At 33.8% G+C, this 230,686-nt stretch carries 237 protein-coding genes, 8 tRNA genes, 6 rRNA genes, 1 pseudogene and 1 riboswitch (2 of these 253 cut by a window edge); of the genes and pseudogenes, 57 read left to right on the top strand and 195 right to left on the bottom strand.

The genetic code is table 11. The annotated features are described in order from the left end of the window. The 14 genes from gatB to ISP08_RS04590 all read right to left on the bottom strand — a co-directional run. Positions 1-293: the beginning of an Asp-tRNA(Asn)/Glu-tRNA(Gln) amidotransferase subunit GatB gene (gene gatB / locus ISP08_RS04655; protein ID WP_048793256.1), read on the bottom strand. It extends 1,135 nt beyond the left edge of the window; the window shows 293 of its 1,428 coding nt (coding positions 1-293); it begins with the start codon at positions 291-293; the stop codon falls past the left edge of the window. Positions 294-305: 12 nt separating this feature from the next. Then, positions 306-1,763, bottom strand: a complete 1,458-nt coding sequence (gatA, locus tag ISP08_RS04650) for an Asp-tRNA(Asn)/Glu-tRNA(Gln) amidotransferase subunit GatA (protein WP_195719469.1) — start codon at positions 1,761-1,763, stop codon at positions 306-308. Between the two features lies 1 nt (position 1,764). Beyond that, a complete protein-coding gene (gene gatC / locus ISP08_RS04645) occupies positions 1,765-2,067 on the bottom strand; it encodes an Asp-tRNA(Asn)/Glu-tRNA(Gln) amidotransferase subunit GatC (protein ID WP_048793258.1) in 303 nt (100 codons plus the stop codon). A 229-nt stretch (positions 2,068-2,296) separates the two neighbouring features. Next, positions 2,297-3,508 (bottom strand): CamS family sex pheromone protein, encoded by a 1,212-nt coding sequence (locus tag ISP08_RS04640; RefSeq protein ID WP_048793259.1) that lies wholly within the window; start codon positions 3,506-3,508, stop codon positions 2,297-2,299. A gap of 12 nt (positions 3,509-3,520) precedes the next feature. Next, positions 3,521-5,527 (bottom strand): NAD-dependent DNA ligase LigA, encoded by a 2,007-nt coding sequence (gene ligA, locus ISP08_RS04635; RefSeq protein ID WP_195719470.1) that lies wholly within the window; start codon positions 5,525-5,527, stop codon positions 3,521-3,523. A 3-nt stretch (positions 5,528-5,530) separates the two neighbouring features. Further along, complete coding sequence (gene pcrA / locus ISP08_RS04630) at positions 5,531-7,726, bottom strand: DNA helicase PcrA (RefSeq protein WP_195719471.1); 2,196 nt, start codon at positions 7,724-7,726, stop codon at positions 5,531-5,533. Beyond that, positions 7,723-8,415 (bottom strand): heptaprenylglyceryl phosphate synthase, encoded by a 693-nt coding sequence (gene pcrB / locus ISP08_RS04625; RefSeq protein ID WP_195719472.1) that lies wholly within the window; start codon positions 8,413-8,415, stop codon positions 7,723-7,725. Before pcrB ends, pcrA begins: the two co-directional genes overlap by 4 nt. Positions 8,416-8,546: 131 nt before the next feature. Beyond that, entirely contained in the window at positions 8,547-9,230 is a 684-nt protein-coding gene (locus ISP08_RS04620; protein WP_244138710.1) for a M15 family metallopeptidase, read from the bottom strand. Positions 9,231-9,475: 245 nt separating this feature from the next. Further along, positions 9,476-9,778 (bottom strand): YerC/YecD family TrpR-related protein, encoded by a 303-nt coding sequence (locus ISP08_RS04615; RefSeq protein WP_048793263.1) that lies wholly within the window; start codon positions 9,776-9,778, stop codon positions 9,476-9,478. A 119-nt stretch (positions 9,779-9,897) separates the two neighbouring features. Continuing rightward, positions 9,898-11,193, bottom strand: coding sequence for an adenylosuccinate lyase (gene purB, locus ISP08_RS04610; RefSeq protein ID WP_048793264.1), 1,296 nt, complete (start codon positions 11,191-11,193; stop codon positions 9,898-9,900). 212 nt (positions 11,194-11,405) lie between these two features. Continuing rightward, positions 11,406-11,591 carry an NETI motif-containing protein gene (locus ISP08_RS04605; protein WP_048793265.1) on the bottom strand — a complete coding sequence of 62 codons (186 nt, stop codon included), beginning with the start codon at positions 11,589-11,591 and terminating at the stop codon, positions 11,406-11,408. After that, a complete protein-coding gene (locus ISP08_RS04600) occupies positions 11,588-12,166 on the bottom strand; it encodes a DUF2179 domain-containing protein (protein ID WP_195719474.1) in 579 nt (192 codons plus the stop codon). Before ISP08_RS04600 ends, ISP08_RS04605 begins: the two co-directional genes overlap by 4 nt. 72 nt (positions 12,167-12,238) lie before the next feature. Beyond that, positions 12,239-13,060, bottom strand: a complete 822-nt coding sequence (gene nadE, locus ISP08_RS04595; RefSeq protein ID WP_048793267.1) for an ammonia-dependent NAD(+) synthetase — start codon at positions 13,058-13,060, stop codon at positions 12,239-12,241. After that, positions 13,053-14,522 carry a nicotinate phosphoribosyltransferase gene (locus ISP08_RS04590; RefSeq protein WP_195719475.1) on the bottom strand — a complete coding sequence of 490 codons (1,470 nt, stop codon included), beginning with the start codon at positions 14,520-14,522 and terminating at the stop codon, positions 13,053-13,055. The genes nadE and ISP08_RS04590 overlap by 8 nt, the downstream gene beginning before the upstream one ends. Positions 14,523-14,701: 179 nt before the next feature. Here ISP08_RS04590 and ISP08_RS04585 point away from each other — a divergent pair, with 179 nt between their 5' ends. Together ISP08_RS04585 and ISP08_RS04580 are read left to right on the top strand one after the other, a co-directional pair. Next, entirely contained in the window at positions 14,702-15,766 is a 1,065-nt protein-coding gene (locus tag ISP08_RS04585) for a nitric oxide synthase oxygenase (protein ID WP_195719513.1), read from the top strand. A gap of 32 nt (positions 15,767-15,798) precedes the next feature. Next, a complete protein-coding gene (locus ISP08_RS04580; RefSeq protein WP_048793270.1) occupies positions 15,799-16,602 on the top strand; it encodes a prephenate dehydratase in 804 nt (267 codons plus the stop codon). A 349-nt stretch (positions 16,603-16,951) separates the two neighbouring features. On the opposite strand, the gene ISP08_RS04575 is transcribed toward ISP08_RS04580, so the two are convergent. Further along, positions 16,952-18,034 carry a glycosyl hydrolase family 28-related protein gene (locus ISP08_RS04575; RefSeq protein ID WP_195719476.1) on the bottom strand — a complete coding sequence of 361 codons (1,083 nt, stop codon included), beginning with the start codon at positions 18,032-18,034 and terminating at the stop codon, positions 16,952-16,954. Between the two features lie 142 nt (positions 18,035-18,176). Between ISP08_RS04575 and ISP08_RS04570 the strand changes: the two genes are divergently transcribed. The 3 genes from ISP08_RS04570 (at position 18,177) to ISP08_RS04560 (ending at position 21,195) form a co-directional block, all read left to right on the top strand. Then, on the top strand, positions 18,177-18,737 hold the full coding sequence (locus ISP08_RS04570; RefSeq protein ID WP_195719477.1) for a cysteine hydrolase family protein: 561 nt from the start codon (positions 18,177-18,179) through the stop codon (positions 18,735-18,737). 45 nt (positions 18,738-18,782) lie between these two features. Continuing rightward, entirely contained in the window at positions 18,783-19,709 is a 927-nt protein-coding gene (locus tag ISP08_RS04565) for a manganese-dependent inorganic pyrophosphatase (protein WP_195719478.1), read from the top strand. Positions 19,710-19,815: 106 nt separating this feature from the next. After that, entirely contained in the window at positions 19,816-21,195 is a 1,380-nt protein-coding gene (locus ISP08_RS04560) for an aldehyde dehydrogenase (RefSeq protein WP_195719479.1), read from the top strand. 69 nt (positions 21,196-21,264) lie between these two features. Here the strand turns inward: ISP08_RS04560 and pglS are convergent, their stop codons facing one another. Further along, on the bottom strand, positions 21,265-22,299 hold the full coding sequence (gene pglS / locus ISP08_RS04555; protein WP_195719480.1) for a 6-phosphogluconolactonase: 1,035 nt from the start codon (positions 22,297-22,299) through the stop codon (positions 21,265-21,267). Between the two features lie 255 nt (positions 22,300-22,554). Between pglS and ISP08_RS04550 the strand changes: the two genes are divergently transcribed. Together ISP08_RS04550 and ISP08_RS04545 are read left to right on the top strand one after the other, a co-directional pair. Continuing rightward, complete coding sequence (locus ISP08_RS04550; protein ID WP_195719481.1) at positions 22,555-23,847, top strand: arsenic transporter; 1,293 nt, start codon at positions 22,555-22,557, stop codon at positions 23,845-23,847. A gap of 167 nt (positions 23,848-24,014) precedes the next feature. Continuing rightward, positions 24,015-24,419: a YolD-like family protein gene (locus ISP08_RS04545; RefSeq protein WP_048793276.1), complete on the top strand. Its 405-nt coding sequence runs from the start codon at positions 24,015-24,017 to the stop codon at positions 24,417-24,419. Positions 24,420-24,563: 144 nt separating this feature from the next. On the opposite strand, the gene ISP08_RS04540 is transcribed toward ISP08_RS04545, so the two are convergent. Beyond that, positions 24,564-24,734: a hypothetical protein gene (locus tag ISP08_RS04540; protein WP_103295289.1), complete on the bottom strand. Its 171-nt coding sequence runs from the start codon at positions 24,732-24,734 to the stop codon at positions 24,564-24,566. 486 nt (positions 24,735-25,220) lie between these two features. Here ISP08_RS04540 and ISP08_RS04535 point away from each other — a divergent pair, with 486 nt between their 5' ends. Beyond that, complete coding sequence (locus ISP08_RS04535) at positions 25,221-26,261, top strand: C45 family autoproteolytic acyltransferase/hydrolase (protein WP_195719482.1); 1,041 nt, start codon at positions 25,221-25,223, stop codon at positions 26,259-26,261. A gap of 90 nt (positions 26,262-26,351) precedes the next feature. Here ISP08_RS04535 and ISP08_RS04530 read toward each other — a convergent pair whose 3' ends face one another. The 3 genes from ISP08_RS04530 to ISP08_RS04520 form a co-directional block, all read right to left on the bottom strand. Then, positions 26,352-27,200, bottom strand: coding sequence for a DUF4097 family beta strand repeat-containing protein (locus ISP08_RS04530; protein WP_195719483.1), 849 nt, complete (start codon positions 27,198-27,200; stop codon positions 26,352-26,354). Then, complete coding sequence (locus ISP08_RS04525; protein WP_048793279.1) at positions 27,197-27,757, bottom strand: HAAS signaling domain-containing protein; 561 nt, start codon at positions 27,755-27,757, stop codon at positions 27,197-27,199. The genes ISP08_RS04530 and ISP08_RS04525 overlap by 4 nt, the downstream gene beginning before the upstream one ends. An 87-nt stretch (positions 27,758-27,844) precedes the next feature. Continuing rightward, complete coding sequence (locus ISP08_RS04520; protein WP_208456869.1) at positions 27,845-28,339, bottom strand: hypothetical protein; 495 nt, start codon at positions 28,337-28,339, stop codon at positions 27,845-27,847. Between the two features lie 165 nt (positions 28,340-28,504). Between ISP08_RS04520 and ISP08_RS04515 the strand changes: the two genes are divergently transcribed. Next, positions 28,505-29,065 (top strand): thioredoxin family protein, encoded by a 561-nt coding sequence (locus ISP08_RS04515; RefSeq protein WP_195719485.1) that lies wholly within the window; start codon positions 28,505-28,507, stop codon positions 29,063-29,065. Between the two features lie 111 nt (positions 29,066-29,176). On the opposite strand, the gene pmtD is transcribed toward ISP08_RS04515, so the two are convergent. From pmtD to ISP08_RS13020, 5 genes are all read right to left on the bottom strand, one after another. Further along, positions 29,177-29,905 carry a phenol-soluble modulin export ABC transporter permease subunit PmtD gene (pmtD, locus tag ISP08_RS04510; protein ID WP_195719486.1) on the bottom strand — a complete coding sequence of 243 codons (729 nt, stop codon included), beginning with the start codon at positions 29,903-29,905 and terminating at the stop codon, positions 29,177-29,179. Then, positions 29,905-30,777 (bottom strand): phenol-soluble modulin export ABC transporter ATP-binding protein PmtC, encoded by an 873-nt coding sequence (pmtC, locus tag ISP08_RS04505; protein WP_195719487.1) that lies wholly within the window; start codon positions 30,775-30,777, stop codon positions 29,905-29,907. Before pmtC ends, pmtD begins: the two co-directional genes overlap by 1 nt. Positions 30,778-30,988: 211 nt before the next feature. Further along, positions 30,989-31,171: an SE1626 family protein gene (locus tag ISP08_RS04500; RefSeq protein WP_048793284.1), complete on the bottom strand. Its 183-nt coding sequence runs from the start codon at positions 31,169-31,171 to the stop codon at positions 30,989-30,991. 115 nt (positions 31,172-31,286) lie between these two features. Further along, positions 31,287-32,303: a HoxN/HupN/NixA family nickel/cobalt transporter gene (locus ISP08_RS04495; protein ID WP_195719488.1), complete on the bottom strand. Its 1,017-nt coding sequence runs from the start codon at positions 32,301-32,303 to the stop codon at positions 31,287-31,289. Positions 32,304-32,572: 269 nt separating this feature from the next. Next, positions 32,573-32,668, bottom strand: a complete 96-nt coding sequence (locus ISP08_RS13020) for a Trp-rich small protein (protein ID WP_394372063.1) — start codon at positions 32,666-32,668, stop codon at positions 32,573-32,575. Between the two features lie 202 nt (positions 32,669-32,870). Between ISP08_RS13020 and ISP08_RS04490 the strand changes: the two genes are divergently transcribed. Then, positions 32,871-34,163, top strand: coding sequence for an aminotransferase class I/II-fold pyridoxal phosphate-dependent enzyme (locus ISP08_RS04490; RefSeq protein WP_195719489.1), 1,293 nt, complete (start codon positions 32,871-32,873; stop codon positions 34,161-34,163). Positions 34,164-34,213: 50 nt separating this feature from the next. On the opposite strand, the gene ISP08_RS04485 is transcribed toward ISP08_RS04490, so the two are convergent. Further along, positions 34,214-34,681, bottom strand: coding sequence for a bacillithiol transferase BstA (locus ISP08_RS04485; protein WP_195719490.1), 468 nt, complete (start codon positions 34,679-34,681; stop codon positions 34,214-34,216). Positions 34,682-35,407: 726 nt separating this feature from the next. Beyond that, on the bottom strand, positions 35,408-35,878 hold the full coding sequence (locus ISP08_RS04480) for a DinB family protein (protein WP_195719491.1): 471 nt from the start codon (positions 35,876-35,878) through the stop codon (positions 35,408-35,410). A 129-nt stretch (positions 35,879-36,007) separates the two neighbouring features. Between ISP08_RS04480 and ISP08_RS04475 the strand changes: the two are divergent. Next, positions 36,008-36,136 (top strand): annotated as a pseudogene (locus tag ISP08_RS04475) (site-specific integrase); the annotation flags it as partial. Positions 36,137-36,193: 57 nt separating this feature from the next. Here ISP08_RS04475 and groL read toward each other — a convergent pair. Together groL and groES are read right to left on the bottom strand one after the other, a co-directional pair. Beyond that, positions 36,194-37,816 (bottom strand): chaperonin GroEL, encoded by a 1,623-nt coding sequence (gene groL, locus ISP08_RS04470; protein ID WP_195719492.1) that lies wholly within the window; start codon positions 37,814-37,816, stop codon positions 36,194-36,196. 53 nt (positions 37,817-37,869) lie between these two features. Next, positions 37,870-38,154 (bottom strand): co-chaperone GroES, encoded by a 285-nt coding sequence (groES, locus tag ISP08_RS04465; RefSeq protein WP_048793290.1) that lies wholly within the window; start codon positions 38,152-38,154, stop codon positions 37,870-37,872. 181 nt (positions 38,155-38,335) lie between these two features. On the opposite strand from groES, the gene mroQ reads away from it, so the two are divergent. Then, complete coding sequence (gene mroQ / locus ISP08_RS04460) at positions 38,336-39,079, top strand: intramembrane glutamic endopeptidase MroQ (RefSeq protein WP_195719493.1); 744 nt, start codon at positions 38,336-38,338, stop codon at positions 39,077-39,079. Between the two features lie 30 nt (positions 39,080-39,109). Here the strand turns inward: mroQ and ISP08_RS04455 are convergent, their stop codons facing one another. Next, the gene (locus tag ISP08_RS04455; RefSeq protein ID WP_195719494.1) at positions 39,110-40,729 is read right to left on the bottom strand and encodes an SdrH family protein; all 1,620 of its coding nucleotides are present in this window, start codon (positions 40,727-40,729) and stop codon (positions 39,110-39,112) included. A gap of 193 nt (positions 40,730-40,922) precedes the next feature. On the opposite strand from ISP08_RS04455, the gene ISP08_RS04450 reads away from it, so the two are divergent. The 6 genes from ISP08_RS04450 (at position 40,923) to agrA (ending at position 45,981) form a co-directional block, all read left to right on the top strand. Then, positions 40,923-41,552, top strand: a complete 630-nt coding sequence (locus tag ISP08_RS04450) for a nitroreductase family protein (RefSeq protein WP_195719495.1) — start codon at positions 40,923-40,925, stop codon at positions 41,550-41,552. Between the two features lie 129 nt (positions 41,553-41,681). Then, positions 41,682-42,467 (top strand): carbon-nitrogen family hydrolase, encoded by a 786-nt coding sequence (locus tag ISP08_RS04445; protein WP_195719496.1) that lies wholly within the window; start codon positions 41,682-41,684, stop codon positions 42,465-42,467. 743 nt (positions 42,468-43,210) lie between these two features. After that, positions 43,211-43,780: an accessory gene regulator AgrB gene (locus tag ISP08_RS04440; protein ID WP_048793295.1), complete on the top strand. Its 570-nt coding sequence runs from the start codon at positions 43,211-43,213 to the stop codon at positions 43,778-43,780. A 1-nt stretch (position 43,781) separates the two neighbouring features. Beyond that, positions 43,782-43,919 carry a cyclic lactone autoinducer peptide AgrD gene (agrD, locus tag ISP08_RS04435; protein ID WP_048793296.1) on the top strand — a complete coding sequence of 46 codons (138 nt, stop codon included), beginning with the start codon at positions 43,782-43,784 and terminating at the stop codon, positions 43,917-43,919. Between the two features lie 28 nt (positions 43,920-43,947). After that, positions 43,948-45,237 carry a quorum-sensing sensor histidine kinase AgrC gene (agrC, locus tag ISP08_RS13015; protein ID WP_195719497.1) on the top strand — a complete coding sequence of 430 codons (1,290 nt, stop codon included), beginning with the start codon at positions 43,948-43,950 and terminating at the stop codon, positions 45,235-45,237. 18 nt (positions 45,238-45,255) lie between these two features. Further along, a complete protein-coding gene (gene agrA, locus ISP08_RS04425) occupies positions 45,256-45,981 on the top strand; it encodes a quorum-sensing response regulator AgrA (RefSeq protein ID WP_048793298.1) in 726 nt (241 codons plus the stop codon). 55 nt (positions 45,982-46,036) lie between these two features. On the opposite strand, the gene ISP08_RS04420 is transcribed toward agrA, so the two are convergent. The 5 genes from ISP08_RS04420 to ISP08_RS04400 all read right to left on the bottom strand — a co-directional run bounded on the left by ISP08_RS04420 (position 46,037) and on the right by ISP08_RS04400 (position 51,064). Further along, positions 46,037-47,005 (bottom strand): carbohydrate kinase family protein, encoded by a 969-nt coding sequence (locus ISP08_RS04420; protein ID WP_195719498.1) that lies wholly within the window; start codon positions 47,003-47,005, stop codon positions 46,037-46,039. Between the two features lie 2 nt (positions 47,006-47,007). Continuing rightward, the gene (locus tag ISP08_RS04415) at positions 47,008-48,486 is read right to left on the bottom strand and encodes a sucrose-6-phosphate hydrolase (RefSeq protein WP_195719499.1); all 1,479 of its coding nucleotides are present in this window, start codon (positions 48,484-48,486) and stop codon (positions 47,008-47,010) included. A gap of 361 nt (positions 48,487-48,847) precedes the next feature. Beyond that, complete coding sequence (locus tag ISP08_RS04410) at positions 48,848-49,072, bottom strand: sulfurtransferase TusA family protein (RefSeq protein WP_048793301.1); 225 nt, start codon at positions 49,070-49,072, stop codon at positions 48,848-48,850. Between the two features lie 18 nt (positions 49,073-49,090). Continuing rightward, on the bottom strand, positions 49,091-50,185 hold the full coding sequence (locus ISP08_RS04405; protein ID WP_195719500.1) for a YeeE/YedE family protein: 1,095 nt from the start codon (positions 50,183-50,185) through the stop codon (positions 49,091-49,093). Positions 50,186-50,422: 237 nt separating this feature from the next. Then, on the bottom strand, positions 50,423-51,064 hold the full coding sequence (locus ISP08_RS04400) for a redox-sensing transcriptional repressor Rex (protein ID WP_195719501.1): 642 nt from the start codon (positions 51,062-51,064) through the stop codon (positions 50,423-50,425). A gap of 155 nt (positions 51,065-51,219) precedes the next feature. Here ISP08_RS04400 and ISP08_RS04395 point away from each other — a divergent pair, with 155 nt between their 5' ends. Then, positions 51,220-53,148: an ABC-F family ATP-binding cassette domain-containing protein gene (locus ISP08_RS04395; protein ID WP_195719502.1), complete on the top strand. Its 1,929-nt coding sequence runs from the start codon at positions 51,220-51,222 to the stop codon at positions 53,146-53,148. Between the two features lie 347 nt (positions 53,149-53,495). Then, a complete protein-coding gene (locus tag ISP08_RS04390) occupies positions 53,496-55,094 on the top strand; it encodes a MutS-related protein (protein WP_195719503.1) in 1,599 nt (532 codons plus the stop codon). 96 nt (positions 55,095-55,190) lie between these two features. On the opposite strand, the gene ISP08_RS04385 is transcribed toward ISP08_RS04390, so the two are convergent. From ISP08_RS04385 to tsaE, 5 genes are all read right to left on the bottom strand, one after another. Beyond that, positions 55,191-55,613, bottom strand: a complete 423-nt coding sequence (locus tag ISP08_RS04385; RefSeq protein WP_048793306.1) for a VOC family protein — start codon at positions 55,611-55,613, stop codon at positions 55,191-55,193. A gap of 100 nt (positions 55,614-55,713) precedes the next feature. After that, the gene (gene tsaD / locus ISP08_RS04380) at positions 55,714-56,742 is read right to left on the bottom strand and encodes a tRNA (adenosine(37)-N6)-threonylcarbamoyltransferase complex transferase subunit TsaD (RefSeq protein ID WP_195719504.1); all 1,029 of its coding nucleotides are present in this window, start codon (positions 56,740-56,742) and stop codon (positions 55,714-55,716) included. Further along, positions 56,735-57,160, bottom strand: coding sequence for a ribosomal protein S18-alanine N-acetyltransferase (gene rimI / locus ISP08_RS04375; RefSeq protein ID WP_411847794.1), 426 nt, complete (start codon positions 57,158-57,160; stop codon positions 56,735-56,737). The genes tsaD and rimI overlap by 8 nt, the downstream gene beginning before the upstream one ends. 11 nt (positions 57,161-57,171) lie before the next feature. Next, positions 57,172-57,834, bottom strand: a complete 663-nt coding sequence (gene tsaB / locus ISP08_RS04370; RefSeq protein ID WP_195719505.1) for a tRNA (adenosine(37)-N6)-threonylcarbamoyltransferase complex dimerization subunit type 1 TsaB — start codon at positions 57,832-57,834, stop codon at positions 57,172-57,174. Beyond that, positions 57,815-58,276, bottom strand: coding sequence for a tRNA (adenosine(37)-N6)-threonylcarbamoyltransferase complex ATPase subunit type 1 TsaE (gene tsaE, locus ISP08_RS04365; RefSeq protein ID WP_195719506.1), 462 nt, complete (start codon positions 58,274-58,276; stop codon positions 57,815-57,817). The genes tsaB and tsaE overlap by 20 nt, the downstream gene beginning before the upstream one ends. A 478-nt stretch (positions 58,277-58,754) precedes the next feature. On the opposite strand from tsaE, the gene ilvD reads away from it, so the two are divergent. The 9 genes from ilvD to ilvA all read left to right on the top strand — a co-directional run bounded on the left by ilvD (position 58,755) and on the right by ilvA (position 69,745). Continuing rightward, positions 58,755-60,443 carry a dihydroxy-acid dehydratase gene (gene ilvD / locus ISP08_RS04360; protein WP_195719507.1) on the top strand — a complete coding sequence of 563 codons (1,689 nt, stop codon included), beginning with the start codon at positions 58,755-58,757 and terminating at the stop codon, positions 60,441-60,443. A gap of 13 nt (positions 60,444-60,456) precedes the next feature. After that, on the top strand, positions 60,457-62,238 hold the full coding sequence (gene ilvB / locus ISP08_RS04355; RefSeq protein WP_195719508.1) for a biosynthetic-type acetolactate synthase large subunit: 1,782 nt from the start codon (positions 60,457-60,459) through the stop codon (positions 62,236-62,238). Further along, positions 62,238-62,711 carry an acetolactate synthase small subunit gene (gene ilvN, locus ISP08_RS04350; protein WP_048793313.1) on the top strand — a complete coding sequence of 158 codons (474 nt, stop codon included), beginning with the start codon at positions 62,238-62,240 and terminating at the stop codon, positions 62,709-62,711. Before ilvB ends, ilvN begins: the two co-directional genes overlap by 1 nt. 50 nt (positions 62,712-62,761) lie before the next feature. Continuing rightward, positions 62,762-63,766: a ketol-acid reductoisomerase gene (ilvC, locus tag ISP08_RS04345; RefSeq protein ID WP_195719509.1), complete on the top strand. Its 1,005-nt coding sequence runs from the start codon at positions 62,762-62,764 to the stop codon at positions 63,764-63,766. A gap of 142 nt (positions 63,767-63,908) precedes the next feature. Then, positions 63,909-65,444 (top strand): 2-isopropylmalate synthase, encoded by a 1,536-nt coding sequence (locus tag ISP08_RS04340; RefSeq protein ID WP_048793315.1) that lies wholly within the window; start codon positions 63,909-63,911, stop codon positions 65,442-65,444. After that, a complete protein-coding gene (gene leuB / locus ISP08_RS04335) occupies positions 65,441-66,481 on the top strand; it encodes a 3-isopropylmalate dehydrogenase (protein ID WP_195719510.1) in 1,041 nt (346 codons plus the stop codon). The genes ISP08_RS04340 and leuB overlap by 4 nt, the downstream gene beginning before the upstream one ends. 15 nt (positions 66,482-66,496) lie before the next feature. Then, positions 66,497-67,867 carry a 3-isopropylmalate dehydratase large subunit gene (leuC, locus tag ISP08_RS04330; protein WP_048793317.1) on the top strand — a complete coding sequence of 457 codons (1,371 nt, stop codon included), beginning with the start codon at positions 66,497-66,499 and terminating at the stop codon, positions 67,865-67,867. 1 nt (position 67,868) lies between these two features. Then, complete coding sequence (gene leuD / locus ISP08_RS04325; RefSeq protein WP_048793318.1) at positions 67,869-68,447, top strand: 3-isopropylmalate dehydratase small subunit; 579 nt, start codon at positions 67,869-67,871, stop codon at positions 68,445-68,447. Positions 68,448-68,476: 29 nt separating this feature from the next. After that, the gene (ilvA, locus tag ISP08_RS04320) at positions 68,477-69,745 is read left to right on the top strand and encodes a threonine ammonia-lyase IlvA (RefSeq protein ID WP_195719511.1); all 1,269 of its coding nucleotides are present in this window, start codon (positions 68,477-68,479) and stop codon (positions 69,743-69,745) included. A gap of 975 nt (positions 69,746-70,720) precedes the next feature. Here the strand turns inward: ilvA and rrf (ISP08_RS04315) are convergent. The 21 genes from rrf (ISP08_RS04315) to ISP08_RS04215 form a co-directional block, all read right to left on the bottom strand. After that, positions 70,721-70,835 (bottom strand): 5S ribosomal RNA (rrf, locus tag ISP08_RS04315). 75 nt (positions 70,836-70,910) lie between these two features. Then, a 23S ribosomal RNA gene (locus tag ISP08_RS04310) occupies positions 70,911-73,833 on the bottom strand. Between the two features lie 322 nt (positions 73,834-74,155). Continuing rightward, positions 74,156-75,707 (bottom strand): 16S ribosomal RNA (locus ISP08_RS04305). Together the 16S, 23S and 5S rRNA genes with 2 tRNA genes alongside form the textbook arrangement of a ribosomal RNA operon. A gap of 140 nt (positions 75,708-75,847) precedes the next feature. Further along, a tRNA-Gly gene (locus ISP08_RS04300) sits at positions 75,848-75,921 on the bottom strand. A gap of 23 nt (positions 75,922-75,944) precedes the next feature. Further along, positions 75,945-76,027, bottom strand: a tRNA-Leu gene (locus ISP08_RS04295). 290 nt (positions 76,028-76,317) lie between these two features. Then, positions 76,318-76,773: a SprT family protein gene (locus tag ISP08_RS04290; RefSeq protein WP_195719514.1), complete on the bottom strand. Its 456-nt coding sequence runs from the start codon at positions 76,771-76,773 to the stop codon at positions 76,318-76,320. After that, on the bottom strand, positions 76,763-78,913 hold the full coding sequence (locus ISP08_RS04285) for a Tex family protein (RefSeq protein WP_195719515.1): 2,151 nt from the start codon (positions 78,911-78,913) through the stop codon (positions 76,763-76,765). The genes ISP08_RS04290 and ISP08_RS04285 overlap by 11 nt, the downstream gene beginning before the upstream one ends. A gap of 146 nt (positions 78,914-79,059) precedes the next feature. Beyond that, positions 79,060-79,830, bottom strand: a complete 771-nt coding sequence (sigB, locus tag ISP08_RS04280; RefSeq protein ID WP_048793384.1) for an RNA polymerase sigma factor SigB — start codon at positions 79,828-79,830, stop codon at positions 79,060-79,062. Then, entirely contained in the window at positions 79,805-80,284 is a 480-nt protein-coding gene (gene rsbW, locus ISP08_RS04275) for an anti-sigma B factor RsbW (protein ID WP_195719570.1), read from the bottom strand. Before rsbW ends, sigB begins: the two co-directional genes overlap by 26 nt. Before the next feature lies 1 nt (position 80,285). Then, positions 80,286-80,612: an anti-sigma factor antagonist gene (locus ISP08_RS04270; RefSeq protein WP_048793382.1), complete on the bottom strand. Its 327-nt coding sequence runs from the start codon at positions 80,610-80,612 to the stop codon at positions 80,286-80,288. 80 nt (positions 80,613-80,692) lie between these two features. Beyond that, positions 80,693-81,694: a SpoIIE family protein phosphatase gene (locus tag ISP08_RS04265; RefSeq protein ID WP_195719516.1), complete on the bottom strand. Its 1,002-nt coding sequence runs from the start codon at positions 81,692-81,694 to the stop codon at positions 80,693-80,695. A 259-nt stretch (positions 81,695-81,953) separates the two neighbouring features. Further along, positions 81,954-82,310, bottom strand: coding sequence for a type II toxin-antitoxin system PemK/MazF family toxin (locus ISP08_RS04260; RefSeq protein WP_048793380.1), 357 nt, complete (start codon positions 82,308-82,310; stop codon positions 81,954-81,956). Continuing rightward, the gene (mazE, locus tag ISP08_RS04255) at positions 82,310-82,480 is read right to left on the bottom strand and encodes a type II toxin-antitoxin system antitoxin MazE (RefSeq protein ID WP_195719517.1); all 171 of its coding nucleotides are present in this window, start codon (positions 82,478-82,480) and stop codon (positions 82,310-82,312) included. Before mazE ends, ISP08_RS04260 begins: the two co-directional genes overlap by 1 nt. 86 nt (positions 82,481-82,566) lie before the next feature. Beyond that, on the bottom strand, positions 82,567-83,715 hold the full coding sequence (gene alr / locus ISP08_RS04250; protein WP_048793378.1) for an alanine racemase: 1,149 nt from the start codon (positions 83,713-83,715) through the stop codon (positions 82,567-82,569). Positions 83,716-83,821: 106 nt separating this feature from the next. Next, positions 83,822-84,175: a holo-ACP synthase gene (gene acpS, locus ISP08_RS04245; RefSeq protein ID WP_195719518.1), complete on the bottom strand. Its 354-nt coding sequence runs from the start codon at positions 84,173-84,175 to the stop codon at positions 83,822-83,824. Between the two features lie 40 nt (positions 84,176-84,215). After that, a complete protein-coding gene (locus ISP08_RS04240; RefSeq protein WP_195719519.1) occupies positions 84,216-84,686 on the bottom strand; it encodes a PH domain-containing protein in 471 nt (156 codons plus the stop codon). After that, positions 84,679-86,172 (bottom strand): PH domain-containing protein, encoded by a 1,494-nt coding sequence (locus tag ISP08_RS04235; RefSeq protein WP_195719520.1) that lies wholly within the window; start codon positions 86,170-86,172, stop codon positions 84,679-84,681. Before ISP08_RS04235 ends, ISP08_RS04240 begins: the two co-directional genes overlap by 8 nt. After that, positions 86,165-86,644 carry a PH domain-containing protein gene (locus ISP08_RS04230; protein ID WP_195719521.1) on the bottom strand — a complete coding sequence of 160 codons (480 nt, stop codon included), beginning with the start codon at positions 86,642-86,644 and terminating at the stop codon, positions 86,165-86,167. The genes ISP08_RS04235 and ISP08_RS04230 overlap by 8 nt, the downstream gene beginning before the upstream one ends. Positions 86,645-86,805: 161 nt before the next feature. Further along, entirely contained in the window at positions 86,806-88,311 is a 1,506-nt protein-coding gene (gene cshA / locus ISP08_RS04225; protein WP_048793373.1) for a degradosome RNA helicase CshA, read from the bottom strand. A 301-nt stretch (positions 88,312-88,612) separates the two neighbouring features. Beyond that, positions 88,613-89,968, bottom strand: coding sequence for a UDP-N-acetylmuramoyl-tripeptide--D-alanyl-D-alanine ligase (locus tag ISP08_RS04220; RefSeq protein WP_195719522.1), 1,356 nt, complete (start codon positions 89,966-89,968; stop codon positions 88,613-88,615). Between the two features lie 12 nt (positions 89,969-89,980). Further along, a complete protein-coding gene (locus ISP08_RS04215) occupies positions 89,981-91,051 on the bottom strand; it encodes a D-alanine--D-alanine ligase (protein WP_195719523.1) in 1,071 nt (356 codons plus the stop codon). A 261-nt stretch (positions 91,052-91,312) separates the two neighbouring features. Here ISP08_RS04215 and ISP08_RS04210 point away from each other — a divergent pair, with 261 nt between their 5' ends. Then, entirely contained in the window at positions 91,313-92,530 is a 1,218-nt protein-coding gene (locus ISP08_RS04210) for an FtsW/RodA/SpoVE family cell cycle protein (RefSeq protein ID WP_195719524.1), read from the top strand. Between the two features lie 46 nt (positions 92,531-92,576). On the opposite strand, the gene ISP08_RS04205 is transcribed toward ISP08_RS04210, so the two are convergent. From ISP08_RS04205 to csoR, 3 genes are all read right to left on the bottom strand, one after another. Further along, positions 92,577-92,717 carry an Lmo0850 family protein gene (locus ISP08_RS04205; protein ID WP_103295720.1) on the bottom strand — a complete coding sequence of 47 codons (141 nt, stop codon included), beginning with the start codon at positions 92,715-92,717 and terminating at the stop codon, positions 92,577-92,579. Positions 92,718-92,854: 137 nt separating this feature from the next. Next, positions 92,855-93,061 carry a putative copper chaperone CsoZ gene (csoZ, locus tag ISP08_RS04200; RefSeq protein WP_195719525.1) on the bottom strand — a complete coding sequence of 69 codons (207 nt, stop codon included), beginning with the start codon at positions 93,059-93,061 and terminating at the stop codon, positions 92,855-92,857. 13 nt (positions 93,062-93,074) lie between these two features. Further along, the gene (gene csoR, locus ISP08_RS04195; RefSeq protein ID WP_048793368.1) at positions 93,075-93,368 is read right to left on the bottom strand and encodes a copper-sensing transcriptional repressor CsoR; all 294 of its coding nucleotides are present in this window, start codon (positions 93,366-93,368) and stop codon (positions 93,075-93,077) included. Between the two features lie 139 nt (positions 93,369-93,507). Between csoR and cls the strand changes: the two genes are divergently transcribed. Further along, positions 93,508-94,992 (top strand): cardiolipin synthase, encoded by a 1,485-nt coding sequence (cls, locus tag ISP08_RS04190; protein WP_195719526.1) that lies wholly within the window; start codon positions 93,508-93,510, stop codon positions 94,990-94,992. A gap of 19 nt (positions 94,993-95,011) precedes the next feature. Further along, positions 95,012-95,653, top strand: coding sequence for an HD domain-containing protein (locus ISP08_RS04185; RefSeq protein ID WP_195719527.1), 642 nt, complete (start codon positions 95,012-95,014; stop codon positions 95,651-95,653). Between the two features lie 63 nt (positions 95,654-95,716). Here the strand turns inward: ISP08_RS04185 and yidC are convergent, their stop codons facing one another. From yidC to ISP08_RS04150, 7 genes are all read right to left on the bottom strand, one after another. Continuing rightward, a complete protein-coding gene (gene yidC, locus ISP08_RS04180) occupies positions 95,717-96,583 on the bottom strand; it encodes a membrane protein insertase YidC (RefSeq protein WP_195719528.1) in 867 nt (288 codons plus the stop codon). Between the two features lie 96 nt (positions 96,584-96,679). Further along, positions 96,680-97,309: a thiamine phosphate synthase gene (gene thiE / locus ISP08_RS04175; protein WP_195719529.1), complete on the bottom strand. Its 630-nt coding sequence runs from the start codon at positions 97,307-97,309 to the stop codon at positions 96,680-96,682. A 3-nt stretch (positions 97,310-97,312) separates the two neighbouring features. Beyond that, positions 97,313-98,101 (bottom strand): hydroxyethylthiazole kinase, encoded by a 789-nt coding sequence (gene thiM / locus ISP08_RS04170; protein ID WP_195719571.1) that lies wholly within the window; start codon positions 98,099-98,101, stop codon positions 97,313-97,315. Next, positions 98,094-98,918, bottom strand: coding sequence for a bifunctional hydroxymethylpyrimidine kinase/phosphomethylpyrimidine kinase (gene thiD / locus ISP08_RS04165; protein WP_195719530.1), 825 nt, complete (start codon positions 98,916-98,918; stop codon positions 98,094-98,096). Before thiD ends, thiM begins: the two co-directional genes overlap by 8 nt. Positions 98,919-98,920: 2 nt before the next feature. Beyond that, positions 98,921-99,601 (bottom strand): thiaminase II, encoded by a 681-nt coding sequence (tenA, locus tag ISP08_RS04160; RefSeq protein ID WP_195719531.1) that lies wholly within the window; start codon positions 99,599-99,601, stop codon positions 98,921-98,923. A gap of 76 nt (positions 99,602-99,677) precedes the next feature. Continuing rightward, a riboswitch (TPP riboswitch) is annotated at positions 99,678-99,775 on the bottom strand. 125 nt (positions 99,776-99,900) lie between these two features. After that, on the bottom strand, positions 99,901-100,641 hold the full coding sequence (locus tag ISP08_RS04155; protein WP_195719532.1) for a transglycosylase family protein: 741 nt from the start codon (positions 100,639-100,641) through the stop codon (positions 99,901-99,903). Positions 100,642-101,082: 441 nt separating this feature from the next. Continuing rightward, entirely contained in the window at positions 101,083-101,469 is a 387-nt protein-coding gene (locus ISP08_RS04150; RefSeq protein ID WP_195719533.1) for a single-stranded DNA-binding protein, read from the bottom strand. 189 nt (positions 101,470-101,658) lie between these two features. On the opposite strand from ISP08_RS04150, the gene ISP08_RS04145 reads away from it, so the two are divergent. After that, the gene (locus ISP08_RS04145; protein WP_048792851.1) at positions 101,659-102,102 is read left to right on the top strand and encodes a YwpF-like family protein; all 444 of its coding nucleotides are present in this window, start codon (positions 101,659-101,661) and stop codon (positions 102,100-102,102) included. A gap of 43 nt (positions 102,103-102,145) precedes the next feature. Here the strand turns inward: ISP08_RS04145 and fabZ are convergent, their stop codons facing one another. The 27 genes from fabZ to fdaB form a co-directional block, all read right to left on the bottom strand. Next, positions 102,146-102,586, bottom strand: a complete 441-nt coding sequence (gene fabZ / locus ISP08_RS04140) for a 3-hydroxyacyl-ACP dehydratase FabZ (protein ID WP_048792850.1) — start codon at positions 102,584-102,586, stop codon at positions 102,146-102,148. Positions 102,587-102,618: 32 nt separating this feature from the next. Next, positions 102,619-103,884, bottom strand: coding sequence for a UDP-N-acetylglucosamine 1-carboxyvinyltransferase (gene murA, locus ISP08_RS04135; protein WP_048792849.1), 1,266 nt, complete (start codon positions 103,882-103,884; stop codon positions 102,619-102,621). Positions 103,885-103,987: 103 nt separating this feature from the next. After that, on the bottom strand, positions 103,988-104,221 hold the full coding sequence (locus ISP08_RS04130) for a DUF1146 family protein (protein WP_048792848.1): 234 nt from the start codon (positions 104,219-104,221) through the stop codon (positions 103,988-103,990). A 210-nt stretch (positions 104,222-104,431) separates the two neighbouring features. Continuing rightward, positions 104,432-104,836 (bottom strand): F0F1 ATP synthase subunit epsilon, encoded by a 405-nt coding sequence (locus ISP08_RS04125; RefSeq protein WP_048792847.1) that lies wholly within the window; start codon positions 104,834-104,836, stop codon positions 104,432-104,434. A 20-nt stretch (positions 104,837-104,856) separates the two neighbouring features. Further along, the gene (gene atpD, locus ISP08_RS04120; protein ID WP_048792846.1) at positions 104,857-106,269 is read right to left on the bottom strand and encodes a F0F1 ATP synthase subunit beta; all 1,413 of its coding nucleotides are present in this window, start codon (positions 106,267-106,269) and stop codon (positions 104,857-104,859) included. A 22-nt stretch (positions 106,270-106,291) separates the two neighbouring features. Beyond that, positions 106,292-107,158 carry an ATP synthase F1 subunit gamma gene (atpG, locus tag ISP08_RS04115; protein WP_195719534.1) on the bottom strand — a complete coding sequence of 289 codons (867 nt, stop codon included), beginning with the start codon at positions 107,156-107,158 and terminating at the stop codon, positions 106,292-106,294. Positions 107,159-107,189: 31 nt separating this feature from the next. Then, entirely contained in the window at positions 107,190-108,698 is a 1,509-nt protein-coding gene (gene atpA / locus ISP08_RS04110) for a F0F1 ATP synthase subunit alpha (protein ID WP_048792844.1), read from the bottom strand. Positions 108,699-108,721: 23 nt separating this feature from the next. Then, positions 108,722-109,261 (bottom strand): F0F1 ATP synthase subunit delta, encoded by a 540-nt coding sequence (locus tag ISP08_RS04105; RefSeq protein WP_195719535.1) that lies wholly within the window; start codon positions 109,259-109,261, stop codon positions 108,722-108,724. Continuing rightward, positions 109,261-109,788 carry a F0F1 ATP synthase subunit B gene (locus ISP08_RS04100; protein ID WP_048792842.1) on the bottom strand — a complete coding sequence of 176 codons (528 nt, stop codon included), beginning with the start codon at positions 109,786-109,788 and terminating at the stop codon, positions 109,261-109,263. The genes ISP08_RS04105 and ISP08_RS04100 overlap by 1 nt, the downstream gene beginning before the upstream one ends. Positions 109,789-109,879: 91 nt before the next feature. Then, entirely contained in the window at positions 109,880-110,092 is a 213-nt protein-coding gene (gene atpE, locus ISP08_RS04095; protein ID WP_002510315.1) for a F0F1 ATP synthase subunit C, read from the bottom strand. Positions 110,093-110,136: 44 nt separating this feature from the next. Beyond that, positions 110,137-110,859, bottom strand: coding sequence for a F0F1 ATP synthase subunit A (gene atpB / locus ISP08_RS04090; protein ID WP_048792841.1), 723 nt, complete (start codon positions 110,857-110,859; stop codon positions 110,137-110,139). Positions 110,860-110,881: 22 nt separating this feature from the next. Further along, complete coding sequence (locus tag ISP08_RS04085; protein WP_048792840.1) at positions 110,882-111,238, bottom strand: ATP synthase subunit I; 357 nt, start codon at positions 111,236-111,238, stop codon at positions 110,882-110,884. Positions 111,239-111,401: 163 nt separating this feature from the next. Beyond that, entirely contained in the window at positions 111,402-112,532 is a 1,131-nt protein-coding gene (gene wecB / locus ISP08_RS04080; RefSeq protein ID WP_195719536.1) for a non-hydrolyzing UDP-N-acetylglucosamine 2-epimerase, read from the bottom strand. Positions 112,533-112,552: 20 nt separating this feature from the next. After that, positions 112,553-113,182, bottom strand: a complete 630-nt coding sequence (gene upp / locus ISP08_RS04075; protein WP_048792838.1) for a uracil phosphoribosyltransferase — start codon at positions 113,180-113,182, stop codon at positions 112,553-112,555. Between the two features lie 21 nt (positions 113,183-113,203). Next, positions 113,204-114,442, bottom strand: coding sequence for a serine hydroxymethyltransferase (locus ISP08_RS04070; protein ID WP_195719537.1), 1,239 nt, complete (start codon positions 114,440-114,442; stop codon positions 113,204-113,206). A gap of 23 nt (positions 114,443-114,465) precedes the next feature. Continuing rightward, positions 114,466-114,993 carry a TIGR01440 family protein gene (locus ISP08_RS04065; protein WP_195719538.1) on the bottom strand — a complete coding sequence of 176 codons (528 nt, stop codon included), beginning with the start codon at positions 114,991-114,993 and terminating at the stop codon, positions 114,466-114,468. A 132-nt stretch (positions 114,994-115,125) separates the two neighbouring features. Beyond that, a complete protein-coding gene (locus tag ISP08_RS04060; protein WP_195719539.1) occupies positions 115,126-115,551 on the bottom strand; it encodes a low molecular weight protein arginine phosphatase in 426 nt (141 codons plus the stop codon). Continuing rightward, complete coding sequence (locus tag ISP08_RS04055; protein ID WP_195719540.1) at positions 115,548-116,591, bottom strand: L-threonylcarbamoyladenylate synthase; 1,044 nt, start codon at positions 116,589-116,591, stop codon at positions 115,548-115,550. The genes ISP08_RS04060 and ISP08_RS04055 overlap by 4 nt, the downstream gene beginning before the upstream one ends. A gap of 80 nt (positions 116,592-116,671) precedes the next feature. After that, positions 116,672-117,508 carry a peptide chain release factor N(5)-glutamine methyltransferase gene (gene prmC / locus ISP08_RS04050; protein ID WP_195719541.1) on the bottom strand — a complete coding sequence of 279 codons (837 nt, stop codon included), beginning with the start codon at positions 117,506-117,508 and terminating at the stop codon, positions 116,672-116,674. Continuing rightward, the gene (gene prfA / locus ISP08_RS04045) at positions 117,495-118,574 is read right to left on the bottom strand and encodes a peptide chain release factor 1 (protein WP_048792832.1); all 1,080 of its coding nucleotides are present in this window, start codon (positions 118,572-118,574) and stop codon (positions 117,495-117,497) included. Before prfA ends, prmC begins: the two co-directional genes overlap by 14 nt. Continuing rightward, the gene (locus ISP08_RS04040; RefSeq protein ID WP_048792831.1) at positions 118,575-119,174 is read right to left on the bottom strand and encodes a thymidine kinase; all 600 of its coding nucleotides are present in this window, start codon (positions 119,172-119,174) and stop codon (positions 118,575-118,577) included. A gap of 201 nt (positions 119,175-119,375) precedes the next feature. After that, positions 119,376-119,633 carry a type B 50S ribosomal protein L31 gene (locus ISP08_RS04035; protein WP_048792830.1) on the bottom strand — a complete coding sequence of 86 codons (258 nt, stop codon included), beginning with the start codon at positions 119,631-119,633 and terminating at the stop codon, positions 119,376-119,378. Positions 119,634-119,785: 152 nt separating this feature from the next. Beyond that, complete coding sequence (gene rho / locus ISP08_RS04030; protein ID WP_195719542.1) at positions 119,786-121,102, bottom strand: transcription termination factor Rho; 1,317 nt, start codon at positions 121,100-121,102, stop codon at positions 119,786-119,788. A gap of 165 nt (positions 121,103-121,267) precedes the next feature. Next, positions 121,268-122,695 carry an aldehyde dehydrogenase family protein gene (locus ISP08_RS04025; RefSeq protein WP_195719543.1) on the bottom strand — a complete coding sequence of 476 codons (1,428 nt, stop codon included), beginning with the start codon at positions 122,693-122,695 and terminating at the stop codon, positions 121,268-121,270. A gap of 176 nt (positions 122,696-122,871) precedes the next feature. Then, positions 122,872-123,198 carry a winged helix-turn-helix transcriptional regulator gene (locus tag ISP08_RS04020; RefSeq protein WP_048792827.1) on the bottom strand — a complete coding sequence of 109 codons (327 nt, stop codon included), beginning with the start codon at positions 123,196-123,198 and terminating at the stop codon, positions 122,872-122,874. Between the two features lie 80 nt (positions 123,199-123,278). After that, the gene (locus ISP08_RS04015) at positions 123,279-124,538 is read right to left on the bottom strand and encodes a UDP-N-acetylglucosamine 1-carboxyvinyltransferase (RefSeq protein WP_195719544.1); all 1,260 of its coding nucleotides are present in this window, start codon (positions 124,536-124,538) and stop codon (positions 123,279-123,281) included. A 307-nt stretch (positions 124,539-124,845) separates the two neighbouring features. Continuing rightward, entirely contained in the window at positions 124,846-125,706 is an 861-nt protein-coding gene (fdaB, locus tag ISP08_RS04010; RefSeq protein WP_048792825.1) for a class IIb fructose-bisphosphate aldolase FdaB, read from the bottom strand. 211 nt (positions 125,707-125,917) lie between these two features. On the opposite strand from fdaB, the gene ISP08_RS04005 reads away from it, so the two are divergent. After that, entirely contained in the window at positions 125,918-126,439 is a 522-nt protein-coding gene (locus tag ISP08_RS04005; RefSeq protein ID WP_195719545.1) for a DUF2529 family protein, read from the top strand. 171 nt (positions 126,440-126,610) lie between these two features. Here ISP08_RS04005 and ISP08_RS04000 read toward each other — a convergent pair whose 3' ends face one another. The 4 genes from ISP08_RS04000 to ISP08_RS03985 form a co-directional block, all read right to left on the bottom strand. Then, complete coding sequence (locus tag ISP08_RS04000; protein WP_195719546.1) at positions 126,611-128,218, bottom strand: CTP synthase; 1,608 nt, start codon at positions 128,216-128,218, stop codon at positions 126,611-126,613. 333 nt (positions 128,219-128,551) lie between these two features. Then, on the bottom strand, positions 128,552-129,091 hold the full coding sequence (gene rpoE, locus ISP08_RS03995; protein ID WP_195719547.1) for a DNA-directed RNA polymerase subunit delta: 540 nt from the start codon (positions 129,089-129,091) through the stop codon (positions 128,552-128,554). A gap of 111 nt (positions 129,092-129,202) precedes the next feature. Then, the gene (locus ISP08_RS03990; protein ID WP_195719548.1) at positions 129,203-130,063 is read right to left on the bottom strand and encodes a GNAT family N-acetyltransferase; all 861 of its coding nucleotides are present in this window, start codon (positions 130,061-130,063) and stop codon (positions 129,203-129,205) included. A gap of 82 nt (positions 130,064-130,145) precedes the next feature. After that, the gene (locus ISP08_RS03985) at positions 130,146-130,511 is read right to left on the bottom strand and encodes a VOC family protein (protein WP_195719549.1); all 366 of its coding nucleotides are present in this window, start codon (positions 130,509-130,511) and stop codon (positions 130,146-130,148) included. Positions 130,512-130,600: 89 nt separating this feature from the next. On the opposite strand from ISP08_RS03985, the gene coaW reads away from it, so the two are divergent. Continuing rightward, positions 130,601-131,398 carry a type II pantothenate kinase gene (gene coaW / locus ISP08_RS03980; protein ID WP_195719550.1) on the top strand — a complete coding sequence of 266 codons (798 nt, stop codon included), beginning with the start codon at positions 130,601-130,603 and terminating at the stop codon, positions 131,396-131,398. Between the two features lie 93 nt (positions 131,399-131,491). Here coaW and ISP08_RS03975 read toward each other — a convergent pair whose 3' ends face one another. From ISP08_RS03975 to ISP08_RS03965, 3 genes are all read right to left on the bottom strand, one after another. Then, the gene (locus ISP08_RS03975) at positions 131,492-132,157 is read right to left on the bottom strand and encodes a DUF2750 domain-containing protein (RefSeq protein ID WP_195719551.1); all 666 of its coding nucleotides are present in this window, start codon (positions 132,155-132,157) and stop codon (positions 131,492-131,494) included. A gap of 99 nt (positions 132,158-132,256) precedes the next feature. Then, entirely contained in the window at positions 132,257-133,444 is a 1,188-nt protein-coding gene (gene ldmS, locus ISP08_RS03970; RefSeq protein ID WP_195719552.1) for an L-aspartate--L-methionine ligase LdmS, read from the bottom strand. 2 nt (positions 133,445-133,446) lie between these two features. Continuing rightward, positions 133,447-134,625, bottom strand: coding sequence for a M20 family metallopeptidase (locus ISP08_RS03965; RefSeq protein WP_048792816.1), 1,179 nt, complete (start codon positions 134,623-134,625; stop codon positions 133,447-133,449). Positions 134,626-134,884: 259 nt separating this feature from the next. Between ISP08_RS03965 and ISP08_RS03960 the strand changes: the two genes are divergently transcribed. After that, complete coding sequence (locus ISP08_RS03960; RefSeq protein WP_048792815.1) at positions 134,885-135,355, top strand: S-ribosylhomocysteine lyase; 471 nt, start codon at positions 134,885-134,887, stop codon at positions 135,353-135,355. 79 nt (positions 135,356-135,434) lie between these two features. Here ISP08_RS03960 and ISP08_RS03955 read toward each other — a convergent pair whose 3' ends face one another. From ISP08_RS03955 to deoC, 4 genes are all read right to left on the bottom strand, one after another. Beyond that, entirely contained in the window at positions 135,435-135,785 is a 351-nt protein-coding gene (locus tag ISP08_RS03955) for a DoxX family protein (protein WP_195719553.1), read from the bottom strand. Further along, positions 135,785-136,972 (bottom strand): phosphopentomutase, encoded by a 1,188-nt coding sequence (deoB, locus tag ISP08_RS03950; RefSeq protein WP_048792813.1) that lies wholly within the window; start codon positions 136,970-136,972, stop codon positions 135,785-135,787. Before deoB ends, ISP08_RS03955 begins: the two co-directional genes overlap by 1 nt. Positions 136,973-136,984: 12 nt before the next feature. Further along, positions 136,985-138,286 (bottom strand): pyrimidine-nucleoside phosphorylase, encoded by a 1,302-nt coding sequence (locus ISP08_RS03945; protein WP_195719554.1) that lies wholly within the window; start codon positions 138,284-138,286, stop codon positions 136,985-136,987. 70 nt (positions 138,287-138,356) lie between these two features. Further along, positions 138,357-139,019: a deoxyribose-phosphate aldolase gene (gene deoC / locus ISP08_RS03940; protein ID WP_048792811.1), complete on the bottom strand. Its 663-nt coding sequence runs from the start codon at positions 139,017-139,019 to the stop codon at positions 138,357-138,359. 233 nt (positions 139,020-139,252) lie between these two features. On the opposite strand from deoC, the gene deoD reads away from it, so the two are divergent. Next, on the top strand, positions 139,253-139,963 hold the full coding sequence (gene deoD / locus ISP08_RS03935; RefSeq protein ID WP_048792810.1) for a purine-nucleoside phosphorylase: 711 nt from the start codon (positions 139,253-139,255) through the stop codon (positions 139,961-139,963). Positions 139,964-140,005: 42 nt separating this feature from the next. Here the strand turns inward: deoD and ISP08_RS03930 are convergent, their stop codons facing one another. The 7 genes from ISP08_RS03930 to ISP08_RS03900 form a co-directional block, all read right to left on the bottom strand. Then, positions 140,006-140,452 carry a Dps family protein gene (locus ISP08_RS03930; RefSeq protein ID WP_195719555.1) on the bottom strand — a complete coding sequence of 149 codons (447 nt, stop codon included), beginning with the start codon at positions 140,450-140,452 and terminating at the stop codon, positions 140,006-140,008. A 384-nt stretch (positions 140,453-140,836) separates the two neighbouring features. Next, on the bottom strand, positions 140,837-141,220 hold the full coding sequence (locus ISP08_RS03925; protein ID WP_048792808.1) for a thiol-disulfide oxidoreductase DCC family protein: 384 nt from the start codon (positions 141,218-141,220) through the stop codon (positions 140,837-140,839). Between the two features lie 173 nt (positions 141,221-141,393). Next, complete coding sequence (locus tag ISP08_RS03920; protein WP_195719556.1) at positions 141,394-142,764, bottom strand: EVE domain-containing protein; 1,371 nt, start codon at positions 142,762-142,764, stop codon at positions 141,394-141,396. Positions 142,765-142,884: 120 nt separating this feature from the next. After that, on the bottom strand, positions 142,885-143,118 hold the full coding sequence (locus ISP08_RS03915) for a hypothetical protein (protein WP_195719557.1): 234 nt from the start codon (positions 143,116-143,118) through the stop codon (positions 142,885-142,887). 23 nt (positions 143,119-143,141) lie between these two features. Continuing rightward, positions 143,142-144,080 carry a type I phosphomannose isomerase catalytic subunit gene (locus ISP08_RS03910; protein WP_048792805.1) on the bottom strand — a complete coding sequence of 313 codons (939 nt, stop codon included), beginning with the start codon at positions 144,078-144,080 and terminating at the stop codon, positions 143,142-143,144. A gap of 425 nt (positions 144,081-144,505) precedes the next feature. Further along, positions 144,506-145,216, bottom strand: a complete 711-nt coding sequence (locus ISP08_RS03905) for a FadR/GntR family transcriptional regulator (RefSeq protein ID WP_195719558.1) — start codon at positions 145,214-145,216, stop codon at positions 144,506-144,508. Between the two features lie 149 nt (positions 145,217-145,365). After that, positions 145,366-146,019, bottom strand: a complete 654-nt coding sequence (locus ISP08_RS03900; RefSeq protein WP_195719559.1) for an SDR family oxidoreductase — start codon at positions 146,017-146,019, stop codon at positions 145,366-145,368. Between the two features lie 146 nt (positions 146,020-146,165). On the opposite strand from ISP08_RS03900, the gene ISP08_RS03895 reads away from it, so the two are divergent. Both ISP08_RS03895 and czrB read left to right on the top strand, forming a co-directional pair. Further along, positions 146,166-146,468, top strand: a complete 303-nt coding sequence (locus ISP08_RS03895) for an ArsR/SmtB family transcription factor (protein WP_195719560.1) — start codon at positions 146,166-146,168, stop codon at positions 146,466-146,468. Between the two features lie 21 nt (positions 146,469-146,489). Next, complete coding sequence (gene czrB, locus ISP08_RS03890; protein ID WP_048792801.1) at positions 146,490-147,443, top strand: CDF family zinc efflux transporter CzrB; 954 nt, start codon at positions 146,490-146,492, stop codon at positions 147,441-147,443. Positions 147,444-147,593: 150 nt separating this feature from the next. Here the strand turns inward: czrB and ISP08_RS03885 are convergent, their stop codons facing one another. Beyond that, positions 147,594-148,325, bottom strand: a complete 732-nt coding sequence (locus ISP08_RS03885) for a metallophosphoesterase family protein (protein ID WP_195719561.1) — start codon at positions 148,323-148,325, stop codon at positions 147,594-147,596. A gap of 131 nt (positions 148,326-148,456) precedes the next feature. Here ISP08_RS03885 and ISP08_RS03880 point away from each other — a divergent pair, with 131 nt between their 5' ends. After that, positions 148,457-149,596, top strand: coding sequence for a hypothetical protein (locus tag ISP08_RS03880; protein ID WP_195719562.1), 1,140 nt, complete (start codon positions 148,457-148,459; stop codon positions 149,594-149,596). 82 nt (positions 149,597-149,678) lie between these two features. On the opposite strand, the gene ISP08_RS03875 is transcribed toward ISP08_RS03880, so the two are convergent. The 3 genes from ISP08_RS03875 to glmS form a co-directional block, all read right to left on the bottom strand. Next, on the bottom strand, positions 149,679-150,533 hold the full coding sequence (locus tag ISP08_RS03875; RefSeq protein ID WP_195719563.1) for an HAD family hydrolase: 855 nt from the start codon (positions 150,531-150,533) through the stop codon (positions 149,679-149,681). A gap of 17 nt (positions 150,534-150,550) precedes the next feature. Then, positions 150,551-151,342: an ABC transporter ATP-binding protein gene (locus tag ISP08_RS03870; RefSeq protein WP_048792797.1), complete on the bottom strand. Its 792-nt coding sequence runs from the start codon at positions 151,340-151,342 to the stop codon at positions 150,551-150,553. Positions 151,343-151,784: 442 nt separating this feature from the next. Further along, a complete protein-coding gene (gene glmS, locus ISP08_RS03865; protein ID WP_195719564.1) occupies positions 151,785-153,590 on the bottom strand; it encodes a glutamine--fructose-6-phosphate transaminase (isomerizing) in 1,806 nt (601 codons plus the stop codon). Positions 153,591-154,203: 613 nt separating this feature from the next. On the opposite strand from glmS, the gene ISP08_RS03860 reads away from it, so the two are divergent. The 4 genes from ISP08_RS03860 to ISP08_RS03845 are packed head-to-tail and all read left to right on the top strand — an operon-like array spanning position 154,204 to position 159,350. Then, complete coding sequence (locus ISP08_RS03860; RefSeq protein WP_195719565.1) at positions 154,204-155,733, top strand: PTS mannitol transporter subunit IIBC; 1,530 nt, start codon at positions 154,204-154,206, stop codon at positions 155,731-155,733. Positions 155,734-155,765: 32 nt separating this feature from the next. Then, on the top strand, positions 155,766-157,820 hold the full coding sequence (locus tag ISP08_RS03855) for a BglG family transcription antiterminator (RefSeq protein ID WP_195719566.1): 2,055 nt from the start codon (positions 155,766-155,768) through the stop codon (positions 157,818-157,820). Further along, positions 157,813-158,247, top strand: a complete 435-nt coding sequence (locus tag ISP08_RS03850) for a PTS mannitol transporter subunit IIA (protein ID WP_048792793.1) — start codon at positions 157,813-157,815, stop codon at positions 158,245-158,247. Before ISP08_RS03855 ends, ISP08_RS03850 begins: the two co-directional genes overlap by 8 nt. Continuing rightward, entirely contained in the window at positions 158,247-159,350 is a 1,104-nt protein-coding gene (locus ISP08_RS03845) for a mannitol-1-phosphate 5-dehydrogenase (protein WP_048792792.1), read from the top strand. Before ISP08_RS03850 ends, ISP08_RS03845 begins: the two co-directional genes overlap by 1 nt. 44 nt (positions 159,351-159,394) lie before the next feature. Here the strand turns inward: ISP08_RS03845 and glmM are convergent, their stop codons facing one another. The 20 genes from glmM to ISP08_RS03745 form a co-directional block, all read right to left on the bottom strand. Beyond that, positions 159,395-160,750 carry a phosphoglucosamine mutase gene (gene glmM, locus ISP08_RS03840; protein WP_048792791.1) on the bottom strand — a complete coding sequence of 452 codons (1,356 nt, stop codon included), beginning with the start codon at positions 160,748-160,750 and terminating at the stop codon, positions 159,395-159,397. Positions 160,751-160,780: 30 nt separating this feature from the next. Further along, complete coding sequence (locus ISP08_RS03835) at positions 160,781-161,713, bottom strand: CdaR family protein (protein ID WP_195719567.1); 933 nt, start codon at positions 161,711-161,713, stop codon at positions 160,781-160,783. A gap of 1 nt (position 161,714) precedes the next feature. Further along, positions 161,715-162,521, bottom strand: a complete 807-nt coding sequence (gene cdaA, locus ISP08_RS03830) for a diadenylate cyclase CdaA (RefSeq protein ID WP_195719568.1) — start codon at positions 162,519-162,521, stop codon at positions 161,715-161,717. Between the two features lie 259 nt (positions 162,522-162,780). Beyond that, a complete protein-coding gene (rocF, locus tag ISP08_RS03825; RefSeq protein WP_195719569.1) occupies positions 162,781-163,683 on the bottom strand; it encodes an arginase in 903 nt (300 codons plus the stop codon). A 225-nt stretch (positions 163,684-163,908) separates the two neighbouring features. Then, positions 163,909-163,981, bottom strand: a tRNA-Lys gene (locus tag ISP08_RS03820). Positions 163,982-163,986: 5 nt separating this feature from the next. Further along, a tRNA-Gln gene (locus ISP08_RS03815) sits at positions 163,987-164,061 on the bottom strand. Between the two features lie 4 nt (positions 164,062-164,065). Further along, positions 164,066-164,149, bottom strand: a tRNA-Tyr gene (locus ISP08_RS03810). A gap of 17 nt (positions 164,150-164,166) precedes the next feature. Next, a tRNA-Val gene (locus ISP08_RS03805) sits at positions 164,167-164,242 on the bottom strand. Between the two features lie 9 nt (positions 164,243-164,251). Beyond that, positions 164,252-164,323 (bottom strand) — tRNA-Glu (locus tag ISP08_RS03800). A gap of 3 nt (positions 164,324-164,326) precedes the next feature. Continuing rightward, positions 164,327-164,401: transfer RNA gene (locus ISP08_RS03795), tRNA-Asn, on the bottom strand. 11 nt (positions 164,402-164,412) lie between these two features. Next, a 5S ribosomal RNA gene (rrf, locus tag ISP08_RS03790) occupies positions 164,413-164,527 on the bottom strand. Positions 164,528-164,601: 74 nt separating this feature from the next. Then, positions 164,602-167,524, bottom strand: a 23S ribosomal RNA gene (locus ISP08_RS03785). Positions 167,525-167,799: 275 nt separating this feature from the next. Then, a 16S ribosomal RNA gene (locus ISP08_RS03780) occupies positions 167,800-169,351 on the bottom strand. Between the two features lie 485 nt (positions 169,352-169,836). Next, positions 169,837-170,898 carry an Mrp/NBP35 family ATP-binding protein gene (locus tag ISP08_RS03775; protein WP_048792760.1) on the bottom strand — a complete coding sequence of 354 codons (1,062 nt, stop codon included), beginning with the start codon at positions 170,896-170,898 and terminating at the stop codon, positions 169,837-169,839. 177 nt (positions 170,899-171,075) lie between these two features. Next, entirely contained in the window at positions 171,076-172,515 is a 1,440-nt protein-coding gene (locus ISP08_RS03770; RefSeq protein ID WP_048792761.1) for an MDR family MFS transporter, read from the bottom strand. A 25-nt stretch (positions 172,516-172,540) separates the two neighbouring features. Beyond that, positions 172,541-172,996 carry a SepA family multidrug efflux transporter gene (locus ISP08_RS03765; protein ID WP_048792762.1) on the bottom strand — a complete coding sequence of 152 codons (456 nt, stop codon included), beginning with the start codon at positions 172,994-172,996 and terminating at the stop codon, positions 172,541-172,543. Positions 172,997-173,161: 165 nt separating this feature from the next. Next, positions 173,162-174,502, bottom strand: coding sequence for a multidrug efflux MFS transporter SdrM (sdrM, locus tag ISP08_RS03760; RefSeq protein WP_195719446.1), 1,341 nt, complete (start codon positions 174,500-174,502; stop codon positions 173,162-173,164). A gap of 180 nt (positions 174,503-174,682) precedes the next feature. Beyond that, positions 174,683-175,369, bottom strand: coding sequence for a PAQR family membrane homeostasis protein TrhA (gene trhA / locus ISP08_RS03755; protein ID WP_195719445.1), 687 nt, complete (start codon positions 175,367-175,369; stop codon positions 174,683-174,685). 14 nt (positions 175,370-175,383) lie between these two features. Continuing rightward, a complete protein-coding gene (locus ISP08_RS03750) occupies positions 175,384-176,574 on the bottom strand; it encodes a UTP--glucose-1-phosphate uridylyltransferase (RefSeq protein WP_048792765.1) in 1,191 nt (396 codons plus the stop codon). 108 nt (positions 176,575-176,682) lie between these two features. After that, complete coding sequence (locus ISP08_RS03745) at positions 176,683-177,192, bottom strand: metal-dependent hydrolase (protein WP_195719444.1); 510 nt, start codon at positions 177,190-177,192, stop codon at positions 176,683-176,685. Between the two features lie 176 nt (positions 177,193-177,368). On the opposite strand from ISP08_RS03745, the gene ISP08_RS03740 reads away from it, so the two are divergent. Both ISP08_RS03740 and ISP08_RS03735 read left to right on the top strand, forming a co-directional pair. Continuing rightward, positions 177,369-177,629, top strand: coding sequence for a SunI/YnzG family protein (locus ISP08_RS03740; protein WP_048792767.1), 261 nt, complete (start codon positions 177,369-177,371; stop codon positions 177,627-177,629). Positions 177,630-177,763: 134 nt separating this feature from the next. Further along, complete coding sequence (locus ISP08_RS03735; RefSeq protein WP_048792768.1) at positions 177,764-178,084, top strand: heme oxygenase; 321 nt, start codon at positions 177,764-177,766, stop codon at positions 178,082-178,084. Positions 178,085-178,153: 69 nt separating this feature from the next. On the opposite strand, the gene ISP08_RS03730 is transcribed toward ISP08_RS03735, so the two are convergent. The 7 genes from ISP08_RS03730 to ISP08_RS03700 all read right to left on the bottom strand — a co-directional run bounded on the left by ISP08_RS03730 (position 178,154) and on the right by ISP08_RS03700 (position 186,788). Beyond that, the gene (locus tag ISP08_RS03730) at positions 178,154-179,530 is read right to left on the bottom strand and encodes a YjiH family protein (RefSeq protein WP_195719443.1); all 1,377 of its coding nucleotides are present in this window, start codon (positions 179,528-179,530) and stop codon (positions 178,154-178,156) included. Between the two features lie 168 nt (positions 179,531-179,698). Next, entirely contained in the window at positions 179,699-180,661 is a 963-nt protein-coding gene (locus ISP08_RS03725) for a FecCD family ABC transporter permease (protein ID WP_195719442.1), read from the bottom strand. Continuing rightward, complete coding sequence (locus tag ISP08_RS03720; protein ID WP_195719441.1) at positions 180,658-181,689, bottom strand: FecCD family ABC transporter permease; 1,032 nt, start codon at positions 181,687-181,689, stop codon at positions 180,658-180,660. Before ISP08_RS03720 ends, ISP08_RS03725 begins: the two co-directional genes overlap by 4 nt. A gap of 11 nt (positions 181,690-181,700) precedes the next feature. Beyond that, positions 181,701-182,708 carry an ABC transporter substrate-binding protein gene (locus tag ISP08_RS03715; RefSeq protein WP_195719440.1) on the bottom strand — a complete coding sequence of 336 codons (1,008 nt, stop codon included), beginning with the start codon at positions 182,706-182,708 and terminating at the stop codon, positions 181,701-181,703. An 88-nt stretch (positions 182,709-182,796) separates the two neighbouring features. Further along, positions 182,797-183,855, bottom strand: a complete 1,059-nt coding sequence (locus ISP08_RS03710) for an alanine racemase (RefSeq protein ID WP_195719439.1) — start codon at positions 183,853-183,855, stop codon at positions 182,797-182,799. Between the two features lie 4 nt (positions 183,856-183,859). Continuing rightward, the gene (locus ISP08_RS03705; RefSeq protein WP_195719438.1) at positions 183,860-185,617 is read right to left on the bottom strand and encodes an IucA/IucC family protein; all 1,758 of its coding nucleotides are present in this window, start codon (positions 185,615-185,617) and stop codon (positions 183,860-183,862) included. Continuing rightward, positions 185,610-186,788: an MFS transporter gene (locus ISP08_RS03700; protein WP_195719437.1), complete on the bottom strand. Its 1,179-nt coding sequence runs from the start codon at positions 186,786-186,788 to the stop codon at positions 185,610-185,612. The genes ISP08_RS03705 and ISP08_RS03700 overlap by 8 nt, the downstream gene beginning before the upstream one ends. Before the next feature lie 104 nt (positions 186,789-186,892). Between ISP08_RS03700 and ISP08_RS03695 the strand changes: the two genes are divergently transcribed. Further along, the gene (locus ISP08_RS03695; RefSeq protein WP_195719436.1) at positions 186,893-188,821 is read left to right on the top strand and encodes an IucA/IucC family protein; all 1,929 of its coding nucleotides are present in this window, start codon (positions 186,893-186,895) and stop codon (positions 188,819-188,821) included. A 46-nt stretch (positions 188,822-188,867) separates the two neighbouring features. Here ISP08_RS03695 and ISP08_RS03690 read toward each other — a convergent pair whose 3' ends face one another. The 5 genes from ISP08_RS03690 to ISP08_RS03670 form a co-directional block, all read right to left on the bottom strand. Further along, positions 188,868-189,371: an Asp23/Gls24 family envelope stress response protein gene (locus ISP08_RS03690; RefSeq protein WP_048792777.1), complete on the bottom strand. Its 504-nt coding sequence runs from the start codon at positions 189,369-189,371 to the stop codon at positions 188,868-188,870. A 46-nt stretch (positions 189,372-189,417) separates the two neighbouring features. Continuing rightward, the gene (locus tag ISP08_RS03685; RefSeq protein WP_048792778.1) at positions 189,418-189,657 is read right to left on the bottom strand and encodes a DUF2273 domain-containing protein; all 240 of its coding nucleotides are present in this window, start codon (positions 189,655-189,657) and stop codon (positions 189,418-189,420) included. 12 nt (positions 189,658-189,669) lie between these two features. Further along, a complete protein-coding gene (amaP, locus tag ISP08_RS03680; protein WP_048792779.1) occupies positions 189,670-190,206 on the bottom strand; it encodes an alkaline shock response membrane anchor protein AmaP in 537 nt (178 codons plus the stop codon). A 290-nt stretch (positions 190,207-190,496) separates the two neighbouring features. Further along, positions 190,497-191,519 (bottom strand): zinc-binding alcohol dehydrogenase family protein, encoded by a 1,023-nt coding sequence (locus tag ISP08_RS03675; RefSeq protein WP_195719435.1) that lies wholly within the window; start codon positions 191,517-191,519, stop codon positions 190,497-190,499. Positions 191,520-191,534: 15 nt separating this feature from the next. Further along, positions 191,535-192,542: an NADP-dependent oxidoreductase gene (locus ISP08_RS03670; protein WP_195719434.1), complete on the bottom strand. Its 1,008-nt coding sequence runs from the start codon at positions 192,540-192,542 to the stop codon at positions 191,535-191,537. Positions 192,543-192,676: 134 nt separating this feature from the next. On the opposite strand from ISP08_RS03670, the gene ISP08_RS03665 reads away from it, so the two are divergent. Continuing rightward, positions 192,677-193,666 (top strand): LLM class flavin-dependent oxidoreductase, encoded by a 990-nt coding sequence (locus tag ISP08_RS03665; RefSeq protein ID WP_195719433.1) that lies wholly within the window; start codon positions 192,677-192,679, stop codon positions 193,664-193,666. 80 nt (positions 193,667-193,746) lie between these two features. Here the strand turns inward: ISP08_RS03665 and rpsI are convergent, their stop codons facing one another. The 35 genes from rpsI to rpsJ form a co-directional block, all read right to left on the bottom strand. Beyond that, positions 193,747-194,139 (bottom strand): 30S ribosomal protein S9, encoded by a 393-nt coding sequence (rpsI, locus tag ISP08_RS03660; RefSeq protein WP_048792945.1) that lies wholly within the window; start codon positions 194,137-194,139, stop codon positions 193,747-193,749. 19 nt (positions 194,140-194,158) lie between these two features. Continuing rightward, on the bottom strand, positions 194,159-194,596 hold the full coding sequence (gene rplM, locus ISP08_RS03655) for a 50S ribosomal protein L13 (protein WP_048792946.1): 438 nt from the start codon (positions 194,594-194,596) through the stop codon (positions 194,159-194,161). Between the two features lie 206 nt (positions 194,597-194,802). Next, positions 194,803-195,606: a tRNA pseudouridine(38-40) synthase TruA gene (truA, locus tag ISP08_RS03650; protein ID WP_195719432.1), complete on the bottom strand. Its 804-nt coding sequence runs from the start codon at positions 195,604-195,606 to the stop codon at positions 194,803-194,805. Positions 195,607-195,609: 3 nt separating this feature from the next. Next, positions 195,610-196,416 carry an energy-coupling factor transporter transmembrane component T family protein gene (locus ISP08_RS03645; RefSeq protein ID WP_195719431.1) on the bottom strand — a complete coding sequence of 269 codons (807 nt, stop codon included), beginning with the start codon at positions 196,414-196,416 and terminating at the stop codon, positions 195,610-195,612. Beyond that, positions 196,406-197,269: an energy-coupling factor transporter ATPase gene (locus tag ISP08_RS03640; RefSeq protein WP_195719430.1), complete on the bottom strand. Its 864-nt coding sequence runs from the start codon at positions 197,267-197,269 to the stop codon at positions 196,406-196,408. The genes ISP08_RS03645 and ISP08_RS03640 overlap by 11 nt, the downstream gene beginning before the upstream one ends. Beyond that, the gene (locus ISP08_RS03635) at positions 197,266-198,075 is read right to left on the bottom strand and encodes an energy-coupling factor transporter ATPase (protein ID WP_195719429.1); all 810 of its coding nucleotides are present in this window, start codon (positions 198,073-198,075) and stop codon (positions 197,266-197,268) included. Before ISP08_RS03635 ends, ISP08_RS03640 begins: the two co-directional genes overlap by 4 nt. A 288-nt stretch (positions 198,076-198,363) precedes the next feature. Then, positions 198,364-198,732, bottom strand: a complete 369-nt coding sequence (gene rplQ / locus ISP08_RS03630) for a 50S ribosomal protein L17 (protein WP_048792951.1) — start codon at positions 198,730-198,732, stop codon at positions 198,364-198,366. Positions 198,733-198,750: 18 nt separating this feature from the next. Next, positions 198,751-199,695, bottom strand: coding sequence for a DNA-directed RNA polymerase subunit alpha (locus tag ISP08_RS03625; RefSeq protein WP_048792952.1), 945 nt, complete (start codon positions 199,693-199,695; stop codon positions 198,751-198,753). A 76-nt stretch (positions 199,696-199,771) separates the two neighbouring features. Then, positions 199,772-200,161 (bottom strand): 30S ribosomal protein S11, encoded by a 390-nt coding sequence (gene rpsK, locus ISP08_RS03620; protein ID WP_048792953.1) that lies wholly within the window; start codon positions 200,159-200,161, stop codon positions 199,772-199,774. A 23-nt stretch (positions 200,162-200,184) separates the two neighbouring features. Then, entirely contained in the window at positions 200,185-200,550 is a 366-nt protein-coding gene (gene rpsM / locus ISP08_RS03615) for a 30S ribosomal protein S13 (RefSeq protein ID WP_048792954.1), read from the bottom strand. A 22-nt stretch (positions 200,551-200,572) separates the two neighbouring features. Then, complete coding sequence (rpmJ, locus tag ISP08_RS03610) at positions 200,573-200,686, bottom strand: 50S ribosomal protein L36 (RefSeq protein WP_048792955.1); 114 nt, start codon at positions 200,684-200,686, stop codon at positions 200,573-200,575. A 31-nt stretch (positions 200,687-200,717) separates the two neighbouring features. Then, positions 200,718-200,936 carry a translation initiation factor IF-1 gene (gene infA, locus ISP08_RS03605; RefSeq protein WP_001118443.1) on the bottom strand — a complete coding sequence of 73 codons (219 nt, stop codon included), beginning with the start codon at positions 200,934-200,936 and terminating at the stop codon, positions 200,718-200,720. Between the two features lie 205 nt (positions 200,937-201,141). Continuing rightward, on the bottom strand, positions 201,142-201,792 hold the full coding sequence (locus ISP08_RS03600; protein WP_048792956.1) for an adenylate kinase: 651 nt from the start codon (positions 201,790-201,792) through the stop codon (positions 201,142-201,144). Positions 201,793-201,811: 19 nt separating this feature from the next. Beyond that, complete coding sequence (gene secY / locus ISP08_RS03595) at positions 201,812-203,104, bottom strand: preprotein translocase subunit SecY (protein ID WP_048792957.1); 1,293 nt, start codon at positions 203,102-203,104, stop codon at positions 201,812-201,814. After that, positions 203,104-203,544: a 50S ribosomal protein L15 gene (rplO, locus tag ISP08_RS03590; protein ID WP_048792958.1), complete on the bottom strand. Its 441-nt coding sequence runs from the start codon at positions 203,542-203,544 to the stop codon at positions 203,104-203,106. Before rplO ends, secY begins: the two co-directional genes overlap by 1 nt. A 16-nt stretch (positions 203,545-203,560) precedes the next feature. Continuing rightward, on the bottom strand, positions 203,561-203,740 hold the full coding sequence (gene rpmD, locus ISP08_RS03585; protein WP_002482630.1) for a 50S ribosomal protein L30: 180 nt from the start codon (positions 203,738-203,740) through the stop codon (positions 203,561-203,563). Between the two features lie 14 nt (positions 203,741-203,754). Continuing rightward, positions 203,755-204,255 carry a 30S ribosomal protein S5 gene (gene rpsE / locus ISP08_RS03580; RefSeq protein ID WP_048792959.1) on the bottom strand — a complete coding sequence of 167 codons (501 nt, stop codon included), beginning with the start codon at positions 204,253-204,255 and terminating at the stop codon, positions 203,755-203,757. Between the two features lie 21 nt (positions 204,256-204,276). Beyond that, positions 204,277-204,639 (bottom strand): 50S ribosomal protein L18, encoded by a 363-nt coding sequence (rplR, locus tag ISP08_RS03575; protein ID WP_048792960.1) that lies wholly within the window; start codon positions 204,637-204,639, stop codon positions 204,277-204,279. A gap of 31 nt (positions 204,640-204,670) precedes the next feature. Then, entirely contained in the window at positions 204,671-205,207 is a 537-nt protein-coding gene (rplF, locus tag ISP08_RS03570) for a 50S ribosomal protein L6 (RefSeq protein ID WP_048792961.1), read from the bottom strand. Between the two features lie 24 nt (positions 205,208-205,231). Beyond that, positions 205,232-205,630 carry a 30S ribosomal protein S8 gene (rpsH, locus tag ISP08_RS03565; RefSeq protein WP_048792962.1) on the bottom strand — a complete coding sequence of 133 codons (399 nt, stop codon included), beginning with the start codon at positions 205,628-205,630 and terminating at the stop codon, positions 205,232-205,234. Positions 205,631-205,660: 30 nt separating this feature from the next. Next, positions 205,661-205,846 carry a type Z 30S ribosomal protein S14 gene (locus tag ISP08_RS03560; protein ID WP_046208421.1) on the bottom strand — a complete coding sequence of 62 codons (186 nt, stop codon included), beginning with the start codon at positions 205,844-205,846 and terminating at the stop codon, positions 205,661-205,663. A 22-nt stretch (positions 205,847-205,868) separates the two neighbouring features. After that, positions 205,869-206,408 carry a 50S ribosomal protein L5 gene (gene rplE, locus ISP08_RS03555; RefSeq protein WP_048792963.1) on the bottom strand — a complete coding sequence of 180 codons (540 nt, stop codon included), beginning with the start codon at positions 206,406-206,408 and terminating at the stop codon, positions 205,869-205,871. Positions 206,409-206,433: 25 nt separating this feature from the next. Beyond that, complete coding sequence (gene rplX, locus ISP08_RS03550) at positions 206,434-206,751, bottom strand: 50S ribosomal protein L24 (protein ID WP_048792964.1); 318 nt, start codon at positions 206,749-206,751, stop codon at positions 206,434-206,436. 36 nt (positions 206,752-206,787) lie between these two features. Further along, positions 206,788-207,156 carry a 50S ribosomal protein L14 gene (rplN, locus tag ISP08_RS03545; protein ID WP_048792965.1) on the bottom strand — a complete coding sequence of 123 codons (369 nt, stop codon included), beginning with the start codon at positions 207,154-207,156 and terminating at the stop codon, positions 206,788-206,790. 32 nt (positions 207,157-207,188) lie between these two features. Beyond that, positions 207,189-207,452 carry a 30S ribosomal protein S17 gene (gene rpsQ / locus ISP08_RS03540; protein ID WP_002509268.1) on the bottom strand — a complete coding sequence of 88 codons (264 nt, stop codon included), beginning with the start codon at positions 207,450-207,452 and terminating at the stop codon, positions 207,189-207,191. Between the two features lie 25 nt (positions 207,453-207,477). Next, a complete protein-coding gene (gene rpmC / locus ISP08_RS03535; RefSeq protein ID WP_002482620.1) occupies positions 207,478-207,687 on the bottom strand; it encodes a 50S ribosomal protein L29 in 210 nt (69 codons plus the stop codon). After that, on the bottom strand, positions 207,677-208,111 hold the full coding sequence (rplP, locus tag ISP08_RS03530) for a 50S ribosomal protein L16 (protein ID WP_048792966.1): 435 nt from the start codon (positions 208,109-208,111) through the stop codon (positions 207,677-207,679). Before rplP ends, rpmC begins: the two co-directional genes overlap by 11 nt. 2 nt (positions 208,112-208,113) lie before the next feature. Beyond that, the gene (rpsC, locus tag ISP08_RS03525) at positions 208,114-208,770 is read right to left on the bottom strand and encodes a 30S ribosomal protein S3 (protein WP_048792967.1); all 657 of its coding nucleotides are present in this window, start codon (positions 208,768-208,770) and stop codon (positions 208,114-208,116) included. 24 nt (positions 208,771-208,794) lie between these two features. Beyond that, on the bottom strand, positions 208,795-209,148 hold the full coding sequence (rplV, locus tag ISP08_RS03520) for a 50S ribosomal protein L22 (RefSeq protein ID WP_048792968.1): 354 nt from the start codon (positions 209,146-209,148) through the stop codon (positions 208,795-208,797). 28 nt (positions 209,149-209,176) lie between these two features. Beyond that, entirely contained in the window at positions 209,177-209,455 is a 279-nt protein-coding gene (gene rpsS / locus ISP08_RS03515; protein ID WP_048792969.1) for a 30S ribosomal protein S19, read from the bottom strand. A gap of 64 nt (positions 209,456-209,519) precedes the next feature. Next, positions 209,520-210,356: a 50S ribosomal protein L2 gene (gene rplB / locus ISP08_RS03510; protein ID WP_048792970.1), complete on the bottom strand. Its 837-nt coding sequence runs from the start codon at positions 210,354-210,356 to the stop codon at positions 209,520-209,522. Positions 210,357-210,386: 30 nt separating this feature from the next. Then, entirely contained in the window at positions 210,387-210,662 is a 276-nt protein-coding gene (rplW, locus tag ISP08_RS03505) for a 50S ribosomal protein L23 (RefSeq protein WP_002482614.1), read from the bottom strand. Beyond that, a complete protein-coding gene (gene rplD / locus ISP08_RS03500) occupies positions 210,662-211,285 on the bottom strand; it encodes a 50S ribosomal protein L4 (protein ID WP_048792971.1) in 624 nt (207 codons plus the stop codon). The genes rplW and rplD overlap by 1 nt, the downstream gene beginning before the upstream one ends. 26 nt (positions 211,286-211,311) lie before the next feature. Then, positions 211,312-211,974 carry a 50S ribosomal protein L3 gene (gene rplC / locus ISP08_RS03495; RefSeq protein WP_048792972.1) on the bottom strand — a complete coding sequence of 221 codons (663 nt, stop codon included), beginning with the start codon at positions 211,972-211,974 and terminating at the stop codon, positions 211,312-211,314. Positions 211,975-212,001: 27 nt separating this feature from the next. After that, entirely contained in the window at positions 212,002-212,310 is a 309-nt protein-coding gene (rpsJ, locus tag ISP08_RS03490) for a 30S ribosomal protein S10 (protein WP_001118667.1), read from the bottom strand. 347 nt (positions 212,311-212,657) lie between these two features. Here rpsJ and ISP08_RS03485 point away from each other — a divergent pair, with 347 nt between their 5' ends. Beyond that, entirely contained in the window at positions 212,658-213,044 is a 387-nt protein-coding gene (locus ISP08_RS03485) for a hypothetical protein (RefSeq protein ID WP_048792973.1), read from the top strand. Between the two features lie 72 nt (positions 213,045-213,116). On the opposite strand, the gene ISP08_RS03480 is transcribed toward ISP08_RS03485, so the two are convergent. Together ISP08_RS03480 and ISP08_RS03475 are read right to left on the bottom strand one after the other, a co-directional pair. Then, a complete protein-coding gene (locus ISP08_RS03480) occupies positions 213,117-214,451 on the bottom strand; it encodes an NCS2 family permease (protein WP_048792974.1) in 1,335 nt (444 codons plus the stop codon). Positions 214,452-214,563: 112 nt separating this feature from the next. Continuing rightward, positions 214,564-216,702 (bottom strand): DNA topoisomerase III, encoded by a 2,139-nt coding sequence (locus tag ISP08_RS03475; protein ID WP_195719428.1) that lies wholly within the window; start codon positions 216,700-216,702, stop codon positions 214,564-214,566. A 134-nt stretch (positions 216,703-216,836) separates the two neighbouring features. Here ISP08_RS03475 and ISP08_RS03470 point away from each other — a divergent pair, with 134 nt between their 5' ends. The 3 genes from ISP08_RS03470 to ISP08_RS03460 all read left to right on the top strand — a co-directional run bounded on the left by ISP08_RS03470 (position 216,837) and on the right by ISP08_RS03460 (position 219,652). Next, positions 216,837-217,706: a GNAT family N-acetyltransferase gene (locus ISP08_RS03470; RefSeq protein ID WP_195719427.1), complete on the top strand. Its 870-nt coding sequence runs from the start codon at positions 216,837-216,839 to the stop codon at positions 217,704-217,706. A gap of 275 nt (positions 217,707-217,981) precedes the next feature. Continuing rightward, positions 217,982-218,839 carry a GRP family sugar transporter gene (locus tag ISP08_RS03465; RefSeq protein WP_195719426.1) on the top strand — a complete coding sequence of 286 codons (858 nt, stop codon included), beginning with the start codon at positions 217,982-217,984 and terminating at the stop codon, positions 218,837-218,839. Positions 218,840-218,860: 21 nt separating this feature from the next. After that, positions 218,861-219,652, top strand: coding sequence for a glucose 1-dehydrogenase (locus tag ISP08_RS03460; protein WP_195719425.1), 792 nt, complete (start codon positions 218,861-218,863; stop codon positions 219,650-219,652). A gap of 392 nt (positions 219,653-220,044) precedes the next feature. On the opposite strand, the gene ISP08_RS03455 is transcribed toward ISP08_RS03460, so the two are convergent. After that, on the bottom strand, positions 220,045-220,953 hold the full coding sequence (locus ISP08_RS03455; protein WP_195719424.1) for an AEC family transporter: 909 nt from the start codon (positions 220,951-220,953) through the stop codon (positions 220,045-220,047). 140 nt (positions 220,954-221,093) lie between these two features. Between ISP08_RS03455 and ISP08_RS03450 the strand changes: the two genes are divergently transcribed. Both ISP08_RS03450 and mspA read left to right on the top strand, forming a co-directional pair. After that, the gene (locus ISP08_RS03450; protein ID WP_195719423.1) at positions 221,094-221,270 is read left to right on the top strand and encodes an SE1832 family protein; all 177 of its coding nucleotides are present in this window, start codon (positions 221,094-221,096) and stop codon (positions 221,268-221,270) included. A 67-nt stretch (positions 221,271-221,337) separates the two neighbouring features. Further along, positions 221,338-221,655: a membrane stabilizing protein MspA gene (gene mspA, locus ISP08_RS03445; RefSeq protein ID WP_048792980.1), complete on the top strand. Its 318-nt coding sequence runs from the start codon at positions 221,338-221,340 to the stop codon at positions 221,653-221,655. An 89-nt stretch (positions 221,656-221,744) separates the two neighbouring features. Here the strand turns inward: mspA and ISP08_RS03440 are convergent, their stop codons facing one another. After that, on the bottom strand, positions 221,745-224,873 hold the full coding sequence (locus ISP08_RS03440; RefSeq protein ID WP_195719422.1) for an efflux RND transporter permease subunit: 3,129 nt from the start codon (positions 224,871-224,873) through the stop codon (positions 221,745-221,747). Positions 224,874-225,098: 225 nt separating this feature from the next. Continuing rightward, positions 225,099-226,349, bottom strand: coding sequence for a lipid II:glycine glycyltransferase FemX (locus ISP08_RS03435; protein ID WP_195719421.1), 1,251 nt, complete (start codon positions 226,347-226,349; stop codon positions 225,099-225,101). A gap of 116 nt (positions 226,350-226,465) precedes the next feature. Here ISP08_RS03435 and ISP08_RS03430 point away from each other — a divergent pair, with 116 nt between their 5' ends. After that, positions 226,466-226,717, top strand: coding sequence for a hypothetical protein (locus ISP08_RS03430; RefSeq protein WP_048792983.1), 252 nt, complete (start codon positions 226,466-226,468; stop codon positions 226,715-226,717). Here the strand turns inward: ISP08_RS03430 and ISP08_RS03425 are convergent. Then, on the bottom strand, positions 226,714-227,472 hold the full coding sequence (locus ISP08_RS03425; protein ID WP_195719420.1) for a VOC family protein: 759 nt from the start codon (positions 227,470-227,472) through the stop codon (positions 226,714-226,716). The two genes, ISP08_RS03430 and ISP08_RS03425, sit on opposite strands and share 4 nt — an antisense overlap. A gap of 242 nt (positions 227,473-227,714) precedes the next feature. Between ISP08_RS03425 and ISP08_RS03420 the strand changes: the two genes are divergently transcribed. Together ISP08_RS03420 and ISP08_RS03415 are read left to right on the top strand one after the other, a co-directional pair. Further along, the gene (locus ISP08_RS03420) at positions 227,715-228,149 is read left to right on the top strand and encodes a MarR family winged helix-turn-helix transcriptional regulator (RefSeq protein WP_195719419.1); all 435 of its coding nucleotides are present in this window, start codon (positions 227,715-227,717) and stop codon (positions 228,147-228,149) included. Between the two features lie 2 nt (positions 228,150-228,151). Continuing rightward, a complete protein-coding gene (locus ISP08_RS03415) occupies positions 228,152-229,360 on the top strand; it encodes an MFS transporter (protein WP_195719418.1) in 1,209 nt (402 codons plus the stop codon). Positions 229,361-229,417: 57 nt separating this feature from the next. Here ISP08_RS03415 and ISP08_RS03410 read toward each other — a convergent pair whose 3' ends face one another. Further along, a complete protein-coding gene (locus ISP08_RS03410; protein ID WP_048792987.1) occupies positions 229,418-229,768 on the bottom strand; it encodes a transcriptional regulator, SarA/Rot family in 351 nt (116 codons plus the stop codon). A 324-nt stretch (positions 229,769-230,092) separates the two neighbouring features. Then, positions 230,093-230,686 carry the 3' portion of a GTP 3',8-cyclase MoaA gene (moaA, locus tag ISP08_RS03405; protein ID WP_195719417.1) on the bottom strand. It continues 429 nt past the right edge of the window, so 594 of the gene's 1,023 nt are visible here — the last part of the coding sequence; the start codon falls outside the window, past its right edge; it ends in the stop codon at positions 230,093-230,095.

Genomic DNA, 230,686 nt, shown 5'->3' with positions numbered 1-230,686 from the left:
GGTTGATCAAATTGTGAAATTTGGTAGGCTTTTGGATTATCTGGATAGAAATAGTTTTTACGGTCAAATTTAGATTCTGTTGCGATATCCATATTTAAAGCCATAGATGCTCTCATTGCCCAATCAACAGCTCTTCTATTTACGACAGGTAAAACACCTGGGTAACCAAGGTCTATAACATTCGTGTTTGAATTTGGTTTAGCACCAAAGTGTGCTGGTGATGGAGAAAACATTTTTGAGTCTGTTTTTAGTTCGACGTGGACTTCAAGTCCGATAACTGTTTCAAAATGCATTATTTCCACTCCTTATAATTTTTCGTATTTATCATGAAAGTTAAATTGTGTTTCATATTGATAAGCGACACGATATAACGTTTTCTCATCGAATGGTTTACCAATGAACTGTAAGCCAATTGGGCGATTATTTGAAAGTCCACATGGTACTGAAATACCTGGCAAACCAGCTAGATTTACTGGAGTAGTTAATAAATCATTCGCATACATTGTTAATGGATCGTCAATTTCCTCACCAATATTAAACGCTGTTGTAGGAGCAGTTGGTCCGACAACAACATCATAATCTTCAAAGATATTATCAAAATCATTTTTAATTAAAGTTCTAACTTTTTGAGACTTTTTGTAAAATGCATCATAATAACCAGAACTTAACGCAAATGTACCTAAAAGGATACGACGCTTAACTTCTTCGCCAAAACCTTCACTTCTTGACATTTTATATAATTCTTCTAAAGATTTAGCTTCTGTTGAATGATAACCATATCTAATGCCATCGAAACGAGATAAGTTTGATGATGCTTCAGATGATGCAATAACATAATATGAAGGTATACCATATTTCGTATTAGGTAATGAAACTTCATCTACTGTTGCGCCAAGTGATTTTAATGTTTCAACTGCATCTTTCACTGCAGATTTAACATCTTCTGATACACCTTCGCCTAAGTATTCTTTCGGTAATGCTACTTTTAATCCTTTAATATCTTGGCCGATATCAGCTGAATAATCAGCATCAGTTACAGGTGCGCTTGTAGAATCATTTTCATCTACACCAGTAATAGCTTCCAATACTAAAGCATTATCTTTAACATTACGTGTTAAAGGACCAATTTGGTCTAATGAAGATGCAAACGCTACTAGTCCAAAACGTGATACGCGACCATATGTAGGTTTCATGCCTACAATACCGCAATAAGCTGCAGGTTGACGGATTGAACCACCAGTATCTGAACCTAAACTAAATGGTACTAAGCCTGCTGCAACTGCTGCAGCTGAACCACCTGAAGAACCACCAGGTACTGCAGTATGATCGAATGGGTTAACTGTTTTTTTATAATAAGATGTCTCTGTAGAACCACCCATTGCAAATTCATCCATGTTTAACTTACCGATTAACACTGCATTTTCATCTTTTAATTTATTCATCACAGTTGATTCATAAATCGGTACAAAGCCTTCTAACATTTTACTTGCACATGTAGTTTCTACACCTTCAGTAATGATGTTATCTTTGATACCCATAGGAATACCAAATAATTTACCTTCAATTTGGCCTTTAGCTTGTAACTCATCAAGTTCTTTAGCTTTTGCTAAAGCATTCTCTTTGTCTAATGCAAGAAAAGATTTGATTGTTGGATCTGTCTCTTCGATTGCATCGTATATATCATTAACGATTTGAGACGGTGTTATTTCTTTATTTTCAATTAGTTTAATTAGGTTTTCCACAGATTCGTAACGGATGGTCATTTTAAGCGTCCTCCTCATTCATGATAGATGGTACTTTAAACTGTCCATCTTCCGTTTCTTTCGCATTTTTTAATGCAAGCTCTTGAGGAATACCCTCTTCTGCTTTGTCTTCACGTAATACATTTTGTAAATCTAGTACGTGATTTGTGGGTTCAATATCACTTGTATTTGCAGAATCGATTTGATTAGCAAAATTTAAAATTGTTTCTAATGTTTCTTGCATTTCAGTCGTTTCATCTTCAGAAATTTGAAGTCTAGCTAAATTAGCTATATGTTTAACTTCTTCACGTGTAACTTTAGCCATTATATTAAAAAGCCTCCTTTTACTCATTCACTACAAAATTGTATCAAAATTTCATCCAAAAATCTAAATTTTTCGTTAAAAATCATTGATTATTCAATCTATAATACTTCGCATGACCAATTTTTTATATTTAGATGACTTCATACCTTCATCATAGAATATCTTTATATTTTAATATTAAAAACACGTTGTCACAAATTTTATGCGACAACGTGTTTTTATAATATCTTTAGTTACTATTAGTATAAATGTGAACTTTTGGTTCGTCTTCGTCTTTTGATTTACTAATTAATGCTTTTGGATTATTACCATCTTTGATATGAATTTCATATTCGTCTATATCACTAAAGTATTTATCCGCTTGTTGCGTTACATACTGTGTAATACCGATTGTTTCTGCTTTACTATAATAATCAATCGGTAAATCAACCGACAATGATTTTGCTTTTTTATTTTCAAACTTCACTGTTCCTACCGCTTGCGTAAAGTTATTGAAATAAGATTGGAGATTGTCGTTAAATTGCTTAAAGTTATTATTTAAAGTTTCGTCTATATCTCCCGCTTCATCAGACGGTAATAATACAGATTTTTGGCTAATGTTTTTCCATTCATTAATACGTGTCTTACCTTTTTCAGCAGTCGAACCTGCAACAAACTCACCAGGGATAATTGCGTTCTCTCCAGATTGTTTATAAATTGCAAAATGAATTGGAATATCTTTCAAATCTTTATTTTCTCTTAATCTTGATAAAATTTCACTAGCCATTTGTTTACCTTGCTTTTTAATTTCTTTATCATCTAACTTTTTACTAAAGGTATCTCCATCTTTTTCTTTTTGATAGTAGTATGTACCATTCATAGCTAAACCGATTGTCATACCTTTAATATTTTTTCCTTTAGTATCGCCTTTATCATAAAAATCTTGTTCTAAAATATTTGATAAATACGCAGGAGAATTTTTAGCTATTTTTTCAGGGTCTGTTTCACCATTATGTGAAGGGTTTAAACCTAAATTTTCGTTAGCGTTTTTATCTTTACGTTCAGAGCTACTCATTTTATCGATTTCGGCTTTAGTATATTTCGGTTTTAAATAAGCGTTCGTTGTATCTTTATCTAAATATTGCCCATCTTGATATAAGTAGTCTTTAGTCGGAAAGACTTGTTTACTCAAATCTAACAATCCATCTTCGAAATCTTCACCATTATAACTATTTGCCATATTATCTTGTAATAATCCACGACTTTGACTCTCTTTAAACGGCAAAATCGTTCTGTAATTGCTGCCTTGAACATTTTTATCTGTAGCAATTTTTTTAACAGAGCCCGAATCATTTTTCGTAGATTGTTTATCGTTAGATGAGTCTTTCTTGTCATTGTCATTAGTGCCACATGCTGATAATAAAATTATTGCGGATAAAATTAAAATTAACGTCCGTTTCATGCAAGATCCCCTCTAATTAGAAATTTCATTTTGTTTATTTATAAAATCATCTTCAGACCATACTGTCGTGCCAAATTTCTCTGCTTTAGTTAATTTAGAACCCGCATCCGCACCTGCGATGACTAAATCAGTACGTTTAGTCACACTGTTAGTCACTTTAGCACCTTGCAATTCTAACCACTCAGCTGCTTCATTTCTAGTCATCTGTTGTAATTTACCAGTAAGTACAATCGTTTTATCTTTAAACTCTGGGTGACCTTCTATATCAGAAGTTCTTACTCCCTTATATTCCATATTAACATGCTTTTGTCGTAATTTATCAATTAGTGAGCGAATATCGTCATTTTCTAAATAAGTAACGATTGATTGTGCGAGTTTATGTCCAAAATCATGAATACTAACGAATTCTTCCTCGGTAACTTCAAAAAGACGCTCAATTGAGCCATATTTCTCTGCTACGACTTGGCTTGCTTTCACACCTAAATGTCTAATGCCTAACCCAAATAACAAGTTTTCCAATGAATTTCCTTTAGATTGCTCAATTGCCGACAATAAATTTTCTACTTTTTTCTCACCCATACGCTCTAAAGGTAATAAGTCTTCCTTAGTTAAATAATAAATATCAGCAACGTCTTTAATTTTATTATTATCATATAGTTGATGAATGATTTTAGTCCCTAATCCATCGATGTTCATAGCTTGTCTTGAAACAAAGTGTATTAATCCTTCTACCAATTGCGCCTGACACTTTGGATTGATACATCTTAAAGCAACTTCTCCTTCGATTCTGACTAGCTCATGGTCACAGCTTGGACAATGTGTTGGCATATGATATGGAACCGCATCATCTGGCCTTCTATCAACGATACTGTTTATCACTTCTGGAATAATGTCTCCCGCTTTCTTAATAACGACACTATCACCGATACGTATATCTTTTTCGTGAATTAAATCTTCATTATGTAATGAGGCTCTAGAAACTGTCGTTCCAGCCACTCTAACTGGTTCTAAAATCGCAGTTGGTGTAACGACACCTGTACGTCCGATACTTAATTCAATATCTAGCAATTGCGTTACAACTTCTTCTGCAGGAAATTTATAAGCGATTGCCCATCTTGGTGATTTTTGTGTATAACCCATTTCTTCTTGTTGTGATAAATCATCAACTTTTATTACGATACCATCAATGTCATAAGGTAATGATTCACGCTGGGACGTCCAATATTCTATATAATCTAATACTTCATCGATATTATTTACTTTTCTGCGCTCTTGATTCGTTTTAAATCCTAAGTCATCTAATTCTTTCAGCGCATCGTTTTGACTATCTGCAGCAAAGTCAGTAAAGTCATTTACACTATATAAAAATACACTGAGTTTACGTTTAGCGGCTAATCGTGCGTCCAATTGTCTTAATGACCCTGCCGCAGCATTTCGTGGATTCGCAAATGGTTGTTCTTCATTTTGTTCTTTTGCTTCATTTAACTTAAAGAATGAAGAACGTGGCATATACGCTTCGCCACGTACTTCGAATGTTAATGGTTTATTAATCTTTAAAGGGATTGCATGGATAGTCTTTAGGTTTTCGGTTATATCTTCTCCCGTTGTCCCATCTCCGCGCGTAAGCCCCTGAACAAATCTACCATTTTCATACTTTAATGAGACTGCTAACCCGTCAATTTTCAGCTCACACATATATTTAATATCACCAATTTGCTCACGTATACGTTGGTCAAACTTACGCAAATCTTCTTCGTTAAAGGCGTTCCCTAAACTTAGCATTGGCGTATCGTGATTTACTTTTTCAAATGTAGATTGAGCCTCTCCACCTACACGAACGGTTGGGGAATCTGCTGTTTTGTATTCAGGATGTTGTGACTCTATGTCTATTAACTCATGTAATAATTTATCATACTCGCTATCAGGTACAGATGGATTGTCTTTAACATAATATTCATAACTGTATTGATTTAACAGTTTATGCAATTCATCGACGCGCGCTTGAATATTTTCAGCCATATATTATTCCCCCTTTTTTTCAATTGGTGCAAATTGTGCTAATAAACGTTTAGGCCCCTCAGATTTGAAAATAATGTCTAATTCTACTGAACCATTCTTCTCTGAAACATTACTTACCATACCTTCGCCCCATGATTTATGGATAACTTTATCTCCAACATTCCAAGTTGTGTTGTTTTGTTGCTTGCTAGATCGAACCTGTTTACTAAAGCCTCTTTTTTGCGGTTTTTTAGTTGCACTATTGAATTTCGTCGCAGCTTTACTTGTACCTTTTACATCTTCTAATAAGCTCTCAGGAATTTCTTTAAGGAAACGAGACGGTAAATTGGATTGAGAACGTCCAAATAACATTCTTGAAGTCGCATGCGTAATATATAATTCTTCTTCAGCTCTTGTAATCGCTACATAGCAAATTCTACGTTCTTCTTCCATTTCATGGTCATCATCGCTTTTGATTGCTCTGATATGTGGGAACAATGATTCTTCCATACCCATAATAAAGACAATTGGAAATTCAAGACCTTTAGCAGAGTGCATTGTCATTAATGTTACGCCATTTTCTATTTGTGCTTCATCTATATCTGCAACTAGCGATAAGTCTGTTAAGAAATTAATTAAAGACTGCTCTTCTAAAGGCGTATTTTTTTCATAATCTTTAGGAACTGACATAAATTCATCTATATTCTCAAGACGACTACGTGATTCTAATGTTTGTTCTTTTTCTAACATCTCTCTGTAACCAGATTTTTGCATTATTTCTTCAACAATCTCACTGATTTCTAAGAATTCTTGTTCTTTAATTAAATTTTGGATGAGCTCATAAAAATTAATACATTCTTGCGTTACTTTTTTTGATAAACCAATAAAATCAACTTCACCTAAAGCATCAAACATACTAATATCATTATCTACAGCATATTTTTGTATTTTTTCTACTGAAGACGGTCCAACACCTCTTTTAGGAACATTGATAATACGTTGTAAACTAATGTCATCATTACTGTTAGCCACTATTCTTAAATAGCTTAGAATATCTTTAATTTCTTTTCTGTCATAGAACTTTTGTCCACCAACCATTGTATATGGAATGTTTGATTTCATAAACGTTTCTTCAAGTACACGTGACTGAGCATTCGTACGATAAAGTATAGCCATATCTTTATATTTTTTATTATTTTTTTGCTGCTTCATTATTTCTTTCACTACGTATTCCGCTTCATCACGTTCGGTCATAGCTTCATAATAATGTATTTTTTCTCCTTGTGTGTTCCCCGTCCATAATCCTTTCGGTTTACGTTCAGAGTTATTTTTAATCACTTCGTTGGCAGCAGTTAAAATCGTTTTTGTTGAACGATAATTTTGTTCTAAAAATATTGTTTTAGCTTCAGGATAGTCTTCTTCAAAAGATAAGATATTTTGAATGTCAGCGCCACGCCAACCATAAATAGATTGATCAGAATCTCCAACTACACAAAGATTTTTAAATTTACTTGCTAATAATTTAACTAACGTATATTGTGCTTTGTTCGTATCTTGATATTCGTCAACATGAATATATTGGAATTTATTTTGATAATATTCTAAAACTTCTGGCACACGTTCAAATAAATTGATTGTCGTCATGATTAAATCATCAAAATCCAATGCTTCATTACGTGATAATTGACGTTGATAACCTCTATACACAGTTGCTACCATTTGTGAATGGTAGTCATTCGCTTCTTTTTGAGCGTCTTCTGGCGTTTTCAATTCATTTTTCAAATTACTTATTGCCCCGATGAACATTCTTGGTTCAAAACGTTTACTATCAATGTTCTCTGATTTCAGTACATCTTTGATTACTGATTTTTGGTCTGTTGGGTCGATAATTGTGAAATTACGTTCAATGCCAATTCTATCCGCATCACGACGTAAAATTCTTACACACATTGAGTGAAAGGTAGACATCCAAATAACTTGGGCTTCTTCACCCACTAAAGTTTCAACTCTCTCTTTCATCTCGCGCGCAGCTTTATTCGTAAAGGTAATGGCTAAAATATTATATGGAGACACACTTTTCTCGTCTAATAAATAAGCAATGCGGTGTGTTAGTACACGAGTTTTCCCCGAACCTGCACCAGCCATAATTAATAATGGTCCTTCTGTATTTCGTACCGCTTGGCTTTGTTCATCGTTCATTTTATTTACTAACGCATTCATTTAGGTAACTCCTTTATTTTTACTGTTTTTAATGCTTTTTTAATATCTTGATATATAACGTCACCCACAATTATTGTATCGGCAAATTCTGCCATTGTGCGGGCAGATTCATAACTGTCAATGCCCCCGCCATAAAATAATTGAGTTTCAGTTAACATATTAGCGGCAGCTTTTACCATATCTATGTCACCATATTGACCACTGTATTCTAAATACATAACGGGTAATTTATACATTTCGTTTATCATTTGTGCATAGGCTTCAATATCATCAACTGTTAAATCTGTCTTAGCTTGTGTCTTTTGTGCGACCTTACTGTCTGGATTTAATACGACATAACCTTCAAATACTACTTCTTCAAAATCTATGACATGACCAAATTGTTTCAATGCATCTAATAAAATACCATTATGATATGTAACATCTTGACTATTCAATACTGTCGGTACAAAGTAAAAATCAAAACCGGGCATTACACTTTCCACATTTGAAATTTCTAACGCTAATGGTAAAGGATATCTTCTAACACGACTCATTAATTGAATGACATTATCTTCTGTCACATTGTCCGTCCCACCTATTATAATGGCATCGGTATTAGACATACACAGTTGCTCTAAATCCTCATCACTAATGGATTTTGCAGGATCTAATTTAAATATATGTTTCCACTCTTTAACGTTATACATTATTTGTTACTCCTCCATATCGCATACATATGATTATATCATTTTTATTATTTGAGTTCTAAAATTGACGCAAAAAATCACCTTAATATTTAAGGTGATTTTCTACTTTTTTACACTATTTCAATTATTGTTTAATTTGGTAAATTGTAATACGTTTCTAAATTAGTATGTTCGCCATTAATAATTTCCGCTAAATCTCGTCCTACATATCTGATATGCCAAGCTTCATAAGAATAGCCTGTTTCTTTTTCTTGTCCTTTTGGATAACGAATAATAAAACCATATTTAGGTGCATGTTGCGCTAACCATTTACCTTCTTTTGATTTTCCAAAATCCTTTTTAAAGTCTTGCATAGGTGCATCGGTACCAACATCAAAGGCTAAGCCTGTTTGATGTTCAGAATGGCCAGGAACGGCTGTATAGTGTTTAGCTTGATTCTTGCCTTCTTCTTTAACAAATTTCTTCATAATGTCTTGCTGATCTTGGTAACTTCTATAACCACTACGGAATTTCAAATCAACATTGTCTTTCTTAGCTTTTGCTAGTAATTTGTTTAATTGTTTTTTGGCATGTTTATCTTCGCCCGGTTTATGAGAAGGCGGTAATGTATAGTGTTTATTTACTATAACATGACCATTTACTTTCGTTACACCATGTTCTTTTGTAATGATTGGTAACGCGTTTTTCGGCTTAACTATTTTATAATTTAAGGCTTCCTCGTCTCTATCATGACGCGTAAACAAAAAGCAACAAATAAACACAATAAAACTAATTATTACAACAATAGTAATGCCTCCGAAAAATTTCTTTTTCACTACCATTAACTCCCCTTCATAACTCTAAATCGTATATTTATTATTACACTATAAACATTTTAATAATTATAATAATTGCTAACAATTATTATACGAAATCTATCATATTAAACAAGCGTTTTGATTAAAAATAAAAACTGAGAGCACACCTAAAAGAGTGCGCTCCCAGCTTAACAATAATAAATATGATTATTTATATAAAAATCAACATGTTTTAAACTTTGTTATCTTATAACGAAAGTTGATTAGTCAGTAGTTTCAATATTCATACGCTCTAATATCATGGTATATGCGTCGTTGCCCCATTGGAGTGATCTTTTCACGCGTGAAATCGTTGCAGTCGACGCACCAGATTCTTGTTCTATTGTCGCATACGTATAACCTTGCTTTATCATCTTAGCAACTTGTAATCTTTGAGATAAAGATTGTAGCTCATTGACAGTGCATAAGTCATCAAAAAATTGATAACATTCTTCACGTGTCTCAAGAGTCAATATCGCATCAAATAATTCATCTAACGCTTGTCCTCTTAATTTTTCAATTTGCATAAAAAACAACCCCTGTATATTTCAATTTAATCCAATTTTAACGTACTAACGCATTAAAGTGTAGTAATTTCCCTTGAAAAAATCAAAATAATCTCAAAAGCTTACTAAAAGAACTGATATTAGGCTAATCCTGCTCTTTCAAAAATAGTATCTACTTGATTTAAATGATGTTTAGGATCGAAACAATCATCTAATTCTTCAGAAGTTAATAAATCAGTAATATCACTATCTTGTTCAACTAATTGTCTAAACGGTGTTTTAGTTTCCCAAGATTCCATCGCTTTAGGTTGTACTTTGTCATATGCTTCTTCACGGACCATACCTTTATTAATCAAGGCTAATAATACACGTTGAGAGAATATTAAACCAAACGTCTTGTCTATGTTCGCAGACATATTATCTTCATAAACAGTTAATCTGTCAACGATGTTAGTAAAGCGATTTAGCCCATAATCTAATGCGATTGTAACATCAGGCAACATGATACGTTCTGCAGATGAATGAGAAATATCTCTTTCATGCCATAGCGGAACATTTTCGTACGCTGTTGTAATATATCCTCTAATGACACGTGATAAACCTGTAATATTTTCAGAACCAATTGGATTACGTTTATGTGGCATAGCTGATGAACCTTTTTGTCCTTTGGCAAATGCTTCTTCTACTTCGCGTGTTTCTGTTTTTTGTAAGTTTCGAATTTCTACGGCAAATTTTTCCATAGAAGTAGCAATTAATGCAAGCGTTGCGATGTAGTATGCATGTCTATCACGTTGTAAAGTTTGTGTTGAAACTGGTGCCGCATCAAGTCCTAAACGTTCACAAACATGGGCTTCTATTTCTGGTGGAATATTAGCGAATGTACCTACTGCACCACTCATTTTACCTACTTCGATTTCTTCTCTAACACGTTTAAAACGCTCTAAATTACGTTTCATTTCAGTGTACCAAAGTGCCATTTTCACGCCAAACGTTGTTGGTTCGGCATGCACGCCATGTGTACGCCCCATCATTAATGTATATTTATAATCTTGAGCTTTTTTAGCTAATACTTCGATAAAACGTTCTAAATCTTTTTCAATAATTTCGTTTGCTTGTTTAATAACATAACTTAATGCAGTATCAACGACATCTGTTGAAGTAAGACCATAATGCACCCATTTGCGTTCTTCTCCTAGTGTTTCCGATACTTGACGTGTAAATGCTACTACGTCATGTCTCGTTTCCTGTTCGATTTCTTGCGCTCTGGCAACATCTACTTTAGCATTGTCACGTATTTTTTGTACGTCTTCTTGTGGTATATAACCTAATTTACTCCACGCCTCACAAGCCAAAATTTCTACTTCAAGCCATGCTTCATAACGGTTTTGGTCTGTCCAAATGTTAGACATTTCTTCTCTAGAATAACGTTCAATCATTTTATTAAGCTCCAATCATTCATATTTTTATATGTTACAAACAGCAAAACATGGACATTACAGATAACTTTATCTATAAAGTTCGTGTTTGTAAGTTCAACTTTAGTTTAACAGAATTAATGCCAAAAGTATAAACCTTTTAAGTTAACATTGCTTAGCATTAAAAATGGCTGAGATACAAAACATCGTTATCTCAACCATTAGCTGATTATTTATTCGATTAATTTACCGACAAATTCTATTTCTTGTCTTAAAACTTCAATTTTTCCATTGTTATCTTCTTTATACACTGGCTTTTCAAAACGTTTTACAGGCATATAACCTTGTTCTCTCATACGTTGTAAACAGTCTTGAATCGTTTCGTTTTCTGCGACTTGAAATTTTTGTTGTTTCTTCATATAGATTCAACTTCATCCGTATCGTATTGTTTAAGCTTTTTAGTTTTTAATCCTTTAGCCCAGAAACCACCATGAATTGTACGTGGTTCATATGCAATTACGAAAGCTTTTGCATCGATTTGTTTTATCGTTTCAATTAATTTAAATTCAAATCTTCTAGGCGTTAAGATTTGAACTACTAAACGATAACCATCTCTACCATGTGCGGTATAGTGTGTAACTCCGTAACCTAAATCTCTAAGTTGTGTTGCTAAATCTAATTCATACTCAGAAGAAGTTACATTCACGACTGTATAGCCAAGTGCCAACTTCTCTTCGATTTTCATTCCTACAATGATACCAATTGAGAAACCGAAAGCATAAGCAACTATGTTTTGAATTTGATCTAAACTAGACATAACTAATCCTAATCCTACTACATAAACAAGTACTTCAACAAAACTTACTACTGCAGCGATGTAACGATATCCCTTTAACGTTAAAATAGTACGCATAGTTAAACAAGTGACATATGCAACATTAATAACAAATATTGCTAAAACCATTAACCATGGGTTTGATGCTATAACAGACATTACTCTTTCCCTCTTTCATCACATTAAAATCTAGATTATTTTATCAGCGTAATCATCATTTGTCACGATAAATTAATTTTTAGGCCAGCTATAACGCGTATAGGCTAATTCTCTTTTATGAGCGTTTCTAACATAATGCTGTTCTATTTTGTCTTTTGCATCGCTTGCCACAGGTTTATTTTCTAAATAATCATCTATTTGATCATAAGTTACGCCTAGCGCTTCTTCGTCAGGTAATTGCGGTTTATCATCTTCAAGATCTGCTGTTGGTATTTTATTATAAAGTTGTTGTGGTGCATTCAAATATTTTAATAATTGTCGTCCTTGGCGTTTATTCAAGCCAAAAAGCGGTGCAATGTCAGCTGCGCCGTCACCATATTTAGTATAAAAGCCTGTTACATTTTCTGCTGAATGGTCAGTTCCAACAACGATGCCTGATTGATTTGCAGCTATCGCAAATTGGACCTTCATTCGTTCTCTCGCTTTTTCATTTCCTTTTTGGAAATCAGTTAGCGTATAGCCCGCTTCTCGTAAGGAATGAATACTTTGATCTACTGCTGGTTTAATGTTAACGGTAACTATTTCATCAGGTTCAATAAAATTAAGTGCTTCTTCTACCTCGTCAGCATCTTTTTGTTGTCCATAAGGTAGTTTGACTGCAATGAATTTACACTCTCTATTTTCATTTCTTAATTCAGTGACGGCAATTTGAAGTAATTTACCCATTAATGTTGAATCTTGGCCACCGGAAATGCCCAATACCAAAGATTTTATAAATGAATGTGATTGCACATAATTTTTTATAAATTGTAAGATATTTCTCATTTCCACTTCATTATCTATTTCTGGTTTGACTTGCATTTCTCTCACGATAATATCTTGTAAATTACTCATGTTCTTCCTCCATTTGTTTAACATGTTCCGCTACTTCAAAGATACGCTTATGTTTATTTTCCCAACATGCTGTACTTAAATCGACTGGATATTCTTGTGGATTTAAATAACGCTTATTTTCTTCCCAAAAATGAGACAAACTATCTTTTAAATATGCTTGAGCTTCTTGTTCATCTGGCAATTCATAAACTAATTTACCATCTTCAAAAATATTGTGATGTAAGTCTTTAGCGATAAATGATTTTATAAATTTCATCTTATACGTATGCACTGGATGGAATAACTTTAATGGAGATTCTGCATCTGGATTTTCATCTTCTAAAGTAATGTAATCCCCTTCTGCTTTTTGCGTGTTTTTATTAATGATACGATATACGTTTTTCTTGCCTGGTGTAGTTACTTTTTCGGCGTTATTAGAAAGTTTTATTCTATCTGAATAATTGCCTTCTTCATCTTCAATAGCTACGAGTTTGTAAACTGCACCTAAAGCGGGTTGATCATATCCTGTAATTAATTTAGTACCCACTCCCCATGAATCTACCCTAGCACCTTGTGTTTTCAAACTAGAAATTGTTTCTTCGTCCAAATCATTTGAAACTATAATTTTAGCCTCTGTAAAACCTGCGTCATCTAACATAGCTCGTGCTTCTTTCGATAAATAAGCGATATCACCAGAATCTAAACGAATACCAATAAAATTAATTTTATCGCCTAATTCTTTGGCTACTTTTATAGCATTTGGCACGCCTGATTTTAATGTGTGGAAAGTATCAACTAAAAAGACACAATCTTTATGACGTTCAGCGTATTTTTTAAATGCTACATATTCATCGCCATAAGCTTGTACCATAGCATGTGCATGTGTACCTGAAACGGGTATGTTGAACAACTTACCTGCGCGTACATTACTTGTTGAATTAAATCCACCTATATATGCTGCTCTCGCTCCCCACAATGCTGCGTCTGCTTCTTGCGCTCTACGCGTACCAAACTCCATCAATGTATCGTTATTTGCAACATGTCTAATGCGACTTGCTTTAGTACTTATTAACGTGTGGAAATTAACAATATTAAGTAACATCGTTTCTATTAATTGTGCTTGGATTAATGGTGCTTCTACTCTAATTAAAGGTTCATTACCAAAGCATAGTTCTCCTTCTTGCATTGAACGGATATTGCCGGTAAATTTCAACGTAGCCAAGTAATCTAAAAAATCTTCTTTGTAGCCAATTGATTTCAAATAATCAATATCAGTTTGTGAAAATTGAAAAGAATTAATATAGTCAATTACACGTTTTAGTCCATTAAACACTGCATATCCACTATTAAATGGCATAGTTCTAAAATATAAATCAAAGACAGCTAATCTTTCATGTATCCCATCGTTCCAGTATGTTTCTGCCATATTTATTTGATATAAATCATTATGTAATGTAAACGTGTCATCTTTATATTGGTACACAGTAACCTCTCCAATCGACCTTTTTTCCCATTTTATCATAAATTAGAACATTAAAGCATCTTAAATAGCACAGTTAAATAGAGGCTTTAAATTACATGATTTGCGACAAATTGATGACATTTTCTTTTATTATTATTTATCTAGTAAGACATGAATTATAATGGGGTTGAGGTGTGAATATGTTAAACGAAGCGAAAAAATTTATTAAAACAATGTACACTGAATTAAATTTTAAATCTGCTGATATGACACAAAGACTAATAGAAGTTGAGAACGAAATTAATCAAACTGGTACTTATTACCATACTCAACAAGAACTTGAATACGGCGCAAAGATGGCATGGCGTAATTCTAATCGTTGTATAGGAAGATTCTACTGGCAGTCTTTAACAGTTGAAGATGCACGTGGTATAGAGCAAGAAGACGACTTTATAAACTCAATCGAAAACCATATTGTCCAAGCTACAAATAATGGCAAAATCAAGCCATACATTACTATATTTCACCCAGAACATCCACCAAGAATATATAACAATCAGTTAATCCGTTATGCAGGTTATACTGATTGTGGAGACCCCGCAGAAAAAGAAGTCACTCGTTTAGCAGAACATTTAGGATGGACTAGTGAACATACACAATTCGATGTGTTGCCCTTAATTTATAAATTACCTAACGGGGTCATGAAATATCACGATTATCCAACAGAAATAATTAAAGAAATAAATATTGAGCATGAACAATTCCCAAAATTAAAACAACTAGGTTTAAAATGGTATGCAGTGCCGATAATTTCAAATATGGAATTAAGGATTGGCGGTATAACTTATCCCACTGCCCCATTTAACGGTTGGTACATGGTCAATGAAATAGCCGTTCGAAATTTCACAGACGTTTATCGCTACAATTTATTGGAAACTGTTGCACACGCTTTTGAATTTGATACACTTAAAAATAATTCGTTTAATAAAGATCGTGCTTTAGTCGAATTAAATTATGCAGTATACCATTCATTTAAACAGGCAGGCGTTTCTATCGTTGATCATTTAACCGCTTCAAGACAATTTGAAGTTTTTGAAAAAAATGAAGCGAAACGTCAAAGAGAAGTGACGGGAAAATGGTCATGGTTAGTTCCTTCATTATCCCCTACACTTGTTTCGAATTATCATCATGGTTATCCAAATATTATGAAAGACCCAAATTTCCATTATAAAAAAGCACAATCATCGGGTTGTCCTTTTCATTAACACTATTTCATTGAACTTGAGGAGTAACGAATATGAATTTATATTATTTAGGGCCTAAAGGAACTTTTTCTTATTTAGCGGCTCAACAATATCAAACTGAAGAAGAAGCGACATATATTCCGAAATCTAATTTATACGAAGTTGTAAGTGCAGTATCAAAAGACAATAATGCCATAGCAGTCGTTCCGATTGAAAATTCAATTGAAGGTACGATAAATATCGTAGCCGACGGATTAACTCAAGAAAACATTTATGCTAAAGGTGAAATTCATTTAGATATTCAATTTGCGCTCTACGGTAGCGATAAAGCAGACGCATCTAGCATCAAAAAAGTCTATTCCATCGCACCTGCAATTAGTCAGACAAGCCAATATATACAACAACACAACTTTGACTATGATTATGTAGATAGTACAATCAAAAGTTTAGAACACATTGAACCTGGTGTAGGCGCTATCGCACCACTAGGAAGTGGTGAAGCTTATGGATATTATCCGATCGAAAAAAACATTCAAGATTATCCACATAATGTCACACGTTTTTTAGTTGTCAGTAACGAACCACAACATATCGACGATGCTTCTGACACTATATTATTAATCACGCCTGAATATGATAAACCTGGATTACTTGCTAGTATATTAAATACTTTCGCAATGTTTAATATCAACTTATCGTGGATTGAATCACGTCCACTTAAAACACAATTAGGCATGTATCACTTTTTTGTTCAAGCAGATGTGCCTAGAGGTTCTAATTTAGATAAAGTTGTAACGATATTATCTACTTTAGATTTCCAAGTGAAGATTATCGGTTCTTTCAATAAAATAAATTAAGCTCAACTATGGACGTACCTATCCCCTCACTATCACAAAATAGTGAGGGGGATTTTTTTAAGTATGGTTGCCTATGTGTCATTGCGATTACGTCGCTAATGTGTAAATAACGTAACAATAACCATCATTGCTAACTGTGGTCCTATTGCGAACAACTCTTGTTACTGCAATTGACACCCGGGGTATAGATATATTTCAAAGAGAATGTACATGAAAAGGTGTTTATGCACTCTTTCTTAATTAGCTTTCAAAAACCAAGCTACTGCTCTCCTATTAAATTTAGGAAATCAGTAGCCTAGAACATAGTGAAAGAGTATTACCAAATCTCGCTTGCCTTTATTTTTGTTATCTAACTAATATTAATTCTTTTTATCGCTCGCTCATCAATGTCTTGCATCATAAACTGCGTTATATCTTCTGCATGAATGGTTTGCGAAGGGTCAGTAAAATGATTTTGTACTATCTTAACATGTTTATGCTTCACATCATTGTAGTTTCTTATATGTACAGCGTCATGTTTCATTTTGCCCTTAAATTCGTTTTTATAAATATTTAAATTTTCTCCGGCTTGGGAAGGTTGCTCTATACCATCAAGGTCTTTAGCATTTTTACCGTCTTTTATACCTAAGTAACGAATACCACCTTGGCAATGTTCAAATAAATTATGATGAATATAAGTATCCTTATATTTTAATGGAGTTAAAGCATAGTATTGTATATCTTCAAATATATTATGTCGGATATGGATATTTTCATAATATTGATTGTAGCGACTTGCATGTGAACCAATCGCTCTATTCCATGGTTGCATACCTTCAGTGGTAGAATTGCCAAAATAACATCGTTCAATGATAACATTTTTAGTTATAGTGCCATCAGTTGCACCAAATTTAGGAAAAGCCCCTTTAACTTGAATGTCTAGTTGTATCGCTTCAGAAAAGCTTCTATCTCCTTCTAAGTCATTGAATCCGATAAACCGACAATCACTTATATATAAACCATTCACACCACAGGCATCTAAGGCATGTCCACCTATAACATCTTTGACTGTTACATCAGTAATGGTTATTTCTTGAGCATGACCGATACACATCGCAGTATTATTAAAAGGTTTTAACTTAGCATTCATGTCTAGCGTGCCACCTGAAATCGTTATATGACTGTTGCCATTATACCCATAGTAACGATGCGGTTTTTTGCCATTTTTTATTAACGCATCTTTACCTTGACGTTTTAATACAGTTTTATTTTGAAGTTTTAATGTCGTTCCTGAATAGATAACTAATGCTTTTTTTATATAATATTCTCCATTGGGTACATTTACAGTAGTACCAAAATGCTTTTTAGCAAAATTGAGTGCTTTTTGTAAGGCCGCTGTATCTTTTTTAGTACTTTGTCCTTTTAATCCAAAGTCGCGCGCGTCAATTTCCAACCCTAGCACCTCCCTATTTTATCTTCTTAATTAACATTTCCTAATTTTATCCTAAATAAACTCGATTATTATGACTATATACGTTATGCTACTAATTATATTAATGTAAAACATTTTTAAATAATGAGGTGTAAATATTATTATGGCAAACAAGGCATTAATAGTAGTGGATTATTCAAATGATTTTGTAGCTGACAATGGTAATTTAACTTGCGGTAAGCCGGCACAAAAGTTAGAACCTTATATCGTTTCTAGAATTGAAGCGTATAATAATCAAAAACAACCTATTTTTATTATGATGGATTTACATTTCGAGGATAATCATTTACATCCTGAAAGCAAATTGTTTCCTCCCCACAATATTATCGGCACACCCGGTCGCGAACTTTATGGTAAAGTGAATGATATTTATCAAAAAATTCAATTTAGTGATCATGTACATTTCCTAGACAAAACACGTTATGACTCATTTTGCGGCACGCCTTTAGATTTAATGTTACGCGAACGTCACATAGACCTCATTGAAATTGTAGGTGTTTGTACCGATATTTGTGTCTTACACACTGCGATAACTGCTTATAATTTAGGCTATAATTTATTTATTTCATCACAAGGGGTAGCCTCTTTTAACGAAACAGGTCACACATGGGCATTAGAACATTTTAAAAATTCCTTAGGTGCTTATGTAGAATATCAGTCTTAAATCGTGCTAAAATGATAGAAACTACTTTTTAAGGAGAATTGATTTATGGCTAAAACTTATATTTTCGGACACAAAAATCCAGATACTGATGCTATTTCATCAGCTATTATCATGTCAGATTTTGAAGCTCAAACTGGAAACAACGAAGCACAAGCATTTCGCTTAGGCGAAGTTGGACCAGAAACTCAATACGCTTTAGATTATTTCAAAGTTGAGGCACCTGAGTTACTTAATGATAATTTAGCAGATCAAAACGTTATTCTTGTTGACCATAATGAGTTCCAACAAAGTGCTGACACTATTGCGGACGCAACAATCCAACACGTTATTGATCACCATAGAATTGCTAATTTCGAAACTGCTGCTCCATTATACTATCGTGCTGAACCAGTTGGTTGTACAGCAACGATTTTATACAAAATGTACCAAGAACGTGGCTTTGAAATTAAACCAGAAATTGCTGGATTAATGATTTCTGCAATTATTTCTGACAGTTTATTATTCAAATCTCCAACTTGTACTGAAGAAGATGTAGCTGCTGCAGAAGCATTAAAATCTATCGCTAATATTGATTTAGAATCATATGGTTTAGAAATGTTAAAAGCAGGTGCTTCAACGGTAGATAAAAGTGCCGAAGAATTATTATCGTTAGATGCCAAATCATTTAACATGGGTAACCATGTTACACGTATTGGTCAAGTCAATACTGTAGATATAGACGAAGTATTCGACAGACATGGCGAACTTGAGACTGCAATGTTAGCGGCAAATAACGAAGGAAATTATGATTTATTCGTACTTTTAGTTACAGACATTATTAATAGCGACTCTAAAATTTTAGTTATCGGCGACGATAAAGATAAAGTTGGAGAAGCATTTAATGTTACACTTGAAAATGGTACTGCCTTTTTACCTGGTGTCGTTTCAAGAAAAAAACAAGTCGTACCACAAATTACTGACGTATTGAGCTAATCAAGTTGATACTTGTTTATACTTTAAATGATAACTGGGGCATTGCAATGTCCCAGTTTTTATAAATTTATACGTGCTATTTTATTTCCATACGGGAGGAATGACTTTGAACTCGGTCGAACAAACTTTTGAGCAAAGTAGACAATATTTTAAAACACAAGCAACGAAAGATGTTAAGTTTCGTAAGCAACAATTAAAAAACTTGAGTAAAAGTATAAAGAATTACGAAACAGAGTTATTAGAAGCTTTTAATGCTGATTTAGGCAAAAACAAAGTTGAGGCATTTGCTACTGAAATTGGTTTCGTTTTGAAAAATATTAAGTTAGCACGCAAAGAACTTAAAAATTGGACTAAACGCAAACAAGTGAATACACCTTTATTTATGTTTCCTGCTAAAAGTTACATTATGAAAGAACCATACGGTACCGTATTAATCATTGGACCGTTTAATTACCCTCTTCAATTAGTGATTGAACCACTCATAGGTGCAATTGCTGCAGGTAATACGGCTATTATTAAACCGTCTGAATTCACACCACATGTTACTAAAGTGTTGCGTAAAATTATTGAAGCAGTGTTCAACCCTGAATATGTGGCTGTTATTGAAGGCGAAGCAGAAACGACGAAACAACTTACAGCCTTACCTTTTGATTATATTTTCTTTACTGGTAGTGAAAACGTTGGTCGTTCTGTATATCAAGCTGCCAGCAACAATTTAACGCCAGTAACATTAGAATTAGGTGGAAAATCCCCTGTTATTGTAGATGAATCTGCCAATATTAAAGTCACAAGTGAACGCATTTGTTTTGGAAAATTCACAAATGCTGGTCAGACTTGTATAGCACCCGACTACTTATTAGTAAAGAAATCGATTAAAGATGATTTAATTAGCGCGCTTAAAGCTACAATCTCTGAATTTTATGGTAAAGATGTACAACGTTCTGAAGATTTTGGCCGTATTGTTAATGAGCGTCATTTTTCAAGGCTTACGAAATTGTTAACAGAGCAACAACAAAATATTGTTTTTGGTGGTACTACAAATAAAGACACTTTATATGTTGCACCAACAATTATAGATAATGTGGACCTTGATTCCGAAATAATGCAAGAGGAAATTTTTGGTCCGTTATTACCAATTGTGACTTATGAAGATTTGGATGAAGCCTTAGCATTAATTCAATCCAAACCTAAACCACTTAGTTTATATTTATTTAGTGAAGATGAAAATGCGACAGAACGCGTATTAAACGAACTTTCATTTGGTGGAGGCGCGATCAACGATACATTGATGCACATTGCTAATCCAAATTTACCATTTGGTGGCGTTGGAAACTCTGGTATCGGCCAATATCATGGCAAATACAGTTTCGATACGTTTAGTCACGATAAGTCGTATATTTTCAAAACTACACGTTTAGAATCTAGCGTTATTTTTCCTCCGTATAAAGGTAAATTTAAATATATTAAAACGTTCTTTAATAAATAGTAACTAAAAAGAGCAGCTCATATTGAGTTGCTCTTTTTTATATGAATATTATTTTTACGGTTCAACTACTCATTGTAAAAATTTAACGCATACACCTTCTGCCGCTTCGGCTTGGTTATCGACTTGAGTTAATTCCCCAGTATTTTTATCTCTACTAAATACTGTTAATGCATAGTCACCTTCTTGGTGTGCACAAACAAGAAAATCGTCTGAATTCGTTATATTAAAGTCACGTGGGAACTCTCCACCACTATGTGTAATGTTAACTAATTCAAGAGAAGACCCATCAGTTGATACTTTAAAAATTGCTATACTGTCATGTCCTCTATTACTTATATATAAAAACTGTTGATCGTGAGAAAGTCTGACCCCAGCTAATTTTGTATCTCCGGTAAAATCTTCAGGTATTGTACTATGTCTTTCGACTTCTTTAAACTTACCATCTTTATAACTCACGACACTGACAATATTTGATAATTCATGTACGACATAAGCATAATGATTATTATCGTGAAATGTGATGTGACGAGGACCATCAGCTGGTTTAAATTCAGTCACAGCATATTCTGTTAATCCCTGTTCTCCATATTGATAAGTCACTACTCTATCAGTTCCTAGGTCCATAGCAACTACATAATTATCAGGCGTCGTATCTAATAAATGTACATGTGGATGCTCTTGTCTGTCACTAGGTCCTACTGGATAAGTGTGTTGTAATTCTTGTATCAGTTTGATTACTTTTCCTGTCGTCGTGTCTAATTCATATATACGAGCTAATCCTGCTCCATAAACAGATTCAAATAAAAATTGGCCGTTTGGAGAAACTGACACATAACAACCTGTTCCAGCAGTAGATTCAAGACATTTATTTATTAAAGTTAACTCACCATTATCACCAATTTTGAAACTTGCAATGCCGCAATCGTCTCCTTCTCGCGTAATGGCATATAAATATGAGTTATATTGAGCTAGGTATGTAGAAGCTTCAACTTCATATCCAGTTTCTATTGTAGCAATTTTACCTGATGCTTCATCTAACTCAAAACGGTAAATGCCTTTTCCTTCTTTTTTAGTATATGAACCAACATAACCTATTGTTGTCATGAAAACCCCTCCATTATCGATATAACTTCATTTTATTAAAGTTAACACAGAATAACAATTAATTAAATTACATACTTAGCTATTTAAATTAGCCCCGTTAAAGTAACCATTGTACATTACTGACAAATAGACAAATTAAGGTTTCGATGTTAATCTATGTAGGTTAAATTGCATCGTTATATTTTCATGTTCATGTTTTTAAAATTTGTCGGTGCCTCTGCACTATTAAAACCACGAAAACGGGTGAATCTAATTATGACATTTTTGGCAATCATCATTTTTGTCCTAACCCTAGTCTTAGTTATTTGGCAACCTAAAGGGCTAGATATAGGTATTAGCGCTGTTATTGGCGCTAGTCTTGCTCTATTAACTGGTGTTGTGAATTTCACAGATGTTATTGAAGTAACACAAATTGTTTGGAATGCTACGTTAACTTTTGTAGCACTTATTCTAATCTCTTTAATTTTAGATGCTGTTGGTTTTTTTGAATGGTCGGCTATCTATATGGTTAAAGCATCGCGTGGCAATGGTATTAAAATGTTTATCTATATTATGTTACTAGGTGCAGTTGTAGCTGCTTTTTTTGCCAACGATGGGGCCGCACTTATTTTAACACCCATTGTTTTAGCGATCGTACGTACATTAGGTTTTAATAAAAAAGTAATATTCCCATTTGTTATTGCAAGTGGATTTATTGCGGATGCCACTTCATTACCTTTTACGATTAGTAACTTAGTTAATATCGTGTCTGCAGATTATTTTAATATTTCTTTCATGACGTATTTTAGCCACATGATTCTGCCTGATTTAAGTGCGTTGTTAGCAAGCATATTCATCTTATGGCTTTACTTCAAACGTTCGATACCGCTTCAATTCGATGTACAACAAGTTCAAAACCCGCGCTCTGCTATTAAAGATTATCGTCTGTTTAAAATTTCTTGGATAGCATTAGTATTTTTACTTGCTGGTTATTTAATTAGTGAGTTTGTGCACATACCTGTTTCATTTATTGCGATATTTGTGGCTGTTATTTTCATTTTATTAGCACGTAAATCGCAGGCGGTTCATACTAAAAAGATATTAAAAGAAGCGCCATGGAATATCGTTATTTTTTCCATCGGTATGTATCTTGTCGTCTTTGGTTTGAAAAATGTAGGAATCACCCATTTATTAGGTAATGTATTAACATTTATTTCTGACCATAATTTATTTTTAAGCATTATAGGTACTGGATTCATTTCTGCGTTCTTATCATCCATCATGAATAATCTTCCAACTGTATTAATCGATGCACTTGCCATTAATCAAGCAGACGTTACTCATATGGTTAAAGAAGGTATGATTTACGCAAATGTTATAGGTTCAGATTTAGGACCTAAAATTACACCTATTGGTTCATTAGCGACATTGCTATGGTTGCACGTACTTACTAATAAAGGAATTAAAATATCATGGGGAACTTACTTTAAAACTGGGATTGTAATTACTCTACCGGTATTATTCATTACTTTAGTAGGTTTATACTTAACACTCATAATTTTTAAATAATATAGCATTCAGGTCGAGTCATATTTAGATGACTCGACCTTATTTTTGTTGCTAGTATTTTAATTTATCGTCATATCAAGCGTTGCTTCAATATTTCTTTGTACTATTCTATAAAAGCACTTGCAATTATACGAACACATGTTCTATTATTGTAGTGAGGTGATTCTATGATTCCAGATAAATATAAAAAAGAAACCGATTATAGAAAGATTCCGAGAGAATATCTATCTAAAGATATTCCTATGGGTAGAGGCATGGTTAAATGGGCCCCCTTTGCCACGTTACCCGAACAGTTCGAAACAATTCAAAACTATATCATTGATCAAAATAAAATTGACCGCCCTATCTTATCGGACGATCAATTAAACGACTTAAATATTCATTTGCACCAGTCTTTGCATAACAACCGGCCAGTTCAACTTGAGTATTATCAAGAAGGTTGGCTCAAATCATTATCGTTAACGATTAAACATATCGATATGATAAATATGTATCTGACTGGCATCACACATAATGATGGTGAAGAGATTAAAATTTCACTATTCGATGTCACGAAGATACAACAACTATAGTACTAATAAGTAACATATTGCATAGTTTAATTAGCTATATTAAACTTAATCGAATACCCGTAACAATGCCTAATGCGTATAATTTCACAGACGCACTAAATTGATATAAAAAAATAGAACACATTACGTGTTCTATTTTTATAATTAATTATTAGCTTCAATATCTGATACAATTTCTTTTGTTTTACTTTCAATATCTTCAAAGTCTTTTTTGAAAATATAAGCAAATACTACTGCACCAACACCAGCTAAAAGTGATACAGTTAAGATTGTACCAAGTACAAATTTGATTAAACCTTTAATAAAATTCAACATTCTGATTCACCTCAATAATTTATTAACATCACTATCATTAATGATAGCATACTTAAAAGCATCAATAAAAGTATACCCATTATTAGAATATATATTCTAGTAAAAAAACATAACCTTCTATGATATGCTTAAACTATTAAAAGTATATTTCTGTTAAGGTATCATATCGAATACTTTACTTAGCATTTACATAATATCATAAATTGAAAAATAGCGATATTATTATTGATTAGGACATAACAAAAACGACTACTATAAAAGTAGCCGTTTGCTATTAATAAACTTTAGTTATTCCACCAAGTTGCAACTGCTGATTTAACTGCATCATAATAATTTCTCATAATATCACCTCAAAGAGTTAATAAATAATTTATCATTGATGTTAAGTTCATCATATTACACAACTATAAATAATTGCAATTAATATAAAATTACATTAAAGTTACAATTTTGTCATATCAAGTAACGATTGGAGCGTAGTTAATCATGCAAGATGTAAAATCAGACATAATGACTCATAGAGGTTCTCATTTTGATTTGGGAGTGAAAACTGCCCAATGGATGCAACAAACCCCACTCTTAAAAAATAGAGAGCAAGAATGGCGTAAGCGTATGCCACGCTTTGATATCAATATAAAAGAAACATATAATATATTCCAACTTTATGCGCCACACATATGGGAAGAAATTATGGGTATGCAAGAAGTATTAAATTTACCTACTCGCCAAATGCTATTAAATTTTGCACACTATCGTTTTACACCATTAAAAAATAGTGGTTGTACTGTCTTTCTTGGCAATGATTATATGGTTAGAAACTATGATTACCATCCGGCAACATACGATGCACGTTATTTGTTATTCCAACCAAATGATGGTGGTTTAGCACAAATTGGCCCTACTTCACGCGTTACAGGCCGTATGGATGGTATGAACGAAGCAGGATTAGTTATGGCTTATAATTTTATGCATCGTAAACATCCTGGTGACGGCTTCGTCTGTTATATGATTGGACGTTTAGTCTTAGAATATTGTAAGGACGTACCTGAAGCAATCCAATTATTAAAATCATTGCCCCATAGAAGTTCTTTCAGTTATATTGTGATGGATAAAAATTTAAATCACGCTATTGTTGAAGTAACACCTAGAGCTATAGATGTTAGATATGATAAAACATGTACGAATCATTTCAAATTGCTCACACACGAAAATAGAAACTATACAAAAGAATCGTCAGATCGCTTAGATAGACTCATTGCCCATTCACCAGAGCAATTCTCAAAATATGATGCGTTTAAACTTTTTAATAACCCTAATAACGAAATCTATAGCAAATTATTTAATAGTTGGTCTGGAACAATACATACTAGTGTGTATGAACCACAGTCCATGTCGGCTTGGATTGCTTTAGGTGAAAATAATCAACCAACACGCTTTAATTTCCAACATTGGTTAGACGGTCAATCACTTGAGCTGCAAAATTTCACAGGTCACATAGATACAGAGCTAACCTTTGCCACATATTAATTAAAACGCTTCTCTAGTCAACGAAATTAAAAACACTCCTTTTAAAGCACTACGCTACGCTAATGTGTGCTTTGAAAGGAGTGTTTTATATTATTTAATATGGATATTACCAGAATTCGTATAGAATTCTAAGACATTGTCGCTATTGCCAACTTTACCGTTTTTAAAATATTTATTATCTACTTGTACTTTACCATCATCAGGATTTAATTTTAGCAAAGTATCTTTAGGTTTCGTTGCATAAGACATGAGAATATTACCTTCGTTAGTCGATGCTTTAATGTCAGAAGTGCTTTTCATATGCGTCAATTTAATGTTGCTACGTTTGGATAATAACAGCGCACTTTTTAATAATGAATTTTTTACATTAATTTCTCTAGTTGTTTTAATATCACTATTTTTTATGACACAATCACGTATATATACCGGCGCAGATTTCGAACGGAATTTTAAGTTTTCGAACTGCGTATGCTTCACGTATAAACCGTCGCCACCATTATAAGTCGTTTTAATATTAACTTTACCTAAATTTAAGTCGCTAATATGAATTGTTTCCGAATTTAAATTCATGTTTAATGATTTTTCTTGCTGCTTAGGCACTGTAATAGTTAATTCACTATCCATTTTTCTAAATGGGTTAAAATTTAAACCGTAATGGTCTTCATTATTATTTATTTCGCTAATTTTTAAATGGCCATTGTGCTTATCAATTTTAATATCTTTCGTACCTTTATAACTGATTGATAAACGTTTACCATGTTTTACATTAACTTTCGCAAATTTCGTATTTACATTTAAAGAATTAATCGTTTTATGGTCAATATTTTCATGTGCTTTATTCGTTTTATTATCTTGCTTTTCAAATGTGAACCAGGAAATGCATGCCAGTGAAAAACAAATGACAAATAAAACCAATCCACTGATGAATAGCTTCTTCATTTAACTGCACTTCCCTTAATATTTTTTATGTTCCAGCGTAAATATTTTAAAATAATACGATAGACTAACTCGGCTAGTTTTAAAATTAATACAAATAACATGATACCTAACCCTGAGTATGAAAAGGCAAATAAATAATTACTGACAGCTAAACTTATGTTGCCATTAATTAACCCATGTACAATAAGTAAAACTGGTGAAATAAAAAATAACAAAGCGATTAATAACAATATAAACATAAAAAAGGCCACAAAAATCATAGGAATCAAAATAATAAGTAATGAGACAATGCCCATACCTAATGAAGCCATAATTGCTTTAAAGATAGTTTGCGCGTTTGTTCTATACTCAGCGTAGCTAATAGCATTTTGTGCCATGATTTCTTTTCCAATTATTTTTGGTGACTCTAATTCACCCATAATTTGATATTCATTTTTACCTTTTTGTTCTTCTTCAAAAAAATACTCTTCATACTCATACATTTTTTTATCCCTATCTTTTCTAGGTAAATGATTGAGTTCTTGTTCGAGTTCATTCAAAAAAGTAATTTTATCCATAACATACCAACCGCCGTTTAATTTTAGATTATATTGACTATGCTTATCTTACTAAAAAGTATAGTTGCTAGTTAATTAAAAAGGCTATTATTGTTTAAAAAGCTCAAACTTTTTAATTTTTTCGTTCTTAATAACCGCTGATAATTTGATACGATGCGCTTTGTCTACATAAATAATCAGTTTATATCCTTTACCCACTTTACGTTCGGTAAATTTACAACCTAACTTATGTTTAAGCACTTTAAACGAATCATTAATATGTAAGTTATCGATTGTTTTAATGTCTTGATCTTCAGTTAAAGTAATACCTATTACTTTATTAGATTTCTTAGAAACTTTAACTACCAAATTAGGATGATTTACTTTGTTGTAAAAAGTAAATCTATCAAGTTTTATTTTACTATTCTTTTCATATCCTGATTGTTGAAATTGATTACCTACAGCCATACCATCTATTTCAAACGATGATAAATCGGTAGATTTTTCGTCTTTTATATGTTGCCCTATTACTAAGCCAACGACACTCAGAACAAGAAAAATTATAAATATCATTATTTTGATATATAAATTTTTGTTCATCAATATTTCACACTCCGACCTTATAATTTTAATATAGCATAGCCCATTTTTAGTTGCATCTCTCAGCCTAATTCGTAAATTTAAAACGTTATTTTTTAAAAGTTTAATTAATTCCCCATAATATATTAATTTGCTATAATAACATCAATATCTAAAGGGGGTTACATAATGACAAACTTGAAAACTTATTTTAATGATAGTCAACCACTCAATGACTACATTGATCAAATGAGTGAAAATAAAGAAGATTTAATTACGATTTATAAATCATTTTCACTACCAGAAGACGATGATAGACTAACAAAAATTAAGTCATTAAATTATAGTAAAGTATTAGTTATAACGGAAGATTGGTGCGGAGATGCCATGATGAATCTCCCTATATTAAAAAATATTACTGAACAGTTAAACTTAGAGGTACGTGTTTTCCACCGTGATGACGATACGAATTTAATCGACCAATATTTAACGAATGGAACTGCACGTAGCATTCCAATTTTCGTCTTTTTAAATGACGACTATCAACAAGAAACGGTGTGGGGACCGCGTGCAAGACAAGCACAAAAATTTGTTGAAGAAAGTCGAGCGCATTTACCTTCAAAAGATGATCCTTCTTTTGAAGAAAAATCAAATGAAGTTCACGCTATTATCGCTAACCGTTATAAAACTGATTCCCAATTATGGAAAGCAGTTTATGACTCAATAGTAGAACAGTTACTTCATAAGTAACCTAGTATTGATATGCGTGACGCATAATATCATCTTTAGCGCATAATAACAATTAAAAGGCCCGTTAGATTAGTTAATCTAACGGGCCTTTTCTCCTATTAGTTGAAACTGTTAAATATCTTTTTTAGCAACGTAAAATAGATTGATAACAAATAATACTATAATTGACGCACTAGAGATAAACCACTGCCAATGAGTAAAAGTATAATTTCCAGAAGTCGTTTTGTCAGTTAAATAACTAAACGGTATATATTTAAGAGAATCTTGAATATTGTCACCTATTTTAGGAATCATAGGGATAAATGGTTCAGCAAAAGGTACGATAAATACTAAAATTATTCCTAATGTGAAAATCAATGCCGTTTTAGGCACAATTAATGAGAATAAATATAACAGTACGCCATAAAACAGATGGAACACAATGTAAAAAACTAATAGTTCGAAAAACTTGTTTGTTTCTACATTTTTGCCGTCACATATATTTTGAACTACTAAGACAAAAACAGTTAATAAAGCTGTCATGATTATAGCAATCAAAACAATAGAAATAACTTTTGCTATTAAGTAACCAATTCGGCTACCTTTTTTATTCATAAATAATTGAATTGTCCCTTGTGAAATATCACGAGTAATTGTTTTTATTACAAATAGTAAACCAACGATTGAGAAAAACCAACTACCAATAGATAAAATAGCATTACCGTTAACTTTATCTAGTTGTTGCATAAATAACGCTGTCATACCACCTAATGCAAGATAAGTTAAGACAATTGCCAAATATGTAAGTGGACTTTTCAAAATACTATAGATGTCATACTTTACCAATTGAATACTGTTCATTATTGGCCACCTCTCTGGTTGATATTAAAGTAAGTATCACGTAGCGAGCTCTTACGTGTTTCAATATAAGTTGGATAAACATCAATACTCGCTAAACCTTTTAATAATGACTGATAACTATTTTGTACTTTTAATATAATTTCATTAGTAGTTTGGTCTGACTGAATGAAATCACTATGGTCACTAATATAAGATAGAGTTTTTTCAAAGTCTGCAGCTTCTACTTTTACTACAGTAGAATCAGAAGTAGTACCCTGCTTCATATTAACGTCTTGAACAAAATGCCCATCTCTTAAAAATATTGCTCTATCACAAATCAACTCGATATCTTCTAATTTATGACTAGAGATAAGAATTTTCATATCTAAATCATTTACTAAGGATTGGATCGTAGTCAACACATCAATTGAGCCATCTGGATCCATACCGTTCGTTGGTTCATCCAATATTAAATACTTTGGTTTATTCATTAAAGAAACTGCGATTGCAAGTTTCTGTTTCATACCCATCGAATATTTTTTAACTTTTTTCTTAATATATTCACGCATACCAAATGCATCTATTATGCGATTGGCATATTGTTTATCAAACCCTTTACCTAAAACTTGAGCAAATAATTTCAAGTTATAAAGACCTGATTTGTTGTTATATAACTTTGGATGTTCGATTAAATAACCTATATTTTCATCTCTGGCAATATCAACTTTACCTTTGTAATTAATAATATTACCATTCATAACTTTCATTAAAGTTGTTTTACCAACGCCGTTTTTACCTATTAAACCTACAATTTTACTGTCTTCAAAATCAAATTCAATATGATCTAAGACATTGTTACTACCATAGGTTTTAGTTATATCCTGCAGCTTCATAAGTTCCTCCTCGACACAATGATTTAGTATTTAACACAGTTCACTATTATAGATTAAATCTCAATAATTTCAAATGTACAATTAAAATTTATTTAAAAATTAATAGAACAACATACATTTTAAATATGAAGTTTAACTAGAACTACATACTATCATAAAAAATAGTGCTAGTAATACAGAAGTCATATCTTCTATACCATTAGCACTAAATTTACTTTTTATTTCGTTCTTTAAGTCGATCATTTCTTCTATTTATAAAAGCACAAATCATAAATAGAATTGCAGCTATAAGCAATTTTATCCCTGAAGATTCATTGCCAGTAGCTTGTAAATAAAAACCAGCTATAAAGACTACAATAGCAATGATGACAAATATTTTAGTTAGATGCTTCACTTTACTCACCTCGGTCACTTACATTTTATCAAAAATAACATCTTTTTTAAAATTTAGTAAATGACCAGCTAGTACACTAATCAATAACTATCGCGTATAAAAACTGAACTAATAATTATTTTGACCAATTATTTTCAAAATTGCCGATTTTCCAAACTAATGTAGAAATTAGCCATGCAATAATAAATAATACAACTAAAATATAACCTAAATAATCAAATTTAATTGCTTGCACATTAGACCAAAAGGCATTATTTAAATGTAATTTATCTGCAGTCATTTGCAACAATTCTATACTCCCAATAATTAATGCTGCAATGACCGATATAGCTGTAATTGTAATATTATAGAAAATCTTTCTTATTGGATTTAAGAATGCCCAATTATAAGCTGATTTCATCATTATTCCATCTAATGTATCCAGTAAACTCATACCCGCTGCAAATAAAATAGGTAACGCTAAAATGCCTATAAATGGCAATGCTTGTTGTGAAGCACCAGAAGATAAAGCTAATAAGGCAATCTCACTTGCCGTATCAAAACCAAGACCAAATAAAAATCCTAATGGTAAAACATGCCAACTTTTGCTAATGAGTTTGAAATACGGTCCAACAAATCTTGTTATAAACCCTCTAGCCGCTAATAACTCATCAATTTTTTCATTCTCAATATATTGATGACGTAGCTTTATAAATAATTTAATTAACGACACTAAAATAATTAGATTCAAAATGCCAATTAACAATAAGAATGTACCTGACACAATGGTGCCTACTGTACCACCTATATCTTGAAAATGTGGTAATTCTTGCTTTGCCCATTTTACTGAAATTCCTAATAACACAGCCATGAGGAACACCACAGACGAATGACCAATTGAAAAATAAAACCCTACCCCTATTGGATTTTTACGTTGTTGAATTAGCTTACGCACTGTATTATCAATCGCAGCGATATGGTCTGCGTCAAAGGCGTGCCTTAAACCTAAAGTATATGCCAGAAGACCCATACCTACTATAATCGGATGTGCTTTCCCCATTATCCATAAAGCGCTAAAACCCACAACATGTAATAGAATGACTATCAATATATAAGGCAACCAACTTTTATTATACCGACCCAAAAACTTCACACTGTTACCAACTCTCTATAGCATTTCTTAATTAATTAAAAATTATATATTAAAGAATAACATTATTGTATAACTTGAAAACAACCGTTAACAAGTATTACTAATGAATAAAAAGATACATAATTTAAAAAGTGTACATTAAAACTTATAGCAAATTAATTGTTTGCACTAGCATAGAAGTAATGCTACACTAAAAATGTATCCACAGATTATACTACACAAACCCCAAGTCTGATTGCGCCAGACTTGGGGTTTTTTGTGCAAGGCCACTACTTATCTTTCCATTTGTTTTCTAACCAAACTCGAAAAACAACTAGCACACTCCCTGATAATAAAGTTGCCATTGCATCTTGCCACCACGTCATATACTACACCTCCTACAAAATTTGACATGCAGGATTTCGATGGCCTATCCATATTCTAACATAAAAAACAGAACGTATGTTCGTATTTTTATCTATAAATTCTATTTTTTTGAATTAAATAGTGTGAAGACTTTAACTTTAATTCATTTCAAGATAATATAAGTAATGAGAATGAAATAGTAAAAGAGAGGTTGAGTCCAACATGAATCCTTTAGCTTTAGACTTAAATGAACAATTATCTAATGCAAAGCCAGAAATCGCGGATATGTTATCTGATCTTGGTAAATTAATGTATTATCCAAAAGGTATCTTATCACAATCCGCTGAAGCTAAATCAACACAATATAATGCTACAATCGGTATGGCTACCTATAAAAATAGTAAAATGTATGCTGATACTTTAAGTGATGTGTTTAATCATTTAGAACCTGACGATATATTCCCTTATGCTCCACCTCAAGGTATAGAACCATTACGTGACTTATGGCAACAAAAGATGTTAAAAGAGAATCCTGATTTATCACAAACATCAATGAGCCGCCCTATATTAACGAATGCTTTAACGCATGGTTTATCACTTGTTGGAGATTTATTCGTTGATAGCCAAGACACTATCCTTTTACCAAAACACAACTGGGGTAATTATAAATTAGTCTATTCGACAAGACATGCAGCTGAAATACAGACTTATTCAATCTTTGATGATGAAGGTCATTATTCTACAAAATCATTAGTAGAAACGTTAGACAATTACAATCAAGAAAAAGTTATTTTAATTCTTAACTACCCTAATAACCCAACTGGTTATACGCCTACTAAAGACGAAGCTAAAACTATCGTAGAAGCGATTAAAAACTTAGCACAAAGAGGCACTAACGTTATAGCTGTCGTTGACGATGCTTATTATGGTTTGTTCTATGAAGATGTATTTACTCAATCATTATTTACACCATTAACAAACTTACAATTAGATAATTTATTACCTATTCGTTTAGACGGTGCTACAAAAGAATTTTTCGCTTGGGGGTTACGTGTTGGTTTCCTAACTTTCGGATTACATGATGAAATTTCAAAATCAGTATTAGAAGCCAAAGTAAAAGGACTTATAAGAAGTAATATATCGAGTGGTCCAATGCCATCCCAAAGTGCTATCAAATACGTTTTAGAAAATAACGAAAAATTTGATCAAGAAATTCAGCATAATATAGATGTATTGGAAGCACGTTACAAAGTAACTAAAGAAGTAGTCTATGATGAAAAATACGCAACATCTTGGCAACCATATGATTTTAACTCTGGTTATTTTATGGCTTTAAAAGTTCATGGTGTTGACCCAGAACAATTACGTGTACATCTTATCGAGCAATATTCTATTGGCATTATCGCACTTAACGATACTGATATTCGTATAGCGTTTAGTTGCGTAGAAAAAGACGATATCCCTCATGTATTTGATGCTATTGATAAAGCAATAAAAGATTTACAAAATGCTTAAATAATATAGCACAAGCGCTTAATGGCTATAGACCATTAAGCGCTTGTTTTTTATCTTTCTGATTTTAAAACTCTTGTCATTTCTTCGATTTTACCTGCATGCAATGGAATATGAATTGCATTTAAAGTGAGTAATTCGTCTAATGTATTACAACCAGCAATTGTCTCAGACAATTCTTGTTCTAATTGAACGTCAGTTAAATTTCTAGCACGGTCAGGTAAGGTTTTAATATTGTTAATGATTTCATCAATAGATGGCACGTCTGCATCGTTCCAATCTTTAGGACTAGAACCATAGCCAAATAAACTTGAATATAATGCAATATCTACTTCATTTTGTTCACATAATGATAAGGCTGATTCGAAAATAGTTAACACATGACCATATTGCCAATGTAATGTGTTTGGAAATACCTCATTTTGATTATCAAGAACCTCTTCTACTCCCCATTTATCATAAACAGATACTAGATAATTCACACCCATATCGATTACATCAAAAACTGTTTTTTTCGTCATAACCTCGTCATCGTCCTTTCTTTAATTAGTAATTTTAAATAATACTAACTTACTAATCCAATTCTACATCAAATAACTTTATTTTACCTTTTATAGAGTTTATATTTTTGTAAATTTCAATAATCATAATTTTAATTAAATCAAAAACCTATTATGTTAATATCTGAAATAAATGAAAAGTATCGATAAAAACGACGATTAATAATATATGTACGCCCTTCTATGCTGCTAGAAAGTTTTGCCATTTAGTTTATGAAATTCGTTTTAGTATAGTACAATAAAAACGAAATATATAAGCTTAAACTTATCGACATGCTATGAGTCATTTTCGAGTTTGCCCTACATATAAATTTGGGGAGGTAATGTAATGATTTTACTATTATCAATATTATTGGTATTAAGCTTTATATTAGTAATTTTTAACACATATAAATATTTTCTAAGTTACTACGGTCGCAACTCAAATAATTTATACTGGCTAATAGGCTCGTTATTGTTATTAATAGTAGTCGGTATATTATTACTACAAATCATTTAGAGCTACCTTTGCAGTTCTAATTAGGTTATGCCTCTGTATATAAGTCGTAAATAAGTTAAAGCAAAAACGGAAATATAAAAACTATTAAAATTTAAACTAAACATGAAATGCATAAAAAGACGCGCTCTAAAGTAATGATTACTTTAAGGGCGTCTTTTTATTTTAATATGATCGCATATGATTCATTTTTAATCTAAATTATCAATCATAGATTTTAATAAGACAATTTGGCCAAAGTGTCGATTAATATGCAAAATTGCAAAGTGAATAGACTGGTTAAAATCCTCCATATAAACGTCTATATTTTTAAGTTCAATTGGTTCTTCTCTAGTCTTTGTTAATTGTTCTTCTAAAGCATTGAATATTTTATCGAATTGATTATCTAATAATAATTTTAATTCATCAAAAGATGGTTCGCCCCCATCAAAGTCGTTTGGAGAAGTCCCCCATAGGAAATATTTTGCAGCAGGTTGCGCTAACGCCTTTTCTCCATTAATTGTTTCAAATATTAAAAAGTCATTCAGTAATATTATATGACCTAATTGCCACTTAATATTGTTATTAGAAGTATCGGGTTGAAATGTAGCTTTCTTTTCATCAATATCTTTTAAATGTTGTTTCAATAAATTATATGACGCTTGGTATTGTTCTCTAATCATTTATATGCTCCTCCACTAATTGTAATTAATTATTCACACTATCATTAATTACAATTTATTCAAAATACTAATACTCACACTTCAAGATTCGTAAACTATAGTTAAACTCTAACGTTTATGCATTGATTTAGAGAAATACAAGAACGAAATATAACAGCCAATCTGAACATCTACTTTAAAATCCCGGATCCATATAAAAAAGACGCTTCCCAAAAGTTCAGTCAACTTATGGAAAACGTCTCAAAAGAATTGCTTTAAAATTTTATAACCTTATAACAATATGAAATGCTGTTATATCATTGTTCGTAAGTTATTTTACATCATACCTGGCATGCCGCCCATGCCTTGTTGTGGGTCGTTGTCATCTTTATCAGGAATGTTCGCTACAACCGCTTCAGTTGTTAAGAACATTGCTGCGACACTTGCTGCGTGTTGTAATGAAGAACGCGTTACTTTTGTTGGATCAACAACACCTGCATCAAGCATGTTTACCCATTCATTTGTAGCTGCATTATATCCAACACCTACTTCAGCGTTTTTAAGTCTTTCAACAATAATTGAGCCTTCAAGACCAGCATTTTCAGCAATTTGTCTTACCGGTGATTCTAATGCTTTTAAGACAATATTAATACCAGTCGCAATGTCGCCTTCAGCTTCAATAGCATTAACTTTATCATAAATGTTCATAAATGCTGTACCGCCACCTGCTACAATGCCTTCTTCTACCGCTGCTCTAGTAGAGTTTAATGCATCTTCAATACGTAATTTACGTTCTTTAAGTTCAGTTTCACTCGCAGCACCTACACGAATAACTGCAACGCCACCTGCTAATTTAGCTAAACGTTCTTGTAATTTTTCTTTATCAAATTCTGAATCAGTTTCTTCGATTTGTGATTTGATTTGGCTTACACGAGCATCAATACTGTTTTGGTCTCCGTCACCATTAACGACAGTTGTGTTGTCTTTAGTAATTTCTGCTTTGCTAGCAGTACCTAACATGTCTAATGATGCTTCTTTAAGTTCTAAACCAAGGTCATCAGTAATAACTTGTGCACCTGTTAAGATTGCTAAGTCTTCTAACATTGCTTTACGACGATCACCAAATCCTGGTGCTTTAACTGCTACAGCAGTGAATGTACCTCTCATACAGTTAAGTACGATATTTGTAAGTGCGTCACCTTCAACTTCATCTGCAACAATTAAAATTGGACGGTTAGATTGCACGACTTGTTCTAATAAAGGTAAAACATCTTGGAATGAAGAAATCTTTTTGTCTGTAATTAAAATATATGGATTTTCTAATTCTGCTACCATTTTATCTGAATCAGTTACCATATATGGAGATTGGTAACCTCTATCAAATTGCATACCTTCAACAACTTCTAATTCAGTATTAAAACCATTAGATTCTTCGATCGTAATAACCCCATCGTTACCAACTTTTTCCATTGCTTCAGAAATATATTTACCAATTTCTTCATCAGCAGCAGAAATAGAACCTACTTGCGCAATTTCGTTTTTATTTTCGACTTTTTGAGAGATACCGTGTAATGCTTCGATTGCAACTTCAACGGCTTTGTCGATTCCTTGTCTAATACCTACAGGGTTCGCACCACTTGTAACGTTTTTCAAGCCTTCTTGAATCATCGCTTGTGCTAACACTGTTGCAGTCGTCGTACCGTCACCTGCAATTTCATTTGTCTTATTAGCTACTTCTTGAACTAATTTCGCACCCATATTTTCATATGGATCTTCTAGTTCTATTTCTTTAGCAATCGTAACACCGTCGTTAGTGATTAATGGTGAAGTATATTCTTTATCAAGTACCACATTTCGGCCTTTTGGACCAATCGTTACTTTTACTGCATTTGCTAGCTTATCGACACCACGTAACATTGCTTGACGTGCGTCTTCTGAGAATTTCAAGTCTTTTGCCATAATTTATTAAACCTCCGTGTTGTCATTCTTATATTTATGCTTCAAATTTTCTATTATTCAATAACAGCTAAAATGTCATCTTCATTTAAAATTAAATAAGTATCATCACCGCGTTTAACTTCTGTACCCGCATATTGTTGGAATACAACGTTATCGCCTTCTTTTACTTCAGGAGCAACTCGTGTACCATTTTCTAGTAAACGGCCTGCACCAACTGCAATTATTTTTCCTTCATTTGATTTTTCTTTAGCGCTATCTGTTAAGACAATACCACTTTTTGTTGTTTGTTCTTGTTCCACTTTTTCAATAATTACTCGGTTACCTAATGGTTTTAACATTAATTGTTCCTCCTTATGTTTCATAACATTTAGCACTTATCTATCTAGAGTGCTAATACAATTTTTATAATAATCAAAATTGGTCAATATTTCAAGCGAAAAGTATTTCATTATGATTTATTTTGTATAGCTTAGCTATTTAAGCTAAAATGGATTATATTAATATTTTTGGAGGTTCACAATGTCACGTTTATGGGTATCCATATTCACCTTAGTTCTTTATGGACTTGCACAAGTTGGTCCTATTATTTTAAAAGCTGCAGGTGTTTTCAATAGTTTTAGTAACAAATCACAGGCGTATGCAATAATTTTTAGCCAAGTTATCTTATTTATTCTTGCAGCTATTATAATTACATTTTTACATAATACAATAGCTAATCCAACTAAATTAGAGTTACAAACCAAAGAGCGTAAAAGATATATTGTCCTATGGGCAATTGTTGGTTTTTTCATAGTTATGATTTACCAAGTCATTGCTGGTGCTATTAATATATACGTTTTGGGTGCACCAAAACAAAGCCCCAATACTGAAAGAATTATGGAAATCGCTAGGAAAGTGCCACTATTTATCATCTTAATTTCTGTAGTCGGCCCTATTCTCGAAGAATATGTCTTCCGTAAAGTTATCTTTGGCGAATTGTACAATATCATCAAAGGCAATAAAACTTTAAAATTTATTATTGCTGGCGTAGTTAGTGCAACACTATTTGCTTTAGCACATAGTGACCCTTCTTTCTTTATTATTTATTTTGGGATGGGCTTAATTTTTGCTGGATTTTATGCTTACACTAAGCGTATTTGGGTCCCTATACTCATTCACGTATTTCAAAATGGTCTAGTAGTAATTATTCAAGTATTGGTCGGACCTGAAAAAATTAAAGAAATGCAAGATGCAACTTCATTTATTGTTCATTTTATTAATTAAAAAAACCTCTTAAATAATCCGCTATTTGGATTATTTAAGAGGTTTCTTTCTATTAAAATATCTATCTCTAGTTACTTTGACGAAATATGCAATAATAGTGCCAACAAAAATAATAACCATAGTAGCTATTAAAGCAAATAAAGCACGTTCAAATTTCAAATTATTGTCTTGTGCTGCACTCTCTTTTTTAGTCGTAGTTAATTCGTTCTCATCACTTTTTTCATACTCATATGAGCCTTGAGATTTATTTTCTTTTGGTGATTTTAAATCAGGCATAGAACCTATCTCACCCGTGATTAAAGCCAAGACTTGTTTGTCTAAATTTTTGTAATATGTGTCAAATTTAATTGGATTAAAATATTGGAATTTAAAATAATTAGTTCCTCGTTGTAACGCATTTAAATATGAATTATCATCAAAAGATTTTTTAGATACCACTTGATCAATTTGATTTTCAGAAACGCGTTGCTTATCTTTGTCTAAACTTTTCACTTGGCTGACAACATATGGATTATATTTAAACGAACCCGGCGCTACTTTTTGGAACTTATTCATAACGTTATCATCATTATGTTGATTGTTAGTTTGCGCTTCATTATTATAATTATCCGTTTTGTTAGCAAAGTTGTTTTGGTTATTAACGCTATTGTTATTTTTAGGAGTTTGATTATTGTTATTATTATTCCAATAATAATAGTGCTGATTATTATTTTGATTTCTATTCACTTGTGGTCTGTTATTATCCACATTGTAAGAGTTATTTTTATTATCATTACGATAAGTGTGATTATTATTGGCACCATTATAATATTGATTATTATTTGGTTTAGTATTGTTGGCATTATATCCTGAACCTGTTTGCCAACTATAATGATAATAGGATTGGTTATTATTTGAATTATTGTTAGTTTGGTTACTATTCATGCCACCATTATTGTTTGGTTGTTGGTTTTGAGGGCCGCCACCTCCAGAACCGCCATATTGATTTGGCGCAGAATAATTTCCTGTATTATTGCCAGGGTTAGGATAATAGCTCCCATTAGTGCCATTTGTATTACCACCTGTATTATTGGTATTACTTCCGTTTCCTGTACCATTACCTTCAGAGTTATTATTCGTCGGCGCGCCGTTACCAGAACCGCCCCCAGAGCCACCACCTTTTGTAGTGCCACTATCATCGGTATGATCTTCATCTTTTGCCGGAAAATCTTTTGGGTCTTTATTATTTTGAGCATCGTCTTGTTTCTTATCTTCTGATGTATTGTCGTTGTCATCTGAATTATCTTCTTTATTATCTTGATTGTTAGTAGTATCATCTTGCGAACTGTCAGATGAATTATTATCCGTATTATTTTCTGTCGTATTATTATTTATATCGTCTTGTGTTTTACTATTATTTTCTTTGTTATTGTTAGTCGAATTATTAGCATCTTCATTTTCGTTATTATTATCTGCTTGTTGTGATTCATTATCTGTTGAAAATGTAGATACTTCTTCATTGTTAGCTTCACTATCTGTCGTCTCGTTACTTTCATTAGTGTTAGTTGATAATGACTCTGTTGCACCGTGTATAGGTGAAGTGAACATTGATACACTTAAGCATAATGCAACACTTGAAGTCATTAATTTTTTACGCTTATTATATTTCAACTTAATCACTCACCTACCTTTTTAGTTTATTTATTATTAGTATATTAGAAATAACGTTAATTTTCATCTTTATTCAGAAATTGCAAAGTAATATTAATATAATTAGGAATTAATGTAAAACATTATTTACTTTCTCTGATATATTTATTATACTAAGTATATATAGTAAATATAAACTAAGGAGCTAAAAACAATGGGAATTTTTAAAAGTAATAAAAGTAATTTATCTTCATTCCAAAATGCAGTAGAAAACAGACGTACGATTTATAATTTAGAACAAGAGATTTCAATTTCAGATAAACAATTAGAAGAAATTATCGAACATACTATTAAACATGTACCTTCTTCTTTCAACTCACAGTCTACACGTATCGTATTATTACTAAATGATAACAACGATAAATTCTGGGAAATTGCTAAAGAAACAATTAAAAACAAAATGGGTCCAGATAGAGACTTCCAACCCACTGCTGATAAAATTGATAACTTTAAACACTCTTACGGTACGATTTTATTTTATGAAGATGAAGAAGTTATTGAAGGATTACAAAATCAAATGCCAAATTATGCAGAAAACTTCTCAATTTGGTCTACACAAACAAATGCCATGCATCAATTTGCAGTATGGACAGCATTAAGTACTGAAGGTATCGGTGCTTCATTACAACACTACAATCCATTAGTTGACACAGCAGTAGCTGATGCATTTGATATACCTAAAAACTGGAACTTAATGGCTCAAATGCCTTTTGGTAACATCAGACAAGAAGCTGGCGAAAAATCATTTAATGATGTTGATGCACGTTTCTTAGTACGTAAATAAATTTTAAAATGCAGTAACTAAAGCTAAAACTCTTAACTAGAGTTTTAGCTTTTTTATTTTACTTAGGTTGCCTTTTTGTATAAAGGGTAATTAAATATATGTATACAATTAAGTAAAGGGTGTAAAAACATGAACATTAAAGTATTCCAACTAAAAATAGAACCTGCCGATGTATCATATAACGAAGAAAATATAACAGCATGGTTTAATAGACATGTGCAACCAGATACAGATGTCGTCGTTTTGCCAGAAATGTGGAATAATGGTTACGCGTTATCACAACTCGACATTTTAGCTGATGATAATCTAACTCGTAGCTATCAATTCATAAAAAATTTAGCGGTACAATTCAATGTCGATATTGTAGCCGGATCGGTTTCTAACAAAAGAAATGGGCACGTATATAATACTGCATTTACAGTGCTTAAAGACGGTAGTTTAGTTAATGTATATGATAAAACACACCTTGTACCTATGTTAAATGAACCTGCTTATTTAGCACCTGGTGAAGCGGTGCCTGAACCTTATCAATTAAGTAATGGTACACAAGCTACACAAATTATTTGCTATGACTTAAGATTTCCTGAATTATTGCGTTATCCAGCTGCAGAGGGTTGTGAAGTCGCCTTTTATGTTGCGCAATGGCCCGAAGCCAGATTAAAACATTGGCAGTCATTGATACAAGCCAGAGCAATAGAGAACGATATGTATATTGTAGGATGTAATGCCTGTGGTGACGATGGCAATACACAGTATGCTGGTCATTCAATGGTAGTAGATCCAAACGGAGAAATTTTAGAAGAAGTAGGCGCTACTGAAAAATGTATCACCTTAACTTTAGATTTAGAAAAAGTGAAACAACAACGCGCCGCAATTCCAGTTTTTGATAATAGAAGAAAAGAGTTATATAAATAAATAAAAACCGTGAGCTTGGGAGGGACTCACGGTTTTTTTAACTTATTATTAAGGGAATGTTTTACAGTTATTTCTCTATCTATTTTTGGGGATGTTATTAATTATGAAAAAATTTAGTGAATCTACCGTCAGTTAGAACGGCAAATTGAATGATGTTTACGATAGCTTACATGTTACTACTTTAATTACCTCTGTTATAGGTAATTATATAAATGACACTAGAATAAATTGTTTAATCAAAAAAATTATGAATACAGTTATTATAGGGAAAGCTTAAATTTTAAGCGAATTTCAACTGAGTTCAAAATTAATTCACTAAACCACCAATCGAGTCTATGATGTTTTTTGTCACAACAACAACTCCTTTAAACATATTACAAAGAATAAAAAATACTATCTAAATCATTGATAAATCCTCTACTATATGAAGTAAAATGATCATCAAGAATAGATTATTTATAAAACTTCTGCTCTTAAGCTTTATAAATCTGAATAAATCACTAGTAAATATTATTCAAGTATTTAGTATCTCTTTGTGATACAAGTACATTAAAACACGTATATGCACGATTAAGTTCCAAAATGCCTAACTCGTTATTTTTTATTCCTAACTGTTCATCTGATGAATTGAAATTATTTCAAAAAATCGGCATTAACAGTTAGGCATAGTTTTCGTACAATTAGGCAATATATCGCATAACACCTAATTAACGGCGTATAATCAAATTAAGGAGAGAAGCCAAATGCTAAAATCGATAGAAACCCGAATAGACACCTTTGCTAAATACTTGCAAGAACGAAATAATTTAGATCATATTGCTTATTTAAAGATTCGTTTAGGCATGCAAGTCTTTGTCAGCAACATATTTAAAACGATTGTAGCATATGGTGTTTCAATCCTGTTTAATTTATTTTTTTACACTCTCACTGTTCATATAACATATGCTTTAATTAGATTTTTTGCGCATGGCGCACATGCGAAATCTTCATTACTGTGTCACGTACAAAATTTATTGTTATTTGTTTTTTTACCTTGGCTAGTAGTGTATACTCAAATAAGCGTTGGAATTATGTATTGCCTAGCAATAATTGGGTTCATTATCTTATGTATATATGCCCCAGCTGCTACTAAAAAGCAACCTATTCCAACTAAATTAAAAGCTAAGAAAAAAAGAAATACAATAATACTTTCAGTAATTATTTTATTAATTTCAATTGTCATTAACGAACCTTATCAACAGCTAATATTGTTAGGTGTTATCATTATAGCTGTTGCACAATTACCAATATTTTTCCCTAAGGAGGAAGCATAATATGAATTTTTTAAATAGTATCTTTTCATTTTTCGCTAAGTTTTTTGAAGTTTTAGGAGCTGTATCAGGTGTTAACCCTTGCAGCGGATTTTTCGATGAACCTGAAGTCCCAGAAGAACTAACAAAATTATACGAATAATTAAAATGATTAGAGAGAGTGTATTAAAATGGAGTTTTTAAATTCGGTTTATATCTCTATTTATCAACTTATAGTGATATTTGTTGTGCTTAGAATTATAGGTAACGTGAAATACACACTTAGGGATTATATTTCTATTATAGGAATAGTAATCCCTTCAACTTTTTTATATTTTGTTTTTGGTCCGAAAACAATACTCATATTAGTTGTCTTTACAACTATTTTTATGTTTATTAGAAATAAAATAATAGGTCTAGTTCTTAGTGTTTTAACTTTTCTATTATTATATATTTCTAATTTTTTTACTATATGGATAGCTACGCTAATAATAAAATTCAATTTACATAATTACATAATGATTTTACTTTACACAATAATCTTTACCATAATCGCTCTGATGTTGGCATTTGTCACTAGATATTTTATTCAGCGATTATCCCGTTCCATCTTATCGCTAAACAAAATCTACCTTACTTTAATTGGCATTATATTATTGGCTACATTTTTAATTTTATATATGTATATGCCAAAAGAAGTTATTTCGTATGGTGATTTTAAATATTTAGCCGTTATTTATGTCATCTTTATAATTATTATCGCGATTCTGATTATTACTGTTTCTTTCAGTATTATTCGTGAAATTCAATATAAGCGAAATATGAAAGAAATCGAAAATTATTATAAATATACTTTGCAAATCGAACAAATTAACAATGAAATGCGTAAGTTTAGACATGATTATGTCAATATTTTATCGACGATGTCAGATTACATCCGTGAAAATGACATGGAAGGTTTGCGTAACTATTTCACTAATGAAATTTTACCTATGCAAGACAGTATGCAAATGAATGCTGTTAAAATTAATGGTATTGAAAACTTAAAGCTAAGAGAAATCAAAGGCTTAGTCACGACGAAAATTTTACAAGCTCAAGAAATGAATATTAGCATTAGTGTTGAAGTAAATGAACAAATTACTAAAATAGACATGCCTACAATCGACTTAAGCCGTATTATTGGTATTATTATCGACAATGCCATTGAGGCCTCTGAGAATATTGATGAAGATCCATTAATTCGTATAGCCTTTTTAAAAAATAGTGATGTTTCAGTTACCTTTATCGTAATGAATAAATGTGAGGATGATATACCTCGTGTACACACCCTCTTCCAAGAAAACTTCACTACTAAAAAAGGTAATAGTGGTTTGGGATTATCGACTTTAAAAGAAATCACTGAATCGAAATCAAATGTATTATTAGATACAACAATCGAAAATAACTACTTTGTTCAAAAGGTTGAAATATTAAATACTTAATCATAAGGATGTGTGATAATGAAAATTTTCATATGTGAGGATGATACAAGACAACGTGATAATATGACTTCAATTATAAACAACTACATTATGATTGAAGAAAAGCCTATGGAAATTGTTAAAGCAACAGGAGATCCTTATGAAATACTAGAAGAAGCCCGCAAGTTGGATGATATCGGTTGTTATTTTTTAGATATTCAACTAGAAGCGGACATAAATGGCATTAAATTAGCAAGTGAAATCCGGAAGCACGACCCTGTTGGCAATATAATATTTGTCACAAGTCATAGTGAATTAACTTATTTAACCTTTGTTTATAAAATTGCCGCTATGGATTTTATATTTAAAGATGACCCGGATGAATTAAAAACACGCATTATTGATTGTATTGAAACGGCAGAAACACGCTTAAAATTGTTATCTAAAGATAGCAATGTCGACACTATTGAACTAAAACAAGGCAGTAACTCCGTATATGTACGCTATGATGATGTAATGTTTTTTGAATCATCTTCCAAATCACATCGGTTAATAGCTCATTTAGACAATAGACAAATTGAATTTTATGGCAATTTAAAAGAACTCAGTCAACTCGATGACCGCTTCTTCAGGTGCCATAATAGTTACGTCATAAACAAAAATAATGTCTCTGCTGTTAACACTAAAGATCGTATTATTTATTTCGATAACCAAGAATTTTGTTTCGCTTCAGTGCGTAACATTAAAAAGATTAAAAACACTTAATCTCATATTTAAAAAGACTTGTCTTCATTCATTTGAAAACAAGTCTTTTTTATAGTTATTTTAACGATTCACTTTTATCAACTTCGTCCAAGCTAGGAATACTCCCAATTGCGCCATAATTCGTCGTTACTTTTGCCGCGACTAAATTACTAAATGCTAGTATATCCTTACCTTGTTGCTTCAATTCTTGTGTTAAATTAACAGTTTCGAAATTCAAAATTTTACTTAACATTGCGCCTATAAACGCATCTCCTGCACCAGTCGTATCGATTGCTTTCACTTTAATGCCTTCATGACCTATTTTAGTGCCATCTTTAAAATATAATTCTGAACCTTCAGCACCTTTAGTATAAATAACAATCTCAACATTATTTTGAAATAGCCAGTTAATTGCTTGCTCATCATCTTTAATATCTGTAATGAATGAAAGTTCTTCATCAGAAATTTTAACGATATTGGCATGAGGTATAAACTCTCTTATCGCACGCTTACATGCCTCTTCACTGTCCCACAAAGGCAATCTTACATTTGGATCAAAACATATCGTACCTTGTTGTTGCTTAAATTTTTCAATGATTGCCTTATGCGCCTCTTTCATTTCACTGTCTACTAAATCAACAGAACAAAAATGTAAGATATCGTTTGGTGTTATAGGTAATTCTTTTATATTTTCACGGTTGTATAACATATCAGCAGAAGGTTTACGGTAAAATGAAAAATCTCTTTCTCCAGATTTTGTTAAACTCACAAACGCCAACGCAGTGTTTGCTTCATTCGTTCGTTTAATAAAGGACGTGCCAACACCTATATCTTCTAGCGTTTCGACGATAATATCCCCAAAAGCATCTTGACCTAGTTGTGTAATCATTTCTGACTGACCGCCAAGTTTTTGCACTGTGCTAGCGACATTACAAGGTGCGCCACCCACCTGTCTAGAAAATGTTTCAACATCTTTCAACTTAGAATCTGTCGTATTAGGAATAAAATCTATTAATGCCTCGCCTATTGCATATAATTTACCCATAATTAACCTTCTTTCAATTCATATTTTGTGAATTTTAAATAAGCCTGTCCTGATTCTGTCGAAGTTTTTATACCTGTCGCATCTTCATCTGGAAAAATTCTCGCAGTCATTACACGTTCACCATCATTACAAAATACCTCTATACTTGAAGTATCAATAAAAATTTGGAGTTGCGAAAGTGGTGTATCCAATATCGTACTTCTTGAAGTACCTTCTACCGGAGTTGGTAACGGGCCACTTTCACTTCTGTCTAATGTTAGTTTTTGTTCTCTCGTATTATATTTGATTAAAGTTGAATGCTGACGAGAACTACGTAACTCAAAATATAATTCCGTTGTGTCATTTTCTAAAACATCTATGATTAGTTCGTATTGTTTCCCCTCATATGGATGAAGTTGACGTGTGAATTTATTAGCATAGCCTAATGCAGTTTCTTCATTAAAACGTAATTGTTTTAATGCTTTGATTGGTCGTTGTTTCAACTTACCATCTTCAATTGACAATACTCTTGGTACCGTTAAGCAATGGGCCCAATTTTCTTCATCTGTTGGATAATTTACATCTGGTAATCCCATCCATCCAATTAATACACGTTGGCCTTGTGCATCGACAAAACTTTGTGGGGCATAAAAATCAAAGCCATTATCTAATTCATTAAAATCTGCATGATTCATTGCTAAATTATCTACATCTAATTGACCAATTATGTATCCTGCTTGATAAATATTATTAAATTTATCACCATCAGGCTCTACGCCTTGGGGACAAAACATGAGTATGTCAAAGCCATCTAAATTGAAATAATCTGGACATTCCCACATATAACCAAATTCAGTCAATTTGGTTTCTAGTTCTCCCATAAATTGCCAATGTACTATATCAGTTGATTGATAGAGTACGACGCGTCCACTTTTATGGACATTTTGAGCACCTATAATCGCGTAATATGCATCATCTTTTTTAAATACCTTAGGATCTCTAAAATGTTCTGTATAACCTTCTGGTGGTTGCCCAATCACTGGTTTAGGAAATTTACTTATAGTTTTGTCTTGATTTACTTTTGCAATTAATTGACTGGAATGTCTTTGCCATGATTCATCACGTGCATTACCTGTATACATATAATATAAGTGGTTGTCATATTCAAATGCGCTACCACTATACACACCGTGACTATCATTTTTAGTATCAGGTTTCAATATTGGACCATGTGGTTCAAAATGTACCAAATCTTTACTCGTATAATTGTACCAATATTTCAAACCGTGAACGGCACCTAAAGGAAACCATTGATGCGATACATGATATTCACCATTAAAATAAATTAAGCCATTTGGATCGTTTAACAATCCTGATTCTGGTTGAATATGAAAAATTTGTTTATAGTTAGATTGTTGTACTTGCGCTCTTAATGCTTCTAACTTATCTTGAGGTACTTCCTCAAAACGTTGATAGCGCTCGTCTCTTGTCCACTCACGCATGGTAAGTATGCCTCCTCAAAACTGTAATATCTTTATTTAATTATTCATAAGGGAATTGCCCGATTTTAAAAATAATGTTCCCCTAATATTTGTAGTTAAAATAAATGTCTCAACTCATATGTATATACTATTATTCACTTATAAATTTTGTGTTTTACTTTTGCTTAAGTTATCGACAATATATATCATATCATTCGATAAATTGATTATGTTGCAAAAAATAAAATTTTATATATTTATACGTCTTAGCTTTAGCTATGAAATATGAAACTTTTAATTTATAGTTTACCATCTTACTAAGTCTAAAGACATACTTAGATATAAAAAACCCGGCTATTATAAATAACCGAGTTAATTTTGTTTATGCTTTTTGAATTGTGATAGTCCAAGATGCATCATCTAATTGTTCGTAGTTCGTTACTGGATATCCTTGTTCAGCAGCCCAGTTAGGGATTGCTTCAGTAGCTTGCGTACAGTCGAAATCAATCTTTAATTCATCTCCATTATCTAAAGTAACCATTTTTTTCTGAGCTTCTATTAATGGGAATGGGCATACCATTCCTACTGTGCCTAATTCATGTACCATAATTTATCTTCCTCTCTATTACGTTGTTTGTGTTTGACCACTTAAGTGAGCGCTATTTGTTGAAGCGCTTTGTGCTTTTTGAGCTTTTTTCATAGGTCTAATAAAAATAAAGTAACTCATAAACCATGCACCTAAAATCATTGAAGCTAAGGCAATCCAGCCTTGCCATGACATTGTGGCAGTTGATACTAAACCGTTACCGATGGAACAACCTCCGGCTACTGATGCGCCAAAGCCCATACACATACCACCGAATACACTATTTCTTATTGTCTTTTTATCTGGCAATCTCCATTTAAATTCTCTTGCTCCTTTAGCTGCAATATAAGAACCAAAGAAGATACCTAAAACTAAAAATACACCCCAGTCTAGTAATTTTACGTCACCACTAATTAAAAATTGTATTAAGTTAGCTGAAGGCGTTGTAATACCTAAACCATCCATTCTGCCTGTTGCTTCACTTGCTGGCCAAGCTAATAATGCAATTAGACCAACTACGATAGCAGCAACGAAAGGATGATATTTTTTCTCGAATAAGTAATAACGTACGCCTGTAAATTTACGTTTTAAAGTTGGTACCGCAACTTTTGGTTTACGTAATGTTTTAGTTACAAAAAACACTGTTATAATTACTAATAATAAAACCCAAACCCACATAGGGATTCCAGTCGTTTGTGCCATACTCGCGTTAACGTTTGTCGGCTTATTAATTTTATCCATTACAGGTAATAGTAAGCCGAATTTGGTAACTGCTGCAGTAAATCCATAAAATACTAATGCGATCCAACTACCTATTAAACCTTCACCAGCGCGGTACCAAGTACCTGTCGCACACCCTCCTGATAATATCATTCCTACACCAAAAATAAATGAACCTATAACTGTTCCAATGATAGGATATGATTCAGTAGGTATAGTAACAACACCTGTAGACGTTAATAAAAGTAATCCAATGCTTTGTACAGAAATAGCTATTAATAAGGCATAAAACATTTTATTGCTTTTCTGTATATACATATCTCGGAAACCGCCTGCTAAACAAAAGCGTGTACGTTGCATAACAAAACCTAATAAAGCTCCTACGATGAGCCCACTAATGACTAACCACGTCAAATAAATCCCTCTTTTCCGATTAAATTAATAAGAATAATAATATTAGATTTTATCATGCTTTTCAAGGGCATTGAGCTATTTGTAATAATATTGTAATCGAGATTTTTTTATATACAGAAATTGAACACTTAACATCTTTTAATCTGCTATTTAATAAACCCAGCGTTTTAAAACTAAAAAAAGTTACCTTATGAGATAATGTCAGCCAGATACTATCTCATAAGGTAACTTTAATATTTATTTATCCCCATAGTTGCGCATAAAGAAAAGTAAAGATTGTAATTCTATACCTAGATCAATATGATGAACTTGTACGTCTCCTGGTGCATGAACTCTTGTTGGCGTGAAATTCAATATGCCTTTCACACCTGTCTGTACGAGTTGATCCGTTACTTGTTGTGCAGCATTTTCAGTTGTGGTTAAAATAACAACATCGATTTCTTCTTCTTTTAATATAGTTGCTATATCGTTATAATGCTTAACCGTAACATTGCCAACTTTGGTTCCTATAACATCTTCACGTATATCGAAGGCTTCTGTTATTGTCATTTCATCATGTATGGAAAAATTAAAATTTAATAATGCTTTACCTAGATTACCAACACCAACGATAGCAATTTTTATTTCATTATTTTCATTTATTTCATGTTTAAAAAAATTCAATAAACTATCAATGTTGTAGCCATATCCTTTTTTACCTAATTCTCCAAAATATGAAAAATCTCGACGAATAGTTGCTGAATCTATATTTAGACCTTCACTAATCGTTTTTGAATTCACTCTATCTATGCCTTTTGATTTTAAAGTATTCACAAACCTATAATATAAAGGTAAACGCTTTAATGTAGCACGAGGAATTTTATCACTTTGATGAGCCAAAATTAAGTCCCCCTATTATTACGAAAATATACAAAGCTATAAATGTAAGCAATTACCACAATATTATACATGAATAAAATAGAAAAATAAACAATCGTAGTTTTATCTAACACCTATATACGGTAAAATAGAACTATTAGTGAGGTGCACAAAACATGATATTATTACAACTAAACGATATATCAAAATCTTTCGATGGCGAAGACATTTTTAACGATGTAAATGTAGAAATTAAGACGGGTGAACGTATTGGTATTGTTGGTAGAAATGGTGCTGGAAAATCGACATTAATGAAAATTATTGCCGGTGTAGAAGGATATGATTCTGGGCATATTTCAAAAATCAAAAATTTAAAATTGGGTTATTTAACTCAACAAATGACTTTAAATACAACTTCCACAGTTATTCAAGAAATGTCTAAACCATTCGAACATATAAAAAAATTAGGACAACAAATGAATCATGAAACGGATTGGTTGGCTCAACATGCAGATGATTTTGATAGTGATGACTATAAAGCGCATCTTGAAAAGTATGAAAGCCTATCCAACCAATTTGAACAACTAGAAGGCTATCAATATGAAAGTAAAATAAAAACAGTATTGCATGGTTTAAACTTTGATGAAGCGGATTTTGATCGCCCTATTAATGATTTCAGTGGTGGTCAAAAGACTCGTTTATCATTAGCACAAATGTTATTAAGTGAACCAGATTTACTATTATTAGATGAGCCTACCAACCATCTTGATATGGAAACAACAGAATGGTTAGAGGGTTATTTGAACTATTTTAAAGGTGCTATTGTTATTATCAGCCATGACAGATACTTCTTAGATAAAATTGTTAATCAAATTTATGATGTAGCTTTAGGTGACGTCCAACATTATCAAGGGAATTATGCACAATTTATCGAACAACGTGACAAATATTATGCAAAACGAATGCAAGAATACGAAAAACAACAAGCAGAGATTAAAAAGCTTGAAACATTTGTCGATAAAAATATTGCTAGAGCCTCTACTTCAGGTATGGCCAAAAGTAGACGCAAGACTTTAGAAAAGATGCAAACCATAGATAAACCACTTATTGATGCTCGGAGCGCAAATATTACTTTTGACTTTGATCGAAATACGGGTAATGACGTTTTTCATATTAATCAGTTGAAAATTGGTTATGAAGAACCGATTACTAATCCTATCTCTTTAGAAATAACTAAAGGTGATCACATCGCAATTATTGGCCCAAATGGTATAGGAAAATCAACGCTTATTAAAACCATCGCTGAAAAGCAACACGCATTAGCAGGAGAAATAACAACTGGGGCCAATCTAAAAATCGGTTACTATGATCAAAAGCAAGCCGAATTTAAATCTACTAAAACGATTCTCGATTATGTGTGGGACCAATATCCTACTATGAATGAAAAAGACATTAGAGCCGTTCTTGGCCGCTTCTTATTCGTTCAAGAAGACGTGAAGAAAATTATTAACGATTTATCAGGTGGCGAAAAAGCAAGGCTCCAACTTGCGTTATTAATGTTAGAGCGTAATAACGTTTTAATCCTAGATGAACCCACAAACCATCTAGATATTGATTCGAAAGAAATGCTAGAACAAGCATTGCAAGATTTTGATGGCACGATTATTTTCGTATCACATGATCGTTACTTTATTAACCAATTAGCTAATAAAATATTTGATTTAGATAGCGCAGGAGGTACTTTATATATCGGTGACTATCAGTATTATTTAGATAAAATCGCCGAAAAACATGCACTCGCTGCACAACAATCAAATCTTGAACATACACGTAACCAATCGTCCCAAGAAAGCAACAATACAAATTCTTATCTATCTCAAAAAGAACAAAAAAAGGAACAGCGCCAAAGAGAACGTAAAATAGCGCAATATGAGAGCGATATCGAAAACTACGAAAACACAATCACTGAAATAGAAGCACAATTATTAACACCAGAAATATACAACGATCCATCAAAATCCAATGAACTTGCACTTGAAAAAGAAGAGACCGAACATAAATTAGAACATGCTATAAATGAATGGGAAAAATTACAAGAATCTTAACATATAGTGTACATTAAAAAGTAGAGAAAATGAGATAACTCATTTTCTCTACTTTTTTTCATTAACTTTTTTATTCACATCTTAATTACGCTAATAAAGGCTATCCACAAAGTTATCCTAGTTATCCACAAGTAATATGTTACTTTATATTTACCATATTTTTGCTTATTCAACCTAATCCACAGCTTTTTCCATAACTTATCCACAGTTTATACACTGATTGTTAATAAGTACGCACGTTCCCTATTGACATTCATATTAATATAAATTTCATATAGCCTTGCGCCTAAATATAATCAATGACACAATTAACATATAGACTAGACATAAAAAGGAGCAGTTATACCATGCCAACAATTCTTTGGCTCATACTCGCGTTAATCGTAGCTAGTATTTTATTAGTTATCATTACCGAAACCGTCAATAACATTAGACTTAAAAATGAACTACCCACATTATGGGACAACATCAAACCTTTAGAAAAATTTACAAGACCTAATAGCCGCCACGATTATCAATATGAATTATACAAAGATGATTATGATACATATTCATTAATTGACGATAAAACTTGGAATGATTTAGATATGCCAAAATTATTTGGTGTGATGAACTTTAACTTTACAGCTATTGGTGAAATGCGTTTAGTATGTGCATTGAGACATATGAAAAAAATTAATAACGAAAAACTATTCCACGTGTTTAATGAGAATAATAGTACCCGAAATTTCGTCGCTTATCACTTGGCTAAAATTGGAAAATCTATTTATCCAACTTTTCCGGATCAACTTCAGCCAGTAAAACGTAACAATTTTTATATGCTTGCTCCATACTTGCCTTTAATAGCGATAATTATTACTTTATTTAACACTGGTTTGGGGATTATGTTACTGTTCTTAGTTTGTATATATAATATGGCCTTAAGTGGCATGTTAAAAAGAACTTATATAGACGATTTAAATTCAATGTTTTATAATTCAACTGTTGTCAATAAAGCTTATAAATTAAGTAACTCCGAGGAGTTACCAGACATTGATGTAGATTTTAAACATTTTATTGTAGCGCGTCGATTTAGTTGGCTTTTAGGCAAGGCTTCTACCGATAATGATGCCTTCACGGTTATAGGATTTATTAAAATGCTTTTAATGACCGATTATTTTCTATTCCATTTAATTCAATCGAGCTTTAAACGATATGAAAACGAAGTACTTGCCTGTTATGACTATATTGCCATGCTAGATAATCATTATTCTGTTGCATTATGGAGAAAAAGCCTAGACTTTTATTCTGTACCAGAAACAACGACAGAGGATAAGGTAGCCTTTGACGAGCTTGTACACCCACTTCTTAACGGTGCGGTACCAAATAGTTTAACTTTAGACTTTAATATGTTGCTTACAGGCTCTAACGCTTCCGGTAAATCAACATTTATGAAAGCTTTAGCCGTAAATTTATTATTAGCCCAAAGTGTTAATACTACTACGGCTCAGCACTTCGTATATAAACCTGGTTTAATTTATACTGCTATGGTTAATCAGGATAGCATAACTTCTGGTGATAGTTATTTTATGACTGAATTAAAATCAATTAATCGTCTCTTTGAAATTCCACAGAATCAAAACGTATATTGTTTTATTGATGAAATATTTAAAGGCACTAACACGACAGAACGAATCGCCGCTTCTGAATCTGTCTTATCTTATCTCGATGACTCAGAGCAATTCACAATTATTGCAGCTACACATGATATCGAATTAGCAGATTTATTGAAGGACAAGTATCACAACTATCACTTTAATGAATCTATTATGGATAATGAAATCCATTTCGACTTTACTATCAAAAACGGAAAAGCTGATACACGTAATGCGATTGAATTATTACGTATCACTAAATTTCCACATTTTATTTATGAACGTGCAAAACGCAATGTTATAGGAAAATAATATAATCTTTTCTCTCTTTGCTAAACCTGCTCAATACAAAAATGAGGTCGGACATCTAATCATGTCTCGACCTCATTACTTCATTTAAAACTTAATTTATTCTGCGTTAATCATCCAAGTGACACCAAACGGATCATTAAAAAGACCGTATAATGGGGACCATTCTGTTTTATCTAGTGGCATTGTCGCCACACAACCACCTTCAACAGCTTTATTGAAGAATGCAATTGCTTTTTCACGTTCTTCTTCATTGTTGTAATCAAAATTAAACACTACGATTGCTCCACTGTTATCGATTTTTTTATTTTTCATTGTATCGCTACAGTAAAATGTTTCTCCTAAAATTTCAAAAGCGGCATTCATTGTAAAATCAGCATCCACTTGATACTCTTCCGGTAAATCCCTAAACATTTCGTGGTCTCCACCTACACGGTTAATGTTTGTTGCGCCTAAATGTTTCTCATAAAAATTTAATGCGGCTAAGCTATTTTGAAAATTAAAATATTGTACTGCTTTCATTGAATGTTATCTCCTTCCAAAAATAATCTAACTAAATATCACTAGTCATATGAATACCCTTTTTTCCAGAAAAAATTGCCATTCATGTTGATTATTTTTATTAGACTTCATCAACAAAATATTCTAAATCTAAACCACTATCACCATTTAAATCCATATTTGCTCTGACGTTATTTAAATATAAATAATGGGCAGCTGCACCAATCATCGCACCATTATCAGTACATAATTTAGCTGAAGGGATAGCTAAATGAATATTGTTAGCTTCACATGCTTGAGTAAGTTCATTACGTAAACCACTATTGCTAGCTACGCCACCTGCTACGATTAATTCATTAACGTCATAAGCTTCACATGCTTGTATTGCTTTTCCTACTAATACTTCCACTACACTATTTTGGAAACTTGTAGCTACATCAGCATCTACAATTGTTTGATTTTTTTGTCGTTGATTATGCAACACGTTAATTACTGCACTTTTTAATCCACTAAAACTGAAATCGTAACTCTCTTTTTCTAACCACACTCGTGGAAAGTTATACGTATCATTACCCGTACTGGCTAAACGATCTATTTGTGGACCACCAGGATAATTTAAACCTAGCGTACGTGCTACTTTATCGTAGGCTTCACCTACCGCATCATCTCTAGTTTCTCCGATAATTTCAAAACTTAAATGGTCTTTCATATAAATAAGTTCAGTATGACCACCTGAAACGATAAGTGCAATTAATGGAAAATTCATACCATCTTCTAAATTATTAGCATAGATATGGCCTGCAATGTGATGTACAGGTATCAATGGCTTATCGTAAGCAAAAGCTAAAGCTTTAGCAGCATTAATACCTACTAATAACGCCCCTATTAACCCAGGTCCTTGAGTAACTGCTACAGCATCGATATCTTCCATAGTTACTTGTGCTTCATTTAATGCATTATCAATTGTGGTTGTAATGCCTTCCACATGATGTCTACTTGCCACCTCAGGTACGACACCGCCAAATCTTTTATGACTTTCTATTTGGCTTAAAACAATGTTACTTTTAATTTTTGTGCCATTTTCTATCACACTGACGCTCGTTTCATCACAACTTGATTCAACAGCTAAAATTAATGTTTCGTTAGTCATTTAAATTCACCCACATCACTAATGCATCCTCGCCTTCTCCATAATAATTTTTACGTTTGCCGCCATATTGGAAACCTAAATTTTGATACACATGTTGCGCCACATAATTATCTACGCGTACTTCTAAACTTAATGCTTCACACTTTTCTTGTACATAATCAATAACATATTTAAGTAGTAATTGCCCTAAACCATACCCACGATATTGTTCATCTATAGCAATAGTAGTAATTTGAGCATTATCTAATACAATCCACAGTCCGACATAGCCAACAATTTGTTCGTCATATTCTATAACAAAATAAAATGCGAAATCATTTTGTTCAACTTCGTGGTAAAACGTATCTATTGTCCATGAACTACTATCAAAACTCTTCCGCTCAATATCAAACACTTGCGGTACATCCGCTTTATCCATTAACCGAATGTTTAATTGTTGTTCTGTTTCGCTAACCAATTGCGTTCAGCCTCTGAAATCTTTAAGTAATTTGGAACAAATTCATGGATATTCACGGGTTTAGATATTAAAGCTTTCATGGCATGGGCTTGTGGTAAGTTTGGTAAACAATCACTATCTAATAAATGCGCTATTTTTTCAGTGTCTGTACCTACAAAGACATAGGGGCGACTATCAGCATGTAAGAATGACAATAAATCTTCTATTGTAATATATTGGTCTGACATGACCGTTTCAAAGTCCCCATTTTTATTTTGATATACGCCGGCATACACTGCTTCTCGTCGCGCATCAAAAACAGGTATAATTAACTGATCTTGCTGTGATACGGTCGCTGCCAGAGCTGCTAATGATGAGACACCGTATAATGAAGTATTTAAAGCATATGCTAAAGTTTTAGCTACTGTAACGCCTATCCTTAATCCAGTATAAGATCCTGGCCCCTCTGCCACTATAATTGAATCAATATCTTGCTTAGTCAAATTAGCTTCTTCTAATACAGCAACGATTGCAGGCATTAATTGTACGGAATGATTAACTTTTTTATCGTTATTAATTTCGGCCAAAACCGTATCATTGTCCATAATAGCTACAGATAGTGGTTGGTTAGATGTATCAATCAAAAGATAGTTCACGTTCAACCGCCTCCTTTATTTCAGTATAATGTGTACCTTTTGCTTCAATAGTAATTGTTCGTTCATCAGTGCTTTCAGATTGAATATTTATAGTTAATGTATGAGTAGGAAGATAATCAGCTATATATTGACTCCATTCAATAACAATAACTGCATTATCTTCAAAGTACTCTTCAAACCCTAAGTCCTCATCAGATTCTTCTAATCTATAACAATCCATATGATGAAACTTTAAATGCTTCCCATTATACGACTTAATAATGTTAAAGGTTGGAGAGTTTATATTTCTTTTAACGCCTAACGCTTTACCAATAAATTGACTTAACGTCGTCTTACCCGCACCTAAATCGCCATTTAATAAAATGACATCTCCAGCGCCTAAATATTGAGTTAAACATTGGCCAAATGCTTCCATGTCTTTTAAGTTATTTATTCTTATCATGTCTCTACTCCTAGTATTATAGTTGCACGCTTCTTTTAATAATTATTTAGTTCATATAATAGTATCTTTTATAATTAACTACTACATTTTAACAAATTTTTCTCTATAATACTTTATTACTGACTAAGTTCTTATTTTAAAAAAATTGTAAGAATTGAAAGAAAATTGTCAACAATCATTGACACCGCTTATAACTTGTAGTAAATTAAATTTATCAAATTTTTAGATAATTCAAACAAATGATATAAAAAACCATTCTTGAGGAAAGGAGCATAATAAAATGACTTATAATACAACAGTAAATCAACCAACAACAACAAATATTTTAGTCATTTTATTATGCTTATAGGACTGGAACTTTAGTATAGCAACTACTAAAAGTTTAAGTCCTATTTCTAGTTGAATGGGACTTGTAAGACGTCCCAATAAAAATATTGGGACGTCTTTTTATTTTCATTTTTTTATGGGGGAATTCACATTGAGAAGCGATATGATAAAAAAAGGAGATCAACAGGCGCCAGCCCGAAGTCTTTTACATGCCACCGGGGCATTAGAAAAACCAACAGATATGAACAAACCTTTTGTAGCAATTTGTAACTCTTATATAGACATCGTCCCTGGACATGTTCATCTAAGAGAACTTGCCGATATTGCAAAAGAAGCTATTAGAGAAGCAGGTGCTATACCTTTCGAATTCAATACGATTGGTGTTGATGATGGTATAGCAATGGGTCATATAGGAATGAGATATTCATTACCTTCAAGAGAAATCATCGCAGATGCTGCTGAAACAGTAATCAATGCACATTGGTTCGATGGCGTATTTTATATTCCAAACTGTGACAAAATCACACCAGGCATGTTACTCGCATCTGTTAGAACGAACGTACCTGCAGTCTTTTGTTCTGGTGGACCAATGAAAGCAGGATTATCATCAGAAGGTAAAGCACTTACCCTATCATCAATGTTCGAAGCTGTTGGCGCATTTAAAGACGGTTCAATTTCTAAAGAAGAATTTTTAGATATGGAACAAAATGCATGTCCAACATGCGGATCTTGTTCAGGCATGTTTACAGCAAATTCTATGAACTGTTTGATGGAAGTATTAGGATTAGCTCTCCCATATAATGGCACAGCATTAGCTGTCAGTGATCAACGTAGAGAGATGATTAGAGAAGCAGCATTTAGATTAGTTGATAACATAAAAAATGATATTAAACCAAAAGACATTGTGACGAAAGAAGCTATTGATGATGCATTTGCTTTAGACATGGCAATGGGTGGTTCTACAAATACAGTATTACACACGCTAGCAATTGCGAACGAAGCGGGTATTGATTACGACTTAACTCGCATCAATGAAATAGCTAAAAAGACACCTTACCTATCAAAAATTGCACCAAGTTCTTCATATTCAATGCACGATGTACATGAAGCAGGTGGTGTCCCAGCAATCATTAATGAACTTTTCAAAAAAGAAGGCACTTTACATCCAGATCGTATTACAGTTACAGGTAAGACTTTACGAGAAAACAACGAAGGCAAAGAAATTACTAATGCAGATGTTATTAGACATTTAGATAATCCATACGATAAACAAGGTGGACTTTCTATTCTTTACGGTAACTTAGCCCCTAAGGGTGCTGTAATTAAGGTCGGAGGCGTTGATCCTTCAATCAAAGTATTTAAAGGTAAAGCTATTTGTTTCAATTCACATGATGAAGCAGTTGAAGCTATCGATAACCACACTGTTCGTGAAGGTCACGTTGTAGTTATTAGATATGAAGGTCCTAAAGGTGGCCCTGGCATGCCAGAAATGTTAGCCCCTACTTCTTCTATTGTAGGTAGAGGATTAGGTAAAGATGTTGCCCTTATCACAGATGGACGTTTCTCAGGCGCTACACGTGGTATTGCAGTAGGACACATCTCTCCAGAGGCAGCATCGGGAGGTCCAATTGGATTAATCAGAGATGGCGATGACATCACGATAAACTTAACTAATCGTACATTAGAGGCTGATGTACCAACAGAAACATTAGAAGCAAGAAAACAAGAATTAAATCCATTCAAAGCAAAAGTGAAAACTGGTTACCTTGCAAGATATACAGCATTAGTTACAAGTGCCAATACAGGTGGCATCATGCAAGTACCTGAAAATCTCATTTAAGGAGTGAAGTAAAATGGCTAAACAAGCAGAAACGATTTACCAAGAGCAAACTGAAACTTTGGAACAAATCGAACCTAATGAAGCTTATGAACAAACTGAACTAGAAACTGAAACTATTAATGAAATGAAAACTGGTTCTGAATTGCTAGTTGACTCACTTGCACATGAAAATGTAGATTTTATATTTGGCTATCCAGGTGGTGCTGTTTTACCACTATATGACACACTTTATGATGGTAAAATCAAACACATTTTAGCAAGACATGAACAAGGCGCAACACACGCTGCAGAAGGTTATGCGCGTGTTTCTGGCAAACCAGGTGTCGTAGTAGTAACTAGTGGTCCTGGAGCGACAAACGCTATTACAGGCATTGCCGACGCATATAGTGATTCATTGCCTTTAGTAGTAATTACTGGTCAAGTTGCAACACCAGGAATTGGTAAAGACGCATTCCAAGAAGCAGACTTACTATCTATGACGACGCCAATTACGAAGCACAATTATCAAGTAAAAAATGTAAGTGATATTCCAACGATTATTCATGAAGCTTTTCATATCGCAAATACTGGTAGAAAAGGACCTGTAGTTATCGACTTTCCTAAAGATATGGGTATTTTATCAACGAATGCTGAACTATCTGAGGATTTGGATTTACCTGGCTATTCCATACCAAACGAACCAAAATTAGACGATATTCAAAAACTGCGTGATTACTTAAAAACAGCACGCAAACCAGTTGTATTAGCTGGTGCGGGTATCAATCACGCAAAAGCAAATGAAACATTTACCGAATTTGTTAATCGTCATCAATTGCCTGTTGTTACTACACTATTAGGTTTAGGTGCGATTCCATACGAACACCCCCTATTTTTAGGTATGGGCGGTATGCATGGTTCATACGCAAGTAACATGGCATTAACTGATTGTGATTTACTTATCAACTTTGGTAGTAGATTCGATGACAGATTAGCGAGTAACCCTGATGAATTTGCACCTAATGCCAAAATCGTTCACGTAGATATCGATCCTTCAGAAATCAATAAAATTATTGATACTGATTTAGGTATCGTCGCAGATTGCAAAGCAGTATTAGAAGCATTATTAGCATTCGATAGTTATTCAATTAGACATGATGACTGGTTAGAGAATTGCAATAACAATAAAGCAACTCATCCTTTCAAATATGGTGTAGAAGAAGATAATTTTTCTAAACCACAACGTACGATTGAACACATTGGACAAATCACTGAAGGAGATGCAATCGTTACTACAGACGTTGGACAACACCAAATGTGGGTAGCTCAATATTATCCGTTTAAAACACATGGTCAATTAGTTACAAGCGGTGGTTTAGGTACAATGGGCTTCGGTATTCCTTCAGCAATTGGTGCAAAATTAGCTAGACCTGATAAAACAGTCGTTGCATTTGTTGGTGACGGTGGTTTCCAAATGACTAACCAAGAACTAGCAATCTTAGGAGAATATGGTTTAGACATTAAAGTTGTACTCATAAATAATGGTACTTTAGGTATGGTTAAACAATGGCAAGATAAATTCTTTAAACAAAGATTTTCACATTCTGTATTTAACGATCAACCGGACTTTATTAAATTAGGCGAAGCATATGGCGTAAAAGGTTATATGATTGACGACCCAAGTAAATTAGAACAACAATTAGACGAAGCCTTCGCACATGATGGTCCAGCTTTAATTGAAGTTAGAATTTCACCAGTTGAAGCTGTTACACCAATGGTCCCTTCTGGCAAACCAAATCACGAAATGGAGGGCTTATAATGAGAAGAACTTTTCGTACAAAAGTGAGAGACAAAGCTGGTACATTAAATCGTTTAACAAGTATCTTTGTCAGGAGACAATTTAACATTGTTACCTTGTCTGCCACGCCAACCGTTGAAGAAGGCATTTCTGATATTACTTTCGTGGCAGAAGTACCTGACAGTGACGTATTAAGAAATTTAATTACCCAGCTTGAAAAGCAAATTAATATTATCAGTGTTGAAGATATTACAGATACTAATACTTATAATAGAGAATTAGTACTCGTAAAATTACGCACACCTGACAACAACGAACAATTACAAAAGCTAATCCAACCATATGATGCGCTAGTATCTATTTTGAAGGATGAAGAGCAATTTACTTATCTTCAAGCTTCTGGTCCACAATACACGATGGACAATTTAATAGATGATCTATCATCATACAACATTGAACAAATAGCAAGAACAGGTTCAGCGGGCATTATTTAATTTGTCTGAATATTAAGAATTTAATTTCACAAAACATGGAGGATTTTATTATGACAACAGTTTATTATGATCAATCAGTAACAAAAGATGCATTACAAGGAAAGAAAATTGCAGTTATCGGTTATGGTTCTCAAGGCCATGCACATGCTCAAAACTTAAAAGATAATGGTTACGATGTAATCATCGGAATCCGCCCAGGTAAGTCTTTCAATAAAGCAAAAGATGATGGCTTTGAAGTATATCCAGTGGACGAAGCAGCAAAACAAGCTGATGTAATCATGATTCTATTGCCTGATGAAATTCAAGGTAGTGTTTATCAAGAAGAAATCGAACCAAACTTAGAAGATAATAATGCATTAGTATTTGCACATGGTTTCAACATTCACTTTAATGTTATCCAACCACCTTCAACAGTAGATGTATTCTTAATCGCACCAAAAGGTCCAGGACATTTAGTACGTCGTACATTTACAGAAGGCAGCGCAGTCCCTTCCCTATTCGCAGTTGAACAAGATGCAAGCGGTGAAGCAAGAGACCTAGCATTAAGTTATGCAAAAGGAATCGGCTCAACGCGTGCTGGTGTTATTGAAACATCATTTGCTGAAGAAACTGAAACTGACCTATTCGGTGAACAAACAGTATTATGTGGGGGCGTAACAAAATTAATCCAATCTGGTTTCGAAACATTAGTTGAAGCAGGTTACCAACCAGAAATCGCTTATTTCGAAGTACTACATGAAATGAAATTAATCGTAGATCTTATGTACGAAGGCGGTATGGAAAACATGCGTTACTCAATTTCTAATACAGCAGAATTTGGTGACTATGTATCAGGACCACGTGTTATCACACCAGATGTTAAAGACAACATGAAAGCTGTATTAAAAGATATTCAGAATGGTAACTTTAGTGATCGTTTCATTAAAGACAGTGAAAACAACTTTAATGAATTCCATAAATTACGTGAAGAACAACATGGTCATCAAATCGAAGCAGTTGGTCGTGACCTAAGAGAAATGATGCCATTTATTAAATCTAAAAGTATTGAAAGATAATAAAGTATGACTTTAGTCGTTTCGTAACTTCATAATGACAATCACTGTACTCATCAAAGTATTGGTGATTCGTCATCAGTTACGAACAAATAATACTAAAGAAATCTTTACGGGTAAATTATATAGTTAGGAGATGTTTAAAATGAGTAGCCATATTCAAATTTTTGATACAACACTAAGAGACGGGGAACAAACACCAGGAGTCAACTTTTCTTTCGAAGAGAGACTAAAAATAGCTCAACAACTTGAAAAATGGGGAGTAGATATAATAGAAGCAGGCTTCCCCGCTTCCAGTACAGGAAGTTTTAAATCAGTAGAAGCCATCGCTAAAACATTAACAACTACAGCCGTATGTGGCTTAGCCCGTTGTGTAAAATCAGATATCGATGCAGTTTATGAAGCAACTAAAGAAGCTGCAATCCCTAGAATTCACGTCTTTGTAGCCACAAGCCCAATCCATCGTGATTCTAAATTAAAAATGTCGCAAGATGAAGTGCTTGAATCTATTAAAGAACATGTTGCGTACGCTAAACAATATTTTGAAGTAGTCCAATTTTCACCAGAAGATGCAACACGAACAGAACCAGATTTCTTATTAAAAGCGATACAAACAGCTGTAGATGCTGGTGCAAGTGTTATCAATATACCAGATACTGTTGGTTTCAGTTATCCAACTGAATATGGCAAAATTTTTAAAACAGTACTCGAAACTATAGAAAGTGACCATGAAGTAATTTATAGCGCACATTGTCATGATGACTTAGGATTAGCGGTTGCCAATAGTATGGCAGCAATCGAAAATGGTGCTAAACGTATCGAAGGTACTTTAAATGGTATTGGAGAACGTGCAGGTAATACGGCACTTGAAGAAGTTGTCCTTGGCCTTTACGTTCGCCAAGATCATTATCAAAACCAATCAAAAATCAATTTAGCTGAAACAAAACAAACTGCTGATTTAATTGCACGTTATGCAGGTATTCGAGTCCCTAAAAACAAAGCAATCGTCGGACAAAATGCTTTCAGTCATGAGTCAGGTATTCACCAAGACGGTGTACTTAAAAACCCTGAAACGTATGAAATCATGACACCACAACTTGTAGGTGTTAAAACTACAGAATTACCTTTAGGAAAACTATCAGGTAAACATGCATTTGCAGAGAAACTTACTGCGTTAGGCTATGATTTAGAACCTGAACAGCAAAAAGTACTATTCAAACAATTTAAAGAAATTGCAGATAAGAAAAAAGCAGTAACAGATAGAGATATACATGCATTAATTCAAGGTTCTTATCATGAACAAAGTGCAAGTTACCAAGTAGATACTTTGCAATTACAGTTCGTATCTAATGGACTACAAAGTGCAGTAGTAGTAATTAAAGACAAAGACGGTAATACGTATCAAGATTCTAGTATAGGTACAGGATCAATCGTTGCTGTATATAATGCAGTTGACCGTATTTTCGATAGAGAAACTGAACTATTAGACTATACAATTGATTCCGTTACTGAAGGTTCTGACGCTCAAGCAGAAGTACACGTTCAACTTAAAATTGGCGATCAAATTGTCACAGGTGTAGGTATCGACCATGACATCTTACTTGCTTCTTGTAAATCATATGTAGAAGCTCAAGCCAAATATGTAAATGAATCAACTGAGAAAGAAGGCATAAAGTCATGAGTTATAACATAGTTTCATTACCTGGAGATGGTATAGGACCTGAAATTATGAGTGGTTCATTAGACATCTTAGAACAATTAAGTAAAAAATTTAACTTCGATTACAATGTTGAAGAACATGATTTCGGTGGTATCGCTATCGATAATCATGGTACACCATTACCAGATGACACATTAACGGCTTGCCAAAATGCCGATGCTATACTTTTAGGTTCAGTTGGTGGACCAAAATGGACTGACCCAAATAATAGACCTGAACAAGGCCTATTAGGTATTAGAAAGACATTAGGCCTATTTGCAAATATTAGACCTACAACCGTAACTGAAGGTACAAGTCATTTGTCCCCTATTAAAGAATCAAGAGTAACGGGTACAGATTTTGTGATTGTTCGTGAGTTAACTGGTGGTATTTATTTCGGTGAGCCAAAACATTGGAATCAAGATCAAGCTTTAGATTCATTAACATATACTAAACCTGAGATTGAACGTATCGCACACGTTGCTTTTAAACTAGCACAAAAACGCAACAAAAAACTAACATCAGTAGATAAAGAGAACGTTTTATCATCTAGTAAATTATGGCGCCAAGTTATTAATAATGTAGCAAAAGAATATCCAGATGTTGAAGTAAATCACCTACTTGTTGATGCTTGCGCAATGCATTTAATTACGAATCCAACTCAATTCGACGTTATTGTAACTGAAAATCTATTTGGAGATATTTTAAGTGATGAAGCTTCTGTAATGCCAGGTTCTCTAGGTTTATCACCATCAGCTAGTTTTAGCGAACAAGGTACGAGACTTTATGAACCTATACACGGTTCAGCTCCTGACATTGCAAATCAAAACAAAGCAAATCCATTTGGTATGTTACTCTCGGTAGCGATGTGCCTGAGAGAAAGTTTTGGAGAAGAACAGGCTGCATCACATTTAGAACAAACAGTTTACCAACTCATTAAAGATGGCAAGACGACAAGTGACCTTGGAGGTCAATGTACGACAACAGAAGTCTTTCAATTTGTGAAAGAAAATATATAAAGGAGGAGATGTCATATGGGTAAAACACTATTCGATAAAGTTTGGAACAAACATGTTTTGACTGGGAAAGAAGGTTCTCCACAGTTATTATACATTGATTTACATTTAATTCATGAAGTTACATCTCCTCAAGCATTTGAAGGACTTAGACTTCAAAATAGACAACTTAGAAGACCTGATTTAACTTATGCAACGTTAGATCATAATGTGCCTACCGTTGATATTTTTAATATTAAGGATGAAATTGCAAATAAACAAATCACAACTTTGCAAGAAAATGCTAAAGCATTCGGCGTTCATATTTTTGATATGGGGTCTGATGAACAAGGTATTGTCCACATGGTTGGACCAGAAACTGGTTTAACTCAGCCAGGCAAAACAATTGTATGTGGTGATTCACATACTGCTACACATGGCGCTTTTGGTGCCATTGCCTTTGGTATTGGTACGAGTGAAGTTGAACATGTATTTGCAACACAAACATTGTGGCAAACTAAACCTAAAAATCTTAAGATTGACGTTAAAGGAAAACTACCAACTGGCGTCTACGCAAAAGATATCATTCTCTATCTTATTAACCAATATGGTGTAGATTTTGGTACAGGATACGCGCTAGAGTTTTCTGGAGAAACTATTCGTAACCTTTCTATGGAAGCACGTATGACAATTTGTAACATGGCAATTGAAGCAGGTGCAAAATACGGTATGATGCAACCTGATGAAACTACATTTGAATATGTAAAAGGTCGCCCATATGCTACAAATTATAAATATGATGTTGAGGAATGGCGTGAATTATATACGGATGACGACGCTCAATTTGATAAGGTTATTGAAATGGATGTAACTGATTTAGAACCTCAAGTTACTTGGGGTACGAATCCTGAAATGGGTGTTAGTTTTAACACACCTTTCCCTGAGATTAAAAATGTTAATGATGAACGCGCATATGACTATATGGGTCTACAACCAGGTCAAAAGGCAGAAGATATTGAATTAGGCTATGTATTCCTAGGTTCTTGTACAAATGCTAGACTTTCTGACTTAGTCGAAGCAAGTCATATTGTAAAAGGAAATAAAGTACACCCTAATATTACTGCAATCGTCGTTCCAGGTTCAAGAACTGTAAAAATCGAAGCTGAAAAGTTAGGTATCGATAAGATATTTAAAGAAGCGGGCTTTGATTGGAGAGAGCCAGGTTGTTCAATGTGCCTAGGCATGAACCCAGATCAAGTACCTAATGGTGTACATTGTGCATCTACAAGTAATAGAAACTTTGAAGGACGTCAAGGTAAAGGCGCACGTACACATCTCGTCTCTCCTGCAATGGCAGCTGCTGCCGCAATTAATGGTAAATTCGTAGATGTTAGAAAGGTGGTCGTTTAACATGGATGTAAAACCAATCACAACATATACTGGAAAAATAGTACCACTTTTCCACGATAATATTGATACTGACCAAATTATACCTAAAGTACATTTGAAAAGAATTTCTAAGACTGGCTTCGGCCCTTTCGCATTTGATGAATGGCGCTATTTAGATGATGGTTCCGATAATCCAGACTTCAATCCTAATAAACCTGAATATGAAGGCGCATCAATACTTATAACTGGCGACAATTTTGGTTGTGGTTCTAGTAGAGAACACGCAGCGTGGGCAATTAAAGATTATGGCTTTGATATTATAATCGCAGGTAGTTATAGTGATATTTTCTACATGAATTGTACTAAAAATGGTATGTTACCTATTTCTTTAGATGAAGATGCTAGAAAACATTTGGCTTCATACTCAGAAATAACAGTAGATTTACCTAATCAAACCGTATCAACTCCTGAGAAATCTTTCCATTTCGATATTGATGCTACTTGGAAAAACAAACTTGTAAATGGTTTAGATGATATAGCAGTAACGCTGCAATATGAAGATGAAATTGCAGCTTATGAAAATGCAAAAGCATTCCAATAAAGAAATTCAAAAGTAAAGGTGTGAAATTTATGACAGTTAAAACTACAGTGTCATCCAAAGATATAGATGAGGCTTTCTTAAATTTAAAAGATGTTGCAAAAGAAACACCCCTACAAAAAGACCATTATCTATCTCATAAATATGATTGCAACGTTTATTTAAAACGTGAAGATCTTCAGTGGGTACGTTCATTTAAACTTAGAGGTGCTTATAATGCAATTGTCGCTGTAAATGAGAAAGATCGACAAAACGGTATAACTTGTGCCAGCGCAGGCAATCACGCACAAGGCGTCGCATACACAGCGAGTAAATTAAATTTAACTGCGGTAATCTTTATGCCTGTTACAACCCCACTTCAAAAAATAAACCAAGTTAAATTCTTTGGTGGCAGTAATGTTGAAGTTGTTTTAACAGGCGATACATTTGATGAATGTTTAAAAGAAGCACTCACATATACGCAAGATTACGCAATGAATTTCATTGACCCTTTCAATAATATTTATACTATTGCAGGACAAGGTACGTTAGCCAAAGAAATTATTGAACAATCTAAAGAAGAAAATGTTCATTTTGACTACTTATTTGCTGCTATCGGTGGCGGCGGTCTTATTTCAGGTGTAGGCACTTATTTCAAAGACCATTCGAAGGATACATCAATTGTAGGTGTTGAACCAGCTGGTGCAAGTAGCATGTATGAATCAGTCGTTGTTAATAATAAAATTGTTACATTAGAAAATATCGAAAAATTCGTTGATGGTGCATCTGTCGCACGAGTCGGTGAAATCACCTATGATATTGCTCGAAAAGTTGTAGATGACTATGTACAAGTAGATGAAGGTGCCGTTTGTTCTACAATATTAGATATGTATTCTAAACAAGCTATTATTGCAGAACCTGCTGGTGCATTGAGTGTATCTGCATTAGAACAATATAAATCTAAAATTAAAGGTAAGAATGTTGTTTGTATCGTCAGTGGCGGAAATAATGATATTAACAGAATGAAAGAAATTGAAGAGCGTTCATTATTATTCGAAGAAATGAAACATTACTTCATCTTAAACTTCCCACAAAGACCCGGCGCTTTACGAGAATTTGTAAACGACGTACTTGGACCAAAAGATGATATCACTAAATTCGAATATCTAAAAAAATCATCTCAAAATACTGGTACAGTTATTATCGGTATTCAACTGAACAACCATAGCGACTTGGATAATTTAAAAGCCAATGTTACTGAATTTGATCCATCCAATATTTACATTAATGAAAACAAAATGCTTTATTCATTATTAATTTAATTAATTGGTTCTATATACTTTTGTATATAGAACCTTTTTGTGTTGTGAAAAGAATTTAAAATAGACACCATACCAAACCTTGCGGTCTGAAAATAATTCGAACAATATTTAAGAAGTTAAGCTCCTTTTTTAGACATAAAAAAGGGAGCCTTAGGTCTCTTGTATTGCCTGTCAACACCTAAAGTCCCACTCTTCTAGTTTAGTGGGACTTACACAGGTGTTATTCACCTGTGTTCCTCTATTAGCAGAATGTAAATTTGCTACATCCACTAATTACTTCCTTTTAATTTCCATTTCATGGACCTTACGGTTTTGAAATATTTTTAAACATTATTTAAGAAAATAAGCTTCTTTTAGGCAACGTCCTACTCTAGCAGAATGTAAATCTGCTACCATCGGCGCTAAGAAGCTTTTTTGGCTTGAGGCAAACGCTCGCATCTTTCCTCACTTGCACCCGTCGCTAACTTGCTTACCTGCTCGTAAGCGCGTAGCGCGACGACTTGAGTTCGTCAGCTTCAAACGTTTTCTCTGCGCCAAAGGTTTTAATGCTTTATTTTTAATTTATAAATACAGACCTTGCGGTCTTGAAGTGTTTTACACATTAATTAAGAAGTTAAGCTCCTTTTTTAGACATAAAAAAAAGAGACCTTTAGGTCTCTTGGTTGCCTGGCAACGTCCTACTCTAGCAGAATGTAAATCTGCTACCATCGGCGCTAAGAAGCTTTTTTGGCTTGAGGCAAACGCTCGCATCTTTCCTCACTTGCACCCGTCGCTAACTTGCTTACCTGCTCGTAAGCGCGTAGCGCGACGACTTGAGTTCGTCAGCTTCAAACGTTTTCTCTGCGCCAAAGGTTTTAATGCTTTATTTTTAATTTATAAAAACAGACCTTGCGGTCTTAAAGTGTTTTACATATTAATTAAGAAGTTAAGCTCCTTTTTTAGACATAAAAAAAGAGACCCTTAGGTCTCTTGATTGCCTGGCAACGTCCTACTCTAGCAGAATGTAAATCCAACTACCATCGGCGCTAAGGAGCTTAACTTCTGTGTTCGGCATGGGAACAGGTGTGACCTCCTTGCCATTGTCACCAGACAATGATGTATAAAAGTTATACATTCAAAACTAGATAGTAAGTAAATATCATTTTACCAATCAAAACATTTAAAATTGATTAAGTCTTCGATCGATTAGTATTCGTCAGCTCCACATGTCGCCATGCTTCCACCTCGAACCTATTAACCTCATCATCTTTGAGGGATCTTATAACCGAAGTTGGGAAATCTCATCTTGAGGGGGGCTTCATGCTTAGATGCTTTCAGCACTTATCCCGTCCATACATAGCTACCCAGCGATGCCGTTGGCACGACAACTGGTACACCAGAGGTATGTCCATCCCGGTCCTCTCGTACTAAGGACAGCTCCTCTCAAATTTCCTACGCCCACGACGGATAGGGACCGAACTGTCTCACGACGTTCTGAACCCAGCTCGCGTACCGCTTTAATGGGCGAACAGCCCAACCCTTGGGACCGACTACAGCCCCAGGATGCGATGAGCCGACATCGAGGTGCCAAACCTCCCCGTCGATGTGAACTCTTGGGGGAGATAAGCCTGTTATCCCCGGGGTAGCTTTTATCCGTTGAGCGATGGCCCTTCCATGCGGAACCACCGGATCACTAAGTCCGTCTTTCGACCCTGCTCGACTTGTAAGTCTCGCAGTCAAGCTCCCTTATGCCTTTACACTCTGTGAATGATTTCCAACCATTCTGAGGGAACCTTTGAGCGCCTCCGTTACTCTTTAGGAGGCGACCGCCCCAGTCAAACTGCCCATCTGACACTGTCTCCCACCATGATTAATGGTGCGGGTTAGAAATCCAACACAGCGAGGGTAGTATCCCACCAACGCCTCCACGTAAACTAGCGTTCACGCTTCTAAGGCTCCTACCTATCCTGTACAAACTGTGCCGAATTTCAATATCAGACTGCAGTAAAGCTCCACGGGGTCTTTCCGTCCTGTCGCGGGTAACCTGCATCTTCACAGGTACTATGATTTCACCGAGTCTCTCGTTGAGACAGTGCCCAAATCGTTACGCCTTTCGTGCGGGTCGGAACTTACCCGACAAGGAATTTCGCTACCTTAGGACCGTTATAGTTACGGCCGCCGTTTACTGGGGCTTCGATTCGTAGCTTCGCAGAAGCTAACCACTCCTCTTAACCTTCCAGCACCGGGCAGGCGTCAGCCCCTATACATCACCTTACGGTTTAGCAGAGACCTGTGTTTTTGATAAACAGTCGCTTGGGCCTATTCACTGCGGCTCTCCCGGGCGTTAACCCTAGAGAGCACCCCTTCTCCCGAAGTTACGGGGTCATTTTGCCGAGTTCCTTAACGAGAGTTCGCTCGCTCACCTTAGAATTCTCATCTTGACTACCTGTGTCGGTTTGCGGTACGGGCACCTAATATTCTAGCTAGAGGCTTTTCTTGGCAGTGTGAAATCAACGACTCGAGGAAACAATTTCCTCTCCCCATCACAGCTTGACCTTATGAGTGCCGGATTTGCCTAACACTCAGTCTTACTGCTTGGACGTGCACTCCAACAGCACGCTTCGCCTATCCTACTGCGTCCCCCCATCGCTTAAAACGAATTTAGGTGGTACAGGAATATCAACCTGTTATCCATCGCCTACGCCTATCGGCCTCAGCTTAGGTCCCGACTAACCCAGAGCGGACGAGCCTTCCTCTGGAAACCTTAGTCAATCGGTGGACGGGATTCTCACCCGTCTTTCGCTACTCACACCGGCATTCTCACTTCTAAGCGCTCCACATGTCCTTGCGATCATGCTTCAACGCCCTTAGAACGCTCTCCTACCATTGTCCTACGGACAATCCACAGCTTCGGTAATATGTTTAGCCCCGGTACATTTTCGGCGCAGTGTCACTCGACTAGTGAGCTATTACGCACTCTTTAAATGATGGCTGCTTCTAAGCCAACATCCTAGTTGTCTGGGCAACGCCACATCCTTTTCCACTTAACATATATTTTGGGACCTTAGCTGGTGGTCTGGGCTGTTTCCCTTTCGAACACGGACCTTATCACCCATGTTCTGACTCCCAAGTTAAATTGATTGGCATTCGGAGTTTGTCTGAATTCGGTAACCCGAGAAGGGCCCCTCGTCCAAACAGTGCTCTACCTCCAATAATCATCACTTGAGGCTAGCCCTAAAGCTATTTCGGAGAGAACCAGCTATCTCCAGGTTCGATTGGAATTTCTCCGCTACCCACAACTCATCCGCTCACTTTTCAACGTAAGTCGGTTCGGTCCTCCATTCAGTGTTACCTGAACTTCAACCTGGTCATGGGTAGATCACCTGGTTTCGGGTCTACGACCAAATACTCAACGCCCTATTCAGACTCGCTTTCGCTACGGCTCCACATTTCCTGCTTAACCTTGCATCAAATCGTAACTCGCCGGTTCATTCTACAAAAGGCACGCCATCACCCATTAACGGGCTCTGACTACTTGTAAGCACACGGTTTCAAGTTCTCTTTCACTCCCCTTCCGGGGTACTTTTCACCTTTCCCTCACGGTACTGGTTCACTATCGGTCACTAGAGAGTATTTAGCCTTGGGAGATGGTCCTCCCAGATTCCGACGGAATTTCACGTGCTCCGTCGTACTCAGGATCCACTCAAGAGGGTTATCGTTTTCGACTACAGGATTATTACCTTCTTTGATGTATCTTTCCAGATACTTCGTCTAACAATAACTTTTGTAACTCCGTATAGAGTGTCCTACAACCCCAACAAGCAAGCTTGTTGGTTTGGGCTGTTCCCGTTTCGCTCGCCGCTACTCAGGGAATCGATTTTTCTTTCTCTTCCTCCGGGTACTAAGATGTTTCAGTTCTCCGGGTATGCCTTCAAACATGCTATGTATTCACATGTTGATAACACGACATGACTCGTGCTGGGTTTCCCCATTCGGAAATCTCTGGATCAACGCTTACTTACAGCTCCCCAAAGCATATCGTCGTTAGTAACGTCCTTCTTCGGCTTCTAGTGCCAAGGCATCCACCGTGCGCCCTTAATAACTTAATCTTTTTGTTTCTAAGTCAAACGCTCGCATTAACTGACAAACGTTTTCTTTTGAAAACATCTATCAAATGCAATGTCTAACTCAAAACCCAAAATGTTATTAATCTGTGAGTGTTCTTTCGAACACTAGCGATTATTTTAGTTTGAATTCAAGCTTTTTAAAACTCTAATTCACTCGGTTTTGCTTGGTAAAATCTATATTTTACTTACTTATCTAGTTTTCAATGTACAATCTTTGAATACTCTATGAGCATTCAAAACTGAATACAATATGTCTACGTTATTCCTTTCATCTTCGTAGAAGATGTTCCGAATATATCCTTAGAAAGGAGGTGATCCAGCCGCACCTTCCGATACGGCTACCTTGTTACGACTTCACCCCAATCATTTGTCCCACCTTCGACGGCTAGCTCCATAATGGTTACTCCACCGGCTTCGGGTGTTACAAACTCTCGTGGTGTGACGGGCGGTGTGTACAAGACCCGGGAACGTATTCACCGTAGCATGCTGATCTACGATTACTAGCGATTCCAGCTTCATGTAGTCGAGTTGCAGACTACAATCCGAACTGAGAACAACTTTATGGGATTTGCATGACCTCGCGGTTTAGCTGCCCTTTGTATTGTCCATTGTAGCACGTGTGTAGCCCAAATCATAAGGGGCATGATGATTTGACGTCATCCCCACCTTCCTCCGGTTTGTCACCGGCAGTCAACTTAGAGTGCCCAACTTAATGATGGCAACTAAGCTTAAGGGTTGCGCTCGTTGCGGGACTTAACCCAACATCTCACGACACGAGCTGACGACAACCATGCACCACCTGTCACTTTGTCCCCCGAAGGGGAAAACTCTGTCTCCAGAGTGGTCAAAGGATGTCAAGATTTGGTAAGGTTCTTCGCGTTGCTTCGAATTAAACCACATGCTCCACCGCTTGTGCGGGTCCCCGTCAATTCCTTTGAGTTTCAACCTTGCGGTCGTACTCCCCAGGCGGAGTGCTTAATGCGTTAGCTGCAGCACTAAGGGGCGGAAACCCCCTAACACTTAGCACTCATCGTTTACGGCGTGGACTACCAGGGTATCTAATCCTGTTTGATCCCCACGCTTTCGCACATCAGCGTCAGTTACAGACCAGAAAGTCGCCTTCGCCACTGGTGTTCCTCCATATCTCTGCGCATTTCACCGCTACACATGGAATTCCACTTTCCTCTTCTGCACTCAAGTCTCCCAGTTTCCAATGACCCTCCACGGTTGAGCCGTGGGCTTTCACATCAGACTTAAGAAACCGCCTACGCGCGCTTTACGCCCAATAATTCCGGATAACGCTTGCCACCTACGTATTACCGCGGCTGCTGGCACGTAGTTAGCCGTGGCTTTCTGATTAGGTACCGTCAAGGTGCGCACAGTTACTTACGCACTTGTTCTTCCCTAATAACAGAGCTTTACGATCCGAAGACCTTCATCACTCACGCGGCGTTGCTCCGTCAGGCTTTCGCCCATTGCGGAAGATTCCCTACTGCTGCCTCCCGTAGGAGTCTGGACCGTGTCTCAGTTCCAGTGTGGCCGATCACCCTCTCAGGTCGGCTACGTATCGTTGCCTTGGTAAGCCGTTACCTTACCAACTAGCTAATACGGCGCGGGTCCATCTATAAGTGATAGCAAGGCCATCTTTCACTGTAGAACCATGCGGTTCTACATGTTATCCGGCATTAGCTTCGGTTTCCCGAAGTTATTCCAGTCTTATAGGTAGGTTACCCACGTGTTACTCACCCGTCCGCCGCTAACGTCAAAGGAGCAAGCTCCTTATCTGTTCGCTCGACTTGCATGTATTAGGCACGCCGCCAGCGTTCATCCTGAGCCAGGATCAAACTCTCCATAAAAAATTATGATGTTTGATTAGCTCATAAAATACTAATTGTGTGTTATCTCTAACACGTTTAAACCAACGATTATATCGTTGCGTTTGGAATTAACGTTGACATATTGCAATTCAGTTTTCAATGTTCATTATCTTTCTAAATGGAGCGGGTGATGGGAATCGAACCCACAACATCAGCTTGGAAGGCTGAGGTTTTGCCATTAAACTACACCCGCAATATAAAATTAAATGTTTTTGATGCGGTCGAGAGGACTTGAACCTCCACGGGATTTCTCCCACTAGGCCCTCAACCTAGCGCGTCTGCCATTCCGCCACGACCGCTTGGCAAAACGGAAGTTATCAATTTAGAACATTATTTATTATACTTTAATTAAATGTCTGTGTCAATAACTTTATCTGCTAAATTTTTATCAATGAATAATTCAACTCATTGTTTGATTCGCTGTTTTTTTCGACATTTGTTACTATACGACATTATTCCCTTCAGCGTCAATGGTTTTTATATATTTAATTAATAATATTTTTCTTTAAAATAACTATATTACACATTCAGGGATAAATTTATATATTATATTAAAAAAATCCACCCATTATAAGGTGGATTTAACTTTTTATTTTAATGTTTTTAACAACTTCAGTTTACCTTTACATAAACCACAAGCCATTTTTCTAGTGTTCACTTTTTTAATTCGCATAAATTGTTTACCGCATTTAGTACATTGATATAAATAATTTGCTCGTTCTTCATAACTTTTAGTTGGTGTGCAAAAACGCGGTGCATTTACGGAGGCACTTAAAAATTTAAAGTCTCTATCTCTATGTTTATAGCCCTTACCTTCTATATGCAAGTGATAGTGACATAATTCATGTTTAACAATGTCTTTAATGGCCTCTATACCAAATTGCTCATATTGCTTATAGTTTATTTCGATATTATGACTATCTAATAGATACCTTCCTCCGGTAGTTCTTAATCTATGATTAAAGTAGGACTTATGTTTAAAATTTTTATTAAAGTAAGTAGCTGATAGTTGTGTTACTAATGTTTGTAAATCATCATTGTTCATTTGGATCAACCATTGATAATGATACTTTTCCTTTATTTTCGTCTATACCGATAATCCAAACATCCACTATATCTCCTACACTTACAATGTCCATTGGATTTTTAACAAAACGTTTCGATAATTTAGATACATGTACTAAACCATCTTGTTTCACACCGATATCAACAAACGCACCAAAATCCACAACGTTTCTAACTGTTCCACTTAACTTCATACCAGTAGTTAAATCCTCAATAGATAATACATCAGATTTTAATATAGGTGTATCGAAGTTATCTCGTGGATCTCGATTAGGCGCTATTAATGATTTCACGATATCTTCTAATGTTGGTAAACCGACATCAAGTTTAGTTGCAAATTGTTGTTGGTCAATATCATTCAATTTTGCTTTTAATTCTTGAGACCCCAATTGCGAAGCATCAAAACCAATTTCATCTAAAAGTTTATATGTCACACCATAACTTTCTGGGTGAATTGACGTGTTGTCTAATGGTTCTTCCCCATTAGTAATACGCAAGAAACCAATACTTTGTTCAAATGTTTTGGCACCTAAGCGTTTAACTTTTGCTATTTCTTTATTGTGTTTGATTGATCCTTGTTCTTCTCTATATTTAATAATATTATCGGCAATCGTACTTGATAATCCTGAAACGTATTGTAATAAAGATTTGGAAGCAGTATTAACATCTACGCCAACTTGGTTAACTGCCTTTTCAACTACGAAAGTAAGCGCGCCTTCTAGTGCCTTTTGGTTTACATCATGTTGGTATTGTCCTACCCCAATAGATTTAGGATCGATTTTCACTAATTCGCTTAAAGGGTCTTGTACTCTACGTCCAATAGATACTGCACTTCTTTCTTCAACTTGAAAATCAGGAAACTCTGCACGTGCAATTTCTGATGCAGAATAAACAGAAGCCCCTGCTTCATTAACGATAATAAATTGTACATTCAAATTATGTTCTTGAATTAAATTAGCAGTAAATTGTTCAGTTTCTCTACTTGCTGTCCCATTACCAATTGCAATCAATTCAATATTATAATCATTGATAAACTGTAACATTGTAGTTTCCGCTTGTTTTGTTTTATTTACTGGCGGATGCGGGTAAATTACGCCTTTAGCTATAAATGTACCTAGTGGATTGATAACGGCTAATTTGCAACCTGTTCTAAATGCTGGGTCTACACCTAAAATTTGTTTCCCTTTTAATGGAGGTTGTAATAACAGATTATTTAAATTTTCACTGAACACATCTATAGCATGATTTTCTGCTTTTTCAGTTAAATCCCCTCTAATTTCACGTTCGATAGAAGGCATAATCAATCTTTTCAAACTATCTTGAACCGCTTCATTTATTAAATAATCTACTTCATTACTTTTCTTTACTTCTTGTTGGTAAATGAATTTTTGTAAATTAGCATTATCCATATCTAACTTTATTGTAAGAACTTTCTCTTTTTCACCGCGATTCATCGCTAATACTCTATGGTTAGCAATGCGTTTAACCGGTTCGCTGAAATCATAATACATTTCAAATATCGCTTTTTCATCTTCTGCATTTTTTCTTTTATGTGAAGTAATACTACCATTATGATATGTATCTTTTAAAATTTTACTGCGATATTTTGGGTTATCTGAAATTTGCTCTGCGATGATATCTTGTGCACCTTTTATGGCATCTTCAACTGAAGTAACTTCTTCAGTGATATATTGTTTAGCAATATTTTCTAAACTTTCTGCTGTCGGATGTTGTATCCACTTCGCTAAAGGTTCAAGACCTTTACGTTTTGCTTCTGTAGCACGCGTCTTTTTCTTTTGTTTAAAGGGTCTATATAAATCTTCAACTCTTTGTAATTTCGTTTGTTTTAAAATATCTTGCTTTAAATCATCAGTTAATAAACCTTGCTCGTCAATATTATGAATAACTTCTTCTTTTCTTTTTAGCAAATTGACCATGTATTGGTATTCGTCATCTATTTGCTTTATTTGAACTTCGTCTAATCCACCTGTTTGTTCTTTTCTATATCTTGCAATAAAAGGAACAGTATTTTTATCTTCTAACAGTTGTAAAACTGAAGTAATTTGTTTTGTTGTAAAATTAAATTTTTGCTGAATCGATTGAATTAAATTATTATCCATAATGTCCTCCGTCTAATGTCTATATCTTCGGTCTTTATTTTAACATATTCTATATATCTATTATATGTGCGTCACTTTAATTACAAAACACAAAAACTCCCTTCCATCATTTACATTCATAGTGCAAATTAGGAAAGGAGTTATAATTATTTCTTTGCTGCATCTTGTAATTTTTTGATTGCAGTTCTTTGAAGGCGAGAGACGTGCATTTGGCTTAAACCAATACGCTCTCCTGTTTCTTTTTGACTTAATCCCTCGATAAACGTACATTGAATTATCTGACGTTCTCGTTCTGATAAAATGGGTAGAATCTTTTCTAATATCATTCGTTTTTCTGTTAAATCATAATTAGAGTCTTGCTGACCCATGATGTCTAATAAAGTTACTGTTGATCCATCTTTATCTGCTTCAATTGAATGATCTACGCTCAGTGCATTATAGCTTTGGCTCATTTCCATAGCTTCTAACACTTCTTCATCGCTTACTTCTAATCTTTGTGCTATTTCTTCAATAGAAGGTGAGCGTTCTAATTCATTTGTTAATTCGTCACTAACCTTTTTTATACGTGGTCCTATCTCTTTAATTCTTCTTGGAACATGAACACTCCAAGTCTTATCACGTAAATAACGTTTTATTTCTCCAATAACGGTAGGCACTAAAAAAGCTTCGAATTTTCTATCAAAGGATAAATCAAAACGGTTTATTGCTCCAATTAAACCGACCATACCAACCTGAACTAAATCTTCGTGATGTGATTGTCCTTTAGAATATTTGTATGCCAAAGATTCAATCAATTTACGATAGTGATTCACTAATTTATCTTGAGCATTGCTATTTTCATTGTTTTGATGCTCTTGAATCCACTTGTTAATTTGTTCAGGTGATACGTCGTTAACCGATTTCGACTCTTTCGTCATCATTTCGCACCTGCTCTTTTTTTATATACTTTGTCATACTGATAGTTACACCAGATTTTTTATCGACTGTAACTTCGTCCATTAATGATTCAATTAAGAATAAGCCTAAACCACCTTCTCTAAGAAAGTCAATATTTTCATTTTCTTTATAAGGTCCAAGCTCTTCTTTCGTTTTTTCATAATCAAAGCTTTCACCTTGATCAGAAATAACTATTCTAATTTTATCCTCAAAAATTTCAAAACAAAGATTTATCATTCCAGTTTCCACGCCATCTTTATAGGCGTGTTTAACAGCATTAGTAACTGCTTCACTGACAGCTATTTTAGCATCCTCGATATCATCATAAGATGCCCCTGCTCTAGAAAAGACACCCGACAATGTTAATCTTATTAAACTCACGTATTCTGCAGAAGCCGGTAGACGCATTTCAATATAGTCTTGTTTACTTTGCATGCTATTCAACCTCCGTTCCTTCATTAACATGCATTAAATCTTTTAAGCCCGTTATATCAAACAAACGGCTAATACGTTCAGAAGCACCAAAGATATATAATTCTTTATCGTTTTGGTTCAAGGCTTTTAAAGTTCCTACAAATAAACCTAAGCCAGTTGAATCCATGTAACTCACGTTTTCCAAATTGACATGTATATCATGCGTACCTTCTTGTCTAAGTGGTACTAATACCTCTTCAAGTTCAGGTACAGTATATACGTCTAATTCTCCGCCTACTTTAACCTCATAATGTTGTTCATGAGTTACTTTTTCAATGTTAAGATTCATTATACTACACTCCTAAAAATTATCTTATTTATTCTCTGTATACCCCTAGTTATTATTCATTAATCCATTGTTATTTATAATTAATTTACTCGTTTAATAATTAATATCGTTAAATCATCACGTTTTTTTGGATTTTGAATTTTTAAAATAGCTTCATAAAGTAGCTGCACAATATCTTGAGGGTGCATATGTTTATATTTATGAATCATATTTAGTAAGTAACTTTTATCTAAAAATGTACCTTCTTCATCCCTTACTTCAGTAACGCCATCAGTGAAAATTATAACTAAATCATCAAGGTAAATAGGAATTTCTTGTTGTTTATATCTCGTAAGTTGGCTTACACCTAATACACGTCCACGTACATCTATCTCTTCAAATTCCTGAGATTCTGCTCTATATACGTAACCTGGTTCGTGACCTGCCGAACTACAATATAACAAATGGTTCATCTCTTCATATAGCCCGTAAAACATCGTTACAAACATATTTTGGTTAACATTTTTTTCAACCACTCGGTTTAATCTTTTTAAGCCATCACTCGGTAATTGTGAATGACCATATGAATCCATTCCAAACTTAATCATACTCATAGCTAATGCAGCTGGAATGCCTTTACCGATAACGTCAGCTACTGCAAAACTCATTGTGCCATCTTTATGATCTATGAGGTTGAAGTAATCACCACTTACTTTTTGTGCTGCAACGGAGATAACGCCGATTTGGATACTATCAAATTGAGGAATGTCGGTTTTCAACATAGTTTGTTGTAGCCTTGAAGCTAAATCAATTTCCTTATCATGATGTTGCATGCGGTCAACAAGGCGTTGATAATCACGATAATTATAACCAAAGCCTTTAACTATTTCTTCCAACACTTCTAATGTAGACAAAATTTGGGTTTGATTTAAATCTAGCATGGTAATATATTCTTTATGAATTTCAACTATATCTTCCGGTAGAATATCTTTATTTATAACTTCGTCAATGAAAGCACTACATTTTTCAGCAAAATTATGATTACCAGAAGTTGTTAAACTTAAATCTATAAGTTGTTTGTACTTTTTCTTAAATTCTTCCATGCTGTCAAACCTCCTTAACAAATGCATTTATTATCGAAATTATTATAAGTAATAAGCATATAGATTTTATTATAATATGTAGCGAACAAGTAAATATTAAAAACTAAAAAAGCTTTAGGATCTCCTAAAGCCTTAATTCATGGACCCTTTCGTGTTTCACATTTAAAATACATTCATTTTTAAATGCGAATAACAAACAATAATGGCTACTCATAACTTCGGTTTCATTGTTTTACCATTTTAAATTGATAAAAGGGCTTTATTTGTGATTTCTAACATTATGTAATCCTAAACTAATATCAAGCGCATTATTGACTTCTTTCATCTTGTCTTCTGATAAATACGTTAATTTTTCTTTTAGTCTCTTTTTATCTAACGTTCTTATTTGTTCAAGTAGTATAACCGAATCTTTATCCAGCTTATACTTTTTCTTTTCTATTTCTACGTGCGTTGGGATTTTAGCTTTATTAATCCTACCAGTAATTGCAGCCACAATTACGGTAGGACTATATTTATTACCAGTATCATTTTGTATGATAACTACCGGTCTTACTCCCCCTTGTTCAGACCCTTGTACTGGTGATAAATCAGCTAGATATACATCTCCTCTTCTCATTAATCACTTGTGTTATTTGAACTAATATAAGATTCATTGCAATCACAAGCTTCACATTCAAAGGGAAAAGCTTCTGCTGCAAGGGAGAGATTCAAATCAGCCATTTGAGAATAGCCTTCTTTTAAAGATTGTTCTATATTATGGTTTCTACTTTGGTTAAAACTTGACATGAATAAAACCTCCGTACGACTAAAGAAATAGTTTATTTGATTTGTGATTACACTAATAATAACAAATTTTAAAATCAGTGACTATACTATTTCAGTAATTCGTTGTGTATTTCTACACTATCGGAATTATAATATACACGTGGTAATCTTCTACTTAGATTACAAAGCACTTCATAATTTATCGTTTGTTGCTGTTTTGCCAACGTTTCTGCAGACTGAGGCGAATCTGTATGATGATCCATTAGAATGACTTTATCATTTACTTCAATATGATCAGGAATTTTAATAATTGTTTGATCCATACAAACTTTACCGATAATACGACATTGAGTGCCGTTAACGTTTACATAAGCACCCGTCATTAATCGTGGAAAGCCATCTGCATATCCAACAGGCAAGACTCCGATTCTTGTTGGCTCGGTTGCTGTATAAATACTACCATAGCTGACAGAATCTCCTGATTGTAACGTTTTAGTTTGCACAATTTCTGTTACCCATTGTGCACTTGGTTTGAGATGAACTTTAACGTTCTCTTTAACGTAGGCTGACGGATAGTAACCATATAATGAGATGCCCACACGTACGGCATTACAAAATTGAGTATCTTTCATGAGCGCACCAGCTGAATTTTGAGAATGTATATATTGAGGTTTCTCGGCAGATTCAACCATTTCTTCAAATAGTTGTTGTTGCTTATTCATCGAATCACCTGGCTCATCAGCACAAGCAAAGTGGGTAAATACCCCTTCAAATATTAAATGTGCTTGTTCATGAATCATTTCAATAGCATTTTTATACTCTTCAATCGTCTTCATGCCTAATCTACCCATGCCAGTATCTAACTTGATATGTAACCATAAATCTTTTTCATTTTCATCTGGAATATGACTGATTGCAGTAGTTAACCAACTTAGTGAAGGTACGGTTAGTGCTACACGATGTTGAATTGCTTTAGTTATTTGTTCTGCAGGAACTACGCCTAAAACTAAAATTTTAGCGTTAATGCCATGCATCCTTAGTTCAATAGCTTCATCTAAAGTCGCGACGGCAAAAAATTCAACGCCAATATCCATAAGTTTTTTCGCAATAGGTATACTCCCTAGACCATACCCATTCGCTTTAACTACAGGAATCACTGTTTTTTTAGGATGTATTTTTTGAAAAATTTGATAGTTTGACGCAATTTCATTTAAGTTAACATTCACATATGTAGATCGATAATATTTATCTGCCATGTATTATCTCCACCCTTTCACTAAGTTATTTATTTAAGCACTTATTAATTTAAGTTTATTAAAAATATATAATTTTAGCCAAAGAAGTGACTTTTAAATCTATATTTTATTTATATTCTAATATAACTTGGCTCATAGCATAATTTTCTGAATGTGTAATACTTACATGGACGATATAATCATCATGTTCAATACAAGGTTTTCCTAATTCATCATTAAAGCAATTTATATCGTTAAAAGCGATCGTTTTCCCTAATCCAGTACCTAAAGCTTTACTGAATGCTTCTTTACAAGCAAATCTTCCTGCTAAAAATTCCACTTTTCGTTTAGAGTTGTTAAAAGTATTAAATTTTGCAATTTCTTGTTGTGATAAAATTCTATCAACGAATTTTTGCTGTCTATGATATAACGTTTCTATGCGTTCTATCTCAATCAAATCAATACCAATGCCATATATCATATTTATCTAACCTACAATCTTTTTTAATTTGTTAATATCCCTATTTATTATCTCTTATAAATTGTTTTATAATATTCGCCTCTTGCTTTGAAACTAAAATTATTTCGGCATTACCACCGGCTGTAGATAAGTTTACATTAGCTAAGTTATATTTACGCATGATAATGCCTTCTTGAATATCAACGTTTTGTATTCTAAATAAAGGGATTTTTGTCGTTGAAATAAACCATAGTCCTTTGCGAACAATGATTTCTTCGTCATTTAGTTTATATTTAAAAATTAGATATTTATAGCGTGGGATGATGATACTAGCTATTATTAAGTTGACTATAATAACCGCTATTCCAATTATTGCTATCCAAAAACACACTTTTTTGCTTAATAAGTCTAACCATAACGTATTTACAATAAGTACTATAATGAGTATAGCCAATATAATAGCAGATAATATGGTTGATCTTAGCGTCATGACTTTTTTGCCCTCTTTATGCATTTGCTTAAAATCATTCATGTCGCTCACCTCTTAAATACCATCTTTTTAAACTATTAACTGTGTTTGAATTTTCATATTTTAAGCCAATCTTTTGCATACCTGCTCCCTTAGCTATTACATACTTAAATGTTGTTAAATTGCTTCTTTTTAAGAATGGAGTTTGCGTATTTTCCATACCTAAAATTTTGTCACGTTTAAAATAGCTATTTTTCATTCCTAAAATCGAAACATTATGGACAACAAGTTCTTCTTGCTTCACTATATGTCCTGCAAATTTCACGTTTAAAATTGCATTAATAATAAACACTAATAACAAGGCACTAACAATAACAAGTGCCCACGCTGACCAAAAATAAGTAGCTATTGCACCAATGACTAAAAGTGCGAAAAATTCTTTTATAAAGTAACGATGTAAACTTCTTAGTGGCATCCCTTTGCGCGCTTCATTAAATTCAAAATAAGGTACCAAATCTTTAATTATGTTAAATGCTTCCTTACGTTTAATAAACGGTAAAACCATAACTTTACCATCGACTGTTTCATCTTCCAGATTAACATCCATATCACTAGTGATAACAAAATGTATTGCTGTGTAACCAAAAATTTTACGTAAAAAAGATTGGCTTTCTATAACTGCTTGTACTCTATCTGTTGGCACAGTTATATTTTGAACCTTAAATAATCCATATGAAATATTTAGTTGGTTATTTTCTCGCGTTAATGTGTAATTAAAATAACGAATTATAGTAATAATTGTACCAATAATATAACTAATAAACAGAATAGCAAAAACTATAATAATCACTATGACATAAACAGCTTGTGCAATATGTTCTATTTTGCTGGTAATTGCGTTCCATGGAATAATGTCTGAAAAACTACCAAATATAGGCATTACAGCTGCAAATGCTATACCAATTGCCCCACTCGTCATTGCCATTAAAAGTAGATTTTTAAAGTTTAATTTATAGATTTGTTGTGTCGCAGTATTAGTATGGTCAATTTCATTTTCTTCATCATCACGCAAGGCTTCATCATTTATAACATTATCTGCTAAATCTAATTGTTGTTGTTTAATTGTTTGTTGTATCAATTGGCTTTGATTTTTTGATACTGTATCCAACTCTATCCCATCACTTGGCGTTTTAATTTGTAATACGACGCCACCCACGAGACGATTCACTATACCTTGCGCAGTATCAACAGATTGAATACGACGAATATTCAATTCCTTACGTTGCTTAGTGAAAATACCAGTCGTTAATATAAAATGATCCTCTTCAATCCAATATCTTGTCTTATACACTTTTAGACTATGTAAAATAAATGAAATCACAAAAATAAGGGTCACGATACCAGGATAGATGTACGAATTAAAATTTGTGTAATCAAAATCTTTTAAGTTAAATATTAAAAAAATAAACACAAAAATAAAGTTTTGCTTTATTGTCTCAATAATACCTGAAATATAAGAAATGGGGTGTAATTTTTGAGGGTTATACATCAAAATCTGCTCCTCTCAAATACGATAAAATTGTTGTTTCAAATTTTTCGGCATCTTGTTTATGTATCAAAGGTAAATCTACAATATGACCGGCGGTAAATACTGAAGTTTTACTCAATGATAATTTATGTAAGATTGGATTCGTTTTCCTGTTAATTAATTGTGTTCTTTCGAACTTAACTAATACTGTTTTTTGGAAGAAAAACTGCTTAGAAATTGCGACATAATCTTCTTCAATCCTATAAAAAGTAAAGTTATATTTAATCAGTGGTGTCGCGATAAAATATAAAACATCAAAAATCATTACTGCTATTACGATATAATAAATTGGCTTCCACCAATCAAAATGATTCGTCAAATAAAGTAATACGCCGCTAATTATCAAACCGATAATTAGTAACAATCCTTCCATTAAATAATAATATTTCAGCACGCTTTTAGGACTGCGAATATACTGATTACTATGATCCATCTTCTCAATCCTTTCACCATAAAAATTTCACTTCATTATAACATAGTCATTATAAACAACTAACTTTTTATAAAAATTAATAATGATTCAATTATATAAAAAAACCATCTCACATAAGTGAGATGATTAAACTTAAATTGCTATATATGATAAGTTAGACCTTATTTTTGGTGGTCAGCGAAAGTACGACCTTTCATCGACTTTTTGTTGTCTTTTCTATCTGATGGTTTATCTTTTTTACCTTTTTTGTTAAATGCTGGTTTGCCACGGCGACCTTTATTATCAAACTTGTTACCGCGTTTATTGTTGTTATTACGACGTGGTCCTTTAGAAGGACGACCTTTTCTTGCTAAAGGTTTTTCAAATGTAAGTTGTACTTCAACTTCATCGTTTGCTTCTACTAACTCTTGTAGTAATGAAGCAATTAATTCAACATCATTGTATTCTTCTAAAAGTTGACCCGCGATGCGTTGTAATCTAGGTTCATTTTCTTTAGACATCCAATTTTGTACTTTTTCTTTAATGTCGTTTTCACGTGCTTTTAATACTTCTTTACGATGTGGTGGACGTAAAGCATTCATTTGACGACTATTCGCTTGTTCAATTTGACGGATATAATCCATTTCAATTGGGTTAACGAATGTAACAGCAATACCTTCTTTACCTGCACGACCTGTACGTCCAATTCTGTGCGTATAGCTTTCAGTATCTTGAGGAATATCAAAGTTATAAACATGACTTACGCCAGAAATATCTAGTCCACGCGCAGCAACGTCTGTAGCTACTAGTATATCGATTTGATCGTTTTTGAATTTTTTCAAGACTTCTAAACGTTTAGCTTGAGTGATATCACCATGTAATCCCTCAGCTTTGTAACCTTTAGATAATAACGCACTAGTTAATTCATCAACACGACGTTTTGTTCTACCGAATACGATAGCTAACTCTGGTTGATGTACATCTAAGAAGTTAGTAAAAGTATCAAATTTTTCTAATTCTTTAACGATTGTATAATATTCGTCAATTTGTGGATTAGACATTTTGTTATCCATTGTTTTTACAATCTCAGGTGAGTTCATAAATTGTTGAACTAGATTTTGAATAGCTTTAGGCATAGTAGCAGAGAATAACATCGTTTGACGTTGTTCTGCTGGGATTTTATCCATGATAAATCTCATATCATCAATAAAGCCCATGTTCATCATTTCATCCGCTTCATCTAAGATTAAAGTATGGATTCCTGTAGTTTTTAAAGTACGACGGTTTAAATGGTCTATAACACGTCCTGGTGTACCAACTACGATTTGAGGTCCTTTTTTCAATGCCTTAATTTGACGATCAATTGGCATACCGCCGAAAATAGTAACGACTTGTACTTTTTGATCTTTACTAAATTCTTTTAATTGTTCAGCAACTTGCATCGCTAATTCTCTTGTAGGGGCTAAAATTAATGATTGAACGCCTTCTTTACCTACTACTTTTTCTATTAAAGGAATACCAAAAGCACCTGTTTTACCAGTACCTGTTTGAGCTTGTCCTAATACGTCTCTACCTGCTAAAGCAAGTGGAATACTATCCTTTTGAATTGGTGTGGCTTCTGTAAACCCCATTGATTCTAGGGTTTCTACTGTTTTAGCCGATATCCCTAATTCTTTAAAATTTTGCAATATAATTCTCCTTTATACTTCTATATTTCTCTTCATATATGTTCATTTAAGTTTCTTCAACTTCTTAATAGTACCACCTCAACAATATAATCGCAATAAAGCAAAATTACATAACTTTAATTAATTTGATATTATTCATCTTTCAAATATTAAATTAATATTGCAGTTGTTGGGTTGTAAGCGGTTAATTATAATTCTTAATTCCCATTTAAATTGTTAAATATTTTTTTAAAGTTTCTATTTTCTGAAATTTACAGAAATTAAAAACCACAACAGAATATTTATTCCGTTGTGGCTATTATTAAATTAAAGCATCTACGACTTCTTCTAATTTCATGCCTCTTGAGCCTTTAATTAAAATTTTATCGTCTTGTTGTGCTATGTCGCTTATATAATTGATTAATTGTGATTTATCATCATAATGAACTGCTTGAGTTACTAAATTCTGTCCAGTTTCATAAATATAAGAAGCTTCAGTACCATAAGTCAGTAAAACATCAATGCCTTTATTGGCTAAGTAGTTACCTACTTGTTGATGCATTTTTTTACTGTCTTGACCTAACTCTAATACATCACCTAAAATTAATATTTTTCTACCCGTCATATTCGCTAAAGTATCGATAGCAGCTTTCATACTTGTTGGACTTGCGTTATAAGCATCATTTATAACGACTAAGCCTTCGTCTGTTACATGTTGTTCCATGCGCATGCCGGTTAATTTAACTTGTTTTAAATTATGATATATCGTTTCATAATCTAAATTTAATCGTTTCCCTACTGCTATTGCTATTGCAGCATTTTTCATATTGTGCGTGCCCAAAATAGGTAAAACGTATTGTTCTGACTCATTAATTGAAAATACAATACCTTCAGTCGCAAAATCGTTTATTTTACATACATAAGTATTGTCGTCGTTTAAACCAACACTTGTAAGTTTTACATTTTTCAATTGATCTACATGAGGCTTTAACAATGGCTCATCACCATCATATATAAATAAACCTTCATTTTTCAGGCCTAAAGTAATTTCAAACTTAGCCTGTGCAATACCTTCTCTTGAACCTAAATCTTGCATATGTGATTCGCCAATGTTGGTAATTACAGCAATATCTGGTTCGGCAATTTTTGATAATAATTCAATTTCATGGAAACCTGACATGCCCATTTCAAGAATAGAAATTTCAGTATCATGATCTAATTGTAATATCGTTAACGGCATGCCAATTTCGTTATTGTAATTACCCAGTGTTTTTTTAACTTTAAATTGAGGCTTTAACACACTTTCAATCATGTCTTTAGTGGTTGTCTTACCATTAGATCCAGTAACTGCAATTACGTGTGGATTCACATAGCGCAAATAAGCTTGTGCTAATTGTTGTAAAGCACTTAACGTATCATCAACCCAAATTATCGGACCGGTAATCGTTTCGTCTATTGTTTCGCCTTTTTGATAGAAGCTAGCGCCTGCGCCATCATTTAATGCTTGTTTCACAAATTTGTGGCCGTCTACATTTTCCCCTTTAAAAGGAATAAACAACATTTTGCTATCTATTTGTCGTGAGTCAATTGTCACGCCTGCAATAGATTGATTTAAAAATTGTTCGTCAATTTCACAATCAATCCATTCCTGTATTTGTTTTAATGTTACTTCGATCATAAATTATTCGCCTCAATTAATACTGTATTTATTTTTCTTCTTATCTTCATGTTTATCTTTTGCTAATTCAATTAATTTTTTTATTAAGTCAGCATATGATAGGCCCATATTTTCCCATAAGCTAGGGTACATGCTATACGCAGTAAATCCAGGCATAGCATTTGTTTCATTAATAAAGATTTGATTATCCTCGGTAACAAAGAAATCAGCACGTAATAATCCTGAACAGTCTGTTGCTTTGAAAGCTTCTACTGCCATATTTCTTAAAGTCATTTGTACTTCTTCATCTAAATCAGCTGGTATGCTTAGACTAATCTTACCATCTTTATATTTTGATTTATAATCATAAAAAGCAACATCTTTTATAACTTCCCCTGGCAATGTCGTTTCTGGGTAGTCATTACCTAATACAGCGACTTCTATTTCGCGCGCGTCAATACCTTGTTCAATAACTAGTTTACGGTCAAATTGGAAAGCTTCTTCTATACCTTGTTTTAATTCTTCTTCATTATTACATTTACTAATACCTACACTTGAACCTAAGTTAGCTGGTTTAACAAATACTGGATATTCTAATTTATCATGTACTAATTTTAAGATATTACCTTCATATTTTTGGTATTCACTTCTTAAAAAGCTGACATACGGTAATTGAGGCAATCCTCTATGCGCAAATAGTTGTTTCATAACTAATTTATCCATTGTACTTGATGCGGCTAATACACCATTACCAACGTATGGTAAATCTAACACTTCAAATAAGCCTTGCATCGTACCATCTTCTCCGTTTGGACCATGTAACAATGGAAAGACTGCACTATATGGCTGTTGGTCTGCTTCAGTTGATAGTAAACGAGATATATCACCCGCTTCAACATCTTTTAATCTTAAGTAATCATTGTCCGAAATTTCATTAACGATATCTGTTTTCTTTTTCCATTGCCCGTCATTTGTTATGTAAATGATATCTACGCGATACGCATCCTTATCAATTGCATTCAGTACATTTTGAGCAGTTAAAATCGACACGTCATGTTCGGCACTTTTACCTCCATACAAGATACAAATATTTTCTTTAGCCATCTCTTTTGCCTCCAAATATTATTATTAAACTACATCATATCACGATTTAATATATCTTTGCATCGATTATGTTAATAGGTTGTTTTAAATTTTAATTTTTTAATAAAGTGTTATTTAAAGAACCCTACACATTAAGAAATATACTAATATTTATAACTAATTTTATTGAAACTTAACTAGTATTGTTCTAGCAATATAATAGAAAGTTCGGTAAAATCAAAATATAATACATAAATTAGATTTTATTTTAAGGAGTATGCAATGAGTAATTCACGTCGTTCAAGAGAAGACAGTTGGATGCGTCGCGTCGATTGGATTTTAGTTGGCTTTATCGTAATATTAGCTATAATTAGTGTGAGTATCATACATTCTGCTATGGGTGGCGGTCAATATAGCTCTAACTTTAGTGAAAGACAAATATTTTATTATGTGTTAGGTGCCATAATTGCCGGCTTAATAATGATTGTCTCTCCTAAAAAACTAATTAAATACAGTTATTTATTGTACTTTATATTATGTTTTGCTTTATTCGTCTTAATCATCATTCCAGAAACACCTTTTACTCCTGTAATCAATGGTGCTAAAAGTTGGTACAAACTAGGCCCAATTAGTGTCCAACCTTCTGAATTCATGAAAATAGTTTTGATGTTAGCACTAGCGAAATTAGTAATGAAACATAATAAGTTTACTTTCAACAAATCACTTGAAACAGATTTAAAATTATTATTCAAGATTATTGGTATATCACTCTTACCAATGGCACTCATTTTGTTACAAAATGACTTAGGTACTACATTAGTACTTTGCGCTATTATAGTCGGCGTTATTATCGTCAGTGGTATTACATGGAAATTACTAGCACCACTCTTTATAGTCGGTATAGCCTTTGCGTCGAGTATTTTATTGACAATGATATATAAACCTTCATTAATAGAAAGTTTATTAGGCGTTAAAACCTATCAATTAGGAAGAATTAGTTCATGGTTAGATCCTTATACTTATAGTAGTGGAGACGGGTACCATTTAACTGAATCTCTAAAAGCGATTGGTTCAGGACAATTGCTAGGTAAAGGCTTTAATCATGGTGAAGTCTACATTCCAGAAAACCACACCGACTTTATTTTTTCAGTAATCGGTGAAGAGTTTGGTTTTATAGGTTCGGTTATTCTATTACTTATATTCCTAGGTTTAATCTTCCATTTAGTGCGACTAGCGACAACTGATGAAAGTCCATTTAATAAGATCTTTCTTATTGGATATGTATCATTGTTATTATTCCATATTTTACAAAATATCGGTATGACTATTCAGTTGCTTCCAATAACTGGTATCCCTTTACCGTTTATAAGTTATGGTGGTAGTTCGTTGTGGAGTTTAATGTGCGGAATTGGTGTTTGTCTTTCTATATATTATCACCAACCAAAGCGCTTTAACGAAGATGCAGATACTACACCACTACGACAATCAACAACAAATTAATAGGCAACAAAAAAAGGACTTAGCTACTTCGCTAGGTCCTTTTTGACTATTTCAATTCGTTAGTGGTTTTCACAGTAGTTGGTAAAGTATGCATAACTTCAAATCTTGATTTCGTTTTCTTTATGTTTACCCCTAATGATGATAATAGCTTAACTACGTTTTGTAATTTGTCGTTGTTCTTATTCATATCATCACTCCTAACTGTCTGGCTTCTACTTCATCATACCCTATTTTAATATATGTTACTACACAAAATTGCGATTTTTTTCATTTTTATGAATATTTTTTACAACGTGTTTCTTTTTTTATAAGTTCTTCAATTTTTTAAAAGATTATTGTATAACCTTTATCATAAATTTCTTTTTCTATATTGTTTAAATTAGCCGGTGTAGTAAAAGTGACTTGAATAGAACTATTTTGACTATCAACATTAGCTTGGTGAACACCTATAATATTTAATAAATGTTGCGTTAACGATTCCGCCTGCTCAGCAGTATTAAGACCTGCTACTAAAATTACTTTTGTTACCATAATATAGTCTCCATTAGTCTTTCATTAATTTTTGAAATGTAACTAACAATTCCTCCATGGCTGCTTCGTTCTCACCATTATCAATCTTTTCCATAATACAACTCTTCATATGGTGATCTAATAATTTAGTGGCTACACTATTCAAAGCTGAACGTGTTGCTCTAATTTGTGTTAACACATCATCACAATAAACGTCTTCATCAATCATACGATTGATTGCTTTGACTTGACCTTCAATTCGATTTAAACGTGATTTTAAATTATTTTTAGTCTGTGTAGAGTGATGGGCTTGAGATACTTCAGTCATAAATACCCTCTCCTATGATATATTTAAGCTTATCGTATACCCATAACGGGTATGAGTCAAATGATAAAAATTATATCACATGTTATAATAACAAAGACTTTGTACGATTTAAATATGATGTTGTTTTGGGGGAATATATATGATGGAAACGTGGTCAATCGCACTTCATCAATCTAATGTCGTATTAAACATTATATTTATTAGTGCATTTGCGTTAAATTTAATATTTGCATTTACGATTATATTTTTAGAAAGACGGACAGCTGGAGCTATTTGGGCTTGGCTTTTAGTGCTTGTTTTGTTGCCTTTATTAGGATTCGTCTTGTACTTATTATTCGGACGACAAATTCAACGTAATCATATTTTTAAAATTGATGAAAAAGATAAAATCGGCATCCAAATGATTGTAAATGAACAGTTAGAAGCATTAAAAAATGATAACTTTTCAAAAGGTAATCATCAAATTGTTAAATTTAAAGATATGGTGCAAATGCTTCTTTATAATAATGCAGCCTTTTTAACGACAGATAATGATGTAACGATTTATACAGATGGTAGAAAGAAATTCGATGCACTACTTGAAGACATTCATAACGCTAAAGATTATATACATATTCAGTATTACATTTTTCGTCATGATGATTTAGGTAAAAGTATTTTAACTGCATTGGAACAAAAGCTAGATGAAGGTTTAGAAGTTAAAATGCTATATGATGATATGGGTTCGAGGTCATTGTCACTTAAGGATTTTAAAACATTTCGTCAAAAAGGAGGAAAAGTAGAAGCTTTCTTCCCTTCTAAACTTCCTTTAATAAATTTAAGAATGAATAATCGTAACCATAGAAAAATTGTCGTTATTGATGGCAAAATTGGTTATGTTGGTGGCTTTAATGTCGGTGACGAATATTTAGGACTTAAAAAGAAATTTGGCTATTGGAGAGACACGCACTTACGCATCGTAGGTGATGCAGTGAACGCGCTCCAATTACGCTATATGCTCGATTGGAATGCACAGGCAACGCGTTCTAATTTAAGTTATCAAGACCGTTATTTCCCAGATGTAAATTATGCCGGTAACATAGGTATTCAAATCGCATCGAGTGGACCAGATGAAGAATGGGAACAAATAAAATATGGTTATTTAAAAATGATTTCCTCTGCTAAAAAGAGCATTTTTATACAATCACCCTACTTCATACCAGACCAAGCCTTTTTAGATGCAGTAAAAATAGCTGCATTAGGTGGCGTAAATGTTAATATTATGATTCCTGATAAGCCTGATCATCCATTTGTTTATTGGGCAACTTATAACAACGTCGCAAGTTTATTAGATGCCGGGGTCAATATTTTCCAATATCGAGATGGCTTTTTGCATTCAAAATGCGTCATTATTGATGATGAAGTTGCTAGCGTTGGTACAACTAATATGGATCATAGAAGTTTCACGTTGAATTTTGAAATTAACGCTTTTATTTACGACACTGAAGTCGCAAAACAATTACGTGCAGAATTCGAAAAAGATCTTTTAGTTTCATATAGACTGACAAAAGAACTATACACGCAACGTAGCTTATGGGTTAAGTTCAAAGAAGGTATTGCCAGATTATTGTCTCCAATTTTATAAACTATAGAGGTGAAAGCAGATGAATCAACAAGAGCAATTGAATAGTGCGCGTACTTTTATGACTACGTTTCATAAAAATGATTATTCAGGCCATGATATCGCACATATTAATCGAGTTGAACGTTTAGCTTTATATATAGCGCAACGAGAGCAACCTGTCGATACCTTTATAATAAACATGGCAAGTCTTCTACATGATACGGTTGATTCAAAATTAACAAATACCGAAGAAGCTACGTACAAACTTCGTACATTCTTATCATCAATACAAATCAATCATAATGATAGTGAAGCCATACTTCATATCATCAATCATATGAGTTATAGCCATGCTAAAGAGCATCATACAGTGTTATCAAAAGAAGGACAAATCGTCCGTGACGCTGACCGTTTAGATGCATTAGGTGCTATCGGTATTGCTCGTACTTTCCAATTTGCTGGTGCATATGACGAACCTATGTGGATTGATGAAATAGACTATCAGTCATTAAATAATGATACTTATAGCTTGGCTAATTTATCACCTTCTGCTATTAAACATTTTTATGAAAAGCTATTTAATTTAAAAGAATTAATGCATACTGAGACTGCATATGCTATAGCTAAAAAGCGACACGCATTCATGCAACAATTCGTTCGTCAATTTTTCGAAGAATGGTAACTTAAAAGATAGTTCAAATACAAAAAGCGTCTTTCAAAATATTGAAAGACGCTTTTACTTTAATTATTTTTTCTTACCTTTTTTAGATACAACTTGTGTATTTTTCGCTTTGTTGCCGTCGCCATTTTTGTCTTTGTTCATTGCTTCTAACATTGGTGCAACTTCTCTTTTGGCAACTCTTGAATAGTATATGTTCGCAAAATGCGTTTGTACAATCAAGAATGCGGCACTGACTGACCAATATAAGCCAAGTGCTGAAGCAGAACTTAATGAAATCCACACGATCATGATTGGAGAAATAACCATCATCATGTAACCCATTTGACGTTGTTCATTTGGCATACTTAAACTTGATACATAAGCTTGCAAGAAGTATAAAATACCAGCAATAATTGTTATCCAAATGTCTGGTTTAGATAAATCAAACCATAAGAAATTCGGATGCTCAGTAAATCCACCACTGGATGATTTCAAAACGAAATATAAGCCCATAATGACTGGCATTTGAATTAACACTGGTAAACAACCCAACATACTCTTCATAGGGTTCATATCATATTTTTTATAAACTTCCATCATTTCTTGATTGGCAGCCATTTTTTCTTCTTGCGTACGAGAACGTTTAACCTTCTCTTGAACCGCATCAATATCCGGTTTAGCCACCTTCATTTTTTCACGCATCATATGACTATTTCTATAATTTGATAACATGAATGGTAATAAAACTATACGTATAGCAACAACAATTACAATAATTGCTAGTCCATAGTCATTATTAAAACTAGTCCCTAACCAATGTAATAATTTATCCATTGGTTCAACAAATGTATTATAGAAGAATCCATTCCTGTTGCTCGGTTTAGAGTAGTCACATCCTGCTAGAAAGACCATTACTCCCAAAAGTAAAGGTAATAGCGCTTTTTTCTTCATTTTTCCACCTCTAATGATATATTCACACAAAAATCATTTTATCATATTAGTGTGCAAGTGAAAATCAAAAACATAATATTTTCACTATTAATCAATTTATTGTAAAAATTGGTGGACTGTTGTTTTTATATCATTACTTTGTGCGATTGCTGAAATCACTGATACACCATTGGCTTGAGCTTTCATAACCTGTTTATAGTTGGCTAATGAAATACCTCCAATGCCTACCATTGGGAAATCTTGTAATTTTTCTCGCAGTTTTAAAATCATTTCAGGACCAACGGGCGCATTTGCGTCATCTTTTGAAGAAGTCGGAAACATTGGCCCTACCCCAATATAGTCAACATGAGCCAAATCAGAATTTTGATATTCTTCAATATTGCCTACGCTTAAACCAATTATTTTATGTTGAAATTGCTGAGCAAAATGGGACACGTTTTCATCGTCTTGTCCAACATGAATACCATCAGCATCAATTGCTATTGCTAGAGAAACATCATCGTTTACTATAAATGGGACATTATAGGAGCGACATAATTCTTTTAATTTTATAGCAAGTAATTCTTTTTCTTTACCAATTAATGTTCCCTTACCTTTTTCCCTAAATTGGAACATTGTGATACCTGCATCTAAAGCCGCTTTGACTACATCTACTATGTCACGTTCATTACTTATATCTTGGGTACCACAAATGAAGTATAGCCTTAAATCATCTGGTTGGAACATTATTTACACCTCTTCTAATTGTTTTAACTGCATATATTCAGAGTGTTCAATCGTATATAGCTTATCAACAAAGCGTGTTAAAAATGAACCAGGGCCTATTGATGCTGTTTCACTCTCTGCTTGTTCAGCAGCAATATTAAAAATCGATACAGCTTCAATGACGTTATCAATAGATGGCGTTAAACTACGATTTAAAAAGCTAGCAATAACACCACCTAAGAGGCAACCAGCACCTGTTATTTTAGTTAACAATTGTGACCCATTAGATAATTTCACAATTTTGTCTTCTTGAGCAATAATATCTTCTTTGCCTGTTATTGCTATTGTCGTGTTAAATTTTTTCTGTGCACGTCGTGCAATATCAATGACGTCTAAGTTTTCTGCACTATCCGTGCCCTTCATCGTAGCATCTTCATCTATTAGAGATAAAATCTCTGAAGCATTTCCTTTAATAACAGTTACATCTACTTCTGATAAAAATTGATGGCAAAAGGATTTTCTAAATTGAGAAGCCCCTACTGCTACAGGATCAAAAACGATTGGCACACCTGAATTATTAGCAATATGCGCGATTTTTAACATATCTTCACTTTGAAGTTTATTAAGTGTGCCTATATTAATTAATAGTGCTGAAGCCACTTTAAAGAAATCTTCTGCTTCTTCTGGTGCTTCACTCATAGCAGGACTAGCACCTAAGCTTAATAATCCATTAGCAGTAAAATTCTTCACTACATCATTCGTGTAACATACGACTAAAGGATTTTGTTGACGAATCGTTTCTAAATTATTCATCATCTAAGCCCTCCTTTTTCATATATGCAAAATGGTTCACTGGGCCACGCCCTTTACCTATTTCGGGTGTATATTGAATTGCCATAGCTATAAATTTCTTCGCTTTTTGGACCGCTTCATGTATTGATTTACCTTTTGCTAATTCCGCAGTAATGACGGCGGAAAAAGTACAACCTGTACCATGAGTGTGTGGCGTGTCATAACGTGGTTCAGTAAATTTATAAACTTCATCTTTTGTAAATAAATAATCGGTTGAATTTTGCTTGTCATCATTTGCATGACCACCTTTAATCACAACGCCTTTACTTCCTATTTCATTTATAAAAATATGACCAGCCTTGTATACATCAGCTTCATTGTTAATTGTTAATCCTGTAATTTCTTCCGCCTCAGGAATATTAGGCGTAGCTACTGTAGCAAGTGGTAATAAAATAGACTTTAAATTCTTTTTACCTTCATCATCCATAAGTGAATCCCCACTTTTAGCAAGCATTACTGGATCAATAACGTATGGAATTTCTGGGTGTTTAGATATATATGATTGGATTAATTCCATCATTGGTTTAGACGCAATCATACCTGTTTTTAAAGCATGCGGTAATTCATCGTCATAAACACTTTCTAACTGTTCTTCTAACCATTGCGGATCCAAATTGTGAATATGTTGAACGCCTTTTGTATTTTGCGCCACGATACTTGTTATAGCTGCCATGCCATATACACCACATGCATGGAATGATTTTAAGTCTGCCATAACACCAGCCCCACCTGATGGGTCAGTTCCTGCAATTGTTAATGCTATTTTCGGTTTATTCATTATTATTTCCCTCCAAAATCCCATGATTCTTGTATATAAGCCATATTGAAAAAGTTTTGTTCATGCACTGTACTTTGTAAATAGCTTTCTTTAATATCGTCACGCTCTTGTTGTGAAATATGAGCTGTTAATTTATCTAATAATCTATCGAAAACATTAACGAGCTCTTCCATTTCTGTGCTATAAAAATCGAACCATTGAGCTAAAACACAATCTCTGTTTAAAGCATCATCTTTTATAGCTTTGCGAGCGATATATTGATAAACATATGGACATGGCGCCATCGCCGCTATCGTATGTGCCGCATTTTCTTTACTAAACGCATTATAATACATATGTTTTATATAATGGTCCCCGCTTGGTGGCCATACTTTCTCTTGTACAATGTCATTGTAATCTTCGCCTATATAATTAGCTATTATTTCATGCGCTTCAACTTCACCATCCACGATAAATTGTATTTGTTCTACCAAAAATTTTACGTCTTCTAAAGTAGATACTTTTGGAATAAGCAACGCATAAATATTGGCAAACTCTTTTAAGTAAGATGCATCGGCTCTTAAATAAAATCTTGCTGCTTCTTCCGATAAATCACCAGCAAGCATATGCTGAATGAAATTGTCATTATATATATTTTCTAATATAGGTTTTGCTGCTGTTCTTAAATCTTGTGAAAATGTCATTGTTAAAATTCCTCCTAATAAAAAAAACTACATTCCACGTAAGAATGTAGTACTAACTAGGCATAATTAATAAATCAAGCTCAGCAGACTACTTTCCTACGTTGGTACTAACCAAATCAGGTCGTAAGGGTCTGAATCAAATCATCTCAGCCAAAGGCTCCCCTAGTAGTTTTACTATAATGTTTTCTTATTAAAGATAACAAATCCCCGTGCAATTTGCAAAAGCGCAAGAAAAAAAAGCCCTGTCTTTTATAGACAGGACTTTTATTGGATATTACATTACATAATTTATACTTAAATTATGCAGTAACCCATTGTGAAGCACCTTCAGTGTTGTATAATTTCACTGCTGCTTTATCTTGTACTGATTCTGGAGCTGATGAAGCTGGTTGACCTTTATATTGTTCAGGTGCTACTGAATCCCATGTAGTTTGTAGGAATTGATATTTACCTGATGCACCAGTTGATGGGTTTGTAGCGTGGATGTCGCCACCTGATTCACGTTGTGCGATTTGTTTTAAGTGACCGTTAACGTTTACTGAAGAACCGCTGTCATCACTTGAACTTGATTCATTTGAGCTTGAAGTAGATTCTTGTTGTGGTTGTTGAGTTTGTTCAGTTTGTGGTGCTTGTTGTTGTTTAGGTTGTTCTTGAGTTTGAGCACTTTGTTGAGTTTGCTCTTGTTGTTTAGGTTGCTCTTGAGTTTGTTGTGTTTGTTGTTGTGGTTGAGCTTGTTCACTTTGTTGTGGTTGTTCTTGTTGAGTATTAGCTGCTTGATTACCATAACCGTTATAACTCCAAGACCAGCTTTGGCCATTTGAAGAAAAATGATAGTTAGTATTGTTTTGATCAAAGTTAATGTTATATGAACCTTCTTGAACTGGTTTTGCATTTAATTCAGAAGGGTTATTTTGTGCTAAGTTTGCTAAGTGCGCATGGTTAGCTCCAGTTGTTTCTGCTGCATCTGCATGATGTCCAGTTGCTAATCCTGTTACGCCTAATCCTACTGCTATAGTTGAAGTTAGTAATGTTTTTTTCATAATTTAAAAAATCCTCCTATAAGGTAATTAGTTTTATCATCAATTTGCAATTACCAATGTAACATCTGTAAAAAGACTGTAGGTTACAGTGAAATAAAAAAAATCGGCATTTTTTTACAACGTAATTACATTAAATAAAGGCCAAGTAAAACCTTTTGAAATTAATTTATACTTTCATGCCAGTTTTGAAAATTTATCAACTTCTGTTTTTCTTGTAATACATATGTAATAAATCTGATTTTTCTGTTTAAATTTAAGACTAAATTATCCATATATAAAACCAAAAAAGCTATTGCTATATGTATAATTAGACATATGCAATAGCCTTTAACAAGTATAATTATAATAGGATTGATAAGTTTGGTATGATGGTTGATAAAAAATGGTGGTTAGTTTATTAATGTGATTGAAATTGAGGATAAATCATTTCAGTTATATAGATTAATTCAAGGAGAATGTTAAATCAGTAGCGTCTTGATTACATGGTTCAATAATTTGGTTATGCTGTTGTTTTACTTTAGGAGACATAAATTTGATTGTATCAATGATGATTTCAGTAACATAATGCATTTGCCCTTCTTTTTCATATTTAGAAGATCGCATATGGCCAGTTACACCTACAAGTGCCCCTTTTAATAAGTAACGATAGATATTTTTAGCATTGTTTCCAAAAGCCTTACAAAATAAAAAATCACAATTTTGCTGTTGATCATTGCGCTTATAAGGTCTATCTATTGCGAGACATAATGAAACGTAGTCTGTTTCGTCCTTGCTAAAAAGTTGTGGATCTTTAGTTAGTCGTCCGACGACAACTATATTATTTATCATAGTTCACCTCCTTGTTAGCTATATCATAATTGGGTTACTTAATAGCGTCAAAAGCCAGTTTATTATAATACTAGGAAAAATTGTTTGCTATATTTTATAAAAATTGGCTTATCAAATTGAATTTACGTTATAATGGCATCATAATCTTATTTATTGTAAAAGTTAAATTTCTTTAATGGATGTGAGGCAATGAAAACATTTAAAGCTGTTAGATTCCAAATCGTTTCAGAAAACGGCGGTGTAACTGAATATGAATTGGAAGATGGTGTCATTATTAATAAAGAAAGTAGCGGTACGGGGTGGCTGTTAGAACTTGTCATTCCAGATTATCATTATGACACTATGCAATCATATATGGATAATGAAACATTATTAGATATTCGTGTGGTCATTACGCGCCCATCAAATGACCCAGCTTTATTTGATGCGACGATTAAACACATCACGAAATTAAATGGATCAATTTCGGTCGTTTTTGAATGTCATATTTATACTTTAAGACAAGTATATGCCGAAAGTTTATTAGAACAACTCGTAGATGAAGGATTATCGGGAGACGAATTAAAAACCTCTTTCAATAGATTAATGCAATCTAAACCTCGTCTAAAAGATGAAAAGCCAGATAAACACTAAATAAAAAGAGCTTAACTTATGAAAAGTTAAGCTCTTTTTATTATTATTTAGCATCTTGTAAGGCAAATGTTAATTCACAACTACAAGCTACTTGTCCATCTACAGTTGCTTTGGCACTACCTTTACCAATAGGGCCTTTAATTTTAGTAATTTCTACTTCTAAAGTTAATGTATCACCTGGTACAACTTGACGTTTAAAACGGCATTTATCAATACCAGCAAAAAGCGCAAGTTTACCTTTATTTTCTTCATTATTTAGCATTGCAACGGCACCAGTTTGTGCTAATGCTTCTGTAATTAATACGCCAGGCATAACTGCATATTCAGGAAAATGACCTTGGAAAAATGGTTCATTGCCTGATACTTGTTTAATACCAACGCAACGTTTACCTTCTTCATATTCAACCACTTTATCAATTAATAAAAATGGTTGTCTATGTGGGATGATTTGCTTAATTTGATTATAATCGAAAATAGTTTCCATTTTATTAAATCCTCCAATAAACTACATTTTATTTAGTCGTTAATTCTTTCAATGTTAGCGCCTAATGAATTCAATTTACCATGTAAATCGACATACCCACGGTCTAAGTGTTTCAGCTCAGTTACTTGTGTTGTTCCTTCTGCAACTAATCCAGCTAAAATTAAAGCAGCAGCCGCTCTTAAGTCTGTCGCTTTTACTTGAGCACCTTGGAGTTGGCTCTTACCTTGAATTTTTGCACTTCTACCTTCTACAGTAATATTAGCATTCATACGTTGGAATTCTGCAACGTGCATAAATCTATTTTCAAATACTGTTTCAGTAACGACTTTATTACCCTCAGCTGTTAAAAGTAATGCCATCATTTGTGATTGCATATCAGTTGGAAAGCCAGGATGTGGTAATGTTTTAACGTCTACCGGTTTCAACTCACCTTCTGCGCTAACGCGAATGGCTTCGTCAGAATACTCAAGGTTAACTCCCATTTCTTCTAATTTGTAGACTAAGCTAGTCATATGTTCTTTGATTGCACCTTTAACTAACACATCACCGCGTGTAATTGCACCAGCAATTAACAACGTACCTGCTTCGATACGGTCTGGAATGATAGAATGTGTTACACCGTGAAGTTTATCTACACCATTAATTGTGATTGTATCGGTACCTGCACCTACAACATTACCACCCATTTCATTAATGTAGTTTGCTAAATCTACTATTTCTGGCTCACGTGCTACATTTTCTAAAACAGTTTTACCTTCAGCCAATGAAGCAGCCATAATAATATTTTGAGTCGCACCTACACTTGGGAAGTCTAAATGAATCGTAGTACCTTTAAGTCCATCTTTCGCATTGGCGTAAATGAAACCACCATCCATATGGATTTCTGCTCCTAGTTCCTCAAAACCTTTAATATGTTGTTCTATAGGTCTTGATCCAATGGCACAACCACCAGGCAATGCAACTTTAGCATGGCCTAAACGTGCTAATAAAGGGCCCATAACTAATATACTTGCTCTCATCTTACTAACATATTCGTAAGGTGCTTCTTCAAATAAATCTTTCGTCGCATCAACAGTAACAGCTTCTCCATCTTTGTCATAAGACACTTCTGCATTTAATGTAGAAATCACATTATTTATTGTTTCTACGTCGCTTAATGCAGGTACATTAAGTAATTTGCTTGTACCTTCCGCTGCAAGTAAAGACGCAGTTAAAACTGGTAATACCGCGTTTTTTGCTCCTGAAGCCTTTACCTCTCCTGTTAACTTATTGCCACTTTTTATAACTATCTTGTCCATCATTTATCCTCCACTTAATATACAATTTCATCTCATTTATTATATGAATATTTTCTTCCACATAATTATATCTATATTCAAAATTAAATAACAACTATTTGGATTATTGTAACAAATATTTTACCTGTGTAGAAAATTGTAATAAATCTACGATAAAATTACTTACTGCAGTACCTAATAATATGGCTAAAAATATCATGCATACTTGTACCTTTAAAGGGTCACCTTTTTTAAAAAACTGATCCAATCTGAGTACATTTAATGCCCAATAACTTATACAAATACATACTACATGTAATATCAAATGTATAATCGCAAATTGACCTAAATACTCCATATTAAATTCTCCTCATTCGTCTCTATTAAAGTATTCTACACGAAAAATTCTACAAAAGATACTTTTCACTAAAATAATATTGTCATTATTTTTATTATAACTTTAACGTCTGACTTTATGTATCGTTCCCTTTTTAAAACATGTTAATCAAAGATATTTTTGTAGTCACAAAAAAGAGAAGTTCCTTCGAGGAACTTCTCTTTAATAAATTTATTTTAAACTAGCAACATAAAGTCTGTTATTCGCACGTTCAAGTGCGCGCTCAGCTCTATGTAGATCACCGCTATTTTGTTCGTTATTCAAATGCGATTCGGCTTTTGTTTTTGCTGTTTGTGCTCTATCAACATCTATGTCTTTAGCAGCTTCAGCAGTTTGAACAATAATAGATAGTTTATGCTGTCTAATTTCAACAAAACCTTCACTCACTGCGATAAATTCCGACCCACCATCAAAATTAATTTTGACATAGCCAGTTTTTAGCGCTGCTACGGTAGGAATGTGTCCAAACATAACACCAATCTCACCAGCTGTCGTTTGCATTACAGCTAATTCGACATCATCCCTGTCGTAAACTGAGCCATTAGGAGTGACAATATTTAGGCTTAATGTACTCATTATCCATACCTCCTAATTTTTTAAACTTCAACGCCCATATCTTTTGCTTTTTCAATTACATCATCCATACTACCTACAAGTCTAAATGCATCTTCTGGAATATGGTCATATTTACCTTCAAGAATATCTTTGAAGTCTGCAACTGTACGTTTAACTGGAACATATGATCCTTTTTGACCAGTAAATTGTTCAGCAACGTGGAAGTTTTGAGATAAGAAGAACTGAATACGACGGGCACGTTCAACTGTCTGTTTGTCCTCTTCAGATAACTCATCCATACCTAAGATTGCAATAATATCTTGTAATTCACGATATTTTTGTAACGTTGATTGTACTTCACGAGCAACGTCATAGTGTTCTTGACCTACGATATTAGGTTCCAAAGCTCTAGAAGTAGAAGCTAGTGGATCAACTGCTGGGTAAATACCCATTTCAGTTAACTTACGTTCTAAGTTAGTTGTAGAGTCTAAGTGAGCAAAGACGTTGGCTGGCGCTGGGTCAGTATAGTCATCGGCAGGTACGAATACTGCTTGGATTGACGTTACAGAACCTTTATTTGTTGAAGTAATTCGTTCTTGTAATTGACCCATTTCTGTACTTAATGTTGGTTGATAACCTACTGCTGAAGGTAGTCTACCTAACAATGCTGATACTTCAGAACCGGCTTGTGTAAATCTGAAGATATTATCGATGAATAATAGTACGTCTTTACCTTCTTCATCACGGAAATATTCAGCCATAGTTAATCCTGATAAAGCAACACGCATACGTGCGCCAGGTGGTTCGTTCATTTGTCCGAAGACCATAGCTGTCTTTTTAATAACGCCACTATCACTCATTTCGAAGTATAAGTCGTTACCTTCACGTGTACGCTCTCCAACACCTGCGAAAACTGAAATACCACCATGTTCTTGTGCAATATTATTAATTAATTCTTGGATTAAAACTGTTTTACCTACACCTGCACCACCGAAAAGACCAATTTTTCCACCTTTAAGGTATGGTGCTAATAAATCTACTACTTTGATACCAGTTTCTAAAATTTCTACGTTAGTAGATAATTCGTCAAAAGCTGGAGATTGTCTATGAATTGGGTCACGACGTACAGAAGAATCAATTTCTTCGTCTAAGTCAATTGTGTCACCAAGAACGTTGAATACTCTACCTAAGGTAGCATCTCCAACTGGTACACTAATACTTCTACCTGTATCTTTAACTTCAGTACCACGTTTAACACCTTCAGTTCCATCCATAGCAATTGTACGAACGACGTCATCGCCTAATTGGATAGCCACTTCTAATGTTAATGATGTCGTTTCTTCGCCATTTTCAACATCTAATACTAAGGCATTATTAATTTCAGGCACTTCGTTGTGTTCAAAACGAACGTCTACGACTGGCCCCATAATTTGGGTCACACGGCCTACTCCCATTTTTTGTATCCTCCTTTTAATTCTATTCAAGTGCAGCTGAACCACCGACAATTTCAGTAATTTGTTGGGTGATTTCTGCTTGTCTCGCTCTGTTATATTCTAATGATAAATCATCAATAAGATCAGATGCGTTATCTGATGCATTTTTCATTGCAGTCATTCGTGCAGCGTGTTCACTTGCTTTTGCATCTAAGATTGTTCCATATATTAAGCTTTCCACGTATTGAGGTAAGATAACGCTCAATATAGATTCTTTGTCTGGCTCAAATTCGTAAGAAGACATTTGACCATGCCCAAGACTTGAATCTTCTGGAGATAATGGAAGTACCTTTTTCTTCGAAGGTTTATTTTCTAAAACATTGACAAAATGACTGAAATAAATCGTTAATTCATCGATATCTTCATCACTATATAAATCAATCGCCTTTTCAGCAATAGCTTGAACGCTTTTGAAAGAAGGTTGATCCGGCACTTCCGTTAAAGAGTCATCAATGCGATAGCCTTTATTTGTTAAAAAATCCACACCAGTTTGACCTAATACTACTAATGAATAATCATCATTGTCTTTATGATTCTCATTCATGTCTTTAATTAGATGTTTTAAAACATTGGCATTATAAGCACCTGCTAAACCTTTGTCACTAGTAATGACTAAGTAACCACGTCTTTTAACTTCACGTTGTTTAAGCATTGGATGGTTTGAATGTTGGTTCGCACCAGCTACAGCTGTTATAGCATCTTGCATTTTATCCATGTAAGGTCTAAATAACTTTGTATTACTTTCCGCACGACGTAACTTAGAACTTGATACCATGTTCATCGCTTTGGTAATTTGTTTCATTTTTTTCGTGGATTTTATACGTGTATCAATTTCTTTAAGAGATCCCATTATCTCACCACCTTTTCATAACTCTTACTAATTATTCTGATTTACTAAAGCTTCTTTTGAATTCATTTATTGCTGTTTCAAATTTTTCTGCATCCGGTAATGCACCAGTTGTTCTAATTTCTTCTAGTAATTCTGTTGCATTTGATTTAGCCCAAATGTTTAATTCATTTTCGAAACGCGTAATATCTTCAACAGGAATATCGTCTAAATGACCTTTAGTTAAAGCAAAAATAATTAATACTTGATTTTCTACAGGTAGTGGTTTGTTTTTGTCTTGTTTTAAAACTTCAACAGTACGTTTACCACGTTCAAGTTTTTGTGCAGTGAATTCGTCTAGATCAGAACCAAATTGTGCGAATGATTCTAACTCACGGAATGACGCTAAATCTAAACGTAAAGTTCCTGCTACTTTTTTCATAGCTTTAATTTGTGCTGAACCACCTACACGTGATACTGATTGACCTGCGTTAATCGCTGGTCTTACACCAGAGAAGAATAAGTCTGATTGTAAGAATATTTGTCCATCAGTGATTGAAATAACGTTAGTTGGTACGTATGCAGAAATATCGCCTGCTTGTGTTTCAATAATAGGTAATGCAGTGATTGAACCACCACCTAATTCGTCATTTAATTTAGCTGCTCTTTCTAGCAATCTACTATGTAAGTAGAACACATCACCTGGATATGCTTCACGGCCTGGTGGTCTACGTAATAATAGTGATAATTCACGGTAAGCAGAAGCTTGTTTAGTTAAATCATCATAAACGACTAATACGTCTTTACCATCAAACATGAACTCTTCACCAATAGTTACACCAGCATAAGGTGCAATGTATAAAAGTGGTGCAGGATCTGCTGCAGAAGCTGATACTACGATAGTGTAATCTAATGCACCTTCTTGACGTAGTTTTTCAACGTTTGCACGTACAGTTGAGTCTTTTTGACCAATAGCTACATAAATACAAATAGTATCTTGATCATGTTGGTTTAAAATAGTATCTAAAGCAACAGTAGTTTTACCAGTTTGGCGGTCACCGATAATTAACTCACGTTGACCTTTACCAATAGGTACCAATGCGTCGATTGCTTTAATACCTGTTTGTAATGGTTGATCAACTGATTTACGATCCATTACGCCTGTTGCTTTTTTCTCAACAGGTCTTGTTTTTGTAGTATGGATTGGACCTTGACCATCGATTGGTTGTCCTAATGGGTTAACTACTCGCCCTATTAATTCGTTACCAACAGGTACTTCCATAATACGACCAGTACGTTTAACTTCGTCGCCTTCTTTAATGTCGTCGTATGGTCCTAAAATAACGACACCAACGTTTGATTCTTCTAAGTTTTGAGCTAAGCCTAATACGCCGGTTTTAAATTCAATTAGCTCTCCAGCCATTACATCGTTTAAACCATGAATTAACGCAATGCCGTCACCAATTTGTAAAACTGTACCTACATCAGTTACAGACATTTCCGACTCATAATTTTCAATTTGTGAGCGTAGTAATGCGCTGATTTCTTCAGCTTTAATGGCCATCTATGTCACTCCTTTATTATTAATTAATGCGCTCTTTTAAATTTCTTCTCTAATTGAGCTAAATCGTTTTGAACACTCGCATCCATTACCTTAGTACCAACTTTCACACGAAGACCACCAATTAGTTCGTTGTTGATTTCGTTTTTAAGTAAGACTTTAGATAATTTCGTTTGCTGTATTATTATTTTTCCGATTTCATCTAATTCATCATTTGATAAAGCATATACAGATTCTACAACTGCGTAATCTCGGTTATTGTGTTTATTGTATAGATGATTAAATGAATTATAAACATCACTAATCATTCCAAGATGTCTATTTGAAGCAAGTACTTTTAACATATTTAATAAATAATCATTGGCACTTGCAAACACTTTTTCAGCAAATTGAACGCGTTGTTCTTTATTTTTTTTAGGGTCTAGGTCTAACTCTTTTAAACCATGGATTTCAGAAGAAACACCTTTTTCAACCTCAGAAAATTCTTCATAAACGACATCCAAGCTATTAGCATCTAGAGAGGCATCAAATAAAGCTTTAGCGTATTTCATTGCTACTTTCGCCATTATTTATCCCCTGCCTCTTTAATGTACTTTTCAACTAATGCTTTTTGATCTTGTTCGCTGATTTCTTTTTGTAATACTTTTGAAGCAATAAGTACAGATAAATCTGAAACTTGATTATTAATATCCGCGATTGCGCGTTCTTTTTCACTATTAATTTCGTTTTGAGCTGTTTCAATCATTCCGTTCGCACGTACATTAGCTTCATGAATAATTTCTTCATGTTGTTGACGTGCTTGTACTTTAGCTTCTTCAATCATACGATGAACCTCATCTTGAGTTTCTTTTAACGTTTGTTTGTTTTGTTCTTCTAACTTTTGTGCATTCAACTTAGCTTGTTCAGCGTCGTCAATGTCTTTATTAATGTCACGTTCACGTTTATCCATTACTTCTTTTAATGGACCCCATGCATATTTCTTTAATAATGCTAATAAAACAAGAAACGTTATTGCAGTAACAAAAATAGTTCCCCACTGAACGCCATGTGCTTCAGCTGCACCAAGTACGAACATATTTGTCGTAGCAGTCACTTAGCCTTACACTCCTTTCATCCATTATAACCAATTGCTTAATAGTAAAACGAAGGGCAAAGTCGTAACGACTTCGCCTATTTAAGTGTAATTACATGAACATTACGATGAATGAAATTACAAGACCAAGGATAGGTAATGCCTCAACTAAACCAATACCGATAAACATAATTGACATTAATTGTCCACGAGCTTCTGGTTGACGTGCAACACCTTCTACTGTTCTTGAAACGATAAGACCGTTACCGATACCTGCGCCTAATGCTGATAAACCAATTGCGATTGCTGCTGCGATTAAATTCATTTATAAATCCTCCTAAATTTTGTTTAAATTGTTTAATAACTGAATTAATGGTCACTTTGTACTTTATGTGACATGTAAACCATTGAAAGCATTATAAATATATATGCTTGGATGGTACCAATAAAGATTGAGAATCCTTGCCAAACTACTAATCCTGGCAAGCCAATAATCCAACCCCATGCAATATGATTTACTACTAACCCTGAAAGTAAAGTAAGTAATAACTCACCTGCATAAATATTACCGTATAAACGTAGACCAAGCGTCAACGTTGAAGTAAACTCTTCGAACACGTTAATGGGTAACAAGAATAATGGCTTCGTATAATTACCAAAATAGTTTTTGGTTCCTCTCATTTTAATACCATAATAATGCGTCAACAATATTATGAGTGTTGAAAGCGTTAGAGTCACCGTTGCATCTGCAGTAGGTGATTTCCACCATAATGTATGGCCGGTCACTACTGAAAATGGCAATCCGAGCATGTTACTGACAAAAATAAATAATATCAATGTAACTGCTAAGAAATGGAATTGTCCACCTTTCGACCAAGACATGTTACTTGATATGATGCCTCTAACAAAGTCAAAAACCCACTCTATGAAGTTTTGCTTGCCTGTTGGTCGTTTTTGAAGATTACGCGTACAAATAATAGCTACTACAAATACAATAACCGCCGTAATAATCAACATCATAATGGATGCTAAATTAAACACGATGTCTAAACCAAACACTTTCCAACTGACAAGAGGATGATCGTGTTGCATGTTTTTTTCACCTCACTTAAACTTAAACTTTCTTCTTATGAATTAACGGTTTGAAAATAACTAAAACATAAGAAACTAACAAACCAACAATTACACCAAAAATATTAATATTGTCTTTAAAACAAGCCCATAATACACATGCTAAAATCGCCGTTAAATATCTCCAAACATTGCCCGTAGATATATGTATAGTTTCACTCTTTTTAGCCTTAGCTAAATAATATTCGAAAGTAAATGTATTTATTAGCGATCCTATTATCCCTATTATGAGTCCTAATACAAATGGTGAATTTGTGAAAAAAAACACAATAACCAATACAATAAGTGTATATATATAGTATTGAATGTATTGATTGAAGATGATGTGAAAACGTTTCAATTTTGTGCCTCATTTCATTAATTCCTAATTTATGAAAACCGTTCCACTCATACAAATTTAATAATAATATAGCGTTTAAAGCCTGTCAATTCTATTCAAATTGTTATTAAAAAATCTTAATTTATGTCATTAAATTGTCACAAATAAAGTTAAATATATTTTTTTATATAAATGGTTCTGGTTTTTTATCTATCAAACCAAAATAATATTTAATATTATCGCAAATTCTTTTAGAAGCTTGTCCATCGCCATACGGATTACGCGCCTGACTCATTTGTTGGTAATGGTTTTCATCATCTAACAATTGAACTGTGGCGTTAAAAACGTATTCCTCTTCAGTACCTACAATTTCTAACGTACCTGCTTCAACGCCCTCAGGTCTCTCTGTCGTATCACGGAGAACCAAAACAGGCTTACCTAGTGATGGTGCCTCTTCTTGTACACCACCTGAATCTGTCAATATAAAATAAGCATTATTTGCAAAATTATGAAAATCTATGACACCGAGTGGTTCGATTAATTCAATACGTTCATGATTGCCTAAATACTGTTGCGCAATAGTCCTAACTTTTGGGTTTTTATGCATTGGATAAACGACGACGACATCTTCATATTGTTCAACGATTCTTCTGACTGCTTTAAAGATATTAGCCATAGGCTCGCCTATGTTCTCTCTTCGATGCGCGGTTAATAAAATGACACGTTTATCTTTATGCTTTTGGATAATTTCCGAGTCATAATCAACTTCAATCGTTGTGTCCATTGCATCAATTGCTGTATTACCAGTAACGACTATCGATGATTCATCTTTGTTTTCGTTAATTAAATTTCGAGCAGCATTATTGGTAGGAGCAAAGTTCAAATCTGCCATTACTCCTACCATTTGCCTATTCATCTCTTCAGGAAATGGCGCATATTTATTCCAAGTTCTTAGACCTGCTTCAACATGACCAATTGGAATTTGGTTATACAATGCCGCTAAACTACCCGCAAAAGTAGTCATCGTGTCACCATGAACAAGAATCATATCGGGTTGTACTTCTTTAATGACACTTTCTAATTTCATTAACACTCTTGAGGTGATTTCGGACAAAGTTTGCCCTTGTTGCATAATATCTAAATCATAATCTGGCTTTATATGGAAAGTTTCAAGCACGCCATCCAACATTTCACGATGTTGTGCAGAAACTACCACTACAGGCTGTAATTCTTCGGTTGCCTTTAAAGATTGTACTAACGGTGCCATTTTCACTGCCTCTGGCCTAGTACCAAAAACAGTCATAATTTTTTTCATATTAATACACTCCTGGTGTTCTATTTTGTACCAAATAAACGGTCACCAGCATCGCCTAGTCCAGGGATGATATATGCATGGTCATCCAATTTCTCGTCTAGTGCTGCAATGTAAATATCAACATCTTCATGAGCCGCTTTCATTTTTTCTACACCTTCTGGTGCTGCAATTAGGCACATAAAACGAATGTGTTTTGCTCCTCTTTTCTTAAGAGAGTTAATTGCTTCAATTGCTGAAGAACCAGTAGCTAACATAGGGTCAACGACCACGATTTCTCTTTCTTCAATATCTTGAGGTAGTTTAGCAAAGTATTCGACTGCTTCTAAAGTATTAGGATCTCTATATAAGCCGATATGACCAATTCTAGCAGCTGGCACAAGGTTTAAAATACCTTGAGTCATTCCTAATCCTGCTCTTAAAATAGGTACGAATGCCAATTTTTTCCCTGTTAATCGTTTTGCAACCATTTCAGTCACAGGTGTTTGAATTTTAACATCTTGTAATTCTAGATCTCTTGTCACTTCATAGGCCATTAGCATACCTACTTCATCAACAAGTTCTCTGAATTCTTTCGTACCCGTGTGTACATCTCTAATATAGCTTAATTTGTGTTGGATTAATGGATGGTCAAAAACATGTACTTTGCCCATAATTCATTTCCCTCCTAAGGTTTAATTATATAAAGGATATTTTGTAGTTAATTGTTTTACGCGTTCTTTACCTTCAGATAGTGCTTTGTCATCTTCAGGATTATTTAGCACTAAACTCATGATTTTACCTACTTCTTCAAAAGCTTTTTCGTCAAAACCACGTGTAGTTGCAGCAGGCGTACCTAGTCTTATACCGCTCGTAACGAATGGTTTTTCTTGATCGAATGGAATTGTATTTTTATTACAAGTGATACCAATTGCATCAAGCGTTTCTTCTGCAACTTTACCTGTAATGCCTGCAGATGATTTAACGTCTACTGCTACTAAATGATTGTCCGTACCGCCTGAAACCACACGGAAACCTTCTTTGTTAAGTGTATCTGCAAGTGTTTGTGCATTTTTAATAACTTGTTGTTGATACGTTTTGAAATCATCTTGTAAAGCTTCACCGAAAGCAATTGCTTTAGCAGCAATTACGTGCTCTAAAGGACCACCTTGGATGCCTGGGAAGATTTTTTTATCAATGTCTTTTTTATACTCTTCTTTACATAAAATCATACCACCACGTGGGCCACGTAAAGTTTTATGTGTTGTTGTCGTAACGAAATCTGCATATTCAACTGGATTTTGGTGTAATCCAACAGCAACTAAACCTGCGATATGAGCCATATCAACCATTAGTTTAGCGCCTACTTCATCAGCGATTTCTTTAAATCGTTTAAAATCAATTTCGCGTGAATATGCTGAAGCACCCGCAACGATTAATTTTGGTTGGTGTTTTTTAGCAATACTTAATACTTCGTCATAATCAATTTGTTCAGTGTCTTTGTCTACACCGTAATCGACGAAGTTGTAAAATTGTCCACTAAAGTTTACAGGAGCTCCGTGAGTTAAATGTCCACCATGGCTTAAATTCATACCAAGCACAGTATCACCATGTTCTAAAGCAACTAAATAAACAGCCATATTTGCTTGTGAACCAGAGTGTGGTTGAACATTTACGTGTTCAGCGCCGAAAAGTTTTTTCGCACGATCGATAGCAATACTTTCAGATACATCAACGAATTCACAGCCACCATAATATCTTCTATTAGGGTAACCTTCAGCATATTTATTAGTTAATACTGAACCTTGAGCTTCCATAACCGCTTCAGAAACAAAGTTTTCTGATGCAATAAGTTCGATATTGTTATTTTGACGGTTAAATTCATTCTGGATTACTTCATAGATTTCTTTATCTTGCTTTTGGATAAATGACATTGGTATAGTTCCCTCACTTTTAATTAATTATATTTCGCTCGTTCGCCACCAATTTTTTTAGGTCTAGATGATGCTACAGTTACAAAAGCCTCGCCGACTTTCTTCGTCTCAGTACGTTCTGGTATAGCAACGTGGTTAATATGCATGCCAATAAGCGTTTGGCCAATATCAATTCCTTTTGGTACAGAAATATATTCAACTACCATTGGATTATCTAATTGTTGATAAGCATATGTAGCCATACTGCCCCCAGCATGTATATCTGGAACGACTGTAACTTCTTCCATCGTTAATGGGTTAAAATTTGATCGATCTATTGTTACTGCTCTATTAATATGTTCACATCCTTGATACACAAACGACACGCCAGTGTCTCGCTCAATTGTCTTGAGTTGATTATATATCTTTTCTGCTACATCCATAGAACCTACAGAACCAATGCTTTCACCGATAATTTCGGAAGTTGAACAACCTATAATACAAAGTTCATTCTCTTTGAAAAAATCACGATTTTTCAATTCTTCAAGTAACAATGCTAAATCTTTTTCCAATTTTACCCACCCCCTATAAAAGTAATATATATTTTCCACAAACCGAACAACTTCAGAAAAAATATATAGCAAACTCGCTACACGTAAACATTATAACTTATTTTTCAGATAACTTATACCAATTATGCAAATTTATGTTTTCATAATTTTTTCCTTGACCTTTACAATTAAAGACGATAATTCTGCAAAAATTGCTTCATAATCGCGCTTATTCCCACCAAAAGGGTCAGAAATATCGCCTTTTTCACCAATAAATTCTTTAAGCGTATAAATATTATTTTGTTCCCCATATTGATTAAATAATGAATGTTTATGCGTTTGGGTCATTGTAAAAATATAGTCCGCCGTTAAATCTTCTGTTGAAAATGTTTTGGCAGTGCTGCTTTCTGGTAAATTTTTTTCCGAAATAATCTCTTGGCTATTTTCAGAAATAGGACTACCATCCATAGCAAAAAGACCTCTGGATTCAATTACACATTCCTCTAGCTCTTTTTTAGCAATACTTTCTGCCATAGGACTGCGACATGTATTACCTGTACAGACGAATATAATCCTCATAAATCTTCACCCTCGATTTCTTGTTGATTCGCTGCCTTCATTAAGCGATTCATATATGCATTCGATTGCTCTGAGTCGTTAAATCCATAAATATAAGCATGGTTAATATTTGTATCATTGTCTAATCGATGCAAGATAGAGTATAGGTTATGATTGGCTTCCTTTAAATCATTCGTATCTGAACACAATGAAATAAACTGTGCCTTTTGTGGAACTAAATGCTTTTTATTATCAGGTACAATGAAAGCTACCTTGTGCCATTCGCTTAACGTAGTTGGTACTTTATTAAAGTTACGAATAATAGTTAATGGCGTATCAGGCGCATAATGTTTATATTTCATACCTGGTGCTATAGGTTTGTCACTATTATAGTCTGTAACTGCATCAACGCTATTAGGTATAACATCTTCAATCATTTGTTTCGTTATAGACCCTGGTCTAGCAATTCTAAATGGGAAAACGGTGCAATCTAATACTGTACTTTCTAATCCTTCTTCACTTTGATCGCCATTGATTATTCCATCAACACGCCCATTTAAATCTTGATATACATGCTCGAACAATGTAGGCGAAGGTCTGCCACTTAAATTAGCACTCGGCGCAGCAATCGGTAAATCAACTTGCTGCAAAATATAACGACCTACCTTATGGCTAGGCATTCTAACAGCTATAGATGACAATCCACCGGAAACCCTATCACATAAGTACCCAGGTTTCAGAGGTACGATAAACGAAATTGGACCTGGCCAAAAATGGCGCATTAATGTTAAAGTCTCAGCCGAAATATTTTGAGTGAAATCAGCTAACTGGCTCATACTATGAATATGTACGATTAATGGATTATCTGAAGGCCTTCCTTTTGCTTCATATATAGCTTTGACTGCTTCATCATTCTTAGCATTGCCACCTAACCCATAGACTGTCTCTGTTGGTAATGCAATCAATCCCCCTTGTTGATATATACGTTTTATTTCTTCTATATCATCATTAGCGGGTAAATGTGCATTAATATTTCTAAAGTCCCATGTTTTTGTATCCACTCTCGTCACAACCTTTCATAGTTATTTTAAAATAAAACAAAAAGTTATGCACCTACGTAAAATACGTAGACACATAACTCTTACCAATTAAAAGAAATGATTCTGTCATTGTTATTTATATCTTGAATAATCTTTACGTCTAAATGTGAATACATTGACTCAATTACAGATTTTAAAATTTTACCTTGATTAAAACCAATTTCAAACACGACTTGCGCATTATCATTCAACACTTGAGGTAAATCTTCTAAAATCGATTTGTATATTGCCAATCCATGGTCATCGGCAAAAAGCGCATTATCTGGTTCATATTTAACAACCGAACTTGTCATAATTTCTATATCTTTTCTATCTATATAAGGCGGATTAGAAATTAATCCATCAACTGTAATTTGTTGTTCAATAAGTGGTGCTAAGGTATCGCCATGTAGAAAGTTAATATCAACATCATGTTTTTCAGCATTTTTTTCAGCAACATTTAAAGCTTCTAAACTTATGTCTGTGGCATAAACTTCTAATGATTGATTCAACTTTTTTAACATAACCGGTATATTACCACTACCAGTACCTATATCCACTACTTTGCTATTATCATGAACTTTATTCAAAAAATGTAGCATAACTTCTTCGGTTTCAGGGCGAGGTATTAAACAATGTTGATTCACATCAAACAGTTCACCATAAAAACTTTGAAATCCAACAATATATTGTATAGGCTCTCCTTGATATAAACGTTCAAAAGCATCATCCAATATATTTTGTTCCTTTTCAGTCGGAATTTCATTTTGTTTCATAATGAAATCTGTACGATTCCAACTGAACAAATCCATAATCAACCAATCAACACTCGAAACATCTATATCTTGAGCAACACATTTCGACTTTGCAACGCTAATAAAATCTTTAAATTTCACCATTATTTAGTTCTTTCAATTTTTCGGTTTGTTCGGACATCGTAAGTGCATCTATTATTTCGTCTAACTTACCTTCCATAACTTGATCGAGTTTTTGGATAGTTAAACCTATACGATGGTCTGTTACTCTGTTTTGAGGATAGTTATATGTTCTAATTCTTTCAGAACGGTCACCAGTTCCTACTGCAGATTTACGCTCTGACGCATATTTAGCTTCTTCTTCTTGTACCTTCATGTCATACACACGTGCTTTTAATACTTTCATCGCTTTTTCACGGTTTTTAATTTGAGACTTTTCATCTTGTGATGTTACGACAGTACCTGTTGGTAAATGTGTAATACGCACAGCTGAGTCAGTAGTATTTACGTGCTGACCACCTGCACCACTTGAACGATAAGTATCAACCTTAATATCTTCATTACGAATTTCAACTTCAACGTCTTCAGCTTCTGGTAAGACAGCAACTGTTGATGTTGATGTATGAATACGTCCACCTGATTCAGTTTCCGGAACACGTTGTACACGGTGTGCGCCATTTTCGTATTTTAATTTTGAATAAGCACCTTGGCCTTGAATCATGACACTGATTTCTTTATAACCACCATGATCACTATCATTCATTTCTACGACATCTGTTTTATACCCTAGTGTTTCACTATATCTAGAGTACATTCTAAATAAGTCACCTGCGAAAATCGCAGCTTCATCTCCACCAGCAGCAGCTCTAATTTCTAAGATAACATTCTTATCATCGTTAGGATCTTTAGGTATAAGTAAGAATTTCAATTCTTCTTCTAATTGAGGAATTCTCTCTTTTGAGCTTTGTAACTCTTCTTTTAACATTTCGATTTCGTCTTTATCTTTAGTATCATTCAACATTGTTTCAATTTCACCAATGTCTTCGTTAACTTGTTTATAATCACGATAAACTTCAACGGTTTTTTGTAAATCCGCTTGTTCTTTTGAATAAGAACGTAATTTCGCTGAATCATTTACAACATCAGGGTCACTTAATAATTCATTTAATTGTTCGTATCGTTCTTCTACTATATCTAATTGATCAAACACTTATAGTTCCTCCTTGTCATTATCACTTGGCGCTACAACATGATGCGCTCTACATCTCGGTTCGTAGCTTTCATTTGCACCTACCAAAATAATTGGATCATCAATTTTAGCTGGTTTGCCGTCAATGAGTCGTTGTGTACGACTTGATGATGCACCACAAACTGCACATACAGCTTGCAATTTAGTAACGATTTCACTAACAGCTAGTAACTCAGGTATTGGTCTGAAAGGCTTGCCTCTAAAATCCATATCTAAGCCAGCAGTTATTACTCTATGGCCTTGAGAAGCTAAATGTTCGGCAATTTTTACTACTTCGTCTTCAAAAAATTGCACTTCATCAATACCAATGATACCTACGTCTGTTAAATCATGTCTTAATATCTCAGAAGCTGTTGAAATATTAAATGCTTCAATTGCATTCCCATTATGAGAGACTATTTTATCTTTATGATATCGGTCATCTATAGCTGGTTTAAATACTACTACCTTTTGTTTAGCATATAAACCTCTACGTAAACGTCGTATTAATTCTTCTGATTTACCACTAAACATGCTGCCAGTGATACATTCTATCCAACCAGAATGATAAGTTTCATACATAATGAGTCCATCCTTTTCAAAACATAATCGATTTATTATAGCATATTTGCATTGTAGAAATCTGTACTTTCACAGTGTTTTTTATTAATTATTTAAACAAACTACCAAATATATAGATATGTAACCTGTCATAGCTAATCTATAGTTAGACTAACAAAAAAAGCACTCTCATATAAATATGAGAATGCTTTACGACAACAATTATTCGTTGCTTGATTTGTAACCGAATTTCTTGTTGAAACGCTCAACACGACCATCCGCAGCAGCGAATTTTTGACGTCCTGTGTAGAATGGATGAGAATCAGATGAAATGTCTAAACGAATAACTGGGTATTCATTTCCATCTTCCCATTCCATAGTTTCTGAAGATGATTTAGTAGAACCACTTAAGAATTTAAAATCTGTAGTAGTGTCTAAAAATATAACTTTGTGGTACTCAGGATGAGTATTTTGTTTCATTGTTTTCAGCTCCTTTGCCCTGAACCATCCGGAACAGAGTTGTTTGTGAGTTTTTTACCCAATACTAAGTCATTATAATTGTTATACATATAAAACGCAACCCTCTTTATAAAGTTTCGTTTTAAACATAGCTTTATATACAATTCAATGAATTAAATAATAGGTTTTCCAGTTTTAGTGCTTTCTTCTGCTGATTTTTGTAATTGTAAAAAGAATTCGTGATTATTATTTGTTCGTTTCAATTTACGGATAAATCTTTCGGTAAAGTCTAATGAATCACTAAACATATTACGTAACTGCCATAAAGATTCTAATTCTTTTGGTGAAATTAATAATTCTTCTTTTCTTGTAGAGCTTCGTCCTATATCTATAGCTGGGAAAATACGGCGTTCTGCTAATTTACGATCTAAATGCAGTTCCATATTACCCGTACCTTTAAATTCTTCGTAAATCATATCATCCATACGTGAACCTGTATCTACAAGTGTCGTAGCTAATATAGTCAAACTGCCACCAGCTTCAATATTACGGGCCGCACCGAAAAATGCTTTTGGTTTGTGTAATGATGCTGGGTCTAGTCCGCCTGATAAAGTTCTACCACTTGGTGGGATAACCAAGTTATAGGCACGTGCTAACCTTGTGATTGAATCCATTAAAATAATGACATCTTTACCAATTTCAACTAGTCTTTTAGCTCTTTCTAACAATAACTCCGCGACTTTAACATGATGTTGCGGTGGTTCATCAAATGTTGAATGTACGACTTCAGCTGATTCAACAGAACGTTCTATATCAGTAACCTCTTCAGGTCTTTCACCGACAAGTAAAATAAATAATTCTGCATCAGGTTTATTAACAGCAATCGCATTAGCAATTTCTTTAAGTAAAGAAGTTTTACCTGCCTTTGGTGGTGCAACAATCAGACCACGTTGCCCCAAACCAATTGGTGTAATTAAATCCATAATTCTTGTTGAATATTTATTTTTTTCAGTTTCTAAAACAACACGTTCTTCTGGATAAAGTGGTGTCAACGCTTGGAAATGAGGTCGTTTTTTAACTTCTTCTGCATTTTCATCATTCACAAAGTCAACTTGCAGTAAGCCATAATATTTTTCATTATCTTTAGGTTTTCTTACTTTACCTGTAACTTTATCTCCGCGTTTAATTTCAAATCGTCTTATTTGGCTAGCGGATATATAAATATCTTTTTCACCTTTTGAATAATTAACTGTTCTAAGGAAACCATAGCCATCTTGTTGAATGTCATCTAGTATTCCTTCCATATAGTAATTGCCATCTTTTTCCATTTGGGCTTCCATAATCGCCAACACAAGTTCTTTTTTATTCAATTTACTATAATTTGTTAATTTTAAGGATTTTGCTTTTTGAGTGAGCTCTTTAGTAGTGTAATTTTTATATAATTCGTGGAATGACTCGTACTGAGGTGATGTACGTACTTTGTCAGGCATTATCTTGCACCCATTTCATAAAAAAGTTTATTTAAATAGCCTAATAGTTCACTATTCATCTAATCACTATAGCAAATTTTCTATTTAAATACAAAATGATTTTCAGTTATTGAAAAAAATAAAAAAATATTGGGTGGTTAACCACCCAATATTTCTAACTAACTATTAATTGTAAAATCCAGCAATAGATTTAACTTCTAAGAATTCTTCTATACCATAGTCGCCCCATTCGCGGCCGATTCCTGATTGTTTATAACCACCGAATGGTAAGTCTGGTTTACGACCTGCTTCGTTAATTTCAACTGTTCCAGCTTCCATTGAACGCGCAACTTTTTCTAATTGTTCTTTATCTTTACCAAATACATAACTTGCTAATCCATATTTTGTATCATTCGCAATTTTAATTGCTTCGTCTAAATTGTTGTAACTAATAATTGACATTACTGGACCGAAAATTTCTTCTTGTGCAATTGTCATTTTATTATCAACATTATTAAATACTGTTGGTCTAGCAAAGTAACCTTTTTCTAAACCTTCTGGTTTACCTGGGCCACCGTAAAATAGTTCTGCACCTTCATTGATACCTTTATCAATATATGATTGAACTTGATCGAATTGTTTTTTGCTAATGATTGGACCCATTTGAGTTGAAGCATCAGTAGGATCTCCTACTTTAATTTGGCTAATTTTTTCTTTAACAGCAGTTAAGAAATCTGCTTTAATACTTTCTGGAACCAATGTTCTTGTCCCAGCAGTACAAACTTGACCAGTGTTACCAATTACTTTTTTAACTGCAGCTGCAGCTGCGTCTTCGATATCTGCATCTTCTAAAATAATATATGGTGATTTACCACCTAATTCAAGTGATACTTTTTTGAAGTCTTTTGCAGCTTTTTCCATAATTTTAGAACCTGTACCACCAGAACCAGTAAATGATACGATTCTAATGCTAGGATGTTCACTAATTGGGTTACCTACGCCTTCACCGTCACCATTTACAAGGTTGAATACACCTTTAGGTACGCCTACTTTGTCAAAAATTTCAGCTAAAATAATAGCAGCAAATGGAGTTTCTTCAGATGGTTTTAATACAACCGGACTACCTGCAGCAAATGCAGCAGCTAATTTTAATGACGTTTGGTTTGTTGGGAAGTTCCATGGTGTAATTAATCCTGCAACACCAATAGCTTCTTTAACTACTAAGTCATTGCCACGACGTTCTTCAAATTTAAAATCATCTAATGCGTCACGTGCTGCTTCAAAATGATCTAAGCCCATTTGGTAATGTACTTTTTCGGCATTAGTAACTGGAGAACCTAATTCATCTCTAATTGCAGCAACAATGTCGTCTTTTCTATTTTTATATTCTTGTACTATTTTATCTAATAAATCGCGTCTTTCTTTTACAGAACTGTGTCTGAAGTCAATATATACATTTTCAGCAGCTTCCACTGCTTTATCAACATCTTCTTTATTACCTTTTGCAATTGAACCGATAACTTCTTCAGTTGCAGGGTTAACAACTTCAATTGTTTCACCGCTCGTGCTGTCTATCCATTCACCGTTAATATATTGCTTAGTGAAGTTTCTCATTATATATTCACTCCTTAAATTTTTACTGTAGTTACATTTTAACAAGATTATTTGATTATGAAACCAAAATGCTCATAGGTGAAATTTAATATGTATCATAAATAAAAAATACCGTAGGCATCAATAAGATCCCTACGGTACATTCCCATAATAATAACTATGACTTGCGGTATATATTATTGCATCTTTTCAAGTTCAATATAATCTTGTGCCCACTTTTCTATTGGTACTAATGCTTGAGCTAGTGCATAACCTTTATCAGTTAACTCATAAACAATATTTACCGGACTTGTTGTTACTATTTTCTTCTCTACAAGTCCCCAATCACTTAAATCAGTCAACTTTATACTTAAAGCACGTGGCGTTATGGTTTTTAAGTCTTTTTTCATATCAGAAAAGTGTGCTGATCGGCTTGAACATCTAGATAAATAATTAATGATGAGTCCATTCCAACTTCTACCGACGATTTTAAAAGTTTCTTCAAGATAAGGACAAACCTCCATCATATTCACCTCTATTCAACTTCACTAAATTCACCAATCGTGAGTGTCTAATTCTTGATATAATTATTATACCACATTTCTTATATTTCTTCAGTCCAAATATCTGCACCTAATGCTGATAGTGTTTTAACAATATTTGTATAACCTCTATAAATATGTTTCACGTTATAAATTGTAGTAACGCCTTCAGCTAAAAGACCAGCTACAATTAGACATGCACCAGCTCTTAAATCACTGGCATAGACTTCTGCACCTTTTAAAGTAGACGGTTTTATAGTTGCTGTTCCATTATCAACGTAAATATTGGCATTCATCTTTTGTAATTCCTCGACATGCTTAAATCGCGCTGGATAAATAGTTTCTGTTACAAATGACACACCATCAGTTAAAAATAATAACGGCGTGATAGGTTGTTGTAGATCAGTAGCAAAACCAGGATAAACAAGTGTTTTAATATCTACACTATTGTATGTAGGTTTACTTTTAATTTTAACGCTGTCGTCTTCCATCGTTAAATCGATACCTAATTCTTTCATTTTTACTGCGAGTGGTTCTACATGAGTAGGTATTATATTATTAATTTCAATATCTTCCCCACAAGCAGCTGCAATACACATATATGTACCCGCTTCAATTCTATCTGGGATTACTTGATGATTAGAGCCATGTAAATGTGGCACACCCATTATTTTGATCGTACTTGTACCAGCACCTTTAATATTGGCTCCAAGAGAAGTTAAAAATGATGCCACATCGACTACTTCCGGTTCTTTAGCCGCATTTTCTATCACTGTTTGTCCTTCTGCACGAACAGCAGCTAACATAATATTTATTGTAGCGCCTACACTTACCATATCTAAGAAAATATTAGCTCCAACTAATTTATCCGCTACTAATTGCATAGATGTATCACTAGACTCATCTATTTCTGCACCTAATGCTTTGAAGCCTTTAATATGTTGGTCGATAGGTCTAGGTCCTAATGGACATCCTCCTGGCAAACCAATAACACATTTATTAAATCTGCCTAACATTGCCCCCATCATATAATAAGAAGCTCTTAACGATTCTACTTTATTATTAGGTAAAGGCGCATTTTTAATTTCAGTTGGATCTATATTTAATGTTGATCCATCAAGTTCAGTTTCAATGTTTAAATCGCCTAATAAACTTACAAGTGTTTCCACATCTGATATTTCAGGTAAACCATTTATCGTCACTTTATCTTCAGCTAAAATTGCTGCAGGTATGATTGCAACCGCACTATTTTTTGCGCCATGATTATTTACAGTACCTTTAAGGGTTTGTCCACCTCTAATTTTAATAACTTCTTGAGCCATACGCACGTTCTCCTTTTTTTCAATCACTCGGAATCTAATTTTACACAACACGAGAATTATAAAATAAATCGATGTTCAATGCAAAAAATCATCTTTCCAAATAGTAAGCAAATTTAAATTCTATCTCTATTAATTTGACTCAATACTATAATTCCCATTGCTAAGTAACTCAAATCATTATTTTATAAAATTGTTAAAAAGATTGATTTTTCGAGAATTCTAAACTCATATATCAATATTTAATGCGCTAATTATAACATAAAAAACAGCTATTATAGTTATATATAATAGCTGTTAATGTCTTTAATTATTTAGCTTGGTTAGAAGTTCCAAACTCTCTAATTTTACCTTTTACTGTTTCTTTGATTGCTTCACGTGCTGGTCCTAAATATTTACGTGGATCATAAACTTCGTTGTCTGCATTTAAAACATCACGAACCGCTTGAGCAGAAGCAATTTGGTTTTCAGTGTTTACGTTTATTTTCGCAGTACCATAAGGAATGGCTCTTTGAATGTCTTTTGTTGGAATACCAGTACCACCATGTAATACTAATGGTAAACCAGTAGAAGCACCAATTTCTTCCATTTCTTTGAATCCTAATTTTGGTTCACCTTTATATGGTCCGTGTACTGAACCAAGTGCTGGTGCTAATGTGTCAATTCCAGTTCTTTCTACTAGTTCTTGACATTCTTTAGGGTCAGCATAAATAACGCCTTCAGCTACAACGTCATCTTCTTGTCCGCCAACAGTTCCTAATTCAGCTTCAACTGACACGCCATTTTCGTGAGCGTATTCAACTACTTTTGAAGTAATTTCAATATTTTCTTCAAATGGAGCGTGAGAAGCGTCAATCATTACTGATGTAAAACCAGCGTCAATTGCTTCTTTACATTTTTCAAAGCTTGAACCATGGTCTAAGTGAATCGCTACAGGTATTGTGATGTTAAAGTCATGTAATAGACCTTCAACCATTTTCACTACAGTATAAAAACCACCCATGTAGCGAGCAGCACCTTCAGATACACCTAAAATTACTGGTGCATTCTCTTCTTGAGAAGCTTGTAGTATAGCTTGTGTAAATTCTAGGTTATTTAAGTTGTATTGACCAACCGCATAACCATTTTCTTTTGCATCGATTAACATTTCTTTCATTGAAACTAAAGGCATTAAAGTTCCTCCTTGGGTGCAATGTGCACGTATTTTTACTATTGTATTATATCAAAATTTGTACACGAATGCATGCAAATTCAATAATTTTAATTAATTTTCATATACGTATTACATTTAAATATTATCCTATTTGTTAGTAATACGTATTATTGCATTATATTAGGCATTTTTATACAATATGTTGATGGAGAAAGAACGGAGGGTATTCATGTCTAAAATTTTAAACACACAATTAAATGGGATTTTTAATAGATTAGAAGAGCAGGCGCTAGATATTCAAATGGCAGCGCAATGTGTTATTCAAGCCATTGGCGGTGAAGGTACCGTTTATGTCAAAGGATATGACGATTTAAAATTTTTCGAAACTTACATTGTTAACAGTAATGAAAAATTAGAATCAAGCGAAATTATAACGGATAGCATTGCTGATACCTCAATTGATACAACAGACAGAGTATTTTTATTTGCACCATTTTATACTGACGTTGTTAAACAAGATGTCGAAACTTTGATCGAGATGGATGCAGACTTTGTATTAATTACTAATAAACCAAAAGAAACCTATTTCCCTGATCATCTGTTCCATTTTATTAACTTAAATACATCTAGGCCTATTATATACACAGAGGATTACGATAAAATTATTACACCTCACACGATGTCATTTAATTATATTTATTATGAAATTTATACACAAATGATAGAAATGTCGCGAGACTTAGAATTTTAATTGTTAGCACGTCTACTCTATGCCAAATTATATTATTTGTTGGCATCTTAATTCACTATAAATTTGCATACACATAAAGTAAACGTCAATTTCTAACCAACTATGCTAGAAATTGACGTTTGTTTTATATACCAAAATATTAAAAACTAGTCGCTTTATTTTTAAGGTACCTTATTTTTGACTTTGCTTCATTGCAGCTTCAATAAATGATTTGAAGATTGGTTGTGGACGGTTTGGTCTAGATAAAAATTCTGGGTGGAATTGACACGCTACAAAGAAATCATTTGTAGGTATTTCTACCATTTCCACTAATCTACCATCTGGGCTTGTACCAGAGAAGACCATGCCATTATCTTCAAGTTGTTGACGATAGTCGTTGTTAAATTCATAACGATGACGATGTCTTTCTTCTATATCAGATAAATTATAGATACGATGCGCTAAAGTATTTGGTTGAATTTTACATGGATATAAACCTAGGCGTAAAGTACCACCTAAATCCTCAATATCCTTTTGTTCAGGTAATAAATCAATGATTGGATATGGCGTGTTAGGGTCTAATTCTGCTGAATGTGCGCCTTCTAATCCAAGCACATGGCGAGCAAATTCAACAGTTGCTAGTTGCATACCTAAACATATACCGAAGTATGGTACATTATTTTCTCTAGCATATTTAATAGCTGAAATTTTACCTTCACTGGCACGGAAACCGAATCCACCAGGTACAAGAATACCATCTACATCTGCTAGATATTCACTAACATTTTCATCTGTAACTTCACTTGAATCTATCCATTTTACAACGACATCTTTTTTAAATGGATAACCCGCATGTTTTAATGATTCAACTACTGATAAATAAGCGTCTTGTAAACTTACATATTTACCCACTAAACCGATAGTGATTTTTCCATCTAAACTATTTACTGTGTCTAATAAATATTGCCACTCGTCTAATTGTGTATCGTATTTTGGATTTAATTGTAAACGCTCGATTACAATATCATCCATGTCTTGCTTACTTAATTGTAATGGAATTTCATATAACGAATCAGCATCACGACATTCTATAACACTTGATTTATTAATATCACAGAATAATGCTATTTTATCTTTTAAATCTTGTGTCAGTTCATATTCAGTTCTAACAACAATTAAATCTGGTTGAATACCTAAACCACGTAATTCTTTCACACTATGTTGTGTCGGTTTTGTTTTCATTTCACCTGCTGCTTTAATATAAGGTAATAAAGTACAGTGAAGATACATCACATTTTCTCTGCCTAAATCACTTCTTATTTGTCTAATAGCCTCGATAAATGGTAAAGATTCGATATCCCCAGTTGTACCGCCAATTTCCGTAATAACTACATCGGCATTTGTACTTTCACCTGCTAACAGTAAACGTTCTTTAATTTCATTTGTGATATGAGGGATAACTTGCACTGTTCCACCTAAATAATCACCGCGACGTTCTTTTTTAAGAACGTGTGAATATACTTTACCAGCCGTTACGTTAGAATATTTATTTAAATTAATATCGATAAATCTTTCATAGTGACCTAAGTCTAAGTCAGTTTCTGCCCCATCGTCAGTGACAAATACTTCACCATGTTGATAAGGACTCATCGTACCTGGGTCTACGTTTAAATATGGATCAAATTTTTGAATTGTTACTTTTAATCCACGATCTTTTAATAATCTACCTAAAGAAGCTGCCGTAATACCTTTACCAAGTGAGGAAACTACACCACCGGTTACAAAAATAAATTTTGTCATTTCTAATCCTCCTGTTATTCAAACAACCGTTTAATATTGTATTTTTCTTAGGGTCTAATACCTTTCTGATAGGGGGTGATACATTTTAACAATCATACACAAAAAGAGTCATTAGCGCTTGCTCACTTTTCATATTATGTATAAAACTTAAGCGTAGACACGACTTCTTTTGCTAAATTCAAGCTTTTAATAAGTTTATTTTAAAATAAAAAAACGCTCCCTCTCACAAATTTGTAAGGGGGAGCGTATATAATTTATACACGTCGTCCTAATTAAAGGAGCCCGAATAAAATTTTATCATGTTCACAGAAAAAGTCAATTGAATATCAAGAATTACTCTTCGAATTCTTCCTCTTCTTCTTCGTCTTCATATTCTTCGTCTTCTTCGTCTAATTCTTCATCATCTTCTTCGATAACAATTTCAGAATCATTGATTTCTTCTTCTACTTCTTCATCTTCTGGATCATTTAATCCTTCTTGATCGTCAGTTGAATTAGGAATATTGTCATCGTCGTCTCGTTCGTCTTCACCTAATAATTTAAGGTTTTTATCTTCTTCGTCATCTTTGTCTAAGATATCAAATTTTTGAATAGTTGGTGCAATTTTTTCTTCAATGTCATCTACTGAATACCAGTCACGTAATCCCCATACGTTTTCTCCTACGTTCAAGAAACGACCATCAGTATTTAAGTCAGTATAGAATTGTACAATTCTATTTTCAATTTCATTATCTTCATAGTGACCAATTGCTTTGAATTCATCAATAATATCATATAAATTCATTGTATCTGCTTTTTCATTTAATAGGCTATATGCCATATCGATAAATGATTTTTCGTCAACCATCTCTTTAGTATAATCTTGTATTTTCATAGCTCATTTACTTCCTTTCGCACGCTTTTCTCACATTTATATACACATTTCACTTAATTAATAGTAACAAATCTAAATTATAAAGGACAAACAATGATTACGCAATCAGTATTAATAATTTATATACTTTTCAAAGATAACAAAGTCATCCCCTTCTTCGAAAGCAACAAAATTACTATTTAAGCATAGGGGTTTTAATTCGTTTCGTTCACCATATAACGTTATAGTTATGACATTTATGCCTTCAAAATTTTTCCTAACGAACGTAGGTAGTTGTCTAAGTGCACTTTGTGCTATGCCACTTAAACGTTCCGAAGCATCAACTTCTATCGATGTAATATTAAGTCTATTGTCATGTTGCTCCACTGCAATAAACCCTACTTTTGAACCGTCTTTTATTAAATCTATAATATTGATGCCGTATTTATATTCTTCATCATTTAAAACTAATGATAGAGACGAAACATATTTGGCATCCAAATCTAAATAATATAAACGTTCTTTCCCTATTGGACCTTCTTCTTTAGTCGCAGTGTGCATAAATCCGGCTCTTTCATATAAATTCCAAGCGCCTTTATTTTCAGCATCTACAACTAAATACAGATGGTTGAAATCTGGAAATACAGTTTGTACATATTGAGGAATAAACATCATAATTTGAGTCCCATAACCATTCCCTTGAAAAGCTTCATTAATAGATAGTGATCTTACATAAACGACCTGCTCTGGCGTATCGTAACCTTCGTGCTGATAAAATTGATGAAGCACAAAAAATCCTACGACTTGATCCTTTTCATTTAAGACAATATTGGCAATTCTATCTTTGTCAGTTAATGCATCATCTAACACATCTTTTGGCAAAGATGAATATATTTGTTGTCTATCACTTAATTTAAAGTCATATAGCGCTTGTCTATATGGTTCTTCAAATTCTTGAACTTTAATGCTTTTAAATTGTTTCTTAATTACCATAATTAAACCCCTATGCGATTTATTTAGTGCTTATTTATTACCACTAAATCAAAAAATTTAACCCTTTATTTCAGCATGAATCTTATTTTAAGAAGCAATTCATTAACCAATTAACACCATATTTATCTTTAACTTGGCCATGTATCGCGTTGAAAAATGTTTTTTCTAGTGGCATATGCGGATCACCATCTGTACTTAAAGCATTATAAACTTGTTCTTGTTCATCCAAGTCATCAAAGGTCAAAATGATATCAGTATTTTCATTACTATAAGGCTTGCCGTAATTACTTGATAAATGCAGTATTACTGCTGTTGAAACATGTAGTTCAGCATGCAAAATATTATCTTTAGCTTGATTTAAGACTTTTACTTCGCCACCAAATGCACTTTGATAAAAATCAATCGCCTCTGTCACATTTTCGACAGTAATATATGGACTTAATTGCATTATTAAAAATTCTCCTTATCTCATATGTTATTTTCCATTATTTTATTATATTATTAGTTATAATGTAAATTTTTTAGGAGGACACTTCAATGAAAATTGGTATTGATGCAGGTGGCACGCTTATTAAAATAGTTATACAACACGATGATTACAGAGAATACCAAACTATACCTACCACTGAAATTGATAAAGTTATAACATGGTTAAACAATCATAGTTGCGAGGATATAAGTTTAACTGGTGGACATGCTGCAACGATCAATCAACAATTAAATTGTTCTTCTCGAACTTTTGTGGAATTTGATGCAGCAGCAATCGGCTTAAATATATTACTTAAAGAGCAAGGACATTACTTAGATAATTATATTTTTACTAATGTGGGAACTGGTACATCTTTACATTTCTCAGATGGTATTAAACAATCACGTGTTGGCGGCATTGGTACTGGCGGTGGAATGATTCAAGGCTTAGGCTATTTATTAAGTGGTATCGAAAATTATGAAGAATTAACTAATATGGCTCAACATGGTAACAGAGAACTTATTGATCTAAAAGTTAAACATATATACGAAAATACCGAACCTCCAATACCTGGTGATTTAACAGCAGCAAATTTTGGTAATGTATTACATAATATAGATTCAACATTTACTAAAGCTGACAAATTAGCATGTGTCATTGGTCTCGTTGGTGAAGTTATAACAACGATGGCGATTACAGTAGCCAGAGAACATAATACAGAACATGTCGCCTATATAGGATCTTCATTCCATAATAACTTCTTGTTAAGAAAAGTAGTTGAAGATTATACAATATTAAGAGGGTTTAAACCTTATTATGTTGAACATGGTGCATTTTCAGGCGCACTTGGTTGTCTTAACTTATAAAACTGAGTTTTGAACCGTTAATAATTAAAAAGTGGTATTCGCTGTATATATAGCGAATACCACTTTTTCATATCTAAAAAATATTAAAACTACTTATATAGTAAGTTTATCTGATAGAGTTTGAGCAGATATCACTGTACCAATAACACCTGGTTTTAAATCTATGGCTACAGCTTTGTGGTCATCTCTTAAAACATCGAGCCACTCCGCAAATACTTCGCCTTCGACTTCTATGATATCGCATTCTTCAAAGTCTTCATCTCTTACTTTTTCAGCTTGTTTTTTGACACTCCACACAGGCATAATATTAGGCTTTTCATGTTCGTCATCACTAATTAAAATAAATTGCTTTTGATTTTGTGATGATAATCCATACACTGAGTCTGATTTTGCAACTGTACTATTAAATTCTTTAATACGAATATTATCTAAATCAGTCATTAATTCATCAGTACAAGCTTCAACTTCTACGAGTTCGCCGTCATTATTAGAAGTAGGATTAATAATAACTTCTTCATGTGCATCAAAAATTTCATCCATTTCATAAGTTACAAACTTATCAATGTCTATAGCTTTTAACTCATCAAAATCGATATTAAGTTTAGATAAATATTGCTCTGCCACATCTTTGCGTGTCCAAATCGCAAAAACGTTTTTACCTAGAATATCTTGTCTGATTACTTTACCTTTTTTTGTAGCTAGGTAAATTTTTTCTGTTACAAGTATATCTTGGTAAAATTCATTTGTTTTATAAGACATTTCTGCACCCCAATTCTATATACGTTATATATAGAATATATCTTACCTGCGTCGCACTAGTCAATGACGCCAAATTAAATCACTATATAAAGCATTGATTTACTCAATTTCACTTAAAAATGCTTTTTCATAGTCTTCAACTTGTTGTTTTGTTTCAGCATGCCAAATACACCCGAATCGAGATGGGACATGTACGTCTTGAAACCATTCTCCATCATAGTATGATAAAGGGAATAGTACCCCTTTTTTTACATATTTAAGAATAGTACGGAAAAATTGTTCATTATTATTTGGTGCAATATAACTATAAAATTTATGATAACCATCCGTTAAAGCAGGCTCTAAAAGTAATAAACTCGTTGAACCATTTTGTCTGAAGTTTAAATCTATTGCATAGACATCGCCTTTATCATCTAACAATAAATCAAATCCAGCAACACCGATAAAACCTTCTTTTATGCCATTAAGCATTATTTCTTTGCCCGCTTCAATAACTATTTCTGGTACATCTTGTGCATTTTGATTACCATTATAAAATCCATATTCATTTGTGAGTTGTTCTGCAGAGCCAATATAATGCAAACCAGTCTCTTCAGAATATGCGAATTGAACGCAATAATTAGCTACTGCTTCAATTTTTTGTTCAATAATTAAATTATCAGTTTCATTTTGTGCTTCGGCCACACGCTTTTTGGCTTGTGCTAAATCTTGGTCATTATAGCAAATCATAACGCCATAACCACCTGCCGTAGGTAAGTCGTCACCCGGTTTAATAACGAATGGATAATCCCATTGCTCGACTGCCTGCTCAAAATCTTCCAGGGCAATAACTTGTCTTTGTGGTAAGAAACGACCATTAGTCCATTGCGGTATTTTAGCTTTATTATTTAATGCTACAAAAACATCTTTATCCAATGCATAAAACTCTTTAGCTAACACTTGCTCATCATGAATATATTGGAAGTAAATTCTCTTATCATTTTCATGTGCTAACTTCTGAATTAAAGATTCATAAGATTCTTTGTCCTTAAATTTGTATATACTACTTGGTATTTGAGTACCTATCACTTCGAATAATTGTGCTAACTTATCTGTTACACTAGCTTCATGAACTATAACTGACATTTTATTAGCGATAAGTAATTCCCTACCAGTTAAAAAATTAGATTGGTGTTCTTCTGGTTCTAACCATGGATTAGAAACATATGAAGGTCTAGAAGTATAAACCGTATCCTCATGGTAAAGATCGCTAAGTGTTAACTTAGTGCTAAGCGAACTTTTTTTCATAATCAGTGCCCCTTTGCATGTTGATGCTCTTCAACAATTTCTTCAAACAATTTTTTATTTTCAATTAATTCTAATCCCATTAATGCTAATATTTTTCCGCCTCTAATTAATGCTTGATCCCCGTGAGAACTTGCCGCTGCTTCTCTGAAACGATGCGTATGTCCCACTAAGTTTTTCGAACCAATTTTAATGTGTGGATGAATAGTTGGAACGACATGACTAACGTTACCTGTATCCGTTGAACCATATCCAAAATCGTCGTCTATGACATCTTCATCCATCTCAATTGCATATTTAGCGAATAGTTCATCTAATTTAGCTGTTCTAATAAATTCATTTACACCATTTTGTATAGGCCCAAATTCATAATCACAACCTGTTTGAATAGCTGCACCTTTAGCAATCTGTCCTACTTTTTCTGTTAAGACATCTAACTCTTTTCGCGTTGTAGAACGCGTATAAAATCTTGCATGTGTATAATCTGGAATGATATTCGCTGCTTTACCGCCATCAAGAATAACGCCATGCACACGTTGGCTCTTTTTGATGTGTTGTCTTAATTGTGCGACACCATTAAAATACGAAATCATCGCATCTAATGCATTTAATGCTTCATGTGCATTTTCTGATGCATGTGTACTTTTACCGTAAAATTTAATATCTAAAACATCTACAGCTAAAGTATTAATCGTTTTATACGTTTCATTACCAGGATGAACCATAAGCGCCACATCTATCTCATCTATAACACCTTCGTTGACGTAAGATGCTTTAGCACTCCCGTTGACGCCACCTTCTTCAGCAGGACATCCTAACACAACTACCTTGCCACCAATATTTTCTATCGTTTGGGTTAACGCCGTACCAGCTAGAACACTCGCTGTGCCAATAATATTATGACCACAAGCATGTCCTAACCCTGGTAAAGCGTCATATTCTGCTAAAAACCCAATAGTTGGGCCTTCTTTACCACTATCATATCTAGCAATAAAACCAGTTGCATGTCCGGCTATATCAGTTTCTATTTCAAAGCCTTGTGCTTTTAAATGTTCAATTAATGTTCTTGATGCAAAAATTTCTTCATTCCCAAGTTCTGGGCGTTGATGTATTTGATGACTCATTTCAATATAATTTAACTTTTCATTTTCAATATAATCTAAAATAACTTGTTTATTTTCCATACAATCTCCACCCTACTTTCACTATTTTAAATAATTAACATTTCATACACTTTTAAAACATTTCGTCTCATATTGATTATTAGATTGTACAAAACGCTCACGAATTATTACTTATTCTATCGGTTTTATAAATTTTTGTCATTATTTTTTCTTAATATTCAAAAATTTGTTTATTTGCAACTATTAAGCTATGACGGCAATTGTAAATCTATATATCACTTGTTACAATTAAATTATTGACTCAATAGGAGGAATTACCATGCCAAAAATGAATGTTGAAAGTTTTAATTTAGATCATACTAAAGTAGTTGCACCTTTTATACGCTTAGCTGGTACTATGGAAGGTCTTAACGGTGACGTTATTCATAAATATGATATTCGATTCAAACAACCTAACAAAGCACATATGGATATGCCAGGTTTACACTCATTAGAACATTTAATGGCTGAAAATATTAGAAATCATACTGATAAAGTTGTAGACGTAAGCCCAATGGGTTGTCAAACAGGTTTCTATGCGTCTTTCATAAATCATGACGATTACGAAGACGTACTTAACATAGTTGAATTGACATTAAAAGATGTTTTACAAGCAACTGAAGTACCTGCATGTAATGAAGTGCAATGCGGATGGGCAGCAAGTCACTCATTAGATGGAGCAAAAGAAATCGCGCAAGAATTTTTAAATGAACGTCAACAATGGAATGAAGTTTTTAGTGACGCAAAATAAATAAACTTAAATATTTGAAATTAAAAATAACCTGACGAATATAATAATTATTCGTCAGGTTATTTTTTGTACTTTTACGTTATAGTTTAGTTATTGTTTTCATTAATATAAATTGTAATGGAATACGTGCATATAGCATCCATTGTGGCAACTGTTTATTACCTAGAGGCAATGATTTACGTGCCATATAAATATTTGCTGGCATTACTGAGATTAAAAATAAGTTAGTTAATTTTTTGAAAAGATTAGATGGACTTTTCAAAATAAAATAAATTCCAATAATGATTTCAACGACACCTGTTACTAACACGGCTGTTTTTCTTAGTGGCAAATAATCAGGCACAATTTTTCTGAATGACTGTTCATCTTTAAAGTGTAACAATCCAATCATTGAAAACATTGTCCCTAAAATGATTCTTACAATTTTCATTATTTTTCCACTCCTAATTCCGTCAAATAACTTCTTCCATATTCAGGTAACGGAACGTCAAAATTATCTGCTATCGTAGCACCAATTGAACTAAATGTGTCATCTTGAGCTAATTCATGATATTCAGTTATTTTTGGACTAAACATAAGCACTGGAATATATTCACGTGTGTGATCAGTGCCATCAGCAGTTGGGTCATTACCATGATCGGCTGTGATAATGACTAAATCATCTTCTTGTAAATTATTGATAAGTTCTGGTAAGCGATTGTCAAAATCTTTTATCGCTTGTGCATAACCTGGCTTATCTCTTCGATGACCAAATTGCGCATCAAAATCAACTAAATTTAAAAAGCTAAGGCCATTAAAATCTTGTTGTACTGTTTCAATTAGTTTATCCATACCGTCCATATTATCTTTGGTACGAATTGCTTGAGTTACGCCTTCACCATCATATATATCGTTAATTTTACCTAAAGCAATAACGTCATAATTTGCTTCTTTTAATTCGTTCATAACCGTTTTCCCAAAAGGTTTCAAAGCATAGTCATGGCGATTCGAAGTACGTGTAAAGTTACCTGGTTCACCTACGTACGGTCTCGCAATAATACGCCCTATTAAATATTTAGGATCTTTAGTCAATTCTCGAACTTTTTCACAAATATCATATAATTCTTCTAATGGTATAACATCTTCATGTGCAGCAATTTGTAATACTGGGTCTGCAGAAGTATAAACGATTAAATCGCCTGTTTTCATTTGATGTTCGCCCCACTCATCGATAATCGCAGTACCAGAAGCAGGGATATTAGCAACGACCTTACGTCCAGTTATTGATTCAATTTCATCTACCAATTCTTTTGGAAATCCTTCTGGATAAACTTTGAATGGTTGCATAATATTTAAGCCCATGATTTCCCAATGACCAGTCATTGTATCTTTACCTACAGAGGCTTCACTCATCTTAGTGTAAAAAGCTTGAGGATTTGTTACTTTATTTACTACAGGTAACTCTTCGATATTACCAAGACCTAGTTTTTCTAGGTTAGGCAAATCTTGTTCGAAACCTTCTAGTGTATGTTTTAAGGTGTGACTACCTTCGTCATTAAATGCTGCTGCGTCTGGTCCTTCTCCAATGCCTACTGAATCCATAACGATAAGATGAATTCTTTTAAAAGGTGAAGTCATAGTTCCCACTCCTTATTCAGTAATTATTTTGTGAATCAATGTCGGGTTGCTACCTTGTTTACTTATAGTGATACTATTGTTTAGTTTTTCTTTAACATTATCAATATTTTCGTTATTAGAGTGAATCGTTAATAATGATTCACCTTCTTTAACTTCGTCACCAACTTTTTTGTTCAGTACAATACCTACACTAAGGTCAATATCGTCTTCTTTTGTTTGTCTACCTGCACCTAACATCATAGATGCAACACCAACTTCATTAGCAATAATTTCGGTTACGACGCCACTTTCTTGTGCTGGTAATTCAATTTGATATTGTGCTTGAGGTAACTTAGTAACATCATCGACCACCGATGCGTCACCATCTTGATTTGTTAAAAACGTTTTGAAACTTTCTAACGCCGAACCATTATTAATTGCTTCTTTTAACATGGCTTCTGCTTCTTTTAAATCTGTAGCTTTGTTACTTAGGACAACCATTTGTGATCCTAATGTTAATACTAAATCTGTTAAATCCTCAGGTCCTTTACCTTGTAAAGTTTCAATTGCTTCTTTTACTTCTAGTGCGTTACCAATAGCATTACCAAGTGGTTGACTCATATCAGAAATAATAGCCATTGTCTTACGACCTACATTATTCCCAATACTTACCATTGCATGTGCTAAAGCTTCCGCTTCTTCAATTGTTTTCATGAAAGCGCCGTTACCTGTCTTAACGTCTAAGACAATTGCATCAGCACCCGCAGCAATTTTTTTACTCATAATAGATGATGCGATGAGCGGTATGGAATTGACCGTACCTGTAACGTCACGTAAACCATATAGTTTTTTATCAGCTGGCGTTAAATTGCCAGATTGACCAATGACAGCTACTTTTGCTTCATTTACAAGTTGAGTAAACTTATCTTCTGATATTTCGACATGAAAGCCTTCAATAGATTCTAATTTATCAATTGTACCACCAGTATGACCTAGTCCTCTGCCACTCATTTTAGCTACAGGTACACCTACAGAAGCTACGAGTGGTGCCAACACTAATGTTGTCGTATCACCCACGCCACCAGTGGAATGCTTATCTACTTTAATGCCCTCAATATTAGATAAGTCGATAACATCTCCCGAGTTAACGATTGCCATTGTCAGTGCAGCGCGTTCATCTTCGTTCATATCTTGAAAGAAAATAGCCATTGCTAAACTTGAGGCTTGATAATCAGGTATATCACCTTTTGTATAACCTTCAATAAAAAATTCAATTTCTTCTTTTGTTAAAGCATTCCCGTCTCTTTTCTTTTCAATAATATCAACCATTCTCATATAAAAAACCTCCCCTTCGTGTTGTTTAAACATGTCCAAATAATAATGCTTATTTTATAAATTCCCTTTATTAATAGTCTGAATCACTTTGTAAACCTTGAATAATTTGCACACCGGCACTGGCACCAATACGAGTTGCGCCTGCTTCTAACATGGCATTAAAATCTTCTAAGTTTCGTACGCCACCTGAGGCTTTAACTTCTAAGCTATCACCGACAGTTTGTTTCATTAATTTAACATCTTCTGGAGTCGCTCCACCGCCAGCAAAACCAGTAGAAGTTTTAACGAAATTTGCACCTGCAGCTTGACTTAATTCACATGCTTTAACTTTTTCTTCATCAGTTAATAAACAAGTTTCGATAATAACTTTAACTGTTTTACCATTTGCTGCGCCTACCACGCCTTCAATATCTTTTTGAACTTCTTCAAATCGTCCATCTTTAAGTGCACCAATATTAATCACCATATCGATTTCATCTGCACCATTTTTTATCGCATCTTCTGTTTCATAGATTTTAGTGGCTGTAGTTGTTGCTCCTAAAGGAAAACCTATTACTGTACATACTAATACTTTAGTATCTGCAAGTTGTTGTGAAGCATGATTCACATGAGTGGGATTTATACATACTGATTTAAATTCATATTCACGAGCTTCACTGATGATTTTATCAATTTGTTCTCTTGTAGATTCGGGTTTTAATAATGTGTGGTCTATATATTTTGCATAATTCATATAAAAATCCTCCTAGTGTGTTTATAAAATGAGACCTAATAAAATCAAACTATTATTTGCTTAGTTTAGTTCACTTTAATTTTATAATGTTAAGCCCTTAATAGCTACTAATTTTCATTTTTGGCAAACATTTTATAAATGTTTATTCATATAATATTTTACAAAAAATAGCAAAAAATATAAACAAATGTTATCTTTATTTTAAAGAATGATATTAAAGGAGAAGATTAACTATGACTAAAGGGACACCTCACATTCAACCAAATGGGAAAAAAATCGCTAAAACTGTTTTAATGCCTGGAGATCCACTTCGAGCTAAATATATTGCAGAAAATTTCTTAGAAAATGTAGAACAATTTAACGAAGTACGTAACATGTTTGGTTATACAGGAACATATAAAGGTAAAGAAGTATCAGTAATGGGGTCTGGTATGGGGATTCCAAGTATTGGCATTTATTCGTATGAACTTTATAACTTTTTTGACGTAGAAACAATTATTCGTATCGGATCATGCGGCGCTTTACAAAATGATGTTAACCTTTATGATATTATTATTGCTCAAGGTGCCTCTACAAACTCAAGTTATGTAGAGCAATACAATATTCCTGGCCACTTTGCTCCATTAGCTGACTTTGATTTAATGTTAAAAGCAAAGCAACAAGCTGACGCTTTAGGCGCGACAAGTCATGTAGGGAATATACTTTCATCAGATACATTTTATAATGCTGACAGTACTTTCAATGATCAATGGCAACGTATGGGTATTTTAGGTATTGAAATGGAATCAGCCGCTTTATATTTAAATGCAACTTACGCTAATAAAAAAGCATTAGGTATCTTTACTGTAAGTGACCACATCTTAAAAGATGAAGCGACAACAGCTGAAGAGAGACAAAATTCATTTACACAAATGATGGAAATCGCTTTAGAAATTGCTGAATAAATAAAAAAGCAACCGTTTATACGGTTGCTTTTTTTATATTAATTATTGACCTAAATATGATTTTAACATCCAGTTATGTTTTTCGATGTTTGTTTGCATACCGATAAACATATCTTCAGTAACATCATCTTCTGCATTTGAAGCAACTTCAATTGCTTCATCTAATTGTTTTGCAACGTTTGTAAAGTCTTGAGATAATTCTTCGACCATTTCTTCAGCTTTATAACCTTTACCAGCCTCTTCAATAATAGAAATATCTAAACTTTCTTTTAATGTAGCAACTGGGTTGCCGCCTACCGCTAAAATACGTTCAGCTAAATCATCAACATATTGGCTAGCTTCATCGTATAACTCTTCAAATTTTGTGTGTAATGAGAAGAAGTTTGGTCCTTTAACGTACCAATGGAAATTGTGTAATTTTGTAAATGCTACCGTCCAGTTAGCAACTTGTTTATTTAATACTTCTACTACTTGTGTATTGTTTGTCATATTTAATTACTCCTTTATTTGTATATTTTTCTTAAAGCTTTATTGTAATTATTATTATATTATAATAATTCTAATCTGTAAAGGTGTAATAACCATTAAATTATAATTATTACAATCTTCATATCCTGCAACAAATTTATTACAGTCGGCTCTCTCAATCTTCACGATACAGCATAGCGTCTTGTTTTCCAAGTTATAACACAGTTAAATTTCCAGCCATTTTTGCAAAATGAATTACTTTCACTATATCTCTTTTCTCAATTAGCACTGCTAGTACATTATTAAATGTGTTTCGTGAATCTAAAATCTTATTTGTATCTACTACTCAATTTAATGTGATACCACACACCATGATGGCATTATCACTGTTTGTCTTCACTTAAATTAATCTATAAAGAATGATTGTTCATAGTCATCAGGCTTATGCCAATGTGTCTTCCACATGTTATTTCTATTATTTGCAAATAAATTGTAGCCAAAATCACGAATAAATTTAGGGGTAATTCTTATTAACACACCTAGCCATTTAAAATTAGTTAATGACGTAATCAATGTTGCGATGGCATCTGATTTAAATTGCAAATTATCTCCTTCTTGCAATATCACACTATCAAAACGTCTCGCTTCTGGGTATTCTTGCTGTAACTGTTGACCTGTAGAACCTTTTAAAGTGGCAAATTGATAACGCGTAGATAATCCATTTTGAATTAACCAAATAGCAAAGTTATAACAATAAACACAACCTCCGTCATAATAAATGATTGGCATCACTAACACCTCACTTTTCCTTACATATTTATATTATATCCATATATGTGAACTTTAAATCATTTTAATTGCTCATAAAAAGTACAGATCATATAAAAATGACTATATGTACTTGAATGCAAAAATAAGAGGTTGAAACATTATTATTGTTTCAACCTCTTAATATAACTAGATTAATCTTGATTCACTCTAACTATACGCGTATATTTTAAAAATTGTTCCGAATAATGATTTTTTATATCATTCAAGCTTTCATAAGTGATACCAACAATATGCCAATTAGGATTAAAATGATAAAACGAATCTTTTTTACGTGACCATTTAATCATATTGCCATCTTTATTATATCTTGGCATTGTCACTTCATAACCTTCCAGTACATTGATAAACGTCTGAAAAACATCTGGATCTATACGATTAAAATTATCAATCACTAGATAACTTTTATCTTTTCTAGGCATGAGTTCTGTAATAAATCCTTCTCTAAAATACAAGGCACCCGTTTCGTTAGGTAAATATTTGCCGTATAACATATCTTCTGTAAAGTCAGGATGACCTGTTGTAATGACAGGATGCGCATTTGTTTTTTGTAACAAATCTTCGGCGGCTTTCAACCCTGGCTCACCTGGTTCCACAACTAACAAGATAAACGGTTTTAAATCTTCATCTTGTTCTGTAATCATTTGTTCATTACTAACAGATTCAAATTGCGGTTTTAAGCCATTATTTTCACTCATTTCGACAATAGATTCATATTGTGTTTCTGATAAACTGGCAATCGCTTGTTTAGTATTTTCTTGTAAAAAATAAAGGTTTTTTAATTTAGGATGCTTATTTAATGTCGATAATGAGACTGGCGTAATATCTTTTTCGTAATACACTTCAATTGCCGTACTATTTGTTCTTCCTGCGATTGGTGGCTTTTCATGGATATGGCGTGTAATTTCACCTAACCCGATGACTGATTGATCTTGATTCTTATCATAGAAAACTACTTTATCACCTTGTTCAAGTTGTGTATAAAAATGATAACCATTTCTTTTAATACCATTATATGTATGTGTAAATAAAGTATATGTTTCGCCTTCTTCAAAATCTTCTGTTTCAGACACAAAGAAATATCTTGGAACTTTGATTTCGCCTTTACCAAGATTAACGATTAAGTCAAATTCTTCTTTAGTGATTTGATTAAACAATGTTTCTTTCATATTGCTCATTCTGAATTCTAAACGTTCACTACGTTTAAGATAATCAGCAGTTAATGGTTTTAATTGAGCTTTTAGTTCAAAATGTACACGAGTTTTATTTTGTGCACCAGTTTGCACGCTAGTTATCTCACCATAGCCTAATAACCCAGTATCCATTTGTACTTGATAGAAGATAACTTGATCTCCTACTTTAGCCTGCTTAAATGCACGAAAGCCTTGTGATGGATTAAATTGTGCGCCTGATTCAAATAATGTGGTTTGACCTACGAGTGGTTCATTGTGATTCCAACGATTATAGCCACAATTTAACCAAAAATAGCTTGTTTCCTCTGACATTTATGATACTCCTAACTCTGTAAAATTTATATCTTTCCCATTATATTCATATTATGTTGTTCAAACAACCATAAACCTTATTCGGTATTTTTTAATAAAAAATATGACGTTAATGGCACATTAACTATTTAACATCGTAAAAGAACCCAATAGCGGCATAATATTAATTAATACGCCCCCGAGCTTTAACATGCCACTTATTTCTTTATTAGGAATCGTTATTAACGTGCTTATAATACCTAATAAAGCAACTAACATTGGAAAAATTAACGATGGATAGTGTGGTATATGTAAGAACACTCCAGCACCTGAAATCAATCCACATGCTAACGCTACATATAAAAATTTATACATGACAGTCACCTCTCTTGTGATTTTTATAAGTAACTAATAATAATTTCAAATTCGCCTTCAAATACTGTGTCTAAATCATCAGAAGTCAATATAAAATTATTGCCACCTTTAATATCATATATGTCACCGTCGATAATTACTTGACCCTCGCCATGTAAAATGGATACAAGCACAAATTCTCTAGGCTTCATATAATTTAAAGTACCTGATATAACCCATTTCACGATAGTGAAAAAGTCATTCGACACTAGTTTAGTCAATTTATGATTTTCTACCATTTCCGTATCTGGCGTAATATTCATATTTTCATTATATACTTCTATGACATCTGTTGCCTTATCTACTTGCAGTTCTCTATTTTCACCTTCAAGTGGATGGCGCTCATAATCATATAATCTATATGATACATCTGAAGCTTGCATCGTTTCATATGCAATAACACCTTCACCAATAGAGTGAACTGTCCCGGCAGGAATGAAGTAAAACTCTCCAGGTTGTACTTTGATCTTATTAAATAAATTTGTATAATCATGTGCTGCTATTTTACTTTTAGCATCCTCAGTAGAATCAACATTAAGTCCATATATAATTTCTGCATCTTCTTGTGCATCTATAATATACCAACATTCTGATTTACCATATTGCCCATTTTCGTTTTCATAAGCATAAGCATCATCAGGATGAACATGTATAGATAGTGGTTTATTCGCATCTACAATTTTAGTCATGAGTGGAAAATCTTTACTCGGAAAGTCACCAAATAATTCTCTATGATTTGTCCAAACATCATTTAAAGTCTCGCCTTTATATGGCCCGTTTATAATTTCACAATTACCATTTGGATGTGCAGAAATCCCCCATGCTTCTCCGATATTGTGATTAGGTAAATTGTACCCAAATTGTTCTAAGTTGCTACCTCCCCATACCTTTGTATGAAAAACAGGTCGTAAAAATAATGGCATTACTACACCTCCGAGAGTCACTATATTTAATAATTGTCTCAATATAACTTGAATGTTATCCTTTTGCACATTCGAAGTCCAAATTTACAATTAAAAATGACATCTAAATTAATTCTTTAAGTATTATATCAATAGTCAGTACACTTTAGTAGTATAATCTTTATATTCTATAAGTTGTGAAATCGCTTATTATCAACTTTTTGTGTAAATTTAAACTAATAAGTGGTTGATAATATATTGTAGATACTATTATAATAAAACTATAGTTTAAAGCATTAAACTATATCCGTCTTACGTATAAGGTAATTCATGATTAATAATTTGCTATTGGAAAGTGTGATGGCTTTCCAAAACTATAAAATTTGCTAGCCCAAACTTTTTAAAGTTTGGGCTTTTTTATCGTTAATAAAACAATCTAAAAACCATTACAATTCGTTATTCTGCTCATTAAAATTAGCTAAAGTAGTGTCGATGACTGTAGTTAAATGTGTATTCATACATTGCGTTGCTAACTTATCATCTTGCTGTTCTATCGCATTAAATATCTTTTCATGTTCATCTTGAAGTATTTCCATTGTTTTTTGTCTACTATAAATGAAAATTTTACGAGTCTCTTTCATAGAATCTTTCATTAAGTCTGAAATATTATTCATTAAATCTACAAGTAATGAATTATTAGTAGCTTTTGCTATAGTTAAATGAAATTCTAAATCCGCTTCTTCTCCAGAAGTCCCATCAGAAACGGCTTTCCCCATTTCATTTAAATAATGACGCATTATTTTTAAATCCTCATTAGTTCGCAATTTAGCAGCTTTAGCCGCTGTTGCACTTTCAATAATTTGTCTTAATTCTAATAATTCTTTAATTTGGCCTAGCGAATTAAACTTCTCACCTATTTCAAAGAAAGTGGGTTCTTTTTGTTTAACGATCGTACCATACCCTTGCTTTATTTCAATTACACCTATCGTTCTTAGCGCATTTAATGCCTCTCTTATCGATGCTACACTCACACCATATGTTGTAGCTAATTTTTGAATTGATGGTAGCTTGTCTCCAATCTCAAATTCATCTGATTTAATTTGTTCTAATAGTAAATCAGCTACCTGTTCATATATTTTTGAGTTTGAAATTTTCATAAAATACCTCCGCACGTCACAATCATCTTTATAATTAGTTATTATTGTAGTATGTATAAATTCTATTTCTTTTATTTTACATAAAAAAGCGAGTTAATTCATCAATTAATAGAATTAACTCACTAAAATCTCAAATTTTTAAATTATTTTTATTTATAATTTTTTAATGCATCGGTAATTGATTCTTTACCACTTATAATTTGAAATTCTGAATTGTTATATCCTTCTGTCGTTACGATTTCTTTTAAGACTGAAGCCACGTCTTCACGAGGTATAGACCCTCTACCTTCAAAGAATGCTGCTGCTTCAATTTTATTAGTCCCTGCATCGTCTAATAAACCACCGGGATGTACAATAGTGTAATTCACACCAGAATTTTTTAAGTGTTCATCAGCATAATGTTTTGCAATTGTGTATGGTTTAAGATCTCCACTTGGATCAAAAGCTTCTCTACGTGAATCGTAAGTTGAAACCATCACATATTTTTTTACATTACTTGCTTTACTAGCTTCAATTGACTTCACGGCACCATCTAAGTCGACAATTATCGTTTTATCTGGTCCAGTACTGCCACCAGAACCGACTGAAAATACGACATTATCAAAACCTTTAAATTTGTCTGTTAAAGATTCAATACTATCATTTTCAACATCGACTAATATTGCATCTATATCGGCATTTTTTAATTCATCAACTTGCGCTTCTTTCCTTACACCAGCTGTAAAAGATTCATTTGCATCTTTAAGTTGTTGTATTAAAATTCTACCAATGCCACCATTTGCTCCAATAACTAGAGTACTCATATATACATCCTCCTCATGAATTACTTATATACAGAATATACCCCTTGCTCCATTAACAAAACTAATCGGCTCATTATTGACATTGTTAAGCTTTCATATTAATATATGAATAAATGTTCATATATTAATATGAAAGGATAATTAATATGACACATCAATTTCAAGATTTAGAAACAGCAACCGTAGAATCAGTAACAACTTTTTTTAAAGCTTTAAGTGATGGTACTAGGCTACGTATCGTAAACTTACTTGCTCATGAAGACTGTAGTGTAGGTCATATCGCTCATACATTGAATATTAGTCAGTCCAATGTCTCGCATCAATTGCGAATTTTAAAGACAGCTAACTTAGTAAAAGCTCATCGTAATGGGCAGTCTATGATTTATTCAATTGATGACACACATGTTTCTTCAATACTTAATCAATCAATAAATCACGCATCACATTAATTACTAAAGAGGTGTTTTTTCATGACCCATAATCACGATCACGGCCACAACCACGATCATAGTCATGGTCACGTTCATACAAATAATAAAAAAGTATTATTATTTTCATTTATAATCATTGCTGCCTTTATGATAATCGAAATTATTGGCGGTTTTGTAGCTAATAGTTTAGCCTTACTTTCGGATGGCTTACACATGTTTAGTGATGCCGTTTCATTAGGCGTAGCTTTAGTCGCTTTTATTTATGCAGAAAAGCATGCCACTTTAAGTAAGACCTTTGGTTATAAACGTTTTGAAATTTTAGCCGCTTTATTTAATGGGGTTACTTTATTTGTAATAGGTATCATCATAATTATCGAAGCGATACAACGCTTTTTTAAACCAACAGAAGTTCAATCTACAGAAATGTTTGTCATTAGTGTGATAGGTCTACTTATTAATATAGTAGTTGCAATTTTAATGTTTAGTGGCGGCGATACAAAAGAGAATATCAATATGCGTGGCGCTTTTATTCATGTGCTTGGAGATTTACTAGGCTCATTAGGTGCTATTATTGCTGCTATTTTAATATGGACAATGGGTTGGACTATTGCCGATCCCATTGCTAGTATAATTGTTTCTATCTTAATTATTAAAAGTAGCTGGGGTATTACGAAATCATCACTAAATATATTGATGGAGGGTACACCTTCAAATATCAATAGTAAAACTATTATAAATACTATTTTAGAAGAAGATGCTATCTCAGCGGTTCATGATTGCCATATATGGACGATTTCAAATGATTTAAATGCGCTAAGTTGCCACGCTGTTGTCTCTTCTGATATGACAGTTGAAGCCTGCGAACAACTACTTGAAAGAATAGAAGATAAATTATATCATCTCAATGTTAATCACATGACAATACAATTAGAAACAGATAAACATAAACATGAAGAATACACCCTCTGTACTTCAGTACAACACTCACATTAGTAATTAATAAGAGCTAAAATATAGTTCGACGGTAATAGCCAATAATGATGCACAATATAAGCCTAATTTATAAATAATAAGAGAGCTAATCCATAATGATTAGCTCTCTTATTTTGAAAACAGGTGTTTATTTCCCATCCTCTATCTTAATTATATAAATTTATCGAAGATAAGTTGTTTACCAGGGACTTGTTTTTCATCAAAGCCACGTAAAAACTCTTCATTATCATAAGCTACTTTTACACGTTCAATATCAATGCCTTTTTCATCAATTGTTACGATTCCATATACAGCATTAGGACCATTATTCAAACCTACAGAACCTGGATTAAAATATATTTTTTCTTTATCATCAAATAAATGCACTGTATGGTTATGTCCAAATAGAATCAAATCTGCATTTTTGTCTTCAAATAAAGATTGCATGTTAGCTTCTGTTGCAGTTTCTATTGGGCTAAAAGGTTGTAAATCAATTGTATCATCAAGTTTATCATTAGGAATTTCATAATGGATAACTAACACTTTTTTGCCACAAATAGTTTGCTCTATTACACGTGGCAAGTTATTTAATTTATCATAATAATCTTCATCTAAATGCTGTTGTATCCACTGATGGTGTTCATAAAATTTACCTTTTAAGTCTTCAGGATATGGTGTGCCGTTGACAAGTGCCATAATCGCCTCGTCGTGATTACCAGAAATGATTTCCATATCGTCACGGTCAAAAATATCATCTAAAACTTTATTTGTTTCATGACCGACGCCTATGTTGTCTCCTAAATTATAAATCTTGTCGATATCACCTCTACGATCAATATCATCTAATACTGTTTCAAGCGCATCGTAATTGCCATGTACATCTGTAATAACTGCAAATTTCATGATGATATCTCCTTTCAATGAAATGTCATTAGCACATTTTAACATTTTATAGCGTATTTGTTACCTATTAATTTTAAAATTATAATTTTTTTGATATTGTATTAATATCATCAAAAAGGAGTGCTTAAAATTTGTTTAAATATCATAAACTAGCAATACAAAACTTAAAGCCACAAAATGCAAAGACATTACTGTTTACAATTGTTGGTTTCATTATTGTAATGGCATTAGCTTACGTTGCCATCTTACCTGTACAACCTGCATTGTATAAATTCGCAATGGCTCAAGCTATGCAACAACCTGTTGGTTCGGCTATAATGATGCTCATATTGGCTATATTAGTACCAATCATAGTATATCTATTTGTCGTTTATCCATTAGCTTCAGGTGTGATTTTCACTATAGATAAGGCGATATCACAAGATAAAATTAAATTCAGTAATATATTTTCTACATTCACTAAAGGGAAATACTTAAAATCAGTACTTATGGCATTAATTACTTTAGTATTTTTCATAGTATTAATGGCATTAAATTTATTTATAGGTAAATTATTAAATTTCCTAATTTTAAAAGGCTTTGGTGCTATTCAAAACTCAATTAGTAGTTCATCACATGCTTTAGGAATTTCATTAACGATACAAATCGTTGCAGCAACACTAGTTGTATTTATTCTATCTCTACTTTATTGGTTCTTTGTAATCTTGATTGTTAATTACACACTATCATTTACAAGAGATCCAAAAGCTGGTGTATGGCAATCAGTAAAACAAGGATTTAGAAAAATTAAAAACGGCCATAAAACATGGTTTAAATTTTACATTGGCATTTTACTATTAAACTTAATCGTTATCTTATTGGCCAATCCAGTAAGTCAACTTGTTAATATCTTTACTGGTAACATGTCTCAAAACGTAGCAACTGTAATCGTTTATGCAATTTCTATCATCGTAGTAATTATTAGATTAGTTATTTATTACATTAACTTATTAGCAATTATTCAATATCATCACGTTAATGGTGAAAAAATTGAGTCTTCTAAAAAAGACAAAGTGAATAACAAAAAATCTAATGCATTTTCTGCTACTGCAGATAATGTGAAAGAAAAAGCAAATGATACTCAATCTAAAGTTAAAGAGCAATCTAATAATGCTCAATCAAATGTAACTGATCAAGCTAAAGATAAGTTTAATGACGCTTCTGACAATGTTACAAATAAAGCTTCAGATAAAGCATCTGACTTAAAAGATAACTTTAATAAAAAAGATTAATTTAAAAACCTGCAAAGTATTTACTTTGCAGGTTTTTTGTATGCCATAATTTAACTTTTGTGTCGCCTTTCACAGCTACATATTAGATTAAAAATTTATCTTGCAAATATAATGCTGCACCATCTTCTTCATTAGTTAAAGACGTTACTTCTTGAGCGAGCGCCTGAATTTCTGGACGTGCGTTTTTCATTGCAACTGTATAATGACCAAAAGCAAACATTGCTCTATCATTATCACTATCTCCTATCACTAATGTTTCATGTTGCTGTATACCAAAATGTTCAATCATTTCTTTAATACCGGTTCCTTTATCGACATTATATGCCATTGTTTCTGCATTATAGCGAGAAGAATTTGAAACGGTAATTTGTAATTCATCTTGATCTTCAACGAGCTGTGCTCTAAGCTGCGTAATCGCATCGTAATCAGTAGCAAATAAGTATATTTTTGAAAAACTATTAAAATCAATATTAGACACCCAATTCACTTTGTGTTCTAATGCATCTTTTCTTGAAGACCATTCGCTCTCACCAACATTACCAGGTGGCACGTCTCCTTGAAGCATTGCCGTAGTCCATTCACGATCTTCTTTTAAAATAGCACGTTGTGCTTCAAAAGGAAAAACTTCATAATATATATGTTGTTCTTGTGCACGTCTGACGATTTCATTAACACTATTTAGCGATAAACTATGTTGGAAAATAATTTCATCATGCACTACCCCTAATGTACCATTAGAGCTAATAATACCGTCGACCTCAAAATTATTCGGCACAAGATATTTTATTTCATCGTGTGATCTTCCAGTCGCTAAAAATACTTTATAACCCGCTTCCCTTAAGGTACTAATGATTGACGCACTTTGTTCACTCACTAAGTTATTTTTATGTAAAATTGTACCATCCATATCTAAAAATATTGCTTTAACATCGTTCATATTTTGGTTTCCTCCAACTATTTAATTAGTTCATTCATAAATAATGCGTATCGATTGTTTTGATAAGCCACTTTCACTTGCTTATTAAAGAATTCAGACAACATGTCACTCGTTAATATTGTATCAATAGGTCCACTTTCATAACATTGCCCATCTTTTAATAAAAAGCCATAATCTATATTCTGAGTAATTTCTTCTACAAAATGTGTCACGTAAATAACCGCTAATTCGGGATTATCGGCATACATTTGTTCTAATGACTGTAATACTTCTTCTCGAGATATAAAATCTAGGCCAGATGCAGGTTCATCTAATATTAACAATTTAGGTTTGTCCATTAAAGCTCTAGCTATAAGTACACGTTGTCTTTCTCCAGTAGATAAATACCCATAATATTGATTTTCAAATTGACTCATATTCAATTGTTTTAATAAATTTTTAGCCGTTTTGCGTTGTTCTTCTGTAACTTGTTGGAAGACTCCTATAGATTTAAAAGCGCCACTAATAACTACATCTAATACAACTTCACCATCTTGAAATCGATTCATCAAACTATTTGATACAAAACCTATTTGATGTCTCACATTATCTGCAGAATATCCTTTTTTACCTGGTTGCATCCCAAACAAAGAAAGTTGTCCAGAAGTGTTCGGTTCATAAGCATTCAAGATATTTAATAAAGTCGTTTTACCTGCCCCATTTAATCCATAGAGCATCCAACGTTCACCCTCATTAATTTGCCAATTAATATCTTTTAAAATTGTTTTACCTTGTTTTTTGCGCGCTACATGACTTAATTCTATTAACACCTTTATTCCACCTTTATATAGTCTTTCTATAAACTACAACTTTGTTGTCATATTTAATTATTTAAACTCACCATACATGACAAATATTTAAATTCAAAAACTTATGCTTCTTTCAAAACAAGCATGTTCATTATAATTCGTGGAATTGCTTCACTTAATTTTACTTATTAAAGAAACATCGAATAAAGACAATCTTTGTTTATAAATATATTTAAATTTTTAGTTTGAATATAATATAAAATCGAAAATTTTAGTTTCCTTTAATATTTTAATTTTAGCATTAATTTCGAGCAGAAAAAAAGTGCATTTTATAATATCCAATTTTTTTATACTTATTTATCAAACCATAACTCAAAACAATTGATAATAGTGAGCATCTTATTTACATATAAACAAAGGCTGAGACGTATCATATGATACGTCTCAGCCTTTAACTATTTAATTATTCAACTGTAACTGATTTTGCTAAGTTACGTGGTTTATCTACGTCTAAGTCTCTATGCAATGCTGCATAATAAGAGATAAGTTGTAATGCTACAACAGATACTAATGGCGTTAATAATTCATGAACAGGTGGAATCACGTAAGTATCACCATCTTTATTTAAGCCATCCATAGAAATGATACAAGGGTTAGCTCCACGTGCCACAACTTCTTTAACATTACCACGGATTGATAAGTTAACATTTGCTTGAGTTGCTAATGCTACAACAGGTGTACCCTCTTCGATAAGCGCAATAGTACCGTGTTTTAATTCACCGCCAGCAAATCCTTCTGCTTGAATGTATGAAATTTCTTTAAGTTTTAAAGCACCTTCTAAACTTACATTGTAGTCGATTGTACGACCAATAAAGAATGCATTGCGTGTAGTTCTTAAGAAATCTGTAGCAATTTGTTCCATTACGTCAGCGTCGTCAACAACCGCTTCAATCGCTGTCGTAACTTTAGCTAATTCACGTAATAAATCTACATCAGTCGTAATGCCATGCTCTTTAGCTACAATTTGCGATAAGATTGATAACACTGCGATTTGTGCAGTATATGCTTTAGTAGATGCCACTGCAATTTCTGGACCAGCATGAAGTAACAATGTATGGTTTGCTTCACGAGATAAAGTAGATCCAGGTACGTTTGTAATTGTTAGAGACTTATGACCTAACTTATTAGTTTCTACTAGTACAGCACGGCTATCTGCTGTTTCACCTGATTGTGAAATATAGATGAATAATGGTTTTTTAGATAGTAATGGCATGTTATAAACGAATTCTGATGCTACATGTACTTCTGTAGGTACGCCTGCCCATTTTTCGATAAATTCTTTACCCACTAAACCTGCGTGGTAACTAGTACCAGCCGCAATAATATAAATACGATCCGCTTCAGAAACGTCTTTAACGATTTCCTTATCAACTTTTAAATCGCCATTGTCATCTTGATATTCTTGGATAATACGACGCATAACTGCTGGTTGTTCATGTATTTCTTTTAACATGTAATGGTCATAGACACCTTTTTCAGCATCAGATGCATCGATTTGTGCCGTATATGCATCTCTTTCTTGTACATTACCGTCAGTATCTTTAATCGTTACACTATCACGTTTCACGATAACAATTTCATGGTCGTGAATTTCTTTATATTGATTAGTAACTGAGATCATAGCTAAGGCATCAGAAGCGATGACATTAAAGTTATCTCCTACTCCAATGAGTAATGGTGATTTATTTTTAGCAACATAGATCGTATCTTTATCGTGACTATCAATTAATCCTAAAGCATAAGAACCTTCTAATAATGACACAACTTTACTAAATGCTTCTTCAGTTGCCAATCCTTCGTTTGAAAAATGTTCAACTAATTGCACAATAATTTCTGTGTCAGTATCTGATAAAAATGTCACATCTGATAAGTATTCATTACGTAATTCTTCATAGTTTTCGATTACACCGTTATGTACTAATGTAAAACGTTTAGTACTTGATTGGTGAGGGTGTGAATTCTCATGGTTTGGTACGCCGTGAGTTGCCCAACGTGTATGTCCTATACCTACGTTACCATCTGTATCTTCGCTGTCCGCAACTTTTCTTAATTCAGCAATACGACCTTTTTCTTTAAATACTGTAGTACCTTCATCATTTACTACTGCAACACCTGCAGAATCATAACCACGGTACTCTAATTTTTCTAAACCTTCTAATAATAATTCTTTAGCATTGTCATAACCAATATATCCTACTATTCCGCACATTTTAAAATTTCCTCCTAATGTTGTAAGCACTTGATATCCTGTATTATTAAAGAAAAACATACGTAAATAAAGCTTATTTGACGTAGTAATCGTTAAAAAAGCACAGAAATATCCCTTTGTACATAATAATTTTTTTATAAATATCGAAGGCTAACTTATTAACTTTGTGCACTAGGTTACCCTAATGTTTTACTTAATAAGATGTCGGATGAGCCACATCCGGGATAGCATCCGCCGAATAATCGATAACTATCCTCCTCGTCTACAAGTTTCAATTTATCGTCTGTTAAAATTTCTGTTATAAATTTTAAATAGTCAACAATTCATTTCATCACTTGTACAGGCGCTTTTATTAATTTTACTTCGCACTATCCTCCTTTCGTCATTAATAATCATTGTACAATGTTTTGAGCAGCTATTGCAAATTATTTATGAACAATACAACAAGATATTTTTATTCTAATAATATTATTTTTATTGCAAACTCTACAGCCCTCTCTCTTTCATCGTTGTCATTAATTCTGTGCCAAATTCACTTTTAGTAAATATTGGCTATATAGCTGAAAACACTTACAATGAAAGTAACAAATAAATAAAAAAAGAGGTGCAATTTATGTCACAAGCTCAAGCTGAAGAGAAAAAAGGTTTTGGCCGTAAAGTTCAAGCTTTTGGATCTTTCCTAAGTAGTATGATCATGCCGAACATCGGTGCTTTTATCGCTTGGGGATTTATCGCCGCTATCTTTATCGATAACGGTTGGTTCCCAAATAAAGACCTATCACAATTGGCAGGTCCAATGATTACTTATTTAATCCCATTACTTATTGCATATAGTGGTGGTCGTCTCATCCATGAAATGCGTGGAGGTATTATAGCTGCAGTTGCGACAATGGGTGTTATCGTAGCTTTACCAGAAACACCAATGTTATTAGGTGCTATGATTATGGGACCATTAGTTGGTTGGTTAATGAAGAAAACTGATGAATTTGTTCAACCAAGAACGCCACAAGGTTTTGAAATGTTATTCAACAACTTCTCTGCAGGTATTTTAGGCTTTATTATGACAATTTTAGGATTCGAGTTATTAGCTCCTATCATGAAATTTATCATGCATATTTTATCAGTGGCAGTAGAATTTTTAGTACATGCTCACTTATTACCAATCGTTAGTATTATTGTTGAACCAGCTAAAATCGTGTTCTTAAATAATGCAATCAACCACGGCGTATTTACACCACTAGGTGCAGAACAATCAGCACACGCTGGTCAATCAATTTTATACACAATCGAATCAAACCCTGGACCAGGTCTTGGTGTCTTAGTCGCATATATGATCTTTGGTAAAGGTACTGCTAAAGCAACTTCATATGGTGCTGGTATTATCCACTTCCTTGGTGGTATTCACGAAATATACTTCCCATATGTATTAATGCGTCCTTTACTATTCATCGCTGTTATACTAGGTGGTATGACAGGTGTAGCTACATTCTCAATGTTAGACTTTGGATTCAAGAGTCCGGCATCACCAGGTTCCTTTATTGTATACGTATTAAACGCGCCTAAAGGCGAATTATTACACATGTTACTAGGCGTATTCTTAGCAGCATTAGTATCATTTGTAGTATCATCATTAATACTAAGATTTACAAAAGAACCTAAACAAGATTTAGAAAGTGCTACAGCACAAATGGAACAAACTAAAGGTAAAAAATCTAGTGTCTCTTCTAAATTATCACAAGGTGGAAGCGAAGGTGCTGCTACAGCAACGGCTACTGCTGACAACAATGAAGCAGACTCAGAAGAAGATTTATTAGACAACTACGATACTGAAAATGTCGATGCCCATGACTACAGTAAAGTTAACCATGTTATCTTTGCTTGTGACGCAGGTATGGGTTCAAGTGCAATGGGTGCAAGTATGTTACGTAATAAGTTTAAAAAAGCAGGTATTCAAGACGTTGAAGTCACAAATACAGCTATCAACCAATTACCTAACGATGCTCAACTTGTTATCACTCAGAAAAAATTAACTGACCGTGCAATCAAACAAGTACCTAAAGCAATTCATATCTCAGTTGATAACTTCTTAAATTCACCAAGATATGATGAATTATTAGAAAATCTTAAAACCGAACAAAACTAATTTAATCAAGTAACCTACTGGAGGATACGACTATGTTATTGAGTACACGTGAAAAAGATATTATTGACATGCTAATTAAATATTACGGTCAATATGTCACTATTTATGATATTGCTCAAAACTTAGCTGTATCCTCTCGTACTATTCATAGGGAGTTAAAATCTGTTGAATCTTCCCTACAGCAATTTGGTCTATCGTTAAGCCGAGTTACAAAAAAAGGGATTCAATTAGAAGGCAACAAACAACAAATAGATGATTTAAAAAACTATTTATATCAACAAACCACTGTTGATTTATCTCACGAAGAACAAAAAGTTATCATTTTGTATGCGTTAATCCAAAGTGATGAGCCAATTAAACAGTATAGTTTGGCTCAAGAAATCGGTGTTTCAATACAAACTTTAACTAAACTATTAGATGAATTATCACAAGAACTTGAAAATTACCAATTAACATTATTAAAAAAACGTGGTGAAGGTGTTCACTTAAAAGGCACCGAATCTAAAAAGCGTGAATTATTAAGTCAGCTTATGGTAAATAATCTTAATAGTACAAGTGTTTATTCTGTAATAGAAAATCATTTCGTCTATCAATCTATTAATCAAAATCAACTATCTATGGTAGATATGGATAAAATATTCCAAGTTGAACGTATTTTAATGGATCACTTAGATCGGTTGCCCTATTCTTTAACTGAATCAAGTTATTTAACATTGACTGTGCATATTGTATTAAGCATCGAACGCATGCTTAAAGGTGAATATGTAACTTTAAATGACGAGATTTACAATGATGTTAAAAAAACGCATGAGCATGAAATAGCTACGGCTTTAAGTCATCATTTAGAACATATTTATGGCGTGCAATTTAACCAAGCAGAAATCGGTTTCATAACGATTCACTTGCGTGGCGCAAAACGTAAAGACTCAGAAGAAATATTTAAAGATGATAAGGACGAATTAAAACGAATTGATTACTTTATTAATCTTGTAAGTCAGTCAACACAAATGTCATTTAATAATAGAGAGACATTAAGTGAAGGTTTAAAACTCCATATCATCCCAGCCATTAATAGATTAAATGCAAACATTGAAACGTATAATCCATTAACAGAAATGATTAAACAAGACTATCCTGTGTTATTCGAAACAGTAAGTCATAGTCTACGGCAAGTTTGGCCAAACTTTGCGTTTCCAGACAGCGAAATTGGTTTTATCGTATTACACTTTGGCGGTGCTATTCAAAGGGAAAATGAAGCTACTTTTCATGCACTCGTTGTTTGTAGTAGTGGTATCGGCACCAGTCAAATACTTGCAACTAGACTACAACAAACTTTCAGTAAAATTACTGACACGACACAAGCGTCTGTCGGGGATTTAACCAATATTAATTTGAATAACTATGATGCGATTATTTCAACTGTAGATTTAGATATAACTGTACCTTATATCACTGTGAATCCATTATTACCTGAAACAGATATCAATCATGTTTCTGCTTTTATTAATGTTGCTAGACCCCAAAAAAACATTTCTAATCTTGTTCAACAGCCTCTACCTATAGATTCAAATAATCAAGAAGATATTTTAAATTATATGCGTAAAGGTTTAGAGCTCATTGATTCGGTTTATATTGATTATACAGAGACTAAAAATTGGACTAAGTATTTAACGAAATTTTTATACGAGCACAAAGTCATACAAAGTAAAATGTCATTCGCTGATTTAATTCATCAACGTGCATTGGAGCAAAATTTTGTTTTAGAACCCTACCCTTTAGCATTACCCCATTTAAAACATGATATGGTTTTAAAACCAATAATTTTAATATCTATATTAAATGAGCCAATCAACTTTATGAATGATCAAAATGACCAACATGAAATTCAATATTTATTATGTATATTTGTTCCTGAAGATGAAATTTCTGCTCGCATTGTAAGTGATTTTTCAAGCGAATTAGTAAATCATCTAGACAATTTAAATAACTTAATGTCACAACCAGAACAACTTATAAATATTTTGAAACAAAGTTATCTTCAACAATTACAAACAAAATTACAAAACGGAGTGAATACAAATGACTGAATTATTTAGCAACGAAAACATATTTATTAATGCGTCTGTTAGCACAAGAGACGAAGCAATCGAAAAAGCTGGTAATGCCCTAGTATCTGCAGGTGCAGTAACAGAAGACTACATTCAAGCAATGAAAGATCGTGAAGAAGTAGTATCTACATTTATGGGAAATGGTTTAGCAATACCTCATGGTACAGACGAAGCTAAAACAAGTGTTTTACAATCTGGTTTAACGTTATTACAAATCCCAGAAGGCGTTGATTGGGATGGAGAAGAAGTTAAAGTCGTAGTCGGTATCGCAGGTAAAGATGGCGAACATTTAGAATTATTATCTAAAATCGCTATCACTTTCAGCGAAGAAGAAAATGTAGAGCGTATTATTAATGCTAATTCTGCAGAGGAAATCAAACAAGTATTTGAGGAGGCTGAAGCATAATGAAAGCTCTTCATTTCGGTGCTGGTAACATTGGTAGAGGCTTTATTGGCTATATTTTAGCTGACAACGATATAAAAGTAACTTTTGCAGACGTCAACAATGAAATCATCAATGCCTTAGATCAAGAACATGAATACGATGTTATTTTAGCTGATCAAGACCACACTACTACAAGAGTTCATAATGTTGATGCTTTATATTCTGGTGAACCTTCTGAAGCATTAAAACAAGCAGTATTAGAAGCAGATTTAATCACTACAGCAGTTGGTGTTAATATCTTACCTATCATTGCTAAATCATTTGCTCCTTATTTAAAGGAAAAAGAAACACCAGTCAATATCGTCGCATGTGAAAATGCAATTATGGCAACAAATACGCTTAAAAAAGCAATTTTAGATATTACAGGCCCGTTAGGTGAGCACATTCACTTTGCTAACTCAGCTGTCGATCGTATTGTTCCTATACAATCAAATGACAATATCTTAGATGTAATTGTAGAACCATTTTTTGAATGGGTTGTTGAAAAAGATGCATGGTATGGTCCTGAGTTAGATCATATTAAATATGTTGATGACTTAACACCTTACATCGAACGAAAACTACTAACTGTTAATACAGGTCATGCATATCTTGCTTATGCAGGTAGATATCATCAACTACCAACAATATTAGATGCAGTGAAAGATGCTAATGTAAAAGATGGACTACGTGCTGTATTAGCTGAAACAAGTGCTTATATTACTAAAGAATTTAATTTTACTGAGCAACAACAAGCTCAATACGTAGATAAAATCATAGGACGTTTTGAAAATCCTAATTTATCAGATGCAGTAACACGTGTTGGTCGTGGTACTGTTCGTAAAATTGGCCCACAAGATAGAATAATGAAACCATTAAACTATCTATATAAAAATAATTTAAAACATGATGCTTTAGTAAAATTAGCAGCATTGTTATTAAAATATGATGATAGTAATGACCAAGAAACAGTTGAGAAAAATGACTACATTGCTCAAAATGGCGTTGCTAAATTCCTACAAGATTATGCAAAAACGGATGACACATTAACTTCAGAAATTGTAAAAGCATATAATGTACTATAATAAAAAAGGAACGACGAATAATTTCGTCGTTCCTTTTTATTTATTTATTTATCTAAACCCATTTTATCTTCTACAACATCTGCGATAGTTTGAGCAAAACGTTGTGCATCCTCATCTGTCGCCGCTTCAACCATAACACGTACAAGAGGTTCTGTACCTGAAGGTCTAACTAAGATACGACCTTCACCATTCATTTCTACTTCTACTCTTGTCATTACTTCTTGAACATCGATGTTTTCTTCAACACGATATTTATCAGTTACACGCACGTTAACTAATGATTGAGGGTATTTTTTCATTTGAGCCGCTAATTGACTTAGTTTTTTACCAGTCATTTTAATGATAGCAGCTAATTGTACACCTGTTAATAAACCATCGCCAGTAGTATTGTAATCCATAAGTACTATGTGACCTGATTGTTCACCACCAAGGTTATAATTACCTCTTCTCATCTCTTCTACAACATAACGATCGCCCACTTTAGTCTTGTTAGATTGAATACCAACATTCTCTAAAGCCTTATAAAAACCTAAATTACTCATGACAGTTGAGACAATCATATTATTATTCAATTCTTGATTTTTAGCCATTGCTTGACCAATAATAAACATAATTTGGTCTCCATCAACGATATTACCTTCTTCATCGACTGCGATAAGACGGTCACCATCACCATCAAAAGCTAGGCCAAAGTCTGCCTCAGATTCAACAACTGTTTTACTAAGTGTTTCAGGATGAGTTGAACCTACGCCTTCGTTGATATTATATCCATCAGGGTTACAGCCTACTGTTACCGTAGTAGCTTCTAAATCACCAAATAAGAATGGCGCTAGTGATGATGTTGAACCATTTGCTCCATCAAGGGCAATTTTCATACCATCTAAATCAACGTCTACAGTTGATTTTAAGTAACTGATATATTTTTGAGAACCCTCAAAGTAATCAGAACAATGCACAATATCTTCCCCTACCGGTCTTGGTAAATCAGGATTTTCTTGTTCTAATAATTGCTCGATTTCGTTTTCTTGATCATCTGATAATTTGAAACCATCTGAACCAAAGAATTTTATACCATTATCTGCAACAGGGTTATGTGAAGCAGAAATCATTACGCCTAAGCTTGCTTCCATTTCACGCGTTAAGTAAGCTACACCAGGTGTAGAAATAACGCCTAAACGCATAACCTCTGCACCGATTGATGTTAGACCAGCAATAAGTGCTGCTTCTAACATTTCTCCAGAAACTCTAGTATCTCTACCTACTAAAACTTTTGGATGTTTTTGTCCTTTATTGTGTGCTAATACATAGCCACCATAACGACCTAGTTTAAATGCAAGTTCAGGTGTTAATTCTTTATTTGCTACACCTCTAACTCCATCTGTACCAAAATATTTTGCCATTATAATATCTCCTTTTGCTCTTTATTCCTATTATTTAACTGTAATTTTTGCAGTTGTATTATCTGGTTGAACTTTGGATACATTTTTAGGTAATTTAAAATCTACATTTTTTTCCGTATCATCTGAAATATCATCTAAATTTACTTCGCCAGTGATAGAATCAATATCCTGTAAATCTTCTCTATTACCATAAATTTCAACTTCATCTTTATCCAATTTAATTTTAGCTAAATCTTTACCATCAGCTAGGCTGCCAGTAGTTTTGGTTTTCACTTTAACTTTTTTGCTATAAGGTTCAACCTTAGTCGTTAAATTGACATCATTAGGTCGTATTGAAACTTTTAATTTATTTAAGTTTCTATCAAAAGCTGTAATATCAGCTAAATCTGTTGTATCTTTTGCGATTTTGCTCTTGTTTTTGTAATGTGCTTTTAAATAAGCAATCTTGTCAATTTGACTTTGTCCACCAGTAACTTTAACTTTTTCAGGTGACACACTTTGGTCAGCTATTTTATAGTCTGCGTCGATGTTGTCACTACTTACATCGGGATCAACTTTCATCTCTTTTGTAACTTTTTCTTCAAGCTTTACAGTTGCCTCTTTTGGTTTAACTTTATAATTTATATCTTTACTTAAACCATTAACCTTGTATTGCACAGTATGCTTCCCAGCTTTAGCACCGGCTAAATCAAGTGTTACTTTAATATTTTGACCATTTTCTGCTTTTAAAACTTGTGATTGTGGACCTGATATATCTACATCCACTTTATCAGGAACGTTGTTAGCATAAAGTTTATGACTATCATATTTAGTTTCAACTGGTACATTTTCAATAGTCTCTGTACTCTTTTGACTAAATTTATCCGCATTAAACATATTTCCAAAAACATTATTTGCAGATAGAAAGAAAAATACAGCCAATGCTAATGCTATAAGGCGCAACCCCCATTTACTTTCTAACATATTAATTCACACCCTTCTCTTGCAAGCGTGAGCCAAACCAATGTTCTGCAAGAAGTTCTTCAAATGCTTCAGTAGAAATATCTTTTCTTAATTTGCCATCAAATGTAACTGAAATTGAACCAGTTTCTTCTGAAACAACAACTGTAAATGCATCTGAGACTTCTGAAATACCTACAGCTGCTCTATGTCTCGTACCTAGGCTCTTGGCTATTTTAGCACTATCTGATAGTGGTAAATAGCAGGCAGCACTTGCAATCTTGCTATCATGGATAATCATAGCACCATCATGCAATGGTGTATTAGGTATAAAGACATTCGTTAATAGCTCTTGTGATATATTAGAGTTCATTGGTATACCTGTTTCTATGTAGTCTTGTAGACCAGTCTCTTTTTCAAATACAATTAATGCACCAATACGTCTTTTAGCCATGTATTGAACGGCCTTAGACACGGCAGAAATTAATTTATTTTCATCGCTATTGACATTACTCGCATAACGTTTGAATAAACTTCCTCGTCCTAATTGTTCTAAAGCTCTACGAATTTCTGGTTGGAAAATAACAATGAGTGCTAATACACCCCATTGAATAACCAAATCAAATAAACGTGAAGTAGCAGTTAAACTTAGCATTTTACTAATTTGTTGCCCTATGACAATGACGAGTATTCCTTTTAACAATTGAATGGCTTTTGTACCTTTAAACACAGTAATGAGAAGATAAAGTACATACCATACAATTAATAAGTCAAGCACGCTAGTTATAATTTTGACCGTGCTCCAATGTTCAAATATATTGGATAAATCCATGACATCTCCTCCGGTATTCTAATCCCACTGTAAACATTATACCAATCTTCTTTTATACTGTCATATTATGACTCAATAAATCTAAAAATTTAAAACCAATAAATTGCATATTATTTTACGTATTAAAGAATAAATTAACGACACTATTTTTATGTATAAAAGAAAAAAGCTATGCCCAAATGATATATCTGGGCATAGTTCATTTTTGTATTACTAATTATAAATAATAGACTTATAAACGTAATTTATAAAGCTTATCTTAGAGTAAAGTTTCGCCAAAGAAACTACCTACAAGACCAACTGCTTGCTCTGCAGTATGATTATTTTGATCAATGAGTGGATTGACTTCTACTAAATCCATAGAAGTAATTAATCGAGAATTATGTAACAATTCTAATGCGAAGTGACTCTCTCTATAGTTTAAGCCACCTAAAACTCTTGTACCTGTTCCTGGTGTTTCTACTGGATCTAATGCATCTACATCTAATGATAAATGTATACCATCTGTCTTATCTTTAAGATGGTCTATTGATTCATTAATAACTTGTTGGATGCCAAGTCTGTCGATATCAGCCATTGTATATGTTTTAATGTTGTTATTTTTAATATATTCACGTTCACCTATATCTAAATCTCTCATGCCTATTAAAACAATGTTTTCTGGTTTAACTTTCGGTGCATAATTGGAAACATTGACCAATCTATCATCACCATCACCTGCTAAAATTCTTAACGGCATGCCGTGAATATTACCAGAAGGTGATTCTTCAGGTACATTTAAATCACCATGAGCATCATACCAGATAACACCTAAATTATCATAATGTTTACTGATACCAGAAATAGAACCAATAGCTATTGAATGATCTCCACCTAATATTAATGGAAAAGCACCACTTTGTACGCTGTCAGATACTGAATTACTCAAGTTTTCAGATACTTGAATAATCTCATCAATATTTCTTAAACCTTCTTGTTCTGAATTAAACTTGTCTAAATTGATTTCTGGTACTTCGATATTACCTTTATCCACTACCGTATAACCAATATTTCTAATACGATCAACTATACCTGCATATCGTATAGCATCTGGACCAAAGTTTACCCCTAATTTTCTTTGACCAAATGTCGATGGTGCTCCAATAATATTAATGTTTTTCATAAATCCAAAACCCCTTTGCATTCATTTTAACACTAGAATACGTTATTAAGATTAAACTTTCAAGCCAGCTAAAACCTTGTGTCACAATGGATTAGAGGTATCTTACATATAAAAACATTAAAACGTTTGAACATTCATTATAACCTTATATTTTGCATAAAATATGCTTGAATGTGTATAAAAATTTTCATAAAAAAAACACTTCCGAAGAAGTGTTTTTACAAGTGAGCCATAGAGGATTCGAACCTCTGACCCTCTGATTAAAAGTCAGATGCTCTACCAACTGAGCTAATGGCTCAAAAATGGCTGGGCTAGCTGGATTCGAACCAGCGCGTGACGGAGTCAAAGTCCGTTGCCTTACCGCTTGGCTATAGCCCAACAATGGTGGAGGGGGGCAGATTCGAACTGCCGAACCCGAAGGAGCGGATTTACAGTCCGCCGCGTTTAGCCACTTCGCTACCCCTCCGCGCTTATTAAATTAAATGGTGGAGAATGACGGGTTCGAACCGCCGACCCTCTGCTTGTAAGGCAGATGCTCTCCCAGCTGAGCTAATTCTCCAATATGTAATGACCCCGACGGGACTCGAACCCGTGTTACCGCCGTGAAAGGGCGGTGTCTTAACCGCTTGACCACGGGGCCATATGGCTCCACAGGTAGGACTCGAACCTACGACCGATCGGTTAACAGCCGATAGCTCTACCACTGAGCTACTGTGGAATAATAATATTGCCTGGCAACGTCCTACTCTAGCGGGATGTAAATCCGACTACCATCGGCGCTAAGGAGCTTAACTTCTGTGTTCGGCATGGGAACAGGTGTGACCTCCTTGCCATTGTCACCAGACAATGATGTATAAAAGTTATACATTCAAAACTAGATAGTAAGTAAATATCATTTTACCAATCAAAACATTTAAATTGATTAAGTCTTCGATCGATTAGTATTCGTCAGCTCCACATGTCGCCATGCTTCCACCTCGAACCTATTAACCTCATCATCTTTGAGGGATCTTATAACCGAAGTTGGGAAATCTCATCTTGAGGGGGGCTTCATGCTTAGATGCTTTCAGCACTTATCCCGTCCATACATAGCTACCCAGCGATGCCGTTGGCACGACAACTGGTACACCAGAGGTATGTCCATCCCGGTCCTCTCGTACTAAGGACAGCTCCTCTCAAATTTCCTACGCCCACGACGGATAGGGACCGAACTGTCTCACGACGTTCTGAACCCAGCTCGCGTACCGCTTTAATGGGCGAACAGCCCAACCCTTGGGACCGACTACAGCCCCAGGATGCGATGAGCCGACATCGAGGTGCCAAACCTCCCCGTCGATGTGAACTCTTGGGGGAGATAAGCCTGTTATCCCCGGGGTAGCTTTTATCCGTTGAGCGATGGCCCTTCCATGCGGAACCACCGGATCACTAAGTCCGTCTTTCGACCCTGCTCGACTTGTAAGTCTCGCAGTCAAGCTCCCTTATGCCTTTACACTCTGTGAATGATTTCCAACCATTCTGAGGGAACCTTTGAGCGCCTCCGTTACTCTTTAGGAGGCGACCGCCCCAGTCAAACTGCCCATCTGACACTGTCTCCCACCATGATTAATGGTGCGGGTTAGAAATCCAACACAGCGAGGGTAGTATCCCACCAACGCCTCCACGTAAACTAGCGTTCACGCTTCTAAGGCTCCTACCTATCCTGTACAAACTGTGCCGAATTTCAATATCAGACTGCAGTAAAGCTCCACGGGGTCTTTCCGTCCTGTCGCGGGTAACCTGCATCTTCACAGGTACTATGATTTCACCGAGTCTCTCGTTGAGACAGTGCCCAAATCGTTACGCCTTTCGTGCGGGTCGGAACTTACCCGACAAGGAATTTCGCTACCTTAGGACCGTTATAGTTACGGCCGCCGTTTACTGGGGCTTCGATTCGTAGCTTCGCAGAAGCTAACCACTCCTCTTAACCTTCCAGCACCGGGCAGGCGTCAGCCCCTATACATCACCTTACGGTTTAGCAGAGACCTGTGTTTTTGATAAACAGTCGCTTGGGCCTATTCACTGCGGCTCTCCCGGGCGTTAACCCTAGAGAGCACCCCTTCTCCCGAAGTTACGGGGTCATTTTGCCGAGTTCCTTAACGAGAGTTCGCTCGCTCACCTTAGAATTCTCATCTTGACTACCTGTGTCGGTTTGCGGTACGGGCACCTAATATTCTAGCTAGAGGCTTTTCTTGGCAGTGTGAAATCAACGACTCGAGGAAACAATTTCCTCTCCCCATCACAGCTTGACCTTATGAGTGCCGGATTTGCCTAACACTCAGTCTTACTGCTTGGACGTGCACTCCAACAGCACGCTTCGCCTATCCTACTGCGTCCCCCCATCGCTTAAAACGAATTTAGGTGGTACAGGAATATCAACCTGTTATCCATCGCCTACGCCTATCGGCCTCAGCTTAGGTCCCGACTAACCCAGAGCGGACGAGCCTTCCTCTGGAAACCTTAGTCAATCGGTGGACGGGATTCTCACCCGTCTTTCGCTACTCACACCGGCATTCTCACTTCTAAGCGCTCCACATGTCCTTGCGATCATGCTTCAACGCCCTTAGAACGCTCTCCTACCATTGTCCTACGGACAATCCACAGCTTCGGTAATATGTTTAGCCCCGGTACATTTTCGGCGCAGTGTCACTCGACTAGTGAGCTATTACGCACTCTTTAAATGATGGCTGCTTCTAAGCCAACATCCTAGTTGTCTGGGCAACGCCACATCCTTTTCCACTTAACATATATTTTGGGACCTTAGCTGGTGGTCTGGGCTGTTTCCCTTTCGAACACGGACCTTATCACCCATGTTCTGACTCCCAAGTTAAATTGATTGGCATTCGGAGTTTGTCTGAATTCGGTAACCCGAGAAGGGCCCCTCGTCCAAACAGTGCTCTACCTCCAATAATCATCACTTGAGGCTAGCCCTAAAGCTATTTCGGAGAGAACCAGCTATCTCCAGGTTCGATTGGAATTTCTCCGCTACCCACAACTCATCCGCTCACTTTTCAACGTAAGTCGGTTCGGTCCTCCATTCAGTGTTACCTGAACTTCAACCTGGTCATGGGTAGATCACCTGGTTTCGGGTCTACGACCAAATACTCAACGCCCTATTCAGACTCGCTTTCGCTACGGCTCCACATTTCCTGCTTAACCTTGCATCAAATCGTAACTCGCCGGTTCATTCTACAAAAGGCACGCCATCACCCATTAACGGGCTCTGACTACTTGTAAGCACACGGTTTCAAGTTCTCTTTCACTCCCCTTCCGGGGTACTTTTCACCTTTCCCTCACGGTACTGGTTCACTATCGGTCACTAGAGAGTATTTAGCCTTGGGAGATGGTCCTCCCAGATTCCGACGGAATTTCACGTGCTCCGTCGTACTCAGGATCCACTCAAGAGGGTTATCGTTTTCGACTACAGGATTATTACCTTCTTTGATGTATCTTTCCAGATACTTCGTCTAACAATAACTTTTGTAACTCCGTATAGAGTGTCCTACAACCCCAACAAGCAAGCTTGTTGGTTTGGGCTGTTCCCGTTTCGCTCGCCGCTACTCAGGGAATCGATTTTTCTTTCTCTTCCTCCGGGTACTAAGATGTTTCAGTTCTCCGGGTATGCCTTCAAACATGCTATGTATTCACATGTTGATAACACGACATGACTCGTGCTGGGTTTCCCCATTCGGAAATCTCTGGATCAACGCTTACTTACAGCTCCCCAAAGCATATCGTCGTTAGTAACGTCCTTCTTCGGCTTCTAGTGCCAAGGCATCCACCGTGCGCCCTTAATAACTTAATCTTTTTGTTTTTAAGTCAAACATAACGTCTAACTCAAAACCCAAAATGTTATTAATCTGTGAGTGTTCTTTCGAACACTAGCGATTATTTTAGTTTGAATTCAAGCTTTTTAAAACTCTAATTCACTCGGTTTTGCTTGGTAAAATCTATATTTTACTTACTTATCTAGTTTTCAATGTACAATCTTTGAATACTCTATGAGCATTCAAAACTGAATACAATATGTCTACGCTATTCCTTTCATCTTCGTAGAAGATGTTCCGAATATATCCTTAGAAAGGAGGTGATCCAGCCGCACCTTCCGATACGGCTACCTTGTTACGACTTCACCCCAATCATTTGTCCCACCTTCGACGGCTAGCTCCATAATGGTTACTCCACCGGCTTCGGGTGTTACAAACTCTCGTGGTGTGACGGGCGGTGTGTACAAGACCCGGGAACGTATTCACCGTAGCATGCTGATCTACGATTACTAGCGATTCCAGCTTCATGTAGTCGAGTTGCAGACTACAATCCGAACTGAGAACAACTTTATGGGATTTGCATGACCTCGCGGTTTAGCTGCCCTTTGTATTGTCCATTGTAGCACGTGTGTAGCCCAAATCATAAGGGGCATGATGATTTGACGTCATCCCCACCTTCCTCCGGTTTGTCACCGGCAGTCAACTTAGAGTGCCCAACTTAATGATGGCAACTAAGCTTAAGGGTTGCGCTCGTTGCGGGACTTAACCCAACATCTCACGACACGAGCTGACGACAACCATGCACCACCTGTCACTTTGTCCCCCGAAGGGGAAAACTCTGTCTCCAGAGTGGTCAAAGGATGTCAAGATTTGGTAAGGTTCTTCGCGTTGCTTCGAATTAAACCACATGCTCCACCGCTTGTGCGGGTCCCCGTCAATTCCTTTGAGTTTCAACCTTGCGGTCGTACTCCCCAGGCGGAGTGCTTAATGCGTTAGCTGCAGCACTAAGGGGCGGAAACCCCCTAACACTTAGCACTCATCGTTTACGGCGTGGACTACCAGGGTATCTAATCCTGTTTGATCCCCACGCTTTCGCACATCAGCGTCAGTTACAGACCAGAAAGTCGCCTTCGCCACTGGTGTTCCTCCATATCTCTGCGCATTTCACCGCTACACATGGAATTCCACTTTCCTCTTCTGCACTCAAGTCTCCCAGTTTCCAATGACCCTCCACGGTTGAGCCGTGGGCTTTCACATCAGACTTAAGAAACCGCCTACGCGCGCTTTACGCCCAATAATTCCGGATAACGCTTGCCACCTACGTATTACCGCGGCTGCTGGCACGTAGTTAGCCGTGGCTTTCTGATTAGGTACCGTCAAGGTGCGCACAGTTACTTACGCACTTGTTCTTCCCTAATAACAGAGCTTTACGATCCGAAGACCTTCATCACTCACGCGGCGTTGCTCCGTCAGGCTTTCGCCCATTGCGGAAGATTCCCTACTGCTGCCTCCCGTAGGAGTCTGGACCGTGTCTCAGTTCCAGTGTGGCCGATCACCCTCTCAGGTCGGCTACGTATCGTTGCCTTGGTAAGCCGTTACCTTACCAACTAGCTAATACGGCGCGGGTCCATCTATAAGTGATAGCAAGGCCATCTTTCACTGTAGAACCATGCGGTTCTACATGTTATCCGGCATTAGCTTCGGTTTCCCGAAGTTATTCCAGTCTTATAGGTAGGTTACCCACGTGTTACTCACCCGTCCGCCGCTAACGTCAAAGGAGCAAGCTCCTTATCTGTTCGCTCGACTTGCATGTATTAGGCACGCCGCCAGCGTTCATCCTGAGCCAGGATCAAACTCTCCATAAAAAATTATGATGTTTGATTAGCTCATAAAATACTAATTGTGTGTTATCTCTAACACGTTTAAACCAACGATTATATCGTTGCGTTTGGAATTAACGTTGACATATTGCAATTCAGTTTTCAATGTTCATTTTAATATTCGCTTTACAATTTTATCACAAAGTTCATTGTTTTGTCAACAAAAATTAATTTGTTTTTTAAAGTTGTAATTAAGAATACTCTATATATTTTAAAATTTTATTTTTATTTTATCAAGAATAAATTTTACACTTTCAAGATAAAATTGAATAATATTTTTGTCGTTTTTGACGACTTTTATATATTATCAAACAGCGACATTTAAGTCAACTACTTTTTAATATTTTTTGCTAACCAACAGCTCTTGAGTTATTAGCTACTTACTATTGGCTCACAAAGAACTATTCTACCATCAAATCTACAAAATGCAATAGAAAAGCACACAATAAATTGTGTACTTTTCTACTTTACTATTGAGTTTTTTCAATAATCTGTTGAGCCATTGATTGATATATTTTACCCAAATCGTCTGTTTCTTGATATATAGAAGGCGCAAAATCTTGTGGATCCCAAGAAGGCTGCGCTAATGGCAACTTACCTAAGAGATCTGTTTTTAGTTCTTCCACTAATTTTTCACCGCCGCCTGTACCAAATACATATTCTTTGTTACCTGTTTCTTTACTCTCGAAATAGGACATGTTTTCAATAACACCAAGAATAGAATGTTCTGTATGTTTTGCCATAGCACCTGCTCTTGCTGCTACAAAGGCTGCAGTTGGATGTGGTGTTGTTACGATAATTTCTTTACTAGAAGGTAACATTGTATGAACATCTAATGCGACGTCCCCTGTTCCAGGTGGTAAATCTAAAAGTAAATAGTCTAAGTCTCCCCATCGTACTTCAGTGAAGAAATTATTTAACATTTTACCTAACATCGGGCCTCTCCAAATCACGGGCGCGTTTTCTTCAACAAAGAATGCCATTGAAATAACTTTAACTCCGTAACGTTCAACCGGAATGATTTCTTTGCCATCAACGCCGGGTCTTTCATTAATTCCCATCATATCAGGAATACTAAAACCATAAATATCAGCATCTACTAATCCTACTCTTTTTCCTTCTCTAGCTAAAGATACTGCTAAGTTAGCCGCTACTGTTGATTTACCAACGCCACCTTTACCTGATGCAATTGCAATAAACTCTACTGGATTATCCTTAGATAGAAGTCCTTCAATTGTTTGCGGTTGATCACTAGATGATCCTTTATATTTATCAACAGTATCAGCTGGTAGTTCTTCAAATCTTATGCCTACTGTATTTGCCCCGTTTTCTTTTAATGCTTCCACGATTTTCATTTGAAGATCTAATTGTGGTTGACCTCCTAATTGTGCAATCGCAACTTTAACACTCACGTGCTCAATTTCTTCTTTAATAGAGACTTCAACGACACCATCATTTTCTGATAATGGTACATTAATTATTGGATCATTTATATTTCCAACAAGCTCTTTAACTTGTTCAACTGTTAACACAGTAAATCCCCCTCAATTTGTTATTATTAATATTATTCTAACAAAAACTCGCTACAATAAGCTATGTATAGTAATAATTAATTTAATGTAAGTATAAGTTTTAAATTAAAATGAAAAAAGAAGTTAGCTCACAATTTAAAAATTAATAAACTAACTTCTTTTATAAACATAAATATTTTAAATTTCTCTTGTATTAACAGTCGTTCTATCTTCTCTAACGAACCATGCCATAATTAATCCAATAACTACGAGTACGGCTACGATTGCGAATGCAAAGTCTACCCCACCTGCTATAGCTTGGCGTTGTAGCAAGTCTTTACTCTCATGTGCAGTTGGTTCAGGTGCAAAAATCTTCGCACCTACCGTCATAAATGTAACCATTAGCGCAGTACCTAATGAACCTGCCGTCACACGACCAAAGTTACTAATTGCAGTACCGTGAGAAATATCTTTGTTCTTCAATGAATTAATTCCAGCCGTATTTAATGGCATCATTAATAATGATACTGAAAACATTCTTAATGCATATACAATAATTAAATACGTATAAGATGTTTCAACTGTAAGGAAACATAGTAATATAGTAAAAATTAAAAATAATGTAAAACCAGTTAAAATTAAAGGGCGTGCACCATATTTATCATAAAACTTACCAGTAAATATAGACATTATACCGTTTATAATTGCACCGGGCATAATAACCAGACCAGATAAAAATGCTGATAAACCTAATGCATTTTGCACATATAATGGAATTAGCAATGCTGGCCCTACCATACCCATCATAACAATCATAGATGATGCAGTAGTTAACGTGAAAACTCTACTTTTGAATACGACTAAATTCAATAATGGGTTTTCTATATTTAATTGGCGTCTAATAAATGCACCAATTATAAATATGCTGACTATAAGTGCAATGATAACGACAGGGCTAGAAAATCCTAAATTACCTGCGCTACTAAATGCATAGAGTAAAATTCCAAAACCTAAAGTAGAATAAACAACAGATCTTTTATCTAGTTTTGTTTCTTTCGTCTCATTGTAGCTTCTAATAAATATAGCTCCGAAAATAAATCCTAACAATGCTACGCCTACAACAATTATAAATGGCATTCTCCAACTTGTAGCATCAATGACTAAACCTGATAATGTAGGTCCGATTGCAGGTGCGAATTGGATAACTAAACCTGCTAACCCCATTGCAAAACCACGTTTACTTTTAGGGAATAACATAAACAATGTAAATTGCATTAATGGCATGATAATACCAGCACCCATTGCTTGTATAACACGTGCTAACATTAAAACACCAAAGTTTGGTGCAAGTGCAGCGACGATTGAACCAATTAAAAATATCCCCATAGCTATTAAATAAAGTGGACGAGTCTTAATTTTATCCATTAAGAAAGCTGTTAAAGGTATCATAACACCATTAACAAGCATAAAACCGGTAACCAACCATTGTGATGTATTTTCTGAAATATTTAGGCCTTTCATTATTTGAGGTAATGCCGTATTTAATAATGTTTGGTTTAATATAGCAACAAACGCACTGACGATCATTACCGCTACAATCATGTTTCTTTGTGAATTTGATATGGATTGCGAGGGCATCCAGTCACTCCTTTCAGTAATTACGTTATTTTTTTTGATTTAAGTCTTTACTATCAGGATAAAATACTTCTTTACATATAAATAATAATCCCATGATAACTACGATTACCCAGAATTCTATGTTGATATACGTGTAGTGAATGTGGACAATAAAATAAAAAAGCAAGGTTGTTACGACAAAAGTTATTAAATGATACGTTAAACCTTGAAAATATGGATTATTGTGCAATTTTTTTCTGAAATAATCCATTAAATTTTCTACGGCAAATAACGTAAAGTAACCAAAAACGATATAGCTACCATAATATAACAAATTGTCGTAAAAACCTCGGTTATATCCAAAATAAGCCAAATGAAAGTAAATAAGAATACGGCTTAGTCCAAATAGACCAAAACCTAAGAAAGTTAGAAAGATTGCACCTGATATTACAAAAATAGTGAGAACAATTAGCGTTGTGAAAAAGTACTTTATAAACTTCATAGCATCTTTGCCCTCCTATTAAGTGCTATAACAAAATATCAACCAGGTTCATCTTCTAGTTAAATGAGTATAGGTTTTAATAAATCTACCTATAATTAAAATACTAATAATAGTAATTATAATACTAACTATGCATTAACTTCAATTCAATTACTCTTTATCTGACTATCTCACACTTTCTCTTCGTTTCGTCACTAGCCATAAAATAATTAATGAGATTAGTAAAACAAAAGTTAGCATAATAACATTATAAATATTGAACTTAACAAATGATAATGACAAGTAATACACATAACCCATCACTGTTGACCCTATAGAACTACCTAAACTTTTAGTTAAAGTATATAGGGACATCATTCGTTTCATATGTTGTGGGCTCGTTTCTTCTTGTGTAATCACACTATCTTTTGTATATACTGTACCAAAACTTACGCCAGCTAATAATAAACTAAAGGCAATAAATAATGGTGCTTCTTTCACCAATAGTATTAGAACACCACAAATAATTAATAAAATGAAGGCGAATAAATAAAGCCCTCTTCTTGAAAATTTTAACTCTAATTTGTCTAATGAAAAATTTAAAGTCAACCATGCAATAGAAATTGGGAAAACTACAAACCCACTCTGTAAAGGAGACAGATGCAATTGTTCTTGTAAGTAGACTGGCATATATATGTTATAACCCATAAGTATCATTGCATAGACAAAATCAGTTGCAAAAATAACAATGATCGTTTTATTAAATTCAGTCACTGGAATGAATGGCTTATTCAAACTTTTTTCATAACGATAAAGTATATAACCAATGATTATCGTAATAATTATTGATATTAGATTTAGTACCAAATGCTCTTTATTCATAACCGCAAATAAAAATGCAAATATCATTATGTAAAAAACAGTCATACCTTTAACATCTAATTTTCTAGTTGTTTTAGTCGCATTTGTTTCATTTTTAAAGTGGAAAGTAAGTAACACAAGTACGATTGCGGTAGCCGCAATTGGCAAGTTAATAAAAAACAACCAATGCCACGATAAAAATTGTAAAATTGCCCCACCTAATAATGGGCCAACAATACTTGATATGCCCCATACGCTACCAACCGTTCCCATAACTTTATATCTAAGTGGGATATCAAAAGCTAGTTTGGGAACAATTTGACTTAGTGCCATCATTACCCCTGCACCTAAGCCTTGAACAAAGCGAGATATTATAAGCATCGTAAACGAACCGCTTAAACCAGAAAGTAAGCTACCAATTGAAAATAAAACAAGTCCTACTATTGTAATATAACTAATTTTCAAGCGGTCTAGTGCTTCTCCTACTATAGGGTTTGCAATGACGATTGCTATAAAATAAACTGCAAAAACTAAAGATGCTAACCCTCCTGCATTGAAATTATGTTTAATTGTAGGGAGTGCTAAAGAAACAATAGACGTTTCTATCGCTGCCATAAACATTATTAAAATCAACGCGACAACAATTCCTATAGATTTTAAATTCATAATCTCACCGCTTCTTCCTAAAAAATGTCACATATTACTTAACCATTTTTACTGACAACGCGCAATAGTAAACATTGAAAATAATACCGATGGCCTATATTAAAAATATAAAAACAGCATCCTATCTTTAAGAGAAAGGATGCTGCGTCGTTTATTATACTCCTTTAAAGCATCTATCTTTTACATGAAGTAAACGATGCCCACAAAGTGAAATACAGAAGCTAATACGATAAATATATGCCATATCATATGAAAATAAGGTTTGTTCTTTTGTGCATAGAACCATGCGCCAATTGTATAAGCAATACCACCAAAGAGTATAAACAACATAAACGTAATTGATGTATGTGTAATGATTGTAGGAACAAAAATTATACCTATCCAACCCATAACTAAATACATAATAAGACTTAATTTATGATTAACTTGTTTAGCCAATGATTTGTATAAAATGCCCCAAATCGTAATGCCCCACAACACAATCATAGCCGTCCATCCTATCCAACCACCAATGAGTGACAAACAAATAGGCGTGTATGTCCCCGTAATAGCAACATAAATCATACTGTGATCTATTATTCTCATAATATACTTATGTGCTGAATTGTTCGCCATGGCGTGATAAACCGTTGATGATATAAACATTAAAAATATACTAATTACAAAAACTGAGACACTAAATGCCAATAATGCATCTCCATGTATGTAACTGCGTACTGCTGCATAAGGCAATACACATAATGTTAGAAATGCAGCAAGTCCATGAGAAGCTGCATTTCCTATTTCTTCACCAAATGATAAAGGGATAATATCTTTAAAGGTTTCCATAATTTTATGGTCGTGCTTGTCATTTGTAGATTCGTTCATTCAATCAATCACCCTTATTTTATGATGTTCATACGTTTTAAATCTTGAGTAGCAGTTTCTACGCTATCTTTACCTTCTTTATTTTTAAGAGGTGAAAACTCTTCATCTCTATTAACTTGCAATGTAATAAAACTATTTGCATATTGGAAAATATCAAAATAAAACAGTTCAAATTTAAGTGTTGGTTGCTCGATAACACCAAAATCTTCATCTAACTGTTTTAAACTTTTAACGGCAAGATGATAAGGTAAGTCACGGTCGACTACATTTTGTATGAATGAAAGTTTGAATGCATGAATTCCTATATTAGCGTTATTAATTTCGTTAGCAGTATCTTCAGATAGCTCTGAATATTCATAAACTGTATCCTTATGGTCTACATTTACTAAACGTCCAACACTTTCGCCTTTTTTAGGTTGTATAGATTTAGTTGATACATCTTTACCGTGGGCATCTACATAGCCTGCAAACGCTGGGTCTAACACTTTGACTAGAACGTTATCGATATTGTTTAGGAATATATATTCTACTCCCGCTTCATTCATATCAGCTAAATATCCTGCTTTTTCCAACGCTTTAAATACGCCACCATTTCCGTTTGGTGTTTCTAATATTTTACCATTTACATCTAAAACTAATTTACCTTCCTCAGAAAGCGCAACGACATTATCTTGTATAAAGAAATGTACATGTTCACTGTCATAACCGAAATAACTTTTATCTTCAAAGAATAACCTTGTTTCCCTGTCATTAATACTACTAGTCATAATGTACCAATCTACAGTTGTTCCCGTTTTAGCTTGCAAGTCTAATAATTGTTTAGCTTGCAATTCAAATAAACTAACATCTTCAATTTCGAAAGATCCTTTTGGTCCTTTATAACCAAGACGTGTCCCTTGTCCGCCAGCCATCAACACAACAGCAAATTTACCATTTTTAATGGCTTGTATCCCTTGCTGTTCATAACTTTCCAACATTTGTGGCGAAAAATCAGCTTTACTTTCATATTTAACTTCTTGCACTGAAGATACATCTTCAATTACTTTTTTATTTACATATAATGATTGGTATAAATTTTGAATTTGTTCTAAATCAAGTGATTTAACCTTGTCATTTAGTTGTGACTTTTCATTTGAACTCATTAACTTTTCGAATTCTACCAAATGACCTTGATTGAATTTGTCTAGTTCTTTTTTATCCAACATTTATTCTCTCCTAACATTTCTAATGTAATAGAAATAATTAAACTATATAAAATACATTATTTTAAAAAGCACTGTATGTACGATAAAGCATATTAATTAATATAACAACTAATAACTTATAAAATATTTAATTAAATCATCTATATTAGATTTAAACAAAGTATATAGACTCCCTATTATAAGTGCTGACGCTAGTGATAAATCTACTAAGCCACCTGTTTTAAAAGTTATTGGTAATTTAACAGTTAAAGGTATGGGATAAAACAATTTCACACCTTTAGGCGTTAACATATCTAGTATAACATGCGAAATCAATCCAGTAATAATCGTAACAAAATAATATTGTGGTGTTTGTATTACATAGAGACCTAACCCTATTATAACTATAAATAAAATTGAATGCGTAAAGGTTCGATGCCCAAAAAGTAATCTAATAAAAAAGCTTATTATTCTAATTTTACGTCCAATTTTACTTTGTGTATGACAGATATCAGGTAATAAGCTAGCAATGACAGCTAATACCACTATCGTTACTGATGTAAATAAATCCGTCTTATAATATTCAATGGCTAAAGCCCCTACAAAAATCCCACATGAAGCATGCGTTTTCCCTGTCATTATCACTTCTCCTTAATGTAGATATTTTATCACATACACATATTTTAAGCGAACATACTTTCGTGAAATAGTTAAAGTATGACACAATTACAAAAAGTATCACATAATAACTTGAAAACGATTCCAATTTATTATATGATATAGCTACAAAATATTTATAAGGATGTGTTCTAGATATGGCAATGACAGTAAAAAAAGATAATAATGAAGTTAGAATTCAATGGAGAGTTGCAGATATCAAAATTCCTAACAACGAAATTAAAAACATTTCTCAGGACCAAAATATTCATGCTGTTCCTAAATTAGACAGAGAAAAAGTTTATAGAATTGGTTCAACTTTCGGTAAAACAAACAGAGTTATTATCGATACAGCAGATCATGAATACATTATCTATACTCAAAACGATCAAAAAGTTTATAACGAATTAACTAAATAATAAATAACAAGAGACGATAGCTAAGCATTAGCTATCGTCTTTTTTATATATGCCTTTTAATTGACTATAGATGTAGAAATTTCTATTATAAAATTATAATTAACTTTATTAAATCAATCATGGTGGTGACTATTATGTACGTAGTAACAAATCGCATTGACGTAAAAAAAGGTTTTGCAGCAAAAATGGCTAGTAAATTCACATCAGGTGGAAAAATACAAGAATTACCTGGGTTTCATCGCGTCGAAGTTTGGCAAATCGATGATACTGAAGATTATGATCAAATGTATGTAAACACATGGTGGGAAAGTGAAGAAGATTTCAACAATTGGTTACATAGTGATGCCTTTAAAGAAGCACATAGTAAAAAGAATGGTTCAGATAAAGAGGAATCACCTGTTTTAGGAAATAAAATTGTAAAAGCAAATGTATTATCAACATTAGATAATAATTAATCATTTTCATAAAAAAAGTACGCGTCCATTTGAGGGTGCGTACTTTTTTTATGCTTATTAAATTAATATTTAACTAAAATATAAGTGAGCCATTAACGCAATTATAGGTAAAGCAATCACTGTACGAATTAGGAAAATGACAAATAACTTAAATATACTGACTGGAATTTTTGAGCCTAAAATTACTCCACCTACTTCTGAAAGGTATATAAGTTGTGTGATACTTAGTGCACCGACAACAAATAAAGTAATATGGCTATTCGCACCTTCAATTAATATTGATGGTAAGAACATATCGGCGAATCCAATAATTATTGTCTCGGAAGCATGTGCTGCCTCTGGGATTTGTAATAATTCAAGATATGGTACAAAAGGTTTACCAATGATTGAGAACAGTGGTGTGTAGTTCGCTATAATTGTCGCTAGAGTACCAATACTCATAACGACAGGTAATATTACAAACCACATATCAATTACTGTTTTAAAACCTGATTTAAAGAAGGCTCTAAAACCTGGCGCTTTAATACCTGTTTCCGTAGCCATATCAAACCCATGACTTAATGCAGTTTTACCTTCTGGCAATTTCTCGGTACGCATTTCTTCTGGTACTTCTTTTGCATAGATATCTTTAACCGAACGTAACGGCCATACTCTTGGCGTAATCACTGCTAAAACTAAGCATGATACAATAACCGTTAAATAGAAGTAAAAGAAGTGGTTTTGCATATGCACAGTCTGTGCTACTACAATAGCAAAAGTTAAAGACACAACACTAAAAGTAGTCGCAATAACTGTTGCTTCCCTTTTTGAATAAAAGCCACCTTCGTACTGTTTACTAGTTATGAGTACACCCACGGTACCATCACCGATAAATGAAGCTAAATTATCTACTGTAGAGCGCCCTGGTAATGTAAAAAGTGGTCTCATGATAGGTCTAAATATCGGACCTAATAATTCAAGTAAACCATATTCCATTAATAACGGCAGAAATAATGCCGCAAAAAGGAATACTGTTACTAATGTAGGTAATAAGCTTGTAAATATTAATGCACCTGTATCTTCAGAATAAATAACTTCTGTCCCAACTTTTAAATATGTAATCCAAACAAACACTACTGCTAACAATCTTAATATCAGCCAAATCCATTTAACATTAAAAGCGTTGTACATGAGTCCATCTGGATTTAATTTGCTTTTTAAAATTGTAGAACAAAGTAAAGTTAATATTCCTGAAAGTGTAATAATAAGTACAATAATTATTGGCATTGCGCCACCAATTAAATCTTTTAATACACCCGCTAAAAAAGCTACTGTTAAAGTTGTTTCTTTTTTTCCATCATCATTAGTCACTGTGATAGGTAATAAAAATAATATTATTCCTATAAGCGACATAATAATAAACTTCAAACGACCTTTAATAATTTGCGACCTACTATATTGATTCATTAGCTTCATCTCCCTTAGGTGTCGTTCATATTCCGTCATCTCCATTATGCAGCAATAATTATAACTTAATATGTATATTTATGTAAATAGCGTAAGTTATATAATTTCTTAAGTACAACTAAACTATCAAATATGGAGTTAAATATACACTGTTATTGTTATTATACCCTACATTTTTCTTAATAAATATAAAAAATATGGCGCTCCTACTATCGTCACAATAACACCTACAGGAATATCTAATGGAGGATGAATACCGCGCGCTAATGTATCACTAACGACTAATAATAACGCCCCTATTAAACCTGACATAGTTACAATATGAATATGTTTGGGGCCTACTAATGAACGAGCAATATGTGGCGCTAATAAACCTAAAAACGTAAGACCCCCAACGACTGAAATAGATGCACCGGCTAAAATAACAGCTAAAAGTAATAAAACCACTTTAACGTGTTTAACTCTTGCGCCTAAAGCCATAGCCACATCATCGCCAAGATTAAGAATATCCAGTTGGAAGCTATAATAAAAAATAATAGGTAATGTCACGATGAACCATGGTAATAAAGCCACTACATTGTTCATGTTATGGCCATATAGACTTCCTGTTAACCATACTAATGCATTGTTTGCATCTAAAGGATTTCTTATTAATAAATATTGCACAATTGCTGTACAAATCGCACCAATAGCTAGACCAATTAATGCTAACTTAGACCCTTTTACATTTAGTTTAGTGATACAAAAAGTTAATAATACACTAATAACTAACGCACCAGCGAATGAACCAAAAGGCAAAATAAATAGTGGTGCTGATGGAAAAAGCATGATAATAATAACTGCTGTTAAACTGGCACCTTTCGTAACACCAATAACATCCGGTGAAGCAAGAGGATTTCTAACAACACCCTGAATAAGTGCACCAGAAATAGATAGGCTACTACCGACAATAAGTGCTAATAACATTCTAGGCATACGGTACTCATTAATTATAAAATTGCTATGTGCCAATACATCATTTATCACGTCAATTGGATTAATAAATACTGCACCAACAGATAAAGATAAAATAGTACTTAATATTAAAAGAATACTAATTGTTATGTAACGAATTAAAAGTTTGTTTGTCATAGTCGATCTACTCCTCTAATGGTAATTGCTAAGAAGTATATCGCTCCTAAAAATGATGTAACGATACCAACTGGTGATTCGAAAGGAAATGCAATTAATCGACTTAGAACATCTGAAAGTAATAACAAATCTGCTCCAATTACCATTGATAAAGGAATCATCAATAAATAATTCCTGCTGACATAATGTTTAACAATATGCGGTACGATGAGTCCTACAAATCCAATTGGACCTGCAATCGACACTGAAGTACCTGCTAAAACGATAACGAGTATGCCAATCATGATTCGGATTAATTGAATTTTTTGTCCTAATCCTTTTGCTAAATCCTCGCCTAACTCTAATACTGACAGCTGTCTCCCCATCAATATAGTTACGACAAATGCTATAACTAACCACGGTAAAATATTCATTACTTGTACCCATTTAATAGTAGATAATGAACCTACTAGCCAAAACATAACCGTAGTCGTAGAATCTTCATTTAATAAAATGAGTCCTTGCGTCATACTCGAGAAAAACAAGTGCACTGCCATACCAGCAAGTGCCAACTTAATCGGTGTGATTTTCTGCGTCGATCCAGATAATAAATAAACAGTCAAGCCACCAATAAACGCACCTATAAATGCCAAAATAGTAGAAATTGATGATAAAGATGGTATCGCTAATGTAATTAATACAATGACGAATGACGCACCAGAATTAACACCAAAAATTTGAGGAGAAGCTAATGGATTTCGAGTCATCGCTTGCATTAATAAACCTGATAACGCCAATGCTGCACCAATTAATAACCCACCAAGCATTCTAGGCATGCGGACGTTATGCACTAAAAATGTCGCTTTAGAATTTGTATGTCCTGTCAAATAACTGAAAATATCGCGTGTTGTAATATGCGATGAGCCAATAGCTAAGTTTAAATACATTACGATAAAAAGCAAGCACACACTCACAATAAATATGAGTGCGGCTCGCTTAGGCTTATCTTGTTTAATCTTAGTTTGGCTAAATGCATTTAATTTAGCCATTATTTTCCACCTTACTTATCTTGAGATTTACTTTCATTTTTTGAAATCTTAACTAATTCTTTAGCGATTTCTTCTGATGAAATGATACCTCTTGCTCGAGCCCATGTATTTCTATCAACTACATCGACTCTATTATTCTTAACTGCATCTAAATCTTTCCAAACTTTATCACTTTCTTGTTTCTTCAAGTCTGGATCATCTTTACCTTTAGCAGTCATAATAAACATTCTTCCAGGATTTATATCTGAAAGAACTTCAGAATTCAATTGTAGATAAGGGCCTTTTAGATATTTAGATAAGCTATCTGTTTTAGTTTTATTTAAAGCATTTTTAAAACCTAATTCTTTTAATAGCTGTCCTACGTATGTATTTTCAGGATGGGCTAATAGGCCTGATTTAGAAGCAACGGCAGGTAATACTGCTTCTTTTTTATCTAATGTGATTTCTTTGCTGTATTTATCCATTAATTTTTCGTGCTTATCAAGTCTTTCTTTACCTTTATCTTCTTTACCTACTGCTTTGGCGATTGTCTTGAATGCTTCAATGTTGTCTTTATAATCACTATCAAAGCTAGGTAACATAATAGTCGGTGCTATTTTTTCTAAATCTTTCTTAATACCTTTATGTCTATTACTATCAGCTATAATTAAATCTGGTTTTTGGTTGCTGATTTCCTCTAAGTTAGGTTGTTTACGAGCACCTACTGATTTATAATCACCAATTTTATTGCGGATTGGCTCAAGTAATCTATTTTTATCGCCATCATCTGCAACGCCTACAGGTTTAACACCTAAAGCTGCAAGTGCATCAACGAATGAAAATTCTAATGCCACAACTTTTTTAGGATTTTTCTTAACTTTAGTTGTGCCACCATCATTTTTTATAGAAACTGTATCTTTAGCGTCACTCTTGTTGTTAGACTTTTTGGAATCGTTATTACTAACCGTTCCACATGCTGCTACTAATAACAATGATAATGCTAAAAACATAACACTTATAAATTTGACTTTATGCTTCATCGTTTCACTCCTTAAATATGTATAACATTACACATTCAATTCTATTGATAACGATTATCATTGTCAACATAAATTTAAATTTACCTTACTAACTATTTAATTGCTGCTCTATGAAGTGTTCATTCATTAATTGAATGCCCGAATCTTCTACGTAATGCTTCGGTACATTATCGGCATACATACTTTGAGCTAACGCTCTATATCCTAACGCAAAGTGAATGTTGTCACCTACTTGATAATGATCACAGTTTTGTAAATCTATCATTACATGGTCACTTGTAGCCCCTAGTACGGTAATGTTGCTATTAATCGGCACAATTTCATCTACGTAAGTATCTAAATAACCAATATCTAATATCGCTTGCAAATAACTTTTGCCGCTAGATATATCAACTCTTGGTTTTATTTCTACTATTTCAGCTTCCATTGTAATCGCATCTTGGAACAATGTAGCAATAGGTTTATCAGTAGTAGTATCCACACCTCTAAATAGCGTTTCTCCAATGCGTAAATCATTGATCATACCTAAATTGTTATAAAACATTTGTGGTAACATACTAGAATTGCCACCCGAGATAATCTTGAAATGAAATCCTACTTCATTTTCTATTGAAGCCACAAATTGATTAATCATTTCTACATCATGATCATTAGGTGGTATGGCATTGAAACACATAAAGTTAAATGCTAAACCTGACAAACAAATATGATGCATAGATAAAATTTCATTAATATAGTTTATAACATCATAAGTCAGAATACCTTCTCGTGCGTCCTTCCAATCAATCATCAGCAATATTTGATGCTTTTTATGATGCTTTTTAGCCACGTCATTTATTTTTCTAATTGTAGCAATTTCAGTCTGAATACTCATTTTACTTTTAAGCACAAGGTCCTCTAGTTCACTTTGATTTACATTTCTTATTATTGTAAAAGATACATCTTCGTCTAATGATTTATTTACATTATCCATACGTGCTTCAGCAAAGTGAGTTAATCCAATATGTTTTAATACTTCTATAATTCTTCTATCCCCTGCTACGCATTTAATTACAGGTGTAAAGTTAATATCATGTTCGGCTAATGTAGACATTAATACTTTAGCATTGTATTGAATTTTAGATAAATTAATTTGTAATTGCACCATAACTTTACACCTCTTTTCTTATTGGGTTAGGTAATTCTGTAGTTACATATTTTTTGACCTTGTCTTCCATTCTCATTCTTAAAAGTGCTTTGACTGTAATTGTTTCGCCAAATAATATATTTCTTAATTCAGTGGCATGGTTTTTATTATCATCTATTGCATCATCAACGACGCTTTGGACAATGTTGAATAATTCTTGTTCGTCAATATCATCATATTGATTGAAATGATGGATTAATTCGGCTATTTGGTTTTGAATTACTGCATGTTGAAATTTCTCAATAACCGCTTCTATAGATTCACCAATTAAACTTTTATTATTAATTTCCACATTAGGTAAACGTTCATGCATCGTATTTAAATCTATTCTGGAACCGCCTAAATCTCTAACAATAAATGCCATTTGATAATCATAACCTAAATTAACCACTGTATTTTGCATATGTGCTTCTAATGCTATGCCGTAATCTTGTATATAAGCTATGAGTGGTTTGATTAATGTGTCTGCATAATAAAACATAAATTTTTGTATCGTCTCTTTATTAACACCATTATCTATCCATTCGATGTAACTGTCGACGATAAATTTATTATCTATTGGGTTCTTATTAACTAAACTCGCTGTGACTATTGTTACGCCATTACGTACAAAAATTGGCTTTCTTCTAACAATACACGCTAGTTGTTTAGCTAATGATTCTTCTGTGTTCGCGTAAATACCATACGGTTCTGTTGCTACTTGTAGATGAGGATAAATATCCAACATAGATTGTAATTCATAGCTTAGGCGTGGACCATCTATAGTTGTTACCGGTCCAACAGTTCTAATTGCACTAGTCATCTGTACACTAACTGGCAATTTAATATGAAAAGGTTTATTTATTAATTCCATCGTCCTAAATGACAATGTTGCTTTAGATGGGATTTCAAAAGGCGTTGGTAACAAATATTGATCCTTAATCCATGATTTAAATTCGTTCACAATGACATTATCATATTGCCATGGATGCACTAAAATTAATTGATAATCTTTAAGTTTAAGATGATAAGGTTCTAAAAATGCTTTGAGTCTATATTTATATTCAGGTAATACACTGTCCAATATAAATTGTTCATCGTCTTCCATAGTCGTTGGAACGGCTTTATCTTTATGAATTAACATCAGCTTAAGAGGTATGACTTTTTCAAACTCTGGCGCGTATTTTTTCATTTCTTCTTGTGTCAATGGCAGCTTTGTTTTAGATAAAGGATGTGTTGGATGACCTTCTAATACAAGGCTTTCAGTATAACTCAAATCATTCAATTCATTCTCTGCAGTAATATGTTGTAACCAAGCAAAAAAATTAATAATTTCTGGCATTCGGGTAAAACGTAAACTTGAATGAATATGCTCTTTTCTGTTGTCAAAGTTTTGATAAGTTATTTCGAAACCATCTCTGCTAGATAATAACTCTTCTTTTAGTCGCTCTTGAATATTAATATCAAATTCATACGTTAAAATGTTAATCAATTGTTCGAGATCGTTAATTAAATATTGGGTATTGCCGCATTTGTAAGTTGGCTTACCTATAAAAACATAACGTTGCATAATACTTTTTCTTTCTACATCAAGTACAAGCGCTCGACCCTTATATTGCAAATTAACTTGGTTGTTATGCTCACTCAACACTAATCCTTCAGGAAATATTTCTTCTTTAATTATTGCGTTCATCACTCTATGTTGTACGTTTAAATCTGCTAAGTCCCACGCTGAACTAATCATAAATTAGGTCCTCCAACTTTTTTCTGTTATTAATAATGCTAAAGATAAGTGCAATGGATAATGTGCTTAGACCCATAATCATAAATGTTTGTATAATACCAAAATAATTAGCAATAAAGCTCATTAACATAGAACCTAATGGTATCATTCCTCGGTCCATCATTATTACACTAATTATTTTACCTCGGTTTTCAGTGCTTACACGTTCTTGGAAGTAAATTCTATTCGTTGTTCTCGCCCACTGACTGAATAAACCAATTAAAAATATCGAAATAAATAATGTATATGTATTAGATATCATCGTTCCTAATAATGAAATGCCAAATAAAATTGAACTGCCGTAATATACTTGGACGATTGATAATCTATTTAAAATATTAGGTAATACTACTGTCGAAATAATTCCTCCAATTGCGCTACATGTCATGGCTGTACCGAAAATTGCAGCTTGATTCGGAAAGTTTTTATCAGTTAATACAGGTAGTAACGTGCTAAATGAAAAGCCAGTAGCCATGATTAATAATGATGTAATAAAGATTCTTGCTCCAACAAGATTTTCTTTGAAATAATCAGATACTACTTTTAATGACAATGTTTTGCTTGTTTTAATTTGATTATCTGCTTTAAAACTAATCGGTAAACAAACCAATGCAGCTAACAAGTAACAAATTGCTTGAATTACAAATGAAACTTGCGAATTATATGTTGCAACAAGAAAACCTGCAATTGCCGGTCCAATAGAACGACAGATATTAATTATAAATGAATGATAAGAGACTGCTTGTGTAGTTGATAATTTGGAACTTAGATTAGGCAATGCCGATTGTCTTATCGGTGTCTCTACGGCGCTAAGTATTCCTCTACCCAATGAATAGATTAAAAATATAATTATCGGTAATTTATCTAACGTTATGTTGAGTATGCATAGTAAACTCGTTAAAATAAATGATAACGATATCGTAATTTTGATTAAGGTAGCTTTATTATATTTATCAGCTAAATTACCAGCCCATAAACTTAAAATTAGGATGGGTATTAATCTGAAGAAATTTATTAAGCCCAAATATATTGCATTATGGTATAAACTAAATACATACCAATTTAAAGTAATCTGTCCTATCCAATTTCCTAAGAACAGTAGAAATGAACTAGGAAAAAAGTACTTAGCCATAAAAATCCACCCATCTTTTCAATTGATAATAATTATCATTATCGATATTATGGATTATACAAATATAATATACATTTGTAAAATAATTTTTTTAGAGGTGCATTATGAATCTGCAAATCGAATTAACTGAAGATGAACGTCATGCTTATGAATATTTAATTTCAACTCATACAGCATGGGCGACTAAATATAAAGAAACAGTTATGACAAGCCGTGATAAAATTACGCAACGGCTAATAACGTCTATGTATAGAGAAAACTTAGCGCAATGTCATCTCTATAGCACAATCGTAGATGTTAATGAACTATCATATGATATTTCAACATCACAATCCAAAGTACTTAAAATTAATTATCCTAAAGTAAATAAAACAATCATTGCTCCAATATCTGGTTCATTCGCATTTGATCGTTTAGATGTTGAAGGTCCTTTTTATTTTATTGAGGACAATAAATACAATCGTATTTTACACCCTTCAGAAGTATTAGATTGTATTTTAGTCGAATTACCAGAATTAAATAATAGTGCCAGCGAGCAATTTAATGCTGATATGATCAATAGTGCCGCTAACCTAGCATTAGCAATTAGCTTTCAGGCGCTTCACTTTGAAAATGATCATACAGAACTTTGGCAACTCATCAAACATGCCGAAGATAGCTATTTAAGATCAGAACAAGCTGTTATTGAAGGTCATCCGCTTCATCCTGGCGCCAAATTACGTAAAGGCATGACACCACAAGAGACTATCAATTATTCATCTGAATTTGGTACGCCATTAAATCTAAAATTCGCATTATTACATAAAGATTTATCTCGTACTCAATCACTACATGGTTCATTTAATGAAATGTTATTTGAACAATTCGATGGACTTGAAGCTTCTGTATTAAATAAAATTAGCCAAGCGCAAATTACAAACTACAATATTATCGTTATCCATCCTTGGCAATATGAACGCATTTTAAAAGAAGAATATAAAGATTTAATATCGAGCGAGCAATTTATTTTACTTGATTACGATGTTAACTATTTCTCTGGGTTATCATTTAGAACATTAATGCCAAAATACCCAAACCTTTTACCACATATCAAACTAGCTACAAATGTACACATTACTGGAGAAATCAGAACTTTATCTGAACAAACGACATATAATGGACCATTAGTAACACAGATTTTAAATCAAATTTTAAATAAGGATGCTTTATTCAATAATATACAAGCTACGACGGTCGACGAATTAGCAGGTATACATTTTTATAACAATGAAGATGGTGATAAACAACGTCAACGTAGCGAGCAATTAGGCACGTTATTCAGGAAAAACATTTATCATATTATAGATGATGACGCGACGCCTGTTATCGCTTCTAGTTTAGTTAGCGCGCATCATTATAATCAAACTGCATCATTAGAAACTATCATCAACGACTATATGAAAAATTATCAATTCAGTCATTTTGATGAAGCAGCATATGACTGGTTAACACATTATGGACAACAATTATTCAACTTAGTAGTACCATTAGTTGCTAAATATGGGATAGCCTTAGAAGCTCATTTACAAAATGCTGTTGTCGCCATTAATAAAGATGGATCACTGAATAAGATATATATAAGAGATTTTGAAGGCTTAAGGATAGACAAGAATCAGTTAGCTGAAACGGGGTATAGTACTGCAAACTTTCATAATTCATCACTTATTCTTACTGATAAGCAGCAAACAGTATTTAATAAAGCCTTTTATTCTACGGTACAAAATCACCTAGGTGAATTTATTTTAACAGTGGCAAAAGTAGCCAAAGATTCTAATTTCGAATCAAAGGTATGGGATAAATTAAGTGATATTTTAGCTAATATTATCGATAATATAGCACAATCCGTAACAGATAAAGCAAGTATAGAACAATTTAAAACAATTATATTCGCTAAAGAAATAGATTATAAGTGTGTAACTACGATGAGACTAGTTGATGAAGCCGATTATTACACATATGTTAAAGTGTCTAATCCACTTTATCGACAACAATAAAAAAATGCCACGATTAACAATTAAGTTAATCGTGGCTATTTTTTAATTATTGTAAACCTTTTTCTTCTTTATTTGAAGATTGGTTTTTGTCATTTTTTTGTGACCATTCTTTTTTAGTCATTACGTCTTCAACGTGCATGTTAACTTCTACTACATCTAAACCAGTAATATATTTAACTTGTTCTTTAACAATGTCAGTTACTTTACGGAAAATCTTAGGAGCTGATTCACCATATTCTAAAATAACTTTTAAGTCAACTGCAGCTTGTTTTTCTCCTACTTCAACGCTAACACCTTGTGTAACGTTACCGCTATTACTACCGAATGAACTTGAAATGCTATCAACAAATCCACCTTTCATAGCTAAGATGCCATTAACTTCACGTGCTGCAATTCCAGCAATTTTTTCAATTACTTCGTCAGCAAAAGTTAATTTGTTAGAGAAGCTTGGTTCTTGATTTTGTTGCTCTTGTCTTTGTTCTTGCTCTTTTTCGTTTACTCCAGTTTGGTTATCATATGCTTGTTTTGCTTTATTGTTATCTACTGCCATGTTAATTTCTCCTTTATTTTAAAATTTAAATTTTAAAAATCATTTTTTAACTCCATCGGTTTAAAAAATTCAAAAAGTCCTGCTTACGGTCTTTCATATACCCTATACCGATACCAATTAAACACAATACTATAATTAAAATTGTTTTCCAGAAACCTAATGTTAAAAATAGAATCGCGATAATTAAGAATGCTAAGAAACCTATAATTCTCCACTTAAATGATTTAAATAAGTCAATCACTGCTTGAGTGGAATCTTGTCCATTTTGATTATTATTGTTAGTCATGATTACCCTCCCTTACAACACTCGTTGACCTGAGGTTTTTTGATCTCTAACATTGACCTCTAATTTTTTTACAGGTATTTCTGTAAAATGTTCAACATTTTGCTTAATATCATTTCTAATTTGCTCAGTTAATGATTTAACTTGTACATCTCCTGGAACAAAGAAGTCAGCTTTTATTGCAATATGCGAGTTCTTTTTCTTGTTATAAAGTTTAGCCACTACGTTTGGCTGTCTAATTTGATCATAATTTACTAAAGTATCGTAAGCCGATTTTTCAACTGCTTTTCTAGATACATAAATATGTCCATCTTGATAATCTTTATAAAGTCCAGGTTTTCTATACGTAGGTTTGAACAAGCTAAATACTAAGATAAGACCTATCAAAATAAGAAATGCTGCCAATCCAATAAGTGTTGGTTTGAACCAATTAAATTGTAATAGGTATTGTTGGTATTGCGTTATTCTAGAATCATCAATATACATGAATAATAGGAACCCAACTATGACAACAATTAATAGCCCTAAGATAAAGTTCTTTAAGCGTTTCACCCCGTATGACACCTCCTATGCATTTAAACTGTGATTTTTAGTACTGCGTCATACAAAATTATACCCAATAAGTAATTTCAAAAAACATTGTTTTAACTTTTTTGTCAAAAAAAATAAAAATTAAGTTATCAAAAACAATATAACTTGAATAATTTTGAAATTTTATAATAGGTTGTCCCTCTTATAAAGTACAATTTATTATAACTACGTTTATTTACCCTTTTGAGCAAGGTTTAGTCATATAAAATAGAAAAAACAACCTTTTATTTAAAGGTTGTTTCGCATAATATTTAGTTTGTTGTGCCATCTAGCTTGATTACTAATTTACCAATCATACTATGACTTTCTAATGTTTTATGCGCTTCATATAATGAGTCAGCTGATAATCCATCAATAATTTTATTTACCGTAGGTTTATATTTTCCAGTTTCTAATTTTTCGGTAACATCCGTTAAATATTGATGATGTTTATTTATGTCATTAGCATCATGTAACAATCTAGAATACATATATTCATGTGTAAATGTGACACTTTTAGATTTTAATAAATTGAGATCTTGTTTCTCTTTAAAGGCAACTATTGTCGCAATTTTACCTCTCGTTTTTACAAGTTCAATCATTTTTTCGAAATATAAATCAGTGTCGAACGTACAAAAGATGTAGTCAACATCTTTTATATTATGTTGTTCAAACTCTTCACTTAAATCATTTCTATGATTTAACACAATATCAGCACCCATATTTTGAGTCCATTCAATCGTTTCTGGTCTAGAAGCAGTGGTAATAACTTTAAGCCCATAATGTTTGGCTATTTGTGTAGCAATACTACCTACGCCACCTGCACCATTAATAATTAATATAGATTTCCCTTCATTTTCTTCAGCTTGATGCGAAATTCCAAAAACATCAAATAGTGTTTCCGAAGCAGTTAAAGCAGTTAGTGGAATACTTGCAGCCTCAACATCTGAAAGGTTTGTTGGTTTTAATGCTACTACCCTTTCGTCTACGAGTTGATATTCTTCGTTTGAACCTTGGTAACTTGGAGACCCAGAATAGTAAACTTCATCTCCAATTTTAAACGAACCAACTTTATCACCCACTGCTTCAACTGTACCCACTGCATCAAATCCTAAAATACGCGGTCCATCTTCTACAGGACTTTGTCTTATTTTAGTATCTACCGGATTAACGCTAATAGCATTAACCTTAACTAGCAGTTCTTGATTTTGTGGTGTAGGTTTTGCTCGGTCAAATTCATAAAATAAATTCCCTTCATCGAGTTGGAATCCTTTATCTGCTCCAATTGCTTTCACGTTTATACACTCCTTTTATATATCATTTTCGACATTAACAACTTGTTTCCCAAAATTGTCGCCACTAAATAAATTTCTAAATGCATGCGGTAAATTTTCAAAACCATCCATTATGGATGTCTTAGTTTTAATTTTGTTGTCTTCTACCCATTGCCCTAACTGTTTACTAGCTTGTGGAAAGTCATCAGCATAATTACCTACAATAAATCCTTGCATCAGTGCTTGAGATTTGATGAGTATAGGTTGTATTCTTGGACCGAATGAAATGTCATTATCATTATAGCCTGATATTGCACCACATACAGGTATTCTTGCAAATTGGTTTAGGTGTTTGAATACTTCATCGGCAATTTCTCCACCTACATTTTCAAAATAAACATCTATGCCATCCGGAACGGCTTGAGCGAGATTTTGAGCAAAATCACTCTCTTTATAATCAACCGCTTCATCAAAGCCTAATTCATTTTTTATATAGTTAGTTTTTTCTGAGCCACCTGCAATGCCGACTACACGTGCGCCTTTTATTTTTGCAATTTGTCCCACTACAGAGCCAACAGCGCCTGACGCAGCTGAAACTACAACTGTTTCATTCGGTTGTGGATTACCTATCTTTAATAATCCATGATATGCAGTTTGACCCGTTAATCCCAATACACTTAAGTATAAATAAATAGGAATATCATGATTAGTTACTTTTGTGACTTCTGCACTATTAACCGTCATTTTTTTACGCCATGGTAATCTGCCAACAACAATATCATCTTCAACAATATTATTATCCTTACTTTCAATAACTCTAGCAACGATATGACTAACTATAGGTTTATCTAGTTCAAATGGTGCCACATACGACTCCGAATCATTCATTCTCCCTCTCATATAAGGATCGACTGATATATAGAGTGATTCCAACATAATCTCATTTTCTTGAGGCTTGGCTACTTCAATTGTTTCGTATCTAAAGACATCATCACCTGGTATACCCTCTGGTCTTTTAGCGAGCACTACTTGTTCTGTTTTCATTTGCATCACTCCTAGATATTATTCATACATTTAATAATATTCCCCGATTTATGCTCAATCAATCAAATCGCTTATTCAATTTACACATGTTATGATAAGCGTAAAATTGTAAACTACTATTGGAGCGTTTAAAAATGAAGTTAAGTATATTAGACTATGTACCAATATTTGAAAATCGTAATGCCACAGATGCTTTAAATCATACTGTGAAACTTGCGCAATTAGCAGAAAAATATCATTTTAAGCGTTATTGGGTCGCTGAACATCATCAAGTCTATTCAGTAGCTTCCAGTGCCCCTGAAATGATTATGATGTCACTATTAGAAAATACAACTTCGATAAATATTGGCAGCGGTGGTATAATGTTGCCACATTATAGTGCATATAAAGTAGCGGAGCAATTCAAAATTTTAGAAGCTCGCCATACCGATAGAGTTGATTTAGGTATAGGCCGCTCACCGAGCTTTAACAATGTGAATAAAGCACTCAATGAAGGTAAAAATGAACAAATAAATTATGAAACACAACTAGCCGATTTAAGTACTTATTTTAATGATGACAAATCTTCACATAATAGATTTCAACAATTGTTAGCTACCCCACTCATTGATTCCCAGCCCAATATGTTCTTATTATCGACGAGTGAAGCAAGTGCCAAAATAGCTGCTTCAAAAGGCTTACCATTAGTTATAGCATTAATGGGACAATCCCAAAATAAAATTGACACAATGATTGAAACATACCGTCATACTTTTTTAGCAAATCATACTGATAAGCAACCTTATATTATTGTTGCTACATTTGTAATTTCTGCTGACGATGAACCTAAGATTAGCGCATTAACTAAAGCATTTCATCTTTGGCTACTAAGAATTAATTATTTAGAACAACCGCAATTCTATCCATCACCTCAATTTGTTGAAGAAAGAGGCTTTTCTACAAGAGAACAAGAAAAAATTGCCAAAAATGAACAGCGTGTGGTTTCAGGTACAATATCTGAGGTTCATAGACAATTAATGCATATTCAACGCTATTATGATACTGATGAAATTATGGTGCTACCACATGTATATGGTGAAAAGCATCGAGAACGTTTGATTACACTTTTAGGAGAAATGCAGTAAGTAAACTTTCAATATAAATTAGGGTATAAAAAAAGCACTTTTCGATAATCGAAAAGTGCTTTTGTAACGTAATAACAATATTAACGTTTTGAGAATTGTGGTGAACGACGTGCTTTTTTAAGACCTGGTTTTTTACGTTCTTTCATACGTGGGTCACGAGTAAGTAATCCAGCGCGTTTTAAAGAACCTCTATATTCAGGATCAGCTTCTAATAATGCACGAGAGATTCCGTGACGGATAGCTTGAGCTTGTCCAGTGAAACCTCCACCTTGTACATTTACTAATACATCGTAGTTACCTTTAGTTTCTGTAACATCGAAAGCTTGGTTAATGTCTAAGATTAATGATTCAAATGGTAAGTACGCACGTACGTCACGACCATTAACTGTAATGTTACCTTCACCTGGTACCAAACGTACACGTGCTACTGAGTTTTTACGACGGCCTGTGCCTCTATATTCAACTTGTGCCAATGTAATTTCCTCCTTCTAATTAACCACGTAACTCGTAGTTTTCTGGTTGTTGTGCAGCGTGTGGATGTTCAGCGCCACCATATACAAATAATTTTTTACCTTGTTTTTCACCTAAACGAGTGCTTGGTAACATACCTTTAATTGAAGTTTCAAGTAAACGTTCTGGATTGTTTTCTCTTAACTCACCAGCAGTAACAGATTTGATTCCGCCTGGGTGGTTTGAGTGACGGTAATAAACTTTATCTTGAGCTTTATTACCTGTGAATTGAATTTTACCTGCATTGATGATGATTACATAATCACCTGTGTCAGCGTGTGGTGTATAAGTTACTTTATTCTTACCGCGTAAAATAGCTGCTACTTCTGATGATAGACGACCAAGTGTTTGACCTTCTGCATCGATAACATACCATTTGCGCTCAATGTTTGCTTCATTAGCCATAAATGTTTGACGCATAATTATTGTCCTCCTAGTAAATGAATGGTTCTTTTGTTATTAAATAATTGTTACGATTAAAAGCTTCGATTTCATTTATTTGTTAACTGTTGTTCTACCTGCTTATATATCTTGTAACACAATAAGTTTCCGGGGCTTATCGTGGGGTGATATAAAACAATACCGTTGATAATCGTATAATTTTTATGTCGATTTGTCAATGTAATTTAGTCATTTTGCAATGATTTTTTTCGGTGTATTTTTATATTTTCACCAAAGTCTTGCATTAATGATTGTTCCGATAAATATATGTGCTCTAAATAAAGTCCATCTGCAGCAGCAGTGAATGGTACATTACTACGATCTCGCGCTTCTAATAAACTTGGCACTTCTTCTGGACTACGATGTCCTTTACCTACTTCAATTAGAAAAGCGACGAGTACACGAACCATATTATATAGAAATCCAGAACCCGTTACGACATAATCAAAGCCATCTTCAGTTGGTATAATTTCGCTTTGATAAATCGTACGCACTTTACTTTCAACTTCAGTCTTTTGAGAACAGAAACCAGTAAAATCATGCGTGCCTACAAATTTAGCTGCAGCTTCAATCATTCTGTCATAATTCAGCTGTTCTTTTATATGTGTTCGTAATCCACTTTGAAACGGATCCCGTTCTTGCGCTACATATGCTTTGTATCGATATGATTTACCTACACAATCATATCTACAATGAAACGCTTCATCTACAAAAGAAACTTCTTTAACTAAAATATCATTAGGTAATGCACTGTTCATTGCATAGCGCCATTTCTCAGGCTTGATATTCAACTCTGTATCAAAGTGAAAAAATTGTTCATATGCATGAACCCCTCTATCAGTTCTACTTGTTGGATGGATGCGTATTGGTCTTTTGTGCATTCTTTTCAATATACGCTCAAACTGTTGTTGAATCGTTCTTTCATGTTGTTGAATTTGAAATCCCATAAAATGTGTACCTAGATATGAAATATTTACTAACACACGCATGTTTTACACTCCTAAATATTTAAGTACAAATAATACAATTGCTATAGGAATAATTGAGAGTACGACAATCGTATCTTTTACCTTCCATTGCAATTCACGGTAACTTGTTCGCTCAGTATTTGCATCATAGCCTCTAACTTCCATTGCGATGGCTAAATCTTCCGCTCGTTGAAATGCTGAAATAAATAACGGAATCAAGAGTGGTATAAATGCTTTAATTCTATTCATTAATGTCCCACTACTAAGTTCAGAGCCACGAGATTTTTGAGCTAATATAATTTTATCTAACTCATTCATTAATGTAGGTATAAAACGTAACGCAATGGACATCATCATACTCAATTGATGCACGGGTATTTTAACTAATTTCAAAGGATATAATAATCTTTCAAATGCATCAGTTAAATCAATAGGACTCGTAGTTAATGTCATAACGGTCGAAATCATCATAATAAACATTAAACGGAGTACGATGTATATACCTTCTAAAATACCATTTGTATCGATTGACACAAAACCTAATTCAAAAATACGCACGCCGCCTTTAGTAACAAACAAGTGCATAATAAATGTAAATATTAAAAATATCCAAATGGGCGTTAACCCTTTAATTAAAAACCATGTTTTAATATGCGATAGTTTTACTATTATCATTATTAGAATAAATAACCATAGGTAAGTCGCAAACGAATGCGCAAAAAATATTAAAATAACGAATAAAAATACAAAGATTAACTTAGTTCTCGGATCTAAGCGATGTATAGGGGTATCAAGCGGTAAGTAACGACCAATTATAAACTTATCTTTCATTACTGCGCCACTCCTTATACATGTCCACAAACTCTTCTTCAGTTAAAGCAATCTTATCAAACTTGAAATGATATTTTGCTTCAATATCGCGTTGTAACTTAACTACTTCAGGAACATCTAACTGATATTTTTTAATATATTCACTATTAGCAAAAAGCTCGCGTGGTGTTAAATCATCCGTCAGCTTACCATTTTGCATTAATTTGATTTCATCAGCATATTTTGCGACATCGTCCATTTCATGCGTAATTAGTATAATCGTCTTATTGTACTGTTGTTGCAATTCTTTAATTTTGCTCATAATTTGTTTTTTACTTTGTGGGTCTAAACCGGCCGTAGGTTCGTCTAAAATAATAATATCTGGATCCATAGCTAATATTGAAGTTAATGCTATTTTTCTCATTTGCCCTCCAGACATTTGAAACGGAGATAAGGTCATTATTTCTCTTGGAAAGCCAAATTCTAACAACATTTGAAACGCTCTTTTTTTTACTTTCTCAATATCCATACCAAAATTTTTGGGGCCAAATTCAATTTCTTTATCGACACTATCTTCAAATAATTGAGATTCTGGAAATTGGAATACGATGCCGACTTTTTTACGTATATCGCGTAATAATTTGTCTTTAGTTTTGTGTTGGATAACGACATCATTAAATATCATTTTTCCAACGGTCGGTTTTAACAAGCCATTAAAATGTTGTATTAACGTTGATTTTCCTGAACCTGTTTGACCAATTACGGCGTAATATTTACCATCATCAAATTGTGTAGTAATATCCCTCAAAGCATGATACTCATATGGCGTGCCTTGTTGATAAACATAATTCACTTGATTAAACTCGACCGTCATAACTGACTTACCAACCCTTCATATGAAATATATTTTAAAGGATTACCCAACAGTTGATTAATACGCATTGAAAATGGTAAATCAAGTCCAATTTGGGATAATGCTTCACCTTTATCAAAAACTTGTTGTGGCGTACCAGTGGTAAATATTTCCCCTTTATCTAAGACGATTAAATGATCAGCTTCAGCTGCTTCTGATAAATCGTGTGTTATAGAAATTATTGTAACGTCTTTTTCATGGTTTAGTTTGCGCACTAAATTAATTAATGCCATACGACCGTATGGATCTAACATCGATGTGGCTTCATCCAATATAATAACATCAGTATTCAATGCTAAAACGCCAGCAATAGCCACACGTTGTTTTTGACCACCTGACAATGATTGTGGTTCTTTATTGGCTTTATCGAGCATATGAACATCACTCAGTACTTTTGGTACGATGTCATGCATAACCTCATAAGGAACTGCATGATTTTCTAAACCGAAAGCAACATCAAACTCAACTGTTGAACCAACGAATTGATTTTCTGGATTTTGAAAAACAATACCTATACTTTTACGTAAAACCTGAATATTACTATTATCTATTACTTGATCGTTGTAGGTAATGTTTCCAACGTTGGCTTGTTCAATGCCCACCATTAGTTTAGCAAGCGTTGATTTTCCTGAACCATTATGACCAACGATTGAAGTCCATTTTCCCTTAGGGATAGCAAATGAAACGTCTTTTAAAGCATATGGTTCATCACTTTTATATTTAAATGAAACGTGATTAAATTTTATAATTTGATCATTAGTTTGCATTTCATTGCCCCCCATTCAAGTATACTTTTCCATTTTACATGATTTTAATATTTATGTATATCCTACATTAACAATGCGTTACTTTAAAGATAGTCAAATAAAAAAAGCCATAGCTTTAACTATAGCTTAAATAAAAAAGCGCGCACCCCATCAGATTATTTGAGTTCACGCTTTAAAAATATTATTTGGTTGATGGGGTACTCTGAGCTAGACAATATTTGTATGTGGCAAACATTATCGTTGCACTCATTTGCTTTATACATAGTAGTACGCATATTTATATTAAAATTATACTAATTCGATAATTACTGATTCAGCACCGTCACCACGACGAGGGCCTGCTTTAAGGATACGAGTATATCCACCTTGGCGTTCAGTATAACGTTCTGCAATCTCACCGAATAATTTTTGAAGAGCAGTTTGTGTAGATTCATCTTCGTTTAAAATCTCAACATTACGTAATGTTTTTGCTGCATTACGACGAGAAGCTAAATCGCCTTTTTTACCTAAAGTAATCAATTTTTCTACGATACTACGTACTTCTTTAGCACGTGCGTCAGTAGTTTCAATACGTTCACTAACGATAAGTGATGTAGCTAAATCACGTAACATTGCTTTACGTTGATCAGAAGTACGACCTAATTTTCTGTAACCCATGAGTTGACCTCCTTTATATTAGTCTTCTTTTCTTAAGCCTAAACCTAAGTCTTCAAGTTTGTATTTAACTTCTTCAAGTGATTTACGACCTAAATTACGCACTTTCATCATGTCTGCTTCAGATTTGTCAGCTAATTCTTGAACAGAATTAATGCCTGCACGTTTTAAACAGTTGTATGAACGAACAGATAAATCTAACTCTTCGATAGACATTTCAAGTACTTTTTCTTTTTGATCTTCTTCTTTTTCAATCATGATTTCAGCATTTTGTGCTTCGTCAGTCAATCCAACAAAGATATTCAAGTGTTCAGTTAAAATTTTTGCTGCTAATGAAACTGATTCTTGTGGCGTAATAGATCCATTAGTCCACACATCTAGTGTTAATTTGTCAAAATCACTACTTTGACCTACGCGTGTATTTTCTACTGTGTAGTTAACACGTTCTACAGGTGAATATAGTGAATCAACAGGAATTACTCCAATTGGTAAATCACTAGTGTTATTTTGTTCTGCTAATGCGTAACCTCTACCCTTGTTTGCAACAAGACGGATTTTTAAATGTCCACCTTTAGAAACAGTCGCCAATTTCAGTTCAGGATTTAAAATCTCAACATCACTATCATGAGTAATGTCACTTGCAGTTACTTCGCCTTCATCCTTAACATCGATTTCTAACGTTTTATCTTCTTCTGAATAGATTTTTAATGCTAGTTTTTTAACGTTCATAATGATTGTAGAAACGTCTTCAACTACATTGTCTATTGCAGAGAACTCGTGAAGTACACCTTCGATTTCGATATATTTAACGGCTGCGCCTGGCAATGAAGATAGTAGGATACGACGTAAGGAGTTTCCTAGTGTAGTACCATAGCCACGTTCTAGTGGTTCAACAACGAACTTACCGAATTTAGCATCTTCACTAATTTCTATTGTTTCAATTCTAGGTTTTTCGATTTCTATCATTTACAAATATCCTCCTTGACTACGTCGACTAGATTTGTACTGTATTTCTCAGTGACCTGTGACAATAACAATAAAATTATACGCGACGACGTTTTGGTGGACGACAACCATTATGTGGAACTGGAGTAACGTCACGGATTGCTGTTACTTCTAAACCAGCTGATTGTAAAGCACGGATAGCTGATTCACGACCAGGACCAGGGCCTTTAACTGTACATTCTACAGATTTTAAACCATGTTCCATAGCTGTTTTTGATGCTGTTTCAGCTGCCATTTGTGCTGCGAATGGTGTAGATTTTTTTGAACCTTTAAAACCTAATGCACCTGCTGATGACCAAGATAATGCATTACCAAATTCGTCAGTAATTGTTACGATTGTATTATTGAATGTTGAACGGATATGAGCTACTCCATTTTCAATATTCTTTTTCACTCTACGTTTACGAGATACTTGTTTACGTGCCATTTAAATTTTGCCTCCTTTACCTATTATTTTTTCTTATTAGCTACAGTTTTAACTGGGCCTTTACGAGTACGAGCATTGTTTTTAGTCTTTTGTCCGCGTACTGGTAAACCACGACGATGACGGATTCCACGATATGATGAAATTTCCATTAAACGTTTGATGTTTAAGTTTTGTTCACGACGTAAGTCACCTTCAACTTTATAACTGTCTACTACTTCACGGATACGACCTAATTCGTCATCTGTTAAATCTTTTACGCGAGTTTCGTCTGAAACATTAGCTTCTTTTACGATCTTTTGAGCTGTCGTAGTACCGATACCGTATACGTATGTTAATGAAATAACGATGCGTTTTTCACGTGGAATATCCACTCCTGCTATACGTGCCATATATATTTACACCTCTCTTTTATTAACCTTGTTTTTGTTTGTGTTTAGGATTGTCACAAATTACCATAACTTTACCTTTACGTTTAATGACTTTACATTTTTCGCAAATTGGTTTTACTGATGGTCTTACTTTCATTTTTATACCTCCCTATATTATGGAGTGACGATTATTTATAACGATAAGTGATTCTTCCGCGTGTTAAATCATACGGAGACATTTCTACTGTTACTTTGTCGCCAGGTAGAATACGAATATAATTCATTCTGATTTTACCACTAACGTGTGCCAAAATCTCATGACCATTTTCTAATTCTACTTTAAACATAGCATTTGGTAAAGTATCTAATACAGTACCTTCTAATTCAATTACATCTTGTTTAGCCATTTATTAACTTCCCCCTTTTTACTATAGTTGGTTATCGTCTTATATCAACTGTAACCATACGTGTCTATCAGTGCGTGTTAATAAGTCAACAAAAATAAAAGAATTACTTACGCTATACGTCACTCTTATATTATTTTATTTTTTCAATACATAGATACTTACTCAAATAGGATGACTGCAATACATAGACCGTATAAAGTTAATATTATTTCAAGTCATCTAAGATAGAAATAACGTCTTCTGTGACTTTGTTGATATCTTTTGAACCATCAATGTTTTTCAATAAGCCTTTTTCATCATAGAAAGATAAAATAGGTTTAGATTGTTTAACATTAACGTTTAAACGATTAGCAACTGTTTCAGGGTTATCATCTTCACGTTGATATAACTTTTCACCATCAAGATCGCAAACGCCATCTTCTTTAGGTGGGTTAAAGACTAGATGATAAGTTGTTCCGCATTTAGGACAGATACGACGTCCTGTTAAACGGTTCATTAATTCTTCTTCTGGAACCTCGATATTGATAACCGCATCAATGTCTCTATCTAATTGTTTCATGATGTCATTTAATGCTTCTGCTTGATCAATAGTACGCGGGAAGCCATCTAATAAGAATCCTTTTTTTGCATCGTCTTCAGAAATTCTTTCTTTAACGATACCCACAGTAACTTCATCAGGAACTAATTCTCCACGATCCATGTACGATTTAGCTTCTTTACCTAAATCTGTCTCTTCTTTAATCGCTTTTCTGAACATGTCACCAGTAGATATGTGTGGAATTGGGAATTTCTTTACAATTTCACTCGCTTGAGTTCCTTTACCTGCGCCAGGTAAACCCATTAAAATGATATTCATAAAAGTGCCCTCCTACAATTTATCTACCACCAAAGCCTCTATATTCCTTCTGGCTCACTTGAGCTTCAAGGCTCTTCATCGTTTCAATAGCTACACCGATTACGATTAGTAAACTTGTACCACCAACCTGAATTGATTGAGGTAAGTTCATAAACTTAGTCGCAATTATCGGTAATATAGCAATAACAGCTAAGAAGATTGATCCAACGAATGTTAATCGATAGAGTACTCTAGTAATATATTTTTTTGTTTGTTCTCCAGGTCTGATTCCTGGAACGTAACTGCCTTGTTTCTTAAGATTTTCAGCCATTTTTTCTGGGTTAACTTGAACAAATGCATAGAAATATGCGAATGCAATAATTAATACTACATACACAATCATTCCGATGTTATTTGATGGGTTAGCCACGTCTGATACTTTTTGTGCCCAAGCAGCATCAGGGAAAAATAATGTTAACGTTCTAGGTAATAAAAAGAACGCCATTGAAAAGATTACAGGAATAACCCCTGCTGAGTTAACTTTTAATGGTAAATACGTTGCTTGAGAACCTAAACGTTGTGCTGATTGTTTCTTTGCATATTGAATTGGTATTTTACGAATTGCTTGTAATACGTAAATAGCACCAATAGTTAGTAATATCATTCCGATAACTATTCCAATTACTTTAAGCCATGCTAAAGTGACATCGTCTTGTCCAACAAATGCTTGTTGGTAAAATTGGATTAGTGATGACGGAAGCGTAGATAGAATACCTGCAAAGATAATAATTGAAATTCCATTACCAACACCAAATTGTGTTATTTGTTCACCTAACCAAATTAGGAATGCTGTGCCTGATGTTAAGACAACTGCAATTAACAAATAACTAAAGATTGATTGATCCATGATCAATTGACCTTTTAGGTAGTTGTTAAATTGGAAAGCCATACCAATTGATTGAATGAAGGCAAGAATAATAGCAAAATAACGTGTAAAATTATTTAGCTTTTTCCTACCTGATTCACCTTGTTTGGCCCATTCTGTAAACTTAGGAACAATATCCATTTGCAATAACTGCATTACGATAGATGCAGTAATGTATGGCATAATCCCCATAGCAAAGATTGAAAAGTTCTTCAAGGCTCCACCACCAAATGTATTTAACAAGTCAGTGACACCTTGAGAACCTTGATGACTGTCAAAGGCAGCTGGATTTACGCCAGGGGCTGGAATATAAGTACCTATCTTGAAAATAACTAACATTGCGAGTGTAAAAAAGATCTTGTTACGAACTTCTTTCGTTTGAAAGAAGCTCACAAGCGTTTGAATCATTAGATCACCTCGTGTGCTCCACCTTTTGCATCAATAGCGTCTGCTGCAGAAGCAGAGAATTTATGAGCTTTTACTGTTAATTTTTTCTCTAGTGAACCGTTACCTAATACTTTAATACCAGATTTTTCACTTTTAACTACACCGGATTCTACTAATAAAGCTGGAGTTACTTCAGTACCTTCTTCAAATTTATTAAGTTGGTCTAAGTTAACAATAGCATATTCTTTACGGTTAATGTTAGTGAAACCACGTTTTGGTAAACGACGGAATAATGGTAATTGACCACCTTCGAAACCTGGTCTTACTTTACCACCTGAACGTGCTTTTTGACCTTTTTGTCCACGTCCACTTGTTTTACCGTTACCTGTAGCCGCACCACGTCCAACGCGGTTACGTTCTTTACGTGAACCTTCTGCTGGTTTTAACTCATGTAATTTCATTTCGGCACCTCCTTAATTATTTTTCTTCTACAGTCACTAAGTGACTTACTTTGTTGATTTGCCCACGGATTGCAGGGTTATCTTCAACAACTACTGAAGAATTAGTTTTTTTCAAACCTAAAGCTTCAACAGTTTTACGTTGTGTTTCAGGACGACCAATAACACTACGAGTGAGGGTAATTTGTAATTTAGCCATAACTCTTTCCCTCCTTAATTATATAATTCTTCAACTGATTTGCCACGTAATTTCGCAACTTCTTCAGCGTTTTTAAGATTTTTTAATCCATTAATAGTCGCACGTACCATATTGATTGGAGTATTAGATCCTAATGATTTACTTAAAATGTCAGTGATTCCAGCTAATTCTAGGACAGCACGAACTGGGCCACCTGCGATAACACCTGTACCAGGTGCAGCTGGTTTCATGAATACACTACCTGAACTGAAGCGTCCAGTGATTGTATGAGGAGTAGTACCTTCAACACGTGGAACTACAACTAAGTCTTTTTTCGCTGCTTCTACAGCTTTTTTGATTGCTTCTGGAACTTCTTGTGCTTTACCAGTACCAAAGCCAACGCGACCGTTCTTATCTCCTACTACTACTAAAGCAGTGAAACGGAAACGACGTCCACCTTTAACAACTTTTGCAACACGGTTGATTGTAACAACGCGTTCTTCAAATTCTTTAGTTTCTTCTTCTCTACGAGCCATGTAATTTGTCCCTCCTTTAAATTAAAATTGTAAACCGTTTTCGCGAGCTGCTTCAGCTAATGCTTTAATACGACCATGATATAAGTAACCTCCACGGTCAAATACGATAGCAGTTACGCCTTTATCGCTTGCTTTTTTAGCGATTGATTCGCCTACTTTTGCTGATAAGTCAACTTTTGGAGTTGATTCACTTGCGATATCTTTGTCTTGAGTTGAGGCTTGAGCTAAAGTTACACCTTTAACGTCATCGATAATTTGAGCATAGATGTGCTTGTTTGAACGATAAACGTTTAAACGTGGTTTTTCAGCTGTGCCAGATAATTTAGTACGAACACGCGCATGTCTTTTTAAACGTACTTTGTTTTTATCAATTTTGCTGATCATTGCAATACTCCTTTCTATAGAGAGTTATTTATTATTTACCAGTTTTACCTTCTTTACGGCGAACGTATTCACCTTGGTAACGAATTCCTTTACCTTTATAAGGTTCTGGAGGTCTAGTTGAACGGATGTTAGAAGCGATAGCTCCAACTTGTTCTTTAGATACACCTGATACAGTTACAGTTGTGTTTTTCTCAACAGCGAAAGTAATACCGTCTTCGGCTTTAATTTCAACTGGGTGAGAGTAACCAACGTTAAGTACTAAGTCATTACCTTGCATTTGAGCACGGTAACCAACACCAACAAGTTCAAGTGTTTTTTGGAAACCTTGAGAAACACCAAGAATCATATTATTGATTAAAGCACGAGTTGTACCATGAACTGTTCTATCATCTTTAGAATCAGTAGGTCTTACAACTTCTAATGTGTTTTCGTCTTGTTTATATGTCATTCTTTCATTTAATGTTTTTGATAATTCACCTTTAGGACCTTTAACAGTAACTGTATTACCATCAATACTTACTGTTACGTCACTTGGAATGTCAATAATTTTTTTACCAACACGACTCATGTTATCGCACCTCCTTATTTATTATTACCAAACGTAAGCTAAGATTTCTCCACCGATGTTACGTTTTCTTGCTTCTTTGTCAGTGATTACACCTTCAGAAGTTGAAACTAAAGCAATACCTAATCCGTTAAGTACTTTTGGTACTTCGTTAGCTTTAGCATAAACACGTAAACCTGGTTTTGAGATACGTTTTAATCCAGTGATAACACGTTCATTGTTTTGACCATATTTAAGGAATACACGGATAACACCTTGTTTATCGTCTTCTACAAATTCAACGTTTTTAACGAAACCTTCACTTTTTAAGATTTCGGCAATTTCTTTTTTAATATTAGATGCAGGGAATTCTAATTTATCGTGACGAACCATGTTAGCGTTTCTTACACGAGTTAGCATATCTGCAATTGGATCTGATAATGTCATTGATTGTTGCCTCCTTTCATCCTCTTTTTATTACCAGCTAGCTTTACGAACGCCAGGAATTTGGCCTTTATAAGCTAATTCACGGAAACAAATACGGCATAATTTGAATTTACGATATACAGAATGTGGACGACCACAACGTTCACAACGAGTATATTCACGTACTTGGAACTTTTGTTTTTTTTGTTGCTTAGCAACCATTGAACTTTTAGCCACTTAATTAGCCTCCTTTTAGAGATTATTTTTGAAATGGCATACCGAATTGTGTTAACAATTCACGAGCTTCCTCGTCAGTGTTAGCAGTAGTAACGATAACGATATCCATTCCGCGTACTTTTGATACTTTGTCATAGTCAATTTCAGGGAAAATTAATTGTTCTTTAACACCTAAAGTGTAGTTACCTCTTCCATCAAATGCTGTTTTAGAAACACCACGGAAGTCACGTACACGAGGTAAAGATACAGCGATTAATTTATCTAAGAAATCATACATTCTTTCGCCACGTAATGTAACTTTAGCTCCGATAGGCATACCTTCACGTAAACGGAAAGTAGCAACAGATTTTTTAGCTTTTGTAACTAATGGTTTTTGACCAGTGATTAATTCTAACTCTTCAACAGCGTTATCTAACACTTTAGAGTTTTGAACTGCGTCACCTACACCCATATTTACAACTATTTTTTCAATTTTTGGTACTTCCATTACTGAACTATAATTAAATTTCTTAACTAAGCTTTCAGTAACTTCAGAGTTGAATTTTTCTTTTAAACGGTTCAAAGTGGATCCTCCTTTCAACTAGTTATTAATTATTAGATTTGATTTCTTCGCCAGATTTTTTAGCGATACGAACTTTTTTGCCATCTTCGAATTTGTATCCAACACGTGTTGGTTCATTCGTTTTAGGGTCCAATAATTGTACGTTAGAAACATGGATTGCTGCCTCTGTTTCTAAGATTCCACCTTCAGGATTAAATTGAGTTGGTTTTTGGTGTTTTTTAATTACGTTAACACCTTCCACAACGACACGGTCTTTTTTAGGTTCAGTAGAAACTACTTTGCCTTCTTTACCTTTGTCTTTACCTGCGATAACTTTTACGTTGTCACCTTTTTTGATATGCATGCGTGGCACCTCCTTAAGCTTGTTATTAATTAATTATTAAAGTACTTCTGGAGCTAGTGATACGATTTTCATGAAGTTTCCTTCACGTAATTCACGAGCAACCGGACCGAAAATACGAGTACCACGTGGGCCTTTGTCGTCACGAATGATTACACATGCATTTTCATCAAATTTAATGTATGAACCGTCATTACGACGTACACCTGATTTAGTACGTACTACAACAGCTTTTACTACTTCGCCTTTTTTAACAACGCCACCTGGTGTTGCATTTTTAACAGTAGCAACAATAACGTCACCGATATTAGCTGTTTTACGACCAGATCCACCTAATACTTTGATTGTAAGAACTTCACGAGCACCAGAGTTATCTGCTACTTTTAGACGTGTTTCTTGTTGGATCATGAGTTAAACCTCCTTTATCTATATATTGTGTATTATATAATTACTGATTCTTCAACAATTTCAACTAAACGGAAACGTTTAGAAGCTGATAAAGGACGAGTCTCTTGAATCTTAACGATGTCCCCTAACTTAGCTGAGTTGTTTTCATCATGAGTTTTGTATTTTTTAGAGTATTTTACTCGTTTACCGTACAATTTGTGTGTTTTGTATGTTTCAACAAGTACAGTTACAGTTTTGTCCATTTTATCTGAAACGACTCTACCTACATAAACTTTACGATCATTTCTTTCGCTCACTTTTGTAACCTCCTCTTTCAATTAATTATTGATTCGCTTTACCTTGTTCAATTTCTCTTTCACGAGCAACAGTTTTTAGACGTGCAATCGTTTTTCTTACTGTGCGAATACGTGCAGTTTCCTCTAATTGACCTGTAGCTAACTGAAAGCGTAGGTTAAAAAGCTCTTCTTTTGAAGATTTGATTTGTTCTTCGATTTCTGAAGTGGTTAAGTCTCTAATTTCCTTAGCTTTCATTTGTTTCACCACCCAATTCTTCACGTTTTACAAACTTAGTTTTTACAGGAAGTTTGTGACTTGCTAAACGTAATGCTTCACGCGCAACTTCTTCGTTAACGCCTGCGATTTCAAATAAAATTCTACCTGGTTTTGCTACTGCAACCCAGCCTTCAACAGCACCTTTACCAGCACCCATACGTACTTCTAAAGGTTTTTTAGTATATGGCGTATGTGGGAAGATTTTAATCCAAACTTTCCCGCCACGTTTCATGTAACGTGTCATAGCAATACGAGCTGATTCGATTTGACGAGATGTGATCCAAGACGTTGTAGTTGCTTGTAAACCATACTCACCAAATGTTACATAATTACCGCCTTTAGAACGACCAGTTGTTTTAGGACGATGTTGACGACGATATTTTACACGTTTTGGTAGTAACATTATTATTTTCCTCCTTCACTAGTGTTCTTAGTAGTAGGAAGAACTTCTCCACGATAGATCCATACTTTGACACCTAATTTACCGTAAGTAGTGTCAGCTTCTGCGTGTGCATAACCGATGTCAGCACGTAATGTATGAAGTGGAACAGTTCCTTCTGAATATTGTTCAGCACGAGCGATGTCTGCTCCGCCTAAACGACCAGATACTTGAGTTTTGATACCTTTAGCACCAAGTTTCATAGCTCTAGTAATAGCTTGTTTTTGTACACGACGGAATGAAGCACGGTTTTCTAATTGACGTGCGATGTTTTCAGCTACTAATTTAGCGTCTAAATCAACCTTCTTGATTTCAATTACGTTAATGTGTACTTTTTTGTCTGTTAATGCGTTTAATTTATTACGAAGTTTTTCAATTTCAGAACCGCCTTTACCAATGACCATTCCAGGTTTACCTGTATGGATAGCGATGTTGATACGGTTAGCAGCACGTTCGATGTCAACGTGAGAAACTGATGCTTCTTTTAATGCGTTATCAATAAATTTACGGATTTTTAAGTCTTCATGTAATAGTGAAGCGAAGTCTTTTTCTGCGTACCATTTAGCTTCCCAGTCACGGATTACTCCGACACGAAGTCCGATTGGATTAATTTTTTGACCCACAGTATTCCCTCCTTAAATAATATATTAAGCTTCTTTAGCTTCTTCTTTACCGTCACTTACGACGATTGTAATGTGGCTTGTACGTTTGTTAATCGCACTTGCACGACCTTGTGCACGTGGACGGAAACGTTTTAATGTTGGTCCTTCATTAGCATAAGCTTCTTTAACAACTAATTCATCTGTATTCATGTCATAGTTATGTTCAGCATTTGCTAAAGCGGACATTAATAATTTTTCAACAACTGGTGATGAAGCTTTGTTAGTTAATTTTAAAATAGCAATAGCTTCTCCAGCGTTTTTACCTCTGATTAGATCTAATACTAATCTAACTTTACGAGGTGCGATTCTTATTGTTCTAGCAACCGCTTTTGCTTCCATTCGGATTTCCTCCTCTACTTGTTAGAAATTATCTTCTTGTTTTTTTGTCGTCTGCAGCGTGTCCTTTGAATGTACGAGTTGGAGCGAATTCACCTAATTTGTGACCAACCATATCTTCTGTAACGAATACAGGTACATGTTTACGTCCATCGTATACTGCGAAAGTGTGACCGATGAAGTTAGGGAAAATAGTTGAACGACGTGACCAAGTTTTGATTACTTGTTTTTTCTCGCTTTCGCCTTGAGCTTCGACTTTTTTCATTAAATGATCATCGACGAAAGGTCCTTTTTTAATACTACGAGCCATAGTGGCGCCTCCCTTCTTATTTAGTGCGTGCAGCGATTAAGCCGCACACTCCAATAAGTTGTTATTATTTTTTCTTCTTACGTCCACGTACGATAAGTTTATCTGATGATTTCTTACCACGACGTGTTTTCTTACCAAGCGTAGGTTTACCCCAAGGTGACATTGGAGATGGTCTACCGATAGGAGCACGTCCTTCACCACCACCGTGTGGGTGATCGTTAGGGTTCATTACAGAACCACGAACTGTTGGGCGAACGCCTTTCCATCTAGAACGACCTGCTTTACCAACGTTTACAAGTTCATGTTGGATATTACCAACTTGACCAATAGTTGCACGGCAAGTTGAAAGAATCATACGAACTTCGCCAGATCTTAATCTGATTAAAACATATTTTCCTTCTTTACCAAGTACTTGTGCGCTAGCACCTGCTGAACGCGCAAGTTGTCCACCTTTACCAGGTTTTAATTCGATATTGTGAATTACTGTACCTACTGGGATGAATTGAAGTGGTAATGAGTTACCTACTTTAATATCCGCATTGTCACCACTCTCTAATACTTGACCTACTTGTAAGTTTTTAGGAGCAATGATGTAACGTTTTTCACCATCAGCATAAACTAATAATGCGATGTTTGCTGAACGGTTTGGATCGTATTGAATTGAATCAACTTTAGCAGTGATTCCATCTTTATTACGTTTAAAATCAATAACACGGTATTGACGTTTGTGTCCTCCACCATGGTGGCGAACTGTCAATTTACCTTGGTTGTTACGTCCCGCTTTTTTCGGTAGCGGTTGTAATAATGACTTTTCAGGTGTAGTTTTCGTGATTTCAGCGAAATCTAACGTAGTCATATTACGACGACCATTAGTAATTGGCTTATATTTTTTTAGAGCCATTGTCGCTTACCTCCTTATTGGTAATTTATTTTAGTTGAATAGATCGATTGATCCTTCTTTTAATTTAACAATTGCTACGCGTCTTTTGTTTGTATAGCCTTGGTAACGGCCCATACGTTTTTTCTTAGGTTTGTAGTTGATGATGTTTACATTATCAACTTTTACATCAAAGATTTCTTCGACAGCAATTTTAACTTGTGTTTTGTTAGCACGAGTATCTACGTCGAATGTATATTTATCTTCAGCCATTGCAGCTGATGATTTTTCAGTGATTACGGGGCGCTTAAGAACGTCTCTTGCTTCCATTATCCGAGCACCTCCTCAACTTTTTTAGCAGCTGATTCTGTGATTACTACACTGTCAGCGCTTGTTATGTCTAATACGTTTAACCCTTGAGCTGTAGTAACTTGTACTCCTGGGATGTTACGAGCTGATAATTCAACGTTAACATCTTCTGAGTCTGTAACTACTAATACTTTTTTAGGTTGTTTTAAGTTAGAAAGAGCAGTTTTAAATTCTTTAGTTTTAGGCGCATCTAATTGGAATGCATCTACAACTGTTAAAGCACTTTCTTGTACTTTGTAAGATAATGCTGAACGTAAAGCTAAACGACGCATTTTCTTAGGCATTTTATAAGCATAACTTCTAGGTGTTGGTCCGAATACGATACCACCACCGCGCCATTGTGGCGCACGAATTGTACCTTGACGCGCACGTCCTGTACCTTTTTGTCTCCATGGTTTACGTCCACCACCACGTACTGCTGAACGATTCTTAACAGCATGAGTACCTTGGCGTAATGAAGCACGTTGTAAAGTGATTGCTTCAAATAGAACGTCTGTGTTTGGTTCGATTGCAAAAACTGCATCATTTAATTCAACTGAACCTGATTTAGTTCCGTCTACTTTTAATACATCATAATTAGCCATTATGCTTTTCCTCCTTTCGTTATTTATTATTTATTACCTTGTTTAATTGAAGTTGAGATTTCTAATAATCCTTTTTTAGGTCCAGGTACATTACCTTTTACTAAAATTACATTATTATCAGCATCTACTTGAACGACTTCTAAGTTTTGTACTGTTACAGTATTTCCACCCATACGTCCTGGCATTTTTTGTCCTTTGAATACTCTTGACGCATCTGAAGCCATACCTACAGAACCTGGTGCTCTGTGGAAATGAGAACCGTGAGCCATTGGTCCACGTGCTTGTCCATGACGTTTAATTGCGCCTTGGAAACCTTTACCTTTAGATACGCCTGTTACATCAATGATGTCGCCAGTTTCAAATTTATCAACTGAGACTTCTTGACCTACTTCGTATTCATCAACGTTAACGTTTCTGAATTCACGAATGAAGCGCTTAGGTGCTGTGTCAGCTTTTTTAGCATGACCTTCAGCTGGTTTACTAGCATATTTGTTAGTTTTACTGTTTTTCTTGTAAGCTTTTTTATCTTCAAAGCCTACTTGAATTGCGTTGTATCCATCAACTTCTTCAGTTTTCTTTTGTAATACAACGTTTTGACCTGCTTCTACTACTGTTACTGGGATTAATTCTCCGTTTTCACCGAATACTTGTGTCATCCCGATTTTTCTTCCTAAGATTCCTTTGGTCATCGAAAGTCCACCTCCTAATTTTTTCTATTATAATTTAATTTCGATGTCTACACCAGATGGTAAGTTTAAGCCCATAAGAGCATCAACTGTTTTTGGTGTTGGGTTAACAATGTCAATCAAACGTTTATGAGTACGTTGTTCGAATTGTTCACGAGAATCTTTGTACTTATGCACAGCACGGATAATCGTGTAAACTGATTTTTCAGTTGGTAATGGAATCGGTCCAGAAACATCTGCTCCAGAACGTTTCGCAGTTTCAACAATTTTCTCAGCTGATTGATCGATTACTCTGTGATCATAAGCTTTTAATCTGATTCTGATTTTTTGTTTTGCCATAATTTTCCCTCCTTATTCGTCTACATTTAAGTGATAGACTTCTCCACGAAAACTATCTCACACAACGCCATGGCAAAGCGGCCGGGTGTGTCAGTAACCTTTCGCTTCATCGCATTTCCTTAAAGTCCAACATTAGATATGTTACACGAAAAGCATTGATTTATCAAGCTTTTCTATAAAACTTTTCACTTTTTGTCTAACACATACTTTGACATTGTACTTGAAATTCTTTCGTACTTCAACCGTTTTTAAGAAATTACTTAAATTGTAAGCCTTTAAAGTTTCAAATTAATATTAATATATTTTCATTTCATATATAATTGTAATTGTTAGGTGGTGAATAATAAATGAAATCAATCATTAGAAATATATTAATTGTATTATCTGTAGTTTTATTATTAAGTGAACTATTTTATGGCATACCCTTCCTTGGCGGAAGTTTTATATTAGGTTTGAGCTGGCAACCATTATTTGTAAATATGTTTTTATATTTAATCATGTTAGTTATTTTAATGGTAGATAAACAAAATGCAATTAAACCAATGGCCGTTGTTCCTTTGTTAGGTATTATAGGTTCAATAATTGCATTTATTCCATTTATCGGTATGATCGTACACTGGATTCTTTTCTTCCTATTAATATTCTTTCTTCTTATTGTATTGTCGTCACCAATTTATGTTCCAAATAAAAATGCACGTGTAATATATACAGAAGATAGACGTCATAAAAATTAGTTCTTTCATATTATAATGTGAAAACAAAAAACCCGTTAGCGCAAACAACTTTTGCGTTAACGGGTTTCTTTTTTAACCATGAACAAATATAAAGTAAAGAATAAACAATACCATTAAACCATACATCATTGGATGCACTTCTTTATGTCTTTTAGAAATGAGCATTGTTATTGGATAGAATACGAATCCACATGCTATACCTGTAGCAATTGAATATGATAATGGCATCATAATAATCGTTATAAATGCTGGTACTGCTACTTCGAATTTTTTCCATTCAATTTCAGCAAAATTGGCTGCCATTAATACACCAACTACTACCAATGCTGGCGTTGTTACGGCACTCGTTACAATTTCGATTAAAGGACTAAAGAAAATCGCAAGTAAGAAACAGAAACCAGTAATAATACTAGCAAAGCCAGTTCTTGCACCTACAGCAACACCTGCAGTTGATTCAATATATGACGTAGTCGTCGTTGTACCGAAAACAGCACCTACAATTGTTGCTAATGAATCTGAGAATAATGCTCTGCCTGCACGTGGTAATTTATTATTCTTCATAATTCCAGCTTGGGTAGCGACTGCAACAAGTGTACCCGCCGTATCAAAGAAGTCAATAAATAGGAAAGTTAAAATAACGATTAAAAATTGCACCGTAAATAATTGACCCGGATCTTTGAAGGCATCAAATGCTGCACCAAAAGTTGGTGAAATGCTCGGTATTTTCCCTACAATGCCAGAAGGTGTATGTATTAAGCCAGTACACATTCCCAGGATAGATGTTAATATCATACCGATAAAAATCGCACCTGGTACCTTCTTCACGTACATCACGACAGTAACAATAATACCAAATATAGTAAGTAACACTGTTCCGTCAGTAATATGCCCTAACGTAACTAACGTTGATTTATTTTTAACAATAATGCCTGAACTTTGAAGCCCAACAAACGTTATAAACAAACCGATTCCAGCCGATACTGCCATTTTCATTTGATGAGGTATGGCGTTAATAATCGTTTCTCGTAAGCCAGTCATTGTTAATATAGCAAAGAATATACCAGAAAAGAGTACGCCAGTTAATCCTATTTGCCAAGGTATGCCCATTGTTAATACGACAGTGAATGCGAAAAAGGCATTTAATCCCATTCCTGGTGCCAAGGCTATTGGATACCTCGCAATTAATCCCATAAATAGCGACCCAACAAAAGCAGCTAACGCTGTGGCAACAAAAATTGCACCTTGGTCCATTTTCATACTTGCTGTAGCACCGTTAACGCCTGCTAAACTTAACACTTGTGGGTTTACGGCCAAAATATAAGCCATAGATAAAAATGTAGTTAAACCGCCCAAAATTTCTTTTTTAAAGTTGGTGTTATGTTCCTTGAACTTAAAGTATTTTTTCACAGTTAAGTCTCCCTTTTATTGAAATACCTTAATATTTTAATATCCAGCGTTTCAAAACACAATAGTAAATCCGAACTTTTCTAACAAAATATTCTTTTAAGTTCGATAAAAGTTAAAATTTCAACCCTTTTAGCGCATCTTGGAACGGATTGTTTTCCAGACTATCATCATTATTTAGATATTTTTTCATATCTTTTTTAGAAACTTTGTCATTCTTTTTATTTTTATGACGTTCATCCATTTGTACCTGACTTTCTGTGTGACCACATACACATCTATATGTTGCATCTTTTCCAGTACCGAAACGGGTCATTTTTTTATGACAGTTTGGACAACGCGCATTCGTTTTAGATTGAACATTCTTTTTGGTCTTACAATTTGGATCTTGGCATACAAGCATCGAACCATTTTTCGTATTGACTTTTAGCATAAATTTGCCACAAGTAGGACATTCAGTAGCTGTAAGATTATCATGTTTATATTTTTGTTCACTGTCTTTAATAGTAGTTATAATTTTTTCAGTAAATGATTTAATTTCTGCCATGAATTTATGAGCATCATATTTTCCTTGCTCAATCATCATTAATTTATCTTCCCACTCTGCGGTTAATAATGGCGATGTAAGTTGTTCAGGAGCTAATTCTAATATTTGCTTTCCTTTATTAGTCACTTTAATTTTGCCGTCTTTTGATTCAATCGCATTAATATTAAACAGTTTTTCTATAATATCAGCTCTCGTTGCAACCGTCCCTATACCACCCGCTTCTTTTAAAGTTTTACTATGTTTGTTGTCATCAAACTTGAAGAATTTTTGTGGACTTTCCATAGCTTTTAATAATGAGCCCTCGTTAAAGTATGAAGGTGGTGTTGTTTCATGTTCGTTAACATTTACAGTACTTACTTTTATATTCGCACCTTGCTGCCATTTAGAGTCTAATGTGAATGTTTGATCTTCATTGTTAAATAGTGCTTTAAAACCTAGTTTTGTCGAAATTTTATCTTTATAAACAAATTTATATTCGTTGATAGACAATTCTAATTCAATTGCTTCGTATTCTTGTGGAGGCATTAAGTTTGCTAAAAATCTTTGTCCTATCATCATATAAATCTTTTGTTCTTTTGGTGATAGTGCTGCCATATCCGGTCTCACTTCAGTTGGAATAATAGCATGGTGGTCTGAAACTTTATTATTGTTGATAAAGCTATCGTTCACACTATAATTTTGACTCATCTGAGCTTTAGCGTAAGATTTGTAATCAGTTGCCATTAACGCTCTTAATCTGTCTTTAATAGTACTTACCATGTCATCAGTTAAATAATTTGCATCCGTACGAGGATAAGTAACTAACTTATGACGTTCATATAATTGTTGCAAAGTATTAAGTGTTTCTTTAGGCCCATATTTGTATCGTTTGTAAGCCTCTTGTTGTAAATCAGTTAAATTAAATAACTTTGGCGGAAAAGCCTTCTTGCGTTTCCTATTTATAGAATCTACTTGAGCATTCTGACCCTTAATATTAGCTGCAATATTTTGATAAACTTCTTTATTTGTTGACTGTTGAGGTGTTATACATTGGCATGATAATCCGCCAACATTAATATTTAAAGTAAAATAAGTTTCTGGGGTGAAATTATTAATTTCGGATTGTCTCATTTCTACTAATTTAATAGTAGGTGTTTGTACACGTCCTAAAGATAGTTGCGCATCATATTTTGTAGTTAAAGCTCTTGTTGCATTAATACCTACAACCCAATCCGCTTCACTTCTTGCTAATGCTGCTGCATAAAGTTGGTTAAATTGACGCCCGTCTTTTAATTTTTTAAAACCATCAACAATCGCCTTTTTAGTAACAGAACTAATCCACAATCTTTTGATTGGTTTTTTATTATGCACTTTATCTAGGATTAAACGTGCAACTAATTCCCCTTCTCTACCTGCATCTGTAGCTATTATAATATTTTGGACTTCATCTTTTTGAAGTAATTTTTGTACAGTTTGAAATTGCTTTTTTGTTTTATTGATAACTACTGTTTTCATTTTATTTGGAATAATAGGTAAATCAGCTAATTTCCATTCTTTAAAGTTTTTATCATATTGTTCTGGAGTAGCATTCGTTACTAAATGACCTAACGCCCATGTTACAATATAGTTATTATTCTCAAAGTATCCATTACGTGATGTAGTAATATTTAAAGCATTCGCAATATCTTTCCCTACCGAGGGTTTCTCAGCTAAAATTAAAGATTTCATAATTACGCCCTTTCAAATGTTTAATATTGTCATTGTAACATGTATCTAACACATCTAAACTTCCATTTACGACAAAAAATACATATAATTAAACTAAATACTGGTAACTGTTTTAAATAACAAGGAGGTATTTCATGACTATAGTTAATGTTAACGATATAGATCAAATAAAATCTTTTATAGAATCCGCAAATTATGAAATGGCATCTTATTTATATAAACTTCCTCAAGCACATAATCAATTCGATGCATTTCTCAAAGACGTTATTGATAATCCTGGTGTCTACGCAATTCAAAACGACGAGGATGAATTAACGATGCTATTAATGGCTTTTCCTTATGAAAACAACAAATATAAAGTCATTGGGCCACTAATCAACCCTAATGTAGAATATACAATCGAGGAATTTGATAGTTTATTCCAGGCAATGGTCAACGATCATCCCGATAGTGCTAACTTTAGCTTTTCTTTTGAAAAAGCACAGCAACACTTTCAATTACCTATGAAAGCAATAGGCGCATCGTATAATTTTACTGATTATTATTTAGAAACTGCTACTGACGTTGGGGAAATCGGCCCTACACAAAATATTACCGAATATCACCCTGCCTATTTTCGTTCATTTAATAAACTACATCAAAATACATTCACACATAACGTTATGACTGGCAGCGAAATTATTGATTCTTTAGAAGATAATAATCATCTATTTATGTTTATGTCAGAAGGTTTATTAAAAGGATATGTGTACTTACAAATATTTGAAAATCAACAAACGGCAGAGATTAAATATTTTGCGTCTCATGCCGATTATCGTTTTAAAGGTATAGCATTTGAATTATTAAAATATGTACTTCACTTCGCCTTCCAAAACTATAATGTAAAAAAAATATACTTTAAAATACGTAGTAAAAATAACAAACTGGTGGCACGTTTTAACGAACTTGGCTTTAATGTTAACCATGAATATAAAAAATATAAGTTTGTTAAAGCCTATCTGTAACAAACACATTACTACTAATAATTTTAAAAGCATCATTCCAAATGTATGGAATGATGCTTTTATTGTTATCTTCCACTATATACACAGTGCGTTAATACACTTTTTCAAACAGTATGAACCATTAGAAAAGATAATTTTTATATTAAAACGCTTTCATATAAAAAAGAAACCGGTTTTATTTACTATATTATTAATTTAATTTAATATATCTAGTTGTAGCTATTTTAAACTTATAGCTCCCACATAAAATATTAGAGAGAGAAGTGAGTAGTAATATGGATTTTTTAATAGCGCTACTGCCTGCAATATTTTGGGGTAGTGTAGTATTAATTAATGTATTAGTCGGAGGAGGACCCTTTAACCAAATTAGAGGGACTACTTTAGGTGCGTTAATCATAGGTATCATTTTGCTATTATCAGGCCAAGCACAATTCGATAACCCCATCGTAATTATTGTTGGCTTAATTTCAGGTGCTTTCTGGGCATTAGGACAAGGTTATCAATTGAAGTCAGTCAATTTAATTGGTGTTTCTAAAACAATGCCTATTTCTACAGGTATGCAATTAGTCGGTACAACACTATTTAGTGCTATTTTCTTAGGTGAATGGAGCACTGGGACACAAGTGATTTTAGGCTTAATATCCATGATCTTATTAGTGATTGGTATTGCATTAACATCATTAAAAGGAAAAAATGAACCTACTGGAAGTAATAGTAAATTTGGTAAAGCAATGGTGATTTTATTAATTTCAACTGTTGGTTATGTGGTTTATGTCGTTGTAGCACAAATCTTTGGTGTAGACGGAACAAGCGCATTATTCTTCCAATCAATAGGTATGGCTATTGGTGGCTTTATCTTATCTATGAAACATGAAACTTCTATTAAGAGTACTACTTTAAATTTAATACCGGGTGTCGTATGGGGCATTGGTAACTTATTTATGTTCTACTCTCAACCTAAAGTCGGTGTAGCAACGAGTTTCTCATTTTCACAATTACTCGTTATCGTATCAACATTAGGTGGCATTTATTTATTAGGTGAACGTAAAGACAGACGTCAAATGATTGGCATATGGTCAGGTATTATATTAATCATTGTTGCTGCCTTTATTTTAGGAAATTTAAAAGCGTAACAACTTAAGGAGGACAATGGAATGTTCAAAGATTTAGAAAACAAAGTAGTCGTAATTACTGGAGCAGGAAGTGGATTAGGTAAAGCTTTCTCAGAAGAATTTGGAAAATTAAAAGCTAAAGTAGTAATGAACTATTTAAGCGATAAACACTTAGATGATATAAATAAAACAATCAAATTAATCGAAGATGCTGGCGGACAAGCAATCAAAGTTCAAGGCGATGTATCTGTTGAAGATGACGTTAATAACCTTGTACAAACTGCAGTTAAAGAATTCGGTACAGTAGATGTCATGATCAACAATGCTGGTTTCGAAAAACCTATCCCTAGTCACGAAATGTCAGTGTCAGAGTGGCAAAAAGTTATCGATATCAACTTAACTGGTGCATTTATGGGTGCTAAAGCAGCTGTAAACCAATTCTTAAAAGAAGATAAAAAAGGTGTTATTTTAAACACTTCTAGCGTTCATGATACTATTCCTTGGCCAAACTACGTTAACTACGCAGCTAGTAAAGGCGGCTTAAAGTTAATGATGGAAACTATGTCAATGGAATATGCGCAATATGGTATTCGTATTAACAATATTTCACCGGGAGCTATTGTTACAGAACATACACGCGAAAAATTCTCCGATCCAACTACACGTGCTGAAACATTAGAAATGATTCCAGCTAAAGAAATTGGAGAGGCACATCAAGTTGCTAACGTTGCATTATTCTTAGCTTCTGACTTCTCAGATTATATTCACGGCACTACAATTTATGTAGATGGTGGTATGACTAACTATCCTGCATTTATGGGCGGTAAAGGTTAATATAATCTTACTTTAATATCAAAATGCCTAGCATTATAAATTCATAGCTTTAACTAAACAGGTGAGACACTTAAACCCCTAAGTGTTTCATCTATTTTTGTTTTAGCATAAAAATCATACACTAACAACTGCTTAAAACAATACTTTGAAAATCACTAACTAACCCCCTCACCTACATATGTGAGCCAATAATTTCTAATACTTAATTAAACTAAACACCTTAATAGCTTTTGCGGTTTGTTATTGGCGAGACTCCTAAGGGTACAGGACTAGCTGAAGACTACAGGCTGAAGCTGTCCCCTTGGAAAGCGAGCCAATGAATTTAAACAAAAAAATACGAACCCCACATACGGATTCGTATTTTATATTTATAGTATTGTTGTCCCTAATTGTTAAACAAAAATCGCTTGATACACATACAATATTATTATACTAATTACTATGGTCAAGTTAGTCACCATGCCAATAATTGGTAAGGTTCTATATTTAAATTGTATCGCATAAGGAATAACAGACACGCCCACTGGTAATAACCACGCAACTTGCAACGTCGTTTTTATCATTTCGTCATGAACCGGTAAGAAATAATGCACCAATAAACCAGCAACTAATGCGATACCATAATGTAAACCTAAATACTTCGCAACAAGTGGTAAATAACGTCTTTCAATTTTAAAACTCAACATTAAACCTAGTAAAATCATTGAAAGAGGCATATTTGCTTTAGAGAGTGTTGAGAAGAAACTAATAACTGGTGCTGGGAAATGAATATTAGATAAATTAAGTATAAACATAATAATATACGTCATTAATGGGACTGACTTCACAATATTTATCCCTAAATATTTAAAATCAAAATTGTCCGCACCATTACTAAAATAGTTACCTACAAAATAAGTAACACCAAACATGATAACGGCTCCACCTATGTCAGCCATACCAAAATAAATCATGCCCTTTTCAGGCCATATCGTCGCAACAAGTGGATAAGCAAATAATCCAATGTTTAATGATGCAGTCATCATACCCATTGTGCCTCTAATTTGGTTATCTCTATTCAAAAAACACCAAATAACGATAATTTTAGAAATAACCCCAAAACAAATCATCATAATGGGTAAAATAGATAATGAAATATCTAGTTCCGCTTTATTTAAATTAACAATAACTAAAGAAGGAAGTGTGATATTTAATACCAACGTTGCAAAAATCTGACTATCATTCGCTTTAAAATAATTAAGTCGCTTTAAAACATAACCTAACGCTATTAGTAAAATTATAATAATAAATTGTTGCGTCACAGTAATCCTTCTTTCATTCTGTTTTCATTACATTTTCATACTATAACATACTTACTTGTTATTTTAGAAGCTATCAATTTCATGTTATAATTTAATTAATATTCTTAAATATTTTATTTTTATAAATAAGGAGAATTACTATGGATTTAAATTCTAAATTAATGGAACTTAAAGACGATTATGTAAGATTACAGAACGATCTTGAGAAAAGAGAATCTTTAAACCAAGATATCGACCCACTACACCGTCAACTAGCCGAAATTGAAGAACAAATTGCTTCAGTTCGCTCTGAAATAAATAAACAATCTAAAAATTAGCATTCTAGTCAGAAGATTATATTCATGCTAAGATTAGAACGAACTTCGAAAGGATGTTAAATCAATCATGCAACTTTATCTTATCTTACTACCGCTTCTGTATTTAATTGTTAGTTACATAAGTATCTATAAAATGAATACTATTTTCACTAAAATATTAAGGATCATAATGGCAATCTTGTTGATATTCGTTGTAGCTTTAACAACATTATCGTTTGCTGCTGTTAACTGGTGGGTGTTCGTTATCCTACTACTTATCGTCGGCAATGTCGAAATCACAGCCTTTAAATTTAGCAAACAAGACCCAAAAGCTGTTAATATCTTAAATATAATTACAGCGATTTTAATAGTGATATATATAATTTTAACACTTATTTTATACTAATTTAGACTTCTAGCATCGTTCTTAAGACGATGCTTTTTTTATTTAAATTAAACAAGAGGTTAAAACGATTACGTTTTAACCTCTTGTTATTATTTATTAAACTTACGTTTCAACTTATTTCTCATCGTCATTAATATTTCGTAAATAACAGGAACTACGATTAAAGTTAGGATTGTAGACGAAATCAATCCACCTATAACTGTCGCAGCCATTCCTTTTGAAATAAGCATCGAACTATCTTTACCAAATAGCATCGGTATTAGTGCACCTATTGTTGCTAACGCCGTCATAAGAATCGGTCTTATACGTGTACCGCCAGCTTCTATCAACGCTTCCTTCATAGGCATACCATTTTTTTCATTATTAATTACCCTATCTATAAGCACGATGGCATTCGTCACTACTATACCTATCAACATTAACATACCAATCATACTTGGTACCGATAAAGTTTCTCCAGTAATTACTAAAGCTAATACAACTCCGATTACTGTAAATGGTAATGAGAATAAAATTGTGAATGGCGCTAAAGCACCTTTGAATGTAAGGACAAGTACTAAATAAACTATAATGATTGCTGCTAACATCGCTAAAGTTAATTGCGTGATAGCATTGCCAATATCGTCATTGGCTCCGCCAACATTAACTTTCACACTGTTAGGTTTATCCATTTTATTAACTTTAGAAATCATTTTTTGCGAAATACCACCAACATTACTACTCGTCACTTTACCAGATACTGTTGATGTATAATCACCAGCCTCTGTCTTAATTTTATTTGGTGTTGACGTTTTTTCTAAACTAGCAATATCACTTAATTTAACTTCTTTACCAGTTTGAGATGGTACTTCAGTATTTTCTAATTTATCTTTACTCCAGTCTGTGACTTTGTCTTGCTTAATTTTAACGCTAACATTCTTACCACTATCTTTAACTGTAGTTACAGTTTGATCAGGCGTATTTTGGTTTAGAGTCATTGCTAATTGAGAAGCTGTAATACCCTGCTTAGCGGCTTTATTATGATCTACTTTAATATTGTATTGCTCATATGTTTGTGATAAATCCGATTTTACATTAGCAATACCGTGTTCTTTTTTCATACTATCTTCGATTTTATTAACGGTACCTTTTATTTTAGCTAATGAAGGTCCAGTAACATCAATTTCAATTTTATTGTTACTACCACCAGTACCCATATCTTGGTTACCCCATTCACCTGGGTGTTTATATTTACTAATATGTTTTAACACTTTATCTGGTTCTTCATCAAAATTAGGCGTATTGGAATCATATTGCACCATTAACGCTAAACTATTCGTACTACCCGTTGGATCAGTTGGCGAAGGTCCACCTACAGAATATTGTACTGTTCTAACTTTATCTTTACTGTTTAAATATTTTTGTACTTGCTCTGCATGGTCTAAAACTTTACCTTCAGTTTCACCAGGTTTCGGTGTATAAGTGAGTGCCATATATTTATCATCACCAGTCGAGATGTAGCTTGTACCTATTTTAGCTGCACCTAGTACAATACTAGCAATCAAAATGACAATACTTAAAATTAATACTATCCATTTATGATTTAACGACCATGATAAGACCTTACGATAATTAGATCCAATTATGCCAAGTGACTTCTCCTTTTTACGTTTAAGTCCTTTTTTAAAATAAGTAGACCCTAATGCTGGCACGATTGTAATTGAAACTAATAGAGATGCCAATAAACTAAAAGTGATAGCTAAAGCAAATGGTCTAAACATTTCTCCAACTGAACCACTCACAAAGGCAAGCGGTAAAAAGACTACGATAGTAACAATAGTCGATGATAAAATAGGTTTAAATACTTCTTTTGTAGCACTAATAATTAAATCATCTTTAACCAATTGTTCATTTTTATCGGCAAGCCTACGGTAAATATTTTCAACTACTACGATAGAATCATCGATAACTCTACCAATGGCAACAGTCAAGGCGCCTAACGTTAATATATTTAACGATATATTTGAGAGTTTCAATGCTATCATTGCTATCAAAATAGACATTGGTATCGATACGACCGAAATCGTCGTCATTCTTATATTTCTTAAGAATAATAGGATAACGATAATAGCTACTATCGTACCTAACAATGCCTTATTAATCATCGTGCTTAATGAATCTTTAATTGGCTTCGCAGTGTCCATAACGATATGAGATTCCATGTCTGGATTTTGCTTTTTAAAGTCATTAATTTTGTCTTTTACGTCATCAGCAACTTGTACGGTATTCGCATCTTGTGCTTTCGTAATTTGAACATTCAATGCATCTTTACCATTAGTTTTAGAGATACTTTCACGTGTATCACCTAATTTTACATCTGCAATATCTTTTAATTTAACTGATGAAGATGAGTCTTCTTCCCCATTAGATTGTTGTGACATCATCTCACTAGCTTGTTGTCCACCAGCACTACTACTCGCCCCACTAGCAGCACCTTGTTGAGGTATAGTTAGATTTTTCAAAGCATCTACCGATTTATATTTGCCATCTACAACAATGGATTTATCAGTATCATCAAATTGGAATAAGCCTAATGGTGTCTGACTCGTAGCATTCTTAATATATTTCTGAACGTCTTGTTCTGTTAAATGATTTTCGCTTAGTTTTGCTTTATCAAATTTAATTGATACTTCACGTTTTGTTTGTCCATTTACTTGAGCATTTTGTACGCCTTTTACTTGTTGTAATTTAGGTATTAAATGCGAATTGATTTTTTTAGTAGCATCCTTTAGATTATCCTCTTTATTTGTAAAAGAATAAGCGACTATTGGGAAAGCATCCATAGAGCTACGTGTTATTTCAGGTTCTTGTACACCACTTTTAAACTTTATTTTATCCAGTTCTTTTTTCAAATCGTTTTCAGCTTTATCCATATCCGTACCATCTTCATATTTCACTGTTACCGTAGAAGCATTTTGAATGGATTCGGCACTCACATCTTTAACATCTGCCATTGACCGTATTTGATCATCAATCTTATCACTGACATCATCTTTAACAGCAGTTGGCGTTGCACCTGGCATAGACGTTTGAATTGTCATCATAGGTGGCTCAACATCTGGTAACAACTCTTGTTTAAGCTTTACACTCGAATAAATACCACCGAGAATCACTAGCAGTACCATTAGAAAGATGGCAAATTTATTACCTAGTGAAAACTGTAGCAATTTTTTTATCATTAACTTAATCCCCCATCAAAATATCAATTTAGTAATAACTTACCATAAATCAAACAATTTTAAGTTCAATTTTTAAAATTAATGCAAATAATTTTACGCTTCATAATTTTAGTTATTATTTAATATAGTTCCGCTCCCATGTTGAAAGCTTTGTTATAATGCAATATTTTGTCACAAAAAAACTGTCGACAGTGTGTTGTCGACAGTAAAATTTACTAAAGGAAACTATTTTCTTTTAAGTTTGCGAGAAAGACCAATTTTAGCTTTTGTTAATCTAGGCTTCACATTTTCAATGATTTGATAAAGTGGTTTATTTAGCACGTAATCGAATTCTCCGATTTTTTCGCTTAAATAAGTACCCCATACTTTCTTAAAGCTCCATAAGCCATAATGATCTGAATCTTTATCTGGGTCGTTATCAGTACCACCAAAATCATAAGTTTTAGCGCCATGTTCTCTTGCATATTGCATCATCGCAAACTGCATGTGATGGTTAGGTAAAAAGTCTCTATATTCATTTGAAGAAGCGCCATATAAATAATAAGATTTTTCTCCTGAGAACATCAACAATGCACCTGATAAATAAATACCTTCTGGGTGCGTAGCTACTAATTGTTCTAAATCGTCAATCAATGATTGCGTTTTATCTTTTTTGTTTCCTGCATCATTAATTTTATTTAAGGTCTTTTTGTCTTGTTTTTTCTCTGTTAATTTAACAATTTCTTGATCCAACTCATCCATGTCATTTCTTAATTCTTCTAGGACTGGTTTAGGTTCAAGTTTAACTAAAAAGAGTTCAGCATCTCCATCGTCATGTAATGCATCATAGATATTTTGGAAGTATGAAATATCTCTTGTTAAGAAGCCATCTCTTTCACCAGTTATTTTCATTAAATTCGCAAAAGTTTCTAAACCTGCTCTATTTGATTTTTCAACTTTTGTTCCACGTTTTAATGCTAATCTAACCTTAGAACGGTTTCTACGTTCAAAACTTTGAATAAGTGATTCATCATCTTTGTCTATTGGGGTAATCATTGTCATTCTAGGTTGGATATAGTCTTTAGATAATCCTTCTTTAAAGCCTTTATGTTTAAACCCTAGCGATTTTAAGTTGCGTAACGCCTCAACGCCTTTATCTACTTCAACGTCTGGGTCAATTTTAATTGCATAAGCTTTTTCATCTTTAGCGACTTGCATCGCATTTTCTAATAATGTTTCTAAAGCTAATTTGTTGGAATAATCAGTTACAAAGCCTCTTGATATATAACATAACGTATAAGGTAACTTAGGTACTTTTTTGAACAGTAATTGTCCCACACCTACGATTTCACCATTTTCACCGACAGCGATACGCTTAGAATACCAGCCTGTTAATTTTTTTGTTTCGGCCCATTTTGTTAATTGAAGTAAATCCCCATTTGGATGACTTTTCACAAATGCATCATGTTGTTGATTTGTAATATTCATCTTTTCCATATCTCTGTCTCCTTTATCTTTACAGTTCTTTAATTATACAACGCACAATTCAATCTTTCACGTATAACATCGTCTTTTGATATAATGAAATAAATACTAATTAAAGAAGGTTTACAATGAGAATAATTATCCTCGCTTTATTATTTATTATAAATATTATAATTGTTATTCATACATTAGCTAATCCATTAACGATTAACAACTTTAGTTTACGTGTCATACTCGCTGCGTTGACATTTGTTTTATCCTTATTCTTTTTATTAATACGCACTACTAAAGTGGCAACATACTGTGCTATTATAACACTTATCTTAGCACTCTTGCATATATTCATCATCGCGCATAGTGCTTATCAGTACATTTATTAATCTGCCTCACAACGATAATGTAATCCTCTAATTATTAAAGTATATGACGCAGTAGTCTTGCTATCATGCAAGACTATTTTTTCGTATCTAGGGTTATCACTATTATAAAATTCATAAATCACATTATCATTGGGTAATTGCAATTGTGTAACGTGTTCATCATCGTTAACGACAAGCATTTCAAACCACTGTCTCCATTTAGCGGCAGTAATTTTTCTGTTTTCACAACCTATGCATACCCTTTTAACTGTAAACTCATTTTGCCTATATGGCGCTAACTTCTTCTCTCTTACTTCATCAGGTTCATCCCATTGAATGAAAAATGGTGGTTTAACTTTTTCGTCTAACTCATTAATGTATAATAATTGCCATTCTGTTTTTTTACCCTTTGCATCAACACGATTCATCTTAACTGGGCCAATAATATCGACGCCCTTAGATTCTAATTCTAATTTTAAATAATCAATATCATCCGTACTAAAAGCGAGCGTTTTTAGTCCTTGTTTATAATTGTCTTGCACTAACTTCGAAGGAAATGCAACCCTTCCCTCGTCCGTTTTAGATAATTTTAATAAAGTCTCTTTATTATAAACATCTAATAATTCGATGTAAGCATTCGAAATATACGCTAGACGATTGAACGTACCAAAGCGTTCATGACGCCCTCCATTATATAATGTAAACAATTCACCAGGATATTTGAACTCTGATAAATTATTTATATAGTGTACGAAATGATCAAGTTTAAGATTCATGGATAAAACCCCTTAATTTTATTTAATTCTATAATAACAAATGACTTCTCTCATTACTCGCATTTTACTAATAAGTGAAACTACCAATACTTATTTAAAATTTGTAGTAAATTGTCCTTCTTAAAAACATAATACTCATTTAATTAAAATTTGTATTAACCTATTGCTTTATTTTCAAAATTGCATTAGAATAGTAAACGTTCTAAATAAAGTTAGCTAAGCTAACTATTTGAGAGGTGCCTATGAATACAAAAAAATTATTCGATAGTTTAACGGGTATGTATCGACCTTACGTAAAATTATTTCAACCCATATTCGAAGAGTATGATTTATTTTCAGCGCAATGGCTTGTGTTAAAAGATATCGCGCTTAACGAACCTACAACATTAGTACAAATATCTAAAAGAAGAGCTATCGAAAAACCGACAACGCGTAAGATATTAAAAGTACTTTCAGACAAATCATTATTAACTATAAAGCAAGGTAATGATAAAAGAGAACGCATCTTAACTCTATCAAAAGCAGGTACTGAATTATTTGAGGATATGAGTAAGCAATTTGATCGTATTCAAGGTAATATCGTCGAACGTTCAGGTATTACTGCAGAAGAAGCCGATATCACTATTAAAACCGTATTGGCGTTACACGAACAATTATCTAATCTAGAGGAGGAATAGTAGTGCAACATGTAGAACAAGGTGCTTTAAAAACACCTATATGGACTAAAAGTTTTAACATTAACTTTTTAACGAACTTTTTAGTTTACCTGTGTATGTATTTATTAATTGTAATTATCGCAAGCTATACAAAGTCTGAGTATCACGCTTCAGATAGTATAGCCGGATTGGTGTCAGGTCTTTTTATTATTGGGTCACTCATAGGTAGATTTACAACAGGAAAGTATGTCAACAGAGTTGGACCAAAACGTATATTACTAATCGGTTTAGTATTTTTAATGATTTCTCAATTATTATATTTTATTGAGGGTTCATTAACAGTATTAATGGTTACAAGAGTTATTAACGGTATTGCAACTGGTGTCACAACTACTGCAACAGGTACAATCGCAGCATATGTGACGCCTCAAGAACGTAAAAGTGAAGGTATCAGTTTATTCTCATTAAGTTTAGTATTAGGTGCAGCTATAGGGCCATTTTTTGGTTTATTATTAATTAATGCTTTCCCAGTTGAATTGTTATTCTTTATTTGTTTAATATGTGGTGTTGTAAGTTTCGCAGTATCATTCTTTATTAACTTACAATTTGAAACTACAAAAGAAGAACCTATGAAAGATACACAAAGCAAGAAGAAATTTAACATTAACAATTACATTGCAAAAGAAGCTGTACCCGTTGCCATCATTATGTTAATCACAGGTTTAACTTATTCATCGATACTCACGTTTTTACAATTTTATGCTCAAGAAATTCATTTAGTAACGTTAGCAAGTTACTTCTTTATTTTCTATGCTATTGCTTCATTAATCACAAGACCTGTTGCCGGACGTATGATGGATGACAAAAATGAAAACGTAGTCGTTTACCCTGCTTTCATTTGTTTAATTTTAACGTTCGTTGCACTATGTTTTACAAATTCAGGTTGGTTACTCGTTATAGCGGGGCTTTTACTTGGTTGCGGTTACGGTAATATTTCTTCAAGTATGCAAGCTATCGCAATTAAAGTATCACCTCCGACAAAATATGGTATCGCAACATCTACTTACTTTATTGGATTAGACCTAGGTTTAGGCTTTGGCCCATATGTGTTAGGTTTCATAACTTCTGCAGTGTCATTTGCTCAGTTATACGGCATTATGGCAATAATCGCACTCGTTACAGCAATCATTTATTTATTCGTTCATGGACGTAAAGTTAAAACACAATATTAATAAAAAAAGGTTAGGTATAATTGAATGTGCTACATTCATAATACCTAACCTTTTTTATTAGTTTGCCATTTGAGAAGTTTCGATAGCCGCCGTTATATGGCTGAGTAGTTCACTTTGCTTTTCATCAAAGTAATAAAACACCTGTCGTTCATCCGAATCAGAGCGAATTTTTGAAATGAGTTCTTTTTTATATATTTTACGTATTATAACATCAATCTTACTTGTATCCCACAACATTTCAAAATGCAAAGTATCTCTCAATACTTTACCACTAATTTTTTGTGCCTCATAAACTTTGTATAGCACAACAAATTCTTCCATAGATAAACTTTGGGTCGTTTTAAGCCAATGTTTCAGTTGGCTTAGTGCTCTTTCGGATTCGATGAATTGCTTTACCTTACTTTCCATATTTTGATCAAGCCTCCTATGTTTATTCTAGTTGTTGTTTTATTGTTTAAATGGCTTTATATATAGTCTTATGCTTTTGAAATATTATATAACAATTCCTTCTTTAAATCTATAACTTTTAAGTTGTTATTTAAATTACTCATTTAGATTTTAAATTAAAGATATTAAAGATTAACGCTTATTTATCATTCATTTATTCAATGTCAGTGGTTTTTTATTATCTTTAAATTATTGCTTTAATAGTTTTTAAATATAAATATAAAATCTCACAATAATCTATTGTGAGATTAAAAAGTATATAGTATTGAAAGTGTAGCCTTTTAACTAACCACCTATATAGTTCATATTTATTTTCTTACGTTTGCGATTAGCAACTGTTTGTTCGGTACGTTCATCTGAATAGCGATCGTCTCGAATGTTCCATAATGCTTTAAATTGTTCTTTAAGTTCATGATTGTTTGCACCAGAACGTAAAAATGATTTCACATCAAATCCATCTACTGAGCTAAATAAACATCCGTAAAATTTTCCGTCTGATGACAATCTTGCACGTGTGCAGGTTGAACAAAACGATTGCGATACACTTGTTATTAAGCCAAATTTCGCCCCATTGTCTATATGTCGGTAATATTTAGCGACTTCACCAAAATATTTAGGCTCCACAGGTGCAATATCAAAATGTTGTTCTACGGTAGCTAACATTTCATCTTTGGTAACAACTTTACTGAAATCCCAACCATTATCGTTGCCTACATCCATAAATTCAATAAAACGTATTTCAATATCTTTATCTTTAAAGTATTCAATCATCGGAATAATTTGATCATCGTTAACCCCTTTTTGAATAACCACATTTACTTTAACGTGGAATCCAATACTAACGGCATAATCAATTTGATCTAAAATCGTACTCGCTTT

Source organism: Staphylococcus lloydii (genome assembly GCF_015775975.1).
Classification (GTDB): Bacteria; Bacillota; Bacilli; order Staphylococcales; family Staphylococcaceae; genus Staphylococcus; species Staphylococcus lloydii.
This window is presented reverse-complemented; position numbering and strand designations above follow the sequence as displayed.

What these genes read in the sequence shown, in the direction of transcription:
- ISP08_RS03715 (WP_195719440.1), bottom strand. Translation starts at nt 182,708, where the DNA reads ATGAAGCATAAAGTCAAATTTATAAGTGTTATGTTTTTAGCATTATCA.
- ISP08_RS03695 (WP_195719436.1), top strand. Translation starts at nt 186,893, where the DNA reads ATGAATCTGCAAATCGAATTAACTGAAGATGAACGTCATGCTTATGAA.
- ISP08_RS03900 (WP_195719559.1), bottom strand. Translation starts at nt 146,019, where the DNA reads ATGAGTACTCTAGTTATTGGAGCAAATGGTGGCATTGGTAGAATTTTA.
- groL (WP_195719492.1), bottom strand. Translation starts at nt 37,816, where the DNA reads ATGGCAAAAGACTTGAAATTCTCAGAAGACGCACGTCAAGCAATGTTA.
- ISP08_RS03930 (WP_195719555.1), bottom strand. Translation starts at nt 140,452, where the DNA reads ATGACAAACAATACACAAGTAGTAGAAGTATTAAATAAACAAGTTGCT.
- ISP08_RS03990 (WP_195719548.1), bottom strand. Translation starts at nt 130,063, where the DNA reads ATGGTAATTAAGAAACAATTTAAAAGCATTAAAGTTCAAGAATTTGAA.
- rpsS (WP_048792969.1), bottom strand. Translation starts at nt 209,455, where the DNA reads ATGGCTCGTAGTATTAAAAAAGGACCTTTCGTCGATGATCATTTAATG.
- ISP08_RS04155 (WP_195719532.1), bottom strand. Translation starts at nt 100,641, where the DNA reads ATGAAAAAAACATTACTAACTTCAACTATAGCAGTAGGATTAGGCGTA.
- pglS (WP_195719480.1), bottom strand. Translation starts at nt 22,299, where the DNA reads ATGACAACAATAGGTTATGTTGGTTCATATACTAAAAAAGAAGGAAAA.
- rimI (WP_411847794.1), bottom strand. Translation starts at nt 57,160, where the DNA reads ATGGATAAAGCGGATGTACCGCAAGTGTTTGATATTGAGCGGAAGAGT.
- ISP08_RS03875 (WP_195719563.1), bottom strand. Translation starts at nt 150,533, where the DNA reads ATGAACGATGTTAAAGCAATATTTTTAGATATGGATGGTACAATTTTA.
- ISP08_RS03845 (WP_048792792.1), top strand. Translation starts at nt 158,247, where the DNA reads ATGAAAGCTCTTCATTTCGGTGCTGGTAACATTGGTAGAGGCTTTATT.
- ISP08_RS04545 (WP_048793276.1), top strand. Translation starts at nt 24,015, where the DNA reads ATGATTCCAGATAAATATAAAAAAGAAACCGATTATAGAAAGATTCCG.
- ISP08_RS03945 (WP_195719554.1), bottom strand. Translation starts at nt 138,286, where the DNA reads ATGAGAATGGTTGATATTATTGAAAAGAAAAGAGACGGGAATGCTTTA.
- ISP08_RS03765 (WP_048792762.1), bottom strand. Translation starts at nt 172,996, where the DNA reads ATGAAGTTTATAAAGTACTTTTTCACAACGCTAATTGTTCTCACTATT.
- ISP08_RS04615 (WP_048793263.1), bottom strand. Translation starts at nt 9,778, where the DNA reads ATGCAAATTGAAAAATTAAGAGGACAAGCGTTAGATGAATTATTTGAT.
- ISP08_RS04540 (WP_103295289.1), bottom strand. Translation starts at nt 24,734, where the DNA reads ATGTTGAATTTTATTAAAGGTTTAATCAAATTTGTACTTGGTACAATC.
- ISP08_RS04035 (WP_048792830.1), bottom strand. Translation starts at nt 119,633, where the DNA reads ATGAAACAAAATACTCATCCTGAGTACCACAAAGTTATATTTTTAGAC.
- ISP08_RS04020 (WP_048792827.1), bottom strand. Translation starts at nt 123,198, where the DNA reads ATGGAGGTTTGTCCTTATCTTGAAGAAACTTTTAAAATCGTCGGTAGA.
- csoR (WP_048793368.1), bottom strand. Translation starts at nt 93,368, where the DNA reads ATGACTGAAGTATCTCAAGCCCATCACTCTACACAGACTAAAAATAAT.
- rpsE (WP_048792959.1), bottom strand. Translation starts at nt 204,255, where the DNA reads ATGGCTCGTAGAGAAGAAGAAACTAAAGAATTTGAAGAACGCGTTGTT.
- ISP08_RS04220 (WP_195719522.1), bottom strand. Translation starts at nt 89,968, where the DNA reads ATGATCGAAGTAACATTAAAACAAATACAGGAATGGATTGATTGTGAA.
- leuB (WP_195719510.1), top strand. Translation starts at nt 65,441, where the DNA reads ATGAGTTATAACATAGTTTCATTACCTGGAGATGGTATAGGACCTGAA.
- ISP08_RS04640 (WP_048793259.1), bottom strand. Translation starts at nt 3,508, where the DNA reads ATGAAACGGACGTTAATTTTAATTTTATCCGCAATAATTTTATTATCA.
- ISP08_RS03465 (WP_195719426.1), top strand. Translation starts at nt 217,982, where the DNA reads ATGGATTTTTTAATAGCGCTACTGCCTGCAATATTTTGGGGTAGTGTA.
- ISP08_RS03925 (WP_048792808.1), bottom strand. Translation starts at nt 141,220, where the DNA reads ATGCCAATCATTTATTATGACGGAGGTTGTGTTTATTGTTATAACTTT.
- ISP08_RS04410 (WP_048793301.1), bottom strand. Translation starts at nt 49,072, where the DNA reads ATGGTACATGAATTAGGCACAGTAGGAATGGTATGCCCATTCCCATTA.
- ISP08_RS04040 (WP_048792831.1), bottom strand. Translation starts at nt 119,174, where the DNA reads ATGTATGAAACTTATCATTCTGGTTGGATAGAATGTATCACTGGCAGC.
- atpB (WP_048792841.1), bottom strand. Translation starts at nt 110,859, where the DNA reads ATGCAACACGATCATCCTCTTGTCAGTTGGAAAGTGTTTGGTTTAGAC.
- ISP08_RS03860 (WP_195719565.1), top strand. Translation starts at nt 154,204, where the DNA reads ATGTCACAAGCTCAAGCTGAAGAGAAAAAAGGTTTTGGCCGTAAAGTT.
- ISP08_RS04415 (WP_195719499.1), bottom strand. Translation starts at nt 48,486, where the DNA reads ATGCGTGAGTGGACAAGAGACGAGCGCTATCAACGTTTTGAGGAAGTA.
- rplP (WP_048792966.1), bottom strand. Translation starts at nt 208,111, where the DNA reads ATGTTACTACCAAAACGTGTAAAATATCGTCGTCAACATCGTCCTAAA.
- ISP08_RS03475 (WP_195719428.1), bottom strand. Translation starts at nt 216,702, where the DNA reads ATGAAATCTTTAATTTTAGCTGAGAAACCCTCGGTAGGGAAAGATATT.
- ISP08_RS03735 (WP_048792768.1), top strand. Translation starts at nt 177,764, where the DNA reads ATGTACGTAGTAACAAATCGCATTGACGTAAAAAAAGGTTTTGCAGCA.
- rplD (WP_048792971.1), bottom strand. Translation starts at nt 211,285, where the DNA reads ATGGCTAATTATGATGTATTAAAAGTAGACGGAACTAAATCAGGTTCA.
- leuC (WP_048793317.1), top strand. Translation starts at nt 66,497, where the DNA reads ATGGGTAAAACACTATTCGATAAAGTTTGGAACAAACATGTTTTGACT.
- ISP08_RS04235 (WP_195719520.1), bottom strand. Translation starts at nt 86,172, where the DNA reads ATGTATAACCCTCAAAAATTACACCCCATTTCTTATATTTCAGGTATT.
- ISP08_RS13020 (WP_394372063.1), bottom strand. Translation starts at nt 32,668, where the DNA reads ATGACGTGGTGGCAAGATGCAATGGCAACTTTATTATCAGGGAGTGTG.
- rpmD (WP_002482630.1), bottom strand. Translation starts at nt 203,740, where the DNA reads ATGGCTAAATTACAAATTACCCTCACTCGTAGTGTTATTGGTCGTCCT.
- ISP08_RS04240 (WP_195719519.1), bottom strand. Translation starts at nt 84,686, where the DNA reads ATGAATGATTTTAAGCAAATGCATAAAGAGGGCAAAAAAGTCATGACG.
- ISP08_RS03645 (WP_195719431.1), bottom strand. Translation starts at nt 196,416, where the DNA reads ATGAAAGATAAGTTTATAATTGGTCGTTACTTACCGCTTGATACCCCT.
- ISP08_RS03975 (WP_195719551.1), bottom strand. Translation starts at nt 132,157, where the DNA reads ATGTCTTATAAAACAAATGAATTTTACCAAGATATACTTGTAACAGAA.
- ISP08_RS03670 (WP_195719434.1), bottom strand. Translation starts at nt 192,542, where the DNA reads ATGAAAACAGAACAAGTAGTGCTCGCTAAAAGACCAGAGGGTATACCA.
- ISP08_RS04525 (WP_048793279.1), bottom strand. Translation starts at nt 27,757, where the DNA reads ATGGATAAAATTACTTTTTTGAATGAACTCGAACAAGAACTCAATCAT.
- ISP08_RS03470 (WP_195719427.1), top strand. Translation starts at nt 216,837, where the DNA reads ATGACTATAGTTAATGTTAACGATATAGATCAAATAAAATCTTTTATA.
- ISP08_RS04440 (WP_048793295.1), top strand. Translation starts at nt 43,211, where the DNA reads ATGCTAAAATCGATAGAAACCCGAATAGACACCTTTGCTAAATACTTG.
- prmC (WP_195719541.1), bottom strand. Translation starts at nt 117,508, where the DNA reads ATGGTGAAATTTAAAGATTTTATTAGCGTTGCAAAGTCGAAATGTGTT.
- ISP08_RS03915 (WP_195719557.1), bottom strand. Translation starts at nt 143,118, where the DNA reads ATGTATAAATTTTTATATGTAGCGTTAGCATGTGGATTGATTTCAGGT.
- atpG (WP_195719534.1), bottom strand. Translation starts at nt 107,158, where the DNA reads ATGGGATCTCTTAAAGAAATTGATACACGTATAAAATCCACGAAAAAA.
- rplF (WP_048792961.1), bottom strand. Translation starts at nt 205,207, where the DNA reads ATGAGTCGTGTTGGTAAAAAAATTATTGACATTCCAAGTGACGTAACA.
- pmtC (WP_195719487.1), bottom strand. Translation starts at nt 30,777, where the DNA reads ATGAAGCTGCAGGATATAACTAAAACCTATGGTAGTAACAATGTCTTA.
- fabZ (WP_048792850.1), bottom strand. Translation starts at nt 102,586, where the DNA reads ATGGAAACTATTTTCGATTATAATCAAATTAAGCAAATCATCCCACAT.
- ISP08_RS04185 (WP_195719527.1), top strand. Translation starts at nt 95,012, where the DNA reads ATGAATCAACAAGAGCAATTGAATAGTGCGCGTACTTTTATGACTACG.
- ISP08_RS04060 (WP_195719539.1), bottom strand. Translation starts at nt 115,551, where the DNA reads ATGAGGATTATATTCGTCTGTACAGGTAATACATGTCGCAGTCCTATG.
- fdaB (WP_048792825.1), bottom strand. Translation starts at nt 125,706, where the DNA reads ATGCCTTTAGTTTCAATGAAAGAAATGTTAATCGATGCAAAAGAAAAT.
- thiD (WP_195719530.1), bottom strand. Translation starts at nt 98,918, where the DNA reads ATGAATAAACCGAAAATAGCATTAACAATTGCAGGAACTGACCCATCA.
- ISP08_RS04005 (WP_195719545.1), top strand. Translation starts at nt 125,918, where the DNA reads ATGTCTAAAATTTTAAACACACAATTAAATGGGATTTTTAATAGATTA.
- gatC (WP_048793258.1), bottom strand. Translation starts at nt 2,067, where the DNA reads ATGGCTAAAGTTACACGTGAAGAAGTTAAACATATAGCTAATTTAGCT.
- ISP08_RS03435 (WP_195719421.1), bottom strand. Translation starts at nt 226,349, where the DNA reads ATGGAAAAGATGAATATTACAAATCAACAACATGATGCATTTGTGAAA.
- ISP08_RS03740 (WP_048792767.1), top strand. Translation starts at nt 177,369, where the DNA reads ATGGCAATGACAGTAAAAAAAGATAATAATGAAGTTAGAATTCAATGG.
- ISP08_RS03705 (WP_195719438.1), bottom strand. Translation starts at nt 185,617, where the DNA reads ATGATTAGTTCAGCGTGGGACTTAGCAGATTTAAACGTACAACATAGA.
- ISP08_RS03730 (WP_195719443.1), bottom strand. Translation starts at nt 179,530, where the DNA reads ATGAATCAATATAGTAGGTCGCAAATTATTAAAGGTCGTTTGAAGTTT.
- deoD (WP_048792810.1), top strand. Translation starts at nt 139,253, where the DNA reads ATGACTAAAGGGACACCTCACATTCAACCAAATGGGAAAAAAATCGCT.
- ISP08_RS03685 (WP_048792778.1), bottom strand. Translation starts at nt 189,657, where the DNA reads ATGACTAACAATAATAATCAAAATGGACAAGATTCCACTCAAGCAGTG.
- atpE (WP_002510315.1), bottom strand. Translation starts at nt 110,092, where the DNA reads ATGAATTTAATCGCAGCAGCAATCGCAATTGGTTTATCAGCATTAGGC.
- ISP08_RS03450 (WP_195719423.1), top strand. Translation starts at nt 221,094, where the DNA reads ATGGATTTAAATTCTAAATTAATGGAACTTAAAGACGATTATGTAAGA.
- ISP08_RS03420 (WP_195719419.1), top strand. Translation starts at nt 227,715, where the DNA reads ATGAATACAAAAAAATTATTCGATAGTTTAACGGGTATGTATCGACCT.
- ISP08_RS04385 (WP_048793306.1), bottom strand. Translation starts at nt 55,613, where the DNA reads ATGAAAGCAGTACAATATTTTAATTTTCAAAATAGCTTAGCCGCATTA.
- ISP08_RS03640 (WP_195719430.1), bottom strand. Translation starts at nt 197,269, where the DNA reads ATGACGGTCGAGTTTAATCAAGTGAATTATGTTTATCAACAAGGCACG.
- ISP08_RS04490 (WP_195719489.1), top strand. Translation starts at nt 32,871, where the DNA reads ATGAATCCTTTAGCTTTAGACTTAAATGAACAATTATCTAATGCAAAG.
- ISP08_RS04530 (WP_195719483.1), bottom strand. Translation starts at nt 27,200, where the DNA reads ATGAAGAAGCTATTCATCAGTGGATTGGTTTTATTTGTCATTTGTTTT.
- trhA (WP_195719445.1), bottom strand. Translation starts at nt 175,369, where the DNA reads ATGAACGAATCTACAAATGACAAGCACGACCATAAAATTATGGAAACC.
- agrD (WP_048793296.1), top strand. Translation starts at nt 43,782, where the DNA reads ATGAATTTTTTAAATAGTATCTTTTCATTTTTCGCTAAGTTTTTTGAA.
- ISP08_RS04515 (WP_195719485.1), top strand. Translation starts at nt 28,505, where the DNA reads ATGACAAACTTGAAAACTTATTTTAATGATAGTCAACCACTCAATGAC.
- ISP08_RS04445 (WP_195719496.1), top strand. Translation starts at nt 41,682, where the DNA reads ATGAACATTAAAGTATTCCAACTAAAAATAGAACCTGCCGATGTATCA.
- rpsJ (WP_001118667.1), bottom strand. Translation starts at nt 212,310, where the DNA reads ATGGCAAAACAAAAAATCAGAATCAGATTAAAAGCTTATGATCACAGA.
- ISP08_RS03690 (WP_048792777.1), bottom strand. Translation starts at nt 189,371, where the DNA reads ATGGCAGTAGATAACAATAAAGCAAAACAAGCATATGATAACCAAACT.
- ISP08_RS03850 (WP_048792793.1), top strand. Translation starts at nt 157,813, where the DNA reads ATGACTGAATTATTTAGCAACGAAAACATATTTATTAATGCGTCTGTT.
- agrA (WP_048793298.1), top strand. Translation starts at nt 45,256, where the DNA reads ATGAAAATTTTCATATGTGAGGATGATACAAGACAACGTGATAATATG.
- ISP08_RS04205 (WP_103295720.1), bottom strand. Translation starts at nt 92,717, where the DNA reads ATGAATAAGAACAACGACAAATTACAAAACGTAGTTAAGCTATTATCA.
- acpS (WP_195719518.1), bottom strand. Translation starts at nt 84,175, where the DNA reads ATGATATATGGCATTGGTATTGATTTGATTGAGATAGAACGCATAGAA.
- ilvC (WP_195719509.1), top strand. Translation starts at nt 62,762, where the DNA reads ATGACAACAGTTTATTATGATCAATCAGTAACAAAAGATGCATTACAA.
- ISP08_RS03895 (WP_195719560.1), top strand. Translation starts at nt 146,166, where the DNA reads ATGACACATCAATTTCAAGATTTAGAAACAGCAACCGTAGAATCAGTA.
- ISP08_RS03745 (WP_195719444.1), bottom strand. Translation starts at nt 177,192, where the DNA reads ATGACAGGGAAAACGCATGCTTCATGTGGGATTTTTGTAGGGGCTTTA.
- ISP08_RS03485 (WP_048792973.1), top strand. Translation starts at nt 212,658, where the DNA reads ATGAAATCAATCATTAGAAATATATTAATTGTATTATCTGTAGTTTTA.
- truA (WP_195719432.1), bottom strand. Translation starts at nt 195,606, where the DNA reads ATGCGTGTGTTAGTAAATATTTCATATCTAGGTACACATTTTATGGGA.
- ISP08_RS04025 (WP_195719543.1), bottom strand. Translation starts at nt 122,695, where the DNA reads ATGAGAAACTTCACTAAGCAATATATTAACGGTGAATGGATAGACAGC.
- rplR (WP_048792960.1), bottom strand. Translation starts at nt 204,639, where the DNA reads ATGATCAGCAAAATTGATAAAAACAAAGTACGTTTAAAAAGACATGCG.
- ISP08_RS03955 (WP_195719553.1), bottom strand. Translation starts at nt 135,785, where the DNA reads ATGAAAATTGTAAGAATCATTTTAGGGACAATGTTTTCAATGATTGGA.
- rpsK (WP_048792953.1), bottom strand. Translation starts at nt 200,161, where the DNA reads ATGGCACGTAAACAAGTATCTCGTAAACGTAGAGTGAAAAAGAATATT.
- ISP08_RS03635 (WP_195719429.1), bottom strand. Translation starts at nt 198,075, where the DNA reads ATGCAAACTAATGATCAAATTATAAAATTTAATCACGTTTCATTTAAA.
- ISP08_RS03885 (WP_195719561.1), bottom strand. Translation starts at nt 148,325, where the DNA reads ATGAAATTTGCAGTTATTACAGATGTACATGGCAATTACGATGCGCTT.
- nadE (WP_048793267.1), bottom strand. Translation starts at nt 13,060, where the DNA reads ATGAGTAATTTACAAGATATTATCGTGAGAGAAATGCAAGTCAAACCA.
- ISP08_RS03910 (WP_048792805.1), bottom strand. Translation starts at nt 144,080, where the DNA reads ATGCCATTATTTTTACGACCTGTTTTTCATACAAAGGTATGGGGAGGT.
- rpmJ (WP_048792955.1), bottom strand. Translation starts at nt 200,686, where the DNA reads ATGAAAGTAAGACCATCAGTAAAACCAATTTGCGAAAAATGTAAAGTC.
- ilvN (WP_048793313.1), top strand. Translation starts at nt 62,238, where the DNA reads ATGAGAAGAACTTTTCGTACAAAAGTGAGAGACAAAGCTGGTACATTA.
- secY (WP_048792957.1), bottom strand. Translation starts at nt 203,104, where the DNA reads ATGATTCAAACGCTTGTGAGCTTCTTTCAAACGAAAGAAGTTCGTAAC.
- ISP08_RS03855 (WP_195719566.1), top strand. Translation starts at nt 155,766, where the DNA reads ATGTTATTGAGTACACGTGAAAAAGATATTATTGACATGCTAATTAAA.
- thiE (WP_195719529.1), bottom strand. Translation starts at nt 97,309, where the DNA reads ATGTTCCAACCAGATGATTTAAGGCTATACTTCATTTGTGGTACCCAA.
- atpD (WP_048792846.1), bottom strand. Translation starts at nt 106,269, where the DNA reads ATGGGAGTAGGCCGTGTGACCCAAATTATGGGGCCAGTCGTAGACGTT.
- ISP08_RS04600 (WP_195719474.1), bottom strand. Translation starts at nt 12,166, where the DNA reads ATGTCTGTTATAGCATCAAACCCATGGTTAATGGTTTTAGCAATATTT.
- tsaD (WP_195719504.1), bottom strand. Translation starts at nt 56,742, where the DNA reads ATGACTAACGAAACATTAATTTTAGCTGTTGAATCAAGTTGTGATGAA.
- ligA (WP_195719470.1), bottom strand. Translation starts at nt 5,527, where the DNA reads ATGGCTGAAAATATTCAAGCGCGCGTCGATGAATTGCATAAACTGTTA.
- mspA (WP_048792980.1), top strand. Translation starts at nt 221,338, where the DNA reads ATGCAACTTTATCTTATCTTACTACCGCTTCTGTATTTAATTGTTAGT.
- ISP08_RS03720 (WP_195719441.1), bottom strand. Translation starts at nt 181,689, where the DNA reads ATGGCTAAATTAAATGCATTTAGCCAAACTAAGATTAAACAAGATAAG.
- glmS (WP_195719564.1), bottom strand. Translation starts at nt 153,590, where the DNA reads ATGTGCGGAATAGTAGGATATATTGGTTATGACAATGCTAAAGAATTA.
- ISP08_RS04150 (WP_195719533.1), bottom strand. Translation starts at nt 101,469, where the DNA reads ATGATAAATAATATAGTTGTCGTCGGACGACTAACTAAAGATCCACAA.
- cdaA (WP_195719568.1), bottom strand. Translation starts at nt 162,521, where the DNA reads ATGGATTTATCCAATATATTTGAACATTGGAGCACGGTCAAAATTATA.
- deoC (WP_048792811.1), bottom strand. Translation starts at nt 139,019, where the DNA reads ATGAATTATGCAAAATATATAGACCACACATTATTAAAACCCGAATCT.
- rplO (WP_048792958.1), bottom strand. Translation starts at nt 203,544, where the DNA reads ATGAAATTACATGAGTTAAAACCAGCAGAAGGTTCACGTAAAGAACGT.
- sdrM (WP_195719446.1), bottom strand. Translation starts at nt 174,502, where the DNA reads ATGAATTTAAAATCTATAGGAATTGTTGTCGCGTTGATTTTAATAATG.
- rplN (WP_048792965.1), bottom strand. Translation starts at nt 207,156, where the DNA reads ATGATCCAACAAGAAACACGTCTAAAAGTAGCAGATAACTCTGGTGCT.
- rplM (WP_048792946.1), bottom strand. Translation starts at nt 194,596, where the DNA reads ATGCGTCAAACATTTATGGCTAATGAAGCAAACATTGAGCGCAAATGG.
- csoZ (WP_195719525.1), bottom strand. Translation starts at nt 93,061, where the DNA reads ATGGTAACAAAAGTAATTTTAGTAGCAGGTCTTAATACTGCTGAGCAG.
- ISP08_RS04565 (WP_195719478.1), top strand. Translation starts at nt 18,783, where the DNA reads ATGGCTAAAACTTATATTTTCGGACACAAAAATCCAGATACTGATGCT.
- purB (WP_048793264.1), bottom strand. Translation starts at nt 11,193, where the DNA reads ATGATTGAACGTTATTCTAGAGAAGAAATGTCTAACATTTGGACAGAC.
- ISP08_RS03700 (WP_195719437.1), bottom strand. Translation starts at nt 186,788, where the DNA reads ATGGCTAAGTACTTTTTTCCTAGTTCATTTCTACTGTTCTTAGGAAAT.
- ISP08_RS04000 (WP_195719546.1), bottom strand. Translation starts at nt 128,218, where the DNA reads ATGACAAAATTTATTTTTGTAACCGGTGGTGTAGTTTCCTCACTTGGT.
- rplW (WP_002482614.1), bottom strand. Translation starts at nt 210,662, where the DNA reads ATGGAAGCAAGAGACGTTCTTAAGCGCCCCGTAATCACTGAAAAATCA.
- ISP08_RS03625 (WP_048792952.1), bottom strand. Translation starts at nt 199,695, where the DNA reads ATGATAGAAATCGAAAAACCTAGAATTGAAACAATAGAAATTAGTGAA.
- ISP08_RS04535 (WP_195719482.1), top strand. Translation starts at nt 25,221, where the DNA reads ATGCAAGATGTAAAATCAGACATAATGACTCATAGAGGTTCTCATTTT.
- ISP08_RS03835 (WP_195719567.1), bottom strand. Translation starts at nt 161,713, where the DNA reads ATGTTAGAAAGTAAATGGGGGTTGCGCCTTATAGCATTAGCATTGGCT.
- ISP08_RS03985 (WP_195719549.1), bottom strand. Translation starts at nt 130,511, where the DNA reads ATGCAATTAAGTCCATATATTACTGTCGAAAATGTGACAGAGGCGATT.
- pcrB (WP_195719472.1), bottom strand. Translation starts at nt 8,415, where the DNA reads ATGTATAACGTTAAAGAGTGGAAACATATATTTAAATTAGATCCTGCA.
- ISP08_RS04480 (WP_195719491.1), bottom strand. Translation starts at nt 35,878, where the DNA reads ATGATTAGAGAACAATACCAAGCGTCATATAATTTATTGAAACAACAT.
- ISP08_RS04605 (WP_048793265.1), bottom strand. Translation starts at nt 11,591, where the DNA reads ATGAAGAAACAACAAAAATTTCAAGTCGCAGAAAACGAAACGATTCAA.
- ISP08_RS03770 (WP_048792761.1), bottom strand. Translation starts at nt 172,515, where the DNA reads ATGCCCTCGCAATCCATATCAAATTCACAAAGAAACATGATTGTAGCG.
- thiM (WP_195719571.1), bottom strand. Translation starts at nt 98,101, where the DNA reads ATGAATAATTTAGAAACGATTCGTCAACAAAATCCTTTAGTCGTATGT.
- rplC (WP_048792972.1), bottom strand. Translation starts at nt 211,974, where the DNA reads ATGACCAAAGGAATCTTAGGAAGAAAAATCGGGATGACACAAGTATTC.
- ISP08_RS04450 (WP_195719495.1), top strand. Translation starts at nt 40,923, where the DNA reads ATGGGAATTTTTAAAAGTAATAAAAGTAATTTATCTTCATTCCAAAAT.
- ISP08_RS04340 (WP_048793315.1), top strand. Translation starts at nt 63,909, where the DNA reads ATGAGTAGCCATATTCAAATTTTTGATACAACACTAAGAGACGGGGAA.
- rsbW (WP_195719570.1), bottom strand. Translation starts at nt 80,284, where the DNA reads ATGCAAAGTAAACAAGACTATATTGAAATGCGTCTACCGGCTTCTGCA.
- deoB (WP_048792813.1), bottom strand. Translation starts at nt 136,972, where the DNA reads ATGACTTCACCTTTTAAAAGAATTCATCTTATCGTTATGGATTCAGTA.
- ISP08_RS04260 (WP_048793380.1), bottom strand. Translation starts at nt 82,310, where the DNA reads ATGAGAAGAGGAGATGTATATCTAGCTGATTTATCACCAGTACAAGGG.
- yidC (WP_195719528.1), bottom strand. Translation starts at nt 96,583, where the DNA reads ATGAAGAAAAAAGCGCTATTACCTTTACTTTTGGGAGTAATGGTCTTT.
- ISP08_RS04105 (WP_195719535.1), bottom strand. Translation starts at nt 109,261, where the DNA reads ATGGCGAAAGTAGCAATGAAATACGCTAAAGCTTTATTTGATGCCTCT.
- ISP08_RS03920 (WP_195719556.1), bottom strand. Translation starts at nt 142,764, where the DNA reads ATGTCAGAGGAAACAAGCTATTTTTGGTTAAATTGTGGCTATAATCGT.
- ISP08_RS04145 (WP_048792851.1), top strand. Translation starts at nt 101,659, where the DNA reads ATGAAAACATTTAAAGCTGTTAGATTCCAAATCGTTTCAGAAAACGGC.
- tenA (WP_195719531.1), bottom strand. Translation starts at nt 99,601, where the DNA reads ATGACATTTTCACAAGATTTAAGAACAGCAGCAAAACCTATATTAGAA.
- groES (WP_048793290.1), bottom strand. Translation starts at nt 38,154, where the DNA reads ATGTTAAAACCATTAGGTAACCGAGTAATTATTGAAAAAGTGGAACAA.
- ISP08_RS04265 (WP_195719516.1), bottom strand. Translation starts at nt 81,694, where the DNA reads ATGGAAGAATTTAAGAAAAAGTACAAACAACTTATAGATTTAAGTTTA.
- coaW (WP_195719550.1), top strand. Translation starts at nt 130,601, where the DNA reads ATGAAAATTGGTATTGATGCAGGTGGCACGCTTATTAAAATAGTTATA.
- leuD (WP_048793318.1), top strand. Translation starts at nt 67,869, where the DNA reads ATGGATGTAAAACCAATCACAACATATACTGGAAAAATAGTACCACTT.
- rplQ (WP_048792951.1), bottom strand. Translation starts at nt 198,732, where the DNA reads ATGGGTTACAGAAAATTAGGTCGTACTTCTGATCAACGTAAAGCAATG.
- rho (WP_195719542.1), bottom strand. Translation starts at nt 121,102, where the DNA reads ATGCCTGACAAAGTACGTACATCACCTCAGTACGAGTCATTCCACGAA.
- pcrA (WP_195719471.1), bottom strand. Translation starts at nt 7,726, where the DNA reads ATGAATGCGTTAGTAAATAAAATGAACGATGAACAAAGCCAAGCGGTA.
- ISP08_RS04395 (WP_195719502.1), top strand. Translation starts at nt 51,220, where the DNA reads ATGATATTATTACAACTAAACGATATATCAAAATCTTTCGATGGCGAA.
- tsaE (WP_195719506.1), bottom strand. Translation starts at nt 58,276, where the DNA reads ATGATAAGAATAAATAACTTAAAAGACATGGAAGCATTTGGCCAATGT.
- ISP08_RS04290 (WP_195719514.1), bottom strand. Translation starts at nt 76,773, where the DNA reads ATGAACAATGATGATTTACAAACATTAGTAACACAACTATCAGCTACT.
- ilvA (WP_195719511.1), top strand. Translation starts at nt 68,477, where the DNA reads ATGACAGTTAAAACTACAGTGTCATCCAAAGATATAGATGAGGCTTTC.
- czrB (WP_048792801.1), top strand. Translation starts at nt 146,490, where the DNA reads ATGACCCATAATCACGATCACGGCCACAACCACGATCATAGTCATGGT.
- wecB (WP_195719536.1), bottom strand. Translation starts at nt 112,532, where the DNA reads ATGAAAAAAATTATGACTGTTTTTGGTACTAGGCCAGAGGCAGTGAAA.
- ISP08_RS04215 (WP_195719523.1), bottom strand. Translation starts at nt 91,051, where the DNA reads ATGGCTAAAGAAAATATTTGTATCTTGTATGGAGGTAAAAGTGCCGAA.
- ilvB (WP_195719508.1), top strand. Translation starts at nt 60,457, where the DNA reads ATGGCTAAACAAGCAGAAACGATTTACCAAGAGCAAACTGAAACTTTG.
- rpmC (WP_002482620.1), bottom strand. Translation starts at nt 207,687, where the DNA reads ATGAAAGCTAAGGAAATTAGAGACTTAACCACTTCAGAAATCGAAGAA.
- ISP08_RS03425 (WP_195719420.1), bottom strand. Translation starts at nt 227,472, where the DNA reads ATGAATCTTAAACTTGATCATTTCGTACACTATATAAATAATTTATCA.
- cls (WP_195719526.1), top strand. Translation starts at nt 93,508, where the DNA reads ATGATGGAAACGTGGTCAATCGCACTTCATCAATCTAATGTCGTATTA.
- ldmS (WP_195719552.1), bottom strand. Translation starts at nt 133,444, where the DNA reads ATGAAAAAAAGTTCGCTTAGCACTAAGTTAACACTTAGCGATCTTTAC.
- ISP08_RS03440 (WP_195719422.1), bottom strand. Translation starts at nt 224,873, where the DNA reads ATGATAAAAAAATTGCTACAGTTTTCACTAGGTAATAAATTTGCCATC.
- ISP08_RS04580 (WP_048793270.1), top strand. Translation starts at nt 15,799, where the DNA reads ATGAATTTATATTATTTAGGGCCTAAAGGAACTTTTTCTTATTTAGCG.
- ISP08_RS04070 (WP_195719537.1), bottom strand. Translation starts at nt 114,442, where the DNA reads ATGTCATTTATCCAAAAGCAAGATAAAGAAATCTATGAAGTAATCCAG.
- mroQ (WP_195719493.1), top strand. Translation starts at nt 38,336, where the DNA reads ATGTCACGTTTATGGGTATCCATATTCACCTTAGTTCTTTATGGACTT.
- upp (WP_048792838.1), bottom strand. Translation starts at nt 113,182, where the DNA reads ATGGGCAAAGTACATGTTTTTGACCATCCATTAATCCAACACAAATTA.
- ISP08_RS04570 (WP_195719477.1), top strand. Translation starts at nt 18,177, where the DNA reads ATGGCAAACAAGGCATTAATAGTAGTGGATTATTCAAATGATTTTGTA.
- rplX (WP_048792964.1), bottom strand. Translation starts at nt 206,751, where the DNA reads ATGCATATCAAAAAAGGTGACAACGTAAAAGTTATCGCAGGTAAAGAC.
- rocF (WP_195719569.1), bottom strand. Translation starts at nt 163,683, where the DNA reads ATGAAAAACATTAATATTATTGGAGCACCATCGACATTTGGTCAAAGA.
- ISP08_RS04270 (WP_048793382.1), bottom strand. Translation starts at nt 80,612, where the DNA reads ATGAATCTTAACATTGAAAAAGTAACTCATGAACAACATTATGAGGTT.
- ISP08_RS03960 (WP_048792815.1), top strand. Translation starts at nt 134,885, where the DNA reads ATGCCAAAAATGAATGTTGAAAGTTTTAATTTAGATCATACTAAAGTA.
- ISP08_RS04390 (WP_195719503.1), top strand. Translation starts at nt 53,496, where the DNA reads ATGCCAACAATTCTTTGGCTCATACTCGCGTTAATCGTAGCTAGTATT.
- mazE (WP_195719517.1), bottom strand. Translation starts at nt 82,480, where the DNA reads ATGTCAAGTTTTAACCAAAGTAGAAACCATAATATAGAACAATCTTTA.
- ISP08_RS03725 (WP_195719442.1), bottom strand. Translation starts at nt 180,661, where the DNA reads ATGACAAACAAACTTTTAATTCGTTACATAACAATTAGTATTCTTTTA.
- rplV (WP_048792968.1), bottom strand. Translation starts at nt 209,148, where the DNA reads ATGGAAGCAAAAGCGGTTGCTAGAACAATAAGAATCGCACCTCGTAAA.
- rplB (WP_048792970.1), bottom strand. Translation starts at nt 210,356, where the DNA reads ATGGCTCTAAAAAAATATAAGCCAATTACTAATGGTCGTCGTAATATG.
- infA (WP_001118443.1), bottom strand. Translation starts at nt 200,936, where the DNA reads ATGGCTAAACAAGATGTAATTGAATTAGAAGGTACTGTATTAGATACT.
- ISP08_RS04485 (WP_195719490.1), bottom strand. Translation starts at nt 34,681, where the DNA reads ATGACGAAAAAAACAGTTTTTGATGTAATCGATATGGGTGTGAATTAT.
- ISP08_RS04125 (WP_048792847.1), bottom strand. Translation starts at nt 104,836, where the DNA reads ATGAGTACATTAAGCCTAAATATTGTCACTCCTAATGGCTCAGTTTAC.
- rpoE (WP_195719547.1), bottom strand. Translation starts at nt 129,091, where the DNA reads ATGAAAATACAAGATTATACTAAAGAGATGGTTGACGAAAAATCATTT.
- rpsH (WP_048792962.1), bottom strand. Translation starts at nt 205,630, where the DNA reads ATGACATTATCAGATCCAATTGCAGATATGCTAACTCGTGTAAGAAAC.
- ISP08_RS03905 (WP_195719558.1), bottom strand. Translation starts at nt 145,216, where the DNA reads ATGAAAATTTCAAACTCAAAAATATATGAACAGGTAGCTGATTTACTA.
- ISP08_RS03710 (WP_195719439.1), bottom strand. Translation starts at nt 183,855, where the DNA reads ATGGTGCAATTACAAATTAATTTATCTAAAATTCAATACAATGCTAAA.
- atpA (WP_048792844.1), bottom strand. Translation starts at nt 108,698, where the DNA reads ATGGCCATTAAAGCTGAAGAAATCAGCGCATTACTACGCTCACAAATT.
- ISP08_RS03410 (WP_048792987.1), bottom strand. Translation starts at nt 229,768, where the DNA reads ATGGAAAGTAAGGTAAAGCAATTCATCGAATCCGAAAGAGCACTAAGC.
- sigB (WP_048793384.1), bottom strand. Translation starts at nt 79,830, where the DNA reads ATGACGAAAGAGTCGAAATCGGTTAACGACGTATCACCTGAACAAATT.
- pmtD (WP_195719486.1), bottom strand. Translation starts at nt 29,905, where the DNA reads ATGAACAGTATTCAATTGGTAAAGTATGACATCTATAGTATTTTGAAA.
- ISP08_RS04585 (WP_195719513.1), top strand. Translation starts at nt 14,702, where the DNA reads ATGTTAAACGAAGCGAAAAAATTTATTAAAACAATGTACACTGAATTA.
- ISP08_RS04230 (WP_195719521.1), bottom strand. Translation starts at nt 86,644, where the DNA reads ATGGATCATAGTAATCAGTATATTCGCAGTCCTAAAAGCGTGCTGAAA.
- ISP08_RS03460 (WP_195719425.1), top strand. Translation starts at nt 218,861, where the DNA reads ATGTTCAAAGATTTAGAAAACAAAGTAGTCGTAATTACTGGAGCAGGA.
- ISP08_RS04285 (WP_195719515.1), bottom strand. Translation starts at nt 78,913, where the DNA reads ATGGATAATAATTTAATTCAATCGATTCAGCAAAAATTTAATTTTACA.
- glmM (WP_048792791.1), bottom strand. Translation starts at nt 160,750, where the DNA reads ATGGCAAAATATTTTGGTACAGATGGAGTTAGAGGTGTAGCAAATAAA.
- ISP08_RS03430 (WP_048792983.1), top strand. Translation starts at nt 226,466, where the DNA reads ATGAGAATAATTATCCTCGCTTTATTATTTATTATAAATATTATAATT.
- ISP08_RS04210 (WP_195719524.1), top strand. Translation starts at nt 91,313, where the DNA reads ATGAGTAATTCACGTCGTTCAAGAGAAGACAGTTGGATGCGTCGCGTC.
- ISP08_RS03965 (WP_048792816.1), bottom strand. Translation starts at nt 134,625, where the DNA reads ATGGAAAATAAACAAGTTATTTTAGATTATATTGAAAATGAAAAGTTA.
- agrC (WP_195719497.1), top strand. Translation starts at nt 43,948, where the DNA reads ATGGAGTTTTTAAATTCGGTTTATATCTCTATTTATCAACTTATAGTG.
- ISP08_RS04015 (WP_195719544.1), bottom strand. Translation starts at nt 124,538, where the DNA reads ATGGCTCAAGAAGTTATTAAAATTAGAGGTGGACAAACCCTTAAAGGT.
- ISP08_RS03600 (WP_048792956.1), bottom strand. Translation starts at nt 201,792, where the DNA reads ATGAATATCATTTTAATGGGTTTACCTGGCGCAGGTAAAGGAACTCAA.
- gatA (WP_195719469.1), bottom strand. Translation starts at nt 1,763, where the DNA reads ATGACCATCCGTTACGAATCTGTGGAAAACCTAATTAAACTAATTGAA.
- ISP08_RS03750 (WP_048792765.1), bottom strand. Translation starts at nt 176,574, where the DNA reads ATGTTGGATAAAAAAGAACTAGACAAATTCAATCAAGGTCATTTGGTA.
- alr (WP_048793378.1), bottom strand. Translation starts at nt 83,715, where the DNA reads ATGGCAGATAAATATTATCGATCTACATATGTGAATGTTAACTTAAAT.
- murA (WP_048792849.1), bottom strand. Translation starts at nt 103,884, where the DNA reads ATGGACAAGATAGTTATAAAAAGTGGCAATAAGTTAACAGGAGAGGTA.
- ISP08_RS04420 (WP_195719498.1), bottom strand. Translation starts at nt 47,005, where the DNA reads ATGGGTAAATTATATGCAATAGGCGAGGCATTAATAGATTTTATTCCT.
- ISP08_RS04130 (WP_048792848.1), bottom strand. Translation starts at nt 104,221, where the DNA reads ATGGAGTATTTAGGTCAATTTGCGATTATACATTTGATATTACATGTA.
- rpsM (WP_048792954.1), bottom strand. Translation starts at nt 200,550, where the DNA reads ATGGCACGTATAGCAGGAGTGGATATTCCACGTGAAAAACGCATCGTT.
- ISP08_RS03665 (WP_195719433.1), top strand. Translation starts at nt 192,677, where the DNA reads ATGAAGTTAAGTATATTAGACTATGTACCAATATTTGAAAATCGTAAT.
- ISP08_RS04550 (WP_195719481.1), top strand. Translation starts at nt 22,555, where the DNA reads ATGACATTTTTGGCAATCATCATTTTTGTCCTAACCCTAGTCTTAGTT.